This is a genomic window from Neptunomonas sp. XY-337, assembly GCF_004959845.1.
In the GTDB taxonomy this organism is placed as follows: domain Bacteria; phylum Pseudomonadota; class Gammaproteobacteria; order Pseudomonadales; family Balneatricaceae; genus Neptunomonas; species Neptunomonas marina.
On record NZ_SPLL01000001.1, the window covers coordinates 280,701 to 511,386 of the forward strand.

At 50.3% G+C, this 230,686-nt stretch carries 211 protein-coding genes, 2 tRNA genes and 1 pseudogene (1 of these 214 running past the window's edge); 89 read left to right on the top strand and 125 right to left on the bottom strand.

What is annotated here, in order from left to right; all coding sequences use genetic code 11:
- Positions 1-157: 157 nt before the first annotated feature.
- Both E4L36_RS01560 and E4L36_RS01565 read left to right on the top strand, forming a co-directional pair.
- On the top strand, positions 158-781 hold the full coding sequence (locus tag E4L36_RS01560; RefSeq protein ID WP_136678700.1) for an SMI1/KNR4 family protein: 624 nt from the start codon (positions 158-160) through the stop codon (positions 779-781).
- A 73-nt stretch (positions 782-854) separates the two neighbouring features.
- Complete coding sequence (locus E4L36_RS01565) at positions 855-1,205, top strand: RidA family protein (RefSeq protein ID WP_136678701.1); 351 nt, start codon at positions 855-857, stop codon at positions 1,203-1,205.
- Positions 1,206-1,292: 87 nt separating this feature from the next.
- On the opposite strand, the gene phnX is transcribed toward E4L36_RS01565, so the two are convergent.
- The 6 genes from phnX to E4L36_RS01595 form a co-directional block, all read right to left on the bottom strand.
- Positions 1,293-2,123, bottom strand: coding sequence for a phosphonoacetaldehyde hydrolase (phnX, locus tag E4L36_RS01570; RefSeq protein WP_136678702.1), 831 nt, complete (start codon positions 2,121-2,123; stop codon positions 1,293-1,295).
- Positions 2,124-2,141: 18 nt separating this feature from the next.
- On the bottom strand, positions 2,142-3,260 hold the full coding sequence (locus E4L36_RS01575; protein ID WP_136678703.1) for a 2-aminoethylphosphonate--pyruvate transaminase: 1,119 nt from the start codon (positions 3,258-3,260) through the stop codon (positions 2,142-2,144).
- Between the two features lie 143 nt (positions 3,261-3,403).
- Positions 3,404-5,110: a putative 2-aminoethylphosphonate ABC transporter permease subunit gene (locus E4L36_RS01580; RefSeq protein ID WP_136678704.1), complete on the bottom strand. Its 1,707-nt coding sequence runs from the start codon at positions 5,108-5,110 to the stop codon at positions 3,404-3,406.
- Positions 5,107-6,186: a putative 2-aminoethylphosphonate ABC transporter ATP-binding protein gene (locus E4L36_RS01585; protein WP_136678705.1), complete on the bottom strand. Its 1,080-nt coding sequence runs from the start codon at positions 6,184-6,186 to the stop codon at positions 5,107-5,109. The genes E4L36_RS01580 and E4L36_RS01585 overlap by 4 nt, the downstream gene beginning before the upstream one ends.
- Positions 6,187-6,265: 79 nt before the next feature.
- On the bottom strand, positions 6,266-7,291 hold the full coding sequence (locus E4L36_RS01590; protein WP_136678706.1) for a putative 2-aminoethylphosphonate ABC transporter substrate-binding protein: 1,026 nt from the start codon (positions 7,289-7,291) through the stop codon (positions 6,266-6,268).
- A gap of 131 nt (positions 7,292-7,422) precedes the next feature.
- Positions 7,423-8,142, bottom strand: a complete 720-nt coding sequence (locus tag E4L36_RS01595) for a UTRA domain-containing protein (RefSeq protein ID WP_136678707.1) — start codon at positions 8,140-8,142, stop codon at positions 7,423-7,425.
- Positions 8,143-8,313: 171 nt separating this feature from the next.
- Here E4L36_RS01595 and E4L36_RS01600 point away from each other — a divergent pair, with 171 nt between their 5' ends.
- The gene (locus E4L36_RS01600; RefSeq protein WP_136678708.1) at positions 8,314-9,228 is read left to right on the top strand and encodes a patatin-like phospholipase family protein; all 915 of its coding nucleotides are present in this window, start codon (positions 8,314-8,316) and stop codon (positions 9,226-9,228) included.
- Here the strand turns inward: E4L36_RS01600 and E4L36_RS01605 are convergent.
- The gene (locus E4L36_RS01605) at positions 9,197-10,639 is read right to left on the bottom strand and encodes a PLP-dependent aminotransferase family protein (RefSeq protein ID WP_169051440.1); all 1,443 of its coding nucleotides are present in this window, start codon (positions 10,637-10,639) and stop codon (positions 9,197-9,199) included. The two genes, E4L36_RS01600 and E4L36_RS01605, sit on opposite strands and share 32 nt — an antisense overlap.
- Positions 10,640-10,752: 113 nt before the next feature.
- Between E4L36_RS01605 and E4L36_RS01610 the strand changes: the two genes are divergently transcribed.
- The 4 genes and pseudogenes from E4L36_RS01610 (at position 10,753) to rimK (ending at position 13,488) form a co-directional block, all read left to right on the top strand.
- On the top strand, positions 10,753-11,346 hold the full coding sequence (locus E4L36_RS01610) for a pyridoxamine 5'-phosphate oxidase family protein (RefSeq protein ID WP_136678710.1): 594 nt from the start codon (positions 10,753-10,755) through the stop codon (positions 11,344-11,346).
- A 102-nt stretch (positions 11,347-11,448) separates the two neighbouring features.
- Positions 11,449-11,919: an Lrp/AsnC family transcriptional regulator gene (locus tag E4L36_RS01615; protein ID WP_240770654.1), complete on the top strand. Its 471-nt coding sequence runs from the start codon at positions 11,449-11,451 to the stop codon at positions 11,917-11,919.
- 252 nt (positions 11,920-12,171) lie between these two features.
- A pseudogene (locus E4L36_RS17870) lies at positions 12,172-12,507 on the top strand (RimK/LysX family protein); the annotation flags it as partial.
- An 81-nt stretch (positions 12,508-12,588) separates the two neighbouring features.
- A complete protein-coding gene (gene rimK, locus E4L36_RS17875) occupies positions 12,589-13,488 on the top strand; it encodes a 30S ribosomal protein S6--L-glutamate ligase (RefSeq protein WP_206064497.1) in 900 nt (299 codons plus the stop codon).
- Between the two features lie 56 nt (positions 13,489-13,544).
- Here rimK and E4L36_RS01625 read toward each other — a convergent pair whose 3' ends face one another.
- From E4L36_RS01625 to E4L36_RS01635, 3 genes are all read right to left on the bottom strand, one after another.
- Entirely contained in the window at positions 13,545-14,432 is an 888-nt protein-coding gene (locus E4L36_RS01625) for a DMT family transporter (RefSeq protein ID WP_136678711.1), read from the bottom strand.
- Positions 14,433-14,577: 145 nt separating this feature from the next.
- Positions 14,578-14,823, bottom strand: a complete 246-nt coding sequence (locus E4L36_RS01630) for a hypothetical protein (protein WP_136678712.1) — start codon at positions 14,821-14,823, stop codon at positions 14,578-14,580.
- On the bottom strand, positions 14,820-15,563 hold the full coding sequence (locus tag E4L36_RS01635; RefSeq protein ID WP_136678713.1) for a LysR family transcriptional regulator: 744 nt from the start codon (positions 15,561-15,563) through the stop codon (positions 14,820-14,822). Before E4L36_RS01635 ends, E4L36_RS01630 begins: the two co-directional genes overlap by 4 nt.
- Before the next feature lie 104 nt (positions 15,564-15,667).
- Here E4L36_RS01635 and E4L36_RS18050 point away from each other — a divergent pair, with 104 nt between their 5' ends.
- Positions 15,668-15,796: a hypothetical protein gene (locus E4L36_RS18050; RefSeq protein ID WP_136678714.1), complete on the top strand. Its 129-nt coding sequence runs from the start codon at positions 15,668-15,670 to the stop codon at positions 15,794-15,796.
- Positions 15,771-16,331: an SDR family oxidoreductase gene (locus E4L36_RS01645; RefSeq protein ID WP_136678715.1), complete on the top strand. Its 561-nt coding sequence runs from the start codon at positions 15,771-15,773 to the stop codon at positions 16,329-16,331. The genes E4L36_RS18050 and E4L36_RS01645 overlap by 26 nt, the downstream gene beginning before the upstream one ends.
- 97 nt (positions 16,332-16,428) lie before the next feature.
- Here the strand turns inward: E4L36_RS01645 and E4L36_RS01650 are convergent, their stop codons facing one another.
- Entirely contained in the window at positions 16,429-18,537 is a 2,109-nt protein-coding gene (locus tag E4L36_RS01650; protein ID WP_136678716.1) for a methyl-accepting chemotaxis protein, read from the bottom strand.
- A gap of 225 nt (positions 18,538-18,762) precedes the next feature.
- Here E4L36_RS01650 and E4L36_RS01655 point away from each other — a divergent pair, with 225 nt between their 5' ends.
- From E4L36_RS01655 to E4L36_RS01665, 3 genes are all read left to right on the top strand, one after another.
- The gene (locus tag E4L36_RS01655) at positions 18,763-19,188 is read left to right on the top strand and encodes a DUF2185 domain-containing protein (protein ID WP_136678717.1); all 426 of its coding nucleotides are present in this window, start codon (positions 18,763-18,765) and stop codon (positions 19,186-19,188) included.
- A gap of 120 nt (positions 19,189-19,308) precedes the next feature.
- Positions 19,309-19,728, top strand: coding sequence for an Hsp20 family protein (locus E4L36_RS01660; RefSeq protein ID WP_136678718.1), 420 nt, complete (start codon positions 19,309-19,311; stop codon positions 19,726-19,728).
- A 143-nt stretch (positions 19,729-19,871) separates the two neighbouring features.
- Entirely contained in the window at positions 19,872-22,553 is a 2,682-nt protein-coding gene (locus E4L36_RS01665; RefSeq protein ID WP_136678719.1) for a glycosyltransferase, read from the top strand.
- Here the strand turns inward: E4L36_RS01665 and E4L36_RS01670 are convergent.
- Positions 22,498-22,956 (bottom strand): macro domain-containing protein, encoded by a 459-nt coding sequence (locus tag E4L36_RS01670; RefSeq protein WP_136678720.1) that lies wholly within the window; start codon positions 22,954-22,956, stop codon positions 22,498-22,500. The two genes, E4L36_RS01665 and E4L36_RS01670, sit on opposite strands and share 56 nt — an antisense overlap.
- On the bottom strand, positions 22,953-23,894 hold the full coding sequence (locus tag E4L36_RS01675) for a LysR family transcriptional regulator (RefSeq protein ID WP_136678721.1): 942 nt from the start codon (positions 23,892-23,894) through the stop codon (positions 22,953-22,955). Before E4L36_RS01675 ends, E4L36_RS01670 begins: the two co-directional genes overlap by 4 nt.
- Positions 23,895-24,012: 118 nt before the next feature.
- Here E4L36_RS01675 and E4L36_RS01680 point away from each other — a divergent pair, with 118 nt between their 5' ends.
- Positions 24,013-25,035, top strand: coding sequence for a zinc-binding alcohol dehydrogenase family protein (locus E4L36_RS01680; protein ID WP_136678724.1), 1,023 nt, complete (start codon positions 24,013-24,015; stop codon positions 25,033-25,035).
- 38 nt (positions 25,036-25,073) lie between these two features.
- On the opposite strand, the gene E4L36_RS01685 is transcribed toward E4L36_RS01680, so the two are convergent.
- The gene (locus E4L36_RS01685) at positions 25,074-25,493 is read right to left on the bottom strand and encodes a BLUF domain-containing protein (RefSeq protein ID WP_136678725.1); all 420 of its coding nucleotides are present in this window, start codon (positions 25,491-25,493) and stop codon (positions 25,074-25,076) included.
- A gap of 89 nt (positions 25,494-25,582) precedes the next feature.
- On the opposite strand from E4L36_RS01685, the gene E4L36_RS01690 reads away from it, so the two are divergent.
- The 3 genes from E4L36_RS01690 (at position 25,583) to E4L36_RS01700 (ending at position 29,039) form a co-directional block, all read left to right on the top strand.
- Positions 25,583-27,430, top strand: coding sequence for an ATP-binding protein (locus tag E4L36_RS01690; protein ID WP_136678727.1), 1,848 nt, complete (start codon positions 25,583-25,585; stop codon positions 27,428-27,430).
- Between the two features lie 103 nt (positions 27,431-27,533).
- A complete protein-coding gene (locus tag E4L36_RS01695; RefSeq protein WP_127693032.1) occupies positions 27,534-28,202 on the top strand; it encodes a carbonic anhydrase in 669 nt (222 codons plus the stop codon).
- Between the two features lie 108 nt (positions 28,203-28,310).
- The gene (locus tag E4L36_RS01700) at positions 28,311-29,039 is read left to right on the top strand and encodes a glycerophosphodiester phosphodiesterase family protein (RefSeq protein ID WP_136678729.1); all 729 of its coding nucleotides are present in this window, start codon (positions 28,311-28,313) and stop codon (positions 29,037-29,039) included.
- A 45-nt stretch (positions 29,040-29,084) separates the two neighbouring features.
- Here E4L36_RS01700 and E4L36_RS01705 read toward each other — a convergent pair whose 3' ends face one another.
- From E4L36_RS01705 to E4L36_RS01760, 12 genes are all read right to left on the bottom strand, one after another.
- The gene (locus E4L36_RS01705; protein WP_136678731.1) at positions 29,085-29,657 is read right to left on the bottom strand and encodes a hypothetical protein; all 573 of its coding nucleotides are present in this window, start codon (positions 29,655-29,657) and stop codon (positions 29,085-29,087) included.
- A 52-nt stretch (positions 29,658-29,709) separates the two neighbouring features.
- Positions 29,710-30,117 (bottom strand): DUF1003 domain-containing protein, encoded by a 408-nt coding sequence (locus tag E4L36_RS17950; RefSeq protein WP_136678733.1) that lies wholly within the window; start codon positions 30,115-30,117, stop codon positions 29,710-29,712.
- A 147-nt stretch (positions 30,118-30,264) separates the two neighbouring features.
- Positions 30,265-30,744, bottom strand: a complete 480-nt coding sequence (locus E4L36_RS01715; protein ID WP_136678735.1) for a GNAT family N-acetyltransferase — start codon at positions 30,742-30,744, stop codon at positions 30,265-30,267.
- A 98-nt stretch (positions 30,745-30,842) separates the two neighbouring features.
- Positions 30,843-31,412, bottom strand: coding sequence for a biliverdin-producing heme oxygenase (locus E4L36_RS01720; RefSeq protein ID WP_136678738.1), 570 nt, complete (start codon positions 31,410-31,412; stop codon positions 30,843-30,845).
- Positions 31,409-32,854, bottom strand: a complete 1,446-nt coding sequence (locus tag E4L36_RS01725) for a GAF domain-containing protein (RefSeq protein WP_136678740.1) — start codon at positions 32,852-32,854, stop codon at positions 31,409-31,411. Before E4L36_RS01725 ends, E4L36_RS01720 begins: the two co-directional genes overlap by 4 nt.
- Before the next feature lie 18 nt (positions 32,855-32,872).
- Complete coding sequence (locus E4L36_RS01730; protein ID WP_169051441.1) at positions 32,873-37,333, bottom strand: EAL domain-containing protein; 4,461 nt, start codon at positions 37,331-37,333, stop codon at positions 32,873-32,875.
- A 196-nt stretch (positions 37,334-37,529) separates the two neighbouring features.
- Positions 37,530-38,012, bottom strand: a complete 483-nt coding sequence (locus E4L36_RS01735) for a GNAT family N-acetyltransferase (RefSeq protein ID WP_136678744.1) — start codon at positions 38,010-38,012, stop codon at positions 37,530-37,532.
- An 8-nt stretch (positions 38,013-38,020) separates the two neighbouring features.
- Complete coding sequence (locus E4L36_RS01740; RefSeq protein WP_136678746.1) at positions 38,021-39,565, bottom strand: cryptochrome/photolyase family protein; 1,545 nt, start codon at positions 39,563-39,565, stop codon at positions 38,021-38,023.
- The gene (locus E4L36_RS01745) at positions 39,562-39,831 is read right to left on the bottom strand and encodes a DUF2256 domain-containing protein (RefSeq protein WP_346763621.1); all 270 of its coding nucleotides are present in this window, start codon (positions 39,829-39,831) and stop codon (positions 39,562-39,564) included. The genes E4L36_RS01740 and E4L36_RS01745 overlap by 4 nt, the downstream gene beginning before the upstream one ends.
- Positions 39,716-41,203: a deoxyribodipyrimidine photo-lyase gene (locus E4L36_RS01750; RefSeq protein ID WP_136678748.1), complete on the bottom strand. Its 1,488-nt coding sequence runs from the start codon at positions 41,201-41,203 to the stop codon at positions 39,716-39,718. The genes E4L36_RS01745 and E4L36_RS01750 overlap by 116 nt, the downstream gene beginning before the upstream one ends.
- Positions 41,204-41,209: 6 nt before the next feature.
- Positions 41,210-42,577, bottom strand: a complete 1,368-nt coding sequence (locus E4L36_RS01755; RefSeq protein ID WP_169051442.1) for a DASH family cryptochrome — start codon at positions 42,575-42,577, stop codon at positions 41,210-41,212.
- A 46-nt stretch (positions 42,578-42,623) separates the two neighbouring features.
- Positions 42,624-43,112, bottom strand: coding sequence for a MarR family transcriptional regulator (locus E4L36_RS01760; RefSeq protein WP_136678752.1), 489 nt, complete (start codon positions 43,110-43,112; stop codon positions 42,624-42,626).
- A 251-nt stretch (positions 43,113-43,363) separates the two neighbouring features.
- Here E4L36_RS01760 and ectA point away from each other — a divergent pair, with 251 nt between their 5' ends.
- From ectA to E4L36_RS01780, 4 genes are all read left to right on the top strand, one after another.
- Positions 43,364-43,894 carry a diaminobutyrate acetyltransferase gene (gene ectA, locus E4L36_RS01765; protein ID WP_136678754.1) on the top strand — a complete coding sequence of 177 codons (531 nt, stop codon included), beginning with the start codon at positions 43,364-43,366 and terminating at the stop codon, positions 43,892-43,894.
- Positions 43,895-43,950: 56 nt separating this feature from the next.
- The gene (gene ectB, locus E4L36_RS01770; RefSeq protein ID WP_136678756.1) at positions 43,951-45,264 is read left to right on the top strand and encodes a diaminobutyrate--2-oxoglutarate transaminase; all 1,314 of its coding nucleotides are present in this window, start codon (positions 43,951-43,953) and stop codon (positions 45,262-45,264) included.
- Positions 45,265-45,279: 15 nt separating this feature from the next.
- A complete protein-coding gene (locus E4L36_RS01775; protein ID WP_127693015.1) occupies positions 45,280-45,675 on the top strand; it encodes an ectoine synthase in 396 nt (131 codons plus the stop codon).
- Between the two features lie 120 nt (positions 45,676-45,795).
- Positions 45,796-47,226 (top strand): aspartate kinase, encoded by a 1,431-nt coding sequence (locus E4L36_RS01780; RefSeq protein WP_136678757.1) that lies wholly within the window; start codon positions 45,796-45,798, stop codon positions 47,224-47,226.
- A gap of 79 nt (positions 47,227-47,305) precedes the next feature.
- On the opposite strand, the gene E4L36_RS01785 is transcribed toward E4L36_RS01780, so the two are convergent.
- The 6 genes from E4L36_RS01785 to E4L36_RS01810 all read right to left on the bottom strand — a co-directional run bounded on the left by E4L36_RS01785 (position 47,306) and on the right by E4L36_RS01810 (position 50,592).
- The gene (locus E4L36_RS01785) at positions 47,306-47,638 is read right to left on the bottom strand and encodes a hypothetical protein (protein ID WP_136678760.1); all 333 of its coding nucleotides are present in this window, start codon (positions 47,636-47,638) and stop codon (positions 47,306-47,308) included.
- 16 nt (positions 47,639-47,654) lie between these two features.
- Positions 47,655-48,251: a hypothetical protein gene (locus E4L36_RS01790; protein WP_240770656.1), complete on the bottom strand. Its 597-nt coding sequence runs from the start codon at positions 48,249-48,251 to the stop codon at positions 47,655-47,657.
- A gap of 132 nt (positions 48,252-48,383) precedes the next feature.
- Positions 48,384-48,785, bottom strand: a complete 402-nt coding sequence (locus E4L36_RS01795) for an MAPEG family protein (RefSeq protein WP_136678764.1) — start codon at positions 48,783-48,785, stop codon at positions 48,384-48,386.
- A 193-nt stretch (positions 48,786-48,978) separates the two neighbouring features.
- Positions 48,979-49,317, bottom strand: a complete 339-nt coding sequence (locus tag E4L36_RS01800) for a zinc ribbon domain-containing protein YjdM (RefSeq protein ID WP_127693007.1) — start codon at positions 49,315-49,317, stop codon at positions 48,979-48,981.
- 133 nt (positions 49,318-49,450) lie between these two features.
- Positions 49,451-50,227, bottom strand: a complete 777-nt coding sequence (locus E4L36_RS01805; protein ID WP_206064480.1) for a DUF952 domain-containing protein — start codon at positions 50,225-50,227, stop codon at positions 49,451-49,453.
- Between the two features lie 167 nt (positions 50,228-50,394).
- A complete protein-coding gene (locus E4L36_RS01810; RefSeq protein ID WP_136678766.1) occupies positions 50,395-50,592 on the bottom strand; it encodes a hypothetical protein in 198 nt (65 codons plus the stop codon).
- A 324-nt stretch (positions 50,593-50,916) separates the two neighbouring features.
- On the opposite strand from E4L36_RS01810, the gene E4L36_RS01815 reads away from it, so the two are divergent.
- Positions 50,917-52,539, top strand: a complete 1,623-nt coding sequence (locus tag E4L36_RS01815) for a methyl-accepting chemotaxis protein (protein WP_136678768.1) — start codon at positions 50,917-50,919, stop codon at positions 52,537-52,539.
- Here the strand turns inward: E4L36_RS01815 and E4L36_RS01820 are convergent.
- A complete protein-coding gene (locus E4L36_RS01820; protein ID WP_136678770.1) occupies positions 52,529-52,933 on the bottom strand; it encodes a nuclear transport factor 2 family protein in 405 nt (134 codons plus the stop codon). The two genes, E4L36_RS01815 and E4L36_RS01820, sit on opposite strands and share 11 nt — an antisense overlap.
- An 11-nt stretch (positions 52,934-52,944) precedes the next feature.
- Complete coding sequence (locus tag E4L36_RS01825; RefSeq protein ID WP_136678771.1) at positions 52,945-54,252, bottom strand: MFS transporter; 1,308 nt, start codon at positions 54,250-54,252, stop codon at positions 52,945-52,947.
- A gap of 414 nt (positions 54,253-54,666) precedes the next feature.
- Between E4L36_RS01825 and E4L36_RS01830 the strand changes: the two genes are divergently transcribed.
- On the top strand, positions 54,667-55,134 hold the full coding sequence (locus E4L36_RS01830; RefSeq protein ID WP_169051443.1) for an SRPBCC family protein: 468 nt from the start codon (positions 54,667-54,669) through the stop codon (positions 55,132-55,134).
- Between the two features lie 129 nt (positions 55,135-55,263).
- Here the strand turns inward: E4L36_RS01830 and E4L36_RS01835 are convergent, their stop codons facing one another.
- From E4L36_RS01835 to E4L36_RS01845, 3 genes are all read right to left on the bottom strand, one after another.
- Complete coding sequence (locus E4L36_RS01835; RefSeq protein WP_136678775.1) at positions 55,264-55,623, bottom strand: cupin domain-containing protein; 360 nt, start codon at positions 55,621-55,623, stop codon at positions 55,264-55,266.
- A gap of 10 nt (positions 55,624-55,633) precedes the next feature.
- Positions 55,634-57,016: an FAD-binding oxidoreductase gene (locus tag E4L36_RS01840; RefSeq protein ID WP_136678777.1), complete on the bottom strand. Its 1,383-nt coding sequence runs from the start codon at positions 57,014-57,016 to the stop codon at positions 55,634-55,636.
- Between the two features lie 237 nt (positions 57,017-57,253).
- On the bottom strand, positions 57,254-58,015 hold the full coding sequence (locus E4L36_RS01845; RefSeq protein ID WP_136678779.1) for an SDR family oxidoreductase: 762 nt from the start codon (positions 58,013-58,015) through the stop codon (positions 57,254-57,256).
- Positions 58,016-58,207: 192 nt separating this feature from the next.
- On the opposite strand from E4L36_RS01845, the gene E4L36_RS01850 reads away from it, so the two are divergent.
- On the top strand, positions 58,208-59,059 hold the full coding sequence (locus E4L36_RS01850; RefSeq protein WP_206064481.1) for a DMT family transporter: 852 nt from the start codon (positions 58,208-58,210) through the stop codon (positions 59,057-59,059).
- Here E4L36_RS01850 and E4L36_RS01855 read toward each other — a convergent pair.
- From E4L36_RS01855 to E4L36_RS01890, 8 genes are all read right to left on the bottom strand, one after another.
- Positions 59,039-59,446, bottom strand: a complete 408-nt coding sequence (locus E4L36_RS01855; RefSeq protein ID WP_346763622.1) for an MmcQ/YjbR family DNA-binding protein — start codon at positions 59,444-59,446, stop codon at positions 59,039-59,041. The genes E4L36_RS01850 and E4L36_RS01855 overlap by 21 nt on opposite strands.
- Positions 59,447-60,016 carry a uracil-DNA glycosylase family protein gene (locus E4L36_RS01860; protein WP_136678781.1) on the bottom strand — a complete coding sequence of 190 codons (570 nt, stop codon included), beginning with the start codon at positions 60,014-60,016 and terminating at the stop codon, positions 59,447-59,449.
- A gap of 2 nt (positions 60,017-60,018) precedes the next feature.
- The gene (locus E4L36_RS01865) at positions 60,019-60,939 is read right to left on the bottom strand and encodes a hypothetical protein (protein WP_136678783.1); all 921 of its coding nucleotides are present in this window, start codon (positions 60,937-60,939) and stop codon (positions 60,019-60,021) included.
- 125 nt (positions 60,940-61,064) lie between these two features.
- Positions 61,065-61,844, bottom strand: coding sequence for a tRNA cyclic N6-threonylcarbamoyladenosine(37) synthase TcdA (gene tcdA, locus E4L36_RS01870; protein WP_136678785.1), 780 nt, complete (start codon positions 61,842-61,844; stop codon positions 61,065-61,067).
- Positions 61,845-61,857: 13 nt separating this feature from the next.
- Positions 61,858-62,076 (bottom strand): hypothetical protein, encoded by a 219-nt coding sequence (locus tag E4L36_RS01875; protein WP_136678787.1) that lies wholly within the window; start codon positions 62,074-62,076, stop codon positions 61,858-61,860.
- Between the two features lie 5 nt (positions 62,077-62,081).
- The gene (locus E4L36_RS01880; RefSeq protein WP_136678789.1) at positions 62,082-62,777 is read right to left on the bottom strand and encodes a TIGR01621 family pseudouridine synthase; all 696 of its coding nucleotides are present in this window, start codon (positions 62,775-62,777) and stop codon (positions 62,082-62,084) included.
- 7 nt (positions 62,778-62,784) lie between these two features.
- Positions 62,785-63,492, bottom strand: coding sequence for a DnaA regulatory inactivator Hda (gene hda, locus E4L36_RS01885; protein ID WP_136678791.1), 708 nt, complete (start codon positions 63,490-63,492; stop codon positions 62,785-62,787).
- Positions 63,479-64,606, bottom strand: coding sequence for an AI-2E family transporter (locus E4L36_RS01890; protein WP_136678793.1), 1,128 nt, complete (start codon positions 64,604-64,606; stop codon positions 63,479-63,481). The genes hda and E4L36_RS01890 overlap by 14 nt, the downstream gene beginning before the upstream one ends.
- Before the next feature lie 248 nt (positions 64,607-64,854).
- On the opposite strand from E4L36_RS01890, the gene purM reads away from it, so the two are divergent.
- The 5 genes from purM to E4L36_RS01915 all read left to right on the top strand — a co-directional run bounded on the left by purM (position 64,855) and on the right by E4L36_RS01915 (position 67,892).
- Positions 64,855-65,910 (top strand): phosphoribosylformylglycinamidine cyclo-ligase, encoded by a 1,056-nt coding sequence (gene purM, locus E4L36_RS01895; protein ID WP_136678795.1) that lies wholly within the window; start codon positions 64,855-64,857, stop codon positions 65,908-65,910.
- Positions 65,911-65,914: 4 nt separating this feature from the next.
- Positions 65,915-66,568, top strand: coding sequence for a phosphoribosylglycinamide formyltransferase (gene purN / locus E4L36_RS01900; protein ID WP_136678797.1), 654 nt, complete (start codon positions 65,915-65,917; stop codon positions 66,566-66,568).
- Between the two features lie 27 nt (positions 66,569-66,595).
- Positions 66,596-67,300 (top strand): DUF3108 domain-containing protein, encoded by a 705-nt coding sequence (locus E4L36_RS01905; protein ID WP_127692988.1) that lies wholly within the window; start codon positions 66,596-66,598, stop codon positions 67,298-67,300.
- A 2-nt stretch (positions 67,301-67,302) separates the two neighbouring features.
- On the top strand, positions 67,303-67,566 hold the full coding sequence (locus tag E4L36_RS01910) for a YfcL family protein (protein ID WP_136678799.1): 264 nt from the start codon (positions 67,303-67,305) through the stop codon (positions 67,564-67,566).
- Between the two features lie 83 nt (positions 67,567-67,649).
- Complete coding sequence (locus tag E4L36_RS01915) at positions 67,650-67,892, top strand: hypothetical protein (protein ID WP_127692986.1); 243 nt, start codon at positions 67,650-67,652, stop codon at positions 67,890-67,892.
- A 41-nt stretch (positions 67,893-67,933) separates the two neighbouring features.
- On the opposite strand, the gene E4L36_RS01920 is transcribed toward E4L36_RS01915, so the two are convergent.
- Both E4L36_RS01920 and E4L36_RS01925 read right to left on the bottom strand, forming a co-directional pair.
- Positions 67,934-68,479, bottom strand: a complete 546-nt coding sequence (locus tag E4L36_RS01920; RefSeq protein ID WP_127692985.1) for a hypothetical protein — start codon at positions 68,477-68,479, stop codon at positions 67,934-67,936.
- An 84-nt stretch (positions 68,480-68,563) separates the two neighbouring features.
- The gene (locus E4L36_RS01925; protein WP_136678801.1) at positions 68,564-69,625 is read right to left on the bottom strand and encodes a hypothetical protein; all 1,062 of its coding nucleotides are present in this window, start codon (positions 69,623-69,625) and stop codon (positions 68,564-68,566) included.
- Positions 69,626-69,923: 298 nt separating this feature from the next.
- Between E4L36_RS01925 and E4L36_RS01930 the strand changes: the two genes are divergently transcribed.
- Genes E4L36_RS01930 through E4L36_RS01940 form a run of 3 tightly spaced genes read left to right on the top strand, consistent with a single transcriptional unit; the run spans position 69,924 to position 73,679 of the window.
- Positions 69,924-71,081, top strand: coding sequence for an MltA domain-containing protein (locus E4L36_RS01930; RefSeq protein ID WP_169051444.1), 1,158 nt, complete (start codon positions 69,924-69,926; stop codon positions 71,079-71,081).
- Positions 71,082-71,094: 13 nt separating this feature from the next.
- On the top strand, positions 71,095-71,940 hold the full coding sequence (locus tag E4L36_RS01935; protein WP_136678805.1) for an endo alpha-1,4 polygalactosaminidase: 846 nt from the start codon (positions 71,095-71,097) through the stop codon (positions 71,938-71,940).
- Positions 71,940-73,679 (top strand): DEAD/DEAH box helicase, encoded by a 1,740-nt coding sequence (locus tag E4L36_RS01940; RefSeq protein WP_136678807.1) that lies wholly within the window; start codon positions 71,940-71,942, stop codon positions 73,677-73,679. Before E4L36_RS01935 ends, E4L36_RS01940 begins: the two co-directional genes overlap by 1 nt.
- 20 nt (positions 73,680-73,699) lie before the next feature.
- Here the strand turns inward: E4L36_RS01940 and thrH are convergent, their stop codons facing one another.
- From thrH to rluC, 4 genes are all read right to left on the bottom strand, one after another.
- The gene (thrH, locus tag E4L36_RS01945) at positions 73,700-74,317 is read right to left on the bottom strand and encodes a bifunctional phosphoserine phosphatase/homoserine phosphotransferase ThrH (protein WP_136678809.1); all 618 of its coding nucleotides are present in this window, start codon (positions 74,315-74,317) and stop codon (positions 73,700-73,702) included.
- A gap of 81 nt (positions 74,318-74,398) precedes the next feature.
- Positions 74,399-75,373: an HTH-type transcriptional regulator CysB gene (gene cysB, locus E4L36_RS01950; RefSeq protein WP_136678811.1), complete on the bottom strand. Its 975-nt coding sequence runs from the start codon at positions 75,371-75,373 to the stop codon at positions 74,399-74,401.
- A 99-nt stretch (positions 75,374-75,472) separates the two neighbouring features.
- Complete coding sequence (locus E4L36_RS01955; RefSeq protein ID WP_136678813.1) at positions 75,473-76,564, bottom strand: DNA-binding protein; 1,092 nt, start codon at positions 76,562-76,564, stop codon at positions 75,473-75,475.
- Positions 76,561-77,562, bottom strand: a complete 1,002-nt coding sequence (gene rluC / locus E4L36_RS01960; protein ID WP_136678815.1) for a 23S rRNA pseudouridine(955/2504/2580) synthase RluC — start codon at positions 77,560-77,562, stop codon at positions 76,561-76,563. Before rluC ends, E4L36_RS01955 begins: the two co-directional genes overlap by 4 nt.
- Before the next feature lie 460 nt (positions 77,563-78,022).
- Between rluC and rne the strand changes: the two genes are divergently transcribed.
- The 7 genes from rne (at position 78,023) to E4L36_RS01995 (ending at position 87,602) form a co-directional block, all read left to right on the top strand.
- Positions 78,023-80,791 (top strand): ribonuclease E, encoded by a 2,769-nt coding sequence (gene rne, locus E4L36_RS01965; protein WP_206064482.1) that lies wholly within the window; start codon positions 78,023-78,025, stop codon positions 80,789-80,791.
- Positions 80,792-80,890: 99 nt separating this feature from the next.
- A complete protein-coding gene (locus tag E4L36_RS01970; RefSeq protein ID WP_136678817.1) occupies positions 80,891-81,709 on the top strand; it encodes a pyruvate, water dikinase regulatory protein in 819 nt (272 codons plus the stop codon).
- A gap of 69 nt (positions 81,710-81,778) precedes the next feature.
- Positions 81,779-82,531: a TetR/AcrR family transcriptional regulator gene (locus E4L36_RS01975; protein WP_136678819.1), complete on the top strand. Its 753-nt coding sequence runs from the start codon at positions 81,779-81,781 to the stop codon at positions 82,529-82,531.
- Between the two features lie 54 nt (positions 82,532-82,585).
- The gene (locus E4L36_RS01980) at positions 82,586-84,898 is read left to right on the top strand and encodes an MMPL family transporter (protein WP_136678821.1); all 2,313 of its coding nucleotides are present in this window, start codon (positions 82,586-82,588) and stop codon (positions 84,896-84,898) included.
- Positions 84,895-85,692, top strand: coding sequence for an outer membrane lipoprotein-sorting protein (locus E4L36_RS01985; RefSeq protein WP_127692973.1), 798 nt, complete (start codon positions 84,895-84,897; stop codon positions 85,690-85,692). Before E4L36_RS01980 ends, E4L36_RS01985 begins: the two co-directional genes overlap by 4 nt.
- Positions 85,693-86,898, top strand: a complete 1,206-nt coding sequence (locus E4L36_RS01990; RefSeq protein WP_136678823.1) for a hypothetical protein — start codon at positions 85,693-85,695, stop codon at positions 86,896-86,898.
- Positions 86,899-87,047: 149 nt separating this feature from the next.
- Positions 87,048-87,602: a GbsR/MarR family transcriptional regulator gene (locus E4L36_RS01995; RefSeq protein WP_136678824.1), complete on the top strand. Its 555-nt coding sequence runs from the start codon at positions 87,048-87,050 to the stop codon at positions 87,600-87,602.
- 197 nt (positions 87,603-87,799) lie between these two features.
- Here E4L36_RS01995 and E4L36_RS02000 read toward each other — a convergent pair whose 3' ends face one another.
- Positions 87,800-89,392: a tetratricopeptide repeat protein gene (locus tag E4L36_RS02000; RefSeq protein ID WP_136678826.1), complete on the bottom strand. Its 1,593-nt coding sequence runs from the start codon at positions 89,390-89,392 to the stop codon at positions 87,800-87,802.
- A gap of 271 nt (positions 89,393-89,663) precedes the next feature.
- Here E4L36_RS02000 and E4L36_RS02005 point away from each other — a divergent pair, with 271 nt between their 5' ends.
- Both E4L36_RS02005 and E4L36_RS02010 read left to right on the top strand, forming a co-directional pair.
- Entirely contained in the window at positions 89,664-90,206 is a 543-nt protein-coding gene (locus E4L36_RS02005; RefSeq protein ID WP_136678828.1) for an isochorismatase family protein, read from the top strand.
- Positions 90,196-91,176 carry a helix-turn-helix domain-containing protein gene (locus E4L36_RS02010; protein ID WP_136678830.1) on the top strand — a complete coding sequence of 327 codons (981 nt, stop codon included), beginning with the start codon at positions 90,196-90,198 and terminating at the stop codon, positions 91,174-91,176. The genes E4L36_RS02005 and E4L36_RS02010 overlap by 11 nt, the downstream gene beginning before the upstream one ends.
- A gap of 15 nt (positions 91,177-91,191) precedes the next feature.
- Here E4L36_RS02010 and E4L36_RS02015 read toward each other — a convergent pair whose 3' ends face one another.
- Both E4L36_RS02015 and E4L36_RS17955 read right to left on the bottom strand, forming a co-directional pair.
- Entirely contained in the window at positions 91,192-92,661 is a 1,470-nt protein-coding gene (locus E4L36_RS02015) for a S41 family peptidase (protein ID WP_136678832.1), read from the bottom strand.
- 96 nt (positions 92,662-92,757) lie between these two features.
- Positions 92,758-93,984, bottom strand: a complete 1,227-nt coding sequence (locus tag E4L36_RS17955) for an AraC family transcriptional regulator (protein WP_240770667.1) — start codon at positions 93,982-93,984, stop codon at positions 92,758-92,760.
- A gap of 311 nt (positions 93,985-94,295) precedes the next feature.
- Here E4L36_RS17955 and E4L36_RS02025 point away from each other — a divergent pair, with 311 nt between their 5' ends.
- A complete protein-coding gene (locus E4L36_RS02025; RefSeq protein WP_136678837.1) occupies positions 94,296-94,925 on the top strand; it encodes a cold shock and DUF1294 domain-containing protein in 630 nt (209 codons plus the stop codon).
- An 80-nt stretch (positions 94,926-95,005) separates the two neighbouring features.
- Here the strand turns inward: E4L36_RS02025 and E4L36_RS02030 are convergent, their stop codons facing one another.
- Positions 95,006-96,067: a PLP-dependent cysteine synthase family protein gene (locus tag E4L36_RS02030; protein ID WP_136678839.1), complete on the bottom strand. Its 1,062-nt coding sequence runs from the start codon at positions 96,065-96,067 to the stop codon at positions 95,006-95,008.
- 140 nt (positions 96,068-96,207) lie between these two features.
- Between E4L36_RS02030 and E4L36_RS02035 the strand changes: the two genes are divergently transcribed.
- The gene (locus E4L36_RS02035) at positions 96,208-96,666 is read left to right on the top strand and encodes an Lrp/AsnC family transcriptional regulator (RefSeq protein WP_136678841.1); all 459 of its coding nucleotides are present in this window, start codon (positions 96,208-96,210) and stop codon (positions 96,664-96,666) included.
- A gap of 120 nt (positions 96,667-96,786) precedes the next feature.
- Here E4L36_RS02035 and E4L36_RS02040 read toward each other — a convergent pair whose 3' ends face one another.
- Both E4L36_RS02040 and sbcD read right to left on the bottom strand, forming a co-directional pair.
- Positions 96,787-100,485 carry an AAA family ATPase gene (locus E4L36_RS02040; RefSeq protein ID WP_136678843.1) on the bottom strand — a complete coding sequence of 1,233 codons (3,699 nt, stop codon included), beginning with the start codon at positions 100,483-100,485 and terminating at the stop codon, positions 96,787-96,789.
- On the bottom strand, positions 100,482-101,909 hold the full coding sequence (gene sbcD, locus E4L36_RS02045; protein ID WP_240770657.1) for an exonuclease subunit SbcD: 1,428 nt from the start codon (positions 101,907-101,909) through the stop codon (positions 100,482-100,484). Before sbcD ends, E4L36_RS02040 begins: the two co-directional genes overlap by 4 nt.
- 292 nt (positions 101,910-102,201) lie before the next feature.
- Here sbcD and E4L36_RS02050 point away from each other — a divergent pair, with 292 nt between their 5' ends.
- The 3 genes from E4L36_RS02050 to E4L36_RS02060 all read left to right on the top strand — a co-directional run bounded on the left by E4L36_RS02050 (position 102,202) and on the right by E4L36_RS02060 (position 107,508).
- A complete protein-coding gene (locus tag E4L36_RS02050; RefSeq protein WP_206064483.1) occupies positions 102,202-104,082 on the top strand; it encodes an alkaline phosphatase PhoX in 1,881 nt (626 codons plus the stop codon).
- A 93-nt stretch (positions 104,083-104,175) separates the two neighbouring features.
- A complete protein-coding gene (locus E4L36_RS02055; protein WP_136678845.1) occupies positions 104,176-105,813 on the top strand; it encodes a hypothetical protein in 1,638 nt (545 codons plus the stop codon).
- A 114-nt stretch (positions 105,814-105,927) separates the two neighbouring features.
- Positions 105,928-107,508, top strand: a complete 1,581-nt coding sequence (locus E4L36_RS02060) for a polysaccharide deacetylase family protein (protein WP_136678847.1) — start codon at positions 105,928-105,930, stop codon at positions 107,506-107,508.
- On the opposite strand, the gene hflK is transcribed toward E4L36_RS02060, so the two are convergent.
- The 4 genes from hflK to E4L36_RS02080 form a co-directional block, all read right to left on the bottom strand.
- Entirely contained in the window at positions 107,505-108,404 is a 900-nt protein-coding gene (gene hflK / locus E4L36_RS02065; RefSeq protein WP_136678849.1) for an FtsH protease activity modulator HflK, read from the bottom strand. The genes E4L36_RS02060 and hflK overlap by 4 nt on opposite strands.
- Positions 108,394-109,299, bottom strand: coding sequence for a protease modulator HflC (hflC, locus tag E4L36_RS02070; protein WP_127692958.1), 906 nt, complete (start codon positions 109,297-109,299; stop codon positions 108,394-108,396). Before hflC ends, hflK begins: the two co-directional genes overlap by 11 nt.
- Positions 109,296-110,933 (bottom strand): cation diffusion facilitator family transporter, encoded by a 1,638-nt coding sequence (locus tag E4L36_RS02075; RefSeq protein ID WP_136678851.1) that lies wholly within the window; start codon positions 110,931-110,933, stop codon positions 109,296-109,298. Before E4L36_RS02075 ends, hflC begins: the two co-directional genes overlap by 4 nt.
- Before the next feature lie 134 nt (positions 110,934-111,067).
- The gene (locus tag E4L36_RS02080) at positions 111,068-111,964 is read right to left on the bottom strand and encodes a DMT family transporter (protein WP_240770658.1); all 897 of its coding nucleotides are present in this window, start codon (positions 111,962-111,964) and stop codon (positions 111,068-111,070) included.
- Between the two features lie 113 nt (positions 111,965-112,077).
- On the opposite strand from E4L36_RS02080, the gene E4L36_RS02085 reads away from it, so the two are divergent.
- Positions 112,078-112,986 carry a LysR family transcriptional regulator gene (locus E4L36_RS02085; protein ID WP_136678853.1) on the top strand — a complete coding sequence of 303 codons (909 nt, stop codon included), beginning with the start codon at positions 112,078-112,080 and terminating at the stop codon, positions 112,984-112,986.
- A gap of 120 nt (positions 112,987-113,106) precedes the next feature.
- Complete coding sequence (locus E4L36_RS02090; protein WP_136678855.1) at positions 113,107-113,709, top strand: nitroreductase family protein; 603 nt, start codon at positions 113,107-113,109, stop codon at positions 113,707-113,709.
- Between the two features lie 37 nt (positions 113,710-113,746).
- Here E4L36_RS02090 and E4L36_RS02095 read toward each other — a convergent pair whose 3' ends face one another.
- A complete protein-coding gene (locus E4L36_RS02095) occupies positions 113,747-116,821 on the bottom strand; it encodes an FAD-binding and (Fe-S)-binding domain-containing protein (protein WP_136678857.1) in 3,075 nt (1,024 codons plus the stop codon).
- A 92-nt stretch (positions 116,822-116,913) separates the two neighbouring features.
- Between E4L36_RS02095 and E4L36_RS02100 the strand changes: the two genes are divergently transcribed.
- Entirely contained in the window at positions 116,914-117,843 is a 930-nt protein-coding gene (locus E4L36_RS02100; RefSeq protein ID WP_136678859.1) for a LysR family transcriptional regulator, read from the top strand.
- On the opposite strand, the gene E4L36_RS02105 is transcribed toward E4L36_RS02100, so the two are convergent.
- From E4L36_RS02105 to E4L36_RS02125, 5 genes are all read right to left on the bottom strand, one after another.
- Positions 117,840-118,673, bottom strand: coding sequence for a S1-like domain-containing RNA-binding protein (locus E4L36_RS02105; RefSeq protein ID WP_136678861.1), 834 nt, complete (start codon positions 118,671-118,673; stop codon positions 117,840-117,842). The genes E4L36_RS02100 and E4L36_RS02105 overlap by 4 nt on opposite strands.
- 93 nt (positions 118,674-118,766) lie before the next feature.
- Complete coding sequence (locus E4L36_RS02110) at positions 118,767-118,949, bottom strand: hypothetical protein (RefSeq protein WP_127693149.1); 183 nt, start codon at positions 118,947-118,949, stop codon at positions 118,767-118,769.
- A gap of 123 nt (positions 118,950-119,072) precedes the next feature.
- A complete protein-coding gene (locus tag E4L36_RS02115) occupies positions 119,073-119,582 on the bottom strand; it encodes a DUF4124 domain-containing protein (RefSeq protein ID WP_169051445.1) in 510 nt (169 codons plus the stop codon).
- A 61-nt stretch (positions 119,583-119,643) separates the two neighbouring features.
- Positions 119,644-119,922 carry an acylphosphatase gene (locus tag E4L36_RS02120; RefSeq protein ID WP_136678865.1) on the bottom strand — a complete coding sequence of 93 codons (279 nt, stop codon included), beginning with the start codon at positions 119,920-119,922 and terminating at the stop codon, positions 119,644-119,646.
- 4 nt (positions 119,923-119,926) lie between these two features.
- Entirely contained in the window at positions 119,927-121,186 is a 1,260-nt protein-coding gene (locus E4L36_RS02125; protein WP_136678867.1) for a YihY family inner membrane protein, read from the bottom strand.
- Positions 121,187-121,296: 110 nt separating this feature from the next.
- On the opposite strand from E4L36_RS02125, the gene arsC reads away from it, so the two are divergent.
- Genes arsC through E4L36_RS02145 form a run of 4 tightly spaced genes read left to right on the top strand, consistent with a single transcriptional unit; the run spans position 121,297 to position 124,343 of the window.
- A complete protein-coding gene (gene arsC / locus E4L36_RS02130) occupies positions 121,297-121,647 on the top strand; it encodes an arsenate reductase (glutaredoxin) (RefSeq protein ID WP_127692948.1) in 351 nt (116 codons plus the stop codon).
- Complete coding sequence (wrbA, locus tag E4L36_RS02135) at positions 121,648-122,244, top strand: NAD(P)H:quinone oxidoreductase (protein ID WP_136678869.1); 597 nt, start codon at positions 121,648-121,650, stop codon at positions 122,242-122,244.
- 2 nt (positions 122,245-122,246) lie between these two features.
- Positions 122,247-122,648, top strand: coding sequence for a DUF2069 domain-containing protein (locus E4L36_RS02140; protein WP_136678871.1), 402 nt, complete (start codon positions 122,247-122,249; stop codon positions 122,646-122,648).
- Positions 122,649-122,654: 6 nt separating this feature from the next.
- A complete protein-coding gene (locus tag E4L36_RS02145) occupies positions 122,655-124,343 on the top strand; it encodes a SufS family cysteine desulfurase (RefSeq protein ID WP_169051446.1) in 1,689 nt (562 codons plus the stop codon).
- Here E4L36_RS02145 and E4L36_RS02150 read toward each other — a convergent pair.
- Complete coding sequence (locus E4L36_RS02150) at positions 124,324-124,854, bottom strand: DinB family protein (protein WP_136678873.1); 531 nt, start codon at positions 124,852-124,854, stop codon at positions 124,324-124,326. The genes E4L36_RS02145 and E4L36_RS02150 overlap by 20 nt on opposite strands.
- Before the next feature lie 122 nt (positions 124,855-124,976).
- Between E4L36_RS02150 and E4L36_RS02155 the strand changes: the two genes are divergently transcribed.
- Positions 124,977-125,921 carry a LysR family transcriptional regulator gene (locus E4L36_RS02155; RefSeq protein WP_136678875.1) on the top strand — a complete coding sequence of 315 codons (945 nt, stop codon included), beginning with the start codon at positions 124,977-124,979 and terminating at the stop codon, positions 125,919-125,921.
- Here the strand turns inward: E4L36_RS02155 and E4L36_RS02160 are convergent.
- Positions 125,907-126,767 (bottom strand): LysR substrate-binding domain-containing protein, encoded by an 861-nt coding sequence (locus E4L36_RS02160; RefSeq protein ID WP_136678877.1) that lies wholly within the window; start codon positions 126,765-126,767, stop codon positions 125,907-125,909. The genes E4L36_RS02155 and E4L36_RS02160 overlap by 15 nt on opposite strands.
- A 123-nt stretch (positions 126,768-126,890) precedes the next feature.
- Here E4L36_RS02160 and E4L36_RS02165 point away from each other — a divergent pair, with 123 nt between their 5' ends.
- From E4L36_RS02165 to E4L36_RS02190, 6 genes are all read left to right on the top strand, one after another.
- Positions 126,891-127,781, top strand: coding sequence for a DMT family transporter (locus tag E4L36_RS02165; protein WP_136678879.1), 891 nt, complete (start codon positions 126,891-126,893; stop codon positions 127,779-127,781).
- Entirely contained in the window at positions 127,782-128,657 is an 876-nt protein-coding gene (locus tag E4L36_RS02170; RefSeq protein ID WP_127692940.1) for a LysR family transcriptional regulator, read from the top strand. It begins immediately after the preceding gene.
- A gap of 63 nt (positions 128,658-128,720) precedes the next feature.
- Positions 128,721-129,674, top strand: coding sequence for a poly(R)-hydroxyalkanoic acid synthase subunit PhaE (locus E4L36_RS02175; protein WP_136678881.1), 954 nt, complete (start codon positions 128,721-128,723; stop codon positions 129,672-129,674).
- Positions 129,661-130,731, top strand: a complete 1,071-nt coding sequence (gene phaC / locus E4L36_RS02180; protein ID WP_136678883.1) for a class III poly(R)-hydroxyalkanoic acid synthase subunit PhaC — start codon at positions 129,661-129,663, stop codon at positions 130,729-130,731. Before E4L36_RS02175 ends, phaC begins: the two co-directional genes overlap by 14 nt.
- Before the next feature lie 460 nt (positions 130,732-131,191).
- On the top strand, positions 131,192-132,790 hold the full coding sequence (locus tag E4L36_RS02185; protein WP_136678885.1) for an isocitrate lyase: 1,599 nt from the start codon (positions 131,192-131,194) through the stop codon (positions 132,788-132,790).
- A 180-nt stretch (positions 132,791-132,970) separates the two neighbouring features.
- Entirely contained in the window at positions 132,971-133,804 is an 834-nt protein-coding gene (locus tag E4L36_RS02190) for an enoyl-CoA hydratase-related protein (RefSeq protein WP_136678887.1), read from the top strand.
- 4 nt (positions 133,805-133,808) lie between these two features.
- On the opposite strand, the gene E4L36_RS02195 is transcribed toward E4L36_RS02190, so the two are convergent.
- Positions 133,809-134,078 (bottom strand): hypothetical protein, encoded by a 270-nt coding sequence (locus E4L36_RS02195; protein ID WP_127692935.1) that lies wholly within the window; start codon positions 134,076-134,078, stop codon positions 133,809-133,811.
- Between the two features lie 202 nt (positions 134,079-134,280).
- On the opposite strand from E4L36_RS02195, the gene E4L36_RS02200 reads away from it, so the two are divergent.
- Positions 134,281-134,619, top strand: a complete 339-nt coding sequence (locus tag E4L36_RS02200) for a DUF3461 family protein (RefSeq protein WP_136678890.1) — start codon at positions 134,281-134,283, stop codon at positions 134,617-134,619.
- A gap of 90 nt (positions 134,620-134,709) precedes the next feature.
- Here the strand turns inward: E4L36_RS02200 and E4L36_RS02205 are convergent, their stop codons facing one another.
- A complete protein-coding gene (locus tag E4L36_RS02205) occupies positions 134,710-136,074 on the bottom strand; it encodes an NAD-dependent succinate-semialdehyde dehydrogenase (protein ID WP_136678892.1) in 1,365 nt (454 codons plus the stop codon).
- Positions 136,075-136,355: 281 nt separating this feature from the next.
- Here E4L36_RS02205 and E4L36_RS02210 point away from each other — a divergent pair, with 281 nt between their 5' ends.
- The 6 genes from E4L36_RS02210 (at position 136,356) to E4L36_RS02235 (ending at position 143,912) form a co-directional block, all read left to right on the top strand.
- Entirely contained in the window at positions 136,356-137,108 is a 753-nt protein-coding gene (locus E4L36_RS02210) for a sulfite exporter TauE/SafE family protein (RefSeq protein ID WP_206064484.1), read from the top strand.
- 89 nt (positions 137,109-137,197) lie between these two features.
- Complete coding sequence (locus tag E4L36_RS02215) at positions 137,198-138,190, top strand: AAA family ATPase (RefSeq protein ID WP_127692932.1); 993 nt, start codon at positions 137,198-137,200, stop codon at positions 138,188-138,190.
- Between the two features lies 1 nt (position 138,191).
- Complete coding sequence (locus E4L36_RS02220) at positions 138,192-139,916, top strand: cobalamin biosynthesis protein CobT (RefSeq protein ID WP_169051447.1); 1,725 nt, start codon at positions 138,192-138,194, stop codon at positions 139,914-139,916.
- A gap of 254 nt (positions 139,917-140,170) precedes the next feature.
- Positions 140,171-140,566: a DUF3461 family protein gene (locus E4L36_RS02225; RefSeq protein WP_136678896.1), complete on the top strand. Its 396-nt coding sequence runs from the start codon at positions 140,171-140,173 to the stop codon at positions 140,564-140,566.
- A 157-nt stretch (positions 140,567-140,723) separates the two neighbouring features.
- Positions 140,724-142,274 (top strand): HD domain-containing phosphohydrolase, encoded by a 1,551-nt coding sequence (locus E4L36_RS02230; RefSeq protein ID WP_136678897.1) that lies wholly within the window; start codon positions 140,724-140,726, stop codon positions 142,272-142,274.
- A gap of 30 nt (positions 142,275-142,304) precedes the next feature.
- Positions 142,305-143,912: an ATP-binding protein gene (locus E4L36_RS02235; protein ID WP_136678899.1), complete on the top strand. Its 1,608-nt coding sequence runs from the start codon at positions 142,305-142,307 to the stop codon at positions 143,910-143,912.
- A 32-nt stretch (positions 143,913-143,944) separates the two neighbouring features.
- Here the strand turns inward: E4L36_RS02235 and arfB are convergent, their stop codons facing one another.
- Positions 143,945-144,361: an alternative ribosome rescue aminoacyl-tRNA hydrolase ArfB gene (gene arfB / locus E4L36_RS02240; RefSeq protein WP_136678901.1), complete on the bottom strand. Its 417-nt coding sequence runs from the start codon at positions 144,359-144,361 to the stop codon at positions 143,945-143,947.
- Positions 144,362-144,502: 141 nt separating this feature from the next.
- On the opposite strand from arfB, the gene E4L36_RS02245 reads away from it, so the two are divergent.
- The gene (locus E4L36_RS02245) at positions 144,503-144,787 is read left to right on the top strand and encodes an HlyU family transcriptional regulator (RefSeq protein WP_136678903.1); all 285 of its coding nucleotides are present in this window, start codon (positions 144,503-144,505) and stop codon (positions 144,785-144,787) included.
- A gap of 21 nt (positions 144,788-144,808) precedes the next feature.
- Here E4L36_RS02245 and E4L36_RS02250 read toward each other — a convergent pair whose 3' ends face one another.
- The gene (locus E4L36_RS02250; protein WP_127692925.1) at positions 144,809-144,997 is read right to left on the bottom strand and encodes a hypothetical protein; all 189 of its coding nucleotides are present in this window, start codon (positions 144,995-144,997) and stop codon (positions 144,809-144,811) included.
- Positions 144,998-145,211: 214 nt separating this feature from the next.
- On the opposite strand from E4L36_RS02250, the gene E4L36_RS02255 reads away from it, so the two are divergent.
- On the top strand, positions 145,212-146,447 hold the full coding sequence (locus E4L36_RS02255) for a TMEM143 family protein (protein WP_136678905.1): 1,236 nt from the start codon (positions 145,212-145,214) through the stop codon (positions 146,445-146,447).
- Between the two features lie 222 nt (positions 146,448-146,669).
- On the opposite strand, the gene E4L36_RS17775 is transcribed toward E4L36_RS02255, so the two are convergent.
- The 5 genes from E4L36_RS17775 to E4L36_RS02275 form a co-directional block, all read right to left on the bottom strand.
- Positions 146,670-146,816 carry a hypothetical protein gene (locus tag E4L36_RS17775; protein WP_169051448.1) on the bottom strand — a complete coding sequence of 49 codons (147 nt, stop codon included), beginning with the start codon at positions 146,814-146,816 and terminating at the stop codon, positions 146,670-146,672.
- 319 nt (positions 146,817-147,135) lie between these two features.
- Positions 147,136-147,930: an exosortase-dependent surface protein XDP1 gene (gene xdp1, locus E4L36_RS02260; RefSeq protein ID WP_169051449.1), complete on the bottom strand. Its 795-nt coding sequence runs from the start codon at positions 147,928-147,930 to the stop codon at positions 147,136-147,138.
- Between the two features lie 334 nt (positions 147,931-148,264).
- Entirely contained in the window at positions 148,265-151,054 is a 2,790-nt protein-coding gene (gene prsT, locus E4L36_RS02265; RefSeq protein WP_169051450.1) for an XrtA/PEP-CTERM system TPR-repeat protein PrsT, read from the bottom strand.
- A 50-nt stretch (positions 151,055-151,104) separates the two neighbouring features.
- A complete protein-coding gene (locus tag E4L36_RS02270) occupies positions 151,105-151,869 on the bottom strand; it encodes a sulfite exporter TauE/SafE family protein (protein WP_136678912.1) in 765 nt (254 codons plus the stop codon).
- A 63-nt stretch (positions 151,870-151,932) separates the two neighbouring features.
- Positions 151,933-152,850 (bottom strand): DMT family transporter, encoded by a 918-nt coding sequence (locus tag E4L36_RS02275; protein WP_136678914.1) that lies wholly within the window; start codon positions 152,848-152,850, stop codon positions 151,933-151,935.
- A 143-nt stretch (positions 152,851-152,993) separates the two neighbouring features.
- Here E4L36_RS02275 and E4L36_RS02280 point away from each other — a divergent pair, with 143 nt between their 5' ends.
- The gene (locus tag E4L36_RS02280) at positions 152,994-153,455 is read left to right on the top strand and encodes an Lrp/AsnC family transcriptional regulator (RefSeq protein ID WP_136678916.1); all 462 of its coding nucleotides are present in this window, start codon (positions 152,994-152,996) and stop codon (positions 153,453-153,455) included.
- Between the two features lie 53 nt (positions 153,456-153,508).
- Here E4L36_RS02280 and ppsA read toward each other — a convergent pair whose 3' ends face one another.
- From ppsA to E4L36_RS02300, 4 genes are all read right to left on the bottom strand, one after another.
- Positions 153,509-155,878, bottom strand: coding sequence for a phosphoenolpyruvate synthase (ppsA, locus tag E4L36_RS02285; RefSeq protein WP_136678918.1), 2,370 nt, complete (start codon positions 155,876-155,878; stop codon positions 153,509-153,511).
- 126 nt (positions 155,879-156,004) lie between these two features.
- A complete protein-coding gene (locus tag E4L36_RS02290; protein ID WP_136678920.1) occupies positions 156,005-156,499 on the bottom strand; it encodes a tRNA-uridine aminocarboxypropyltransferase in 495 nt (164 codons plus the stop codon).
- 881 nt (positions 156,500-157,380) lie between these two features.
- Positions 157,381-159,561, bottom strand: a complete 2,181-nt coding sequence (locus E4L36_RS02295; RefSeq protein ID WP_136678922.1) for an OsmC domain/YcaO domain-containing protein — start codon at positions 159,559-159,561, stop codon at positions 157,381-157,383.
- 136 nt (positions 159,562-159,697) lie between these two features.
- Positions 159,698-160,597, bottom strand: a complete 900-nt coding sequence (locus tag E4L36_RS02300) for an AraC family transcriptional regulator (RefSeq protein ID WP_169051451.1) — start codon at positions 160,595-160,597, stop codon at positions 159,698-159,700.
- 110 nt (positions 160,598-160,707) lie between these two features.
- Between E4L36_RS02300 and E4L36_RS02305 the strand changes: the two genes are divergently transcribed.
- Positions 160,708-161,088, top strand: a complete 381-nt coding sequence (locus tag E4L36_RS02305; RefSeq protein ID WP_127692913.1) for a hypothetical protein — start codon at positions 160,708-160,710, stop codon at positions 161,086-161,088.
- 159 nt (positions 161,089-161,247) lie between these two features.
- A complete protein-coding gene (locus tag E4L36_RS02310; RefSeq protein WP_136678926.1) occupies positions 161,248-161,424 on the top strand; it encodes a DUF6435 family protein in 177 nt (58 codons plus the stop codon).
- Positions 161,425-161,473: 49 nt separating this feature from the next.
- Here E4L36_RS02310 and E4L36_RS02315 read toward each other — a convergent pair whose 3' ends face one another.
- The 4 genes from E4L36_RS02315 to E4L36_RS17960 form a co-directional block, all read right to left on the bottom strand.
- Positions 161,474-162,091, bottom strand: a complete 618-nt coding sequence (locus E4L36_RS02315; protein WP_136678928.1) for a LysE family transporter — start codon at positions 162,089-162,091, stop codon at positions 161,474-161,476.
- Between the two features lie 471 nt (positions 162,092-162,562).
- Complete coding sequence (locus tag E4L36_RS17885) at positions 162,563-162,730, bottom strand: hypothetical protein (RefSeq protein WP_206064485.1); 168 nt, start codon at positions 162,728-162,730, stop codon at positions 162,563-162,565.
- 38 nt (positions 162,731-162,768) lie between these two features.
- Complete coding sequence (locus tag E4L36_RS02325) at positions 162,769-162,984, bottom strand: TIGR02450 family Trp-rich protein (RefSeq protein WP_136678930.1); 216 nt, start codon at positions 162,982-162,984, stop codon at positions 162,769-162,771.
- A gap of 170 nt (positions 162,985-163,154) precedes the next feature.
- Positions 163,155-163,529, bottom strand: a complete 375-nt coding sequence (locus tag E4L36_RS17960; protein WP_240770659.1) for a hypothetical protein — start codon at positions 163,527-163,529, stop codon at positions 163,155-163,157.
- A gap of 266 nt (positions 163,530-163,795) precedes the next feature.
- Between E4L36_RS17960 and E4L36_RS02335 the strand changes: the two genes are divergently transcribed.
- Entirely contained in the window at positions 163,796-164,245 is a 450-nt protein-coding gene (locus tag E4L36_RS02335) for a hypothetical protein (RefSeq protein ID WP_136678931.1), read from the top strand.
- Between the two features lie 371 nt (positions 164,246-164,616).
- Here E4L36_RS02335 and E4L36_RS02340 read toward each other — a convergent pair.
- From E4L36_RS02340 to E4L36_RS02400, 13 genes are all read right to left on the bottom strand, one after another.
- Positions 164,617-164,692: transfer RNA gene (locus tag E4L36_RS02340), tRNA-Ala, on the bottom strand.
- 97 nt (positions 164,693-164,789) lie between these two features.
- Complete coding sequence (locus E4L36_RS02345) at positions 164,790-166,058, bottom strand: diguanylate cyclase (RefSeq protein ID WP_169051452.1); 1,269 nt, start codon at positions 166,056-166,058, stop codon at positions 164,790-164,792.
- Between the two features lie 254 nt (positions 166,059-166,312).
- Positions 166,313-167,794: a glutamate--tRNA ligase gene (gene gltX / locus E4L36_RS02350; protein ID WP_136678935.1), complete on the bottom strand. Its 1,482-nt coding sequence runs from the start codon at positions 167,792-167,794 to the stop codon at positions 166,313-166,315.
- 90 nt (positions 167,795-167,884) lie between these two features.
- Positions 167,885-168,247 (bottom strand): hypothetical protein, encoded by a 363-nt coding sequence (locus E4L36_RS02355; protein ID WP_136678937.1) that lies wholly within the window; start codon positions 168,245-168,247, stop codon positions 167,885-167,887.
- Between the two features lie 157 nt (positions 168,248-168,404).
- On the bottom strand, positions 168,405-169,811 hold the full coding sequence (locus E4L36_RS02360) for a HAMP domain-containing protein (RefSeq protein WP_136678938.1): 1,407 nt from the start codon (positions 169,809-169,811) through the stop codon (positions 168,405-168,407).
- Positions 169,808-170,704, bottom strand: coding sequence for an ABC transporter substrate binding protein (locus tag E4L36_RS02365; RefSeq protein WP_136678941.1), 897 nt, complete (start codon positions 170,702-170,704; stop codon positions 169,808-169,810). Before E4L36_RS02365 ends, E4L36_RS02360 begins: the two co-directional genes overlap by 4 nt.
- A complete protein-coding gene (locus tag E4L36_RS02370) occupies positions 170,705-172,735 on the bottom strand; it encodes a TonB-dependent receptor (protein WP_136678943.1) in 2,031 nt (676 codons plus the stop codon).
- Positions 172,736-172,748: 13 nt separating this feature from the next.
- Entirely contained in the window at positions 172,749-173,390 is a 642-nt protein-coding gene (locus E4L36_RS02375) for a response regulator transcription factor (protein WP_136678945.1), read from the bottom strand.
- Positions 173,391-173,584: 194 nt separating this feature from the next.
- Entirely contained in the window at positions 173,585-175,801 is a 2,217-nt protein-coding gene (locus tag E4L36_RS02380) for a YgiQ family radical SAM protein (protein WP_136678947.1), read from the bottom strand.
- A gap of 98 nt (positions 175,802-175,899) precedes the next feature.
- Complete coding sequence (locus tag E4L36_RS02385; protein WP_136678949.1) at positions 175,900-177,543, bottom strand: fatty acid--CoA ligase; 1,644 nt, start codon at positions 177,541-177,543, stop codon at positions 175,900-175,902.
- A 132-nt stretch (positions 177,544-177,675) separates the two neighbouring features.
- Positions 177,676-179,454 carry an LTA synthase family protein gene (locus E4L36_RS02390; protein ID WP_136678951.1) on the bottom strand — a complete coding sequence of 593 codons (1,779 nt, stop codon included), beginning with the start codon at positions 179,452-179,454 and terminating at the stop codon, positions 177,676-177,678.
- A 68-nt stretch (positions 179,455-179,522) separates the two neighbouring features.
- A complete protein-coding gene (locus tag E4L36_RS02395) occupies positions 179,523-180,407 on the bottom strand; it encodes a DMT family transporter (protein ID WP_136678953.1) in 885 nt (294 codons plus the stop codon).
- Positions 180,408-180,468: 61 nt separating this feature from the next.
- Entirely contained in the window at positions 180,469-183,381 is a 2,913-nt protein-coding gene (locus E4L36_RS02400; protein ID WP_136678955.1) for an insulinase family protein, read from the bottom strand.
- Positions 183,382-183,726: 345 nt separating this feature from the next.
- Here E4L36_RS02400 and E4L36_RS02405 point away from each other — a divergent pair, with 345 nt between their 5' ends.
- Positions 183,727-184,188, top strand: coding sequence for a phasin family protein (locus E4L36_RS02405; protein ID WP_136678957.1), 462 nt, complete (start codon positions 183,727-183,729; stop codon positions 184,186-184,188).
- 72 nt (positions 184,189-184,260) lie between these two features.
- Here the strand turns inward: E4L36_RS02405 and E4L36_RS02410 are convergent, their stop codons facing one another.
- Positions 184,261-185,484: an FAD-dependent oxidoreductase gene (locus E4L36_RS02410; protein ID WP_136678959.1), complete on the bottom strand. Its 1,224-nt coding sequence runs from the start codon at positions 185,482-185,484 to the stop codon at positions 184,261-184,263.
- Positions 185,485-185,661: 177 nt separating this feature from the next.
- Between E4L36_RS02410 and E4L36_RS02415 the strand changes: the two genes are divergently transcribed.
- Both E4L36_RS02415 and E4L36_RS02420 read left to right on the top strand, forming a co-directional pair.
- Entirely contained in the window at positions 185,662-187,263 is a 1,602-nt protein-coding gene (locus tag E4L36_RS02415) for a methyl-accepting chemotaxis protein (RefSeq protein WP_136678961.1), read from the top strand.
- 33 nt (positions 187,264-187,296) lie between these two features.
- A complete protein-coding gene (locus E4L36_RS02420) occupies positions 187,297-188,415 on the top strand; it encodes a beta-ketoacyl-ACP synthase III (protein WP_136678964.1) in 1,119 nt (372 codons plus the stop codon).
- 92 nt (positions 188,416-188,507) lie between these two features.
- Here the strand turns inward: E4L36_RS02420 and E4L36_RS02425 are convergent, their stop codons facing one another.
- The 5 genes from E4L36_RS02425 to nfuA form a co-directional block, all read right to left on the bottom strand.
- Positions 188,508-190,391, bottom strand: coding sequence for a SurA N-terminal domain-containing protein (locus E4L36_RS02425; protein ID WP_136678966.1), 1,884 nt, complete (start codon positions 190,389-190,391; stop codon positions 188,508-188,510).
- Positions 190,392-190,456: 65 nt separating this feature from the next.
- A tRNA-Asp gene (locus tag E4L36_RS02430) sits at positions 190,457-190,533 on the bottom strand.
- Between the two features lie 42 nt (positions 190,534-190,575).
- Positions 190,576-190,851: an HU family DNA-binding protein gene (locus tag E4L36_RS02435; RefSeq protein WP_127692821.1), complete on the bottom strand. Its 276-nt coding sequence runs from the start codon at positions 190,849-190,851 to the stop codon at positions 190,576-190,578.
- A 133-nt stretch (positions 190,852-190,984) separates the two neighbouring features.
- Positions 190,985-193,411, bottom strand: a complete 2,427-nt coding sequence (gene lon / locus E4L36_RS02440; RefSeq protein ID WP_136679270.1) for an endopeptidase La — start codon at positions 193,409-193,411, stop codon at positions 190,985-190,987.
- A gap of 231 nt (positions 193,412-193,642) precedes the next feature.
- Entirely contained in the window at positions 193,643-194,242 is a 600-nt protein-coding gene (nfuA, locus tag E4L36_RS02445) for a Fe-S biogenesis protein NfuA (RefSeq protein ID WP_127692820.1), read from the bottom strand.
- A 186-nt stretch (positions 194,243-194,428) separates the two neighbouring features.
- Between nfuA and E4L36_RS02450 the strand changes: the two genes are divergently transcribed.
- On the top strand, positions 194,429-195,598 hold the full coding sequence (locus E4L36_RS02450) for a cation:proton antiporter (RefSeq protein WP_127692819.1): 1,170 nt from the start codon (positions 194,429-194,431) through the stop codon (positions 195,596-195,598).
- Between the two features lie 9 nt (positions 195,599-195,607).
- Here E4L36_RS02450 and E4L36_RS02455 read toward each other — a convergent pair whose 3' ends face one another.
- On the bottom strand, positions 195,608-196,594 hold the full coding sequence (locus tag E4L36_RS02455) for a glycosyl transferase family protein (RefSeq protein ID WP_136678968.1): 987 nt from the start codon (positions 196,592-196,594) through the stop codon (positions 195,608-195,610).
- A 92-nt stretch (positions 196,595-196,686) separates the two neighbouring features.
- Between E4L36_RS02455 and rlmD the strand changes: the two genes are divergently transcribed.
- Together rlmD and E4L36_RS02465 are read left to right on the top strand one after the other, a co-directional pair.
- On the top strand, positions 196,687-198,036 hold the full coding sequence (gene rlmD / locus E4L36_RS02460) for a 23S rRNA (uracil(1939)-C(5))-methyltransferase RlmD (protein ID WP_136678970.1): 1,350 nt from the start codon (positions 196,687-196,689) through the stop codon (positions 198,034-198,036).
- On the top strand, positions 198,033-198,656 hold the full coding sequence (locus E4L36_RS02465) for an RluA family pseudouridine synthase (RefSeq protein ID WP_136678971.1): 624 nt from the start codon (positions 198,033-198,035) through the stop codon (positions 198,654-198,656). The genes rlmD and E4L36_RS02465 overlap by 4 nt, the downstream gene beginning before the upstream one ends.
- A gap of 15 nt (positions 198,657-198,671) precedes the next feature.
- Here the strand turns inward: E4L36_RS02465 and E4L36_RS02470 are convergent, their stop codons facing one another.
- The 11 genes from E4L36_RS02470 to dctP form a co-directional block, all read right to left on the bottom strand.
- Complete coding sequence (locus E4L36_RS02470) at positions 198,672-199,619, bottom strand: 2-hydroxyacid dehydrogenase (RefSeq protein ID WP_136678973.1); 948 nt, start codon at positions 199,617-199,619, stop codon at positions 198,672-198,674.
- An 80-nt stretch (positions 199,620-199,699) separates the two neighbouring features.
- A complete protein-coding gene (locus E4L36_RS02475) occupies positions 199,700-200,185 on the bottom strand; it encodes a Crp/Fnr family transcriptional regulator (RefSeq protein ID WP_127692814.1) in 486 nt (161 codons plus the stop codon).
- 91 nt (positions 200,186-200,276) lie between these two features.
- Positions 200,277-200,915 (bottom strand): maleylacetoacetate isomerase, encoded by a 639-nt coding sequence (maiA, locus tag E4L36_RS02480; RefSeq protein ID WP_136678975.1) that lies wholly within the window; start codon positions 200,913-200,915, stop codon positions 200,277-200,279.
- Between the two features lie 74 nt (positions 200,916-200,989).
- Positions 200,990-201,187: a DUF2783 domain-containing protein gene (locus tag E4L36_RS02485; RefSeq protein ID WP_136678977.1), complete on the bottom strand. Its 198-nt coding sequence runs from the start codon at positions 201,185-201,187 to the stop codon at positions 200,990-200,992.
- A 10-nt stretch (positions 201,188-201,197) separates the two neighbouring features.
- On the bottom strand, positions 201,198-202,874 hold the full coding sequence (locus tag E4L36_RS02490; protein ID WP_136678979.1) for an FAD-dependent oxidoreductase: 1,677 nt from the start codon (positions 202,872-202,874) through the stop codon (positions 201,198-201,200).
- A 160-nt stretch (positions 202,875-203,034) separates the two neighbouring features.
- Positions 203,035-203,955: a LysR family transcriptional regulator gene (locus tag E4L36_RS02495; RefSeq protein ID WP_127692810.1), complete on the bottom strand. Its 921-nt coding sequence runs from the start codon at positions 203,953-203,955 to the stop codon at positions 203,035-203,037.
- Between the two features lie 111 nt (positions 203,956-204,066).
- On the bottom strand, positions 204,067-205,029 hold the full coding sequence (locus E4L36_RS02500; RefSeq protein WP_136678981.1) for an MBL fold metallo-hydrolase: 963 nt from the start codon (positions 205,027-205,029) through the stop codon (positions 204,067-204,069).
- 157 nt (positions 205,030-205,186) lie between these two features.
- The gene (locus E4L36_RS02505; RefSeq protein WP_136678983.1) at positions 205,187-205,672 is read right to left on the bottom strand and encodes a universal stress protein; all 486 of its coding nucleotides are present in this window, start codon (positions 205,670-205,672) and stop codon (positions 205,187-205,189) included.
- An 83-nt stretch (positions 205,673-205,755) separates the two neighbouring features.
- Positions 205,756-207,084 carry a TRAP transporter large permease gene (locus E4L36_RS02510; RefSeq protein WP_127692807.1) on the bottom strand — a complete coding sequence of 443 codons (1,329 nt, stop codon included), beginning with the start codon at positions 207,082-207,084 and terminating at the stop codon, positions 205,756-205,758.
- A gap of 39 nt (positions 207,085-207,123) precedes the next feature.
- Positions 207,124-207,639, bottom strand: coding sequence for a TRAP transporter small permease (locus E4L36_RS02515; RefSeq protein WP_136678985.1), 516 nt, complete (start codon positions 207,637-207,639; stop codon positions 207,124-207,126).
- 11 nt (positions 207,640-207,650) lie between these two features.
- Entirely contained in the window at positions 207,651-208,676 is a 1,026-nt protein-coding gene (gene dctP, locus E4L36_RS02520) for a TRAP transporter substrate-binding protein DctP (RefSeq protein ID WP_127692805.1), read from the bottom strand.
- Positions 208,677-209,265: 589 nt separating this feature from the next.
- Here dctP and paaX point away from each other — a divergent pair.
- Complete coding sequence (gene paaX, locus E4L36_RS02525; RefSeq protein WP_127692804.1) at positions 209,266-210,186, top strand: phenylacetic acid degradation operon negative regulatory protein PaaX; 921 nt, start codon at positions 209,266-209,268, stop codon at positions 210,184-210,186.
- A gap of 326 nt (positions 210,187-210,512) precedes the next feature.
- Complete coding sequence (locus E4L36_RS02530; RefSeq protein ID WP_136678987.1) at positions 210,513-211,073, top strand: DUF2889 domain-containing protein; 561 nt, start codon at positions 210,513-210,515, stop codon at positions 211,071-211,073.
- A 32-nt stretch (positions 211,074-211,105) separates the two neighbouring features.
- On the opposite strand, the gene paaY is transcribed toward E4L36_RS02530, so the two are convergent.
- Entirely contained in the window at positions 211,106-211,714 is a 609-nt protein-coding gene (paaY, locus tag E4L36_RS02535) for a phenylacetic acid degradation protein PaaY (protein ID WP_206064486.1), read from the bottom strand.
- 426 nt (positions 211,715-212,140) lie between these two features.
- On the opposite strand from paaY, the gene paaF reads away from it, so the two are divergent.
- From paaF to paaK, 6 genes are all read left to right on the top strand, one after another.
- A complete protein-coding gene (paaF, locus tag E4L36_RS02540; RefSeq protein ID WP_136678991.1) occupies positions 212,141-212,920 on the top strand; it encodes a 2,3-dehydroadipyl-CoA hydratase PaaF in 780 nt (259 codons plus the stop codon).
- A gap of 4 nt (positions 212,921-212,924) precedes the next feature.
- Positions 212,925-213,716 carry a 2-(1,2-epoxy-1,2-dihydrophenyl)acetyl-CoA isomerase PaaG gene (paaG, locus tag E4L36_RS02545; protein ID WP_127692799.1) on the top strand — a complete coding sequence of 264 codons (792 nt, stop codon included), beginning with the start codon at positions 212,925-212,927 and terminating at the stop codon, positions 213,714-213,716.
- Positions 213,717-213,720: 4 nt separating this feature from the next.
- Positions 213,721-215,229, top strand: coding sequence for a 3-hydroxyacyl-CoA dehydrogenase PaaH (gene paaH / locus E4L36_RS02550; RefSeq protein ID WP_136678993.1), 1,509 nt, complete (start codon positions 213,721-213,723; stop codon positions 215,227-215,229).
- Positions 215,229-215,672: a hydroxyphenylacetyl-CoA thioesterase PaaI gene (gene paaI / locus E4L36_RS02555; protein WP_136678995.1), complete on the top strand. Its 444-nt coding sequence runs from the start codon at positions 215,229-215,231 to the stop codon at positions 215,670-215,672. Before paaH ends, paaI begins: the two co-directional genes overlap by 1 nt.
- A gap of 10 nt (positions 215,673-215,682) precedes the next feature.
- Positions 215,683-216,891: a 3-oxoadipyl-CoA thiolase gene (gene pcaF / locus E4L36_RS02560; RefSeq protein ID WP_127692796.1), complete on the top strand. Its 1,209-nt coding sequence runs from the start codon at positions 215,683-215,685 to the stop codon at positions 216,889-216,891.
- A gap of 68 nt (positions 216,892-216,959) precedes the next feature.
- A complete protein-coding gene (gene paaK, locus E4L36_RS02565) occupies positions 216,960-218,258 on the top strand; it encodes a phenylacetate--CoA ligase PaaK (RefSeq protein ID WP_136678997.1) in 1,299 nt (432 codons plus the stop codon).
- A gap of 44 nt (positions 218,259-218,302) precedes the next feature.
- On the opposite strand, the gene E4L36_RS02570 is transcribed toward paaK, so the two are convergent.
- Positions 218,303-219,046: a transporter substrate-binding domain-containing protein gene (locus tag E4L36_RS02570; RefSeq protein ID WP_169051453.1), complete on the bottom strand. Its 744-nt coding sequence runs from the start codon at positions 219,044-219,046 to the stop codon at positions 218,303-218,305.
- Positions 219,047-219,178: 132 nt separating this feature from the next.
- Positions 219,179-219,664, bottom strand: coding sequence for a ribonuclease E activity regulator RraA (rraA, locus tag E4L36_RS02575; protein ID WP_136679002.1), 486 nt, complete (start codon positions 219,662-219,664; stop codon positions 219,179-219,181).
- A 199-nt stretch (positions 219,665-219,863) separates the two neighbouring features.
- Here rraA and E4L36_RS02580 point away from each other — a divergent pair, with 199 nt between their 5' ends.
- Complete coding sequence (locus E4L36_RS02580) at positions 219,864-221,012, top strand: DUF5610 domain-containing protein (RefSeq protein ID WP_136679004.1); 1,149 nt, start codon at positions 219,864-219,866, stop codon at positions 221,010-221,012.
- Positions 221,013-221,105: 93 nt separating this feature from the next.
- On the opposite strand, the gene E4L36_RS02585 is transcribed toward E4L36_RS02580, so the two are convergent.
- Entirely contained in the window at positions 221,106-221,708 is a 603-nt protein-coding gene (locus tag E4L36_RS02585) for a DJ-1/PfpI family protein (protein WP_136679006.1), read from the bottom strand.
- Positions 221,709-221,801: 93 nt separating this feature from the next.
- On the opposite strand from E4L36_RS02585, the gene E4L36_RS02590 reads away from it, so the two are divergent.
- Positions 221,802-223,136, top strand: coding sequence for a PLP-dependent aminotransferase family protein (locus E4L36_RS02590; protein ID WP_136679008.1), 1,335 nt, complete (start codon positions 221,802-221,804; stop codon positions 223,134-223,136).
- A 77-nt stretch (positions 223,137-223,213) separates the two neighbouring features.
- On the opposite strand, the gene fabV is transcribed toward E4L36_RS02590, so the two are convergent.
- Both fabV and E4L36_RS02600 read right to left on the bottom strand, forming a co-directional pair.
- Entirely contained in the window at positions 223,214-224,407 is a 1,194-nt protein-coding gene (gene fabV / locus E4L36_RS02595) for an enoyl-ACP reductase FabV (protein WP_136679010.1), read from the bottom strand.
- Between the two features lie 227 nt (positions 224,408-224,634).
- Positions 224,635-226,425, bottom strand: coding sequence for an acyl-CoA dehydrogenase (locus E4L36_RS02600; RefSeq protein ID WP_136679012.1), 1,791 nt, complete (start codon positions 226,423-226,425; stop codon positions 224,635-224,637).
- Positions 226,426-226,651: 226 nt separating this feature from the next.
- Between E4L36_RS02600 and E4L36_RS02605 the strand changes: the two genes are divergently transcribed.
- Positions 226,652-227,086: a MaoC family dehydratase gene (locus E4L36_RS02605; protein ID WP_136679014.1), complete on the top strand. Its 435-nt coding sequence runs from the start codon at positions 226,652-226,654 to the stop codon at positions 227,084-227,086.
- Positions 227,087-227,137: 51 nt separating this feature from the next.
- Here E4L36_RS02605 and E4L36_RS02610 read toward each other — a convergent pair whose 3' ends face one another.
- Both E4L36_RS02610 and E4L36_RS02615 read right to left on the bottom strand, forming a co-directional pair.
- The gene (locus E4L36_RS02610) at positions 227,138-229,060 is read right to left on the bottom strand and encodes a diguanylate cyclase (protein WP_136679016.1); all 1,923 of its coding nucleotides are present in this window, start codon (positions 229,058-229,060) and stop codon (positions 227,138-227,140) included.
- Between the two features lie 236 nt (positions 229,061-229,296).
- Positions 229,297-230,686 carry the 3' portion of an acyl-CoA synthetase gene (locus E4L36_RS02615; RefSeq protein ID WP_136679018.1) on the bottom strand. 245 nt of this gene lie beyond the right edge of the window, so the window shows 1,390 of its 1,635 coding nt (coding positions 246-1,635); the start codon falls outside the window, past its right edge; its stop codon occupies positions 229,297-229,299.

Here is a 230,686-nt window from a genome sequence, read left to right on the forward strand (position 1 = left end):
GCTATAACACTGCCTTTCTTCTATAGAGCCAATTGGATGATATAAATGAAACCCACGCTGCTTTATCCAGCGCATCAACATCTGGCTCGCGCCGCTTAGGGGCATTGCAGCAATCGGTTTTAGCGAGCAGCAAAAAACTCATGCAGAGATAATAGAGATGGACCTTAATACACTGACCGAGCTTAAAAACACTCACGAGGCCGCAGTAGAGCAGCTACTGCTAGCGCACAAAGATAACGAGGCGTTCTTCGCAGAGTATTCGTATATGCGCGATGAATATTGCTTTGATATCGGCGGCAAAGCCGAGCCGGCAGAGCTAAAAGCAGCTCAAGAACGGCTGTCGATGGCGCTTCCGCCAAGCTATGTTGAGTTTGTAACCACAGTGGGGCTGACTAGGTTTCGCAGCAATGCTTACAAGATGCTGCCACCGGATCAGATAGCCACGCTTTCAGATGTGTTAGAAACCCAGTGGAAGGTAAACTGGAGCCGCGAGCATCCGCAGCTTAAGGCTAACACCGATAAGATCGTGGTGTTCGCGTTAGGCAATGCCGACCAACAAGATTTCTATTACGTGTGCTTCGACTATCGCGATAATACCCAATCGGCTGAAAGGCCCCTTTTCTATTTTTGCCAAGACGAGATTTGGGACGCGAGCCACTTTGCACAGCAGCCCAGTGAGGTTGGTAAAAGCACGATAGATACCTTTATCATGCAAGGGTTTGAGCATGCCTTAGAAGAGGCCGACGAGCTGATAACCTGCTTTTTAGAAGAGTACGAATGATGAGCCCATTCGCGGCTAAACGGTTTTATCGCAGCGCTCTTTTTGGCTTCACCCACCCGTAGTAGGATTTTTTATGATTGAGCGTAAGCGCGGCATTTACCAAGGTAGAAATAAGTCGTCCGCATACAAGGATCTGGTTTGGACGGTGGCTACCGCATCCGATACCTCGTTAGATCTTGCCGGCCAAACGCAGCTTGCGCTGGATACCATCCAAGCCAATCTGGTTGAGCTAGGCAGTGATAAAACCCGTATCGTATCAGCACAGGTTTATATCGCAGATATGAAGCAGAAACCGGCCATGGATAAGGTCTGGTGTGCGTGGTTTGGCGACGATCCAGCCCATTGGCCACAACGCGCCTGCCTTGGCGTCGCCCTAGAGGGCGATGTATTAGTGGAGATTGCCGTTACGGCGGTGCGCTGCTAAACCATGCTTTAACGAGAAGCGATAGGTAACACAGAAGTAACACTGAGCTTGGCCCACGCTTTAAGCCAAGCTCAGTGCCGCTGAAGCTTAAGGCTGTTCACCTACCGCTAGGCGCGCTTCGATGTCTTCAACAACCTCTGGTAGGTCCGCTACCGTGTTGATGACATAGTGTGCTCCGCTGGCATGGAATTTCTGCTGCGCAGCAGCACGCTTAGCGTCTTTTTGCGCTTCTGGCAGTGCTTCCCAGCTCGCCAGATCCATACCCACTTCGTTGCCGCTATCGATAACGCCAACCGTCCAGCAGCCTGCGTTTAGGCCCTCTTCGATACCCGTGAGCGTATCGTCAACCTTGATCACAGACTGTACCGCGCCCACTTCCAACTCCATGATGTTCTTCAACGTCATGTGTGGGAATGGGCGAGCTTTTTGAACGTCTGTTGCACACACCACCGAGCTTGGCTTGTAACCTTGCTCTGCAGCAATACTGCGCAGATCAACAATCATCTCTTGGCTGTAGCCCGTGTTAGCACCGACCTTGATACCTTTACCTGTTAGGTAGTCGAACGTCTCTTTCACGCCCGGGATTAACTGCGCGCACTCAGCAATACAGGCAACCTGTACGTTAACAAACGCATCGTAAAGCTCATCTACTTTGGCATCATCCGCTTCGCTACCGTGGTGTGCAATCCATGCCTCACGTACACGCCGCATATCCAACAGTGCTTGGATATGTTCGCGCTTTTCAGCGCCCATTGGCGCACGGGCTTCTTCTGCGGTAATCGGTACACCAAACTGCTCAAACAGCTGGCAGAAACCTTTGATTGGCGCCAATGAGCCAAAATCGACGGTTGTACCCGCCCAGTCAAAAACAACGGCTTGAACGGGGCCTGCATATACACGTTTGTAGAGGTAAGTCATTGTCGGGTCCTACTTTTCTTAAGCTACTGCTTTTAGGGTGATATTCATCTGCGCTAGCGTTTGTGCTACCGCTTCCAGTAACGCATTGATCTGCGGCTCATAGAGTTGGCCGATACATCCAACCCGGAAGCTTTCTGCTTCAGTTAGCTTGCCCGGGTAGATAATGAAACCTTTCTCTTTGAGAAGGTTGTAAAACGTCTTGAACTCAAACGCTGGGTCCGTTGGGCTCATAAAAGTGGTGATAATGGGTGATCGCCATTGATCTTCGAGCAAGGTGGCAAAACCCATTGCACGCATACCGTTTACCATTTGGTCACGGTTGCGGGTGTAACGCGCCAAGCGCCCTTCGCAACCACCCTCTTGTGCGTGCTCGTTCAGCGCTTGCTGAAATGCAACGATCACATGCGTTGGCGGCGTAAAGCGCCACTGGCCGGTCGCTTCCATATACTTCCACTGTTCGTAAAGATCGAGACACAGGGAGTGGGCACGGCCTTTACACTGTTCAAGAGAGTCACTGCGTACGATCGCGTAGCCAAAACCCGGTACGCCTTCGATACACTTGTTCGCTGCCGAAATGACCGCTTCAAACGGTAGGGTTTTCGCATCAACCGGCAGTGCACCAAAGGCACTCATAGCGTCGATCAGCAAGCGTTTGCCCGCCTCTGCCACCACCACTGCAATCTCGTCGATGGGATTTAAGATGCCAGAGCTTGTTTCGCAATAGACCACCGCAACGTGGGTGATGGCGGGATCTTCAGCAAGGGCCAAGCGGACTTCTTCGCCACGTGGTGGCTCGTAATCGCCTTTGTCGATAACCGCGTAGTCGCGCCCCATATACTCAAGACTCTGCGCGATACGCTTACCGTAAGCACCGTTGATCAGTACTAGCACTTTGCCATCTTTTGGCACCAGCGTGCCCAGCGTCGCTTCAACCGAGAAAGAACCGCTGCCCTGCATCGGTACGCAAACATGCGTGTCGCTGGCGTTGGCCATCGCTAACAGACGCTCACATACATCACGCGTGATCGCATTAAAGTCCTGATCCCACGAGCCCCAGTCCGCCAACATCGCTTCTTTGGTGGCATCGGACGTTGTTAACGGTCCTGGTGTTAACAAATAAGGTTGTGATTGCTTCATAACTCTCTCTGCTTTTGTCATTTTTGTGCGGTAACGCTCTGCTACGCACATTGTTTAATTAGCATCTCAAAATCTGGTATATACCAGACGAATTGCGTATTAAAAATCCGCTCAGCCTCAGACTGACCGGATCCTCTTTTAAATTACGCTTTACGCCACGCTTGCGTGTTGTTGATCAATTGACGTGATAGTAACCAGTGTAATAATTTCACGCCCATGCACGTTAGCATCAGCAATACGCCCATCGCTGCGGCGGGGGCAATATCACCGGCGTCGTCCATATTTAGGATCGAAACCGATGCCAGCGTTGTGTTAGCTGAGTACAGAAACACGACCGCTGATACTGTGTTTACCGCATTAACAAATAGATAGATCCCAACCTCTAACAGCGCCGGTAAACAAAGTGGTAGTGTTACCCGCAAGAATGTTTGGTAGAACGGCACTTTCAACGATGCCGATACCGCCTCAAACTCTTTATCGATCTGCTTTAGTGCAGTAATCGACGTTAAATGACAGACCGTATAGTAGTGTGCGATCGTGCAGATCACCAAGATCCCCATCGTGCCATATAGACTATTGAGTGGGTTATTGGGCGCATTAAAGAAGAAGATGTAAGCCAAACCCAGCACAAGCCCAGGTACCGCCAGCGGTATCATCGCAAATAGATGCACCAAGCCACGCAGTGCACGCATCCCTTGCACTTTCTCAACCAGATACGCGTTGGTAAAGATCAAGAACGAACCAAACAGTGCGGTGTAAAACGCCATCTCTATTGAGTTGAAGTAGGCATCCCAGCCACCGCCGTCCATCAAGTCGAACTGGTAGTTATTCAACGATAACGACAGGTTATAGGGCCAAAATGTTACGAATGATGCATAAACCGCTGTGCCAAGGACGCCGATAACAATCGCGATAATCGGCAAGCAAAGCGCTAGCATCGACACATCTTTACGCCGATTCGGCTCAGCACGATAAGGCTGCGCACGTGATGTAACAAGCGCGACCTGCTTTTTTTGCACCCAACGATCCGCGGCAAATGCCAGCATCGCAGGTAGCAACAAGATGACTGATACCACCGCACCCATCTGGAAGTTCTGCTGGCCAATAACCTGTTTATAGATATCAGTTGCCAACACATCGTACTGGCCGCCAATCACTTTGGGAGCACCAAAATCGGTGATAACCAGGGTAAATACCACGAATGAGGCGCTAATCAGACCATACTTGATTGATGGTAACGTCACAGTAAAAAAGGTTCGCCAGCCCGAGGTGCGCAACGCTTTTGCTGACTCATAGAGGCGTGCATCCGTATTGCTCAACGCGGTGATCAAGATCATCAACGCATGGGGGAAGCACCAAAATGAGAGGCTAATCACGATACCGATCGGGCCATAGATACTTTCACCGAAGAGCCAGCTCTTTAGAAAGCCTTGGTTGCCGAACAGATACACCAGCGAGATCGCCGGAAGTAACGATGGTGCAAAGATCGGCCCCATCATCAGTAAGCGAATCACACCTTTAAATGGCATACAGCTGCGGGTGAGCGCATAAGCGGCAAGCAGCGCGAGCGTGATAACGATGACTGTAGTCAGTGAGGCGATAAACAGTGAATTAAGCACTGAATCAAACAAAGACGGCGAACTGGCGTAGGCGATGAAGTTTTCAAGCCCCACGAAATCACCCGCTTTGTTCTGCACACTCTTCGATAGAATCGCGTAGAGCGGCAGCACCATTGCCACCAGCAAAAAAGCCGCTGCTATCAATAACCCAACCGCTTGCACCCACTGATCCTTATGCAAGCAACGGCGCGATGCTCCCACAGCATTCATCGCGATAAAACGGCTACTCATGATGCTTCTCGGAATACATGCAAACGATGTTTAGGGATGTCTAAGTGCATTTGAGCACCACAGCAAATATTGTGATCGCGTACATCGTTCATCGAGAAATCAGCAACGATCGGCTGATGAATCCCATCCACATCAAGCTCTGCGCGAGCAAACGCACCTAAGTACTCAAAGCCTCTGACTGATGCGCGTAGCGTGTTGGTTGCATCACCATTAAAACGCACACGGATATCTTCAGGGCGGATCGCCACGCTAACTTGAGTGTCCTGCTCCATATCACCGCAGGCATCACAGCTTAGGTAGGTTTCGTCCACTTGCACGCGGTTGGTGTCGGAAACAAAGCTGTTGAGAAAGTTCATAGTGCCCACAAACGAGGCCACAAACGCCGACGCAGGCGCGGCATAGATCTCTTCTGGGGTGCCCACTTGCTCAATGACACCGTTGTTCATAACCACGATCTTATCGGCCATGGTGAGCGCTTCTTCTTGGTCATGCGTCACCATGATGGTGGTGATACCAAGGGTACGCTGTAGCTCTTTAATCTCGCGGCGCAGATGGACACGCACGCGGGCATCCAACGCTGATAGGGGTTCATCCAACAACAGTAAACCCGGCTTCGTCGCGATAGCACGCGCTAAAGCAACACGCTGCTGCTGTCCACCAGACAGCTGAGATGGGTATTTATGGTTAGCACCCGCTAAGCCGATCAGCTCAAGGAGCTCATCCACACGCTGGGTGATCGCATCACGCTGGCGTACTTTTGCATCGCTGCTGTTTTTTAGGCCATACGCGATGTTGTCAGCAACGGTTAGGTTGGGGAACAAGGCGTAAGACTGGAAGACGATGCCAAAGTCACGCTGATCAGGCGGCAGTTGAGAGATATCCCGTCCTGCTTGGTGGATGCTGCCTTCACTTTGCTGATCAAGACCGGCAATGGCGCGTAGTAGTGTGGTTTTACCGCAGCCTGAAGGGCCTAGAAAGCAGACAAACTCACCCTCTTTTATATCAAGAGAGATATCCTGCAGCGCCGTAAATTCACCAAAGTGCTTTTTTAAGTTTTGAATCGATAGATAGTGCATCGTGACCTTCCCGTTACCTGAATCTGTTAGATACTAGAAAGCCCTCATGACGAGGGCTTTACATCAAAAAGCCCAGTATCTATTTCGGGTCAGACTTGCTGTCGTAACGCGTTTGCCACTGCTTCAAGATCTCGGAGCGGCTGCTCGCAGCCCACTCGAAGTTGTTGTCGATCATCAGCTCAGCAGCATTCTCTGGGAAGTACTGTACTGGCTTAGCGATACCCGGCATCGCAACAACTGCGTAACCTTTGTTATATAGGCGGTTAGCTTCTTCAGAGATAGAGAAATCCATCAGCTTCTTAGCCGCATCCAGATTATCTGTACCTTTAACAATTGCGCTGGCTTCCATATCCCAGCCTAGGCCCTCTTTAGGGAAGACAAGATCTAACGGCGCGCCTTTTTTCTTCAGCTTCGCACCACGGAATGCAAAAGAGATACCGATGGGCGCTTCACCAGCCGCCGCCAATTTACAAGGCTTGGAACCGGAGTGCGTGTAACGTGCGATGTTATTGTGCAGACGGTCCATATATTGCCAGCCGTTCTCTTCACCGAACATTTGCAACCATGAGGATACGTCTAAGAAACCCGTACCTGATGAGTTAGGGTTAGGCATTACGATATGGCCTTGGTAAACCGGCTTCGTTAGATCTTCCCAAGACGTAGGCTTAGGCAGGTTGTGCTTTTTCGCTTCAACGGTGTTAAAACAAACCGCAGCCATCCATGCGTCCATACCGACCCAAGACGGTGTTGCATCTTGGTCGTAGAATTTCTTAGACAGTTTTTCGACACCTGCTGGCTTGTATGGCTGAAGCATTTGCTCGCCTTTCAGCACCAGCAAAGAGGTCGCTGCCAAACCCCAAACAGCGTCAGCTTGTGGGTTTTCTTTTTCAGCCAACAGTTTTGCGGTCACGATACCTGTGGAGTCGCGAACCCAGTTGATTTTGATATCAGGGTGCTTCTTGTTAAACGCTGCGGCGTAACGCTTTAGATCTTCCGCTTCCAACGCTGTGTAAACGGTTAACTCAGAACCTGCATGTGCAGACAAAGCAGTTGCCGACATCAAAGTCGCCAGTGCCAGTTTGGTAAACGTCGCTTTGTTAGTCATCTCTCATATCCTCAATGATTAACTGGTATAGACCAGATGAGGAAAAAGATTAGCGCCAGTTTTTTACAAAGATGTGACAGATTTACGAAAGATTGTTTGCAGCGATAAAACGAATCGATCGCTGCCGCGCGTTAAGGTGTGTCAATCACGGATAAACTAAGCTCAACGGTATCGTGCCGCCACGCTTCAAAATCCACCTCAAAGACACGCCCTTGTGCATTACGCACGATGCGTCGGATATTCAAGCAGGTGAAGTTAGCCGGTGCACTTAACGTGGCCGCCTGATGGGAAGATAGCGTCGCGGCGCGAATGTCTAAATCGTTCGCAGCATACTCTTGGCCATACTCCCCTTTCACAACTTTACTCACCGATAGGGTTAAGTCGTGTTGCTCAATCTCGGGAAGGAGGTCGCGGTTTAAGAAGATACGCTCAACATAGACGGCACGGTTGTCGGCTCCACGCACCCGCTCAATGCAGGCCACGTCGCTGCCTTCGGGTATCTCGAATAGCTCACTGAGGTAGCTATCTGCAGGGACAAGTTCGCTCGATAGCATGCGGCTAAAAGGTATAAAGCCCTGCTCCGCCACATAGTCCATAAAGAAGCCCGGACAACTTGGGTCGTACTTAACACGTGGCGAGGTGACAAACCAGCCACGTCGGTTAGAGCGATACACCACGCCCTCAGACTCTAGCTTTTTCAGAGCCTCACGAATAGTCACCCGAGATGTCGAAAAGCGCTCGCTAAGAATACGCTCAGAGCCTAGTTTGTCTTCGGGTTGTAAATGCCCGTTACGGATTTCATCTCGTAAGCAGCGCATGATATGGGTGGCAGAGGCAGTCGCAGAGGTCATGAAGCGGTCAGAGTCGTTGCTGGTAAGTATTTGATTAATAGTAAACGAGGCACCATAAACTAGCCACTTTGTGTGACGTTCATATGACACTCTTTGGTATAAGCTGAGCTTGCGAACAACTTTGGCTATAATTTAAACATCTGTAGCCAGCCCCATTGCTGGAGGCCGCTTGTGTCAGATTCCGTCTTTCGTGGTGATACGCCCGCCAATCGCCCTCATAACCACCTTAGTCTCGTGCCCGTGCTTGCCGGTGGCGGCAGCCGTTTGTCAGCCCATATTGGTATTTTGAACGCACTCGAAGAGCTCGATTACCGTTTCCCAGCGCTGGTGGGGGTATCTGGTGGCTCCGTGGTGGGCGCCCTCTTTTGTGCGGGTTACTCACTAGAGCAGTTGCGCGTTATTGCCGAAGAGACCGACTTTCGCCAATTCTTAGGCCAAGGCTTTTTCCGCTTGTTACGCACGGGCGGGCTATCTTCTGGGGATCTTTTTGAACAGTGGCTCGATGAAAAGCTGGATGGCAAAACCTTTTCCCAGCTATCCGGTGATTTTCATGTGGTGGCAACTGATCTACGCGCCAGTAAGCCAGTGGTCTTTAACCGGGCGAACTCGCCTGATATGAAAGTATCGTTAGCGGTGCGCTTCTCGATGTCGATTCCGCTGCTGTTTAGCTTTAAGGAGTACAAACAGCAGCTCTTGGTGGATGGCAGTATCTTATCTGAGGAAGCACTGCAACGAGACTGGGCAGGTAATGGCACGCCGATATTAGTGTTTCGTCTCAGCTGTGTTCAGCACGCGCCACGAGACGCAAAGCCGCCACTCATTCCGTTGGTGTCGCACCTTAGCCTACTCATACGCACCTTTATGACAACCATGTCTCAGGAGTACATTAGCGAAACCTTTTGGCAGCAAACCATCGTGGTTCACACCGGCAGTATCTCACCTGTTGAGTTCAATATCACACCCGAGCAAAAAAATGCACTGTTCAAAGCAGGCTATGATACCGCCAAGCGCATCGTGCCGTTAAAGGTTGCCCGCCAGCAAACAGCTAGCTCACCTAACCCCTCTTTTGCGCCAAGCACCCGTTAAGCGCATGCTGCAACCGCACCAGATGCTCATCTTCAAGTGCTGCATAACCAAGAATGATACCTTTATCTGCCAACGGCGCGCGCTCGTAGCTTGATAGCGCCCGTGCACCAATTCCCGCACGGTTCAGCGCCGCAGCGATTGCAATATCATCGCCTTCGAAACGAAACACCAGATGCATCCCCCCCGTGGTTTCAAGGGGCTTTAAGTTGGGGAAGTGCTGTGCCATAAAGCTCAACAGTTGGGCCTTTTTCGTTTGATAACGTTTACGCATTCGGCGCAGATGGCGTGCATAATGGCCCTGCTGCATAAATAACCCCATCGCGTGTTGCTGTAGTGTTGGCATGCCGCCTTCGGTGTAGCGCCGATAGGTATTGAACACCTCAACCAACGCTTCGGGTAGCACCAGATAGCCCGTTCGAATGCTTGGAAACAGTGTTCGGCTAAAGGTACCGGTATAGATCACGCGCCCAGAACGATCCATGCTCTGAAGCGCGGCAATGCTGTGGCCTGAAAAGATAAACTCGCTATCGTAGTCATCTTCAATTAGCCAGCGATCAGCCTGATATAGCCAGTCTAGCAATGCAATACGCCGCTCCAGCGATAGCGTGCCACCCATAGGAAAACAACGGCTTGGTGTTATCACCATAACGCGGGCTGTGTAAGCTGCCAGATGATCGGTTAGCACGCCATGGTCATCGCAAGGCATTATCTGCGGCGATGCGCCGATGCCGGTTAGGGCACCATCGATGCCCGGATAGCCCCGATCTTCGAGTAAAACGCGCTCCCGCGGATTCACCAAAACCTGCAACGCCATTGCGATACCATGCAACGAACCTGAGGTCAGCATGACCTGCTCCGCGCTGCAGCGAATGCCCCGAGTCAATGATAGGTAGTCTGCAAGCTCCTGACGCAACAACTGATCACCCATTAAATCGGCACGATCATAGTCGTGTTGACGTGCTGCCTGTTGCGTACAGCGCTGCCACGCTTTGTGGGGAAAAAGCGCTGTGGGTGGGTTGGCTGGCAACATAATAGTGCCGCTACGGTGATCACTTTGTGCGGCCGCAAAAGCATCAATACGCCCCATCGCATCGGAAAGGCTATTAGTTTTCACCACTGTCGTGCTGGTTTCGCCCCGGCGCAACACCGGAATTAACCCTTCAAGGTGAGCCACGAACGTACCCGCTCCGTGGCGTGTTTCTAAAAAGCCCTCCGCCACCAGCATCTCAAATGCGGTAATCACTGCGTTACGTCCAATACCCAACTGCTGGCTCAGATCCCGAGTCGCGGGTAGTTTATCGCCTGCTGAGATGCGGCCATCTAATATGGCCTCGCGCAGCAACTCGTAGAGCTGCTCATATTTTGGGGTACGTGAATCAAAGGTTTTCGACAGCAAGGGTTGGAAGAGCACAGCGTTGATCTCACAAAGTGGTTCTTATTTTTATCTTAGAATTGGATCTTCTTAGATACCACTGACCACTATACGCTGTTCCAACCGATAACGACAAAGCTGAGAGTGGAACTATGCAGCCCCAGACACAGGTGAAGCGCGGTTTAAAACGCGCTGTTTATGATCGAGAGCAGATCAATCAAATCCTTGATGATACATACCTTTGCCACATCGGCGGTGTGGTGGATGGCTACCCTGCGGTGCAGCCCAACCTGCATTGGCGTATCGGCGATACGCTCTATATCCATGGCTCCAGCAAAAACGGCCTGATTAACGCCATTCTAACGGAGGGTAAAACTTGCATCACGGTGTCTGCACTTGATGGCATTGTGTTTGCGAAATCAGCCTTTCACCACTCGGTTAACTACCGCTCGGTCATGCTGTTTGGCACGCCTATATTGGTTGAAGACGAGCAAGAGAAACGCGAAGCGTTAGATGCCCTACTAGAGAAGTTTAAAAAAGGCCGCTCAAAAGAGACGCGCCCACCCAATGCCACCGAGATGAAAGCCACCAGCGTCATCGCCATCTCACTGGAGCACGTCTCTGCAAAAGTGCGCGCAACAGGCCCTGAAGACGATCCGGCAGATCTCGATTTGCCATTCACATCCGGTGTTTTGCCCATTCATCAGGTTTATGGCGAGTTTGAACCCTTTGACCCCAACGCCTGAGCAGAGCGTTGTTCGCGAAGCAGCTCTGGCATGGAGCGCTTCGCCTTTTTTTGACACCTAATCGCTTGTCGGAGGTGCTACGAATTGCGATAGTAGCGCGCAGTGATAACGACATTTCCAAAGGCAGCCATGGTCGATAGTATCAATCGCAAAATTATTTCCGAATTACAGAAAAATGCGCGTATTAGCTACGCAGAGCTTGGCAAGAAAGTTCACCTTTCCGCGCCCGCCGTTGCCGAGCGTATCCGCAAACTGGAACAGGCTGGTGTGATTACCGGCTACGCACTCAAAGTGGATCTCGATAAGCTTGGTTATCCTATTGTTGCGCTCGTTCAGTGCAAGGTTTACCAAACTAAAGAGCGCGCCTTCAAAGCACTACTGCTTAACTGTGATGAAGTTATCGAATGCTTAAACGTCACCGGCGAGCAAGCATTTCTTGTGAAACTCGCGGTTGAATCCATGGCGCAACTGGATGCGATTCTCGAGTCTTTTATCGACATGAGCGATACCAACACCATGATGATCTTATCAACGCCGGTAGAGCGCGTGGTGCCAGCGACCTTCTCCTCTTAGCGCCATATACACCGGATAATCTACAGCGTAATTTAGGTACCATTACATACAATGGGCCTTGGATTATTGCGCAACCTCAAGTCTCGTTGCGCTGCTATCAGCTACGTTAAAATAAAGATTGTTTCTTTTTAAAAACAAGGTTCAAATGGCGCCATTCATCACCGACTAACGAGGATTGCGCGCGTGACTAATGAAAAGAACCTATGTGGCGCCGAAGAATGATGCAAGTTCCCGCAACTTGCCATTCCAGCAATTAAAGCCAAAGTCGACTCTGGTGCCAAAACATCGGCCATCCATGCATTGAATATTCAGCCGTTCCAGCGCGATGGCGTTAGCTGGGTACGTTTTGACGTCTGCCCTTTACAAGACAACAGAAATACGTTGGTTAACTGCGAAGCCCCTATTTTTGATCGTCGCAGCGTGAAAAGCTCCAGCGGTAGTTCTGAAAAGCGCTATGTGATTAAAACCAGTATCGCCATTGGTGACCAAAGTTGCGATGTAGAGCTGACGCTCACCAACCGAGACACCATGGGCTACCGTATGTTGCTTGGGCGCGAAGCGATGTCTGGGAAGCTGATTGTCGATCCAGATGAATCTTTTGCCCTAGGTAACTATTCGCAAGCGCAACTAGATGAAGTATACGTATCCAAGAAAGCGCCCAAGAAAGATATGAAGATTGGTGTCCTTGCTAGCAACCCAAATCTTTATAGTAACCGCCGTATTATTGAGGCGGGTGAGGAGCGCGGCCACGAGATGGTCTTCCCGAATATCAAACACTGCTATATGAAAATGGATGCGGGCAACCCGGAAGTTCACTATCGCGGCGGAAAAGTACTCAACGATCTAAACGCGGTTATTCCGCGCATTCGCCCCAGTATGACGTTTTACGGTTGTGCGCTGACGCGCCAGTTTGAGTCGATGGGGGTATTTTGCTTAAACACCGCTGAGGCGATTACCCAATCGCGCGACAAGCTGCACTCGTTACAGCTGTTGTTTGAGAGCAAGATCGACATCCCGATCACGGGCTTTGCAAACTCACCCCTAGAAACCGATGACCTTATCGATATGGTAGGTGGCGCACCGTTGATCATTAAACTGCTTGAGGGAACTCAGGGGCGCGGCGTTGTGCTAGCCGAGACGAAAAAAGCCGCCGAGAGTGTGATCAACGCGTTCAAGAGCCTGAAAGCTGACATTCTTGTGCAGGAGTTCATCAAGGAAGCCAACGGCAAAGATATCCGCTGCTTCGTTGTGGATGGCAAGGTTGTCGCATCGATCCAACGTGAAGCAGAGCCCGGTGAGTTTAGAGCGAACATCCACCAAGGCGGCACCGCTAGTTTGATCTCTCCCACTGCGGATGAGAAAAAGATCGCTATTAAAGCCGCTAAATCGATGGGATTACAGGTGGCGGGGGTCGATATTATACGCTCGGCAAAAGGCCCGCTGTTGTTAGAGGTTAACTCCTCACCAGGCCTTGAAGGAATCGAAGGCGCGACGGGGAAAGATGTTGCAGGCTTGATGATTCAAGCGATTGAGAAGAAATTAAAGTGGAAAACTGACGCATCAGAGTAGGCGAATGTAAACCTGCGTCATATCAGGGTAGGCCCAATAAGGCCTACCCTTTTTATTTAGCTAAGGGGCTCAGCGACAACGTCGTTACTGCGTTTAACCGGCCACTGAGTGACCACCATACCGATCATCATTAAGCCACAGCCTAGCGCCTCTTTCGCGCCAAACGGCTCATCGAGTAACAAGCAGCCCCCAAGCACTGCAAATACAGCCTCGGTAGAGAGAATCAAAGCTGTCACACTCGGCTCTACTTTACGTTGCGCAATCGCTTGCAGGGTAAACGCGATACCACTTGAAGCTACACCGGCATAAACCAGCGGCAACCATGCGGAGGTGAAGCCACCCATTTCAGGCGTTTCCAGCGCTACCGCGAAGCCGGTAGCCAGCGCAGTTGCAACGACAAATTGAACGATGGAGAGGCTGATGGCATCTACTTTGCGGGAGATCCAGCCAATAATCAGGACGTGCCCGGTCCAGAAAAAGGCACCAACTAAGACCAGTAGATCACCCTGCCCCATCGAAAAGTTAGGCCCAATCGTCAGGCTGTAAAGTCCAAGCACCGCCAAGATCAAACCTGCCCACGTTTGCATGTTCGTGGAGTGGCCAAGCAACACACCCGCAATGGGCACCAACACAATATACATACCGGTAATAAAACCGGCGTTACCGGCAGTTGTATCAAGTAAACCTACCTGCTGCATGGTAAAGCCACCAAACATGACAATACCCGCGGCGATACCGCCCCAAATAAGCGCTTTGCCCTGCTTTTCACGCTTGTGGCGCATCATAAACCACAACGGCAACAGCGAGAGTGTGGCTAGCAAGAACCGCGCAGCGTTGAAGCTATGCGGACCTAGGTGGTCCATCCCTGCGCTTTGCGCAACAAATGCAAATCCCCAAATGGCCGCAACAGCGATCAGGAGTAGATGTGAGACTGAAAAAAACACGCGTCATCCCTCGGTAAAAAATATGGCGTTATTTTATGAGGCTCACATCAATTAACACAGCATTTTTCTAACGATTAGTAAGTCATATACCTAAATTTCAAAGGTGAATTAGACACAAAACTTACGAATCGAAAGTATAAGCTATTTAACTGCTCATATCCCCGCTGAGGCCTACTTCTCCGATAAGATCGGCGATAAATTTCCCGAGTGGATCGCTATAAAAGCGCTGGCTGCACACCATCTCAGATTGCCATGCAGCCATCGCGAACGGTAGCAGGTAGCATCTGCAGCCCGCCCGCATGGCATGCCCCGAAAGCGATTTAGGCACCGTAGCAATGAGGTCGCTCTTAGCAACGATATCGACAATAGGCGCAAACTGGGCACACGTCATCGCGATATATCGACGTCGCCCATACTTTTCGAGTGCTGTATCAATACGCCGGTTTGATCCGCATTGAGCGTCATTAAGACATGCTTTAAGCGGCAGTAGTTTTCCAGTGTTAGCTCGTCGCTTAATTGCACGTGGCCCGCGCGAGCGATGCATATAAAGTGATCTTCACTCAAGGCTTTACGGCGCATATGTGCCGGTACCTTAGCAAACGTCCCCAACGCAAAATCGAGTGCTCCTCCATCGATTTTTTCGAACACCTCAGTTTCGTCGAGCGGCAAAAAATTTATCTGAATATGAGGCGCCATCACTGCTAGGCGAGCAACTAAAGCAGAGCCAAGCGTCGTGACCGCCAGATCAGAGGCTGCAATCGTAATGCGACCCTGCACGAGAGCCGGGTCGAAGGCAGTGGGTTCTAATAAATTTTCCAGTTCGCTCAAAATCCGTCGCACATGGGGCGCCAATTGCTCAGCGCGCGCAGTGGGTATCATTCCCTTGGGCGTACGTTGAAAAAGCGGATCGTTAAATTGGTCTCTAAGCCGCTTTAACGCGTTGCTCATAGAAGACTGTGCAATCCCCATACGCTCTCCCGCGTGGCTGACATCGCGCGTTTTATAAAGTGCATCAAAAACCTTGAGCAGATTCAGATCCAGTGTATTTACATTCATAAAATCAATACAACGAATAGCAACTATCCATTTCTGGGATAACAAAAACCTTCTTATAGTTTTATCCCACAACACAGTTCAATCAGCTCACCACATTGCATAGCGAGGTACTTATGAGCCATCCCCTAACACTTTCATGAGCCGGTCAACATGTTGTAATCGTCGGTGGCAGCAGCGGAATGGGTAAAGCAACTGCACAGTTCGCCGCACACCTTGGTGCGAAAGTAACGATCGCCAGCCGCAGTGGTGATAAGCTCGAACGCGCTGCCGAGCAGATGACCGGTGAGGTCAGTTGTCGATACCACTGACGAGCCAGCCGTAAAAGCGTGGGCCGCAACACTTGGTAGCGTGGACCATCTTATTATCTCTGCCTCTAGCGCCGCACACGGTAGTTACACCGAACTAACTACCAATAGTGTACGACAGATGTTTGAAGCCAAGTTTACAGGGCCATACGTTACTGCGCGCGAAGTCCTTCCGTATCTCAATAAAAACGGCTCTATCACGTTTTTCTCAGGAGTTTTAAGCCGCCCATCTGCCAATGCCGCGGGGCTTGCTGCAGTGAACTCCGCAGTCGAAGGCCTCACCCGCGCACTGGCGCTAGAGCTATCTGGCAAAGCACGTGTTAATTGCATTAGCCCCGGGATGGTGGCAACTGACGCTTACAGCGGTATGCCAGCACAGGCTCGCGAAGCGATGTACCAGCAAGTGGGTGAGTCACTACCCGTCGGAAAAGTGGGTGATGCTGCTGATATCGCTAAAGCGACGCTTGCGGTAGCAACAAACCCGTTTATCACCGGTGTGGTGTTAGATATTGATGGCGGCCGTTTGATTCGCGCGTAAAACTAAACGTGCTTAGTTAAGTGTAAAAGAGAGGAATAAGGCGAATTATTGTGAGGAAAAAGAAGGCGGCAACCACACCGGCTGCCGCCGTGACCCTTTAGAACTTAAAGCGTTTTAACTGGCTCTCAAGAGATTTAACCAGCGTCAGCAAACGGTGGCTCTCTTCGTTTGTGGAGTTGGCATCTTCAGCAACAGCGTTAACCGCCGCTGAGATACGCTCAACGTTTGCAGTCACGTCTTCGGTTACAGAACGCTGTTGCTCAGAGGCACTAGCGATCTGCGTGCTCATCTGATCGATCTGGTTGATCGCCGTCACCACTGCATCTAGCTGCTGCGCCGCCTCGTCCGCCTGAGAAATACAGCTTTGCGTGTACTCTGTGCTCTTCTCGATCTCTGCCACTGCTTGAGCAGAGCGCTCCTGCAGCTTATCGATCAGTTGCTGAATCTGAGCGGTTGATTGCTGTGTTTTCGTTGCCAGATTACGTACTTCATCAGCAACAACCGAGAAACCACGCCCTTGATCACCCGCACGCGCCGCTTCAATAGCCGCGTTCAGCGCCAGTAAGTTCGTCTGCTCAGAGATATCGCTGATCACTTCAACAATGTGGCTGATACCTTCGCTATCTTTGGCAAGCTGATCCATCACATCGCTCACCTGATCCATACGAGCGCCCATAGAGCGAATAGTCGATGCATTCTGCTGCACGTTACTAGCGCCCTGTTGCACCGCCTCCGTTGCATCATTCGCAGCGGTTGCTGTTGCTGCGGAGCTTTGAGCCACTTCACCTGCTGCAGAAGACATCTCATTGATCGCAACGGCAATCGACTCAATCTCTTGGCGCTGGGATTGTACGCGCGCATTAGTATCTTGGGAGATATCCGATGCACGGTTTGCCGAGCCCTCAACGCTGTTCATCTCACCGGCGATATCCTTCACGATATGGTGGGTCTTCTCAATAAAGCTGTTGATACCCGTTGCTAGGTAACCGATCTCGTCCTTACGATCTGCCATATCAATACGCTGGGTTAGATCACCATCTTGGTTGGCCAGAGTGTTCACCAATTCCGCCGCAGACAAGATAGGACGGGCAATAGAGCGCGCCACAATCGCCATCAAAATTGCGCCAACCACTGCCACTGCAAGCCCTGAGATCAGCATCGACGTTAGGTTGCTCGCAAAACCGGCATCCAGCACCGAGCGTGTTTCTTCAACACCTGCCAACGCAAGTTGTTTCGGCACATTGATAATAACGCCCCACTGGGAGTCCAGCGCAGACACAGAGATTGGGGCAACTACCACCAGATCATCAGGGTGATCAACGACAGCTACTGTATTAGAAGCCAATAACTGCTGAATATTGCTGATGTAGTCATCGTTCAGCGGTTGACCGTTGTTTTCAGGAGAAAAAGAATCTGCGCCAATCAAACCTTTTGCACTGACAACTCGAACGCGGCTTTTGCCATCGTACAAGTTATCTGACGTCTTCTGAGCAAGACCGGTGAGATAGTCAAGTACGATATCTACGCCTGCCATACCAACCACTTCCCCGTTAACAGTCACCGGGGCCGTGATCGAAGTTCCCACAACCGTTTTACCCTGTAGCTCCCAAGTATAAGGCTCTGTTAAACAAGTTTTTTTCGTCTGGATAGGACATAAGTACCATGCATCACTACTGTAAGACCCCGACTCTCCAGAAGCCGGAATGCCGAGTGGACGCAGCGCCATACTGCCATCAGCGGCACGTGACCAATAAGGAGCAAACTGGCCAGATTCATGGGTATGATCCGCTTGGCCGGCGAACAAGCTGTCAGAGCCGTCCACTTTATTTGGCAGCCACGCGATGTAGGTGCCAGCCACACTCTGGTTCTTCGCCAGAATATCGCCCGTTAAGTCTGAGATATCAGCGCGGCTGACGCTTTGCGTTAATCCACGCTCAATAAAGCTCTCCATCACTTGCTTTAGACTCAGCGCAACATCCGTGCTGTTCACCATCTCCTGAGCGATGCTATTTGCCTCTGCCCGCGCGACTGCAGACAGCTCCGCAGTCACATTAGATGTTAGCCGTTCCATGGCCTGCGTTATTACTTCTTCATTAAGCTGGTCATTACCCCACTTAACCATCAGCAACATCACTGCGACGGCAACAATGAGAAAGAATGCCGAAAGTATTGCGATTCTGTTTTGGATCTTATGAAAAAACGTCATAAAACGGTCTCGTCGGTAACATTGTTATTGGAACAACTGGACGCCTTCTTAAATGAGGCTACGCTTTTACTCACAAAGTCTTATGGGATAACAGCGCTAGTTTGAGCCTAGTCAACTCTGTGTTGTTGTCAAAGTAGAACAGTAAAATCAATGAGCTAATGCGTTTTCAATGGCCAGATGAGGGTCTAAAATAGGCGTTTTTCGCAGATCCAATACGGAGTAGCCATGAAATCTCCCGACGTAGATAAGCCCAAGACGCAAGAAAGTGAAACGAACCAGACTAAGAACGGCTTCCTAGCGCTTGTTTCCAAAATGGTATTCGATGAAACCGTACCCGTGCGTTTTATGTTCAAAACCGTTCCTGAACACTTAAACGACACAGGCTGGCGCATGTACTGCGGATATGAAACCGAAGAGTATCTTGAGAATGAACTGGCTAATATGGTTCCGGTACCCGTTAAGAAGATGTGTCAGCTAGACCCTAGCCTAACAGAGCTGGTGACATACAATGCAGGCACCGTGTGGGAGCGCACCCCAGGTAGTGATAAGTGGGAGCGTGTAAATGACTTCCGTATCCCAACCCCCAGTGTTGATGTCGACATCACTAATGACGTTGATCGCTTTAATATCGATCCAGAAAATACGCACTAACCCTTGAAATGTTGCGGCATACCCCAAGATAGAAGTTAACCGGCGCTCAAAGGAGGCCGGTTAACTAGCCCGATCATTACGATGGGCAACCAACATATTGCTATCTATGAGGATATGATTATGCGTAACTTTGACCTTTCTCCCCTGTACCGCTCTGCGATTGGATTTGACCGTTTGGCCAACATGATCGATAGCGCCAGCCGTAACGAACAACAACCCTCTTACCCACCTTACAACATCGAACTCCTGGGTGAGAACGAATACCGCATCACGATGGCTGTTGCCGGTTTCTCCCGCGAGGAGCTAACCATCCATTCGGAGCAAAACAGCCTCACAATCAAAGGGGCCAAACAGCCCGAGGGCGATGAGAAAACATATCTCTATCAAGGGATCGCAGCACGTGGTTTTGAGCGTCGTTTCCAATTGGCCGACCATGTGAATGTCGTCAAGGCAAACCTTGAAAATGGCCTACTGCACGTTGATTTAGTGCGAGAAATCCCTGAAGCGATGAAAGCGCGTTTAATCGAAATCGATCATTAAACACACTCACATCCGAGTCAGAAGGCCAGCCTACCCGCTGGCCTTTTTTGTTACCGCACACTCCAGCCGCTGTCACATTTCCTACAAGAAACGCTCCTATACTCCGGCCATCACTTTGAGTAATCGCTAGGCGGAGATATTTTTTGACGGGCAACAGCACCTTCCATACAGCCATTCGTGAGGCGTATGAACAGTTTTTAGAGCACGCGAGCCACCGTTTCCCGCAACAAGACACGCTGCGCGTTGATCTCCATTGTCATGACCATAACAGCGATATCCCAGATGAGCTTTGGGGCCGACTACTGCGTTTACCAGAAACGTGGTTAAAAACCGACCAACTAGTCGCGGCGTTACAGCGCAACCACATTGACCTGATTACAGTGACCAATCACAACAATGCTCGGTCCTGCTGGGAGTTGTTGGACAAGGGGCACGATATTCTCGTAGGGGCTGAGTTCACCTGTCACTTTCCCGACTCTGCGCTCAGTATTCATGTGCTTGTTTACGGCTTCAGCCCCGAGCAGGAGGTACGGCTCAATCAGCTACGCCACAACCTGTATCAGTTTTGTGGCTATCTGCACGAGCATCAACTCCCTGCGGTATTGCCACACCCCCTGTTCTTCTATACCCATAAAAGCCGTCCATCGCTTGAGATACTTGAGAAGTTTGCGGTGCTATTCAAACGCTTTGAAGTACTGAATGGGCAGCGAGGTTATTGGCAGAACCATCTCACCGAACGCTGGGTGGCAAGCCTGACGCCTGAAAAGATCAGCGACTACAGCAAAAAGCACGGATTAAACCCCGAAGACTTCAACGTTAACCCCTATGAAAAGTCGTTAACCGGCGGCTCCGACGACCACAACGGCATCTTTGCTGGCCGCACAGGGTCTCTGCTGTATGTGCCAGACTTAGCAGCGCGACGCCAAGATACCCCATTATCCGCTCTTGCATTGGATGCACTCAGAGCAGGACACACCATGCCCTATGGTGAAGTGGGCGAAGAGGAAAAGCTCACCGTTACCTTCTTGGATTACTTCGCTCAAGTAGCCACCCATATGGATGATCCGGGGCTACTGCGGATGCTGCTGCACAAAGGCAGTTTGCAAGATAAAGTGGCTTGTTTTGCCATCAGCAACGCAATGCAGGAGCTAAAGCGCCATAAATATACGCTAACCTTTCTACTCACCTTCCACGACGCACTTCACGGCAAAAAGCCCGCGCTGCTCGCCAACCTAGGCGTGACGAAGGAGTTCAAACCGGCGCTCAAGATCATTAAGCGTATCGCCAAGACCCAGCGAAAAGAGCCGGATGAATTTTTAAATGTTATACGCAACGGTATCCCTGAGTTACACAATGTTGTGTCCGGTGTGTTGTGGCGCCGCCTGCATCAACAACTCGATCAACTGCCAGCACAGCAAATTGGTGATATGAGCACAAATGAGTTGATCCAGCGGTTTGAGCTACCCACCCATATGCGCACACTATTTGGTGGTGAGCCCGCCAAAACCAAAACCCAAATGACCCAGTTGGATCTTGGCAAGCTGTTTGATAGTTTGACTTTTCCGGCACTGGCCTCAGCGGTGATTGCTGGGGCGTCATTCGCGGCAAGCCAAGTGATCTATAGCAACCGCGAGTTTCTGAATGAGCTGGCAGGTGAGCTATGTGAGGGACAACACTCACAGCGCATTCTCTGGCTGACAGATACCTTTGTTGACAAAAACGGTGTGGCAAGTGCTTTAAATACCACATTAAAAGCAATTCAAAAGCACAACTATCCGATTGATATTCTGACCTGCCACCCGACGCTCGAGCCCCAAGCACACCTCAAAGTGATGCGCCCAGTTAGCCATTTTCAGATGCGCAGCTTAGGTGAGCAGACCTTCTATCTGCCCGATCTACTTGAGTTACAACGGGTGTTTGAGCACAACGGATATGACCGTATCATCTGCTCCACCGAGTTTCTAATGGGTGGTTTAGCGCTCTTTCTTAAACACGCATTCTCGGTACCCGCCCACTTCTACATGCACACAGATTGGCTCGAGTTTCTGAGCCAAACAACGCAGCTCGCACCAGCGGAGATCGACCGAATCCGCCGCATGTTACGCACGTTTTACCAGCAGTTTGATGGCATCTTCGCACTGAATTCCGACCACGGCGCTTGGCTATCAGGCCCAGATATGGGCATTAACTCCGATAAAATTCACCTCACCGCGCACTGGATACCCGAAGCGTTTGGCGAGACAACCCCGTTCGTTCGCGAAGGTCGCCGGCCACGGTTACTTTTTGTTGGGCGCATCAGCGAAGAGAAAGGCGTGATGGATCTGCCTTTGGTATATCATCGCGTGAAAGAGCAGACCCCCAATATCGAGCTATGGATCACCGGGAATGGGCCCGCGCTTGAGAACCTGCAAGCGATCCTCCCTGAAGCGCACTATATCTCTTGGGTCGAATACGAACGCTTACCGGAGCTTTACAAGCAGGCTGATCTTCTTTTGTTACCCTCACGCTTTGACACTTTCGGTTGTGTCGTACTAGAAGCTCTGAGCTGCGAGCTGCCGGTTATCGCTTATAACTGCAAAGGCCCGAAAGATATCATCGAGCACGAGCGTTGCGGCTATCTTGTTGAAACGCCCGAAGAGATGGCGATGCGCGCTTGCGCTTACCTAAAAGATACGCAGCTTCAAGAAGCGATGCGTACAGCGGCCAGAGCGCGCAGCGAGGCTTATCACGTCGAACGCATTATGCAGAATTTGATTGCAGCCACCGGCATTAACGATCAGGCAGCGTCACCAGCGTATGATCTTCCTGATCTAAGGCATGCGTGATAAGACGGCGGATTCGCTGCCAGTCACCGCCAGCGAGGCCTGCGCCAATTAGCGGGTAGCCGATACGTGCACCCGCAAAATCTCGCTTGATTGCTGTAAACACCTGTTCAATTGCGGTGTAGTCTGCCAGCACGCCACGCCCGCGCCAGTGGTACTGGGTGTAGGCGTTCACAACTACAACCTGATGAGTGCCACACTGGACCTGCGCACTACTGTAAGTGCCAAGCTTTGCCCGTTGACCCTCTGCTGTTGCAAGGTCTGCTTGGTGCGCCTCAGGAAACGCCTGCTTTATCGCCGCAGCAATCCCCGCTCCCATTGCACAAAAACAGTTACAGCCGTGTACGATAACGTCAAATTCACCCTGCTTAGCGAGTTCGATTAAATCTCCGGTGATCTCTTTCACAAACACTCCAAGTCGCGATGGGCTGCCACGTTGTGACCCTCAATATACTGGGAGAATCGCTCCCGGAGCAGGTCCCTGATAATAATCACCGCTGGAGTCACTTGTGCGCGCGTTGGACAGATCAAATAGAGCTCAACAGGGGCCGAGCGGTAAGCCGGTAACAGCGGTACTAGCCGCCCAGCAACTAGATCATCGTGAATATCGATACGCGACTTATACGCGACCCCTTCCCCGTTTAGAGCCCACAGCCGCACGGCGTCTGCATCATTAGTTTTGCGATTACCAGAAACGCGCATGGTGGTATGTTTACCCGAGTTATCGCGTCGATAAAACTCCCAAAGGTCATTGAACCGATTGCTTAGCTGGTAACGCAGGCAGTTGTGCGAGCTCAGTGCTTCAGGTGTATCAGGTTCACCAAAGCGCGCTAAATAGCTTGGCGATGCGCACAAAACCCGCTCGGTGGTTGCTAGATGGAACGCTATTTTACTTGAGTCTTCTGGGGTGCCATAACGAATGGCCAGATCAACACGGTCAAGGTAAAAGTCCGCCAATGAATCACCTAGCAGCAATGTGATCGTTAAGTCTGGGTGCGCAGCCATGATCTCATCAATCCACGGCAACAGCAGGTTACGTCCCAAATCGGACGGCGCTGAGATGCGTAGCTCTCCAGCCGCTTTGCCCTTGAGTGCATGCATCGCGGCATACCCCGCATCCAGCGAATGCAGCGCCTCACGGCAATGCGCTAGAAACTGCTCTCCCTCTTGGGTCAGTCGTATCTGGCGTGTTGAGCGGATAAACAGTGCTACGTTGAGCTGCTCTTCAAGCCGTTTGATCGCTGCACTGGCGGCAGCAGGCGTTAGCCCAAGACGGTCACCGGCTCGTGAGATACTCCCACTGTCCGCCGTTTGGATAAACAGTTGCAGATCTTCTGTTTTCATTATCAAATATTTTTTGAATATGTTTATCTTATTACCCTGTTTATAGCACAGCTAAGACGCTTAATAATAGCCGCTATCGCAGGCGTATCGCCCTGCCGCATAACTCAACGAGGTTATTATGAAAGCAATTGGTTACACCACAGCCCTTGAAATATCCGACCCAAACGCCCTGCTTGATATCGAACTAGACACTCCGGAGGCCACCGGAAAAGACCTACTCGTGCGAGTTGCCGCTATTTCAGTCAACCCCGTGGATACTAAGATTCGCGGTAACGTGGCACCGGAAGGCGACACACCTAAAGTGATTGGTTGGGACGCTGTTGGTGAAGTGGTTGCAGTGGGTGAGCAGGTTGAGAACTTCCAAGCCGGTGATCGTGTTTGGTACGCGGGTGATCTCACTCGCCAAGGCTCCAATGCTGAATACCAATTGGTTGATGAGCGTATCGCTGCCCTTGCACCGGCAACTTTAAGCGATGCAGAAGCCGCAGCGATTCCGCTAACCGCTATTACCGCCTGGGAGCTGCTGTTCGATCGTTTAGGCTTTACCCCAAACCAAGATGCGTCATCACGCACTGCCAATGTGCTGGTGATTGGAGCCGCCGGCGGTGTTGGATCTATCTTGGTGCAGTTAGCCAAACAGCTCACCCATGCAACGGTTATAGGCACGGCATCACGTGATGAGTCGGCTGCATGGGTTAAAGCGCGTGGCGCTGATCATGTCATAAACCACCGCCAGCCACTTGCACCGCAACTGGCGACACTTGGCATTGATGCTGTTAGCCACGTGATTAGTCTGACGCACACATCCGACTACTTCGATCAAATCGTCGAGGTACTAAAACCTCAGGGTCAGCTTGCGCTTATTGATGAAGTGGGCAGCGAGGTCGACATTATGAAGCTCAAGATGAAGTCGATCTCATTGCATTGGGAGTTTATGTTTACCCGCGCGATGTTCACCACAGACGATATGAACGAGCAACACCATTTGTTGCATCAGGTCGCGCAGTTAGTCGATAAAGGGGCGTTAAAGACCACACTTGGAACACACTTTGGCAAGATCAACGCTGAGAACCTGAAAAAAGCTCACAGCGCGATTGAGAGCGGCCAGACCATGGGTAAAATAGTGCTGGAAGGCTTTTAAAGCGGCGGCCGGTAGAGCAAAACGCTTTACCGGTCACTTTACACTTCTGTTTGAAAGGCAGCCATCGCTGTTAAAAACTCGACGGCTTGCTCTGCGCTCATGGCAGCTGGTTCAAATTCACGCTGGCCATTTTCCTTGAGTAACCTGTAAAACGCATCGGACCCGGCAGAATAGCCCATTTTCCACTGCTCAAAGGTCGGCTTTTCAACCTCTGCATAACTAATGATGATGATCTCATCATGGCGCGCATCGTCGGCAATATCCAAGTAAAGCTCATTCACAACAGCGCGCTCACCCTCTAACGCCTGTAGAAAGTAACGATTGTCATAGCACAGCATCCCACACACATCGACATCACCGTTGTTGTCGCGCGCGGTTTGCAGGATGTCACGCAGATCCGAAAGGCTCATATCGCGTGTTGCCTTGCTGTAATAAACCAACCGAACGGCCCTCGCCATAAACACCTCCTCCAATCACATGCCATCAATAACTGCTAATAAAGAAAAGTTAGCTATAGTTTAGTGAAAGCACAAGGAGAGGTAAGCGAATGTCTGACATGCCCGCGTCTACATCACCACTGCTGATAGTGTCTTTAGATCAAGCACCGCTTGCTTCACTGTTGTCCAGCCTCAATCATGCCACGGTATCTGCAGGTGCACCGCGGGCGATCAAAAAAGCTCTACGTAACGAGTCCACCGGCGTGATCGTGTTTCTGGTTACAGACCCCCAGAGTGCAGAGCTGGCCGAGCAAGGGTTTGATTACATCCGCCATGGTCTAGCCGACAAGGACAGGCTATTGGTGGCGGCACACAGCTCAGACTACGAGCCGAATGCCTTGCACTGGATCGAAGCGTTCGATATAAACCACTTTCTTTGCTTGGAGCCAGCGCGCGAAGAGGTCAATTGCCATATCATTCAACGGTGTGTAAAAACGTGGTCACGGACGGTCCAGCTGCGCGCTCAATATCGTGCTGAGAGCGACCTACTGATGAGCGTAACTCGTCTGTCGCGCTCAGAGGAGCGGCTGCCAGATTTACTCGCATCGTTTTGTGATTCGCTGGCGCAGATCAGCTGTGCAGCGGCCCACTGCCGCATCAGTATCGACCGAGACGGCTCAGCAACGCTTAAGCACCACTGGCCGCAACAGGAGCAACATAACGCGAGTTTTACCAAAGCCCTGCAACTACCTAGCTTACCCAGCTATTTGCAGCGCGCACTAACCGAATGTAAGCCACAGATAGACCTACTACCTGAGCAGTCGATGTTCAGCGCGCTTGCCGATCAACTAGAACGCCCCTTGAGCAGTTACCTCGTCTTTCCCTTGGTGGTCTATGATCGGGTTATTGAGCTTATGGTGTTCTTAATCCCCGAAGATGCGATGGATTCGGTCTCTATCCGGCAGATTGATGTGATCACAAAAGCCTCTGAGCAACTCACCATGTTACTGGAGCGACGCGAAGCTGAGCGCAGGCTAAAGCAGCAGTATATCCGCCTCAAAAACACACTGGTTGAGCTGAAGCAAACACAAACACAACTCGCTCATTCAGAAAAGATGGCCACCGTTGGTCAGCTCGCGGCCGGCATTGCGCACGAGATCAATAACCCCCTCGCGTTTGTTCTCTCAAATTTTGGTTCAATGAACGAGTACCTTGATAGCATCTTTACGATGCAGTCACTGCATGAGCAGTTTCTGGCAGCCATCGACCATGGAAACCAGTCACTCAGCGCTGAGCTGAAGACGCAGATTAGTGCCTCGCGCGGCGAAATGGATATGGAGTTCGTTTGTGATGATATCCGCGATATTGTGGCGGAATCACGCGATGGGCTAAACCGTGTCAAAGAGATCATTGCCGACCTGCAATCCTTCGCACGCGGTAACGACGCAACGCCCGTTCCATTAGATCTAGCTACTTCGATTAATCAAACGCTCAAGCTGCTGAAGCCGTTTATCGACGAGCAAGTGACCATTCAAGTCGACCTCGCCGAGGCACCTGATCTCAAGTGCCATGCAGGTTTCGTACAGCAGATCCTTACCAACTTAATCAAAAATGCGTTACAAGCGTTGCAAGGGATCTCACATCCAGACCCCAACATCACCATTAGTTCCCGCATCAACGGCGAAACACTCTTCATTTCGGTGCGCGATAACGGACCGGGTATCGCGCCCGATGCACAAAAGAAGGTGTTTGATCCTTTTTACACGACCAAGCAAGTTGGCAAAGGCACAGGGCTTGGACTATCAGTGACGTACAACTTAGCGCGTAAATTAGGCGGCGATATAGCACTGCGCTCAAACCCTAATGAGTTTTGTGAGTTTACGCTGTCACTGCCCTACCCTGAGCAACAACCGCAAGGAGCACCTGCTAGCAAAGAGACGACACCGCTCACTGACTAAATAGGTAGATATACCTAACTTAACAAGGCAAGTTGTTGCGACCTACTATATACTTGGCCCCCAACTTAAACTTGCTTTACTGATGTTGTGTTGGATGTCCTGAATGAAGAAGATTGTCAAAGGTGTACTTGAGTTTCGCCAAAACGTTTACCCAAAGAATAAAGACCTTTTCGGTACGCTTGCCGATGGGCAAAGCCCAGATACACTGTTCATCACCTGCTCGGACTCACGTATCGATCCAAACCTAGTCACCGGTACAGAGCCGGGCGATCTTTTCATCTGCCGTAATGCCGGTAATATCATCCCGCCTCATTCTAACGAAACAGGTGGCATGACCGCTTCTATTGAGTACGCGGTTGCTGTTCTGGGCATTAAACATATTATTATCTGCGGACATACTGACTGCGGCGCAATTAAAGGCGCACTTGATATGTCTGCGGTCGAGGGGCTTCCCCACGTCAAAGAGTGGCTAAGCCATACTCGCTCTGCAATGGAGATCGTCCGTGAGCGCCATGATATTGCCTCTGGCCAATCTATCGGCCACGAGCACCTGAATGAAGCGATCGAAGAAAATGTTCTGCAGCAGGTGCAGCATATCCGCACTCACCCAATTGTTGCGGCAAAACTAGCGACTAATAAAGTTGAGATACACGGCTGGATCTACAACATTAAGAACGGTCAGGTTCGCTGTTGCCGCCAGGATGGCACAGAGTTCCAAGATTTCGAGACGCTTTATTCGTCACTTATTGAAGAGATCAATAACGAAGCCTAGTCCACCGATTAGTACACTACCTTGAATGCTGGATTGTCGTTTACACCACAAGCTAGCATTCAAGCACAACGGGGTTTATCTCTAGTAACAGGTCAGGAGCAAAGGGCTGTGATCACTCCAGCGAGCATAATGGGCCACCGCGGCGTACCCAGTTTAGCGCCTGAAAATACCCTTTCAGGCTTTCGTAAGTTACACGAGCTAGGCGTAACGTGGGTTGAACTCGACGTCACGTTGCTGGGCGATCATACGCCTATCGTCCATCACGATGATAGCTTTGATCGTTGCTGCAATATATCTGGGGCCCTGCACGATTTTGGCCGAGATGACTTAAAACAGATTAACGCCGCTGCGCGCTTTCCAGAGCTGCCACCTGAGTCACCACCCACACTTGCAGAGGTTGCCTTGTTACTGAAACAACAAGGTACTGGCTTGAACTTAGAGATGAAGCGCCACGGCTTTTCAGCTCGCGACATGGCGGTTACTGCTATTGATGAGCTACAAAAAGCAGCCTTTCCATCTGAGCAATTAATTCTATCGAGCTTCGATTTCGAAACACTGGCTGAGTGCAAGCAATATGCACCACAGTTATCACGAGGGCTGATATTTGATACCTTGCCAAGCGACTGGCAGATTCTGGCAAAAGAGATCGGCGCTTTCAGTATCCACTGCGACTGGCAAAGCCTGAATTACCGCCAAGTGCAGGCCGTTAAAGACGCAGGTTATCAATTGTATTGTTGGACCGCTAACAACCCTGCCGCCGTTACTAGTTTATGGCAATGGGGTATTGATGGCGTCATGTCCGATCGGCCACAAGACTTTTTACCACCAACGCGATAGCGGCTCTTTACCCGGAGCTTCCAACGCCCTGCTATCTTCGTATATTTAAAGCGCGCGCGCTGACTCCCAGAACCTGCTAGGTTCTACAGTTTTATACCAACGCTCGAACTGAATTTGGTAGTTTTTCGAGGCCGCCATACTAACGTCACCGCCACCGGTCTGCGTTAGCCGATATGCCAAGCCCTCAGTAAACCAAAGCGGTACCGCGCTATCGTGCCACTCACCCAGCCGAGAGTTCACGCTGTAGTGAACCATCATATGAACCAACTCTTTAGCCTGCCACCCTTTGGGGCCCACTAGAATTGCGATCGAACCCACCGTTCGGGCGTTATCATCGTCGTTGAAGCCAAAGCGCTTTACACAGGCGGAGGTCTCACAAAAAATCACTTTGGGTGGCGTATCGAACTTGGCAATGCTCTCTTGCAGTATATCGGCGGCCTTTGCATAAAGCCGCGCCGCAACTTTGATCGACGCCGGATTTTCGGCACAAATGTAGTGGTTGAAACAAACGACATCGTTAAACGATGGCGCCAATAGCCTAATCGGCTTATAAAAATACCACGCGCCTGCGGCCATCGCAGTCAGCAGTGATAAACTCCAAATATAAGCTCTAAACACGGTCTAGCCTATGCATCGACAATAAAATGTTTAGAGCATACCTAAGCTTTCTTTAACCGTTGCTGATCTCTTTTAGCAAAACATCAACTTTTTCATGCAGGCGCATCAACTCAAGCTCTAGCTTTAAGTTGATTTCGTAAGTCGCCTTTTGCTCCAAACGATCCTTCGCTGTTTGGCGGTTCTGCGACATCATAATGATCGGCGCTTGAAACGCAGCAAGGCTCGATAAACCGAGGTTTAGCAGTATAAAGGGGTAAGGATCGAACGCCGTGTCACCAATCAGCCAAACGGTATTAACGACCATCCACCCAATAATGAAACTAAAGAACAGAGCGATAAATGACCACGATCCTCCGAAAGCTGCGATCTTATCGGCAAGTACTTGCCCAAAGGTTAAGCTCTCGGAGAACGTTTGATTTACGTTTTCAGAAACCGCACGGCTCTCAGCGATACTTTCGATGACCTTTTGTTCGCCCTATGAAAGCTCACCATAGGGCTGATTTAAGAGCGCACATGCTAGGTTTTCAAAGTACTTTTTCTTAACCTAACGTGATCTATCCCTGCAACTCATAAGTGATTACATGGATTGAATCAGCATAAATCTGCGTTATTGGGCGAGCTGTTGCAGCGCCTCCCCTTCGAGGCGATAACCTATCCACTCATTTTGAGCGACCGCTCCTAAGTGCTCATAGAATTTGATGGCAGGTTCATTCCAATCTAAAACGCTCCACTCGAAGCGCCCGCAACCTTTGCTCACAGCGATGCGTGCTAGGTGTTTTAACAACGCTTGGCCTGCACCGACGCCACGAGAACTAGGTGAAACATAGAGATCTTCAAGGTAGATTCCATGTTTACCTAGCCATGTCGAGTAATTAAAAAAATAGACGGCAAACCCAATCGCAACACCATCCTGCTCACAGATTAACGCATGAGTCGAGCTCTCATCGCTAAATAGCGACGCTTCGATATCTGCCACGCTCGCAATAACCTCGTGCTCCGCCTTCTCGTAAATGGCTAAGTCCCGAATAAAACCATAAATCGTGGCTGCATCAGCTTTCGTTGCCGTACGAATTTCAAGTTCTGACACGCATTTGCTCCTTAACGCAAATAGCCATCCACGTGTTTGCACCTATACGCTCGTCTTGACGAGCTAAGAATCCAATCAAGTGAACGGCGATAACAGTATTAGATGCGGCTATAGTGTTTCGCCGAATCAATAAAAAGATCGAATGTTTGGCAGGCTGCCAAACAGACGTGGTGACTAAAGTCACCATCCGTTGCATGGCGCTCTAGAAGGCCCCAAAAAGGGTCGAGTGAATCCAGTTGATGGCCTGCTGAAAAGAACGAGGTCGGTAACTGCGGGGCTTGCGCAAGCAGTTGACGCTCGATATGAACACTTCCCCGCTTTCCCCCCTCTAACACATACAAGACACCCAACAGTGCAGGCAAACTATCCGACACTGCAGCAGTTTGAGTACACTCTGGCGCATAGCCCAATGCGGTTAGGTCAGATAGTAACGCATCTGCGCGGGGGGCAAAGTCGTAGTCAACATCATAGGCCTGTATGCTTTTAAGGATCTCAGTTTCCAAGGCTACATGAGGGCTATACAGCGCCAGTAACGCCGATGCATAACGATCACGTGTTATGTCGCCTTGCCCCCGAAGAATATGAAAACAGCGCTGAGAATCCAGCTCACGATGACGTGGCGCTACCATTTTGCGCAGCGTCTGGCGCACATCAAGGTCGCAGGTCACGACAGGCTCCTTAAAAAGTGGCTCGCCTCGAATAGTCTCCGATAATGATGTAACCGCAATGCTACCAGTGAAGACCAAGGGCGGCAGTGACCCACACGCTTTTCTACCCAGCGCGCGAAAGAAGATCGGGGCGATGTAGGACTCTCTGCTGATGTCGACTCCCTTGGCTTATTTGGGTTGCCGCCCCAACTCACATCGTGAATAAACTCCTGACGACAGAAATAAACGCGCAATTGACGCACCTGGCCGATAGTCAACTTGAAGGCGCAAAACCCAGCCACTTCCGATAGTAAAGGCTCATCTGATAGGCGGTTGAACGAGTCCGTTACAAAAACACTCTCCTCTTGTTCAACAAACCACCCATCGACTAGGTGCAACACGTCGCTGTCAAACACAATACCATTGCTGTAAACCATATCATCGATACAGATAAGTACGCCGTCTGCATCAAATTGCTGTATCAGGATGCTAATAATCTCTGCCCACAGACCCTCGTTCGAAGATGGCTGGCCCAGTAAGCTCTTCAGAGAAGCAGAGCTCAGATTCAACGTATCAAGAAAGGCAAACCGCTCTTGCGACTCCCACCCGCGCTCACGCAATGAGAACATGCCTACCACATCTGATATGTGATTCAGCAGTTCCAACGGTAACGCGCGTGGCGTCATCGAGTGACAAGACAGCAGAGCCGTTAAACTATTTTGGTTCAAGATCGAAAATGATACCGACGACTCAACACCCATATTGCTCATATACTGAAGATGATATGGTGAAACACTCCGCAAACAGCTCAGAGTAAGGTCAAGCTGACCATCGCCATTAATCGGCACGGCGTCTGACGTTGCATCAGCAATCTGGCGCCATGGTGTTTGTTCGTAGATGCGTCTGGCCACTTTAGGAATATCGCTGGCCGGAAAGTGCAAATCCAAATATGAGCCTTCAGCATCAGAGCTGACATACTCGTCAACGACCCGCCCGTCACCACCATCAAGAAACTGGTAGTACATCACACGTTGATGCCCACTCACCTGTGCTATCCACTCCAGTAATTGGCGCCGATAAAAAAAGCGCTCATCCTCATCACGAATCACCGGAAACTCGGGTGCCGCAGTCGTCACCTTGTGGCTAGCCGCTTTTACAAACTCAAGCAGTACGCCCGTCGGTTGCGGTGTGACCCAAACCGAAAACTCATCGTTGATGCCAGAAAAGCCAAAAACATGGGATTGACGAGCACTACGGTAGTTACGCAGCAATGCGTCAATGGGGACACATATTTGCTCGCCAACCTTAGGTACCTGAGCAGTAATCGCTAAAGCGGCAAAGTTGTCGCTGACATGGCGTACATAATTGTCGTCATCAACCATCAGCAGTGCACCAAACGTCTGTATGTGACCGCTTAAGTGCAACTGCTCTTGTTCACATGATTCGATAAAACGGTCAGTCATCCGTGACTCCTTAGTTTGTTAATTTCGTAACACGAGGAGCTTTTCAAAGTCATGATTTTCCAGCGGTTTCGCTAATAAGTAGCCCTGTAAGTAATCACAGCCCTTCTCCTTGAGCCATGCCTGCTGTACTGCATTTTCAACACCTTCAGCAACCACACTAAGCCCTAAGGCTTGCGCAATCGACAAAATAGCTTGGCAGATCGCTTCATCATCTTCATCACTACCTAGTCCGTCGACAAAGCTTTTATCTATCTTAATCTCACTTAGCGGCAGCTGTTTCAAATAACTGAGCGAAGAGTAACCGGTACCGAAATCATCAATCGAAATTTCGAATCCGCACTCTGTTAGACGATTTAAATTATCGAACGTTGTGCTGGAGCTATCCATCAACGAGCTCTCCGTTAGCTCGAGCTTAAATAGCTCATAGGGCACCATATACTGATCGATCATACTGGTCAGCTCATTCGCATACCCCTCCATCTTCAAACACTGAGCAGAGACGTTGAATGAAACTTTGGGCACGTGTACGCCGGTATTTAGCCAACGCGCTATCTGTTCAGCCAGCATCTCCAAGGCGACATTGCTAAGTTCAATGATGGCAGAGCCCCGCTCTGCAATAGGCACAAATTCAGCGGGTGAAATATCACCCACGCTAGGATCATGCCAGCGGAGCAATGCTTCGGCGCCGACGATCTTGCCCTCATCGAGTGCTGAAAACTTAGGTTGGTATACCAGACGAAACTGGCGATAACGGATCGCCTCTTTTAAAGAGCTTTCTAGCGTGGATTGGCGCAGCAGCACATCACGCATCTCTGAGTGGAAGAAGCAGTAACGGTTACGCCCTGTCTCTTTCGCTTTGTACATTGCGGTGTCAGCGGATTTGAGTAATCCATTAGAGTCCGTTGCATCACTTGGAAACAGCGAGATACCGATACTCGTGGACGTAAACACCCGCCGGTTCCCTAGCTGTATTGGGTTATCAAGTGCAGCGATAATGCGTTCGGCAACATCTTGTGCATCCGCTGGCTCACAGTCGCCTAAAATCACAGTAAACTCGTCACCACCAAGGCGCGAAACGGTATCCACATCACGCACCGTAGAGAGCAGCAGCTTGGAGACTTCCACCAATAACTCATCGCCGGTGTCATGACCTAGCGTGTCATTGATACTCTTGAAATTATCCAGATCCAGATAAAGCACGGCCAAAATACTGTCAGCACGCTTACTACGTGCTATCGCGTTTTCCAACCGATCAGAGAAGAGGTTTCGGTTCGGCAACCCTGTGAGTGCATCGTGTGTTGCCAAAAACTCAACTTTGCGCTGTGAATCTTTTAAGTTGGAGATATCGGAGAAAACAGCAATAAAGTAATCGGTATCATCAACTTCATTAAGAATGCGGTTAATCGTCAGCCACTCTGGATAAATATCGCCATTTTTACGCTTATTCCAGATCTCTCCCTGCCAGTGGCCCTTTTCATTAATCGCCTGCCAGAGTGTTAAGAAAAAGTCCTTACTATGACGGCCAGAGTTGAGCAGACCGCCGATCTTCTTGCCGCTGGCCTCCTCTTCGGTATAACCGGTAATATCGGTGAACGCTTCGTTGACGGATAAGATATGGGCATTCTTATCCGTTACAACGATCGCTTCGCCCGCTTGCTGATAGACCTTAGCCGCGATTTTGAGCTTCTCTTCGGCTTTTTTGCGTGCCGTCACATCCTCTGATTCAACGATGATAATACTTGGCTGTCCCGCATGGTCACGCAGCATAATGTGTCGGGTGCTGTAATGACGCATCTCCTCACCCACCAACAAGCTAAGCTCCGACTCCACCCGGCCTAATGTGCGAATTGCACGCAAATCTGAGGCCCAAAGCTGCGCTGCGAACTCATCAGGGAAAAGATCAAAGTCACTTTTCATATGGTAATCGCTATCGGCAAGACCATAGCCAGCAACAAAGGCGTCATTAACATAGACATAGCGCCCGCGCAGATCTTTCATCGCGATCAATACGGTTGTGTTATCCATCACCGTTTGCAAGCGCGCTTCGGTCTCATCCAACTCGTTACGCGTGGTATGAATATCCGTAACATCGATAAGATTCAGCACGACAAACTTAGTGCTACCTTGATCGTCTAAACCCGGATTGACGACGATCTGGTAAAAGCGCTCGTTATTCTCAACCAACTGCTCCTGTTTCTCACACTGGTTTAGTGCCAGCGCCAGCAAACCCGCCACATCGCTTAAGTAGGTAGGGAAGTGGATACGCTCCAAGCTCGTATTGAGCGCATTCGGGCGCAGATTAAACGCAAAGGTTGCCGATGAGTTAAAGCGGATGAGGTGTAGCGATTCATCAAACACCAAGACTGGGAAGTCGAGGGAGTCATAAAGATGGATATACTCAGAATTGAGCGTAGATAACTGCTGAGTTTTCGTACTGAGCTCTTCGTTGACGCTCACCAACTCCTCGTTGGTAGCTTGTAGCTCTTCGTTTGCCGCTTCCAACTCTTCATTAGTGGCTTGCAGCTCTTCATTTGAGGCTTGTGCTTCTTCGTTCAGCGACTGCATCTCTTCATTGGCGGTGGCAAGTTCCTCAATCAACGATTGCAACTGCTCTTGAGTGACCTGAAGCTCGTCGGTGTAATACTGCGATACATATGCGTCCGACTTAGCTACAGTGACCTGCTCTTGCGGCATAATAAGCAATAGAACCCGATTCTCACCGCTCACTTTGGTATAACTCAGCAGTACTTGCCAAGTTTTGTCAGCAAGGATCATTGGCCGACTCTTTTGTGGCTCACCGCCCTTCTTGAGGAGATGAAACATCGACATGACTTCGCTTTTGAAAACCGGCGTAATCACATCGATCAAAACTGTATCAGATGATCCGACAGGGAACTTGAAGAAGAGCTCAACCTTACCGGATGTCTGTAGTACTTTACCCTCAACAGTGCAGAGGGCTGCCGTTGCTGCCAGCGCATCGGTAACCGCATTGACCAGCAGCTGTGGGGACTCCCGGCGCTGTACATTGACATTGCCAAACCGAGATTTCAGCGACGCGTTAAGCGCCGGCCGACCCGCGCCCATTTTTTGAAAAATACGTTCGCGTCGGTCAACGTAACTAAAGAGGGACTCGGCTTGAGCGATACTCTCTGAGCGTCCAAGAAACAGCACACCTTCATCGTTCAGAGCGAAATTAAACCGCTGCAGCACACGGGATTGGGTTTTATTGTCTAGGTATATCAATACGTTGCGGCATGTTGCCAGATTTAATCTCAGGAATGGCGGATCAGAGATTAAGTTATGCCGCGCAAAAACAATAACATCTCGTAGCGCTTTGCTGGCCTCGTACTGGCCATCAGAACGACGCACAAAGTAGCGCCCAATAAACTCTTGCGATACAGATTTAAGGCCAGTTTCGCTGTATACGCCCTGCCGCGCGGTGAGTAGCGCATGATCATCAATGTCCGTTGCAAAAACCTGCACCTGACAGGTTTTTTCGTGATGGCGCAACTCCTCAAGTATCAAAATCGCGATACTGTAGGCTTCTTCACCTGTCGCACAGCCCGCAACCCAAACACGGTACTCATCATCAGCAGTGAGCGCTGCAATTTGATCACTGATCAGTTTCCTGAGTGATAAAAAGGCCTCTTGATCGCGAAAAAATGCAGTGACGGAAATGAGAATGTCCTTGGCCAAGAGTTCAACCTCTTGGGTGGAACTTTTCAAAAGCGCCAAATAGGCGTCCATCTCTTCGCAGTTGGTCGACGACATCCGCCGGCATACGCGACGCGATAGCGTACCTAGCTTGTATCCGGAGAAGTCAACTTGGCCCTTATCCTGCAAAAGTAAAACGATCTCTTCTAAAATCGAAACAGGCAGATCAGGATCTTGATCCTGCTCTGACGACAAGGCCGTTAGCTTGTGTGCGATCTCTTTGGGCGACAGGCTGTAGTCAGATACGCCTGCATCAAGTGCCGACCGCGGCATTCCATCATACTTGGCCGACTCTAGTGTTTGCGTAATGGTAATACCGCCGCGCGTTTGTATCGCTTGCAGCCCGTCGGTGCCGTCAGTTCCTGTACCTGATAAGATAACGCCAATGGCATCTTGACCGTAAAACTGTGCCAATGAAGAAAAGAAGGCATTAATGGAAGGTTTAGGGGCTATCTCAGGCGGCGCGTCTGATAGCACCATGTAGTCATGTTCTACATGCGCATTTTTGCCAGCTGGAACAACATAAACACAACCCGCTTCTGGGCGGGTCTGACTTTTCAGAGGCAGTACATCAAGATCAGTGGCTCGATCTAGCAGCTCTGGCATCATACTGCGATGATCAGGAGACAGATGCTGCAACACAACAATCGCATAACTGGTGTCGGGTGCGATGTATGAGAGCAGCTCAGAAACCGCTTCTAGGCCACCAGCAGAGGCCCCAATAGCGATAATGGGCACGCGGGATACCGATAACTGACCTTCCATGTTCATCTACCCAAAGAAAAAAAATAAGATCTTAACCATTTAGCACTGACTTCACTATAGCCTAATCTCGTAAAGCTGATAGGCATCAATGCTTTATGCATCTCTTGTTGCTAAATAACACCTTATCGGCATCAAAGCGCCGACATTATTTAACGTTAGTCGAACCATAACGATATCGATAGTTTTTTCTGTAAATTCAATCAGTTCCTAGTGAATAAAGATCATTTGTGACATTCGCTACAGTAATCGGTCGCAGCACCTTAAAGCCCAACCGTATCAACACAGCAGCCGATTTAGTATTGGAAGGCCGACAGATTGCCAAAATTTCGCTTTCGTTAGCGCTATCAATGACGCACTTTGCCGCCTCAAAGGCATACCCACACCCCCAAGCATCAGGCAGAAGCGCATAGCCTAAATCAGGCCTTGGCAGCTCATCTCTTTGAATGAGGCCACACACCCCTATCGCTCTCGAATCCGCTTTAGTCTCTACGACAAAAAGACCAAGACCCGCAACCTTTGCAAACGGGCCATCGCATAGGTATTGCTTAGCTGCATCGAGGGAGCGAATATTTTTATCAGCGATATGCTCTTTAAAACTCGGCTCGTTATAGAGCTGGTAAATAAATGGCGCGTCCTCGGCTGTTGCTGTTCTGAGTATTAAGCGGGAGGATGCCAACATAGATGCCTCTAAAGTTCGTTAAGGGAATGAAGATAAGCCTGCGCGCGTGCCAGCGTCTCGGTTTTAGCCGTATCTGCCATCTTATCCCACGTACGATAAGGAAATGCCATACGCGGGTTTGCACTTAGCGTTGCTTTGTTCTGCGCCAAGAAATGCCAATACAAACTCATGAACGGGCATGCATTGGGCGCACTGCGCTCTTTGACGTTGTAATGGCAAGATTGACAGTGGTCACTCATCTTATTGATATAATTACCGCTGGCAGCATAAGGTTTAGTCGCCACCCAACCGCCATCCGCAAACAACGCCATACTGCGCGTGTTGGGCTGCTCGACCCACTCAATCGCATCGATATAGATACCGAGATACCAGGCTTCAACCTCATCCGGCGAAAGACCTGCGATGAGCGCAAAATTACCCACCACCATAAGCCGCTGAATGTGATGCGCATAGGCGTAATCAAGTGATTGGGTTATCGCCTGAGATAAGCAACGCATCTTGGTATTGCCATCCCAAAACCAATCAGGCAAAGGCCGCTCAGCCAAGAGGAAGTTCTGCGTATCGTACTGTTCGCTGTTGACCCAGTACACAGCCCTTACATACTCACGCCAGCCGATAATTTGGCGCACAAACCCCTCGATCTGGGCAATATCAATCGCATCATCAGCCTCGTATGCTGCTAATGCCGCAGCTAATACCTGCCGCGGATGCAACATCTTGCTGTTGAGCGCAAAACTCAGCCGTGAATGATATAAGCTCCACCCCAAGGGCGATTGATCAGTCATCGCATCTTGAAAGCGGCCAAAGTTAGGTAGGCAGACGGTGCAAAAGTGCGCCAACAGCGTCTTGGCTTGCCGCCTGTTGATGGGCCACAACAGCTGCGCCTGCGCTTTACCAAACGTACCCACCCCGTGACGCTCTAGGCGCGCCAGAATATCGGCGACGTCATTAGCAAAGCACAAGGGCTCCGGCACATTAGCAATATCGTCCTTGCGCAAGGATTCGCGGTTATCAGCATCGAAGCTCCATTGCTCACCCTTGGGCTTGCCCTCCTCCATCAGGATATCCAAACGCTTGCGCATTTTACGATAGAAGCTATCCATGCGGTTGTGCTGCCCCGCTTTTATAAAGCGCGGAAACTCAGCTTCAGGGAGCAAAAAATGCTCTGTTTCAGCGGCTGAAATAGCCACACCTTCAAGCGATAAACGACTGAGCTGATCACGCAACCGGCGCTCATCTGGCAATTGATACTGAAAGGTTGCCACCTTGTGCTGACTGCAAAGATCAGCGATTAACTCCGCCAGACTTGCGTGGCGCTGGGTTTCATCTAGCGTCAAATAGATAACATCATGACCTGCCGCTTGCAGCGCAGCCGCGAACTCACGCATAGCAGCGAAGAATGCACAAATTTTCTGGACATGATGCTTCACGTAGCCCACCTCTTGGGGAAGCTCAGCGATGAGGTAGCTAACCTTGTCGTCCTGCTCCTGATACCAAGAGTGGCTCGCGTTAAGCTGGTCGCCCAGAATTAAGCGCAGTGTTCTTTTACTCATACCCAACTGTCCTCAGCCATACAGGTGCGTTTTTCGCGCCGACAGCGCTCAGAACAATATTTTACCTCCCCCCAAACACGCTGCCATTTTTTACGCCAGCTAAATGGCCGCCCGCAGCGCACGCAGACTTTCGAGGGTAAGTTCACTTTCTTATGAGCCACGTCTGTTCTCCTTGTTTCGGCTGCCGCTGGGCCGCACATGGCGCTGAAGAATACGCCTTGCTTCAGCCTGCACATCGGGGCGCTTCTTAAACTGCCACAACACATCGCGCATATAGGGCCCTGTTTTTTCAATATCAATAATGGGAGCGGGATAATCATCGGGCAGCGTAATACCCCACATGGCTTGCTCCATAGGGGTTAGCGTCCATGGGGTGTGTACAAGCTCACCGGGAAGCACAGCAAGTTCAGGAACCCAACGGCGGATAAATTCGCCATCGCTATCATGTTCTTGGGATTGTTTAACCGGGTTGTAGATCCGCAGGGTATTAGTACCGGTGACGCCCGCCTGCATCTGAATCTGCGGGTAGTGGATACCCGGCTCGAAATCCAGAAACTGGCGTGCAAGGTAGCGCGCAGCACCACGCCAATCGAGCATCAAATGGTGGCAATAGAAACTCACCAGCATGGCGCGCATCCGAAAGTTGATATAGCCCGTTGCGTTTAAACAACGCATGCACGCATCAACCAGCGGATAACCCGTCAAACCTTGCTCCCAACACGCGTGGTAGCGTGCCGCTTTATCGCCACTCCGATAGTGGAGCTGTTGATAGGCACGATTCACTGGCTCAAACTCCATTGAACACTCACTTTCAAATTTCTGAATAAAGTGGCAATGCCAATGCAATCGCGACGAGAGCGCAGCCAGCGCGCGGCGCCAACCTCGCTCGTTCCAGTGGGCAAGTAAGCGCTGATAGCACTCACGCAAGCTAAGATTTCCCCACGCCAAATAGGGCGACAAACGGGAGCAAGTTTCGCGGCTAAGCTGTGGTTTTGAAATACCTTTTTGGTAGTTTCGCCCCCTCTCAGCATAGAAACTTTCGAGCGTCATACGCGCTTGGGTAGGGCCACCAAGTTGAAATTCGGGCACACAGGCCAGCCATTCCGGTGGCGGGGTAAACACGGGCAAGTTGTGCAATTCGATAGCATTGAGCTGGTTTAGGTCAGGATCAGCACAGGGTTTGCGCATCACGACCTTCCAGTGCTTATCCCAATCCTGTCGGGTACTCGCTCCGCGCACCACCGCACCATAGGGCGTTTCGCACCATGTTACGCTGTGTTTTTTACACCACTTCGCCACCAAGCGATCACGCTCAAATGTGTTCGCAAGACCAATCTCTTGATAGCTGTATATCGCCTCAATCTGAACTTGCTCATAAATGGCGGTAAAGACTTTGCAAGCTTCGCCACAAATAACGGCTATTTGAGTACCGAAATTCGATAGCTGCTTGTTCAGATCTTCTAAAGATTGCCACACAAATCGCCAATGGCGATGCTCGTAATGCGGATCATCCAACAGTATTGGCTCAAAGATATAAAGCAGTAAAGTAGGGCGCTGCGCCGCGATGGCCGCAACCAAAGGCTCATGGTCGGTCAAGCGCAGATCACGCTTGAACCACACCACGCTGATTGGCTCCATGACAGGTTACCGTGCTAGCGGCCAGTCAGCAGCATCGACCACATCGAGTGCTACGCTCTTCGTTAGCTCGCTGCCGAGCCAACGCTTAATGTAGTCACCCTCTGGATCAAACTGTGCCACCTGCTTTTCGATATCAAATCGGCGTCCGCCACGCGGATCGACACCCACCCCAGCAATGTACTGCCAGTTGCCCCAGTTACTGGCCACATCGTAATCAACCAACTCTTGTTCAAACCATGCTGCGCCATAGCGCCAGTCGAGTTGCAACTCGTTAACGCAATAACTTGCAGCGATCTGCCGCGAACGATTGGAGATATAACCTGTTTGCGCGAGCTCATGCATAATCGCATCCACCAGCGGCTCGCCCGTTGTTCCACTGCACCAAGCGCGAAACCTGTGAGCATAAAAACTGGTTAACGGTTGGCGCTTAGCGATGCCTTGGAAACGATACAGCTGGGTACCCAGCTTTCTTGCCAACCATTGGAAATACTCCCGCCATAGCAGCTCAACGTACAACCACTGTGTCGATTCATTTGCCCCGTGGGTGCGCTCATATTCAGCAATGGACTGCCACACATAGCGCACCGACAAGCTTCCCGACGCTAACCATAACGAGAGCTTAGACGAGTTACTCCAACCAGAAAGCGCATTGCGCGTCTCTTTGTAACGGCTAGCCGCACCGCAGTGCAAATATTGTTTGAGATGCTCAAGGCCCGCTTGTTCGGTGCCGATAAAATCTAGGCTGAAAAGATCCTGTGCAGCAAAGCTCCACTCATCTTCACTCTGCAATGCGCAGGGCGGTAAAGACTCAACCGCAGCGATAGGTGCAGCGGTACCAGCCTGCTCCGCTAAACGGCGGAACGGCGTGTACTGGCGAGGCAACTTCTCTGCAAGCCACGCGTGAGCTCCTTCCGAGAAAAGCGTATATGTATCAAACATCTCCATCTGTAGGGCTGGGTTTGCCGCTTGGATCGCAATTAGTTGTTCGCACTCATACCAGCCGACTGGGCGAGACATAATCAGCGTTTGCGCGCCGCTCTCTTGCACCAACCGATTGACTACTGCGACGAACTCCCCCATCCGAAGCACAGGCTTATTGCCGAGGCCCTCACATGCGGTGTAGAAGCCTTCCATCGCTTGTATCGTAAAGGTCCAGCGTTTCAGCCCAATGCTTTTCGTTTGATAGCGAGTTGGCTTGAACCAGCGGGGGTCATAGATCAGTCCGATACATGCTGTATCGAACTGAGCCACTCGGGTTAAACAAGGGTTGTCATGAATCCGCAAGTCGTGCGTGGGAATGTAGAGCGCAGTAGCCAACTCGGTATCCTTCTGTCCGTTTACCGCTAATACGGCCGACAGAGCAAAATAGTTCACCGATATTCGCGTACTGCGCGGGTGCAGAGAATACTGCTAATTAGGATTACTTATTGCCGACTTCAGCTCTATCGATCTGGCCCACATCGAGCATAGGGGCAGCATCAAGGTGCTGAGCATCTAGCATGAATGCAACACGCTCTAGCGCGGCGATGACCATTGATTGCTCCCAGCTTTGCAGATCATCAAAGCGACGGGTAAACATATCCTGCTGCGTTGTAGGTGCTCCCTTCATCAGCTCCCACCCCTCGGTGCTGAGGTTGATCCAAACTTTGCGCTTGTCCTCAAGACCCCTTTCACGCGTTACTAAGCCTTTCTTCTCTAACCGATCCAAAATACTGGTAACGGTCGCCTGAGTTATCGAAACCTCTTTGGCGAGCTCTCCGGTTGTAATGGGCGCATTGTGGCGCAGCGCCTGCATCGTCATCAACTGCGGCAATGTTAATCCGGTACTGCGGCTGATCTCTTTCTCTTGCATATCGGCAGAGCGAAAAATTTGCCGCAGCAATACCAGCGCTTCCTGACTCTTTTCCATCGTAAACATGCTCTTTTCATCGTTCTTGCGAGGATTCTACCTAATCTCCTCACACGACGCTATTACTTAGAAACACAAACAATATCTACTTAGAAATACAAAACAAATTAAGCTTATAAATAATAAAACCTAACCATAAATAACGAAAAACCCTAATAAAAAGCCGATATTCGGGTTGAAAGAACGAAGCATTCATGTTTTAGAATACATACGAATGCTAAATATTCGATAAACAAAACATTTGAGACACTATGCACAACATTCACTATCGCAAACCATCGTCGCTCGATGGTCCTGATATTCATAACCTGATCCGCCGCTGTCCGCCGCTCGATCAAAACTCGCTGTACTGCAACCTTTTACAATGCACCGATTTCGCCGAAACGTGCATCGTGGCAGAAAGCGATAACGGAGAGGTAGCAGGCTTTATTTCTGGTTACATCAAGCCTCACGCTCCCAACACCCTGTTTATTTGGCAGGTTGCTTTAGACGAAAAGTACCGCGGCCTCGGTATCGCCAGCACAATGCTGAGTGAGCTGTTTAACCGCAACTCCAGCGTGACTCACATGGAGACGACGATTTCGCCCAGCAACCACGCATCTCAAAAGCTCTTCGAGACCTTTTTCAAGAATCACCACATGCCTGTTGAAACACGTGTGCTTTTCGAAAGCGGTCGCCACCTTGATTCCGAGCATGAAGATGAGGTGCTTTACAGTGCCGGGCCTGCCAAGCAGCTGCGTCCAATCAAGGCGCACAGCCAGCCGGGCGCCCACCTCAGATAGCCCGATGCAGTCACAAACACTTCCGCATTAAAGCAATAGATTATTTAGGAAAGATCATGGAAATCTTTGAGCAGATCGAATCAGAAGTACAATCTTATGCACGTTCATTTCCGTGCGTATTCAACCGCGCAAAAAACGAATTTCTTTACGATGCTGCAGGTAACGAGTACCTGGATTTCTTAGCAGGCGCCGGCACCCTTAACTACGGGCACAACAACGACGCGTTCAAGCCCGCCCTGTTGCACTATATCGAATCAGATGGCATCTCCCATGGCTTAGACATGCATACCAAAGCCAAGGAGGAGTTTCTACATGCGTTAAACGACAAGATCCTGAAACCGCGTGACCTGAATTATGTGGTGCAGTTTACTGGCCCCACCGGTACTAATGCGGTGGAAGCTGCCCTCAAGCTGGCACGTAACGTGACCGGACGTGAGAATATTGTTTCATTCACCAACGGTTTCCACGGCGTCAGCTTAGGCTCGCTCGCCACCACGGGTAACTCGCATCATCGCGGCGCAGCAGGTACATCACTTGGCGGTGTCAGCCGTTTGCCATTTGATGGTTACCTCGGTGACGAAGTCGATACGACAGAATATCTCGACAAGGTTCTGTGCGACACGAGCAGCGGTATCGATCTGCCTGCTGCCGTGTTAGTCGAAACAGTCCAAGGCGAAGGCGGTATCAATACTGCAAGCTTCGAATGGCTAAAGAATCTCGAAAAGGTCTGCCGCAAACATGACGTACTGCTCATTGTTGATGACATCCAAGCCGGGTGCGGTCGAACGGGCTCGTTCTTCAGCTTTGAGGGAGCAGACATCAAGCCGGATATGATCACAATGTCGAAATCGCTCAGCGGTTATGGTTTACCTTTTGCTGTTGTGATGATCCGCCCAGATCTCGATCAATGGAAGCCGGGTGAACACAACGGTACCTTCCGTGGCAATAACCTTGCTTTTATCACCGCGAAGGCTGCCATCGACACGTTTTGGTCGGATAACCAGTTTGCCCAAGAGATTCAAGCCAAAGGTGAATACATCTCCAAACGCCTTGAGGCGATCGTGGAGCAATATGGTGAGGGCAACTTTACCACCCGTGGCCGCGGTATGTTCCAAGGCATTAACTGTGTAAGTGGCGAACTGGCCGCCCAGATTAGCCAAAAGTGTTTTAAGAACGGGCTCATTATCGAAACCAGTGGCGCAGACGGCCAAGTGGTTAAGTTCCTCTGCCCGCTTACCATCAAGCAAGAAAATCTAGAAAAAGGGATCGATATTGTTGAGAGCGCCATTAAAGAGGTGTGCGCAAAAGAGGATGAGATCCCAGAGGACAACTGCTATTTCGATACTGTCTACCTACAAGAAGCGTCTTAAGAGAGGGACTGAGCAATGATTTTACGAACACTTAAAGATGCAGAGCAATCCGAGCGCCGTGTTGTTTCACCTGATGGAAACTGGGAGAGCACACGCCTGCTACTCAAAGATGACAACATGGGATTTTCATTCCATATAACCACTATCTATGCAGGAAAAGAGTCGCATATTTGGTACCAAAACCATCTTGAGTCGGTGTATTGCATCAGCGGTGAAGGAGAAGTGGAGACGCTAGCCGATGGCAAAATCCACCCCATCAAGCCTGGTTCTATCTATATCCTGGATAAGCATGACGAGCACCTACTGCGCGCCCACTCCGAATTAAAGTTAGCTTGTGTATTTAATCCACCCCTAAACGGTAAAGAGGTACACGACGAAAACGGCGTTTACCCACTCGAGGAAGCCTCTTAAAAGCTTAGGGGTTCAAACTATCAGGGAACCTGGTGAGCATATTTAGCATCATTCGGTTCTCTGAGAACACCTTCAACCCTGCCAGTCACAAGCCAACGAATAGGTACATCACGAATTATTATGCCTCATACCGTAGAGAAAATTGGCGGCACGTCAATGAGCCGCTACCAAGATGTTTTGCAGAACATCTGGTTAAAAGAGAGCAACAACACCCTGTTTAACCGAATATTTGTCGTCTCCGCTTATGGCGGCGTTACCGACCGACTCCTTGAACACAAGAAGACCGGGGAAGCCGGTGTATATAGCTGCTTCGCCGAGGCTGAAGAGCCCTACGCATGGCAAGAGATGCTCTCAGAGGTTGAAGAGCAACTGGTAGACATCAATACAGAGATGTTTTCTGGTGCCACGCTCGCCCAAGCGAATAGCTTCATCCGCACCCGTGTCAGCGAAGTCAAAAACTGCATGACCAACCTGCACGCACTATGTTCATACGGACACTTCCAACTGCAACAACACTTGGCCAATGTGCGCGAAATGCTCGCGTCCATCGGCGAAGCGCACAGTGCTTACAACTCCACCCTGCTACTGCAAACCCACGGCGTCAACGCACGCTTTGTGGACTTAACTGGATGGAAGCAAGCAACCGAACTACCCATTGATCAACTGATCACCCAGACATTCAGTGGTATCGATTGCAGCAAAGAGATAGTGATCGCGACCGGCTACGCAAACTGCCAAGAGAAGCTGATGAAAACATTTGATCGCGGCTACAGCGAAATGACGTTTTCTAAGATCGCCTCTATTACCGGCGCGCGCGAAGCGATTATTCATAAAGAGTTTCACCTTAGCAGTGCCGACCCTCGCATCGTAGGGCCGAACAACGCCATCCCGATTGGTACAACCAACTTTGATGTTGCAGACCAGCTATCAAACTTAGGGATGGAAGCCATCCACCCGAAAGCTGCCCAAGGCATACGTAAGTCAGGCATCAAGATTCGTGTGATGAACACCTTTGAGCCGGATCATTTGGGTACAATCATCGATAACGACTACTGCAACCCATGCGTCGAGATCATCGCCGGAAGAAATGATGTGTTTGCCATTCAGGTGTTTGATCAAGAGATGCTTGGCTCCCCCGAACATGACATTGCCATCAGCCGCCTTATCAAAGAGCTGAAATTGCACATGGTCAACAAAGAAGCCGACGCTAACAGCATCACCTTTTACCTTACAGGAAACCGGAAAATGGTTAATCGCCTTGTGCGCCTGATAGAAGAGACGTACCAGTATGCAGAGGTTGAGGTTCAGAAAGTAGCCATGGTGTCAGCCATCGGCTCAGATTTGAAGATTGAAGGGATCCTTTCACGCACTATTTCTGCGCTTTCAAGCGCCGGTATTAACGTGCTCGCTTTGCACCAAACCATTCGCCAAGTCGAGATGCAGTGCATTGTTGCACAGAGCGATTACGAGCGAGCGATTAAAGCGCTGCATCATGCCCTAGTTGAGCAAGAGAATCATGGCAATGTGATCAGCGAGGCCATTGCTGCCTAATACCTGATCACCAAAAATAGCTTCTTATTTAGCGGGAGTTACTCCCGCTTTTTTTAAACCTGCGGTTATACTTATCACCTTAAAGGTGGGCTGCCTGCATTTTAAGCCAAAACGCTTGTTGGCAACGGTTTGTAAAGTGCTTTGCCGCAGGCTCAATGGGCGTTTCAGGATGCTCTATCACTTGATAAGTTAACCAGCACTCCGCACAAAGCGCCTCATTTTCTACCTGATCTAGCTCCTCAGTACAGCGAATCAGCGCACCGTCACTAAAACGAACCAAAGACTCAACACGCACCACATGAACCCCTTGATCTTGATAGCTTTTATCGTATTGTTCGCGGGCAACCACCGTCACAGAGCCATTATGGACAGGGGTTTTCATCGCCGTTAAATAATGTGCCAAACTGGTCATCTGCATCTCCTTTGCGCTAACGCCGTGTAATACTCACCTGCTCCACCCAGATCACCTCACAAGCGCCTGCTCCGGTATCATTACGCGTCATGGAACTGCGCCATACCCAACCGTCTTTTGAGGTTGCCTGCACTAAGCTGCCAGATAAATGAACAACATCCCCCTCTCGGATCTCATCCATATCACGCGCTACATGAGCATTAGCTGGAATGAGGTGCATATTGGCGCTATGGGTCTCAATCTCTTGGCGAGGGATAGGAAACGCATCAACCCGCCAAAAATAGAAGCGACCTGATTGGCGAATGTTAATATCAGCCAGTACGCTCTCATCAGACATCCTGCCCCAGCCAAGCGCCAAATCCATGGGCGAAAGTTCTGCGCCTCTGTCGCGGCTGTAGTCTTCACGCCCCAACACGCGCGCCTCGATATCAAAACTCGCCAACTCAGTAATCGAGTATCGATCAAACGTGAACGAAGGGGGGTCAGCAAAGTCTCTTTGCACTGGCGAGCTTGGCGCAACGATACCGGGGCCATAAGTAGCAGGCCCTTCTTTGTTGTACCACATAAAGCCGCAGGCAAGCGCAATCAAAATAATGATATTTCTTAGTGTCAACACGCGCTCCTTAGATTCTCTCTGCGTACCGAAGTGTTGTATCAGCGCTTTAGCTTAGCCGGGTCACTTTCACTGTGAAAGCCCCTCTTTTGAACAATAGCCAAGAAGTCAGCTTCGTAGAAAAAAGTCAGCTTAAGCCACGTGAACAACAAGCAGCACCCACATAATCGCCACGTTAATCAAAGAGGAAAAATAGGATAGCGCTCGCGCTCTGACATTGTTGTCAGTGAGATGGACAAACGCTTGTACGGCGCGCGAAACGACAAATAGCCAAGCAAACAGCAACATCGCAGAGCCCGTAGCACCTGTCACTAACGCAGCCACGCCCGCGGCAAAGAAGAGCGTTGGCACTTCAAAAAGGTTGTTAAAGCAGCGCGTTGATTTAACCACATCATCTGGGGCCGCTTCTCCTCCCATCAGCTTGAAGTATTTAATGCTGAGCGCTTTACTACGCACCGCGCGAATACGCGCACCGAGGGCATAAAACCCAACAAGAAAGATTAGCAGCACCATCACGGCCATCGGATAGATCATAGTCACTCCTTGTAACCTAAGTTTTGATATCGCTTCTGCGATAGTACAGCATAAAACCCTGCGCGTACGTGATTACCAACGAGGCTAGAAACTGAAGAGCGGCCATACAGAAGAGAGATGGAAACAACAAGGAGAGGCGGAGCTGGCAAGAGAACCAAGAGAGCCGCACAAATCGCTCTCTTGGCGCAGATCATTAGGCTTTTTTAACAAACGCTGCCGTCACCATCATTTCGCCAGCGCCATCCACCTTACAATCGAGCTGGTGATCTTTACCTTCAACAATGCGACGGATGAGCGCTTTAGTGCCGATTTTAAGGACTTGAGAGCTACCTTTGACCTTAAGGTCCTTCACTAAAGTGACTTTATCGCCATCGGCAAGTAATGTGCCGTTTGCATCTTTTGCCGTGATTACATCATCCTCTTCTGGTACCTCATTTGGGTTCCACTCATGGGCACACTCAGGACAGATCAACATCTCTTGATCTTGATAGACGTATTCAGAACTGCAGTTTGGGCAAGGAGGCAAAGACATAAAAACAACTTCTTTTCTGTGGGTTAATGTTGCGAGCATGGTAGCCCCAAGCGCACTAAATTCAATCTATTTTTCAATTTTGTCTGAAAATTGCGGAAAAAATCGCACGATTACGCGTTAGCACTCTCTACCTTCAGGAGTCTCTCCCATCCGGGAACGCAGGTAGGTCAGGGTCCAGCACACACCAATTTGCTTTGTAAGCGGTGTAGATTTGAGCATCAATCGTTACGGGGATCTCGGAATCGAATGTCGCGATCGCTAGCTCCATCTCGTCCAGTTCAGCACCCTTAACACGAAAGCCCACGCTAGAACCACAGCACGAGCAAAAAGAGCGTACCGTGCCGTTTGGAGCCGTAAATTCCTTTAATAGCTCACGCCCCGCCAGCCAACGTAATCCCTCAACGGCAACCAAGGTACCGAAGGCCGCTCCGTGAAACTTTCGACACATGCTGCAGTGGCAGTTGGCAGCTTGAGAGCTAAACCCCGCAACGGAAAAGCGCACGCCTTCACACAAACAAGAGCCGGTGTAATGCCCATCACTCTGCTGCGAAGGCTCGGCTGGCCCCAGCTTGTAGGTGCGCTGCCCATCAACTTCTTGATGAATCAGCGCATAGACATTAACGACTGATTCAATGGGCAACTGAGGGATGTTCGCAAGAGGCTGACGCCACGGCTTATGCTCATCGGGTTCCAGCCACTCTAGTTGTGCTGCAAAGCTCAGCGGGCTTATCTCCAAAACCATCGGCTTCTCTTCAGGCGCGAAATAGAGCGCCGCAACATGCTCGACCGCCTCGCGTACATTGAGGTGAATCCGATCGACGTTATTATCATTGCCGCAGCGCGGGATGAACTGCCCCTTGCGCACTTCGTGCCATGCCTCTTGCCGAATAATTCGATATAAATTTTCCATACTCTGCCCCTCCCGCACGAGCCTGTTATCTCTCAAAAGGCCCAAAATTCTAAGCTAGGCAGTCAGATAAATCGAAGATCCCCGTTCGACCAAGCACCCTTCTACCCTAAACTGAGCTCCCGTTAACCTCACACAGCTATCGTTTTCAACGCCGCCGTATAGGTCACTTAATCCTTTTGATCCTGCTGAAAACTTAGCTCACCAAGCAATTGATACAGGGCGCCGAGTTTACCAGAGGCTTGTTCATAAAGCGCTTTTGCCTCTGGATGATGATTAATGACGGGATGCTCACCCAAAGCAGCTTCTAATTTGCTGGCTTGGATGAAAACACGATCAAGTGCCTCATAGTAAGAATATCGGTCCATATAAAAAGCTCCTTGGCCTCACAAGTAAAAACCCACACTTAGGATAGTGACATCATCGCTAGTCCTCTAGCCTATCAGCGGGAGCGCCACGTTACCCTGCCTACTGATCACCAAGCTACGCACCACGACATTTTGATGAAATTTTGGTAACCTGCAAACGACACTCATAATTCTGACTTGAGTCAAAAGTGATGCTAGTTCATACCATGTGTCAGTTGGCATTCTGTGATTCGGAAGCTACTTTTGTTTCTTGAACGCTCATACAGGTAAGTTGCTTCTCTGCTAAGCGTCGCTGTAGTCATCAAACCATGTGAAGGAACCACGATGAAAAATCTCTCCGTTCGAAATCGGCTCAATATTTTAGTCATTGTTGCAGTACTGGCGATTTTAGTGACCGAGTTGTTCGGGCTATTTTCGAGCCACAAAGATCTGGTGGAGGCACGCAAAACCGAGATTAAATCTCTTGTGGAAACCGCCCTAGGTGTTGCACAGCAGCAATATCAACTCGTGCAGCGCGGTACTATTTCGGCAACCGAAGCCCAAGAGAACACGCTCGCTACCATAGAAACAATGAAGTACCGGGGTCAAGAATACTTCTTCGTGCTAGATAAAAACGCCACGATGCGTGGCCATGGGAGCGATAGTCGCGTTCGCGGTAAAAATTTCAGCGACACTGTCACCTCGTCTGGAGAGGCGATTTTTGTGCAAATGGCAAAACTCGCCGCACGCCAGGGGGCAGCCGAGTATTTCTCTTACGATTGGCCAAAGTCAGGATTCGACACCCCGCAACCTAAAATCACCTACGCACAATCATTTGCACCCTGGGCGTGGGTGATTGGCACCGGCATCTACATAGATGATCTTGATGAGGCATTTCGTACCGAACTACTTAAGTTTGCCGCATCAGCCTTCGTGGTTGCAGCTATTTTGCTGGGCATCGCGATTCCTATTGTGAAGAGCATCACCGGCCCATTAGCACGTATCGAGACCGTAATGAAAGCAGTGGCACAAGCAGACCTCACACAACGGGTTAAGATCGACACCCACGATGAGCTAGGCCGTGTTAGCCGCAGCGTAGACGACATGCTAGATCGGTTCCAAAGCCTGATTATAAGCCTTGGCCAATCCATCCATCAGCTGCAAACCAACTCTGCCCAACTGGCGGCCAGTGCTGAGCAAACCAGTTCTGGGGCAACACAACAGTCTTCTGAAACCGAACTGTTGGCCGTTGCGATGGACGAGATGACAGCAACGGTGCAAGAGATATCCAAAAGTGCATCCGAATCTGCCAGAGCAACCGACCGCGCCGACCATGAAGCAGAAACCGGCAACAAAAACGTTGATGAGACAATTGTAAAAATTCAGTCACTCTCCCAAGAGGTATGCCACTCGGAACAGGTAATACGGACATTGGAACAGGATACCGAAGAGATCAGCAAGGTTTTAAGCGAGATTCAAGGGATATCAGAGCAAACCAATTTACTGGCTTTGAATGCTGCCATTGAGGCCGCTCGTGCTGGCGAATCTGGCCGGGGTTTTGCGGTCGTCGCCGATGAAGTACGCCAGCTGGCCATGCGCACCCAAAACTCCACCAGCGAGATCCGTGATATGAACGAGCGCCTACGTTCAGGAACTAAACGCGCCGTTCAATCGATGCAGCTATCCACTGAAAAAGCGGAAGATAGCGTTAATACGGCGAAATATACCGGTAGCGAGCTAAGCAGCATCGTTGAGCATATGTGCCAAGTCCGCGATATGGCCGTACAGGTTGCAGCCGCCACCGAGCAGCAAACTCAGGTAGCTGAGGAGATGAATAAAAACTTGGTTAACATCGCGCTGGTTTCTAAAGAGACCGCAGCTTCATCTGAGGTGGTTGCTCAAAGTAGTGAAGAGCTATCCCGCCTTTCAACCCAACTAGAGCACGAAATAAAGAAATTCAGAGTTTAACTAGCTCCGCCTCTGAGAGGGCGTCTGGTGTGGACGCCTCACAGAGGTGCAAACTCAGCACTTGCCAGCGCCCACCCCTGTTGCCCCACAACTCATTGATATAGAGATCACGTATCACGCTTCCCTTCGCAATCACTTGGCTCCTGCCAACCACTTGATAAAGATCTCCTCGTACCACAACACGCACATCGATATCTTGGACCTCAGCACTTTGCTTAAGCCACCGCCCTGCTTCACATCTTGCAACGATAGCGGCGTAACGTGTATCACGCGTTTCGATACCCGTCTCGGATACGGCGATAAAGTCGTCCGCTTCGATCTGTTTTAGCAGCGGAACGTCCGCTGCCAAGAATGCGTTTAACCACTGCTCGCGGGCAGCCAGAAGGCCTTCCATACGAGTATCCTCTATTCAGAAACAGATTTGAGCTGGGTACTTAGCACCGCAGCCACTAAGCTAAGTAAGGTGAAAAACGCTAATACCGCCGCCAACGAGTGCTGGGCAATAACACCACTGATAACACCCACCACTAGCAATAGCACGCCAATCAACGTATTGCTGACCGAAACGTAATCGGTGCGTTTATTGCCGCCAGCCATATCAACCAAGTAGGTTTTTCGGCCTTGACGAACGCCTTCGTGAACCACCGACAAAACGAAGAACAAACCAAGATAGAGGTAGAAATTGGTACTAATTACCGCCGCCAATGCTGCACCAACACCACAGACGATCACCGTCAGCACAGCCGTTAAGGTGATTAGCTGCTTGCTATTGTGATCGGCGAAGCGCCCCCAGATATTGCCACTGATAAAGCTCGCAACGCCGCTAACAACAATCAGCAGACCTAAGGCGTGCAAACCACTGCCCTCTTGCGCTTGCGCCATCAAAACAAAATAAGGAGCCGCTAAGCCCGAGCTAATCATAAACCCGCGTACCAACACGAATCGGATGAACTCGGTGTCTTTGCGTAATAGACCAATGTTATCCAACGCATGTTTTACTGCATTAACTCCACCTTCCGTGGCTCCGGCGACTTCCTTGATCAACCCATAACTCCACGCACTGGCAGCAAAACAGGCTCCAGCTAACGCCAATAAATAGATTTCGCCCCCATTATCCAGCCAGCCATACATCAACACTGCACCAAAAACGATACTTACCAAACCCGCAAGACTGGCAGCACTCCCACTGATTCGCCCACGCTGCTTTTTAGGGATCGTTTTGCCAATAACATCTTTATTCGCGATAGATGATATCGCCCGCGCAAGACTAAACAACACCGTAAGAAGCACAATGGCGATACCCGCAGCCATCGCATCTAAGAAGATAGCAACCCCAACAAACCCTGCAATAATCAGTGCCTGTAAAACGCCGCCTAGTACCAAAAAGCCCTTGCGAACTGGCTTTTGGCGAACATACGCACCTAACAGCAATTGCGGCAACATAGAACCCGATTCACGAATAGGCACCAATAACGAAGTGAGAAAGAGAGGAGCGCCGGTTGCGGCCATGAGCCAAGGCAATACAATTTTTGCGCTGGCAAAGGTGTCCGCTATCTTGCTAAACACCAGTGCCAATAACATAAGACGTGCATTGCCGGGCACCACTTGGCAGGCATCTTCAGCGATATCTTTACAGGCTCGCGCTTCGTGCTCGTCCTCTATGAGATAGCGGAAGCGGGAAAAGTAACTCGGCTTTACTTTTGTCGTCGACATGGAGGTATTTGGTTAGCTTGTTTGGAGGGCATATTATAGCTAGCTACGTGAAAATAACGTGCCTTAGATGAGTTAAAAGCAAAAGTGCCACGGCAAGATCGCGCGTCACCATGGCGATTTAAAACACGAATACACGTGAAAAGTACGATCCAGTCGCAGCCTGAGTATTAGCCGATAGACCTATGCTCGCTATCAAGTGCTACACCAAAACAAACTTCTCTCTCAGACGTTGGAGTGATGTTTTTACCTACTCCCCGCTTGCCTTTTTGCGTTTAAACCCGAATGGATAAGCCAAACAGCGCTTTGGTGCTACCGCTATCCGACACTTTAGGTGTGCTGCACAAGAAGAATAGGTTTAGCCCCCGCACTAGGGCAGTCTTATCGCAACATCATCACAATAAGAAAAGGCAAAACATGAACAAGCTACTCACCCCTCTTATCTTAGGTACATCACTACTAGCTGCATCTACATTGCATGCTGAAACCATCAGCGTTAAAGAGAGTATCTCCCTAAACAGTCAGCCAGCCGCTGTTTGGGCCTTAGTGGGCGACTACAACGGCCTTCATCGCTGGCATCCAGCCGTTAAATCCAGCACTCAGGATGGCAATATTCGTATCCTAACGTTGCAAAACGGTGCCCAGTTTGTGGAGACGCTCACCGAGCAAAGCGACAAGCAGTACAGCTATATGATCGATAAATCCCCTTTGCCGGTCTCTAGATATAACTCCACGATCAGCGTCACCCGTGGCCCTAATGGCATGGCGCAAGTCACATGGGGTTCAAACTTCGAAGCGAATGGAGTTTCCGCCGACGAAGCGGCAGAGATTGTCCGTGGGATCTACCAAGCAGGTCTGAACAACCTTCAGGCGCTGTACCAATAACGTAAGCAAACGCGTGCTAGTGACCAGCTAATAAAAGCAGTTGACTGGCGATAGACATTGTAACGGAGGCAGCCTCTCAAACGCTCAAGATAGAGTCAGCAGCCGCCATCACCTGCGGCTGCGGTTCGATTAATCTTGCAAAATAACAAAGTACTTACGGCAAAATTCGGTGACTTCCCAGTAACCTTTAAAGCCATATGGCAACATAAACGAATCGCCTGCGGTGTAGACCTTTTCCCCACCCGCCTCATCCGAAATGATCACCCGGCCTTCAAGGATGACGCAAAACTCACGTCTTTGCGCCACCGCTTCCCATTTGCCCGGCTCACTCTCCCATAAGCCAGCAATCAGCTTACCCTCTAGCTCATTGGTATATAGCGCGATGGTTTGCGCGGGGTCGCCCGTAATCAGGCGCTCTGGCGGTGTCACAAAAGGCTGCAGCGGTACTGGATGATCGTTAAAACTCACAACTTGGTCGATAAGTGCCATGCTTAGCTCCTTACTTGTATTCGTCACGTAGGTGGAAGTATTGGTACAGCATCCGTTGGCCCATACGCCTAAAGGGTGCAAAGGGGAACTTCTTAAGCGGTTGGTTATAAAATGGTAGTGGGGGTACCTCTTTATCACCCGCGATCTGCTGAGCTAGACGCCAACCCGCCTGCAATGAGAAAGAAACGCCGCTGCCGCCATATCCCATGGCATAGAACACCGAGTTATCATCCGGTAGTTGGCCCACATGGGGCAGATCATCGTAGGTGACGCATACCCAGCCTCCCCACTTATAGTCGATGCCGATCTGCTCAAGCGCAGGAAACTTACGCTGCAAGCTCTCTATCAACATCTCATCATGGCGGGGGTTGAGGGCGTCTTTACCCGTAATCGCGCTGCGCCCGCCAATCAGAATTCGGTTATCTGGCAACTTACGATAGTAGTAACGTAGCGTGCGAGTGTCGGTGATAATTTGATTGGTCTTGAAGCCTGTTTCTGCCAGTTGCGCATCACTAAGCGGCGCGGTGACGAGCACGTTAGAGAGCACTGGGAAGGTGCGGTTCGTTAGTCCTTTATGCAGTTTAGGCGAGGTATAACCGTTGGTAGCGCACACCACTTTCGCAGCAGTGACAGAACCTTGAGGCGTATGCAGAACATGGCGGCCCTCAACACTTTCCCAGTGGATAACGGGGCTCGCTCGGTAAAGCTTTATGCCTTGGCGCATCGCCATCTGCACATAACCTTGCATCAGCTTCATTGGGTGCAAACCAAACCCATCAGGGAAACGCAATGCGCCTGCCGCCTCTGGGCTTTTGAAGTAACGTTGCGCTAGCGCCTCGCGCGATAGCAACTCGGTCTCGTAACCGAAAGCTCGTTTCAACAGTTCCGCCTCAGACTTCGCGGTCTCCATCATCGCAGGTTTATGCGCCACCCAAAGATGGCCATCTGCTTGCGGTTCGCAGTCGATGCGCTCATCGTCAATAAGCTCACGCAGGCGTCTAAGACCCGCAAAGGTCTCGTTGAACATCGCTTGTGCGCCCGCAAGGCCAAAACGGTTGATCATCGCTTGGTAGCCCATACGGCCACCCGCTTTAAGGGCAAATCCTCCGTTGCGCCCACTGCATCCCCAGCCCGCTTGATTTGCTTCTAGCACCACACAGGAGAGATTAAATGTCTTAGCAAGGTAGTAGGCTGTCGCAAGGCCTGTGTAACCACCACCGATGATCGCAACATCGGCGGCTTCCTGCTGGCTGAGCACCCCACTATCTACGGCGATATCGGTTGTTGCACTCCAATAAGAGTCAGGAAGCTGCCATCCGGCCCCGGGGTAATTCTCCAGTAAGGGATCGTAACTTGCCGGCGTTGCGATAGCGTCTGTTTGTTTCGCTGCCATCTTTTACCTCAGTTATTCTTGTTGTGTAAGCAGACCTCCAGCGTATGAGAAACAAAAATGAAATAATATTGTAATTTTTCATTTATAAGACTTTTTAGCGAAAAGTATTCACCCCTTACGTACACTCAAGCACACAGTAAGCAGGTACTCATGTGTTAAATTTAAGAGCATTAGAAAAGAGGAGTGAATAGAGAAGAGAGGCCGGCCAAGAGAACTCTTAGCCGGTAGAGGAGGTGGTTAGATACGTAAGCCGCCATCCATCTCCACAACACGGCCAGTGAAGAAGTCGTTCTCGATAATGTATTGCAGAGTATGCGCCATTTCGGCTACTTCGCCTAAGCGCTTTAGCGGTACCGCTTGCACCATGCGATCAATCGCTTCAGGCTTCATCTGCGCTGTCATTTCAGTCGCAATAACACCCGGTGCAATGCCACCTGTGCGGATACCGAAGCGCGCCAGCTCACCAGCCCACGACACAACCATCGTGGCTACAGCAGCTTTCGTTGCTGAATAGTTGGTTTGGCCCATATTGCCTGCGCGCGACACAGACGAGATATTGATGATGACACCGCCATCGCCTTGTAACGCCATAATACCTGCCGCTTCGCGACCACATAGGAATGTGCCGGTCATATTGACATCCACGACAGATTTCCACTGATCAAGCGCCATACGCCCCACCAGCTCACTATTTTTCACTTTGATCAACATACCATCGCGCATTAAGCCCGCGTTATTAATCAAGCCGTCTAGACGGCCAAAATCAGTTTTAATACCCGCAAATGTATCTTCGACTGCTTTTTCATCGGTGATATTGCAAAGGTAACCACGTGCTTCTGCACCCGTTTCAGCTAGCTTCGCTACTCCAGCATCCAGTTCATCTTGGTTAATATCGATCAGCGCTAGTTTTGCGCCAAGACCAGCAAGATGCTCAGCCATTGCGAAGCCTAAACCGCGCGCGCCACCCGTGATAACAAATACGCTACCTTTAATTTGCATGTGGTTTGTCCTTTTAAATTACTTTTATTATGACCTTAACGTAAACGTCAATTTATACTGCAATCTGCCTAGAAATTCCATCAATAATAAGTGGATACCCTTATTCGCTATTCGTCGTACTAGTTTGCTCATCACAAAGCGATAGGTTATAAACAACAGCCCCTTCTTACCTTACGATGGAACGCCTAACGAATGCAGGAACTCAGATGGACTTCAGTAGCTTTCATCATTTTCGGCATGAGCTTAATACCTCTCGGGGATTCGGCAGGTAAGATCTTAGCCATCGGGGGGATGTCGCCTCTGTTTATCGCGTGGAGCCGCCTGTCTGTGGGCTTTGTATGCTTATTGCCCTTCAGCCGACTGACCAAAACGGAGTGGCGTGATCTCTTTAATTGGCGCTTAGTGTTCCGCGCTTGCTTATTTTCTGGTGCTATCAGTTGCATCCTTTCAGCGTTAAAAACTGAGCCTATTGGTGATGTCTTCGGCGTATTTTTTATCGGCCCGATTGTGGCGTATTTTTTGGCCGCTATCGTCCTTAAGGAGCCGATCACTCTGGCCCGTTCGCTACTACTGTTTGCAGGCTTCGGCGGTGTTCTGCTGGTGGTAAAGCCGGGGTTTGGGATGAGTTCTGGGCTATTGCTCGCCCTTGCTGCAGGAACGCTCTACGGTTGTATGCTAGTAACCAATCGCTGGCTCGCTAGCACCTACCGGCCGCGCGTTATTCTGCTATCAACACTACTCTTCGGCAGTTTGCTGCTCGCGCCTAAAGGCTTGTCGATGCTCCCTACCCAGATCGACGGCTTTACCATCGGCTTAGTGTTGGTAAGCTCACTCGCATCCGCACTCGGCAACTTAATTATCATCGATGCGAACCGGAGGCTAAATGCAAATGTCGTCGCACCTTTCGTGTATTCGCAGCTGGTCGCAGCAGTGGTGTTGGGTGTACTCCTCTTTAGCGAACTACCAGATACGTGGAGTATGATAGGACTGGCGATTATCTTCGCTTCAGGGATTTGGTCTTTTCTACTGGTTAAGCGCACGTAAGCGCCCGCGCATAATGCGCTCTTCACCGTGAGCTAAAAACAAGCGCTGACGTGCCGCTTTTGGTAGGCCCTGCACAACACAGGTATAGGAGTGGTCCACTAGACGAAGAAGCTCACCATCGGGGAGATCCCCTGCTAGGTCCACGCTATTCCAGTGCTTCTTATTCATATGATAACCCGCTGTGACCGCTGAAAATATGTCGCGCAGCTCCACCGCATGGAGAGGATCGCATTTTAGGTTGATGAACCTGCGCCCCTCGCGTTTAGCCACCAACGCAAACATCTTACCCTCGACTTTAAACACGGGTACATCTGCACCAAAAGGAAAGGTTTCTTCGCTACCAGGGATCGCTTTAAGATAAGTTAACAGTTCATCGTGCTTCATCATCTAATACTCAAGTAAACTGCGTACCCGATTCTGCAACAACGGAACGCAGCGCTCTTCAAACCATGGGTTGCGGCGCAGCCAGATATTATTGCGCGGACTTGGGTGGGGCAGCGGAAAATAGCGGTTGCCCTCATAGTCCCAATCAGCAACAACCGAAGTGACAGCAGTGTTAACGATACCAAGGTGATAGCGCATTGCATACTTGCCCACCACAAGAATCAGCTCACAGGCTTTTAATTCGCTTAGGAGCGCTGCATGCCAGTGCTTCGCACATTCGGAGGATGGTGCTAAATCACCGCTTTTGCCCCTCCCCGGATAGCAGAACGCCATGGGTAATATGGCAACCTGCGTTGCATCGTAGAAGGTGTTTTCCGTGACCCCCATCCAACTGCGTAAACGCTCGCCACTGGCATCTTGAAACGGTACACCCGCATCATGCGCTATCTGTCCGGGCGCCTGTCCTGCAATCAGTATTTTAGCCTTTGGATTAAACTGGAGTATCGGTTTAGGTGGGTTGGGCAGTTGAGCGGCGCACAACGTGCACCGCTTAACGTTCTCAAACGTAGTCAACGTTAGGAAGCGCTCGCAGAGGCATTAGCAGGATCAAGCAAACAGTTCAGTGTGGCTTCCAACCATTCACTATCATTGCCCTGTAACCAAATCTGCGAGAGTTCTTTCTCTAGGATCACCCGCCATTCACACATCTGCATCCGCTCAGCAATGGACAAGCTATTGGGCAAACCCGCCAAAATCGAGTAGCACTCAAATGGAATATGCAGGGTGAAAAACTGGGTTTTCGCCCAGCGCTGCAACTGCTGGCCGGTGCAACGCGTTGGATCAATAGCAGGGCTCGCTACAATCTGCATCCAAGGATCAATACCGTTAATGCCCAACTCCTCAACCGGCAGCGGGTTGATACCAAATAAATTAAAGGCACGCAGGTAGATTTGGCGCAAATAGGAAGCGTAGCAGCCCGTTTCAACAGCTTCTTCACGAGTTACACCGCTCATCGTTTGCACATCTAACGAGGCGCTAGCGAGCGCGTACGGGCGACCAAGCTTGGCTATCGCCTCGATCTCTTGAGCATGTTTTCGTACCCAGCACGCGATAGGCCGCTCGTAGCGCCAACGGTTATTAAGGGCTGCCCGATCAAGATCAAAAGGGATCCCAATATCCCAAGACGCGCCACCTGCACCAAAGCGTACTGTTGCAGCGTTATCTTTCATCAGTGGCACGATGGTTTCGAACATCCGCCCCGCTTGCTCATGAAACGCGAGGTAGTCATCTGCGGTCGTATCTAACGCAGCATCCGGCAGATTAAGAATGTCTGTGAGGTTCTCTACTGGCCACTCCTTCAGCAGTTTCAGCTCTTCAGAGGTGACCAGTGGGGTTTGTGCCTCGTTGGCAGGTTCCTGTGAGGTTAGGCCATTCTGCAGGCGTGCACCAAAGCCGCTCTGCGAGGGTGCCATAAGAGATTGAAGTGGTCTTAGCATATCCGCTTGCCTTCTGCTCGTAACATGAGGCGCTAAACATAAAGCGGCTTGTCAGGCATTGCTTAGCTCACAACTAACTACAACTAAAGAATAGCTCGAAATCTGGTGCTTTGTAAAAGGCTAATTCAGGCCTTAGCGCGCGCAGCTATGCGATTTAATGCCCGTGACGCGGCGATCATGCCGAAGGTCGCTGTGACGACAGTGGCGGCGCCAAAACCGCCGCTGCAATCAAGGCGTGTTTGACCGTCGGTTACCGTTTTTTGATTGCATACCGAGCCGTCAGGCTGGGGGTACTTCAGTTGTTCTGTTGAGAAAACACACTCAACTGAGAACTTCTTACCGGTCTTGTTAAAACCATAATGCCGGCGTAAAAAAGAGCGTGTTTTTGCAGCCAACGGATCATTATACGTTTTGGAAAGATCAACCACAGTCACGGCTGTTGGATCGACCTGTCCACCCGCTCCGCCCACGGTCACGACAGGAACCTTATTCCGACGACAATGAGCGATGACAGCTGCTTTATGTTTAACGCTATCGATAGCATCAATGACATAATCGAAACGATCATCAATAAGCTCTGCAACATTCTCTTTGGAGATAAAGCACGCTTCTTCATGCACCAAGCACTCAGGATTAATGCCGTATATACGCTCTGCCATGACAGTATTTTTATCGCGGCCCACGGTATCAGTGACTGCGTGGATCTGACGGTTGATGTTCGTCTCGCACACATCATCTTGGTCGATGAGGGTAATCTCACCGATGCCAGAGCGCGCTAGCGCCTCAGCAACCCATGATCCAACGCCTCCAATACCGATGACACACACATGTGCATTCTGAAACGCAGCAAACGCGTCTTCGCCATATAATCGGACAATGCCACCAAAACGCAGATCTACACTCATGGGACTCTCTTAACTAAATGTCATCATCGGTTAGTTCAGTGTACACAGGCTCACCACAGCGGCTGCAGCGTCCCTCGACGAAGATGGTGCCTTCGATCTCATATTCGATGGGCGTGTGCATACCAAGGTCAGCAGCTTGGCAGTTATCACACCACGTTTGCTGCAAAAACGCTTGCTGCTCTTCATTATCACGCGCGGTGAAATCGCGTTCAATACGTTCTGATTGTGTCATTCTGTTTAGTCCTTCATTTTTCCGGGCCAGCTCAGCGCATTTGGCTGCGCCCAGCTATCTAATAGCGTATCAAGCGCGCCACCAGAAAAGAGTTCGCCAACCGTTGGGTCAGCACGAAAAGTATAGGGTTCGCCCAAATAGTTAAAGTGCAACTGCCATGCGTGAAGGTAAGCGCGGTCTGCCGGCGTACCACCATATGCAAGATCGCCACAGATCGGCGCGCCGATACTCTTTAACGCAACCCGAATTTGATGTGTTTTGCCAGTTGCGGGGCGGACACAGTACAAGCGTTTTCCTGCGTTCAAGGCACCGCTAACAATGCGTGAAACGGCGGGGTTGTCGCGCGTTTTTGTGAGCTTCCAGCAACCGCGTCGCGCTTTAACCATATCTCCGATGATGATCGCCTGTTTCTTTTTGGGTTTTCTGTCGCTAATAGCAAGATAGAATTTATCAACCCGTCGCTCTGCGAAGGCAGCAGAAAGTAACGAAGCCGCCGCCGAGCTTTTCGCTAACAGCAGCAAACCAGATGTCACTTTATCAAGGCGATGAACGGGGAATAGCTCACATCCGAGCTGCTCGGACACTTGCATCACTAGCCCAGTATCATTGTCATCTTTGTGGAAGGAGATGCCCGGCGGCTTATCGATAACAACGAAATCGGGATGGTCGCCTACAACAGAAAAAGCGCTTGATGCTCGCAACGCGGTTTTACCACCCCATCTCTTGTTTAATAAACGGGATCGTCACTTTACGCTGCGCCGTGAGGGACGCTTTATCAAGGTGATCCAGCATTTGGCATAGGTCATTCATGCTGCGGCTGGCATGGTGTACGAGGTATTTGGCAACATCGTCAGGCAATTTAAAGCCACGCAGATTAGCACGTAGTTTGATCGCTTCAATTTTGTTTTCATCATCCAGTGGTAATAACTGGAATACAACACCCCAGCTCAGCCTGGAAACCAAATCAGGTAGCGCGATCGGCAACTGCCGCGGCGCCGCATTACCACCTACGATCAGTGTGTTGTTTTCTTGGCGAATACGGTTGAATAGATGAAATACCGCCTCTTCCCAAACCGCATGCCCCGCTATCAACTGAATATCGTCGATACACACTAAGCCCAGATGCTCCATTCCCTCTAGAATGACTGGGCTCAAGTGGATAATTTCACTCATGGGCAGGTAAACGGCGGGACGGCGAAGTGGCTCTGCAACATGACAAGCGGCTTGCAGCAGGTGCGAGCAACCAACGCCCTCGCTGCCCCAAACATAAAGAAACTGCTCTCCCTCGCCAACAGCGGCTTGGCGAATCATACCGCAAGCAAGGCCGTTATCCCCTACTTGGTAATTCTCAAAGCGCGCCTCATCTCTGAGCGACACACCCAACGGTAACTGTTGCGGTGCATTAGTGCTGTTCATTAACGATATTTTCCTGTTCGTACTCTGGCTCATCTTCAGGTGGTTCCACCTTTTCCGAACCATAAAGATGGCTTCTTTTATAACCATCGTGCAGATGACGCAAAAATACCATAATTACGGCAGCAACGGGTAGTGCAATCAAAATCCCAACAAAACCAAATAGTTGACCACCCGCCATAATCGCGAAAATCACCGCAACAGGATGCAAGCCAATCCGGTCGCCAACCAACAACGGCGTTAATACCATCCCTTCCAGCGCTTGGCCGATACCAAATACTACGCCCACCCAAAGCAAAATAATTGGGTCTTGGAACTGCATATAGGCGGCCACGCCGGAGGCCACAATGCCCACGATAAAGCCCATATAAGGCACGATACTCGCAAGGCCCGCCAACATACCGAGTAGTAGTGCAAGGTTCACACCCACCAGCCACAAGCCAACCGCATAAACTGTACCCAGCGCCAACATAACTAACAGCTGACCTTTGATGAAGGCACCCAGCACCTCGTCACTCTCTATTGCAAGCATTGTCACTTTAGGCTCGATGTTGCGCGGCAGTAGTCGGCCAATTTTGGCCATCATCACATCCCAGTCACGCAATAGATAAAAGGTCACAACAGGAATGAGAAGCAGATTCGCGATCCAGCCCATGACCGCCAAACTGGACTTAGTCACAGATTTGGCAAGCTGCGTCATTATATTGCCGGTCTCTTCCCAGTTGCCTGCAATCAGCGTTTTAATCATGCTGAAGTCACCGATTTGGGCATCTGTTCCTAGGTAGGTTTGTAACGCAGGGAAGACCTTATTCTCAAAAAGATCAATCACTTGCGGGATCTGTTGCATCATCAGCTGAATCTGCTGGCCTAACTTCGGCAACACCATCAAGACAGCTAATGAGAAGAAAGCACCCAGCACAATAAAGACGATGATCACCGCAGATGTGCGCGACGCGCCGATCTCTTCAAGGCGATCGGCCATGGGGTCTGTAAGATAGGCGAGCAAGGCTCCCACTAAAAATGGCGACAGTATCGGCCCAAGCAGATAAAACAAAAACGATACTGCGGCCACAACAATCAGCAAAAACCATTTTTGCGATGTAAAAACACTATCCATACCCACGTTTACAAACTCCACTGTTCAGTTGTCGCGAAGGGTAACACGTTTAAACGATATATCACCTACTTATAGCCGCATCACCGATCTTGCCCAACGTATCGGAGCCGGCCATTTTATGTATTCACTTGCATAGCGGGCATACCCGCAACCTGTTAAAATAGCGCCTAATTTTTTAAACGCTGCCATCGCAAGCCAAAAGCGCGCCGATGCGTGGTGCATTTTCCGTTTGATAAGGTTGAGAGTCCATGTCTACAGGTTCTGACAAAACGTCCCTAAGCTACAAAGATGCCGGTGTTGATATTGATGCAGGCAACGCGCTTGTTGATCGCATTAAAGGCGTTGCAAAACGCACTGCTCGCCCTGAGGTGATGGGTGGTCTTGGTGGCTTCGGTGCACTGTGTGAAATCCCAGCAGGTTACAAGCAACCCGTTTTGGTATCAGGTACTGATGGTGTGGGCACAAAATTACGCCTAGCAATGGACCTTGGCAAACATGACACGATCGGTATCGACTTGGTTGCCATGTGCGTGAATGACCTTGTTGTTGCCGGCGCAGAGCCGCTGTTCTTCCTAGACTACTACGCAACAGGCAAGCTGAACGTGGATACTGCCGCAGACGTGGTCACAGGTATTGGTAAAGGCTGTGAGCTTGCAGGCGCAGCGCTAGTGGGTGGTGAAACGGCTGAGATGCCTGGCATGTACGATGGCGACGACTATGACCTCGCTGGCTTCTGCACAGGTGTGGTTGAGAAGTCAGAGATCATCGACGGTTCTAAAGTTGCTGCAGGCGATACGCTAATCGGCCTTAAATCCTCCGGTCCCCACTCAAACGGCTACTCATTGATCCGTAAGATTCTTGAAGTTGCTGATGCTGATCTTGAGCAATCAATCGATGGCACAACACTCGGCAACGCTCTGATGGAGCCGACGCGCATCTATGTGAAATCGATCCTGAAACTGATGAAACAAGTACAGGTTAACGCCCTATCTCACATCACTGGTGGCGGCCTGTTAGAGAATATTCCACGCGTTTTACCAGCAGATACAAAAGCGGTGATCAACACTAACTCATGGGTTATCCCGGGCGTGTTCCAGTGGCTTCAGTCTGCTGGTAATGTTGACTCCAAAGAGATGTATCGCACGTTTAACTGCGGTGTTGGTATGGTGATCTGCGTGCCATCAGCGCGAGCCCAAGACGCGCTGAACTGCTTAGCTGAAGCTGGCGAAGAGGCATGGGTGATTGGCGAAATCGCTAATGCCGCAAGCGATGAAGAGCAAGTAGAACTGGTTGATGGGGAGTAACCCAATGCCAGCAAAGCGCATTGTTGTTTTGATCTCCGGTAGCGGATCAAATTTGCAAGCGATCATGGATGCCATTGATGCGAACCGCATCAATGGCAACATTGTACGCGTTATCAGCAACAAAGCTGACGCCTACGGGCTGACCCGCGCAAGCAACGCAAACATCCCTACTTCATTTATCGATCATCGTGAGTTTGATAGCCGTGAGGCGTTCGATGGTGAAGTACAAAAAGTTATCGATGCCGAGCAACCAGACCTTATCGTACTCGCTGGTTTTATGCGTATCTTGTCGGCAGGCTTTGTTAGCCATTTCGCAGGTCGTATGCTCAACATTCATCCCTCGCTTTTACCCAAATACAAAGGGCTGCATACCCATCAAAGAGCGCTAGAAAATGGCGACTCGGTACATGGCTGCACCGTTCATGTGGTAACTGAAGAGCTCGATGGTGGGCCTCTCCTCATTCAAGCTCAAGTACCTATCCTAGCGGATGACACCCCAGATACATTGCAAGCAAGAGTTCATACGCGGGAGCATGTCGCCTACCCGCTCGCCGTTGAATGGCTATGCAACGGGCGACTAGAGGTCACCGATAGCGCTATCTTGCTTGATGGGGAACCTTTGCCTGCCAACGGTTTCACAGTTCCTTACGAAGACTAGATTGCCTAACGACTCGGAGGCTTGCCCATGCTTATAAGAACTGCCGGTTTATTTACAACGCTACTTGTTAGCAGTGTATCGCTTGCCCAAGAGCTACCAATATCACCCTTTAAAGCCACGTATGCTTCTAAATGGGACGTTGGTGTGGCGCTAGATGGTGACGTGACGCGCTCGCTAACCAAAACTGAAGACGGACAATGGCACTTCGAAACCCAAGCGGCTGCGTTAGTGGCATCGATTAAAGAGTCGAGCAAAGTAGCGGTAACTGAGCAACAAATCACACCCCTTGCGTATCGATACAAACGCAAGGTCTTGGGTAAGAAGCGCCTTGCTGAGCTGGACTTTGACTGGAGCGCCCTAGAGGTCAGCAACAACGTTGAGGGCAAGCCTTGGAAGATGGCCATCCCGGCGCTAACACAAGATAAACTGAGTTATCAGCTCCAGATGCGGCTTGATCTGATCAATAAAAAGCAAGGGCCCTTCACCTACCAAGTCGCCGATGGTGGCAAGCTGAAAACTTATCACTTCAGTATTCTTGATGCAGAGCGTGTCACAACCCCTGCCGGTGAGTATGAAACCGTTAAGGTCAAAATGGAAAGAGGCAAGAACTCAGACCGCATTACTTATATCTGGTTTGCCCCGACGCTGGAGTATGCCATCGTCAAACTGGAGCAAACCGAGCCGGACGGTAAAAAGTATGCCCTGCAACTCAAATCTTTGGAAAAACTATAACGATGCAAGACTTTAACTGCCCTGCTCTTTACCAGTGGCTGCTAAACCAAGAACAACAAGATGACGATAACCGCCGCTTCTACTCTAGCTACCTTTTAGGCCATGTTAGCTTGGCCGAAGCCGAGTTCGAAGACAACCCAGCTGAGTGCTTTGAGCTGCTCAACAGCAACGTGGATGCAGCGCTTGCCGAAGATCGCCTCAGCGACGAAGACCGCGCAGGCATTCGCGCACTCTTAAACGAAGGTTTAGTTGCACAAGCTCACTAGAAATGTTTGTGCAATGCAACAAACCGCGTTATACTTTGGTCAAATTTTCGACAACCAAGTAATAAACACGCTGGAGTGTTGTTATGAACCTAAATGGCATGAACTTTACAGGTAATGCTGCTGACGACCGCCGTATTGCAGCTGAGCTACAGGCAATGGGCGCTTTTGATGAGATGCAAGAGAAGCAATCACGCTTTGGTGAAGCTCTCGAAGCCGTAGGCCAGTTCATCACATGGATGCGCTGGAAAGGCGAAGTCGGTGTTTACGGCTGCCGTGTGGGCGCAGAATATGCCCGCCGCCAAGAAGCTCGCCAAATTGTGAGTTAAGCAGATAAAAAGGTGCCTCAAGGCACCTTTTTTGTTATTGCTCAAACACCATCCACTTCAATACCTAACGCCCTAGCGCGCTGCTTTATTGCCTTATTCAACATCCCCTCACGTAGCGTGCCACGCTCCACTGAAATGCGGATAATTTGCTCACACTGATCTCGCATTCGCTCGAGGATAGCGTTCCCAGTGATAGAGTGTTTCCAGTCCATCGTACTCTTGCGGCTTTCAACGTATTGCTGACTAAAGTTTTGCAGCGTCATGGGTGGATCAACATCAAACGACTGGTTTATCTTAGCGATGAAAATATCGGTCATTAGCATAGACGCCGTAGACTGGCGAAAGACACTGCTTTGATCGATCCCTGGCCAGACCATTTTTAGTTGCTCCAGCCCCGCCGAATCCGCATCTTTCTGCATACGATGCAGCAGCGCGTAAACCCCATCATAAAAACCAGTACAACTTGCACCAATTTCAGATGCTTGTTTCATCTGCTGCAAACCCACAGCGGACTTCGCATCTGCGGCAGCACTCACACTTCCAAACATGGCCAAAATAGCAATACAACTACGTAATCGGTTGTTCATACCAAACCCTTTGAGCAAGACTACCGCTAGTTTAATGCGATAGGCACAAAGCCTACAATAGCCGTCTTGCTCAAAGGGGAATCACTACACCGCCATATCAACTTGATGCATGGCCTTAGCTTCACCCGATTCAGTCAGATACATACCCGATCGTGCAACACGAGCCTGCGTTTCGTTTGCATCATCTTTGATAGTGAAAGGCGTCTGCTGAGATCCTAGATAGATCGCCCCGACATCTCGATCTTTAAGCGAGGTAAGCTGGTCAACATCAGCTGTTTTTTGCCAGATACCCAGACTGGAAAAAATATCATCTGCCTCGTCAATGAATCCATTTTGGTCATCATCATAAGCTGCCAAATCCTGGAAGCCGTTGCCACTCAATCCGCCAAAAAGCTCACTGCCATCATTGATCGTTCCATCACCATTGCGGTCATAGGCCAACCAACCATCATTGCCCGTTAGATAGTGGAGCCAATCGCTCTCACCATCGGCATCGATATCAAACTCAAAGCGCTTATCATCAAGCTCGACACCATCTCCGTCAAACGCCAACATCAACGGGTCCTTAAACTCGATTTCACGCGTTTCACGATAGGTGCTGCTGGATTCGTACGAACGAGACATAGATACCGATAATCCGACTGCAAGCTCGCGCCCATCTGCCGTTTGGATGACACCTCCGGCCTGGAATTGAGACGACTCATGCTCCTGATAAACTTGAGTCACACCCACCTCCATCGACACCTTAAACGAGACACCCAGCCCGCGCGTCGCTTCAGAAAACTGCACCCGACCATTTTCATCATTGACGACACCACCAGTATCTCCAGCATCCGCATCTGGTAATTCCGTGCTAGGGATCTCCTTTCCCGTTAACGCTTTATACAGTGCCGCGAACAGCTTCGATGCTGTATTCTGCTCAGCCAAGGTTGTGTTCTGCTCATCCGCTGTGGTTTCACGAAACTTATAGCCCTCATCCGTCAACACCAGCAAAGATGGAACGGTTCGTGGTTCAGCGTTTTCTGCTGAGCCTGCCTGAGCAAACACCAGATCAAACAGGCTTGCCTGCCCTTCGACAACCTCATGCGTTGCTGCGCTGAAATGATGTTCCGAGGACATCTGAATATTAGATTGTTTAATAATCATATATTTCTCCAAGAAGCGGCAAGACAAGATAGATAGCAGGCAAATGCCTGCCGCTCTATCGTGTGTATACCTTCATTCTCCCTTGAACTAACTGCGCCCACACTTCTCCAAAGCGACTGACTCAATGCCCAACATTTGGCACTTTGAGCCTCAGCCACACAGAGCTTTGCGAAATCACAGCTCGCTAGTGATTGCAAAAAGCCGGATAAATTTGGCCGACTATTGCAACCCAACAACGAAAGAAGCAAGATGCACGCCTACACTGGCACTTCTCTTCAATGAGATAAAAAGGAGAATCATGGGACCACTATTTGTTCGCCTAGCGCTACTGACTGGCATGGCACTATTGGCCGGATGCAGTGGCAAAGTTGCACCACCTCCCTCTCCCGGATTAGGCCCTGCAGTGTGCTGGGACAACCTGCGTGGGTGGAATACAGATAACCTCATCGAAGCGAAACAAGCCCTAGAGCGTCAGTGCCCACGATTAGCCAAGAAATCAGAACACTGGAAAACCGCTTGTGACGCACTAACCAGTGGCCAAATTGACACCAACAACGCCTTAAGCGCGCTTTTAAAACAACACTTTCAACCCCACACGCTGATTGGCTTACAAGGCAAGAATGAAGGCCTTATCACAGGCTATTATGAACCCACTCTGAGAGGGAGTTTTAATCGTGATACAACATACCACTACCCTCTCTATAAACGCCCAGAACAGATGCTCACGATCGATTTTGGCGACCGACTGCCAGAGTTGAAGAAGCAGCGCTTAAGGGGCCGTATTGAGAACAACCGAGTGGTTCCTTTTTATAGCCGCCAAGAGATCGACTCCTCCAAGCAGCCACTAAAAGGGGAAGAGCTACTCTGGATCGATGACCCTAACGCAGCATTTTTCTTGCATATTCAAGGCTCAGGCCGAGTTGAACTGCCGGATGGCTCGTTGGTGGGCGTCGGCTATGCCGATCAAAATGGACAACCTTACTACGCTATTGGCAAAGCGCTGGTAAAACGCGGCTACATTGATGCTGCAGATATATCATTGCAAAGTATTCGCGCGTGGTTAGAGAGCAACCCAGCAAAAGCCGATGAGATTAAAAACCTTAACCCTAGCTATATTTTCTTTACATTAAGACACGACATGGAAAATGGGCCGCGTGGCTCGCTTAATGTCCCGCTTACGCCAGAACGGAGTATTGCGGTCGATCGCAGTATCATCCCGCTAGGGACGCCCGTTTGGGTCGACACCGAGCTACCAAAGAGCAAACAGCCGTATCAACGACTTATGATTGCTCAAGACACCGGCGGCGCCATCAAAGGTCCGGTGCGAGCCGATGTCTTCTTTGGCAGAGGTGAACGCGCCGAGCAACTGGCAGGACATATGAAGCAACGCGGGCAACTGTACGCCTTAATTCCGAAACAGATAATAAACAATACAGCAGACCTCAGCTGTAACTAAGGAAACCCAATCTATGCTGCGCCTTCCAAAATCGCTGACGCCTCTCTTACTGACTGTCTGCACCACAAGCCTGATCTTAACCGGCTGCGGGGGTGGCGGTGGCGGAAGTGAAAGCACTGCAGTCGTCAAAACCTGGTATCAGCCAAGCGTCAATACCTCTTGGCATTGGCAATTGCTGGGCGACATCAATACAGAGTACCCCGTCGAGCTTTACGATGTTGACCTCTTCAATACCTCAAGTGAGCAGATTGCAGCGCTGCAAGTTGCTGGTAAAAAAGTGATCTGTTACTTCTCGGCAGGCAGCCATGAAGCGTGGCGTGAGGATGCAGCCCTCTTCCCTGAAGCAGCCATCGGCAGTGCGCTACCTGAATGGGACCGCGAACGCTGGTTGGATATTCGCTCAAGCGAGGTGCATCAGCTTATGCTAGCACGCCTTGATCTTGCGAAGAGCAAAGGCTGTGACGGGGTTGAGCCCGATAACACTGATGCCTATTTAAATGATCCTGGCTTTCCGATCAGCCGCGCCGACCAGATCGAGTACCATCGCTTTCTGGCTGAGCAAGCCCATGCACGCGACCTAGCGATTGGACTCAAGAACAACAGCGAGAACGCAGCCCAACTGGTTGACCTCTTTGACTTCACGGTAAACGAGCAGTGTTTTGAATACAATGAATGCGAAGCACTGAGCGTGTTTATTGCTCAAGGCAAACCCGTTTTCAACGCAGAGTACAGCGCCAAGTACAAACAAAATCCCACCGAACGCAACCTGCTTTGCGCATCCGCAAATGCACTGCAGTTTCAAACGCTGATTCTTCCACTTGAATTGAACGATAGCTACCGAGATAGCTGCACGCTCTAATGGCTGGATACACCCTGCGCAGCTACCAAAAGGATGCGGTTGCTGCGACTTTAGCTCACTTTAGGAAACGCCCAGACCCCGCGGTTATCGTACTTCCGACCGGAGCAGGCAAAAGCCTTGTGATCGCAGAGCTCGCCCGTTTAGCAAAGGGCCGAGTGCTGGTACTCACGCACGTTAAAGAGCTCGTTGAGCAAAACCATGAGAAGTTCAACGCTCTGGGCGAGCAAGCAGGGATCTTTTCAGCGGGTTTAAAGCGCAAAGACACGCAAGAGAAGGTTATCTTTGCGAGCATCCAGTCAGTCGCACGCAATCTCGATCGCTTCACGCAACCCTTTAGTATCGTTATCGTTGATGAGTGCCATCGGATTAGCAACGATGATGACAGCCAGTACCTCAAGACCGTGGCTCACTTAAAGGCGAGCAATCCCAACCTGCGCTTACTCGGCCTAACCGCAACCCCTTACCGCTTAGGTAGCGGCTGGATATACCAGTATCACCATCGCGGTTACGCACGCACTGTTGAGAGCCCCCCATTTCGGTACTGCATTTACGAACTACCGCTGCGCTACCTAATCAAGAAAGGCTACCTTACTCCGCCACGCTTGGTTGATGCGACCACAGCTCACTATGACTTTTCATCACTGACCCCAAATAGCGATGGCCACTATGCCGAGAAGCCGCTGAATGAGCTGCTGGGACGCCACAAACGGGTCACGAAAGCGATTATTGAACAGCTTGTAACCTTAGCTGATGATCGAGCCGGAGTGATGATATTTGCTGCCACGGTTGAACATGCGCACGAGATCTTAGGCTACCTTCCGCAGGAGATAGCCGCTGTTGTCACCGGCGATACACCGACAGATATTCGCCAAGCAAACATCACGCGTTTTAAAGCGCGGGAGTTAAAGTACCTAGTCAATGTATCCGTTCTAACAACCGGCTTTGATGCGCCTCATGTGGACCTTATCGCAATCCTAAGACCCACTGAGTCGGTCAGTCTCTATCAGCAAATTATAGGCCGCGGCCTACGTCTAAGCCCCAATAAAAACGACTGCCTCATCGTCGATTACACCGGCAACCAGATTGACCTCTTCCGCCCGGAAGTGGGCGAACCAAAACCCCACAAAGATGCCCAGCCGGTTCAGGTGTTTTGCCCGCTATGCGAACACCCGAACCTCTTTTGGGGGAAGCTCGACGCCGACGGTGACCTTGTTGAGCATTATGGCCGCCGCTGTCAACGCATTACCGAAACCGACGCTGGAGCAGAGCGCTGCGAGTTTCGCTTTAGATTTAAATCCTGCCCGCAGTGTAATGCCGAAAACGATATCGCTGGCCGCCAGTGCCACCAATGTGGGCACCTACTGGTGGATCCTGATGATCAACTAAAGCGCGCTTTGAGCTTAAAAGACGCCCAAGTTTTGCGCTGCGCCGGGTTATCGTTACAACAGCAGGATCAAAAGCTCGTCGTCACCTACCACGGTGAGCAAGGCGAAAGCCTGAAAGAAACCTTCTGGTTCGACAATCCCGGCAGCTTAGAGCGGTTCAATAGCCTTTACGGACAACGGGTCGCACAAGGCACTCAGCCATTGCAGTTTAAATCGTGTGAAGAGGCGTTACGTTTTGAGCACGTACTGGTGAGCCCTGATTTTGTTATCGCACGAAAACAGGGAAAGTACATGAAGGTAACCGAACATATATTCGATTATGAAGGGCGCTACCGCAAAGCTAACCAGCAGTAGCGCTTTTGCTAAGCGCTAAATTACAGCGACAGCGAACGGTTGCTTGCCTTTAAGAACTCTTTCTTCAGATCTTCAAAGGTGTGAACAGCAGGAAACTGAGGAAACTCATCGATCACATTTTGCGGCGAGTGGAACAAAATACCCGACTCAGCCTGCGTCAGCATGGTGGTATCGTTGTAGGAATCACCCGCAGCAATAACGCGATAGTTCAACAACTGGAACGCGCGCACAGATTGGCGCTTCGGATCACGCTGGCGCAGCGTGTAGTCCGTGATACGGCCATTCTCATCGACTTCAAGCTTATGGCAAAGCAGTGTTGGGTAGCCCAATTGCTTCATCAGCGGCGCAGCAAATTCGTAAAAGGTATCCGATAGAATAACAACCTGGAAACGCTCACGCAGCCAATCGATAAACTCGCGTGCACCTTCTAGCGGAGACAAACGACTGATCGTATCTTGAATCTGCGGCAATGTGAGGCCGTGCTCATCTAGAATACGCAAGCGCTGCTTCATCAGAACGTCATAATCGGGAATATCACGGGTTGTTGCTTTTAGCTCTTCAATCCCTGTTTCTTCCGCAAAAGCGATCCAGATTTCGGGAATAAGTACACCTTCAAGGTCAAGACACGCCAGCTCCACAAGCTACTCCTATTAGCTGATCAAAAAGAGCTGGCAATTTAGCGCGATAAACGGAACGATGCAATGCAGCATTCGTCGGGTTTAGTGGAACGGCAATTCCTGATTGGCGAATAGCGCATCGATCTCGTGACGATTACTACACGCCTGCACCTGCTTAACCACCTCTGGCGTCAAATGGGGCGCAAACTTTTGAATAAAATCGTACATGTAACCACGCAGGAAGGTGCCCTTCCTGAACCCAATACGCGTAGTGCTTTCTTCAAATAGGTGGCTAGCATCCAAACACACGAGATCTTTATCCAACTCTTGGTCATATGCCATTGTCGCAACAATACCAACACCAAGCCCTAACCGAACATAAGACTTAATCACATCCGAATCCACAGCCGTGAAGACCACCTTAGGCTCTAGCCCCTCACGGTTAAATGCATCGTCAAGCTTAGAACGGCCTGTGAAACCAAAAACGTACGTCACAATTGGATGCTCTGCGATATCTTGGAGTGTGAGCTTAGATATTTGCGCAAGCGGATGGTCTTTTGGCACAACAACTGATCGATTCCAGCGGTAACATGGCATCATGATCAAATCACTAAAGTGCGAGATCGCCTCGGTTGCAATCGCAAAGTCCGCGGTACCATTTGCAGCCATCTCCGATATCTGAGTTGGCGTACCTTGGTGCATATGCAAAGAAACATCGGGATAGGCTTTCATAAAAGACGTTATCGTAGGCGGCAAAGCATAGCGAGCTTGCGTATGCGTAGTGGCAACATCTAAGCTACCGATTTTCTCATCGCTAAACTCTTGCGCCACCTGCTTGATACTCTCGACCTTTTGCAGAATTTCACCCGCGATCTCAAGTATAGATTCCCCAGCGGGTGTGACCCGCGTCAGGTGCTTGCCACTGCGCGCAAACACCTCAACGCCGAGCTCATCTTCTAGCAGCCGGATTTGCTTACTGATACCAGGCTGTGAGGTATATAAACTTTGCGCGGTGGCTGACACGTTCAAATCATGGCGCGCAACTTCCCAAATGTAGCGCAGCTGCTGGAGCTTCATAGCAATACCTTACCTGTTTAACCGATATCAATAACATTGCATAATACAGGGTATTATATAACTGTAAAGAATAAAAAAACCGACCAAATACAAATGCTGTTATATCTTGGCATTGAGGCGCCGAATCTCTTCATCCTGACCAATAATTCGCTTTTCAAGACTACTGGCACGCGCCTGAGCACGAATAAGCTCGTCGTCCTTATCCTTCAAGCTGTTGCGAATCACGTTCTCGCGGCGGCTCCAATCGCTGGTCGCATGCAAATACTTCTGATTAAGGCGCTTGATCTCGGTTTCAAGCTCCTGAATACGATCTTGAAGCCGCTTAGTTTTGTTTGTTTCGCTCAACAACGAGGCATTTACTTTAGCAAGCTCTCGACTCTGATTGCCGGCGTCATGCTTGAACTGCTTCAGCTCATCCTCTTGGCTACGCAGCTGGGTGACCTGCGTTTCTAACTTAACGTCACGTTTAGCGATTTCGCCCTTCAAATCATGAATGTCTTTGGTTAAGGCGGACTCTTTTTTGCCCACCTCGTCGCGCAGCTTCTCTAGCGCATTTTTATAGTAGCGGACATCCACCTCTGCTTTACTCACCGCCTCAAGCGTATGTCTTTGCTCATCTTTAATACGTTGATCAAAGGTGCGCTTGGTATCTTCGTGTGTTTTGCGTAGGTGATTTAATTCATGTTCTAAGTTGGAGCGAATCTGCTCCTCCTGCTTCAGCATCGTAGTTTCGCTAGCGATACCTGCTTTTAATACCGAAACCTCAGCCTCAAGCGCTTTGTTTTGCGTGGTTAACTCATCTAAGCGAGCACCCTGCTCACGTAAACGATTCTCTAGCTCTTGGCGGCGCTGCTGCACCTCATTGAGGGTGTCGTCCGATATTCGGCGGCTCTCCTCTTCATGGACGCCGACCTCCCGCTCACTGCGTTCAAAATGATGGCGCGCCTCGTCTACGGCTTGCTGCCAAATATGACTAACAGCAACTGTAATCGCCTCTGGGACACCGGGTGACATACCATCATCTTGATCACTCATCCGCACTCGCGTGGGCAGCGCACTCTGCCATGCAGCAAAATCGATCACAACTTCATCTGTTTCCATTCCACAACGCTTTGCTACGCTCTCAACGCTAGGTAACTCACCCGAGCGGAGAATAGAGTCAGCACAATCAAAAATCTGTTGTTTTTTCATTTATCTACCTCTGAGGATCCCATCTCAGTACTACTCGCTAAACCACTCAACGCAGCGCTTAACTCATCACTTAATGGCGCCGTCACACGCAAACGCTCGCCATCAGGCAGCGTCAAATTCAGCTCAGCTGCGTGCAAAAACAAACGACGTACGCCTTTGGCCTTCATCGCCTTATTAACCGCTTCAACCCCATACTTGTCATCACCGATGATTGGGTTGCCAGCAAACTGGCTGTGCACACGAATCTGATGCGTACGGCCCGTGACAGGACGAGCCTCCACAAGCGTTGCTTCTGCGGCAAAGCGGCGTAGCACTTTAAAGCGCGTTACCGAAGGCTTGCCTTCAGCATGCACCTTTACGATACGCTCACCCGATTTGAGTTCATTTTTTAGTAGCGGCGCATCCATGTGGTTATGACGCGACTCCCAGCGCCCAACGACCAGTGCATGGTAAATTTTGTTGATCGTCTTGTTACGCAGACCCTCGTGCAAAAAGCGCAGCATGGAGCGCTTTTTAGCAATCATTATGCAACCCGACGTATCGCGGTCGAGACGGTGAACAAGCTCCAAGAAACGCTCATCCGGACGCATTTGACGAATCGCTTCAATCAAACCCAGCCCAATGCCACTACCGCCATGTACTGCCAAACCCGATGGCTTATTAATGATCATTAGCGCCTTGGATTCATACAGAACACTGCTCTCTAGCTCATTAAGCAAGCCTTGGCTCGCGACAGGTTTTTCGGTGACTTGAGCGGTACGTATCGGCGGGATACGCACCATATCGCCTCCTTGTACACGCCCATCGGGTTTAATGCGTTTTTTGTTTACGCGCACTTCACCCTTTCGCAAGATGCGATAGATCATGCTTTTTGGCACACCCTTTAACTGGGTACGAAGAAAGTTATCGATACGTTGACCGGACTGATCTTCATCCACTTCAACAAATCGAACCTTTTGATTTTCAACAGATTGAGTATTTTCGTGTTTATCTGACATTTAACGAGCTATGTTCCCAGTTGATGCTATAATACGTAGCTGCTACATTGTAGCGCCGCTGTTGACCGTTGGCTCTAGCTATTTGCAGAAAAAACGGGTGTTGAGCCGTCGTGAGAAACTCCGAATTGTCGCTCCACCGATCATGCCACACAGCGGTTCGATGAAAATGAATAAATTTTGAAAGTGCCTACCCCACCATACTCTGCCGGGTCATGTTGGAGGTGGAGATGTGCTACAGCCTAGAACCTGCGCTCAAGAATAATCGCGTGCAGTTACAATCACTTAGAAGAAGAACATTGGCTGTTAGATTCCTCCACTGTGTATGCATTCATGCGCAGTCGCTATCATCTATAGCGTCTGGCACTTGTTAATTCGCATCAAAAAACTGACCGTGTAACAAAATCACCGGGGCTTTTGATTGGGTAGCAAGCACTTTCTGTAGACTGAGACCCAATTCAAAATGAAAAGAATGCTGATCAACGCTACTCAACCTGAAGAGTTGCGTGTTGCACTTGTAGATGGCCAACGCCTCTATGATCTTGATATCGAATCCCAAAGCCGCGAACAGAAAAAAGCTAACATCTACAAAGGTAAAATTACCCGCGTAGAGCCTAGCCTTGAAGCGGCATTCGTTGATTACGGCGCAGAGCGTCACGGTTTCCTGCCACTTAAAGAGATCTCACGCGAGTACTTCCACAAACAGCCTGATCGCGGCAGCCGCCCTAGCATCAAAGATGTGATCAAAGAAGGCACGGAAGTGATCGTACAGGTCGATAAAGAGGAGCGCGGCAACAAAGGCGCTGCACTAACCACCTTTGTCAGCCTGGCAGGCCGCTACCTCGTGTTGATGCCTAACAACCCACGTGCCGGTGGTATCTCCCGCCGTATCGAAGGTGAAGAGCGTAATCAGCTTAAGGCGGCACTGGATAGCGTAGAAGTACCTGACCGTATGGGCATCATTGTGCGTACAGCTGGTGTTGGCCGCTCTGGCCAAGAGCTCCAGTGGGATTTGGACTACCTAAAAACGCTTTGGGACGCGATCAAAGAATCTAGCGATAAACCAGCACCTTTCCTGATCTATCAAGAAAGCAACGTTGTGATCCGCGCGATTCGCGACTATCTACGTGCTGATATTGGCGAAGTACTGATCGACCACGAAGAGGTCTATAACCAAGCGCTTGGTTTCGTCCAGCAGGTTATGCCGACATACGAGAGCAAGCTGAAGCTCTACAAAGAACAAACTCCGCTATTCAACCGTTTCCAGATCGAAAGCCAGATCGAAACGGCCTTCGAGCGTGAAGTTAAGCTGCCATCCGGTGGCTCGATTGTTATCGACCCTACTGAAGCACTGGTATCCATTGATATCAACTCCGCTCGTGCTACCCGTGGCGGCGATATCGAAGAGACCGCGTTGCAGACCAACCTTGAAGCTGCAGAAGAGATCGCGCGCCAATTGCGTTTGCGCGATATCGGTGGTCTGGTGGTTATCGACTTCATCGATATGAGCCCAATCAAGAATCAGCGCGCGGTCGAAGACCGCCTGATGAGCTCGCTGAAGCTAGACCGTGCCCGCGTACAGATGGGCCGCATCTCACGCTTTGGCCTGCTCGAAATGTCACGCCAACGCTTACGTCCATCGCTAACAGAATCTCGCGGTTCTGTATGTCCGCGCTGTAATGGCCAAGGCAGCATTCGTGATACTGAATCCCTCGCGCTCTCAATCATGCGTTTGATCGAAGAGGAATCAGCGAAAGATCGCACCGCGCAAATTCGTGCCATATTGCCCGTTACCGTTGCAACGTTCTTGCTTAACGAGAAACGTAGCGGCGTGCATGAGATTGAGCTACGCCACAATGTCCGTGTTGTGATTGTGCCAAATCCAAACATGGAAACACCTCACTACGAGGTTGTACGCCTGCGTGATGACCACACGATCACCACAACTAATGACGCAAGCTACACGCTGCAGCCTGAGCCAGAATCAGAGCCTGAAGAGATCCAAGCAAGTAAGCCAAAGCCACGCGAAGTTGCCGCAGTTAAAGGCGTATCACCGAAAGCGCCTGCGCCTGTCCAAGCCGAAACGCCAGCAGAGCCCGCTCCGGTCGCTGCCACCGATGCAGGTAAGCCAGAAGGCCTACTCAGCCGTATTTTCTCGGCACTAAGCATCTTCTTTAGCGGTGGTGCTGCCGCTGAGAAAGAAGAACCTGCACAAGAGGAGCAAAAGCCTCAGCGTAACGAGCGCAATGGCCGTAACGACAACCGCCGTGGTCGAAATAAGAACCGCCGCAATAACGGTTCGCGTGACAACAACGACCGCCGCCGCTCATCTCGCTCGCAAGATGAGGTGATCACCGTTACTTCTGAGGAAGCGCCTCAGGCCGTTGGTACTGGAGATAACCAAAGCGAAGAGAAGCCAAACAAACGCCGCCGTCGCCGCACTCGTAATAAGTCTAACGACGATGCACAGACGCAAAAGGCAAGCGAAGAGCAGACGCAAGAGTCCTCGAACCGCGATGAAGAAAAGCAGGCCGAGAAGCCGCGCAGCCGCCAACGTGGTCGTCGCCGCAGAAACGGCGAGCGTAGCGCAAAACGTACATTGGTAGCTGATTCTGATGCGCTAATCGAGAGCAAAGCTGACGACACGACGCCAGAGCCAAAGCCTGAGCAGAAGCAAGAGCAGAAAGACGTTACGAAAGCTGAGTCTAAGCCGGCGGACTCCGCCTCTGAAGCACCAGCTCAAGAAACAACTGCTCAAGCAGAACCAGCGCCAGTCGCTGCAGAGGCGGTACCGACTAATGAGGTCGTAACTGAAGATGCAGCTGAGTCTAAAGCTGCGGATGCTGCGCCGCAGGCAGCGGAGCAAACGACAGCCGAAGCTGCTGAAAACGAAGCTGATACTGCCGAGCAAACAGAAACGCAGACAGCAACGGACGCTGCACCAGAACCTGCTGCAGAAGAGACGCCGGCCTCAACTGATGCAGTTGAGGCAGTTGCGGAGGCACAACCTGAGCCTGCAACGGAAGCCACCGCACCTGCTGAAGCTGCCGAGGAGCAGTCCGCTACTGAGGCAACTGAGACAGAAGCGCCAGCGGCACCAGTAGAGCAAGCCGCAGCAGACAGTGCTCAAGCTGAAGCGACTGAAGAAGCACCTCGCCGTCGCCGTCGCAGCCGCCGTGCAGCAAACGACCCGCGCGAGAAGCGCCGCCAAGAGCAAGACTCGGCGCAGTAAGCTCGTTCACACCCAGCCAAGCACTCGCTGCTTGGCTGGGTTTCTCCGTTTTTAGACTCTCCCAACCCATATGGGTTATCTGGATGGAGTGACCACTCTATGACGCGTAAAGCATTCTTTATCTCCGATGGCACCGGCATCACTGCCGAAGCGTTAGGCAACAGCCTTCTCGCCCAGTTTGAAAATATCGAACTTGAAAAAGTCACGCTGCCCTACATCGACACCGTAGAGAAAGCGGAAAAAGTGGCTGCAGATATTTCAGCCGCCCACCATGAAGACGGCGAGCGCCCTATTCTGATCGACACCATCGTCAACGAAGAGATTAGACAGGTTTTAAGTAACACTGATGCACTTAAAATCGATATCTTCTCTACATTTATTAAACCGATGGAGCGCGAGTTCGGCGTTGACTCCTCCTATTCCGTGGGCAAATCCCATGGCATTGTCGAGGCAACACGCTATAAAGAGCGGATCGACTCCGTTAACTTCGCTATCGACAACGACGACGGGGCTCGCACGAAACAGTACGATCAGGCGGATATCATTTTAGTGGGCGTATCGCGCTGCGGTAAAACCCCAACGTGCCTGTACATGGCGCTCCAGTTCGGTATCAAGGCAGCAAACTACCCCCTTACCGAAGAGGATCTTGAGAAGGAATCGCTTCCCGATTGCCTTAAGCCCTATGAAGATAAACTCTACGGCCTGACAATTGATCCTTTCCAACTCGCAGCAATTCGCCATGAGCGCCGCCCTAACAGCCGCTATGCATCGCTAGATCAATGCGACGCCGAGGTCCGCTTTGTTGAGCGCATGCTGAAAAAACAAGGTATCGACTTTATCAATACCACAACCTTTTCAATCGAAGAGATCTCAACGCGCATCATGGCTGATCGAGGCCTAAAACGCCGTATTAGTTAATTAAGGGCTTTACCCAGCCCTTTTTTTGATCTATTTTTGACGAATCGTCATTTATAGCATCAAGAACCTATGTCACCAAGAACACTCGACGCAGACGCTTTCGATCAACGCGAGAACGATATTCTCGAATGCGCACTCAATTTTATTAGCCAAGAGGGCATCGCGGCGCTCACCATGGATAAGTTGGTCAAAGCGCTACCCTACTCTAAAGGCACGGTTTACAACCACTTCTCCGGCAAAGAGGACCTCCTGCTAGCACTTTGTAACCGCGGCATGAAGATATTGGCGGAGATGTTTGACCGGGCCGCCACCTATGATGGCATTCCACGCGAACGCGCCCTTTGCATGTTTTTCGCCTACATGCTCTACGCCAAGTTAAGCCCAACGCAGTTCATGCTGGTCCTCACAGCAAAAACGGACAGTGTCACAGAAAAAGCATCTGTCGCGCGGCAAAATGAACATTTAGAGTTAGAGGGCAGATTGATCAAGCCTGCGGTAGAGATCTTTGCAAGCGCCCAAGAGCGCGGCGAACTCAACCCGCCAATTCCATTGACCCTGCAACAGATTACGTTCATTTGCTGGAGCCAGTCTTTTGGGACCAATGCACTGCTCAATGCAGATACTGACCGCTGCAGTGCACGACAAGGTATGTTAATCGAAGAGGAAACCATGAACGGCATGCATATTCTGCTTGATGGTCTCAACTTCTCCCCCCGCTCCAACCAGTATGACTGGTCAGCACTGATCGAACGCATTAAGAACGATATTTTTCAAACCGAGATCCAACAACTGGCCCAAATGGGCGTGGTTTTGGCAATTTAACCGATAGCTCATCCTTGCCGAGCACCCAAGCAGGATGAATCAATGGAGATTTTTATGAGGGAGCGCATCTATCACTTTGCACTCAACCACCCCATTATCGTTTCTCTTTTCAGCTTGTTGCTGATCGTTGCAGCCGCAGCGGGAGGGAAAAATTTGGTGTTCAAGAGTGACTACCGCGTGTTCTTTAGTGAGGAGAACCCGCAACTAACGGCTTTCGAGTCGATGCAAAAGGTTTACAGCAAAAGCGATAACGTCGCATTTGTTGTGTCTGCCAAATCAGGCGACCTTTTCACTCCAGAGCACCTTGCCGCAATCCATAGCTTAACCGAAAGCGCTTGGCAGATTCCCTACTCTAACCGAGTTGACTCAATCACCAATTATCAACATACCGTCGCCGAGGAGGATGACCTAATTGTTGAGGATTTGGTGCTAGAAACCGAAGACCTGCCCAATGCCGATATGGCAAAGCTTAAAGCGATCGCTACCAATGAGCCATTGCTGGTTAATAAGATCGTATCTCCTGACGGCTCTGTAGCAATCGTCAATGTCACTGTGCAACTACCTGGCATCAACCCTGTTGAGGAAGTGCCAGAGATTATGAGCAAAGTGTATGAGATACGCGATGCGTTTGTACCGAATAATCCCGACTTAGAACTGCGCCTTTCGGGCATGGTGGTGATGAACAACACTTTCGCTCAGTCCTCCCAAGACGACGCCATGACGCTCATCCCGCTGATGTTCGCCATGGTAGTACTGAGCATGATTTTTTTGCTGAAAACCATCAGCGGCACGTTAGCGACCGTTGTAATCATTATCACAACAATTGCCGCAACGATGGGGCTTGCCGGTTGGAGCGGCATCTTCTTAACCGGACCAACCGCCAGTGTTCCCACCATGGTCCTTACGCTTGCAGTGGCAGATTGTGTTCATATTCTCACAACTTGCTTTTATGAGATGCGCCACGGAGCCACGAAAAAGAACGCGCTTGAGACTAGCCTGCGTATCAACTTTGGCCCAATTTTCCTCACCAGTATCACAACCGCTATCGGCTTCTTGAGCATGAACTTCTCAGACTCACCGCCATTCCGCGACCTCGGTAACATGGTAGCAGCAGGTGTTATGATCGCCTTTGTGCTCTCCATCACGCTCTTCCCAGCCCTACTGATGTTGCTACCGATTAAGGTTAAGCAGCGAGAAGAGGGACACTCGGACAAGCTCGACTACCTCGCAGATTTTGTTATCAGCAAGCGCAAAGTTTTGCTCCCGGGTATGGCTGCTGTCATCATCGGCTTGTTACTGTTTGTGCCTCAAAATGAGCTAAATGACGACTTCGTAAAATACTTCGATACGTCTGTGCCATTCCGCCAAGCGACTGATTACATGCAAGATAATCTGTCGGGGATGACCACCATGGAGATCTCCATTGACGCGGGCGCATCCAGTGCCATTAATGAACCCGAATTTTTGCATGCCACAGAAGCATTTAGCGAGTGGCTACGTCAACAACCGGAAACTGATCACGTCAACACGCTGACCGACACCATCAAACGCCTAAATAAAAACATGCATGGCGATGATGAGTCTTACTACCGCCTGCCGGAATCTCGGGAATTATCTGCCCAATACCTGCTGCTGTACGAGATGTCGCTGCCCTACGGCCTCGATCTCAACAACCAGTTGAACGTTGATAAATCATCTCTGCGTATCGTGGGTACCTTTGAGAACATCACCAGTAACGATCAGATCTTGCTAGAAGAGCGTATCTACGCCTGGTTTGCCGAGAACGCTCCCCAGTACCAAGTCCATGTGGCCAGCCCAAGTTTAATGTTCGCTCACATCGGTAAACGCAACATCGAAAGTATGTTGTGGGGTATTACCTTAGCGCTCATCCTGATCTCAGCGCTGCTGGGTGTCGCACTCAAATCGGTGCGCTATGGCTTCATCAGCCTGCTGCCAAACCTTGCACCTGCGGCGATGGGTTTTGGTCTTTGGTACTTTATCGATGGCCAAGTGGGCCTAGCGCTCTCGGTTGTGGCAGGCATGACGCTGGGTATTGTGGTTGATGATACCGTGCACTTCCTGAGCAAGTATCGCTATGCCCAAACTCACCGTGGCAAAGACCCTGTCGAGGCGGTGCGCTACGCTTTTGCGAGCGTTGGTCGCGCGCTTTGGATTACCACACTGGTGCTCGTCTTTGGCTTTATGGTACTGGCACAATCCAGCTTTAAAGTGAACGCGGATATGGGCTTACTCACCGCCATCACTATCTTTATCGCGCTGGTCGTTGACTTCCTATTCCTCCCACCGCTGCTAATGCTGCTGGATAAAGGCAGCCGCAACAAACAAAACTCTGGAGCAAACGCATGAACTTGGCTATGACATCTCTATCAACGTTGATGGCTACCCTTCTCGTTGCAACGCCATTGATGGCACAAACAGACGCACAAGCTGAAAAAGGTCTAACGATCTCGAAAGAATCAAAAGCGCGTGATGAGGGCTGGGGGGATATGCAGGCCGACATGCTCATGGTACTGCGCAACAGCCAAGGCGAAGAGAGTATCCGCGAAATTCGCCTCAAATCCCTCGAAGTCGATAACGACGGCGACAAAAGCCTCAGTATTTTCGATAAGCCGCTGGATGTAAAAGGTACCGCATTTCTGAGCTTCTCCCACCCAGTCGGCGCCGATGACCAATGGCTCTACTTGCCCGCGCTCAAGCGAGTGAAGCGTATTGCATCGCGCAATAAGTCGGGCCCATTTATGGGTTCCGAGTTCTCTTATGAAGACCTTGCATCCTTCGAGATCGAGAAATACACCTACAAGTACATCAAAGATGAAGCGTGCGGCGATGATACCTGCTTCGTGGTAGAGCAGTATCCCGTTGATAAATACTCAGGCTACACCCGCCGTGTGGTCTGGATTGATCAATCAGAGTACCGCCTGCAGAAAGCGGTCTTCTACGATCGTAAAGATGCGCTACTCAAAACTTTGACCTACCATGATTATCAGCAGTACCTTGATAAATACTGGCGCGCTGACCTGATGAAGATGGTGAACCACCAAACAAACAAAAGCACCGACCTAAAGTGGAACAACTACCAGTTTAAAACAGGCCTAAGCGATAGTGATTTCAATAAGAACACGCTAAAAAGAGCACGATAAATGGAACGATCTACGCCTAAACGTCTCGCTGCGCTGTGCTTTTGCACCGCGCTAGCGGGTTCTGCCTACGCGCTTGAAATGGATGCCACCGGCAAGGTGACACTTGAGGGGCGCGCCTTCTTTGATGATGGCGCCTACCCCGAGCAGAGCCAAAACAGCAACCTCTCGGTAACGATCGAGCCCGATCTCTACTGGGAAACTGACGACCGCAACCACACCTTCTACTTCAAGCCTTTTTTGCGCCTTGATCAGCACGATGACGAGCGCACCCACGCTGATATTCGCGAGCTCAGTTGGACCTACTACCAAGGCGATTGGGAGCTGCGTGCCGGTTTAAGAAAGGTGTTTTGGGGCGTCACGGAGTTCCAGCACCTGGTAGATGTGATCAACCAAACCGATGGTGTTGAGGATATCGACAACGAGGAGAAGCTCGGCCAACCGATGATCAACCTTTCGTTGGTGCGCGATTGGGGTATCTTTGATCTTTACCTACTACCGGGCTTCAGAGAGCGCACCTTCGCAGGCGCAGATGGCCGCCTAAGAGGTCCATTGGTGGTCGCAACGAATGAAGCGGAATATGAGTCAGCTGCCGGTGATCATCATACAGATGTTGCTGTGCGCTGGAGCCATACCATTGATGCTTATGATATCGGCGCGCATATTTTCCACGGAACCAACCGCGACCCGATTCTCTCGCCGCGAGTCATCAACGGCCAAACCGTGCTCGTGCCCTACTACGAGCAGATGACACAATTTGGCGTTGATCTGCAAGCAACGCTGGATAGCTGGCTTTGGAAAGCTGAAGTTCTATGGCGCGACACCGACCGCGAAGACTACTGGGCCACACAAGCGGGATTTGAGTACACCTTTTATGGCATCAACGAGTCTGACGCCGACCTCGGCGTACTGCTCGAATACGGTTGGGATGAGCGCGGCACCGATGCCACCAGCCCATTCCAAAACGATCTCTCTTTAGGTGCTCGCCTCACCCTGAACGATGCACAAAGCAGCGAGCTGCTTGCCGGTATCATCTATGATCTGGACTACGACAGCACCACCTTCCAAATCGAAGCGAGCCGACGGCTGGGCGCACAGTGGAAAGTCAGTCTGGACTTACGGTACTTTGACGCTAACGACACTCGCGACCCATTAACCGCCTTCAATGATGATAGCCACATACAGCTGACTATTGAGCGCTACTTCTAATGCCGCTGGTTTCACATCTAAAAACACACTAACAAAAGGCCCGTACGACATCTAACGGGCCTTTTCTTTGCTCCCTATCAACATGATTCCCCATTAGTTGTGTTAGAATCTTCAGAAACTTACATTTAATCATAAGTAAGATCTTGACGATGGAATTGACGCCTCAACTTGAAGCTTTTGTTTTTCATTTCGGTGAAATGGGTAGCCGCTGGGGCTTCAACCGCACCGTTGGCCAGATGTACGCCCTAATGGTCATCAGCCCTGAGCCACTAAACGCCAACCAGATCTCTGAAGCACTCAGTGTTTCACGCGGCAACGTCAGTATGGGCATTAAAGAGCTCCAATCTTGGCAGCTCATCCAACAACACCACATCCCCGGCGACCGCAAAGAGTACTTCTCGCCAAAAGGCTCCATCTGGGAGATGGCCAGCACAGTATTTGAAGAGCGCCGCAAACGCGAGGTAGACCCAACTCTGCAACTGTTGCGCGGTGCACTCGACACCCCACCTAAAGACGCCGCAGAATCTTATGCTCAAGAGCGTATGCAAGAGATCCATGATCTACTCGAAAGCGTGACTGAGTGGGCGGGTGAGCTACAACAGATGGACCCTGAAAAACTGCGCACCCTGATGAGACTGGGCGCAGGCGTTACCAAAGTGCTCTCGCTTAAAGAACAGCTGCTCGGTAAAGGCGATAAGAGCTAGTAGTTAGGCCGCACCGATCCACTTGGCTATGCCTTATAAGCAGGTATAGCCAAGTACATATCTCCCCATTTTTCGACAGACAAAGCTCTCTTCCTACCCAACGAAGCTTAACTCACAGACCTTGTACATCAGGGTAGCCCACACCATCTGATGACACACCTGCCAACAACCATCCGGCAAATACTGACAGACAAAACCTAGCCAAAAAAAGTGAGCGTATTATGTTTCGACCTCGCTGGTAGGCGCTCGCCAATTGCCTCCAACTCCTGTTCGAGCTTGTCGACATCTTGATGATTTTCGAAGAAGTCAACAAACGCATTAATTTGTTGTTTTTTCTCACCTTCAAAACGTGAAAGATAGTATCTAATCTCATCAAATGACCAAAATAGACCTCCGTAGAAATCGACATTTTTGATTGCAGATATCACTGCAGTAATTGGTGCTTTATTGATAATAAACAGGAGAAGCTGCATGACTGGATACTGCGGTTTGCCTTTTTGTAACGCGTCTAACGCTTCATTGATAAAGCTATGAGTCTGTTCGAGATCTCCAATGAGTAGGCTTATTTCTGCTTTGCTACATAAAGCGCTCACAACTATATTCTGAATTTCCTCATTGCTGCTGGATTTGAACTGGTCGATCAGTCGCTTGTATGTGGCAATGGCTTCACCGGCTTGAGCGGGCGACTTCTGGCTGTAAGCAACACCGAGATTGACTAACGCTGCGGCAACTACAGCCTGAATATCCTCATAGGTGCTTGTTTCGAACCGTTCGATCAGCTGCTTGCACGCAGCAATCGCTTTATCGGTTTGAGGGGGTGACGATGAGCTGTACGAAAACCCTAGATTGAGCAAAGCTCGAGCCACTGTAGTTTGAACGTCTTCTTCAGTATTTTCTTTGAATTGTTTGATAAGATTTTGGAGTGTTTCGACCTCTAGAGACTCTTCTGGTGGGGATAATTTCCCATAACAGAAAGCTTTGTTGAACAACGTAGTGGCTATAAAAGAGTCTGAATTTTCAGGATAACCTAAAGCTCTATCCAAAGACTGTATAGTTTGTTTGAAATCTTGGTTAGTATAGTCTGAAATTGCTTTGTTAAACCAGTCTTCTGCGGTGTAATCGGCTTCAGGCTTATCTATGGTCCGCTCTTTTTGTTTTTGTATTTCGTGCTCTTCTTCCGGTGTATAGTGATCTTTTAATTGAATTAGCTCACCAACGGCAGCCTCTCCATCTTGCTGAATGTTGTTAAGAATCTGTGAGGCTTCACGCTTAATTTGTTTAAGAATGATTGCTTTTTCTTTTTCAAGCTCCTCTATCGTTTGTTCACGAAGCGCTTCAGCTTGTTCCTGAATATGCTCCAGGGCGGTATTTCTCGCTTCTGCCAATGCAGAGCTGCGCACTGAGATCGCAAATGCTACTGCAAGGAATGTAAATAAGACTGCAAACCCGCCACCAATCCAGGCCGTGATTACACCAAAGCGATCAACTTGAGCGCTGATATCACCAATACGTTCATTCTGCTGACTAACCTGTTTGGATAAATTTTCATCTATCTTAGTCAAGCTGATTTCAGCATGGATAAGTGATTGGGAAAGCTGATCAATCTTGTCTGGGTTTTGCTGATTCGCCTCGAGCAGAACCAGCCGTTTTTCAAGCTCAATACGATCTTGTTGTATCCAGCTTGAGTTTACCTTAGGCTGCTGTAGCTCAGTTTCAGCTGAAGTAAGCGCGGAATTTAAAGAAGTGAGTGTGAGTAGCAGCAATGCTACCAAAGGCGCAAAGTGTTTCATCGTCTATCCATGGCGATAAGTCATTGATCTCAGAGTAACGGTTCAGGCTATGAATGTGAATAATGGAGTTATCTCGACTTCAGGTACGGCCAGTACGCGAAGCAAGCACCGGCGCTGCTATACACCCCGTGTTCAACATTCAGCCATTTACATTGGTGTACTTACCACCTATGTCCGCTTCTGTCCTATTTTAGACCGAGAGCTATCTCATCTTCCGTATTGATCTTTGGAACACTATCACTAACTTAATCAGTGATAGAGGGAACAGGCGATGACGGCTACCGCATTACTCGTAATTGATGTGCAAGAGTCCTTTAAGCATCGAGATTACTGGAACGAAGCATACTTCGCGCAATATCAAGCAAAGCAGAACCAGCTTATCAGCCATGCTCGCCAGAAAGGATGGCAGGTGATTTTTGTACTACATAACGAGGAGAGTGGTGTTTTTTCTCCGGCGTCCGGTTACGTCCGTTTAATGGACTTTCTTGATAAACAGGCAGATGATCTGGTGTTTAATAAACATGTGCATAATGCACTGCTAGAAAGCGGCTTACACGAACACTTACAGGCACAGCAGATCACTAAACTAATCATCAGCGGGATTCGCACCGAGCAGTGTTGTGAGACCACCGCACGGGTTGGTAGTGACTTAGGATACGAGATTGAATTTGTTGTGGATGCCACCCTCACCTTTCCAATGCATGACCCTTTCACTCAGCAAGAGGTCGGCGTTGAAGAGATTAAGCAGCGCACGTGTCTGGTGTTGAATAAGCGCTTTGCAACCATTCGTAGGACGGAGGAGTATGCAGACTAAGCGGCGTCGGATCTATCTGTTGGTGTTGCCCAGAGTTCATCTGCTTGATCTGGCAGCACCAGCACAAATTTTTGCCCACCCAGCTCTAGAAGACACCCTAGAGCTGCATTACATCTCGCCCACGCCGGATGTGTGCTCGAAGCAAGGGCTACATCTGGCGCGGTTGGAGCCATTGCCTGCGGCCGTCCATCCAGACGATTGGTTGCTGCTGATTGGTACTAGCCGCCTTGATCGGCACCTTCATGAGGCGGCTTATCAGCAAGCGATTAGTTGGTTAGCAGATGCTGGAATGCAATGCGGTCTGTTGGCTGGGATCTGCTCCGGTACGATGCTTGCTGGTAAGGCGGGGCTTTTAGATGGCAAACGCTGCACAACACACCATGATTTAACTCGTACGCTGGGTCAGGTTGCACCTAAGGCGCTCGTACAGGAGGACTGTATCTTTGTCGCCGATGGGCATATCTGGACCAGTGCAGGTATTACCACCGGTTTGGACTTGTGCTTACAACTGGTCGCCGAGCATTGGGGCCAGAACAGCGCGCTCACCATTGCCAGAGAGATGGTGCTTTACCAACGCCGTTCAGGAAACGAACCGCAGCTCAGCTTTTGGCTACAGCACCGCAACCATACCCAGTCACGCATCCACACCGTGCAAGACTTGATTATGCAAGCTCCCGGGCAAGATTGGAAAATCGCTCAGCTCGCCGAGATCGTTTACCTCAGTGAGCGGCACCTGCGGCGCCTATTCACCGAAGCTACCGGCTTTAGCGTACAGCAATACCTTCAACAGGCCCGGGTGGAGCTCGCCCGCCAGTTGCTAGAGCAAACTAGCTTTTCGCTGGATATTGTTGCTGAGCGCTGCGGTTTTGCAGCAGAACGAAGCCTGCGCCGCGCGTGGGAGCAATGGATGGACGGCACGCCCAGCAGTTATCGCAAAGCCTTTACCCAAGCAGATTACAACCCACACTGAGCCGCTGCGCGACTGTCACAGCTGACCCGTAAGCAGTGCGTAGGCGGTTTCGATTCCGAGATCCTCTTCAGCTTGGCGTTGTGCGCGATCAAGATAAGGCACCTCAATATCCACCGCTACACCTTGGTGCTCTAACCACTCACCTGCTGGGGTGTAGTAAAATTCATTGGATAACGTAAACACGATGCCACTGGGCAAACGCTTTTCTAAGGCGTCAGAGAACTCCCCTTGTGTGCTTTCCCCTATCAGGGTGACGTTCGGTAAAGCGCGCATCCCTACTGTAAACACCTCGGCAGCACTGGCGGTGGTGTTGCTGGTAAGCAGCACAATAGGTTGATGATAGGTGATGTTGGCGGGTAAAACGCGCACCTCTTTCAAGGCCGTTTTGCTCGCACCTAAACGCGCCTGCTTAGAGAACATCAGTTGCTCGTTTTGAATAAAGTACGAGAACAGCTTCATGCTAGCATAGTCGTTACCGCCAACGTTGCTGCGGATATCGACTATCAAGCCGGCGGTGTCGCTCATGTCAGATAGCACCGTTTGCATCGCTTGCTCTATCGCGGCCAGTTCAGAAGCAGGAAACTCATCTCCTGCGGCGAAATCCTGCATACCACTGATCTCTAGATAACCAATATTGCCTTGCTTGAACCAATTAATGTTGCCATTGGCCGCGGAATTCACCTCGCTCTCGGCATAGCTGGTAATGATTTCAGCACTCAGTTCAAGTTGTTCGCCCACATACGTATTTATAGTCTCGATGTCCGCATCCGAAAGCGGTTCGGCGATGTTGTACTGTGTAATCGCCTCTTGCACCAAGGTGCTGATAAAGCTCGGCTTGTTCTCAAAGCTCACCTCTTGCCCATCAGAAGAGGTAATGGCGATATGCCCGTCCTTGAGTGGCTGCACTGATTGATAAAGCACATCTAAAAACGCAGCTTGCGTCATTGCGTCCTGCAAGTTCGCCAGTGCTTGTTGGCGGACACTGTACCAGTCCACACCTTTTAGCTCGAAAGAGAGGTAATAGTCGCTGAAAGTTTGCCAGAATATCTCATAATCTGAGAACCAATCTTGCTGATAACCCGCCTCACCTGTTTGGACAGACGGCGTTTTGCAGAGCTCAGGTAAGCCTGCGATGGGTTGAAAGCGCAAACTCGGTGCATGAAACGTAGGAGTTCCGTCTTCGATAAGCGCCAAAATACCATCGGTACCGAGATCGAAGAAGCGTTCAAAGTCCTCCTCGTCAACGTCATCTAGACGCTCGTTCACTAAGCAGCTTGCCTGTGTGTAATCGTAAAAAGTGATATGGGTATTGTCGATCCAAGCGATTTTTCCATACCCTGCTGCTTGCCAAAATCCGTTAAGTGGATTGCCCGAGCCCGTGGCAGAATCCGTCGAATGACTTGATCCGCCTCCGCATCCAGATAGCAAACTAACAACCGCTCCCGCGATAAGAACAGATCGGCCAATATGAGTAAGTAGGTTCATTCCATGCCTCAAACACGCTATTTGTTTAAAGGTGAAATTATCTTTACTTACAGTGAGTTAGTCGTCTTGTCCGGCAGGATAGGACACCCAAAAAGGCTATTTTAGGTGTTCTTTTTTATACTGGCTTGGCGTCACACCGGCATGTTTCTTAAACGCCGTATAGAAGGCAGATTTGGAGTTGAACCCTGCGGCCATCGCAACTTCAATCACCGTTAGCGCAGCCTCTTTGTCTAACAACAAAGCTTGAGCCGCTTGGGTTCGGTAGCTGTTAATGAAGTCAAAAAAATTATTACCGGTTTGCTCGTTAATCGCCTGCGAAACATAGTGAGGAGGCAAGCAAAGTAGATCAGCCAGCTCCGTGAGTGTGAGCTGAGGCTCAAGGTAGAGCTGCCGCTGTTCAACCTGTTGTCTTATCTCCCTGATCAGTTGCCCGCTCATCTCAGCATCAACAGCCGACTTTGCATACTTAGATTCAACAACCATGGCTGGGGTTGCTTCTTCCGTCGGCTCTGGCTGAAGATCGCTGCTCGCTGATACTGGCTCTGATGGATTCCGCGCTTTAAAAATCTCAGGCTGCTGCAAGCCTCGATACCCCATCAGGTAGATCAGCAACAGCATAGAGAAGCCAAGCACGTGCTCCATCCAGCCTCTTAACAAGGTTTCAGTCACCACATACAGTAGATAGATCGTCAACAAAGAGATCAGCAAACGCTTTAACCAACTCAAGTTGATCTGCTCTATCTCAGAATAGTTATTCAAGATTGATATCGAGTACCGCTTTAAATGCCATATCGACAGGCCAAGATAGATGGCAATACTTGCGAATGCGAGTACGGTTTCAAAGTCATCCAATAACCACGCAATTACTAACTGGCTGTAGCTCAGGCCGTGCGAGTTGGCACTGCCATCAAGCACGATAGGATCAAGCCCGATAATCAGCTGTTGTGTGTCCTGCGGTAGCATCAACAAAGACCATGCCACCACGATATGTAGCAAACCGGGCAAAAAATGCAGCTGCTGCCGCCGTGAAAGTTGGCTTGGCGAGGGCCGCGTTAGCTCAATGCAGTAAAGGAAGATCAGCGGGCCATAGAAAAACTCTTTCGGCCACAACAAGGTTGTGATGACCGGCCACTGCGCTGAAATACCCGCGGTGTCTGTAGCATAGTCTACTAATGCAAGGCTAAAAAGCAGCGTTAGCAGGCAAAGATATCGGTTGGCTTGATGATCACCCAGCTTAGAACGATACAGCAGTAGCGTAAGGAAAAAACCTTGGCTGGCAGCAATAATGTAAAGCACAGCAAGCGCTGATTGCAGAAGATCCATCACGTTATAAAAGTTCTAGTTAGCGGCCAAGGTTTAGGTGACATCCATTATCGGCAGCCATGATAAAACGCTTCAACCAGCTCTGCTAGCCCCATTTACGAACGTAGGCACCTCCCTTTTTAAGTAGGATGGTTCACTCACAGCCCCCGCTTTCGCTGAATCACGCCAAAGGGCGCGTGGGCGTAGTGGCGAATATGCTAGACTATCGCACTTTGTGAGCAGCCACTGTTGGAAATGCAGCTGATACAGGCTGCCCCACTTTATCTCGTCATAACACGCGCCCGACTGGGCGAAACACCAAGGATGATAGCTTGAAATATCAGGGAAAACTGACCCACTGGAACGATGACAAAGGCTTTGGTTTCGTCGAGCCTAACGGCGGCGGAGAACGCTCTTTTGTCCATATCAAATCCTTCAAAAAGCGCTCGCGAAGGCCTATAGAGGGCGATCTAATCGTCTATCAGCAAGTGAAGGACGCAAAAGGTAAATTCAAAGCGGTGAACACCATGCTCATCGCAGATAGAAAAGCCGGTTTAGACACACCTAAAAAGCGCAGCAAAACCGGCGCTCCAAGTAAGTTTGTGGCATCCATTGCACCTGTTTTCTATTGTGTCTTACTCGGTGCCGTGTTGTTTAGGCTAATACCGATTGAGGTTTTATACCTTTATCTTGCAACGGGCTTGGTGACCTTTTTACTCTATGCGAAGGATAAATCAGCAGCGCAAGCAGGAGGCTGGCGCACGCCAGAGAGCCAGTTGCACCTACTGAGTTTGATTGGTGGCTGGCCAGGCGCTTATTACGCGCAGCAAACCCTTCGGCATAAGTCCGCAAAAAGGGAATTTCGACAAGTGTATTGGGCCACGGTGGTCATCAATATCGCCGCGTTTGCATGGTTATTCACCCAACAGGGTCGCCAGTTACTGGCGGGCCTACTCGCTTAGATGCTCGCCAACGTCTCGGCAGCTATTGATGTGCAGTGCTCTCTCGCGCTGCACAAAATGCCTGACCTTTTAGCAAGTTATCATTTCAATAGCATGCTGTTTAAGCGTGCTTGATAATCACCTAGCTGCGGGAACTGTTCGGCCACCCATGCAGGGTTATGATAAGTATCCATATAACGCTGCCCGCCATCACAGATTAATGTCACTAGCGAACCTTGCTGTCTTGCCGCTCTCATCTTGATCGCCAGCGTTAACATGCCCCACAGATTGGTTCCGGTTGATGCACCGGCACGAATCCCCGTTTGCTGCTCTAACCAACGCAGTGCTGCGATGGATGCAGCGTCTGGGACTTTGTGCATTTGATCGATCACCTCCGGCATAAACGACGCTTCCACCTGAGGACGTCCAATTCCCTCGATTTTACTACCGCACGCCAGCGTCAGCGATCGATCTTTGCTACGCCATGCATCAAAAAAGACTGAGTTATCAGGGTCCACAACATGCAACTGCGTAGCAAAACCTTTGTAGCGGATATAGCGACCTAGTGTTGCTGAAGTGCCGCCCGTGCCTGCGCTCATCACAATAGCAGAGGGAATGGCGTGCGGCTCGTTCTGCATCTGTCGAAAGATACTTTCAGCAATGTTGTTATTACCTCGCCAGTCGGTAGCGCGTTCTGCAAAGCGGAACTGATCCATAAAGTAACCGTGGGTATGCTTAGCCAGCGCGACCGACTCAGCATGCATCTGCGTTGGACAGTCGACAAAATGGCAGCGTCCGCCATAGAACTCCACCTGTGCAATCTTAGACTGAGCAGTTTTGCGCGGCATCACCGCGATAAAAGGCAGGCCCAGCATTCGGGCAAAGTACGCCTCTGATACAGCTGTACTGCCAGAAGACGCCTCTATCACGGTCGTGCCCTCTTTGATGTGCCCGTTACACAGGGCATATAAAAAGAGTGAGCGGGCCAGCCGGTGTTTTAAGCTACCCGTTGGGTGGGTGCTCTCATCTTTCAGGTACAGATCGATTCCAGCCAGCTCTGGCACATTGAGCTTAATCAGATGCGTATCAGCTGAGCGTTGCGTATCGGCCTGAATCTGCTGCACGGCCCATGCTACCCAGCTACGCGCGCTGCTGTCTGTCATCGTCTCTCTCCTGTTTCAATACCCGTGATCTAATAGACACAGTGTCGCGGTTTTACCGGAGAATTAGTTTTCTTTCTGATAGCAAAAACGGCATATTTATAGAATAATTTTCCAACTCAAACACCAATAAGAGAATAAATATGCTCGATAGCATCGATAAGCGCATTCTTGATCTCTTGCAGCGGGATTGTACCCTCTCGGTGAGCGATATTGCAGAACAGGTAAACCTCTCCACCACTCCATGCTGGAAACGCATCCGTAAGTTAGAGACCGAAGGCTATATTAAGGCTCGGGTGGCCTTGCTCAATAGCCGCAAATTAGGTGCGGGTGTCTCGGTATTTGTGCATATCAAAACGAAGCACCATGATGCTCAATGGTTGACACAATTTGCCGAAACGCTGCAGCAGTTTGATGAGATTATGGAGTGCTACCGCATGGCTGGCGAGTGGGATTACCTGCTGCGCGTTGCCACCAGAGATATCGAATCCTTTGATCACTTCTACAAGCAGTTGATCAGCGCCGTGGATGGCCTGGCCGATGTAACCTCTAGCTTCGCGATGGAGGAGATAAAATACACCACCCGCTTACCGCTAAAGTAAGTGTTGGGCGCTACCTCCATGTAGCTAACTCTATAGACAACATCAGCCGATGTTTATTTAGATGTTTCCCATATGCCTATAAAACCAATGGTTATAGCAACCAAGAGTTATAGCAGCCGGCTAAGCCGCTGCGATAGCAAACTGATCCGCCAAGCGGCTCACGCCTAGTCCACTCATTTTAGTGACCTCTATTTGCGTGGGGATGCGCTCTTTCATCGCATCAACATGGCTGATTACACCCACCATCTTGCCCGATGCATTGAGGTTATCGAGTGCATCAAGCGCGGTATCGAGCGTTTCCGCATCGAGCGTGCCGAAGCCCTCATCTAAAAAGAGCGAGTCAATCCGCGTTTTCTGGGAAACCAGATCCGACAGAGCCAACGCCAATGCAAGGCTCACCAAGAAGCTCTCACCGCCTGACAGCGTGCGCGTGTCTCGCACAGCATCCGCCTGCCACGTATCCACCACCCGAAGCTCCAACGAATCTCCCTCACGACGCTCTAACTGGTAGCGTGCATGGAGGCGCTGTAAACGCTTGTTGGCGAGATAAACCAGATGATCGAGTGTTAACCCCTGTGCAAAGCGGCGGAACTTATCTCCTTTACTCGAGCCAATCATGCCATTGAGGTGGCTCAGCAGGTCTTCCTCTTTTGCAAGCGCATCACGCGATGCGAGTAACGTATGCTGCTTTTCTCGGCGGCTTCGGTCATCGCTTAGCTGGCGATCAAGCTGGCCTATCTGTAGCAGCAGCTCGCGCATCTGTACCTCATGCTCAGCCAGTGCTTGCGCCACCGCAGCCTGCTCGGTCTCGGCATACTGGTTCGCGTGGCCAGTTGCCTCATGCTGCTGAGTATCAGCGGTGACTTGCGCTAACCGATCTTGCGCTATTTGCAGGCTATCGCTGAGCTGCTTAAGTTTACTCTCGAGCTGATCACGCTCGGTATGATCAAGCAAGGCTGCTTGAAAGGCTTGATCATCAGCGAACGGGCTCTGTGCCAGCAAACGCTGCCACACCTCGGCAGCCTCGGTGGCTGACTCGCTAAGTAGCGCTATCTGCTCTGCCTTTGCACTCACTTTACCTTGAATGCTGGCACGTTGCGCATTCAGCTCATTAGCCTGCTCTTGTATCTGTTTCTTTTGTATTTCAACAGTTTGTAGCGCCGCCTGCAAGCGCTCTCTCACCTGTTCTACCGAGTCATCGCTGAAAAGCTGTTGGCGCTGCTCGCGGTTTTTTGTGATCTCGCTGTGAGTGCTCTGTAGTAGTGATTGCGCCTTATCGAGTGACGCATTCAGCTCTTTCTCGCGCACTTTCGCATGCTGCTCATCGCGCACTAATAGGTCGATCTCACCCTGCAAGGTCGTGATTTTTTGTCCGTTTTGCTGCCAGCGCTCACAGGCCTCTACTTGCGCTGCAAGCCATGTTTCGATCGGCTCTAAGCTGGGTGCTATCTCACCAAGCAGCTCGTGCAGTGCTGTGTCTAGCTCGGTGAGTTCACGAGTCACTTGAGCCTGTTGTGCTTGCTCATCCGTTAACTGCTGCTGGCTTTGGGCAAGCTTACCAGATAGCAGTTTATAGTCGGCGTGTAACTGGTTTAGTACCGCTGTAGCGCTCGTAAGCTCGGTATTTGCAGCGTGTAGCTGCATGTTGAGTGATCGGATCTGCTCAATTTGCTGCCGCTGTGTTTGGCGGGCCGTGCTAGCCGCCTCCAACGCTTGTGCAAGCGCTGCGGTATCCGTGATAGCCAGCACCTCATCGAGCTGCACCATCGACGCCTGCCATGTTTGCTCCAGCGTAGCGATCTCTTGGCTGATGCGGTTTTGCTGCTCAGCCAAGTGTTTAGATCGCTCTTGAAGCGCTTCTCTCTTGGCCGTCAGCGGCTGCGATTGTGCGTGAATCGCATCACATTGCTGCTGCATGGCATCGCGGCGTTGCTGCGTGCTGTCGGTATCCAGCGCTTGATATTGCTCCACCAGCGGGTGCTCAGTTGAGCCGCAGAGCGGGCAAGCGGTATCTGGTTGCAGGTTACGCCGTTCAGCTTCGAGGCTGGCGATATGGCGCTCCTGCTGCAGCAGTTTGTCTAAATCTCTAAGATGATCTCTGCTCTCTTTAAACTGCTTACGCAACGCTTCTAGCTCGGCTTCGTTATGCTCGCGCTCGTTCTGCAGCGCAACGTGGCTCACTTGGTTGTTATGCTGCTCTGTTACCTGTTGCAGGTAACGCTGCTGAGTATCCGGTAAAGCTCCGAGCAGGGCATGGCGCTCCACCAGCACTTGGTAATCAGCCTCCCACTGTGCCAGTGTTTTATTGGCAAGTAATGTGGTGAGCTGAGTGTTTAGATCATTATGACTTTGCCGCAATGACTGTTGGTTTTCTTCAGCGGTTTTGACGCCAGCAGTTACTTGTTTAAGCTCTTCGTTATGATGCTCAACTGCTTTAGACAAACCATTTAAGTTATTGTTTATATTACTCAATAATTGTTTACGGTCTTGAGATCGCTCCACAAGCGTTTGAGCTTTGGGTAGCTTTGCCTGTAGCGCTTCGCAGTAGGCTAATGCCTCTTGAGCTGTTTCTAGCTGTTGTAGTTCACCACGTTTTTTCACCACCTGCTGGGTAATTTCTGCTGCCTTTAACGCACTTTGATTGGCGCTATCTTGCAACTCGGCAACGCTGGCGCCCTGCTCCTCTTGCAGATTCGCCAAGTGGTTAAACTGATGATCCAGCGGCAGCACCTTTTCTTGAATCAGTTGCTCAGTTTTTTGCTGCTCTGCCTGCTGCTGATTCACAGCATCACTCACCTGCTGAAGTTGTGTTTGCATGTTTTGATGCTGCTGGTCGCACGCAGCAAGTTGAGTATTGAGCATCTGAGCTTGTTGCTGTGCTTGGTGCAGCTCGCTATCCGCTTTTTGATGGGTGTTAAAAGCATCACGCAGCGGCTCAGCCTGCTTGGCAAGCGCTAGGCGCTGGCGCGTTGTGTTGGCCTGTTGGCTCTGCTCTTGTGCTTTTATTAGATTAGCCTGCGCCTCTTGTGCACGCGCGGCCAGCTTTTGTTGCTCGGTCCACCAGTGCTGGTGAGCCTCTAATTGAGTAACCGTTTGCTTGAGCGATTCTTCCCTTTCATGCAGCGCAGTGAGAGAGGCTTCTAGCTCGGCGCGCTGTTCAACACTGAGCAGCTCCACCGCATCAAGCTGCGCATTTAATTGCGCTAGCTGGTTTTTCGTTTCGCTGTGGGTTTGGTGCACCTTTTCCGAGATTAAGCTGTAGATCTCGGTACCCGTGAGCTCTTCTAGCAGCTCAGCCCGCTCGTTCGCGGAGGCATTAAGAAACGCAGCAAACTGCCCCTGGGAGAGCAACATCGATTTGGTAAAGCGCGCAAAATCTAACCCACTGATCGACTCAATCAGCTCGTTTTTACGCTTCACTTGGCTGGCAAGAATTTCTCCCTCTTCTGCCTGCTCACCCGCTAACTTTGCTAGCTCGACCTTTGCCTCTTGTAAATTACCGTCTGCTCGATCACGCGAGCGGCGCTGACTCCAGAATGCACGGTAGCGCTGTTGTTTAATCTCGAATACAACTTCTGCCAACGACTCTGCGGTGCCCCGTGTCATCAGTTGGTTACTCGTTTTCGAGATGGTATCGATCCTTGGCGTGCGGTGATAAAGTGCTAAACAGATCGCGTCTAGGATGGTGGTTTTGCCGGCACCGGTCGGGCCTGTGATCGCAAACAGGCCGCTATCAACAAAAGGGGCGGCCGCAAAGTTGATCTTCCACTCACCCTTTAAGCTGTTGAGGTTTTTAAAACGTAACGACAAAATCTTCATACGTTATCTCCCCCGGCAAACAAGTCCACTTGGTTCTGGCTCTCATCTGCCGCAGGTTTTGCGCTATTGCTGCGCCGTTTGGGCTTGGTGGGTGGCTCGCTGGGCAGCTCTGCCAAGGGAAACAGGTCACCCTCAAGTTCAGCAACCAAAGACTCAGCAGGTGCTGCTGGCTTTTTGGTGGGACGCGTGACGACAATCCCTGTCTCCTCCAGCACCGCCTCAACAACCTGTTCGAAGCGCGCGGTTAGCTCCGTTTCAAGAGGCGTGCCTACAAGCTCAGGTTCTAACGCCAAACGCCGTGCAAAGACATCAAAGGGGCTAAGTTCTGCGAGGGTTTCGTTCTCTTCCTGCTGTATCCCTGCACGAGTCGTGTTGCTGAGGCGCTTTACTTGCAGAATCTCAAGCGGGAGGCCTTCGATCATCGTTTCGATACGTTGCTGTAAATCGCTAACATATTGATCACTGCTCACTTCAATACAGAGCCAAACTGGCAACGCTTCAGAGCCTTGACGGCTGGCCTCTTTGAGTTGAGCGGGCAAACTTTCAAGGTTACCCCGCACTATTGCCATCGGCTGAAAACGCGGGACGTTAATCGGCTCAATCGCGATGGACTCGCTTTCTGAGAACGTCACTTGTACCACTTGCTTGGTGCTTTTTAGCTCATCAAACGCCAGAGGTATTGGCGAGCCGCAGTAGCGGATATGCTCGGTGCCTCCCACCTTTTGCGGCCGATGGATATGGCCTAGTGCAATGTAATCCGCCGGTGGAAATTCAGAAGAGGGAAACGCTTCAAGTGTGCCGATATAGACATCGCGCACGGCATCACTAGTTTTAACGCCCAGCGCCGTCAGATGGCCGGTGGCGATAATGGGTACAGCCTTACCTAATTGATCCCGCTGCCGACACGCCGCCGCGTAGATCGCTTGGTAATGCGCAGTAATCGCCTGCCCTAGTGCTTGGCTTTTTTCTGTAGCGGAAAGATCAGCTAGGCTGCTCATCACATCGCGGGGCCGTAAAAAAGGTATCGCACAGAGCAGCGCCCCCACGGTTTGATCTTTGTTATATAAAGGAATGATTTGTTGATCTGGCGTTTCATCAGGCGCGGCCACCACATGGGTATTGAGGTATCCCAGCACGCCTTTTGACTCATTCAGCATCGCCACCGAATCGTGATTACCTGCTAAAACCACCAACTGACAGCCGCAGTTATTTAGCTTAGCCACGCAGTCATAATAAATTTCACGCGCATAGCTAGGCGGTGTGCCAGTATCAAATAGATCACCTGCAATCACAACCGCATTGATCTGGTTTTGCTCGACTAAGTTGACCAACCAATCGATAAACCGGCGGTGCTCTTGGGCACGATTTTTAGTGAAGAAGTGTTGTCCTAAGTGCCAATCGGAGGTGTGTAGGATTCGCATCATAAAATTTGCAGAGGCCTATCAGTTGCCGCATATAGAGGCTGTCTACCATACCAGATTTCCACGTTCGATAGATGGATCTTCAGTGTGCGTTTAGGAACACGCCAAAATCAGCTATCTCTCACGTCTATGCAGAGTATCTTCCCTCGCTTAGCGAAAAAGCTCTTCGAGTTTCGTTCGCAAGTCATTCTTTTCCAAAGTGAAACATTCACGTCATCTAACTTTCATCTTAACTTTCCATAATGCGCCGCGTGGGAACCTTATAACCAATTTTAACCTCCTGCATGGAAGAACCATGATGAAAAAGAAGCTACTAACTGTTGCGATCGGTTCTGCGGTTGCATTGACAATTGCGGGCTGCAACAGCTCTTCAAAATCAACAGATACAGACACAAACAAGCTATTGCCAAAGGATGCGAAAATCGCGTTTGCAGGTGTTAAAGCGCCGGTAACTGACGCCGAGAAGCGTGCTATTCTGGCGTCGGATGCGACGATCACCACTGGCTCAGATTCAATGCCACTAGACCTTGAGTACAACGTCTTTGCTCGTTCTGGTGACACATTTGACCATGCAGTATTTGGCCAGTTGGTTGATAAGCAGGGTAACCCACTTTCTAAGGAAGATGGTTCTCCAAGCATTGCGAACTCCAACGAATTCACATCCTTGCTGCCACGTGGTGAGCGCCTCTTCTCGGTTTCTCAGTTTGAGAGCCGCCCAGGTGCTATGTTCTTGATGGAACTGAACCAAAACACAGAAAACGGTGAGCTGAGCGTAAAAGATGCGTGGCAGATCGACCAATCTGGCGTCAACGGTGGTTGGGTTCACTGTGCAGGTTCTGTTACGCCTTGGAGCACACACCTAGCATCTGAAGAGTACGAGCCGAATGCTCGTAACCTAGTCACCGGTGCTGATGCTGCAGCTAATCGCTATGCGGCAGGCTTCCTCGATTACTTCAACGGTGATGAGTCTCAATGGAACCCATACCAAGTGGGTTGGAACATTGAAGTTGATGTACAAGCAGATAGCGGTGCTGCGCCAACTGCAACGTCTAAAAAGCACTATGCGATGGGCCGATTGGCATTTGAGCTATCCTACGTGATGCCAGATGAAAAAACCGTTTACATGACTGACGATGGCACCAACGTAGGTCTGTATATGTTTGTTGCAGATAAAGCAGGTGACCTATCCGCTGGTACGCTGTACGCCATGAAGTGGAACCAAACAGCATCGACAGGCGTAGGCGCTGCAGACCTTGACTGGATCGACCTTGGCCACGCTACAAGCGCTGAGCTGTCTGACTACATTGAAGGCGCTAACCAACTCGCGTTTACTGACATTTTCGCGACAGCTGATGCTAACGAAGATAACAGCTGCCCAGAGGGTTTCACCTCGATCAACGCAGGTGGCAACGGCCAAGAGTGTCTGCAAGTAAAGCCGGGCATGGAAAAAGCCGCTTCACGCATGGAAACACGCCGCTACGCTGCCATGATGGGTGCAACAACTGAGCTACGTAAAGAAGAAGGTATTACCTTCGACCCAACACGCAGCAAGCTGTACCTCGCGATGTCTGAAGTCGCACGTGGCTTTGAGAGCTTCAAAAAGAACGGTGCAGATAGCAGCAGCTACGACCTAGGCGGCCCTAACCACATTCAACTGGAAGGCTTTAACCGCTGTGGCGCTGTTTACCAGCTAGACGTCGCGTCTGACGCAACGATCGGCTCATCTTATGTTGCGAAAAACATGTCTGCTCTGGTTGCCGGTGTACCGGCAACAGATAGCTACGGTGACGGCGTACAAAACCCTATCGTTGCAAACAGTGCAGACTATGCTGACAACAACAAGTGTCACATCGACGGCATCTCTAACCCAGATAACGTCACTTACATGTCTGGCTGGGATATCCTAATCATCGGCGAAGATACAGGTTCTGGTCACCAGAACGACGTGATCTGGGCATATGATTTCGGCACCCAAGCGCTAACACGCATTCAAACAACACCTTACGGTTCTGAAACGACATCTCCTTACTGGTACCCGAATATCAACGGTTGGGGTTACCTAACGAGTGTTGTTCAACACCCATATGGTGAGTCTGATTCAGACAAAGACACTGGCAACGGTGAGAACCGTGCTTACACAGGTTACGTAGGTCCTTTCCCAGCGAAAGCTGAATAAGCCCGACCTGACGTTACCGAAGGGGAGCACAATGTGCTCCCCTTTTCTGCGTTATCCGTTCTGCTCGATCTGTTGTGTACTAAGAGTCCAAGCATGAAATACCTATCCTCTCTGATACTAAGTGGCGTTGTTGCCTACACACCCTTAACGCTGGCACTCGATCAGGAAAACCCGGTCGCCTATATCCCCGCCCAGTGTTACACCAACCCGGTGAATGAGATCACAGGCCAAGTAGCAAACCCCTGCTACACCTGCCACACCGATAGCCGACGCCCCAACTATATTGATGACGGCGAAATCCAAACGTTGTTTTCATTCACCGAAGCTGCGCTCGTTAATAACTGGAAAAACTATTTTAAAGGCTTCTCAACTCGGGCCAGCGATATCTCTAATCAGGCGATTTTAGACTACGTCAGAGAGAACAATTACTTTAACCAAGCGGGCCAGAACCTGATTGCCAAACGCATACTGACACACCTAGCCGAATACGATAGCAACAATAATGGCCAGTGGGATGGCTACATTCCCGACATCTACTACCAGTTCGATAACGAAGGCTTCGACCGCACACCGACGCACGGTTACACCGGCTGGCGCGCATTTGCTTACTACCCTTTCCCAGGTGGCTTTATGCCCACCAATGGTTCAACAGATGACGTGATCATTCGCCTACCTGTTGCCTTCCAACAAGATACCAACGGCAAGTTTGACCTAGAGATCTACAAAACTAACCTAGCTATTGTTGAGGCGCTGATCAAAGAGAAAGATATCCCGATCACTGCCACTGATGAGAAGCGCCTTGAGGTAGATCTCGACAAAGATGGCACGCTGGGCACAGCGCAGATCATTCGCTACGACTGGGCACCGCGCGAGGGCGGCATGATGAGCTATGTCGGCAAAGCGAAAGTACTGCTTACCAGCGGCAAACAGCATCTTGCCGCTGGCCTTTATCCGGTGGGAACGGAGTTTATCCATTCGGTGCGCTATCTGGATATCGATAGCCAACAACGCGTGCAAATGGCGCCACGGATGAAAGAGCTGCGCTATGCGCGCAAAACATTTTGGGTGAACTACTTCCAACACGATCGTATCGCAGCCAAAGAGCTGAAGGAGCGCCACGACTTTCCTGATCGTATCAAACAGGTGATTGGCTCAGCAGAGGCCGGTGTTCGCGTCCCGCAAGGTTGGGTATATCAGGGGTTTATTGAAGACCAAACCGGTGCGCTGCGTCCGCAAAGTTATGAAGAGCATGTATTCTGCACCGGCTGTCACTCCGGCATTGGGGTCATTACCGATACCACGTTTGCCTTTAAGCGTAAGCTCGATAGCGACCAATTCCAACAAGGCTGGTATCACTGGACACAAAAGTCGTTTACCGGTGTTCCTGAACCACGCCGTGAAAGCGATGGCGAGTACGAGTACAGCTTCTACCTGAAACATAACCCAACCGGTGATGAGTATCGCTCCAATATGGAGGTAAAAGACAAGTTCTTCGACTTCTATGGCGAGCCAAAACCAGAGGCTTTTGCGGCACTTCATGAGGACATCTCTGAATTGCTACTGCCCTCGCCCGCTCGCGCATTAGAGCTAAACAAAGCCTACAAGGCCCTTGTCGAAGAGCAGTCTTATGTGAAAGGCCGCGAATCGATGCTAGTGGGCGAAGGCGTTATTCATCGTCAGGTGGAGTTAGACCAGAAAACGGGTATCGAAACACCCTTACAGTTCCACTAAACCTCCTTTTTAGTTTCTTTATGGCGGAGCCCTTTGTGGCTCTGCCGGTGTTCCTTCCGAAACCATTTAAAATGCGATAGCATGATGATTCATCGACTAAGTGACTGAATTTTCATGCTTAACAATCTCTCTCGAAACCAAGCACACCCCAAACAGTTCCGTGTTCCTATCCTCTGCTATCACGCAATGAATGTGTACGGCACTGAGTATGATAAGAATGACCACGTGGCCCTCGATAGAGATATTACACTGATTAAGTCACTTGGCTTTACCGTCAAGAGCCTCAGTTGGATTGTTGCAGCCTACAAGCGCGAGGATTGGGCCGCACTGAATCAACCGATCATTGGCATCTCGTTCGATGACGGGCCAGATATCGAAGCTTACACCTACCACGACCTATGCCTTAACGAAACGGTAGAGAGCTTCCACAGTATTATTGCTCGTCACAACGTGCCCGCAACCAGCTTCTTGATCGCTAGCGAAACAGCACGCTCGCAACTTGGTCAGCACGAAGCTGCAAGCACTCTCGACTCCTATGACAGTGAATGGTGGAACAATACCGGAGACGCCTTGCTGGAGCTCGGCAACCATAGTTGGGATCACAACCATGAATGTGTCAGCCCAGTTGCGCAACGAGAGCAGATTAAAGGAAATTTCTTCGTCATCGATAACGAAGCTGATGCCATCGCACAAATTACTACGGCATACACTCATTTAAAGGAAGCCACAAAAGGCCAAGTGAAGCCGCTTTTTTGCTACCCCTATGGCCATGTTAATGAGTACTTGCGCGATAATTTTTTCGCCATGCGCCCCGACCTTCATGAGATGCATGCAGCCTTCAGCACCGCTGGCGAACACTTTACCGAAAACCACTCGATATGGGCCGTTCCGCGGTATGTATGCGGACAACACTGGCGTTCAACAGAAGAGTTAAAAAGTATTTTAACGCAAGCCAGCCAAGGGCCAGTCGATACGGACAGTTCAGCGCGACCTGTGCGAACAGCATTAGCATTTGCGAAGGCCAAAGCTAAAAGAGTCAAAGGAGGACTCAACGCGATGTTTCCTAAATTATTGAATCGTGCCCGCACACTCTACTATCGACAGCGCTTCGGCCCAGCGCCTGCCGCAGCACCAAACGACTACACCGAAGTATCCCATGACTTCGATCCGGCACCACTAACATACCCGAACGACTATACCGAGCTATCTCAGTACGTCAATGTGATCGAGGTGAGTAACGCGCGCCCCTTTATAGGCGAGCTATTCAAGCGCCACTTTGGTGATGAATGCCCGTTAGAGGAGCGCCACTTTATCGCCTTTTACACACCAGCCGAAGGACAACCCATACCGCTAGGCTACTTTCACCATACGCCTTATGGCCGGAGTTTCTTAGCAGGCGGATTGGTCATTGATGAGCGCATTTATCGCCGGCTGCCAAAAGAGCTGCGGCTAATCATTAAGCGCAGTGGCGGCATTGCTGAGTACTTGTCGGTGCGCAGTTTTGAGATGCTAGGCCCCCATGTTGATGCTATTTGGGGCCATGTTGGTGATCATAAAGCAAGACAAGTGGATTATCGGGTTGGGTTTGTCGACACGAAAGATCCGCACCTCATGGTTATTTGGCGCAATCAAAAACTCTCGCAACAGCAACGCGAGCAGATGATTAACGAGGTGCTCGCGCTAGGCCCATTCTAATGCTGCTTGTTAGGTGTGCTGGCTGCACTCCACTGAATGTTTGGCAGTATCCTACCCAACGCATCAGTGTAGAGTTTATGCCCCATCGCTTGGGGCGCTTGCTGATACTCCTTTAATAACGCGGCATAGCGTGCTGCCTCGCCTTGAGCGGCGGAGACAATCTCTTCGGCGCTCGCTTGCGCTGTCAAACGGACCTTTCTGGCATCAGCTCTTGCTTTAGCGCGGGCAGAGTTTTGAGCACTACGCGCATCCGAGATCAACTTACGCTTTTCAGTGCGCGCCCGGTCCACACGATCAAACGCGCTTTTGACGCTAGCAGGCGGAGTTAGGGCTTTCAGTTGCACCGCTGAAAGGCGTATCCCAGATTCGAGTCTATCCAGATGCTGCTGGGTGTTGCGCAATAACGCTTGCTGAAACTGGTGCCGACCGGTGGTAAGCAAGTTGTCAGTATTGGCACGCGCCATCAATCGCGTTGCATTTGCCTGAATGAGATTCTCTAGCACCTCAACCGGGCGCTGTATGTGATGCAAGAACTGTCCTAAATCCTGGGTGCTGTATTGCACCACCAGCACCACGGCGAGTAGGTTATTGTCGCCAGTGGCAAGCTCTTTGGGTTGCATCTCCACACCCAGCTCAGTGAAGCTCACCTCGAGCGACTGTACTGTCGCTGCAGGGCGCAGCTCAACGCGCTCGATCGGAAACGGCAAATGATAGTGCATTCCCGGCGGTACAGATTCATCCACCAGCGCACCAAAGCGATAGCGCACCCCTCGCTGTTCATTCGAAACGCTGTAAAGCCCACTGAGGCCATATAGCAGCGGTAGTAGTAGCAATAACCCTAACAGAATGGGGCGTGAGCGCAGCCAAACATACTGCCAATCTGAACTAACTGGCATCGTCACCCACCTCTACCGCTGGCGGAGCCCACAGGTAATCAAACAATGGCTGATCCGTTGATAAAATCAGGCGTGTTTTATCTGTAAAGATCTGTTCATAGGCCTGCATCGAGCGCAGGAAACGATAAAATTCGGGGTGCTCACGGTAAACCTCTGCGTAGGCTTGGCTCGCTTTCGCTTCCGCTTCACCGACTAAAATACGGCTCTCTCGGCGTGCTTGTGCCAGCTTTTGGCGCACTTCGAACTCCGTTTCAGCACGTACTTTAGCTGCTTGCTCTTGCCCTTCAGCGCGCAGCTGCTGAGCAATACGTCCACGCTCAGCCGCCATCCGTTTGTAGATATCGACGACCACAGGCTGCGGAAAGCTGATGCGGTTGATGCCCACGTCGGTCACGTCGATCCCTAGCGATGCGGCAGCGCGCTCTCTGACCTGTTCCACGATGTTACTCAGCACTCGCTCTAACTGATGCTGGTTTGGATCCGTATTGAGAATCGCGCTCAATGGATGTTGGCCAATCTGATTGCTAATCTCCGCCGTGACGAGATCATTTAAACGCACAGCGGCAGTCTCGTAATTTCGTACGCTCGATAAAAACCGCTGCGCATCCTTTACCCGCCAGATTAAATAACTATCTAGCACAACATTACGCCGATCACGCGTCACATACTCGGCCGTTGCTAGGGTCTCAATACGCTGCTTTTGGTCAAGGCGGCTAATTGTTTGAATGGGATCGGGCAGCTTAAATAGTAAACCGGCTTCGTTTTCCACCTTAACCACACGCCCAAACTGGCTCACAACAATAAGTTCTGACTCATACACGGGAACCAACGATGTTGAGAGCAAAAAGCCACCCAGAACAGTGCCACCTAGGGCGGCTAACCATCTTTTTTTCATGGTTGATAGTCTCCAAACAAACGTGTGTCGCGCGATCTGAGCGCATCTTCGGTAATCACTTTTTCAATCTGAGGAAGCACTTTTTCGCTTAACTCTAAGCGTTTGTTAAAGGCCACCAGCTCGGGTTGTTGCGCGTACTCGCCAGCGAGAGTGGCAAAGTACGCAGCATCACCTGCGGCGCTCGCCTCCAGCTCCGCGATCTTTGCAGAAGTTTCAGCTGCTTCTTGGCTCAACCGCGCGCGGTTTGCCGCGAGCTCCTCAACGCGCTCCCCTTGCACTTGATGCTGCAGTGCTTGCTGCTGCTCGGCGGCACGTTCAAGATCATGGTAAGCACTGACCACCGCGCTAGGCGGCTGAAGTTTTTGCACCGTGATTGATCCAATGTGTGTCGAAAGTCCATAGGCCTCAAGGCGCTGCTCCACCTGCGTAATGGCAGTTGTCTCAAAGCTGTCGGCCAAAGTGAGAGAGAACGGGGCTTGGCTAAGTAGGTGGCTAACGGTTTGCTCCACCGCCGCAGCCACCAGTTGATGCGGCTGCGCAATTTGGCGGGATTCAAACCCCAGTTTGGGTAGTTGATATTGAACCGTCAGCGTTAAGTTGACGAGATTCTCGTCAGCAAACAGATAGTGATGTTCCCGGTCGAGATTCACATTACCAAGGGTTTGCCACTGCGAGCGGCTAAACACATTGGAGTGGTCCCAAAGCGCCAGTGGTGTACCCACTTCTAAGCGATACACCTGTTGCGGACGGTAACGCTCGATGGCACCTATCGGCCACGGCGCTAACAGATGCAAGCCTGGCGTTAACACTTCGGGCTGGGGCTGACCAAAAATGCGGTAGACCGCGTTCTCATCACTGCGCACAACATGAAGGCCAGAACCTGCATAAAACACCAACGTACCCACCAAAAAGCTAACCAAAACCCCGGACCGGTGCCGCTTTATACGCTGGCCAGCGCGTTGCCAAAATGGATGCTCGAGTAAGCGCTCAATTAAGCCATCAGGAGCCACTTCTGACCCGTTGATGAAGCTGCGTACCCCGCTAATGAAGAGCTCAATACCCGCAAAGGCCACCATCAATGCAATAACAAGTGCAACAATTTGATCGATATTGATCCCCACCAGCAACCCCACAAAGGAGCCGAGTACTGCAAACGAGGTAAACATATCGATATAGCTGTGGTAACCGTCCGCCTCAAGTGCTGGGGAATCCGTATCTTGGCCAACGCGTGTTTTAAGCGTTGCCATCACATGCGCCAACACAATGGCGACCATCACACCAATGATGCCCAGCCAAATATACTGGATACCACCCGACTTGCTTTGATCAACACTAGTGACGATTTCGTAGGGCACCCAAAGGATCGTTAACGACACTAAAATAGCTAACAGCGCTTCCAACCGATAAGCCCGCGCCACACCCAACGCGCTCGCCCGCTTCTCTTGACGGTAACGGATACCAATACCCACCAGCAGGACAAGCGAGATCAGCAGATCTGTTGCCGAGTGCAGCGCATCGGCATACAGGGCCGTGCTGCCCGTTACCAGCGCGATGCCTAATTTCAGAGCAAAGAGCAGACTATCGCTGGTGATAGCCAGTAAAGATGTCCGAATTCTGCGATCTTTAAACCACACTCGCCTGTTACCTCAAGACAACCAGCGTCAGGGAAACGCCAGCAGATGAAAGAAATGTGACAAGTGTGGAGCGATTAGATGACAAAAATATGAAAGGATTTAAAAATCAATTAGCTAGTGGCAGCGACTGATCATCAGTTGGCAGTTTGGCTATCGCGTTGCACGAGTAGCATCGCTGCCACCACACATCCGGCCCCAACCATCAGTAGCGGCGTTAAGCTCTCTTTGCCAAGCAGATACTCTAACAACAAAACAAACACAGGGGTTAAAAAGCTATAGGCCGCCACCCGTGTTGCACCCAGCTTTACTGTGCCAAATTGTAGTAAAAAGAAGGTGATTAGCGTTGTGAACACCGCAAGATACAACGCACCCACAAAGACAGATGGATCCACTTGCGGCCAATTGATCGCGGGTAACTGAGGTAAAGATAGCAGGAATAGCCACACGCTACCGGCGCTAATGACCCAAAATGTCATCACTTCCATCGGCTCGCCCGCATAAAGGCGCTTAACAAGCGGGCCATAGGCCGCCATAAATAGACAGCCAATAAAGAACACCAGATCGCCATGGTTCAGCTGCAAAGCCAATAGACGCTCTGTTTCACCGCGAAATACGATCCACAGCGCACCTAACGTCCCTAGGAGTAGCCCACTTGCACGTATCGGACTGAGCGTTTCACGATTAATCACAAATGCGTAGATCGCCGTAATGGCGGGTACCAAGGTGTAGATCGCTCCGGTGTTCAACGCACTGGTGTAACGTAAGGCTTCAAACATACACCAAAAAAAAGCCACTAGAGGTAAGCTGAGCACGATATAGCCTAGCAACTGCGCAGGTTTTGGTAGTGCAAAACCATGGCGTTTAAACACCAGCGGCGCAAACAACAGCGCCGCCATAAGAAAACGGATACACATCGTCACTGCTGGCGGCAGCTTGTCGGCAATGACTGCACCCACGGGAAAAGAACTGGCGACAAGTATCACCATTAGCAGCATCAAGCCGTGGACAAACCCAGATCGGACACCCAGCACCACACACCTCTTTAGTCTTGAAAATAGATAAGAGCAGCGTACCTAGTTTCCTGATTGACGATAATCCCTTTTACCATCACCATACTGTTAAACAAAAGTTAACAGTGGGCACTATGGATACAATAGGCGCAATACCGGTATTTGTCTCAGTGGTGGAATATGGCGGCTTTTCACCGGCGGCAAAGCATCTCAACATCACGAAGTCGGCGGTGAGCAAACGTATCACGCAACTTGAGGAGCAGTTAGGTGTGAAGCTCTTGCATCGCACCACCCGAAAGCTGAGCCTTACCGAAGCGGGTGAGCACTTTTTCGAGCACGCTAAACGCGCTGCGGTGGCCGCCCAAGATGCCGAAGATGCCGTTGCTCAGTTACAAGGCGAGCCACAGGGACGGCTAAAAATCGGCTCCCCGATGTCGTTTGGACGCCTCCACATGGCGCCTATGATTCCGCGCTTTTTGAAAGAGCACCCCAAGATTAGTATCGACTTAGTAATGGATGATAAGCCGATCGACCTGGTGGGTGGCGGATTCGATATCGCCGTACGTGGTGGCAACCTACCCGACTCCTCCTACATCGCCCGACGTTTGGCACCACTGCGCAGCGTTTTATGTGCCTCGCCCAGTTATCTGAAGCGATATGGAGCCCCAGAGCGCCTTGAAGACCTGCTCGAACACAACTGCCTGCCCTTTAGCTACTCGAACGATATAAAAGAGTGGACCTTCTCTAAAGCGGGTAAAACACAGTCGATTGTTGTCAGCGGAAATTATCAGGTCAATAACAGCGAGGCGCTGCGCGATGCGGTGCTGCAGGATCTTGGCATCGCACGCCTACCTACATTCGTTGCCGGTGAAGATATTCGTACCGGTCGCCTTGTTCAGTTATTTCCTGACTACGAAATGCCAGTGGCCGCCATCAGCGCAGTCATGATTGAGCGCCAGTATATGCCCGCAAAGGTGCGCGCTTTTCTCGATTTTGCGATCACCTATTTCGGCAGCGACACCCCCTATTGGGATCAATACTAGTGAATTTATCTCAACAATAGGTTTCTAAATAGCTAGATTATCAACCAAATAAAAACAGCCTAAAGTACCTCCTAAGACAACAAACGCCCTATTTTCAGCGTTAACCAAAAGGAGAAAACGATGGACCTGTTTACCGCAATAGAGACCCGACGTGCCGTAAAACACTACGATCCCAGCGCACCGGTAGCACCCGAAGCGTTCGAGAAAATCATGCAAGCAACATTGCGCTCGCCCACCTCGTACAATATTCAGCACTGGCGATTTGTTCGTGTACAGGATACCGCTCTGCGCGAGCAGATACAGGACGCGGCGTGGGGGCAAACTCAGATCACCGAGGCCGGAGAACTCATCGTTCTGTGTGCAGATACTCAAGCATGGTGCAACCAACCGCAGCGTTACTATCGCAGCACCGATGCAGATACACGCCGTGTTCTACTCGAGATGCTACATAACTTTTATGTTGATCAACCCCAGCGCCAACACGATGAAGCACTTCGCTCATGCGGGATTGCGGCGCAAACGTTTATGCTGGCAGCCAGCGGGCTGGGCTACGCTACCTGCCCGATGATTGGATTTGATAATGACAAGGTGGCACAGCTTATCAACCTACCCAAGGATCATATCATTGCGATGCTCATTACCCTTGGTAAAGCGGCCAAGCCGGCACACCAACGTGCCGGCCAGCTATCACTTAGCGATGTATTGGTCGTAGATCGATTTTAGCAACAAGCGAGCGGCAACGGATGCCGCTCAATGATGCTTACTGTGTCACCTGATAGCGGCTTGACCGCATCACGTCCAGCAGCGCTTGCGCCGGGTGCGGTAGCGACGTTTGATCGATCCGTTTTACTTGGCTGCGGCAGGAGTAGCCTGTTGCCACAAGCTTGCCTTGATTTTGTGGATCATTAACCACTTCAGCCCAGCTCAGCTCGTAGATCTTTTTCGAAGTTGCGAGATTTGGCGTCTCGTGGCCATAAGTGCCCGACATCCCGCAACAGCCGACCGCTTCAACGCTCAGCGTTTGACCAAGCGCAGCATAGATGGTTTGCCACTGCTTAATCGACGGCGCCGCCGATGTTTTCTCGGTACAGTGCGCCAGCAGCTTAAAGTTGTGAGCTGCCAAGCGGCCAGATAGGTGCTCGAACGCTTCGGTTTGGGTCACTAACCACTCTTGAATCAGTTGCACCTTCGGAGGGTTATCTACCACCTTGGCGTACTCTTGACGGTAGGTTAGCGTCATGGACGGATCAACCCCGATCAGCGGCAACCCAGCAGACTCAAGCGCTTTAAGCATCTGGGTATTATGTTGCGCCGCGTTTTCAAAGGCCCCCATAAACCCATGCACATGCAGCGGTTTACCATTGGGTAGGAACGGCGCTACCAGCACATTAAAGCCAAGTTCGGATAAGAGATCGATCAAGTCCAGCACCACTTGCGTTTCAAAGTAGCTCGTGAATGCATCCTGCACCAACACAACGCTCTTTTCGCGCTGGTTACCGGTAAGCGCATTTAGGGTCTCAACACTCGCCCAAGGGATTGCACGCGCCTTTAAACCCTGCGCCAACGAGTGGCGACAGATCACAGGGCTATCAACCATGCCACCGGTATTGCGGAATAACCGCTGCGCGGTTTTGTTGCGCATCAACCAGTTATACGGCCCAGGCACTTTTGCCAATGTTGGTATCACGAACTCCAAGCTACCGATCATGTAGTCCTTGAGTGGACGCATGTAGCGGCTGTAGTAAACCTCTAAAAACTGCGCTCGAAACTCCGGCACATTCACCTTGATCGGGCACTGACCGACGCAAGATTTACACGCCAAACAGCCGAGCATTGCCTCATGCACTTCGTTCGAAAAGTCATACTCGCCTTTCTGTTTACGCCAGCTGTTACGGATGCGGGCAGGGAGTGAGCCAATAAAACCGGACTCGCGTGTTTGCTGTGCAGCAGCCGACAACGACACACCTTGCTTGGCCATTAAGCGCAGCCACTCGCGCACCAGTGAGGCGCGCCCTTTAGGTGAGTGAATACGCTGGCGCGTTCCCTTCCAAGATGGACACATGGCATCTTTAGGGTCGTAGTTGTAGCACGCACCATTGCCGTTACAGAACATCGCCGCATCGTAAGTGTCACGATCCACCGCGGGAATCTCTCGGTCTAACTGGCCACGGGTTGTCACCGCGTCGATCTTAAGCAGCTCCGCACCATCGATCTGGGGGGTCGCGATCTTGCCCGGGTTCAATTGGTTATAAGGGTCGAAGACGCCCTTGATGCGTTGCAGCTCTACGTAAAGCTCACCAAAGAACTCAGGCGCATACTCTGAACGCACACCTTTGCCGTGCTCGCCCCACAAAAGGCCGTGATATTTCTGCGTCAACGCCACAACACGGTCTGTCACCGTACGGATCATCTGCTCTTGTTCTGGGTCTTTCATATCGATGGCTGGGCGAACGTGCAGCACACCCGCATCCACGTGCCCAAACATACCGTAGGCGAGATTATGACTATCGAGCACTTCACGGAACTCCATAATGAAGTCCGCTAAGTTCTCCGGCGGTACAGCGGTATCCTCTACAAACGGGATCGGACGCTCTTGGCCCTGTGCATTACCTAGCAAGCCAACCGCGCGCTTACGCATCGCCCAGACTTTTTTGATCTCGTCGCCACCATATACAACACTGTATCCGAAGCACTGCCCCGCTCCGCCCGAGACTGCATCAAGGTGTTCTGTTAGCTGCGCAACACGCGCTTTCAAAGCATCGGGGTCATCATCGGTATATTCAACCAAGTTGATACCACGAATGGCCGGATCACCCTCATACTGCGGGAAGTAGTCTGCAACGGTGTCCCAAACAATATCTTCCATCGCCAAATTTAAGACTTTGGAGTCGATTGTCTCAATCGAGGTAGGTCCCTTTGCCATGATCGCTTTTGCATCGCGCATAGATGCCTCGAAGCTGTCGTACTTCACATTCACAAGCGCTGCATACTTTGGAATCGGCAGAACATTGAGCTTCGCTTCAGCGATAAAGGCCAACGACCCTTCGCCACCGCACAGCACTGAGTTCAAATTGAAAAGACCACTTTCATCACGGATGTGCGCCAGATCGTAGCCTGTTAAGCAGCGGTTGAGCGGTGGAAACTTAGCTTTGATCAACGCGTGCTTTTCACGGAATATCTCATCCACCAGCCGGTGAGCCTGACCCACGCGATCTTGGCGCGCTTTGATCTTCAGCAGCTCATCATCATCAACGGGCCCAGATTCCCACACGGTGCCATCAAGAAAAACGCTTTTTAGCGCTAATACATGGTCACGCGTTTTACCGTACAGGCAGCTACCTTGGCCACTCGCATCGGTGTTAATCATTCCCCCTACCGTCGCGCGGTTACTGGTGGATAGCTCCGGCGCAAAAAATAATCCATAGGGTTTTAGTGCTGCATTCAGCTGATCTTTGACCACGCCCGCTTGCACACGAACCCAGCGCTCCTCCGGATTGATCTCGAGGATCTGGTTCATATGCTTGGAGACATCCACCACCAGCCCATCAGTCAAGGACTGACCGTTGGTGCCCGTACCGCCGCCGCGGGGGGTTAAAACAACCTCATTAAACTCTTGTTGCGAAGAGAGATTGGCGATCAACTGTAGATCATCCAAATGCTTGGGATAGAGGACGCCTTGGGGCAGCACTTGGTAGATGCTGTTATCGGTTGATAGCACGATACGGTTGGCATAATCCTGATTCAGGTCGCCGGCAAAGCCTGCATCCTTTAACGCTTCGATAAAACGCAGGTAGACCGTTTGGGTAGTTTCAACAGTAGAGATACGTGGGATCATGGTTCTTGCATTCGATTGTTATTAATGGCGGTATGATGCAAAATCCTTATTAATCAATCAAACGATAAAATATGATTAATTAATCGAAATAAATGAATAATCTTGCCTACCGACACTTGCTGGCCTTTATACAAGTGGCCGAACACGGCAGCTTTACGCACGCCGCAGAGTTCATGCACGTCACGCAATCAACGCTCACCGCCACCATCAAGCAGCTTGAGAGCCAAGTGGGCATCCAACTTTTTGATCGCACCACCCGCCGCGTTAGCCTTACAGAGGCCGGTGAGCGCTTTCTGCCGGTCGCGTTACAGCTCGTTTCGGATTTCGACACCGCTATCGAAGACTTGCAAGCGTCCGCTCAGCAGCAACGTGGGCATGTTGCGGTCGCAGGGTCATCCTCCATGCTAACTCAGCTGCTACCGGCCATTATCTGCCGCTACCGCGAGGACTACCCAAAGATCAACGTCACTCTAATAGAAACAGGCGCAAGCGGCATTGAAGAGGCGGTGTTAAGCAATCGTGCCAGTTTTGGTATTGGTGGCAACCACTCAAACAGCCCAGACTTAACCTATCAGCCCATTCTGCGCGATCGATATGGTGTGGTGATGCGCGACGATGATCCACTGTGTGCGCAAAAAGAGGTTGATTGGACTCAGTTACAAGCGCGCCGCTTGGCGATGTTATCCCAGGATAATGGCATTCGATTACAGCTGGAATGGCTACTTGCCTCAAATGATATTCCACTGTTGCTCGATAGCGCAGTGATTGAGGCGAACACACCCACAACCCTCGCATCCTTAGTGCGCCACGGCGCGGGGCTGACTCTGCTACCCGCACTGGCTGCAACCACACCGGCTTTTGTGGGCTTGGTATTTCGCCCCTTAAGTGCACACCTTGAGAGGGAATTAAACGTGATTCTGCGGCGGGGGCGTTCACTAAGCCCTGCGGGCGAGGAGCTGTTGGCACGGTGCCAAACACACTGCCGTACCACTATGCTCCCTAACCATGTTGCGAGAGTCTAGTCATCAAGTAGCTTGATGCCTTCTGGTGAGATATCAATTCGGCCTAGCTTTTTAAGATGGCCAATCGCCATCTTGTAGGCTTTTTTGCTCACCCCAAAGGCTTGATAGATCGCCTCAGGTTGGCTTTTATCGCCTAGTGGGCTAACACCACCTTGCGCTGCTAAGTCATCCAAAATACGTTGTGACAGTTCGTCCACTTTGCCAAAGCCGGGCTTATCCAGCACAACGTCTACTTTACCGCCGTCAACAACACGTTTGATGTAGCCCTGAACCTTGTGGCCTATGCGCACTGTCCGGAATACGTCTTTTTGGTGCAGCAGCGCCCAGTAGCTGTTGTCGACGATCACACTGTAGCCAAGATCGCCGCGCCGACATACCAGTAGCTCTACCGGCTGCCCCACTTTCAGATCTTGCGGTGGTGACGACAGCAGTTTGTCGAGTTTCGTCGTCGCGGCGATACGATCACTGTTATCAACATAAACACCCACGACAACGCGCTTACCCGCCTCTAGCGTGCCACGCTGCTCCGCATAGGGTAGCAACAAATCTTTAGGCATACCCCAGTTAAGGAAAGCACCAATTTTATTGACTTCAACCACCTGTAACGATGCAAACTCACCGACCTGCACCATGGGCGCTCGTGTTGTGGCCACTACAAAGTCATCGGTATCAAGCAAGATAAAAACCGACAGCTCATCACCCACAGCCGCACCTTCTGGCACCTCTTTGCGTGGCAGCAGAATACCGCCAAACTCACCGCCATCTAGGTAAAGGCCGAAATCGGCTTCGCGCATAACTTTTAATGTGTTGACTTGACCGATCTTGACCAAAATGATGTCCTACTTGGGTGGTTGTTGAGCTGCTATTTTAACAAGTAAAAAGCCCCACATAGAAGCGGGGCTTATTTAGGGATGCTTACGTTATTAATGGAGATTGTCGTACTTCTTGCGAATCTCGATTAATTGGGGCTGGATATCGAGAGGCGCATAGTTCATGGCTTGCTCGAAAAGGTCCTTATTCTCTTCAGATAAACGTTCTTCCTCCGACATTGAGCGTAATTTTTTCATCGCCTCAACAAATTTTGGATGTAGTGAATCGTTGTTCATCATACCTGCGCCCTCCCCATTGGATTTGGCTTAAAGATTCGGCCGCTAACGATTGTACGCAACCGAAAGTGTAAGGACCGTGACAAAAGCGCGCCATATTAGCAGATCTACGCTTTAATCGCGTCACTTTTTCCGTTTGTCCCGATACTCTTTTAACACCTTTTGGTTTTTCTCTTTGATACCACTGATACGCTCATTACGGTTAATACGTTGAATCTGCTTATCAACCAGTTTTGTTGCGTTTTCACCTTCAGCAACATGGCGCTTGTTGTTACGTACACCGGACTCTTCTTCGTCACTCGTATCAGCTGATTTTTCATCGATCTCGTTATCAGCTTTTTTGTCTTTCTCGACTTTCGCTTCACGCTCATCAGGGGTGGGGTCTTCACCATCCTCAAGCGTCTCCGCTTCACCACGATATAGCTCTTCAGGCGGGCGCCGAAACGGTGTCGCTACCTCTTGGTAGACTTTACGCTCTACCTTGACGTTCGCATCCTCAGGCTTACGATCACTGTAGTGAGCCTTGCCATTCTCATCGACCCAGCGATAGATCTCGGCGTGAGCACTGAGGGGCAGTGTGGCAGCCATCGCAATGGCCAACACCTGTGTCTTGATATCTAAGCGACCTTTCATTGTCATCATCCGTTGAGGTAGGTTCTTATTCGTTAGAACGGCACAGAGCCAAAAAGGTTCTCTAGCCGGTAATCAAGAAGCCATCGTGATTATCTTCATATTCCAGTTGTTCTGAAACCACTTCTGCAACATTGGCAAGTGCAGGGCCTTTGCTCAACCAAGCCTCAACCTGACGCACCGCCTTCTCATCGCCATACAGCATCACTTCTACACGGCCATCAGCCAAATTGCGCACCCAACCGGTGACGCCATGAGTTTGCGCTTGTTCTAGTGTAGATTGCCGAAACCAGACACGCTGCACACGGCCACTCACAAAACTGTGTATACAGATATTCGCCACGGTGTTACTCCTTAGAATTGCTCCCGCTCCCATGCGCCGCAACCTCACGTTCATTCGCGCGGGTAAACAGCTCATTTAGCGTCAGTGCAAGATGCTGCGCCTGCTCGGTTTGCACAATTTTCAGTTGTTCATTCAGTGCAGGCTCCCACGCATAAACTTCAGTTTCGCTCGGCTCAGGTATTGGCCAAGGGAGCCCTTGACTCAATTTGTGCACCGTTAAATCGTGTAGGTCACGTGCCAGCAGAATCGCACCACCTTCGGTACGATGAATCAACTCATCATCTTGCAACAACTGAACATACTCATCCCAGCTACTCTGATCAAGTCCTGCCACCTCTTGCAGTAGTTGTTCATCGGTCAGAGCCTTACCCTCTTTTTGCGCCAACCACAGACGATGCAGCACTCCTAAAACCGTACGCAGATGTAAGCTCTCGCGGGTTTCGCCAAACGCGCGGTATACGGTTAAGGCTCGGGTTAGCTCACACCCCATCAAAATAATAAACCAAGAGATAAAGATCCAAACCAGAAACAGCGGTACAGCAGCAAAGGCACCGTAAATCAGCTCGTAAGACGGGGCTTGTGTGGCAAAGAGTGCGAAACCACGCTTCGCCGCTTCAAACAGCACCGCCACCACCAGACCACCAATAAACGCATTCTTGATGGGAACTTTACAGTTGGGCACGGCTGCATACAGCAGCGTAAATGCCGCACAGGACAATACCATCGGCAGTAGCAGCAATAAGCGGGTCTTCCCTACGATGTCGGTTGCATCGCTTATAAAGGGTAGCGAGGCGATGTAAGAGGTCACAAAAAGACCAACACCAATAAGAAACGGGCCAAGGCTTAAAACGGCCCAATACAATAGAAAGCTGGACATGCCTTTGCGCTGCTCTGATACACGCCAAATACGGTTAAACGCCACTTCGATATTGCGCATCATCATAACGGAGGTCACGATAAGAAAACCGATACCAACACCCGTGAGCTTCTGGGCTTGGGAGGTAAAGTCACGCAGGTACTCCTGCACCACTTCGCCCGTTGTCGGCACAAAGTTGGCAAATACCCAACCTTGAACCTGCTCCCCTACTCCCTGAAATGAAGGGATTGCCGCAATCATCGCATACGAAACCGTCATCAACGGCACCACCGCGAAGAGTGTTGTGTAGGTCAGCGCCGAGGCGTTAATGATCCCACCGTTCTGCAAAAACTGCCGTGCAAGATAGCGGATAAACGCAATCGCTGGCAGCTCTAGAAAAGTTTGCATAACCCCATCCTTGCAATAATTCCGCCATGGGCACATTGTCGCGCCGCAATATATCTATACAATATCAACTTATTAATAGCTGTTTATCAATAGTTTGTAAGGAATACCTGATGAGCCAAGTGACAATTTATCACAACCCACGCTGCTCGAAGTCGCGCCAAACGCTCGAGCTACTAAAAGAGCAAGGCGTTGAGCCAAGCATCAAGGAGTATCTGAAAGATGTTCCGTCTGCAGACGAGCTGAAGCAGGTATTGGCTGCACTAGATATGGCACCACGAGATCTGCTACGTAAAAAAGAAGCTGAGTACAAAGAGCTCGGTTTAGATGATGCGAACGTTAGCGATGAGCAAGTTATCGAGGCGATGACCCAGGCGCCAAAACTGATCGAGCGCCCGATTGTCATTAAAGATGGGCAAGCACGCATTGGCCGCCCGCCTGAGTCTGTGCTGGAGATTCTGTAAATGAGCGCGCCCTATGTTCTAGTGCTCTATTACAGCCGCCATGGGGCAACACGTTCGATGGCGCAGCAAATTGCCCGTGGCATCGAGCAAGCGGGTATCGAGGCCCGAGTACGAACCGTGCCTCCCGTTTCTACCCAATGTGAAGCCACGCTGCCAGCCGTACCTAATGAAGGTGATATCTACTGCACCGAGGCAGATCTTAAAGACTGCGCAGGCCTCGCATTAGGCAGCCCAACTCGGTTTGGCAATATGGCGAGTGCATTGAAGCACTTTGTTGATTCAACCAGCGGGCTCTGGATGTCAGGCGCATTGATTGGTAAACCCGCTAGCGTCTTTAGCTCAACATCTAGTCTACACGGCGGACAGGAAACCACTCTGCTATCGATGATGCTCCCGCTGATGCATCACGGCATGGTGATAGCCGGTATTCCATATAGCGAAACCGCCCTGCTGAAGACCCAGACTGGCGGCACGCCTTATGGTGCGACTCACGTTGCCGGTAGCGACAGCAATCGGCCACTTGATGAACATGAAACCACACTGTGCCAAGCACAAGGCCGAAACCTTGGTCAATTAGCGTTAAAACTGCAGGACTAACCATGCAAGCTCTAGCTCGAAAAACTCACCTCAGCCGCCTAATTACAGTCGGCAGCTACATCGCTCTGTTGGCTCTATTGACCCTCTGGTATCTGGTGGTCCACCCACTTGAAAAGGGCAACAGCTGGATCATTTGGCTCCTGCATGTACTGCCGCTGGCTGCGTTTATTCCAACGGTGCGTTCCGGTAACCCACGCGGCCATGCATGGCTCTGCTTTTTGCTACTACTCTACTTCAACGAGGCGGTGCTAGCTGCCACAACACATACTGAAACACGCATCATGGGTGTGATTTACGGTCTGTTAGTTGCGGTCTTGTTTACCTCCGCCATGATGTATGCACGCTGGGCCAGCCAGTATGCGCGCTTAAAGCACACCACTGAGAACACCGAAGAGCCTTCCTAACTTTTTATGCTAGATATCAAACGTTTACGCCGTGACTTCCCGATTCTATCATCGCGAGTACACGGCCGCTCTCTAGTTTATTTCGACAATGCGGCAACCACTCAAAAGCCCAAAGCCGTTATCGATGCGCTAACACGCTACTACAAAACCACGAATGCAAACGTACATCGCGGCTCCCATAGTTTATCGAACCGTGCCACCGCGCAGTTCGAAGCTGCCCGCGAGACAGTGGCTGCTTTTATCAATGCCACTGCAAGCCATGAAGTTATTTGGACACGAGGCACTACCGAAGGCATGAACCTAGTGGCCCAGACTCTGGGTCCATACGCCTTAAATAAAGACGACACTGTGCTCGTCACAACCATGGAACACCACGCGAATATCGTCCCTTGGCAACAACTTTGCCAGCGCGTGGGTGCCAAGCTTATACCGGTTCCGCTGCGCGGCGATCAAACACTCGACCTTAAAGCCTATGAAGCGCTACTAGATGAGCACACGCCCAAGATCGTATCGCTGTGCCATGTGTCGAACGCACTTGGCGTGATCAACCCCATCGAGACGTGTATCGCTTTAGCAAAGCAACGTGGTGCATATACGGTGATCGACGGCGCTCAAGCAGTTGCCCATCTACGCGTCGACGTACAAAAGCTAGATTGCGACTTTTATCTATTCTCGGGTCACAAGTGCTTTGGCCCAACCGGAATTGGCGTGGTTTGGGGAAGATCCGCTCTGCTTGAGAGCCTTGAGCCATGGCAGTTTGGCGGTGAGATGATTAAAACAGTGAGTTTCTCTGGGAGCACATTTAACGACCTTCCCTTCAAGTTTGAGGCAGGCACTCCCCCGATTAGCGAAGCCATCGCACTAGCAACCGCCCTCGACTACCTAACGAACCAAGATCGAGAAGCGCTGCACCAGCATGAGCAAGACCTGCGCGCACAAGCGGTAGCGTTGCTGCAAGACATGGATGGCATCACGATCTACGCACCAAACAGTGAAAACGCTGGGGTTCTGTCGTTTAACGTAGCAGGCCTGCACCACCAAGATCTTGCCTTGATGCTCGATGAAGCGGGCATTGCAGTGCGTTCAGGCCACCACTGCACTATGCCACTGATGGAAAGCTTAGGTATTGATGGCACCGTGCGCGCTTCGTTTAGTATCTACAATACTGTCGATGAAGTGCGCTACTTCGCGAATACGTTGATTGAAATTGTAACGCAACTGCGCGAACTACCCAGTGAAGCGGGCACAGAAAAAGCGGCTTTTACATGGCCGCAAATGCAACACAGTGCGGCGCAGGCGCAGCATATTTTTAGCACCTTGCCTAACTGGCAACAGCGCCTCAACACCCTGATTGAATGGGCAAACTTATTGCCCGTCCTACCCGATGATTTTATTGTTTACAAAAACAGAGTCAGCGGTTGCGAGTCTGCTGTTTGGCTAGTTGCTGATACACACGACCAACACGCCTGCCAGTTTGCACTATATTCGGATGCGCGCATTATGCGGGGGCTATGCTACCTGCTGCTGACGCAGGTACAAGCACAACCAAGCGAGCAGATACGCAAATTCGATGTGCCTGCCCTGCTAGCGGCCTGCCAACTTGATCTATTCTTGAGCCCATCACGCACCAATGGTGTGATAGCGATCGCCCATGCCATCAAGCAGCATGTCGCCGCTAAGCGTGGCTTGGAATAAGCACGAGCAGATCAGTTACCCCAACATCTAAGCCAAACTGGCTGTAAAGTGTGGTCAACTGACCACGATGATGCGTTTGATGGTTAAACAGGTGCAGTAATAGCGCTCCGGTCTCGCGGCAGGCCAACATTCCTTGCGTATTTTGATAGGTCAAGCGGTAGCTTAAGTCGGTATCTGACAACTCCTCCACTAGCCCTTCCAGCGCACTATCCACGATCTGCCGTTCCTGCCAGAGCTGATGTAACTCTGAAAATAGCGTTTGATCCAGCCGTGTGGGGAGTTCGGTACTACGTAAGAACCCCAACGCCGCCGGCTGGATGGGGTGCTCGGCCAAGCGGCTAAGCCAGATAAGGTCGCCCACCAAAATATGATTAAGCGTTCCCATCACTGAGCCAAAGAACGCACCTCGGTCCTCCGCTCGCTGTTCAGGTGTTAGTTGTTCTGCTAAAGCAAACAACTGCTTGTTCATGTGTTTATTGTACTGGGCCAACAATTGTAGATGAGCTTGCATCGCATCCTCCAATCCTTGATCTTTGCTAAACAATAAAACAGTATTAGAGTGATATGGTTCATTTACAATAAAAAATATAGCAAATCAGTTGCTTACCCTTTGGCGCGCGTTTCGGAAAACCCATGAATTTAAACGATATCAGTCTATTTATTCGTATTGTAGAGACCGGTAGTTTTACCGCCGCTGCCGAAAGCTTGGGTATCCAAAAATCGACCATCAGCCGCCGTATTGCGCAGCTCGAAGACGATCTAGGCGCACGCCTACTGCAGCGCACGACCCGCAAGTTAAAACTTACGGATGACGGTGAAGAGTTGTTTGCGCGATGCCAGCCTCTGATCAACGAGCTAGAAACCGCGAAAGATTACCTAGCCACCAATCAAGACCATCCCCGTGGCCGTCTGCGTATCACAATGCCCTCTGAACTGGGCGTGTTTATGATGAATGATGTAGTAAGCACATTCCTGCGGCGCTATCCCGACATCCACCTCGAAGTTGAGCTGAGCACCCGCGTGATCGACCTGATAGAGGAAGGGATCGACCTGGCCATTCGAGTGGGAGCGTTGGCAGATTCTACGCTCATCGCACGTCGCGTTGCCGAGGTTAACCGCGGCCTCTACGCCACACCGGAGTACCTCGCCAAGCATGGCACGCCGAAAACACCCGATGACCTGGTCGACCACAACTGCTTTGGGGTGCTCAAGGCCGATGAGCACTGGACGTTCGAGAACTGGGACAGCAGCGTCAAAGTGAATGGGCAGCTCAAGGCGAACAGCATCAGTTTTATTCGTGAAATGGTCTTTCAACACATGGGTATCGCTCGGATGCCACGTGTATTTTGCCGCGAATGCGTGCAAGAGGGCGTATTAGTTGAAGTACTGAGTGACTACCACTGCCCTCCGTTTGAAATCAACGCAATCTACCCAAGCAAGCGCCATTTAAACCCTAAGGTTCGCCTGTTTATCGACCATATGATGGAGATGATTGGCGACCACCCGTGGGTGAGCGAAAAGCTTGTTACGCCCGGTGAGGTTGCAGCAGACGGCCAAGCGACATCATTGGCTCCTTAAACCCTCTCTCTTGAGTATACCTAAAGGCCTGCTGAGCTGCGCCAAGCCGGTAAGATCAGCCATCTGCTCGTGATAGATCAGATAGGTTGGCGAATGGGCTAGATCATCTGCCACGTCAACCACCTCGACGTCGGCTGCAAACATACATTGGTCAATCACGCTGCTTGGCATCAGAGTCACACCCAGACCTACCGAAACACAGCCTAGAATGCCTTCAAGCGTCCCCATCTCCATCATGTTATAAGTGTCTGGCTGGCGCTTACTCCACTCAATGGCCTTATCGCGATAGGCGCACCCTTCACGAAATAGGATCGTCTGCTTGGGATGAGCAGCACCGCGTTTACGCACCAGTACCAACTTCTCATTCAGTATTTCGACATGCTTGATATTAGGCTGCTCAACATCGCCGCTCACGAAGGCGCAGTCGAGTTCATGTCGCTGCACAGCATCAAGGAGCGCTCGACTGGTGCCACTTTGCACCTGTAGTTGCAGATTAGGGTACACCTCGCGCAGGCGTAACATCACCTCGGGTAAGCGAAGTGCGGCAAAACTCTCCATCGTGCCTATACGCAGTTCCCCTGCACACTCCGACATATTCTGCACCGCCGCCCGTGCTTGTCGCTCCAACTGCAACATCTTGTTCGCATAATCGAGCAGTACGCGCCCCTGCGGCGTGAGATTTAGCTTGCGGCCTTGCTTAAAAAATAGATCCACACCCAGGCTCGCCTCTAATTTACGAATGCGGCTAGTGATGTTTGACTGAACCGTGTGTTGTGACTTTGCCGCAGCCAGTACTCCTCCTTCCTCTACCACTGCACAGAATGTTGAAAGCGTTAATAGATCCATTACTTCACCCAAAGAGAATTTTTATAGAGTATGTATTCTTATTTTTAGATATGTATATACCACTTTCGCTAGTCCTATCCGGACAAGTGCCCTATCATGCCCACTCATTGTCAGGGAGTTTGAATGGACGGATTACTTTCTCACCGCTACCTAAACTGGGCGCTGTTGCTAACCCTCGTGTTGATGTGGGGCACCTCGTTTATGGTCACTGCGCTTGCGCTTGAGGGCTTCACACCCACGGCTGTTACGCATATCCGTTTAGGTGTTGGTGCAGCCGTACTGCTAGGTATCTGCTACATAAAAGGCTACCGACTGCCCTTAACACTGCGCGCTTGGGGGGTGTTTTTTATCCTCGGTATGATGGGTAATGCTATCCCTTTCATGCTGATATCCTGGGGGCAGCAAGAGGTCGCTTCGGGCACCGCTGGAACACTCATGGCCATTATGCCCATGATGACGATTCTTATTGCTCACTACCTACTACCTGATGAGCCGCTCAATCGCTTCAAGATTGCCGGCGTTATCGTCGGCTTTTCTGGCGTTGCGCTACTTTTGCGGGCAGATATCGCGCTCTCTGCATCGCTGTGGCACGAGCTTGCTATTCTGATTGCTGCATGCTGCTACGCTCTCAACGCTGTGCTAGCAAGAAAGCTATCAAGCTTTCACCCATTGGTTGGCAGCGCCGGAATGCTAACGGCTGCCTTTATCCTGACAACGCCCCTATTTTTGAGTGAATCGTTGGCTTACAGCCAGATCCTTCAGCAGACCGGTATTATCGCGGCGCTGTGGTTAGGTTTCATACCCACAGCGATCGCCTCACTTATCTTTTTTGTCGTTGTTGAGCGAGCAGGCCCCGGCTTCTTGGCTAATATCAACTTTATGATTCCGGTGGTCGCATTCTTTACCGGAGCCGTTGTGCTCAATGAGCCGATCAGCCTAAATAGCTTTGCCGCGCTTGTTATTATTCTTGCAGGCATCGTATTGACTCGCCGCACCGTTCAAGAGAAACCGTAGATGGATACCAACACGCTGGCCGCTTTTATTGCTGTTGCAGAAACCCGCTCATTTTCACAAGCAGCGCAGCAGCTCTTTATTACGCAATCAGCGATCAGCAAACGTATTGCTCTACTTGAAGGGCAACTTGATCAAAAACTGTTTGATCGAATTGGGCGGCGCATCTCATTGACCGAAGCGGGTCTGGCGTTGCTGCCGCGCGCTAAACATATTCTGGCCACCATCAAAGATGCGGAAACCGCCATGGGCAACCTAACTGGCGAGGTACGCGGCACCCTCTCAGTGGCTGCCAGCCACCACATCAGTTTGCACCGCCTGCCAAACATTTTGCGCGACTATTCACAGCGCTATCCAGATGTGCAGTTAAATTTACAGTTTGATGAGTCAGAGATCGCGTATGACGGCGTTTTACATGGTGATCTTGAGTTAGCCTTAATTACACTATCGCCTAATCCCGACCCGGCAATATTGTCACAGCCGGTCTGGGTTGACTCATTGCAGTATGTGGTCAACCAGAATCATCCGCTCGCGCACAAACCATGGGTTGATCTAAAAGAGCTAGCAAACTACCCCGCGATTTTGCCCAGCAGTGCCACCTTTACCCACCAGATCGTGGCCGAGCAGTTCCGCACCGAGGGGCTGGGTATCAACGTGGATATCTCCACAAACTACCTCGATACGATCCGCATGATGGTCAGTATCGGCTTAGGCTGGAGCCTACTTCCAGAAACCATGATTGATGCATCACTCAAAACCCTGAACACCGGGTCAAAGCCGATACAAAGACAGCTTGGTTACATCTACCATCGCGAGAGAACGCTATCTAATGCAGCGAAGTGCCTTATCGACATGCTTCCGCCTCCTGAAAGCATTTGATAAGTCGCGCCGCTTCAGTACACTGAGGCCCTTAGCCGTAACAATTAAGACGAGGTTGCTGGGTTGTCAGAACAACAAAACGCTTGGCTACAGGCCCTTTTGGATCAGCAGAAAGCCTTACTTGAGCATTGGAGCTCTCTCTCTGCGTCAAGCGGGCTTAACCCAGAAACCGGCATGTTCGACCCGCAGTACTTCTCCGCAAACATCCAGCAGCAGTTAGATCAGCTAGCCTCTTTGGGGGAGCAGTTCACTCAACAGCAGACCACGTCGCCGCATCAGATGGAGTGGTTCAAAAGCGCACTGGCACTGTTTTCTCAGCAAACCTTGGCCGATCAACTCGCAGCGTGGAAGATTCCTGATGAACTGCTGCAGGCTTTGCAAAATCAGCTCCATAGCCAGCCACTGGATGCTCATTTCCAAAAGCTTGCCAGCACACCCTTCTTTGCATCGACTGAACAGCTAGACTGGCAACAGCGCAGCCAAAGAGGGTTAAACCACCTTGAAGCGTATCAACAAGCTTTGGCGGACTATCTTGAGATCTACCAGCAGATCAGCGAACAGGCCTCCGCGCAGTTGTTGCAGCAACTAAACAACGGTGAGCTGCAAATCGAGTCGCTAAGCGAGCTGCACCGCCATTGGTCGAACACATATGATGCCGTTTATACTGATGTTATCAGCACCCCAAACTACAGCCAAAAACATGGTGCTATTAGCAACCAAATCAACCAACTGATCGCCTTTACCAACGAAACCCGCGATCAGCATATTCAGGCGCTAGGCTTCGTCTCGCAAACTGAGCTAGACCAAGTGATGCAGCGCCAGCATAAGCTCCGCAAGGAGGTCCGCACGGTTAAGCGTAATCAGGCGAGCAGTGATCAAGCCGCGCTGAGTGGGCTGATTGGCGATATGCAAGCCACCCTGAGCAATATGGCGGCTGAGATCGACACACTAAAGCACGAAGTCAAAACACTGAAGGCGACACTAGAGAGCAAGGAGCAGGACAGTGAGCGGCCTTAAGTTTGATGCCGAACTGCTCGAAACGGAGTTTAAAGAGCTCTATCGCCAGCTCAGCACATGCGCAGACACACTCGCTAAAATCAGTGCGGTAGAGGTCGCGCCTACCCAATCTGAGTCGATTTTTCACTACGACAAGCTCACGTTGAATTTCTATCCGGGCGATAGATCCGTTTCTGAGCGCCCCTCCACACCACTACTGATCTGCTATGCGCTGGTCAACCGGTGGTACATGCTCGACCTGGATGCTGGCCGCTCACTTATTCAGCGGCTTAACGCACTGGGCGTTGATATCTATGTGATTGACTGGGGCTACCCTGATCGCACCGATCGCTTTACCGATCTCGACGATTATCTTAATGATTACCTGCTCAGTTGCGTTGAGCAGACATGCCAGCATGCTGGTGTAGAGCAGATCAACCTACTGGGTGTGTGTCAGGGCGGGACTCTCAGCTTGTGCTTTACAGCACTCTATCCCGCACGCATCAAGAACCTGATTACGATGGTAACGCCGGTCGATTTCCACACGCCAGAGAATATCCTCAGCCGACTGGTACGCAATATTGATGTCGATCTTGCCGTCAACACCTTCGGTAATATTCCGGGCAGTATGTTGAATCAAGTGTTTCGTTCGCTTTCCCCCATGAAGCTAGGGCCACAAAAAACACTCGACCTGCCCAAGCAGTTACAAACACCCGAGCAAGCCGAAGCGTTTCTTCGGATGGAGCGTTGGATAAACGACAGCCCGGATCTTGCCGGCAGCGCCTATCGGGAGTTTGTGCAATGGTTTTTCCAACAAAACCAGCTCGTGGCCAACCAACTACAAATTGGTGGCGAAGCGGTACGCCTTGCTGATATACGCTGCCCCATCTTCAACATCTACGGTACCCAAGACCACCTTGTTCCCCCTTGCGCATCTAAGGCCCTCGGTTCGCTGGCAGGCACCACTGACTATACCGAACAAGCCATCGAGGCTGGACATATCGGTGTCTTTGTCGGTAATCGTGCTCGTAAAACTCTGCCGCTTGCAATAAGCCAGTGGCTTTACACCCGCGACTAACCCACGCTCATACTGGGTAACTGCCTGTTTTACGCGCCATTGGGCGTTCTGGTCCTTAACAGGCAATATTCTTTGAATCTGTAGCCACTCTTTTATATATCTTTTAAGAATAACAAATGCACTTTAAATAACCATATCGATTTGTAAAAACGCTCCTCGCTGACCACGACAAAAGTCGCTAATACTTTTGAATTACCCTTTGAAAGCCCCACCAACTCTAGGATTTTGCAGTGCACCTAAAAACTGGCTTTGTAGTTTAACTACAAACACCTAAGTTATTGATTTGTAGTATGACTACATCTTTGCTGCTATGCACAAAAGTCGCTTTGACAGAGCCCCTAGCTTGTCAGCAAAATGGCCTCACTTTGCGGCATACGTGATGTACCTCCACAGGCATCCGCCGCGACAGAAACCGTTGTTTTTTGTCCCTTTAGTAATAACTTTTGATAGGAAGGACACCATGTCTACACTGAATAAAGATATCGACGCAATCGCAACACTTAAAGGCGCTCAAGGCGCTGCGTGGGATGCGATCAACCCAGAATACGCGGCTCGTATGCGTGCTCAGAACAAATTCAAAACGGGTTTGGACATCGCTAAATACACAGCAGCGATCATGCGTAAAGATATGGAGCGTTACGACAACGATCCTTCCCAATACACGCAGTCTTTGGGTTGCTGGCACGGTTTCATCGGCCAACAGAAGCTGATCTCTATTAAGAAACACTTCAACAGCACAGATCGTCGTTACTTGTACCTGTCTGGCTGGATGGTTGCTGCACTGCGCTCTGAGTTTGGCCCACTGCCTGACCAGTCTATGCACGAGAAAACGTCGGTTGCCTCCTTGATTGAAGAGCTTTACACCTTCTTGCGCCAAGCAGATGCGCGTGAGTTGGGCGGTCTGTTCCGTGAGCTAGACGCAGCACGTAAAGCCGGTGATGCCGCAAAAGAAGCGGACGTTCAGAGCAAGATCGATAACCACCAAACGCACATCGTGCCGATCATCGCGGATATCGATGCTGGTTTCGGTAACGAAGAAGCCACCTACTTGCTGGCGAAGAAGATGATCGAAGCGGGTGCATGCTGTATCCAGATCGAGAACCAAGTATCTGACGAAAAGCAGTGTGGCCACCAAGACGGTAAAGTGACGGTGCCGCACGAAGACTTCCTATCGAAGATCCGTGCCGTACGTTACGCATTCCTTGAACTGGGCGTTGATGACGGTGTGATCGTAGCTCGTACCGACTCTTTGGGTGCTGGCCTGACGAAGCAGATCGCGGTAACAAACGAGCCAGGCGACCTGGGCGATCAGTACAACAGCTTCCTAGACGGTGACGTGGTTAACGGCCCTGACGATATCGCAAACGGTGACGTGGTGATCAAGGCAAACGGCCAACTACTGAAGCCTAAGCGTCTGCCATCTAACCTGTTCCAGTTCCGTGCAGGCACAGGCGAAGACCGTGTTGTCCTAGACTGCATCACATCATTGCAGAACGGTGCTGACCTGCTGTGGATCGAGACTGAGAAGCCACACGTCGGCCAAATCGCAGGCATGGTTAACCGTATCCGTGAAGTGGTACCGAATGCGAAGCTGGTGTACAACAACTCGCCATCATTCAACTGGACGCTGAACTTCCGTCAGCAAGTGTTTGATGCGATGGCTGAAGCGGGCCAAGACGTGTCTGCATACGACCGCGCTAACCTAATGAGCGCTGAGTACGACGCAACTGAACTGGCGACACAAGCGGATGAGAAGATCCGTACGTTCCAAGCAGACGCTGCGCGTGAAGCGGGTATCTTCCACCACTTGATCACGCTACCAACGTACCACACTGCAGCGCTGTCTACTGACAACCTTGCAAAAGAGTACTTCGGTGATCAAGGTATGCTGGGCTACGTGGCTGGCGTACAGCGTAAAGAGATCCGCCAAGGCATTGCGTGTGTTAAACACCAAAACATGGCCGGCTCTGACATGGGTGATGATCACAAAGAATACTTCTCTGGCGACGCTGCACTGAAAGCGGCTGGTGAAGACAACACGATGAACCAGTTCGGTTAATCGATACTGTTATTAAAAAGGGCGCTTAAGCGCCCTTTTCTGTTTCTCCCGCCTAGCTTTTTGTTTCCCCTCTACCCTCTTTCGATCTAAAGACTGAGCCTCACTGACTCATGCAGCCTTTCGCCCGTAAAGGAAAACCCTTAATATGAGTCAAAAATAACAGCATAAATGGATATCTTTATGAGCCTGCCTGTACCACAACTCAAAGATGCACACTTGGTTCTCAGCAACCGTGTCGCTACCTTAACGTTTAATCGCGATGACGTCCGCAACGCTCTCACCGGCACGGACCTCATTGACGATATCCTAACCACCATCGACTGGGTAAACCGCAACGACGATGTTTCCTGCTTAATCATGACCGGCGCAGGGTCTGCATTCTCAGCAGGCGGCAATATCAAAGAGATGCAGGAGCGTGATGGCGAGTACCGTAACGGTGCCTTTGGTGGCGATGTCTATGAAGTACAGAACAAGTATCGTCGCGGTATTCAGCGTATTCCGCTTGCAGTGTATCAGTGCGAAGTCCCCGTGATTGCCGCTGTTAACGGCCCCGCAATTGGCGCAGGCTTTGACCTAACCTGCATGTGTGATCTACGGATTGGCTCAACAAAAGCGTTACTTGGCGAAACCTTTGTGAATTTGGGTATTATTCCGGGCGACGGTGGTGCTTGGTTCCTGCAACGTTTAGTGGGTTATCAAAAGGCCGCTGAGCTGACCTTTACCGGCCGCATCGTTAAAGCTGAAGAAGCCCAACAGATCGGCTTATTATTGGATGTTGTTGAACCAGACCAACTATTGGATCGTGCTCAAGCTTTAGCTGAGCAGATTGCAGCCAAGCCTCCTCAAGCTTTGCGCTTGACGAAGCGATTGATGAAAAGCGCACAAAAGACAGAACTACCGGAGTTTTTGGAGATGTGTGCGGCATTTCAGGGTATGTGCCACAACACAGAGGATCACCTTGAAGCGGTTAACGCATTCGTTGAAAAACGTCCCGCTTCATTCAAAGGCCAATAACGCGTTAGCTTTGCAGTGTTTCTTGCTCGCTCTGCTTTTGAGCGAGCGCTGCTAGCGCCATCTTTTCACTAAAAATCGCCATCACATCGCTATTTTCAGGATTTTCACTGGCTTCATCCATCGCCTCGACCATCGCTTGGAGCGTTGGTTTTGTTTTATCAACTAGTTCTTCGATATAAGCTTCAGGGGATGTTGCCGTGTAGCGGTGATAGCGATCGAACAGCTCGACCATCTCAGCACTCAGTTCGATCTTCACGAATGATTTTGTAGCCATGCTAACCCTCTCTTACTCTATTTTTATCATTTTTTAGACTATAGAGCTCCGCAGACAACCGCTTTAGATCCAGCCGCAATCACTGCATTAGGCCAGCTGGCCACACACAATAAAAGGAATTGGCCCTATTCACTAAAGTGGTCGTTTTTTACTCTGTGGAGCAGGGCTAAACCAACCTACAACGAAAATAAGTGGAGCCGACATGCCAGATTTTCAAAATCTAGCCGCCATGGGTCTTACCGACTCAACGCGCATCAGCCATTACCGACTGGCTGAGAAAGAGTCTGAAACAACGTTGAAAATTTACCTCAACGACGAAGAAAACCTTCCCCATCAAGAAAGCCACTCCTACACATTTCAGCACAATACCGACGCTCACAGCGTACAGTTACCAAAAATCCTTAGTGAGCTGGACACCCTAACACTTGCAGGCTCTTCAGAAGACAAACAGCAGCTATTGATTGATGAACTCGAGAAACTCGAGCAAGTGATGAGTGCCAAGATTTCGGAACTCAAAGACGATCTCAAACGCATCGCATAACCTGCATAGGACATTGCACACCCTGTGCACTAGTGACTCCCATCCCTTAGCGTTGCAGCTACCGCCCTCATTGCGAGGGCGGTCTTTTTGTTAGGCTACCCAGATAGATTTTCCGTTACAGAACTCACGAATACCATTGGTTCCAAGCTCTCGCCCAAGGCCTGAAGCTTTAACACCACCAAAAGGCATACGCACATCACTGGCCACCTGCGCATTCACAAACCCGGCCCCCACATCTAACTGGCGCAACATCGCCTCACCCTTCTCAACATCTTGCGTCCAGATGCTGGCACCCAGACCAAAACGCGTTGCATTAGCCTGAGCGATGGCATCCGCCTCATCTCGGGCCGTAACAATCGCCGCCACCGGACCAAAGATCTCTTCATTAAACGCAGTCATGCCAAGCTTTACATTGGTAAGAACGGACGGTGCATAGAAGAAACCGCCTCCTTCAACAATGTCACATCCCGTTAGGTTCACAGCCCCGTCTGCCAGAGATTGCTGAACTTGGCGATGCACACCGTCGCGCAGGTCAGCACGCGCCATCGGTGCTAGCGTCGTTGTCGCTGCAAGCGGATCGCCTGTTCTGAGTTCAGCAACACGCTCGAGCAAGCGCGACGTGAAGTCATCCGCACAGTTTTGCAACACAATAAAACGCTTCGCAGCGATACAGATCTGGCCAGCATTACTGAAGCGGGCACGCAGCGCCACATCAACAGCCGTTTCCATATCAGCATCATCCAAGACGATAAACGGATCGGAACCACCCAGCTCTAACACACACTTTTTAAGATTCTGGCCAGCTAGCGCGCCGATTTTACGCCCAGCCCCCTCGCTACCAGTAAAGGCAACGCCATGTACACGGTGATCAGCAATCACTGCGGACGCCTGCTCAACCGAAATGGTCAGCTCAGCAAACAGCCCTTCTGGTGCCCCAGCTTCAGTGACCAAACGCTCAATCGCTTTTGCACATTGCGGCACATTTGGCGCATGTTTCAACAACAGCGCGTTGCCAGACATCAGCACGGATACCAAGCAGCGGAATACTTGCCAGAAAGGGAAGTTCCACGGCATGACGGCAAAAATCACACCCAATGGCTGATACGTGACTAAACTGCGCTGCGCCGGTGTTGCGATTAAATCGTCTTGCAACATAGATTCCGCATGCTCAGCGTAGTGACGACACGCCAAAGCACACTTATCCACTTCGCCTAGCGCTTCTGGTAGCAGTTTGCCCATCTCTAGTGAGATCAGCTTAGCGAGCGCTTCACGCTCTGCATCCAGCCTATCTGCCAATGCGTTAAGCAGCGCCGAGCGCTCACTAAAAGGTGCGGTACGCCAATGCTCTGCGGCTAAGTCAGCCTGCTGAAGCTTCTGCTCCAGCTGATCATTAGACAGCATTGGAAACTCGGCCAAAAGTTCGCCGGTGTATGGGTTACGTGTTTCAAACTGCATGTGAGGCTCCTGATTCGGAAGTCGGTACCTGAGGCCGCGTAGCGAGCATTGCCCTGCGGCGGCAAGCATGTCCGATCAATTGTTATTAGAGATAGTAATCATGCCATGTTAGAGAGACTCCATTCACCTGACATAGTCCAAATGAACGCCGCTGATGGTGCCACAATTCTGGACTCACTCTAACGTAGCAACTGGACCTGTAGGCTTTATCATGGATCCTTTAGTATGCGCGCCCGAGCTGATCCGGCAGAGACGCTCTCTACATTGAGATAGATAACACCATGATGGACTACACAACCCTGCTCATTTTTTCCGGCATCATTGCTGCAGCAACCTATGTACAAACGGTGACCGGCTTTGCGTTAGGAATGATTGTAATGGGTGCAGTCACCATGCTGAACCTCGTGCCCATCGCATTCACTTCCGTGGTGATCAGTTTAGTGACGCTCGTGAACGGGCTTACCGCGATCAAGGGTGAGCGCCAAGCCCTGGATCGTCGCCGTGTAGGTGCCGTGATGATCGGGATTGTGCCGGGCCTTGCGCTGGGTTTATATCTGCTTACCTTCTTAAGCGGCACCCACCAAACACTGCTTCACTTTGCCCTAGGGTTAGCGATTTTTGTGGGGGGTATGTTGATCATGCTGCGCCCTGAACCGTTAGAGCAGCCCTCATCACAGCCGGTTTTTATGGGTGCGGGGCTGGCATCAGGCTTCTTAGCAGGCCTTTTCAGCTTAGCTGGCCCGCCGTTGGTGTATCTTTTCTATCGCCAACCCTTTGAGCTAAAAACCATCCGCATCTGTTTGCTTGGTATTTTTCTCGCTTGCTCCTCAGTACGCACCATCATGGTTGGTTTTCAGGGGCAACTGACCGCCGATGTGCTGATCTTCTCCGCCTGCTGCATTCCGATGGTGATGCTGTTCACTTGGGTCGGAAAGCGCTTTCCGCCGCCGCTTAGCAGTACCAATATGCGCAGACTGGCTTTCGCACTTCTCATCGGAATCGGCGCAAGCCTAATGTTAAGAGCGGCATTCTAAGCTGGCGTTATTCGCACCCTAGATCTGGCCCAACTCGCTTCTCTAAGACTGCCGTACACTCAGTTAAAAAGTATGGGAGTCACAGATCTATGTCTGATATACGCATTAACGAGCCTGATATTAGTGTTTCTGTTCGAGAGCTGTTCGGTATCGATACCGACCTGCGTGTGCCAGCATTTAGTGAACGTGACGACCACGTGCCAGAGATTGACCCGGGCTACCATTTCAACCCAGAAGTAACACTCGCCATTCTTGCTGGGTTTAGCCAAGACCGCCGTGTTATGGTGCAAGGTCTACATGGCACGGGCAAGTCGACACATATCGAACAGGTCGCCGCCCGCTTAAACTGGCCATGTGTACGCATCAACTTAGACGGACATATCAGCCGCCTTGATCTAGTGGGCAAAGACACCATCGTACTGCGCGATGGCAAGCAGGTGACCGAGTTCCAAGAGGGTATCGTTCCTTGGGCGCTACGCCGCCCAACTGCCTTGATCTTCGATGAGTTCGATGCGGGCCGCCCCGACGTCATGTTTGTTATCCAGCGTATTCTGGAGCGCGATGGCAAGTTTACGCTACTCGATCAAAACCAAGTGATTACACCACACCCGCAGTTTCGTCTTTTCGCGACGGCCAACACGGTCGGCTTGGGCAACAGTAACGGCTTGTACCATGGCACGCAGATGGTCAACCAAGCACAGATGGACCGTTGGAATATCGTCGCCACACTAAACTATCTGCCGGCCGAAGATGAAGCCAAGATCATCAAAGCTCGCGTACCAAGCCTCGATAACCCGCAAGGTGAGAAGCTTATCCGCTCAATGATCGCCGTGGCCGAGCTAACCCGCAACAGCTTCGCCGCGCATGATATTTCAACGCTGATGTCCCCTCGAACTCTGATCTCATGGGCCGAGAACTGCGCGATTTTCCATGACACATCGGTGGCGTTTCGACTCTCATTTTTAAATAAATGCGATGAAGCGGAGCGAACACTGATCGCCGAGTACTATCAACGTTGCTTTGATGAAGAACTCACCGAGTCATGGGCGCACCAAGCACCTAAGCTGGCCTTGGCGGAGTAGTATGAAAACGGCAGCGCAGCAAAGCCAACTGCAACAGTTTGTCGAAGAGCTCTGTGGGGCCTCCATTCGTGCCGCCACAAGCGCAGCAGGTTTTCGTTTTCGCGGACGCGAGGCGGTAATCGACGAGCGCTCGGCGGGCATTCGCGCCCCGCATCTCTACCCGCAACTCGATAGCGATACCTTCAGCTCGTTTCGTGGTGCCGCCGATGGTATTACGCAGCGTATTAAACATAGCGATAGCGCGCTACACCGCTCATTGATGCCCAGTACTGAGACCGGCAAGCTACTGTTCGAGTTGCTGGAGCAACTGCGCGTGGAATCTCTTGTTGATCGAGACAAATATCCGGGTTGCGCCGCTAACCTAGACTACCGCTACAAGGCATGGTGTGCGCAGTTTTGCAACTCTGGCTTAACAGAGTCACATGTTGGCCTGCTCGTTTATACCATCGCGCAAGTTGCGTGGTCGCGCCTAAGTGGGCAGCCAGTCAATGAGGCCACCGAGGGCCTTATCGAGCCTCAACGTATGATGCTTGCGCCTCACATTGGGGGCTACCTTGCAGGTATGCGTCGCGCCCGTGAAGACCAACACGCATACGCTCAGAATGCGCTGGGGATTGTTGCGGTCATTGACGAGTTAACCGAAGCGCTGTCGAAAGCAGATAAAACACCGCAAGACGACGGAGATGACACGTTAACGAGCGGCAGCATGACCCTGTTTCCAGAAACCGATGACCAAGGCCTGCTGCCGGGCCTGCGCAGCCATGCTCATAGCGCTTCCTTTGAAAGGCTACAGGCGCAGCTCAGTGATTACAAAGTCTATTCGAATGCCCGAGACCGCGTGATCGAGGCCACTAAATTGGTCTTGCCCCACCAGCGGGAAAGCCTTCGCGAGCAACTTGATGAGACCATTCGCGGCCAACGCGTCAACATCCCACGTCTGGCTCGCCAACTTCGCGCACTACTCAGCGCCAGTGAGCATAACCACTGGGCAGATGCGCAGGAGGAGGGATACCTCGATTCGGCGCAGATCAACCGCATCGTAACCGCACCCAGTTATCGCGCTGTGTTTAAGCAAGAACATGCAAAACCGCACAGTGATTGTGTGGTGAGCTTTCTGATCGATAACTCTGGTTCAATGAAAGAGCACATTCAGCCGATTGCCGCCTTTATTGAGGTGTTATGCCGCGCGCTAGCATTGGCTGATATTAAATCTGAGGTACTCGGCTTCACAACACGTTCTTGGCAAGGCGGCGCGAGTTTCAAAGCATGGCGGCGCGCGGGGGGCACACCAAACCCGGGCAGACTCGCTGAGCTCGAGCACATTATCTACAAAGATGCAGACACCGATATTCGCCGCGCACGCTCAGCACTCGCAGCGATGTTGAAGCCCAGCATCTTTAAAGAGAGCGTGAATGGTGAAGCCTTGCTCTGGGCCACCGAGCGTTTGATGGCTAGGCCGGAAAAACGCCGCATTCTGATCGTTCTATCTGATGGCTGCCCGATGGAGACAGCAACCGTACAAAATAATCCGGATGATTTCCTTGATGCTCACCTTGCTATGGTCGCAGCGCTCTTGGAAAAGCATCCAAACATTGCGCTGTTTGGTCTCGGTTTTGGTCTCGACTTGAGCCGCTACTACCGCCACAGCCTCGCGTTGGACCTGCCGCATCCACTGGAGAACAGTGTATTCAACGAGTTCCTTAGGCTTCTTGCTACACAGCGTTAGACAGCCGTAACTGGCTCCATCCGAAAAAGAGTTCTGGCGCTAGCTAGAGATACCGCTCGCGCCCTATCATTGCCACCAGCGGCGTCGTTACGGGTTGTTACCTATCTAACCGTCCAACACCGCTACTTTTGAGCCGTAATGACCGCTCAGCTCAAACACTTTACAGCGCCATCAGGTATGGTTTCGCTGGTTTTTTACTATCTGTCTTTTGAGCCTTGCGCGATGCGTCGCGCGCAATATGAGAACCTTCTAGCATGTCAAACTTTCCAACGCTGACCAAAATGGGTGTTAAATCACTCGATCAGATCGAACGCTTCGCCCTGCGCCACCAAGGCAACACCGACGTGTTAAAAATCTACTATAAACGTCCCAAAGGCTCGCTGCTCTCACGTAGTAAGAAGTTTACATTCGTCCGTGGTCGTCGTGGCGTCCCGCTTGAGGTCCAAAACTCAAAAGCGTTTGAAAACATGCAGCGTATTAGTCCTCAACTGCTGGCTGCACTGGAAGAGCTAAAACAGCTTGAGGCAACACGCCATGAGGCCGACCCAATCGATCCAAAAGAGAAGATCCGCTCCGACATTGATCATTTAGAAAAAGTTATGACATCTAAAATCAATGAGTTACGAAGAATTCTTGATTCTATTGATTAATACCTATTCACTGTCTGCTTGCATCTTAGCTGCATCGCTAGGATGCAAACACCTACCCTGCCAACTACCATATCAGCCACTACCTGCAGCTCGCTTGCGTTTATCCGTTTTGTTTCGACTACACTGAAGGGTACGAGCAAAACAACGGAGCGCACCTATGTCGACGCAAGCCTTTCCCTTTGCACCGGAAAGCACGGATGCTGACACACTGCCACCGACGCCTCCTTGGACCGTCCTCATCGTTGACGATGAAGAGAGTGTTCACCAGATTACCCGTCTGGCCCTGCGTCATCTGGAATGCGCAGGCCGCCCTATCGAGTTGGTGCATGCATACTCAAGTGAAGAGGCAAAAGCCGTTTTCCACGCCAAAGGCAACAGCATAGCCCTTGCCTTGGTCGATATTGTGATGGAGACCGAAGACGCGGGATTCAAGCTGATCGAATATATACGAGAGCACTTAAACAACTCCATCACCCGCCTAGTGGTGCGTACAGGACAACCAGGCCAGGCACCCGAGGAGCACGTCATAGCGCACTATGACATCAACGATTACAGAGCCAAAACAGAGCTAACTCATATTAAGCTCAAAACCCTTATGCACTCAGCACTGAGGGCTTATCAAGATATTTTAGCGCTACATAAACAACGGCTAAGACTAGAAGCGACTATCTCAGCATTACGAGAGGTCAGCAGAACACCGAGCCTCCCCCTACTACCTGACATGACAGAGTCAGCGCTAAAAACAGCACTGGGCATTGACTGTTCAGAGGTTCAGTTCATTACGCAAATCCCATTTGGGGATAGTGAAGCGTACCTTCAATTAACAAGGGCCAATGACCAAAAAACCTCGGATACCTATACCGGTCTCACTGCAGTATCTGCTGCCGACCTTCCCAAACATCTAGCAAACGCCATCACGACGACCCTCGTTAAACAACAGTCAGGCCGAACCGGTCTTGGCTACACAGCGCTTAGCAAAGATCACAGTGGAAATAATTGTTTCCTTTATCTAGCTAGCACACAGGCTCTCGATCAAGATGAGTTACATGCACTGGACCTGTTTTGCAGCGGCGCTCTGGCGACCTATCAAACACTGATGGCCAAAGATGAGCTCAACGCTGTTCAGTCTGAGTTGATCTGCATTTTGGGCGAAGCGATCGAAAAACGCTCTGAAGAGACGGGTGCTCATGTGCGCCGTGTTGCAGAGATATCGGCATTCATTGCCGCAAAATACGGTGAACCTGATCAGTTCGTAGAGTCGTTGCGTTTAGCCGCGCCACTGCATGATATTGGTAAGATTGCCATTCCCGATGCGATATTAGAAAAACCCGCGCGTCTCGATTCACACGAGTGGGAAGTGATGCAACAACACACCACCATTGGGGAGGAGATGCTATCGCACAGCGACAAACCTCTATTCCGATGTGCAGCGACCATTGCTGGGTGCCATCACGAACGCTGGGACGGCCAGGGATATCCGCGCCAACTGCGTGGTATAGAGATCCCTCTCGAGGGTCGGATCACTGCAGTTGCAGATGTGTTTGATGCACTTCTCCATACACGCTGCTACAAAGCACCTTGGTCGCTAGAGGAGACCTTAGACTACTTTGTCTCTGAGCGCGGAAAGCACTTTGACCCAGAACTCGTTGACCTTTTGCTGGCGAACGTCGATGCTGTCATGGATATCTGTGACCGGTTTCACGAATAGCTAGCCATTCATAGGGGAAACCAGATCGTGATGAGTTTACCTAGTGTGTTCGCAAGTACTTTGGGGCGGCGATTCGTCTTATTGATCGTGCTGTTTAGCTCATTTTTTACGCTGATCGCCAGCTCCATCCAGCTATTTATGGACTACAACGAAGATGTAACTCGCGTTAACAGCCAAGTCTCAGATATCGAGAGGTCTTATCTCAACACCATTACATTGAGCCTGTGGTCTCTTGATGAGGACCAGCTCGCGGTGCAGTTACAGGGGCTCAGCACTCTACCCGATATCGAGTGGGTCGCGATCACAGCAGATGGGCGCGTAGAATATGAGGCTGGCTCTCGTCCTGCTAGCGAAGACCACCTACACACGTTGCCTTTGATATACGAATCCGGCAGGACGGAACCCATTGCCTTAGGCCAGCTTAATATTGCTGTTAACATCAACAATATCTACAACCGGTTGCTCTACAAGGCCGGGGTTATCTTGTTTAGCAACGCTTTGAAAACCTTCGCCGTCTCTGGGTTTATTCTTATTTTGATCTACGTTCTCGTCACTCGCCCATTAACGAGCATTGCCGATTATCTGAGCCAATTATCGGTGCGCAGTATCGACCAACCACTTCGCCTGAGCCACCCTCGACATACACGCAAGAAAGATGAAATTGACTCTGTCGTCGAGAACTTAAACATCATGCGCAACAATCTAAACGTTGCGATTGAGCACTTGCAAGCGACTCAGCAAGAGCTAAGGCAGTTGCTAAAGGAGCGCGACCGACTGCTAGAGATGGACAAAATCTATAACGAGCAATTAGAGCTGCTCGTAACACAGCGTACACGCCAAGTTGAACAATCACTTGCTGATGTCAAAGCCGCCCAAGAGTCGCTCGTCGAAAAAGAAAAAATGGCGGCACTTGGTGATATGGTCGCGGGCATCGCGCACGAAATAAACACACCAATCGGTGTGTGCCGTACCGCTGCGAGTGTGCAAAGCGATGGTGTCGCCTCAGTCCGCGAAAAAATGGAACAAGGCACACTAACGCAGTCAGATCTAAAACGCTTTTTAGACGATGTTGAGGAAGCAAGCAGCCTATTCGATACGAACATTATTAAAGCAAGCGACCTGATCTCTAACTTCAAGCTCATATCCACCGATCAAAGCCACGATACGATTCATACTTTTAATCTCAACGAGTACATACACTCCTCCATCCAGACGATTTTTCCGCAGATTAAAAAGCAGAATATTACCTTCAGCATTGACGTTCCTGACGTGATCGAACTCACCAGTTACCCCGGAGCGATTCACCAAGTGCTCACCAATCTTATTTTGAACTCAGCCAACCACGGCTTTAACCAGCAAAGTGGCGAAATAGGCATGTCGGCAACGCTTGATGAAGGCTGCGTTTTATTGAGATATCAAGATAGCGGACGGGGACTATCAGATGAGGAGAGGTTGCGTATTTTCGAGCCTTTCTACACAACCAAACGGGGTAAAGGAGGCAGTGGTCTAGGAATGTCTATTGTCTATAACATCGTCACCAAACAACTGCAGGGGCGATTAAAACTAGACGATGACGATGGCTTTAACTTATTAATACGCATCCCTCAAACCCTTGACGCTAAGCTAGATAGGGGCTGAGAAGGCCGCCATAAACACCGCTCTGCCCTTGCCTAGTAATCGCTCACCCGACCACGCAGTTGTTTTGTTTTACCCCGTAAACTTTTGCTATCCATGCGTCTGCGCTGCGAGCCTTTTGTCGGCCGTGTTGCCACTCGTCTTTTCTGTTCCACCAGCGCTGCCGCTATCAATGCACGCAGCCGCTCAACCGCCTCAAGCCGATTTTTCTCTTGCGTTCTGAACTGCTGAGCTTTAATGACAACCACGCCCTCACGACTGATACGTCGATCAGATAACGCTAGTAGTTTCTGCTTGACGCTTTCACTGAGAGAGGATGCTTTAATATCAAAACGCAGCTGAATCGCCGTTGCGACTTTGTTGACGTTTTGCCCTCCTGCACCTTGAGAGCGAATCGCGGAGAAGCTTACCTCATCTTCCCCAATACTGACGCGCGGCGTAATCTCTATCATCCGTTTAAGCCTAAATTTAATCTCATAACTCTTGAACCTAGTCTGTGCGTAATACCGATCATTTTACACCGCTCAATAAGATGGCAAGCATAAGACCAATAACGCTATACTCGAAACTCAATCAAATATAGAGATGATTTAATGGGACTGTTTGACTCACTTAAAGCTATGTTTAGCGGTGCTAGCACACCACCAGAGCCAACACGCTACACTGAGCAATATGAAGACTACGAAATTATTGCAGAACCTGCCGCAGAGGGCGGACAGTATCGAATCAACGGTCTTATTCGTTTTCAGGAGAAAGAGCATACCTTTATCAGAGCAGATCTCCTGCCATCCGAAGAGCTATGTGCTCAAGAAACTTTCCGCAAAGCGAAGCTAATGATTGATCAACAGGGCGAACGCCTGTTTCAAGAAAGGGGCTAAAACGCCCCTCAGATATACTGATTAGGCCGCACTTTGAAACAGCTGGCGGCTTTGGTCGGCATAAGTCGTCATCACTGCATCCATATACCAATGCGCTGCACTAAACCAATCATCAATATTTTTTGCCTCAAACACCTTTTCAACATAGGTGTCGAGTAGCGCTTCCTGCACGTCGACCCAATCCTCAAAATCACGGATCTTCGAAGCCATGTGTACCTCACTAGAGCACGAGTTAGTCAAAACTATTCAAAGCGGATACTGCTACTTTGGAATCAGGTAGAATTATACTAAGGTATATTGTGCAGCGCAACAAACAGAGCCGCTTTAACCACGAAAATAGATACTTTTGTACTCGGTTTTTTCTCTACCCTGTTTTATACTGCGCAGCCTCATGAGTTACGAAAAACACTGAACGTCTGCCAATATGAATAGAAAAACACTCAAACCTCTTCGCTTTATTCCGTTCCGAAAAAGAGACATTATCGAGATGTGCTTAGTATCTAACGGATTAAACCAGCAGGAACGAGAGCAGTTTCGTCATGTTGCCACACAGATTCAGCAACTCTTTCATGTGCTTTTTCTAACGCAAAAAGAAGCGATGAAGGATAGCTTTAGCAGCATCAACCCCGACCGAGACACATTCGCCGTCGAACTGCCTGCAACGATGGCAGAAGAGATCACCCCATTTCCAACATTGTTAAGCCAGCTATTGGAAAAGGCGAACTATGAAGCTCTCAACCAAAGCGTGATCGAGGATGCTCTTTCTCAAGATTCATTGTTCAAAGTACGCTTAGAAGTTGATTTCTCTGACTATGCTGAGGTTGTACTGTATGTACGTGGCGAGCACGAAAAGACGGAGTCGGTACCCAAATTCTGGGGGCTTAAATCTGCCCCGCTGACCTTCACTAATTATGAGCGGGTCGCCCTGTATTTGCGCATCCGTGAAGACTTGCCCACCGAACGCGCAGAGACATTTAACCTGCCACCAGGGGGGATCATTTTGAAGTTGTTTAAAAATGTTCCCAAAGCAGATTTGGAGATGCTGTTCCCAAATACACAGGTTCGAATGCGCTTGATCGACAAGCTAATGATTGGCGTTCCCGCCGCGGTAAGCGGTGGCTTAGTGGTAACGACTAAGCTGGGCGCCAGCCTAGTGCTGATCGGATCGCTGCTGGGGTTCTGGCTAGGTTTGCATAGCCGACCTGTTGAGCTCAACCAAGCCGCGTTAGTCGCACTGCTCGCTGGGCTAGGAGCGTTAGGGAGTTATCTCTGGAAGCAGTTTAACAACTTCAAGAACCGCAAGCTGAAGTTTGTTCAGAAGCTGACACAGAACCTGTATTTTAAGAACTTAGATAACAACGCTGGCGTATTTCACCGCCTCTTGGACGAAGCAGAAGAGGAAGAGTGCAAAGAAGCGATTTTAGCTTATTACTTTTTGCTTACCGCGCAGGCGCCGATGTCGCGCCCGATGCTCGACCACACCATTGAGCAGTGGCTGAGCGATAAATGGCAAGCTGTAGTCGATTTTGAGATTGATGACGCCTTAGAAAAGCTGACCACACTGGGGCTCATTAGCACAAATACAGAGGGTGTCATCACCCCCGTGAGCCTCGAAAACGCAACGGCAAAACTCGCACAGCGCTGGGCAAACTTTCAGTAGAAACGTGCAATAAAAAAGGCGCTAATCTAGCGCCTCAAACGTCGGGATGTAACAGCGATGCCCTTCAATTATAGTCTAAATTTGCAAATGTAAAGCTTATTTAAAACTCTTGTTTGAAAAGCTTGACGTATGCGTCATGTCAGTCTAATTTAAAAGAGCATTCTAGGTCAGGGACGACTTCCCTTTTAGATTTTTTAATGGATCTGCCACAAAGCAGCATAGCTACATCGCATAAGGCATCGCCCGCTGCTCTTCTTTTTCTTCTGACGCTTTTACTTTCTCTTTAACCCGCTCATCGAGCGTCTTATTTTCAAACATGCACTTCTTTTGCACCGACACTTTACGTAACGCTTCGTACTCGCCCTTCATCTGACTATATTGCGCAGATTCAGGACCTCAAGAAAGAATAGCGGTACCAAGCCACCGCATTTGTGAGCGTCACGAAGTTTTCTTTGGAGCGGGTTCCAGATTCATTGTGTGGCTTAATTTGATCACAGCACCTTCCATCCGGTGAAAGTAGCAAGTGCCGCGGATTCGGTAAGAAAGTCAGCAGATATATTCAGGCAGGCACTGTCGAAACAGCGGTCTACTGAGCAAAACTCATAACCACCTACTGAAGTGGAGGGCTTTAGGCTGAAAACAAAAAAGCGGGAGTAAACTCCCGCTTTTTTATGCATACTTACTAAGTCTAAGCTTTGCGGCGGCGCTGGCGAGCAGCGAAAACGAGCCCTAGTGACATCAGAGCAAGCGTTCCTGGTAATGGAACACCTGTGTGAGGGCTGCCGATTGGGCCTGGTGTACGTACTTCACCGGTGATGCCCGCAAACTTGATACTATCAAAGGCAGTGTCACCTACATAATCACCACCCGCACCCACGGCAGACATGTAGGTACCAACAATCCAGTAACTCGAGAAGACATTGTTAAGATTACTGTTGGCGCTTTCATAGCCAGAACCAGTGTTGGAGTGATGGCTGATAACACCCCAACCATTGGAGCTCAATTCGCTAACATTCAGCGAAGAGATGTTCTGAGTAGGATCACCGTTACCTGTGTAAGCGAGCACAGTAACGTCAGAGTCTTTGCCCACTGAACCGTTATAGAACGACTCTAGGGAGAACTCTTGATCGCCAAAGTCAAACAGTACAAATTCTTGTACTTTTCCGTTATCGATATAATGCGAGTCACCGCCTGAACAACCACCATTGCTACCACATGGGTAACCATCTTGGTCGATGACTAAACCCCAAGGGTTACGGCCGAATACATGGTTCGCACTTTGTATATCGTTGTGACCAACCGCGTTCCAAGCCGATAACGTCACAACAGAACCATCGCTGCCTGACCATTCATAAGAACCACCGGTAACGGTCGAAATACGCTCGGCGCTGCCTGTAAAGTCCCAACTGACAGCCGCATGAGCGCCGACACTAATCAACGATGCGAACGCACATACACCCACTTTTTTGAACAGTGACAACATATCCATTTCCTACACTATTAAACGGTTATCAATTAAACGAGCTGACTATTCCTAAGCTAGCGAATGTGCACGCACGAAAGTCAGGTATCTCAACAAGCTAAAATACTAACTATGTGTGTGATAGCTTAAGCTAGCGAGATGAACAAAGTATTAATAAAAGTTCATATAGCTAGATCATGAATCTAAACCAGCTGGTTGACTCAAGACAGCTAATCAAGCCGCTATCTTTCAGCTCACTTAAAACTTGCGCAAATTCTAGCCAAAATACAGCATTCAAACAATAACTTTTTTATTAAAAGAAATTAAATCTAATAAAAACAACCGGTTATTAACATCATTCAAACAACTGTTCTTTTAATCTCTCTGCTTTATGCCGCTCACTAAAAGGTAAATCACTGGCTAGCGCTTTCACTATATAACGCTTCGCCTCCGCATCACGGCCAAGTTCAGCGAGCACAGAGCTTAGATGGTAAAGAATTTCAGGTCGGTTCGCCGCACGTGAAACCGCTTCACGCAGATACCTTAAGCCTTCTTCTCTATCGCCATTTTTAACTAATAACCAACCATAGGTATCGGTAACCAACGGATTCTCTGGCGCCAAACCATAAGCATGCTTTGCGAACTTTAGCGCTTCCCCCACATTAAGATGAGAAAGTGCGTAAGCCATATTGTTAAGCAACGACACGTTATCGGGTTGCGCTTTTAAAAGCTCAGCCAACAATACAACAGCGCCACGGTAGTTGTGCTTGTGAAGCAGCAGTTCACTTTCGGTAGCTTTTAAGATTAAGCTTTCAGGCATGGCATCGCGCCACTTCGCGGCTTCGGACAGTGCGTCATCGATACGTCCTTGCTGCTGCAATGTGCGCACCAAGCTCACCGCCAGAGAGTCCACAGGCTGAAGAGCTAGGCCTTCACGATACGCTGTTTCCGCCTCAGGCAGACGCCCTTGTGCAAGGAAAAGGTCCCCTTGCAGTTTGGCACTAACGGGGTTTTGAGGATATGCCGCGCGTAACTGATCTAAACTGGTTTGGGCATCATTAAATAGCCCCTGCTTGCTCTGTAGCTCAGTGATCAAAACTAACGCTTGATAATTTTGGCTATCGACCTGCAGGATTTTAGCCAATGAGTACTGCGCATCTTTGATCGACCCCGCCCGTAGCTGTAGACGAGCAATTTTATAGAGGGCGTCAATATCAAACCCAGCATCTTTCACCATCGTCTTCAACGTGGTTAAGCCAGCCTTATTCTTTTGCTGAATAAACTGAATCTGAGCCAGCGCCGACTTAGCTTCCAGAGAGTTTCCGTTTGCATGTACAGCTGCGCGGATCGCGCTCTCAGCCTCTTCATAGGCTTGCAGTGCAACAAGAATATCAGCCAGATAGAGCGACGCCTCTAGGTGGCCGCTCTGCATACTTGTTGCTCTCTCCGCCCACTTACGCGCCTCGGCAATATTACCGTCAGCCTCCTCCACACGAGCTAACTCCAAGACGACCTTAACATTTTCTGGCTCCGCCTGATTTAGCGCCAACAGCGACTCCCGTGCTTGAAGAAGTTGGCCCTCTAGCGTGTCTATTTTGGCGATATTTATCTTTGCTGGTAGAAACGCTGGAGTGATGGACAAGACATGCTCAAACTGTTGGCGCGCTGCACCCAACTGCCCAGCCGCTAGTAACGACACACCATAGAGATTCTGATAGGTTGCATTATCGGGTGAATTAGCGACAAGCGTTTTACCGATAGCTTGGGCTTGATCAATAAGCCCCTCGTTCAAGTAATGAACCAGCAGCACAACACCTGACTGATGAGATGGATTCTTCTCATATAAGCTCTGTAGTCGTTCGATATCCTCAGCGACACTCTTACCTGCTTTAATACGGCTCTGCGCAAGCTGGGTTTGCAAGTTTAAGTTACGTGACAGCCCAACAGCCTCTTCCAATATGCTCGCAGCCTGCGTGTCACGGCCAGTGGCCGAATAGGCTGCCGCTAATAAGCTCAAGTAGGCTGGATCTCGCGAAGCATACGCCCTTGCCGCCTGAAGCACACGTATCGCCTCTTCAGGGACATCTTGCTTGAGCAAAACATCACCTAATAGCTTACGTGCACCCACATCGGTCGTGTTTCTTCTCAGATAAAGCTCGAGATAGCTTCTTGCCTCTTCTAGCTGAGCCAAGGCGTAATGAGATAAAGCCCCCAACATGAGCAACCTAGCGTCCAATTTAAGGCGCTGCTCTGGAACCGCGTCGATAATTTGCGCCGCTAGCTGATAACTCTCTTTAGATTCAGTTTCATTTTCATCTTCGAGTAAAAGCCCTCGAAAGTAAGCGCCACGAGGCTCATGCTCAGCGACCTCTTTTAGTACATCAAGCTCAGCTCTGGCGTCACCTTTACGGTCCAAGTCGACCAAAATACCTATCTTCGCCACTCGCGCATCCACATGAGCGCGGTCTAGCTCAAGCGCTTTGCTATAAGCTTTTAACGCCTCACTCAACCTCCCCGAGGCATGTAACGTGGAGGCTAGGCTATTCCACGCCCGCGGATCATCGGGGTATTGCATTAACAGCTGCTTGGCTTTCTCTTGTGCGTCGGTACGCTTACCTTCTTTTAGTAATAACGCTACCTCAGCCAAGCTAGGTAACAAAGCGTTATTCTCTAAGCTAAGGGCATATTCAATTTTGAGGTGCGCATCGGTAAATTTTCCCAAAACCGTTAACGCTTCTGCCTGATAGCCCAACAGCGGCACTCGTTCGGTGGGGCTGATATCGTCGGCATTGATATCTTCAACCAACGCGCGGTATTTGCCCTGCTGCAGATAGGATTCTGCAAGATTGATCACCAACAAAGAGGGGTCCGCCCCAAACTCTTGTGCTTGGCGTAATGCATACTCCGCCGCTGCTGCATCACCCTCTTTTAGAAGAATATCACCCGAGAGGATCAGCGAAGGCAGGTGTTTTGGATTAAGTTGCAAGGCATTCTTGAGCTGAATCATCGCTCCTGGCAAGTCATCAGAGTAGAACAAGCGGTTTGCATCTTCATAATAGTTGGCAACATCCGCTTGATTCGCACCACTTACACTGCTGCTTAGTAATGCAGCCAATGCCACTGCTAACGCCTTTTTTCTATACACAACCACTTCCTTCTAAATAACAGATCGCCGCATCCAAGAATCACACGGCACTACCACCACGCTTTCACCAATCCAAACAAACTAACGACCAAAAGCACACTACCTAAGACACGAAAGAAAACCGGCGTCTCAGCGGTGACAAGTTTACGATGAAAACGCGAACCCAGTACATGACCGAGTGTGGCACAAGGGAGTAACCAAAGATGATGAATCAGTTGAAAATCGACACCTGCCCACACGAACGCAGCACACTTAATCAGTACCAAGATAAACCATAGTACAAAGAGCGTGTCACGTAGCGATTCTTTTGCCACTCGGCCCGCATAAACCGCCACGATAAGGGGCGCTCCGATCAAAGATGCACCACTAATGTAGCCACCTAGCGCCAAAAACGTATTGTCCACCGCACGACTGCGACTTTGGAAAGGTCGGTTACGAATATACCCCACCGCATAGAAAGCCACGATGGCAAAGATGAGGCTCGTCATCCAGGCGGTAGGCAATGTCAGCAAGCCAAACACACCAATGAGCTTAGGGATGATCATGACTCGCAGAGAAGCACCCAAGTACTGCCAGTCAATCGTCCCCTCCTGCCCGTGCGGCCGACTTTTTTGGTTACGCCATGCGATCCAGCTGGAAAAAATCAACAAGTGGACCGCGATGATAGGTAGAAAGACTAATGCATCGTTATGAACCAGAAGCAGAAATGGCAAACTCAGGACAGCGCCACCAAACCCTAAGCCAGAGCGAACAAAACCACTCCATACGAAAAGAATACCAATAGCGATATACTGCCAAGCCAGCAAGTTATCCATACTATGCTCCGGGTGAGAAAGAGACGCATTCTAACAGCCCTGACGAGCAACGCGCTAAATATATCAAGCGGGTGAGGAGATCAGCCTCACGTGCAGCGCACGCAGCACACCGCTGGCAACAAACACGCCAAGCGAAATCAAGACCAAACCGACAAGCATGGTTGGCGTCAGCGACTCACCCAATAGCCAGTAACCACCGATGGCCACCAATACAGGGGTTAACGCGCCAATGGCTGAGGTTGCCTCTGCACCAAGTGAACGTACGGCATAGGCATAGCTGAACCCTGTGACGATACCAACACAAAGAAACTGCACAAACATTTGATGCGAGAGATCCGCAAAATTAGCGCTGGCAAACAGTACAGCATCTGTAAACGGAAATAACATCAACAACACAACGGTGGACACACAACACAACAGCGCTGCCCCTGCCCAAGGCGATAGCCCAGACACTCGCAACGAGATGGTAAATAGTGCCCAACACACACTTGCGCCGAGGAAAAACCCATAGCCAATTAAACTCTCTTGGTGACCCGCCCAAAGAGAGCGTACAACTAATACAACAACCCCAGCAGCAATCGCAGCCAAGCCCACCACTTTGCTATGGTTAAGCGGCTCACGATAAAAAACCGCAGCGATAATCCCCACAAAAATTGGAAAGGTGCCGGTAATCAACAAACCGGCATCCGCCGCAAGGCCGTAAGCCATGCCTTGAGAAGATAGAAAGAAAAACGGCAACCCCGCACCACAACAAATACCAAGCAAATAACGCTTCTTAACACAAAGATAGTTCGGCAGATGACGTATCAGAACTGGCCAAAGCACTAGCGCAGCGCAGCCGTAACGTAATATGGCCAACTCATAGGTACTCAAGCTTGATTGCTGGCCATAGCGCATAGAGAGTAGCCAAGACGCCCATATACAGATCGTCAGCATCCCCGCTGCAATACCAAGACTCGCTTGCCCCTTTAGCTCATTCATACCTTTCCCTTTAACGGCTCATAAAAAGAGCACATTATCGAGCGAGTTAGGAGAGCATGTCCTTGCGAATTCGATTACGAAACCCTACCGTATTAGCATAAGCTTCCAATAAATCATTAAATTGTAATTAGATATGCCAACACATGGACAAAACAGATAAAAAGATAGCCGCGTTACTACAAGAGAACGCCCGATTAACCAATGTCGAACTAGCCGAAGCGATAAACTTATCTGCCTCACCCTGCTTGCGTCGCTGGAAGCGCCTTGAGGAGTTGGGAGTCGTTACTGGATATTATGCTGCACTTGATCGACAGCAGGTTGGGCTCAGTATGACCGTATTTGTTGATGTCCGATTAGATAACCACCGCGACCATGCCAGCGATCTATTCGAAAACACCGTGCGAGCAATGGAAAACGTGATCAGTGCATTTGTGGTATCAGGCGCATCAGATTACCGCTTGGAGGTTGTCGTAAAGGATCTAGCCGATTATGAACAGTGGTTAAAAGCGCTACAAACACTCCCAGTGGTTAAGGACATACACAGCAACTTCGCGATTCGTGCGGTAAAAACTAACACGCCACTGCCGCTCTCCACTCTCGAATAGCAGACAACAAAAAAGGGAGCCAAAGCTCCCTTTTCTAAACTTCCAGCGCAATATTACTGAACGTCATTCGCTAGGAAGAACCATGTGTCCAGTACAGAGTCTGGGTTCAACGAGACACTGCTAATCCCCTGCTCCATAAGCCATTTAGCAAGATCTGGATGGTCAGATGGGCCTTGGCCACAGATACCAATGTACTTGCCTTGGTCACGACACGCTTTAATCGCCATAGCCAGCAACTTCTTCACCGCCTCATTACGCTCATCAAAGAGATGCGCGATAATTCCGGAGTCACGGTCTAGGCCCAGCGTTAACTGCGTGAGGTCATTAGAACCGATTGAGAAGCCATCGAAGTATTGCAAGAACTCGTCAGCCAGCAGTGCGTTGGATGGGATTTCGCACATCATAATGATGCGCAAGCCATTCTCGCCACGCTTCAAGCCGTTGTCAGATAGCATCTCAACCACTTGTTTCGCTTCGCCTACCGTACGCACGAACGGCACCATAACCTCAACATTGGTCAAGCGCATTTCATCACGAACTTTCTTGAGCGCACGGCACTCAAGTTCAAAGCAATCACGGAAGTCATCAGAGATGTAACGCGCCGCGCCACGGAAGCCCAGCATCGGGTTCTCTTCACCCGGCTCGTACTGATCACCACCAATCAAGTGACCGTACTCGTTTGACTTAAAGTCAGACATACGCACGATCACTTTCTTCGGATAGAACGCAGCTGCCAGCGTCGAGATACCTTCAACAAGTTTCTCAACATAAAAATCGACTGGGCTATCGTAGCCACCAATGCGACGCTCGATCACTTGGCGCACATCAGCCGGTTGATCGTTTAAGTTCAGCAGCGCCTTCGGGTGAATCCCGATCATACGGTTGATGATAAACTCAAGACGCGCCAAGCCCACACCCGCATTCGGTAGCGCTTGGAAATCAAATGCACGGTCTGGATTACCCACATTCATCATCACATCGAACGGCAAGTTTGGCATCGACTCAACGCTATTGGTCTGATGTTCAAACTCTAGCTGGCCATCGTACGCTCGGCCGGTATCGCCTTCAGCACACGAAACCGTGACCAATTGGCCATCTTGTAGACGCTCAGTGGCGTCACCACAACCCACAATAGCTGGAATACCAAGCTCACGCGCAATAATCGCAGCGTGGCACGTACGACCACCGCGGTTCGTTACGATTGCCGCAGCACGCTTCATGACCGGTTCCCAGTCTGGGTCTGTCATATCGGTTACCAAAACATCGCCAGGCTTAACTTGATCCATCTGCGACAAGTCAGATACCAAGCGGACAGGGCCTGAGCCGATTCGATGACCGATCGAACGGCCTTCAACCAACACATTACCTGTCTCTTTAAGCAAGTAGCGCTCAATCACATTGCCAGATTCGCGGCTACGAACCGTTTCAGGACGCGCTTGTACAATGTAAAGCTGGCCATCGTCACCATCTTTAGCCCACTCAATGTCCATTGGACGGCCATAGTGCTGCTCAATGATTAATGCGATATTCGCAAGCTCTTGCACGTCTTCATCATTGATACAGAAGCGCTGACGATCTTTCGCATCGACATTAACGGTTTCCACTGCGCTTGCGGTTGAGCCTTCGCCAGCGTAAACCATCTTGATCGCTTTAGAGCCGAGTGTACGGCGCAAAATAGCCGGCACGCCCTGCTTCAGCGTTGGCTTATAAACGTAGAATTCGTCCGGGTTGACCGCACCTTGCACAACGGTTTCGCCCAAACCATAAGCAGCGGTGATAAATACCACATGATTGAAGCCAGACTCGGTATCCATCGTGAACATAACACCGGATGAGCCTGTTTCACTGCGCACCATACGCTGCACGCCAGCAGACAATGCAACTTCGCTGTGTTCAAAGTTGTGGTGCACACGGTATGAGATTGCGCGGTCGTTATAAAGAGATGCAAATACCTCTTTAATCGCCTGCTTAACATTGCTCAAGCCGCGAATATTCAAGAAGGTTTCCTGCTGGCCCGCGAATGATGCATCGGGTAGGTCTTCCGCTGTTGCAGAGGAGCGCACAGCAACCGCCAGCTGCTCGTTTCCGCCAGTCATCTCTGCAAAGGCCGTTTCGATCGACTGATCAAGTGCAGGCTGAAACTCTGCATCCATAATCCACTGACGAACCATTTTTCCGGTCTCGGCCAGTGCATTCACGTCGTCAACGTCGAGTTGGGATAGCGTGGTATCGATCTTCTCTTTAAGACCACCATGCTCTAGAAATTCGCGGAAAGCCTCGGCAGTCGTCGCAAAGCCACCGGGTACTTTTACACCGGCTTCGCTCAGTTGGCTGATCATCTCACCCAACGACGCGTTCTTACCACCTACCTTTTCAACATCATCCATACCCGCCTGATCAAGACGCAATACGTAATTTTGCAAAGCTATAACTCCCATACTCGGCGAAACGTTAGTTTCTGGTTCTGACTTTGTCGAATTTGCCACAGGATACTTGATCTTCAGGAAAAAATGAAAAGTTGATGAAAAAAAACGGCAGCTTTTTCCTGCTCAGGCGCCAAATTCCGACAGAAATTTGCTAAAACGCTGCTCAACCACCTGCGCAGCCGATCGAAACCCTGCCTCACTCATAAGCATTGCTGCGCACTCGGCGGTACATAGCCCACCTTCGCGCTGATTTCTGCGCAAGTTAAATTGGGATTGAAGACCGAGGGGTAATGAAATGCGCGGCAGCTCATGCAGGTATGCACTGCGGTTATAGATCTTACGCGCTTCTTGCCAAGTGCTATCGATCAGAATAAGCGTATCAATGCCATGCGTTGCTAGTGCAGATGGCAACACGCTTGTGTGTGCAGCGACTTCTGCAGAAGGGTACAGCAAACCAACGCGGCCCTGATCGATAAAGGTTAAAAGATCGGCATTTGGGTTCTTCCGTGCCCACTCGATGCGTGACACAACAACACCAGGCAGTGGGTCACACAACAGCGCACCGGTATTGGTTTTTTTCGCAAGTTCTCTTTCGTGAGTGAGCAGAATTAGATGCATGAGCTAGCCGTTAAAAAGGGCTAGCATACCTTGCAAGGACGTTGGCGAAAACCACTGAAAAAAGAGGGGCCGGAGCTGCGCATCCTGCTTAGCTCCGGGGTGAAATCTCCTGTTTGAAAAAGCCGATTTTTCAGATTCACCAATAAATAAATGTGCTCGTTAGCGATTTAGAGAAGTAAACAATACAGCTTCGATACTTTTGAAACGCGTCACAAGCGGAGCAACTGGACAATGAGAACGGCGTAAACGCTACCTATCGCTTATCCGCTCGTCTGTTGTTGAGATCATTATATTAGAGATGATTAAAAAAGCCACTTTTGTTTGAATTATTATCTAATAAGCATATTACAGATCATAAATATCATTTTACTTCAACAGCTTAACTAAATTACAAAAAACGATATTTATAAAAATTTGTTTTAATTAATTCAACGTTTACATTGATTTTTAAAGCGAGGATCATCTCGAATCCCGGTGCGATGGCAATAGGGGACGCAGATACTAAGCGCAGTAAGAGGCACGAGTACCCTATCGATATCAGTCACGTTAAACGTAGCTGCGCAGCGCCTTGCTCAATCGGCTTCTTTCTTTTACAGCCGTCTTACCCACCCTTTCGATCATTAAGTATGCAGCACGCCATAAGAAACACGTGGTGCGAAAGTCGCCATCGCGTTTGATAAAAAGCACGGGTAGCGCAACAACCGAGAATAAAGTGCCATGCATTCGGCACGATTTTGGATGTCAGCTCTCCGTATTTAGATACAGCTCCGCTTGTATAACACCCAAAACTCGCCCCCTCACGGTTGCTAGACCAACCTCACCCATGCTGCGCTGATAACCCGTTAGCGCGCAGCTTTACCCATACAGATAACGGTATAATGTTATTTTAAATTGGCAGCACGCGCCGCTTGCAGCTTTTTATAGCTATCGAGCAGACGCAAATGACGGTCCAACCCTTCAAGCTGTGTATTGGTTGGCGTCAGACCATAGAAACGCTCGCTGCCTTCAATAGAGCCGATCACCGCATCCATCACCTGATTACCAAACATACGGCGCAGGTTAAATTCAAAGTCTTCCAGTTCAAGCTCTGCATCCAGGGTGATCTCTAACACCGCGTTCATTGCTTGATAAAAGAGGTTACGCTCAACGGTGTTGTCATTGTACTGCTGGAATGTCTCCACCAGCTCCAGCGCCGTTTCTAGCTCGCCAAGCGCAAGGTAGATCAGGATTTTAAGCTCAAGCACAGTGAGCTGGCCCCACACTGTGTTTTCATCAAACTCAACACCAATCAGCGTACGAATATCGGTGTAGTTGTCCTCTTCGCTCTCCTCTAAACGCTCAACCAGCTCCGCTAACGCATCTTCGTCTAAGCGATGCAGATTAAGGATATCTTCGCGGAAGTAGAGTGCTTTGTTTGTGTTATCCCAGATCAGATCTTCCACGGGATAAACTTCAGAAAAGTCCGGCACGATAATACGACACGCCGCTGCGCCTAAATCATCAAACGTGGCGACGTATACCTCTTTCTCTAGCGTTGCCAAGATACCCATCAAGCTTTCACACTCCTGCTCATTGGAGCCGGAGAAATCCCATGCCACGAAAGGATAATCAGCATTGGTGCTGAAGAAACGCCATGAAATAACCCCTGTCGAGTCGATAAAGTGCTCCACAAAATTATTCGGTTCAGTGACTGCATGGCTGTTGAATGTGGGTTTCGGGACATCATTTAAGCCCTCGAAACTGCGGCCTTGGAGCAGCTCCGTCAAGCTGCGTTCCAGCGCCACTTCAAAGCTTGGGTGCGCGCCAAAAGAAGCAAATACTCCACCGGTTCTTGGGTTCATCAAGGTGACGCTCATGACAGGAAACTGCCCACCCAACGACGCATCTCGAACGACAACTGGGAAGCCATTTTCCTCAAGGCCTTTGATTCCCTCAACGATTGCAGGGTATTGCGCTAGCACCTCTGCTGGTACCTCAGGTAAAACAATCTCCTCTTCAATAATCTTGCGCTTGATCGCGCGCTCGAAAATTTCAGATAAGCACTGCACCTTTGCCTCAGCCAAGTTGTTACCCGCACTCATACCGTTACTCAGGTAGAGGTTTTCTAGCAAGTTTGAGGGGAAGTAAACCACCTGCTGATCCGACTGGCGTACAAAAGGTAGTGAGCAAATGCCGCGCTCGATGTTGCCAGAGTTCGTGTCAATCAAATGCGAACCACACAGCTCGCCCTCGGGATCGTAGATAGCACGTGTATACTCATCGAGAATCCCATCAGGTAACTGGTCATCTTCGGTGAGCGGGAACCATTGCTCATTGGGGTAATGTACGAATTCAGCGTTGGCGATCTCTTCGCCAAAATACTGGTCGTTATAAAAGAAGTTGCAGTTCAAACGCTCAATAAACTCGCCAAGCGCCGAACACAACGCGCTCTCTTTAGTCGCGCCTTTGCCGTTTGTGAAGCACATCGGTGATGCCGCATCACGGATGTGCAGTGACCAAACATTCGGCACGATATTGCGCCATGAAGATATCTCTATCTTCATTCCCAAGGACTCGAGCAGCTCAGACATATTCCGAATGGTCTCTTCCAGCGGCAAGTCCTTACCAAGGATCATCGTCTGGCCTTCATCTTCAATGCCTACTGCCATAATGCCGGAGTCGCTATCAATATTTTCCACCGTCTCGATGGCAAACGTTGGCGACTGCTGAACCACCTTTTTCACCGTGCAACGATCAATCGAGCGCAAAATACCCACGCGATCTTTTTCAGAAATCGTATCGGGTAGTTCAACATTGATCTGGAAGGTTTGGTCGTAGCGATTTTCGGGATCAACGATATTGTTCTGCGATAAACGAATATCATCCGTTGGAATATCCCGCGCGTTACAATAAACCTTCACAAAATACGCTGCACACAGAGCAGAGGACGCTAAAAAGTAATCAAATGGGCTAGGCGCGGAACCATCACCTTTATAACGAATCGGTTGATCCGCAATCACGGTGAAGTCGTCAAACTTCGCTTCTAGGCGCAGGTTATCTAAAAAATTTACTTTGATTTCCATTTGAAAACTCGTCTTAGTTAGTCAGCAGGCCAACCGGAAGATTGTCAGGCGGCATTCGGCAAGGGCGCTATCTTACAGGATTCAGTGAGATAAAACGAAAGTCGCACCCATATAACGTGTTAGCCAATGTAGCCTTCTAGTCCGCCGCTCTTCTGACCTCGCCCGGCGTCTTGCCGGTCACATGCTTAAACGCTTTACGGAACGCCGCTTCAGACTGATAACCGCAACGCTCTGAAATATCAAACAGGGTTAAATCGGTTGTTTGCAGCAGCTCAGCAGCGGTCAACATGCGCCACTCAGATAGGTAGGCAATGGCTGTTTTTCCCGTTAAGCTTTTGAATTCGGCGGCGAAGACGGCACGGCTCATACCTACGGCACTCGCCAATGAAGCCAGAGTCCAGGGCTTGGCAATATCGGCATGGATCAGCGTTAGCGCCTTACCTACCTGCGGTGAAAACAGTGCTTTCAGAAGTCCAGAGGGTAATCCCTTTTCTAGCTGGCTGCGCAGGATATGAATGAAGAGCACATGCGCTATATAGTCGACAGCTAACGAGGTACCTGCGCCCTGCTCTTCGAGCTCAGCGATAAGCAACTGCAACAGAGCGCGCGTATTGCCGAGGCGGCTGGTATCGCTCAGCTCTAACACAATCACTGCTGGCAAACTATCCAACAAAGGCCAGTCGGCTTTGTTCTCAAACATAAAGTGGCCGCAGGTTAGCCCGGTCACCTCCCCCTGCGCGGGAGCCCCTAACTGCGCCATCGTTTGCTCAACCAGTTCAGCATTCGGGCAATGGCTCTCACTGCTTAAATAGTGCTGCGCATCATGCGGAAATATCACTAAATCCCCCGCCGACAACAACCTTGGGGCCTCATCCTGTAAATGCAGCCAACTGCGGCCGCTGTGCACTAAGTGAAATGGTACAGAGCGGCTACCAGACGTATCGACCGCCCAACAGCCCTGAAAATCGGTATGCAGGTAAACCTCCGCTTTAAGGCGCAGCCACTTCAAGATATCGCTGAGAGCATCGGTATACATAAAAATACTCCTGAACATAAATACGAGACATTAAGACATATATCGTCTTAATAACCGCGTTTAAAGTAAACCCCACAAACATAAAGCAAAGCGAAACCAAGGAGAAACACATGCAGTTCTTTAAACGAATCACAGCACTGTTTGTATTGTTAGCTGCTGTTGCTGCGGCACCATTTGCTACAGCGGGCACGCCAGAAACACGCGCTGATGGCGTAACAGTTATCAACCTAGATCAATATGGTGGTCACTTCACCGCTGACGAAACGCTAGCCGACCTAAAAGCGGGCGAGTATGAGTTTGTTGTAACAAACAAGACAGACAAGATTGTTGGCTTCCAGATTCAGAACTTTAAGACTCACGCAGGTCTGGACATGTTCCCACTTGAGCCGGGTCAAACGCGTATCTCTCGTGTATCAGTTACGCAAGATGGTGTTCGTTTCCGTTGCCCGATCAACCCAACACCTTGGTACGATCTAGACAACATCAACTAAGTCTCCAACAACGTTAGTTAACAAGGCGGCCAAACAGGTCGCCTTTTTTATTGCTCAGTTATAGAGGAGCAGATCAGCACATGAATACAAGTCAGCAACGCTCATCGCTTTTATCAAACGCCCCGTATAGAAATGAAAGCAAATTCAAGGAGCACCCTCATGTTTTCATTTTTCAAAAGTGACCCAACCAAAAAGCTGAAAAAGCAGCACTCGATGCTATTAGAGGAAGCGATGCATGCCCAACGCAATGGCGACATCATGACCTACTCCAAGCTCACAGCCGAGGCCGAAGCACTGTTTAAACAGATTCAGGATATGGATGCGGAGAAACGCTGATCCCGGGTTAAACGGGCCCGCCGCGATTATTCGGCTAGGTTAGCGGTGCTTACTTAATATCCCGACTGCCGAGCATGACCGCTGCTCCGATTAGAAGAGAGCCGCAGATCTTGTTTATGACGCCGTGCGAGCCAAAAGAGAGATGGCCTCTTACCCAGCCAGCGAATCGACCATAGCCGAATAGAAAGACACCATCCAACGTAAGATACGTTACGCTCAGCACAATAAACTGCGGTAACAGGGCGTTTTGCGGGTTAATAAATTGAGGAAACAGCGCTGCAAAAAAGATAACCGCTTTTGGGTTTGCGGCAGAGGTGATAAAGCCCTGCCAATAAAGTGAAGATGCCGACCGCTGCGCAGCCTCTTGGCCACAGTGTAAAGGCTGCGATGATAGAACTTGTCGCGCGCCTAAATACACAAGATATGCCACACCTGCCCACTTCACCACCATGAAGAACGTTTCGGAGCTGGCTACCAAACTCGCTAAACCAACGGACGCTACAATCATCTGTAAGAAGTTAGCCGTTAGATCACCTGCTGCGGTATACATTGAGCGCCCCAAACCATAGCTGATGCTATTTGAGAGGATCAACAGCTGGCTCGGGCCCGGCGTACTCATCAACACCAGCACAGTAGCCACGTAAGTGAACCAAACGATAGCGTCCATATAATCACCTTAATCACTGCCGTTAAATACTCAGTGAGCCCAAGATATCCCTTTCAATGGATCAATGATCTGCTTAAAAACAACTTAAAAACGCAGCAACCCGCCTTATCATGAGCCGTGTTGCTGCTGCCGAACCCTTCGCAGCGCATCGGCTGCCGATGTCGCGATGATGACGGTTTTCTCGTGGTCAAGGGCGGCCAGTTTCTCCATCAAAAGTGGTTTCGACTTGCGAGGATAATACCAAAGAAATTTGAGAAACCCGAAGTCGACCCGCTCGTTACAGCCTTCAGCTAAATCGTGCCGGTTACGACTGATCAGAGAGCGCTTGAGTGCTCGATAGATACAACTCAGCCGGTTAACATCTAGGAAAATAACGGTATCGCAGGCAGCGAGCCTGATATTTAGTGTGCTTTGATAGTTGCCATCAATAATCCACGCCGTTTCTTCACAAAGCGAATACTGTAGCGCAATCTAAGCCTGCTTCTCGGTTTTGACCCAATTAGGCTTCCAGTAAAGCCGATCAAGATGATAAACCGGCAAGCGCAGCTCATCAGCCAACCAAACCGAGAGCGTAGATTTACCCGAGCCACCAGACCCAACCACCATCACTTTTTTCATCGTGCTGTTTTCGAAAATCACTCTCTAGCTCCGAAACCTGCGAGGCAACACGTTAAACGCTACTTCCAACCTTGCAGCCAATGAGTTTGATCTTTAAGGCAGCGCCAGTCGATCGATATTTCACGCTTAGACGAAACCGCCTCGATCAAACAATGCACCACCTGCCCCTCTTCATCAAACTCGACCTCAGTGACTAAAAAGTGCTTCTCTTTATTGACCGGTTTCACAGCGGTCCACTTACTGTGCAGGAGTTTTTTCGGGTTAATTCTATGCATGGGTTTCGCCGAGCTGTTAATCAATACTTGCTATACGTAACCACCACAGTACCTAGTTCACCGGAAATCTATTTTGAAAAGAGGTAGTTACAAACGTTCAAGCCAACTCAGCGCCGTGCGCACTGAATAGGTAAAAGGTATACAGCCACAGTGACTCGATAAACTTGGTGCTAGTCATCATCCTGCATCGGTATCGTAAAAGCACCCGCGTTAAGGCCTGCAATACGCACAGCAATCAGCGCCTCATCTTCTGGCGACAAAGCAGTTAAACCATCTGCGATCTTAAAAAGATGCTCATCCTTAACCGCATCGAACACGATCTTGCCAAGGATTTCGCCACTTTGATTGATACAGTCCAACTCTTGCTGGATGGGAAAGAACAACACCATGATTAGCGCCCATATACAGAAAATCGAGACCGGATAATAAGCTTTGCGCCGGTACGACTCAATGAGTACTGCAGCTATATAGCCAGCATAGAGCCATAGAAAACCAGTAAAAACCACCAGCACGATGAAGGGGCCCGCCAAAGTAAATTGCGGCAAACTAATGCGCTTGCGCTCAACGAGCTTTCCGCTGAAGACCGAACCTTGACACTTTAGATGAGCAAGTAGTGCTTTAGACGAATCGTGGCGAGTACGTAAAGGTTATGGCATGCTGGGTATGCCAAATATGGCGACTCATTTTCAGTGAAGTACATGCTTTTTCCAGTCTTTTTTAACTAATGGCTTGAGTTTAGAACCTTTTAAAAAGATCAAATAATTTAAAAATTGAATATAAAATTTTACTGACATTAGTAGTTGGAATAATAATGAGAAGAGCGTTCGCGATATTTTTTGGAGTCCTAGCGCTTCTAATAGCCTTTTCCCAAGAGGAATCAATACCATCGAGATATGACTTAATAGACCATACTGGAGAGCTTGAAAGAGTTATAGGCACGGTAGGAAAAAGCAGAACAGGCATAATATTCACCCTTAAGGGAAATAGCGAGAAATTTTTGTATTCTCCGCATGCGGGCGACAACAAGCATGTTGTTAACTTAATAAAGAAGAGCAATGGAACCATATCTATTTTGACTGGAGAAAAGAAATATCGCCCAAGTAAGTATCATGAAGGATCAAAAGAAGTTTATGAAATAACCATAGATGGAAAAACAATTAGAACTTATGATGAAATCCAAAGAGGATATAATTTTCAACGATATTTTGTTATGGGGATAGGTGTGTTCTCTATATTAATCTCTTTATTCATCAGAAAATAGTATAGAAAATGTGATAAATATCATATCATTAAAAATTCAAAAAAAGCTAGCGCTCCATCTTCCTTCAACAATGCAGTTTCGCCACTTTGATTGATACAGTCCAACTCTTGCTGGATCGGGAAGAACAACACCATGATTAGCGCCCATATACAAAAAATTGAGACCGGATAATAAGCTTTGCGTCGGTACGACTCAATGAGTACTGCAGCTATATAGCCAGCACAGAACTGGACAAAGCCAGCAAAGATCGCTAGCAGTATAAAATCATGAATGCCTTGAGCCATGTAACTGCTAGCGCAGCCATCGGAAGAAACGCATTGGAAGCAATGTGCTTGTTACTTGCGAACCGAGAGCAAGTTACAGAAAAGTAATGGTGGAGCCTAGCGGGATCGAACCGCTGACCTGTTCGCTGCCAGCGAACCGCTCTCCCAGCTGAGCTAAGGCCCCATTTGACGTGCTCGAAGAGTGTTGCTGAGCACGCCGCTATGATCCCATATCTATTTTTGTAGTCAAGCTTTTTTCTTGGTTTTCAAGGTGTTGCTTGCTACTTTCTATCTTGTTCCACTTCATTTTCGCCCGCTCTACTCAATGCACGCTCGGCGCGTGCAAACAGCTCTTCAGCATGACTTTCATCACAGAACTCGGCAACGCCGATACTAAATGTAATCGGGATCATACTCTCTGGTGCCAACGCGCTTGCTGCGTATTTGCGGATCGCTTCAGCCCGCTCTAATGCTTTCTCTGCAGGCATTTCAGGCAACAGGATAGCTAAAGAACCCGCATAGTATCGGGCAACAATATCGACTTTACGGCCACCTTCAACAACGGCCTTTGCAACATCGCTCATCAAGCGATCACCAAAGCTATTTCCGTGTCCATCAGCCAGCTCTTTATAGCGGTCCACGGCAATGACCATCAGCGTCATTTTATGGCCAAAGTAACGGCAGCGCGCAAGTTCGCGCTCAGTTTGGTCCTCGAAGAAACGGCGATTATACAGCCCTGTTGAGCTGTCAAAGGAGGCTGCTTCTCGTAGCTCTTCCATCAAACGTGAGCGCTCTGAGATATCCCGCAGCACAGCGGTCATTTCGGTTTGTGTACCTACCTGTATCTTGGAGATCGTCACTTCCAGTGGGAACTCAGTGCCATCACTACGCAGCCCTGTTACCGATTCACGCGTGTGCATCGGGCGGGACATTACCGGCGAGTGCTTAAATCCTTCCATATAACCGTGGTGACCATGGCGATAACGCGCTGGCATGAGGTCCGTTAGCGGGCGGCCGACGGCAGAATCAGGTTTGATACCAAACATATCTCCCGCAGCCTGATTAAACATCTTTACTTGCTGAGATTCGTCAACGGAGATAATACCGTCATAGGCTGTGTTGATGACCGCTTCAAAGCGACGCAAGCTGGTATCGAGCGAACGTTCTAGCTCTTTCTTTTCGGTTATCTCAATGCAGGTATTCATCAGACGGCGAACCTCCCCTTCCCGCGTGAGCAGGGGGGAGTATTGAAAACGCCACCAGCGGGTTCTGCCATGGCGTTCAATAACCACCTCTGTCTCAACAGAGCGCTGGCTATCTAAGCACTCGTCAATGGCAGGCTCTATTTGTGACGCGACATAGCGTGGCAATACCGAAGCTAGATCATGCTCAACGAGCCCAGAAAGGCGTTGATCGACAATCTCTTGAAAACGCGAATTGCCGCTGACGAATAGCAGCTTCCCTGAATAGCTGCGCTCCCAGATAGAAATAGGAGCACCTACCGCTTCCAATGATGCGGCCAAATCGACATGTTTACCTGTTAAAAACACCGTACTGCTTAACCTCATGTATGTAATTGGTAACAGATGCTACCGATAGCGTGAAATAAAGTACACGCCGCCACGTAAAATAGTTTCCGCTATGAGGTGCTGTAAACACTCAAGCTTGCTCAGTAATCGCTGGATAGAGGTATCTCGGGCTTAATACGCAGGGGCTGTCAGCAAAACAGCGCAGCTGTCACTTAAATTACAGATACAAAAAAGGCCTGCGTTTACAGGCCTTGAAGATGAGCTCTTCGCTTACATTACAGCGCTTTGAACTCTTTTTCCCAGCGCTTCGCTTCCTTCTTAGAAGGACCGCCCAGCAGATTAACGGCATGGCGCAGGCGAGCACGGCTCATATCTGGGCCAAGAATAGACATGGAGTCCATCACCGAGACAGTCTGGTTCGTACCCGCAATAGCGATAAACAGCGGGAAGAGGAAGTCACGTAACTTATAACCCATCTTTTCAGACAGGCTCTTCAGCTCAGCAAACAGGTGATCTTTTTCCCAGTTGTTTTCGGTATCCAACAACCAAACGCTAAACTGCAGGATTTTCTTCGCATCGTCCAAAGTAACGGACTTGTGTTCAAAGTCAGACTCGCTTAAGTCCAACATGCCAGACAAGAAGAAGCTAGCCAGTGGCGCTACATCAGAGAACTTCTCTACACGCTGCTGGATCAACGGCACGATCTGCATCAAATATTCTGGGTTGAGCGCCCAAGCTTGATACTTCTCGGCAAAGGCCGCCGCATCAAGATCTTCACGCATCCATAGTCCGTTTAGCCAGCTGAGCTTTTCTTGGTCAAACACTGGGCCACCGAGTGATACGCGCTGAATATCAAAGTTGGCGAACATCTCGTCACGGCTAAACTTTTCGCGCTCATCAGGCATCGACCAACCCATACGGCCTAGGTAGTTCAGCAACGCCTCGGGTAAGTAACCCATGCGCTCGTAGTAGAGGATGCTGGTTGGGTTTTTACGCTTAGAGAGCTTTGATTTGTCTGGGTTGCGTAGCAGTGGCATATGGCAAAGCTGCGGCATATCCCAGCCAAAGTATTGATAGAGCAGCTTATGCTTCGGTGCGGAGTTGATCCACTCCTCGCCACGGATCACGTGGGTGATCTTCATCAGATGATCATCCACCACATTGGCGAGGTGGTATGTTGGCATACCGTCGGACTTCAGCAGGATTTGGGCATCAACCATCCCCCAGTCCAGCTCGATATCGCCACGCAGCATGTCGTTAACAACACACACGCCCTCCTCTTCAGGAACGACCATACGGATAACAAATGGCGCGCCCTCGGCTTCGCGCTTCGCGACTTCCGCCTCTGGCAATGCTAGATCGCTTTGCTTGAGCGCCGTATGCTGGCCCTGCTCACGACGTGCTTCTCGCAGTTCATTTAGCTCCTCGGCTGTTCGGTAGCAGCGAAATGCTAAGCCTTTCTCCACCAGCTCAAGGGCATAATCCGCATAGATATCTTTACGTTCACTTTGGCGATAAGGACCGTGCGGGCCGCTAACATCAGGGCCTTCATCCCACTCAAGCCCTAACCAACGCAGCGAATCTAAAATCTTTTGTTCAGACGCTTCGGTACTGCGGGTTTGGTCAGTATCTTCGATACGTAAGATAAATTCACCGCCATGCTGGCGTGCGAAGGCGAGGTTGAAAAGTGCGATATAGGCCGTGCCCACATGAGGATCGCCCGTAGGAGACGGAGCGACGCGTGTACGTACTGTCATTAATAAACCTGCTGAGTTAGCGAACTATCGAGAAAAAACGACATTATAGCGATGCAGCTCAGCGGTTGCTATGGACAACCTAACGATGTGCTATTTATCCAGATCGATCACAATATCGATTTGCGCGGCATCCGTTAACTCAAGCTTTTCAAGATGGGGCTCTCCCGCAAAGCCTGTTACACGCAGCCAAACAACAGGGCTAGCATGGTCGTCATGAGGGATGTGAAAGCGCTCTAGCTGACCATGCTGATGTGTCCGTTTACGCGCAATAACGGTTTGATCTCGTAACATTTCAACCCACAAACCTGCACCGCGCGTGCCGCCCGTTTGTTTAACGCGCACCTTTACGACATGCTGCTGACCTATATTATCCCGCGCCGCGCTAAACGGCGCGCTGAAGGTAGCAAATGTCATCAGGAGGGTGGCTATGAGCGCGATGTTTATCCCATTCATTCGCTGATATCCCTATTGGTAAGATGTTCAGCATGCAAACTGCAGATGCGTTAACGATAATGAATAGGCTAACAGGTACATGTTTAACTCGGGTATAGCCAAACAGGGTTATAGTGGCCAGCTGAGAACCACCAATAATAGTGACAGAGATCACAATCTAGCGCGCCAGTGGCGCCTTCAGCAGCGCTTGGCATCCACCTACCTCTGAGCGACTAAAGACCATCTCTCCGCCCAGTTCGTTGGCTCGCCATTGCATGTTCTTAATACCGTGCCCTACGCCGTCGCCACAACCCGAGAAACGGCCGTTATCGGCCACTTTAATCACGATATTATCTCCGTCTTGATAGACGGAAAAGTCTATTTCTGATGCGCCAGCATGTTTATAGATATTGGTGAAAAGCTCTTGCAAGATTCGCAACACATGCAAACTCTGCTGGGGTTGTAGGTTGATGTCATCAGCACAACTATCCACGCGCCAGTTTAAGGCTATGCCCGCCAAAGCCAGCTTGCGTTGGTTACGATATTTAAAGTCTGCCAGCAGCGCCGAAAGGTCATTCGCACTGACATTTAACGAGTTGATAATTAGGCGGAAATCATCAAGGCACTCTTTCAAAATCGTCGCTATGTTGCGCCCGACTTCCGTCTCCTTTTCCCGCTCAATCATGGCGATTGAGGCAACCAACTGTCCACCAATACCATCGTGCATATCTTTCATAATACGGGTGCGCTCATCCGATATCGCTTTGGAGCGTTCCAGCTCAATCGTCTCCTGACGTTGCGCAGCCAGCTCTTGGTTGCGCTTGGATAATTCAGACACCGTAATATTCAGCGATTGCGTCGCGCGGCTAATGCGTTGCTGCAGGTCTTTTTCGTTCTGCTCCAGTGCCGAGGCCATCTCGTTAAAGCTGCGCTGGAACTCTAGCAATTCACCATGCCCATTTTCCGCACTTCGGGCGGCAAACTGCTTCGCTTTAATACCCCGCGCGGCCTGCATCATGGTTGAAAGGGAGCGCGTGATATGACGACTGGAGATAAAAGCCAGAATCGTTCCAAAGATCGTCCCCAAAATAGCGATGATCAGCACCCGCAGATATATTTTGACGCGCTGCTCATCTGCCGCACTATTGGACAAGCCTATCTTCACATAACCGAGGAGTTCAGCCTTTGTGCTGTCATCGGTAATCGTTGCGAAATCATCCAGCTCCGTTGGCTTCGAAAAGATCGGCACTTCGTATCGGTTAACGCTACCTTGCGCAACATTCGTGCGCTCCAGCAGTAAGCGGCGCTCGCTATCATAGAAGGTGATCGACACCATCCCATCGGTCTTGATCATCAGCTCAGCGACATCTTCGAGCTTATCCGTATCACCTGCGAAGAAGAAAAACTCCGACATGGCGGACACTTGCTGAACCAGATCATTCCCGCGTGTCGCTGTGCGCTCTTCGAGGCCATCTAACGAGTCCATCAACATGAAAGAGGTCACCAAAACGATAACGAACACCACTGGCGCAATGGCATTGATGACCAATTGGTTCTGAATCGAGGCGAATAAGCGCTTTATCATGGCTCGCCCTCCAACCGATCAACATCAACGCGCAGGGCACGAGCAATGCTTTTATTCACCTCAACTTGATAATCCGCATAATGGATACCTGGGTCGGCAAAGCCACCCGCACTCTCCCACTGCGTGATCATTTTGGCAGAACGATCAACAAGCTGGTCTAGCGTGGAGTACGCCGAGATCAGCGCTCCCGCTTTGAGAAATGCTTTAGAGTAGCCAATCACCGGTACTTGAAATGCATAGGCTTGGCGCAGCATCCAGCGCGCATTATTACCCGACCAAACTTGTTTGTCTTTTACGGCTATCACAGCAGCGGCATTGAACAGTGCAGGTTCAATGACTTTCGCAGCCACCTCTCCCGCCTCGATCAAGATAACCTCTAAATTCTGGCGCTGACTTTGGGTTAAACGCTCAACCTGCTCAAGCATGACATCGTTATCATCACTGACAACCAAGAGCATCTTCTTACGATAACTTTCACTTTCACGCAGTAACTGGGCGACTGAAACTAACCGTTCTAATGGTTGATCAACCACCACCGCTGCCCAAGAGGGCGCGTTTTCATGCGGTAAAATATCAGCCAACAACGGCGATTCCACGAACACAAACAGAATCGGATTGGGAAGTTTTTGATGTATTAGCGCTTTTGCCGCCTTTGCACCCACGGCCACCAGCAGATCGTTCGGCGCAATACCTTGCTGCCAAGGCTGATCTAAAAGATGCGCGTCGATATGGAGCTGCGCATTAAGCTGTGCAACGCGTTGGCTAATCTTTTCGTGAACGGTACTAAAGATGCCATTTTGCGAGGATAAAATAAGATGCACTTGGCCCTGCGCGAGGCTTAATCGCGGCACGCAAAACAATATCAAGAGCAACAGCAGATAGATAGCGCGCATCTAGAACTCGGTTAGCGTGAAGCCAATGTAATAGCGCGGCTCTATTTCTTGATCTACGCGAAACTCGTGGTATGCGCCATTCAGTGCTTGTCCTGCGACGAACAGCTTGAGTTCGTGTTTAGCCGAGATCGGAATACGCCTAAAAATAGCGGCATCAACACGCGTATGGCTGGCAACTTTATCGCCACGGCTTAACCAACGCGTTGCCGCCAAATGATATACGCCTAAACTCACTTGCCAATCACCAAACTCCTTTGAGCCCAGCACACCAAAGCTATTGCGCGGTGCTAACTGATCATAAGAGTCTACGCGTTCAGGATTAAAGCGCGCCGTATAGTTTGATTTATCATCAATAAGGTTGAAGTGACCGCGGATAAACGTGCGCTGACTGGGACGATACATCACCTCACCTTCAAGGCCTGAGGCAGTATATTTAGCTGCATTACTAATGACCTTTACGCCGTCCCCGATAAAATCCTCCACCGAGTCGTCGCGCACATACCAAATCGAATCAGAACGCTTCTCGTGGTAGGCCTTCAGCTCCCAACTGAGCGGATACTTTATCGAACGGCCAAGGTAGCCAACTTCGATATTATCGATCTTCTCAGCACGTAGATCCGGGTTATTTCGATACAGCTTATCGATGACCACGCCATTGTCTAACGCAACATCCCAGTCGCCGTTGCGCTCTAGCAGAGATGGCAAGCGATAAGCGCGCGCCGCAGATAAGCGGATCGACTGCTGCTTGGTCAACTCCCAATTAAGACTGGCGCGTGGCGAAAAATAATCGTGCCGACCTTCATCTTTCTCCCAAAGCGCACCGAGATTGAGCGTAAGGCGATCGCCAAGGGGGGACTGCATATTACCGAACGCGCGGTAGCTAATACCCGAATGCTCCTCCTCAATACCTGCATAGTAGGACCCTTTTAACCGATCATAGCGAACCGCTCCTCCTGCGATAAACTGTAAGCCCTGCTCGTTAATCCAGCTGTACTGCAGTTCAGCATCCGACTTGACACTTTTGTTCGCTTCGATACCGTAGTGAATAATCTGATTATCCGTACCAAACAGACTCTGGAACACCTCGTTTGATAAACCTGCTGCTGTCCCAACCGGGTTGCTATCAGCAGCATCGTCTTCAAGGTGCACGTTGTGATACAGGTTAAACGTTAGCGCACCTTGTTTAGACAATGGTCGCTGCCATTGCAATTGCCCAAACCAGCTCGTCAAACGGTTCTTGCGCGTTTCTAGCAGGTTGTCGGGCATAGGATCCGAGCGGCCACGATTGACTGCAAAGCTCAGATCCAAGGTATCTTGTTCAAATAGATAACTACGGGAATGAAAGCTCAGGGTTCGATAGTCGATATCATCATCAAGCCCATCATACCCGCTGCTTTTATTGACCGATGCAGAGATCCGGTAATTCGAAACACCCACATTATCCGATGCACGCACCAGCATATAGCCGCCATCGTCAGAGCCATAACGCCCAGCAACCGCATAACGAGCATCCAGCTCCGGCGCAATAGTGATGATATTAATTGCCGCTAAAAATGAGTTTGAACCGTAGGCTGATGGCGAGGGGCCTCGCACCACCTCAATCCGCTCGATGTCCTGAAGCTGGACACCTAAGCTGTTCCAATCGACGACTGACAGGCTCGGCAGATACGTTGAGCGGCCATTGACTAAAACTTGCAACCCGTTAGGGTACTCCCACCCGCCACCGTGGTAGTTAACCGCCTTTACTCGGCCATTAATATTCGCCACGTTAAATCCAGGCACGAGCCGCATCAGGTCAGAGATATCGGTAAACCCGGATGCCTCGATCATGTGCTTATCGATAACGGTGACCGCTGACGGTGTGTTTAAGATCGATTGGTTTAAGCGGCTCGCACTGACCACAACGGGTAACTGGCCAAATAACTCGTCGCCAATCAGCTCCTCATCCGCCCAAACCGATGATGAATAGGTAAAAGTACCAACAACAGCTTGAGCCAATACAGCGCAAGAGCAGAAGCGAGAGACCGACATATTAACAACCCGACTAAATAATACCTTTGCGTGTAGCTTCGTAGATCGCTTCGGCACGATTACTAACCGAAAGCTTTTTGTAGATGCTCTTCACGTGCGCATTGACCGTATGAAACGACACATGAAGCATTCCGCCAATCTCTTTCGAGGTATAGCCCTTGCTCACTAACATCAGTATCTCGTGTTCACGCTTACTAAGGCGCTCCTCAAGATCGTCCGCCGCCGATGTGGCGAGTGATAGCTCTTTTAGCAAATAACGTGCAATGCTCGGGCTGATGGGTGAACCACCTTCGAGCATTTGCGTAATCGCAGAGTTAATTTCGATAAAATCATCGTCTTTGAGCAGATAGCCTGATGCGCCAGCCCGTAGCGCTTTAATGACATGCCCCTCATCACCGAAGATGGTGATAACAATTGCAAGCTTGGTGCGGACATTAGGAAGCTTAAGCATCTCGATAAGTTCGACGCCGTTCCCATCTGGAAGATCAAGATCGGTAAGGAGTACCTCAGGGGAGCGATCTTGGAGGATCGTCGCCGCTGACTTGCAGGAGCCGACCGAGCCGATCAAACGAAACTGATTTCCCTGAACAATCGCGGTTTCCAGACGTTCGCGCGTTGCTTCGCAGTCTTCAACAATAAGCAGTGTTGGTTTCATGCAATCCATTCTTATCATAGTTAGCGGGGCGCAACGGCCACCTTGGGCCTGAACTAACGATCAGGTGATGGGCAAAACTTAATGCCAGCTGATTGCTTAGTCAATTAACAAATGTGGCTATATTAATCTATGATAAGGGCGTATTCGCTGCCCAACACGCCCTTACAAAGCGCGCACCGGGCAGCCTGATTAAGCTATCGCGCCATTTTCTTTGGACTGCGCTGCTGGCCTTTCTTAGTCGACTTCTTAGCCGCTTTCTTACGCGCCAACGCGGTTGGCCGTTTAGATAGATCAATACGCGCTGTCGTGGCAGCGACTTTACCTTTCTGAGTTGCAGGCTTAGCGCGTTGTTGTGCTTTCTTTGGCTTCTCTTGTGCTGGCACTAGCTGCCAATCGGCACTACCAATCAGATCTGCCCGTCCCATCTCTTGCAGCTGCTCGCGTAAGGCTGGCCAGTTCTTCTCGTCGTGGTAGCGCAAAAACGCTTTCTGAACACGGCGTTGCTCACTGTCGCGTGGGATATAGAGCTTTTCGCTCTTGTAATTCACTTGTTTCAACGGGTTACGCTGGGAGTGATACATCGCGGTTGCTAGCGCCATTGGTGATGGATAGAACGTTTGCACCTGATCCACACGGAACTTATGCTCTTTCAGCCAGCGCGCTAGATTCAGCATATCCTCATCTTCGCAACCCGGATGCGCAGCGATAAAGTAAGGGATCAGATACTGCTTCTTACCCGCTTCTTTCGAGTACTTGTCGAACATCTTTTTAAAGCGGTCATAAGTACCCATGCCCGGTTTCATCATTTTCGAGAGCGTACCCTCTTCGCTATGCTCCGGCGCTATTTTCAGGTAACCACCCACATGATGAGTCACAAGCTCCTTCACATACTCTGGGTCTTCTACTGCTAAGTCGTAACGCAGGCCTGATGCTATTGCCACGGTATGGACGCCGTCAATCTTACGAGCTTTGCGGTAAAGTTCCGTTGTTTGGCTGTGATCGGTTACCAAATTCTTACAAATCGTCGGGTAGACGCAAGACAGTTTCCGACAAGACGCCTGAATATCGGGGTCATTACAGTTGAGGTGGTACATGTTGGACGTTGGACCACCAAGGTCAGAGATCATGCCAGTAAAGCCCGGCACTTTGTCACGAATCTCTTCGATCTCATTCAGTACCGACTCTTGTGAGCGGCTCTGAATAATACGCCCCTCATGCTCGGTGATAGAGCAGAAGGTACAACCACCAAAACAGCCACGCATGATGTTTACCGAGAACTTGATCATGTCATAGGCGGGAATCTTACGTGTACCATAGCTTGGGTGCGGAATACGCTGATAGGGCAAACCAAATACACTGTCCATCTCTGCTGTCGTCAGCGGTAGCGGAGGAGGATTAGCCCAAATCTCTTTGCCACCATCACGTTGTACTAGCGCTTTGGCGTTGTGCGGATTTGACTCAAGGTGCAGTACTCGGGAAGCGTGCGCGTACAGGACCGGATCTTTCGATACTTTCTCAAAGGAGGGTAAACGGATATACGTCGCATCTTTATCAAGGTGTTGCCGCCCCTTCAACGGTGCTGGAATAATCCGCAACGGCTGCACATCAGCGCCCTCTTCAGAGCGGTTCGTGCTGCACTTCTTCTCTTCCCCTTCATAGTCATAGGGGCTTTTTAACGCATCAATTTGGCCGGGCCAGTCAACACGCGAAGAATCCACCTCAACAAAGCCTTCGGGCACATGCTCACGCAGCACCACTGTGCCTCGTAGGTCATCAATCGCGTGCACAGGCTCACCCTGCGCCAAACGATGCGATAGCTCAACGATGGCACGCTCTGCATTACCGTAAAGCAAGATATCGGCGCCGGAGTCGATCAACACGGAGCGCCGCACTTTATTGCTCCAATAATCGTATTGAGCAATACGACGCAGACTCGCCTCAATACCACCGATAACCAGCGGTACATCTTTATAGCACTCGCGAATGCGCTGTGAGTAAACGATAACCGCTCGGTCAGGACGCTTTCCCTCTTGGCCGTCCGGTGTATAAGCGTCGTCGTGGCGAACTTTAAGATCAGCAGTGTAGCGGTTGATCATCGAGTCCATGTTGCCCGCTGTCACACCAAAGTAAAGATTCGGGCAACCCAGCTCGGTAAACGCATCGGTAGAGCGCCAATCAGGTTGAGAGATAATACCAACGCGAAAGCCCTGCGCTTCGAGCACGCGGCCCATCACCGCCATGCCAAAACTCGGGTGATCGACATAGGCGTCACCCGTGACGAGAATGATATCGCAACTATCCCAACCGAGCTGGTCCATCTCTTGGCGGGTGGTAGGCAGAAACGGGGCTGGGCCAAAGCATTCTGCCCAGTATCGAGGATAAGAAAAAAGATCTTGTGCGGTACGATTCATGAGTCTCGGGTACGTTGTGTGCTAAGCCCGCCATTGTCCCAGAATCAGATACCCCCCACCAGCGCAAAACCACCGGTGGGGATGAAAAATATGCAAGCTTACGCGATTACCTGCTCCCGAATGAGCTTTTTATTGATTTTACCCACACTAGTCTTAGGGATTTCGGCGACAATCGACACCTTTTCAGGTATCGCCCACTTCGCGATTTGCCCAGATTCAACATACTGCATGAGGTGTTGCTTCAACATGTCGTGGGTAAGTTCTGCACCTTCAATGGGCACTACCATCGCATAAGGGCGCTCGCCCCACTGATCATCAGGCACACCCACAACAGCCACTTGGCTAACATTCTCATGTTGGCTGATCAAGCTCTCTAGCTCTAACGAAGAGATCCATTCACCACCCGTTTTAATAACGTCTTTAATACGATCCTTGATCTCTAGCGAGCCGTTCGGATGAATTGACGCCACATCGCCGGTGTGCAACCAGCCGCCTTCCCAAAGCTCAGTGCTCTTTTCTGCTTCGCGGTAATACCCTTGTGTCAGCCATGGTGTGCGCACAACCACCTCACCCATCGCCTCGCCATCATGAGGTTGCGGGTTGCCCGCCGGATCGATGATCTGTAGGTCCACCATTCCAGTCGGTACACCGGTCAGAATACGGCGCGCCATTTGATCATGCATGGGTTGGGAAAACTCATCTTTACGCTGATACGTCATGGTAAGAATTGGGCACGTCTCTGACATTCCGTATGCAGTGATGAAGTGCACCCCTAAATCAGCCATGGTATTGGCTAAACCGAGCGTTGGCGCACTACCTCCGGTCAGCATTTTCCAGCCATTAAAGTCAGCTGTTTTTGCAGCTTCACAATCAATAACCATCTGCAGAACAGTCGGCACGCCATGCGAGAACGTCACCTGCTCATCCTGATACAGCTGCACCAACTTATTCGGCTCGTAACGGCCAGGGTAGACCTGCTTAACACCTAACATGGTTGCCACATAGGGAACTCCCCACGCATGCACATGAAACATCGGTGTCATGGGCATATATACATCTTCAGAGCGCAGCAGCGGCTGCCCTTCATAGTTACCCAGCGTTGATGCCATGGTCAGCGTGTGCAAAACTAATTGGCGATGCGTAAAGTAAACGCCTTTCGGGTTTCCAGTCGTGCCGGTGGTATAGAATGTCGTTGCCACCGAATTTTCGTCAAAATCAGGGAAATCATATTGATCAGAGGCGGCGCCAAGCAGTGCTTCGTACTCTCCCACAGTTGGCAGTGACGTGCTAGCGGCGCTATCTTGATCCGTCAGCTGTATCCAGCTTTTAACGGATGGCATTTGGTCAGCTAAAGGCTCTGCCAGCGCTAGAAAATCATCGTGAACCAAAACATAGTCATCTTCTGCGTGGTTCATCGTGTAAAGAATTTGATCAGGGCTAAGGCGAATATTAACGTGGTGAAGCACTGCTCCAATCATGGGAACAGCAAAGTAGGCTTCTAGGTAGCGATGGCTATCCCAATCCATTACCGCAACGGTATCACCCGCTTGCACGCCCGCTTCCGATAGTACATTGGCCAGCTTAGCGATACGCTTGTTGAGTGTGCGATAGTTGTAGCGCATCACATCGCTATAAACGATTTCACGATCAGGTTCGTAGCGCGCCCCAGATAGCAATAGACTTTTTATAAGCAGTTGATACTGATAAGCATTATCCGTTGGCGGAAGTATTTTAGTCTGCATTGTCTCTACCCTAGTTGTTTTTATAGTGGCGTGCGGGCTGCCATCCCGACAACCCACATCTTATGAGACTATTGTTTTTCGCCTATGTTTTGCAATCAATAACCGATTCGGCCATTGACTTAACATTTTAAATCAACGGCTTTCGAGATATTTAGCATGCTGATAATCACCTACGATGCGCTTGTAAGCAACCTCATCCAGCAGCGCTTGTTTCATGTCTTCTGATAACCCTTCACTATCGCGAAAACGACTGTTCTCCCCCGCTAACACAATCGACCCATGCCCTGCCGGACAGAAGACATCGATGACATCACGGCTATCGCCTCTTGCATGAAAAAGGCAGGCATCCTGATCGCCCTTTTCATGAAACCAACTCCTCGGCGAGTCGCTATTACAAGCTGCGAACGAGCTAACCAAATCAGACTGATGCACCGGTCTATCGATACGTGTTGGCGCTCGCCCTTTCTCCACTATAATTGCCGGAATCCGTGATGCAGCGGCGCGCCCGAAGATATCAACCTCCTGCTTGGTCATAGGGATCATCGCTCGGTGATCACTCACGATCATTAACACGCCGTTATCAAAGAAGTTAATTCCCTCTAGCGCTTCATAGAAGTTTGCAACCGTATTATCCATATAACGGAATACCAGCTCTTGGCTGCGTTCTAGGGTCTCTGGTTGGATATACGGATGATGAGTCGAAACGTTTTCAAGCACCATAAAGTATGGTTGATCGGCGCTGCGCGTATGTTGGAATGCTGCTTCATAGAGTAATGCATCGGGCACTGCATCAAAGTGCAGGCGGCGTTGACCAGAGTTTGTAAATAGGGGCAGATCATGTCCATCTACCCGATCAAAGCCGATATGGTTAAGCCACTTACCTTTGTGACTAAATTTAAGATTCCCGTTCGTGATAAAACGAGTGTGGTACCCCGCTTCGCTTAAATACAGCGGCAGTGTCCGCTCCCGCTTCCACGCCGTTTCAAAAGGTCTCACCGCATGAAAGCTCTTGATCGGCGATAGAAAAGCATTGCCTGCCAACAGTGACATCAGCCCCTCGTTGGTGGAGAACCCACTCGCGTACATCTGCGTAAAGTAGGTGTTATCTTTCGCCAACTGATCAAGGCGTGGCGTCCAATCTCTGATCCCGCTTAGCAGCTCGCTTTGATAAGGGGACCAAGACTCCAAAATCAGCAAGATAATATTCTTGCCAGCCATGGGGCTCTCTCCTCGACACGCCAGCTGCGTCCTTGATTTGTTGTACTCAGCAAGACTGATCACCTCCCGCTCTGTTGAATACGGCTCGGAAACGCCTGCGGCCATGTTGGATTGCACATAATTCACCAACCCCCAGTCGTGCACATACGAGGTTGGTTTAACAAAGAAGCTCGCACCGATCATCACCAAGGCGAGTACGGACGCCAGTTTATAGAGACTCGAAAACCCACGCGCCGGCATCAATAACACAAACGCCGCCCCTGCAATCATCAGGGCGGTATAAGGCCCGTAAATTTCTAAGAGGCCCGTATTCTCAATATGCCTCAACACAAGGCTAGGGTCGGTCCCATAGCGCTTCACATCCCCCAAATTCAGGCGTGTGAAAAACTCACGCATGATAAAGACATCGGCCCAATAACCGATCAATAAAACGCTAGACAGTATTCGCAACGCGATTGAAACGAACCAGGCCCGAATCACAAAAGACAAAGCGATCAATAGCAGAACAACGCCAAAGAACAGCAAATCATGCAGTGCGATACTTCGCTTAAAGCATCCATCGCAGCCAATCGCAGCGCTAAAGGTTTCGTTGAGCTCTAGAATGCGATAATCGATAGAAAAATAAAGTAATGCCAGAAAGATAGCGAAGGCGATTAAAGAGAAAATAGAGGAGATTTTAAGCCGCTCAAACATGAAGGTATTCCGTCACAAATTCGTAACGGAACAGTAACACAAAAGCGGCAGCGCCGCGCTGAATCGCACTAGCTTTTCGCCGCTGCAGCCTTGGATTCAGGCGTTGTTGATCCTCGTACGGTGATAATGCCAGCGGCGATAATCAGCACCACCCCCAAAAAGGTGTTCCAATCTAACAACTCATCCCAAAAGAGCCAGCCAAATAGCGCAGCAAATGCCACCGATCCATAGGTAAAGGGGCCGAGCTGGCCTGCCGGTGCATAGCTATAGCCTTTGCTCAACAGCAACTGAGCTGAGGTAGAGGTAACAGCCAACGCAACCAGCCAACCGAACTGTGCTAACGAGGGCGTCACCCAGACTAAAGCTGCAGGGACTGCCGCAAAAATGGCGCTAAAGAAGCCGAAGTAGAAAACGATGCGTTGCGGACTCTCCGTAGCCGACATGCGGCGGATCGTCACCTTAGCGAGCCCACCCAACATGGCTCCAAAAACGGCGATGAGCACAGCGATATTTAGCGTCCCGTCTTGAGGATTAAGTACCGCATAGACGCCAGCAAAGCCCACGACAATGGCCAGCTTAGCCGCGCGAGTCACGCGCTCACCCAGCCACAGCATAGCAATAAAGGGTATAAAGAAGGGCGCGGTTTGCTTTAACAGCGCCGCTTGCGCTAACGGCAGATGCCCCCACGAGTAAAACAAGCACGTCATCGCTGTCACACCCACTGCAGCACGCATAAGATGAAAGCGCAGCAACGATGTTTTTAGCGCATCAGCTCCGTTTTTTGCTAACCAGGGCAGCAATAAAATCACACCGAACAAGTTGCGGATAAACACCGTCATTTCCGTGGGTAGCTCAGCACTCACCTGTTTGATAGACATGCCAGAGAGCACCAAAAATAGCTCAGACACCAAGATCAGCGCCGCGCCTTTATAAAACGGGTTATCCTTAAACATTGCGTCCTATCCGAAACGAAAAAGAGCACCTTAAGGTGCTCTTTCCAAAGCTGGCGCTAGCTTACAGGTTGATAACCTCAAAGTCATCGCCAACCGTGGCTGCTTTTTCAGTATTAGTTACTGCAGCAAAGCTTGCCTCACTACTCGTTAGGTAGGTCTGAGCCACGCGTTTTAGGTCCGCCAGTGTCACTGCCAAAATACGTGCTCTAAACTCGCGGCGCTGCTCCGCGGTGCGCCCAAATAGCGCACTGTGATAGGCGCTCTTTGCCTCACCGGCTGGCGAGGCGGGTTTATCCATCGAGCTTACAACGCCCAGAATGGCCTCTTCGAGCTTAACAGCATCATGATCGCTATCGAGCAACCATTGCACCGAGCTATCGAAGTCATCCCATGTTTCTGTGAGTCGTGGATCACGATAAGAGAAGAAACGGAACACCGCATCACCGCTGTCTTGTCCCGCACCCGAACCATAAGCTCCACCTTGTTCACGTATCGCACGGTGCAGGAAACCATTGCGCAAGAAATCACCTAACACTGTTAATGGCGCCGCATCCGCATGATCAACGGGAACTGTTGGATACGCTTTAGCACAGAAGCTCACCTGAGTACTGGTAACCCAAAGTTGCTTCACTGGCGTGCGCGTTGCGGGCAGCGCCAGAGGTGATGCGCCCTCGGCGGGGGTTTGCCACTGCTCTGAGAGCTCATTCACGAGTAACGCTTGCTGCTCCGGCTCTCCCACCAACAGGAAGCGCTTATTCGCTTGGCGTACTTTGCTATGAATCGTCTTCAACTGCTCAGCAAGCGCCGCTAGGGCTTTCTCATCTTGTAAGGACTGATCCAACGTTTTGATAAACTGAAGACTCGCCAGGCCACGAGACTTCTGCGCCAACGCCGCAGCAGGGCTAAAGCCCGCAGCCGCCGCCATAATCGCAAGCGAATGGCCTTGCCCCGTGATGCTCTGCTCTTTGCGACTGCGCTGCTGCGATACGATCTCACGGATACGGCTTAATTCATCAAAACGAGCACTATGCAATGTTTCGTGTATCAACCCGTTAAGCGCTGCCGCATTTTTGACCAACGCTTTACCCGAGATAACAAAGAAGCCTTTCACATTTTGCTCATCATCGGTCGCACCGCGCAGCGTAGAGAACGCACTCAGGCCACCCGTCACTTGTGCTTGATATTGTTGGTTCTCTTGGTAGGTACGGTCCGCACAACCAAGTTCCGTCAGGCAATAACTAAAGAGCGGCAATAGTTGCAGCTCATCATCAGTCAGTGCGGGCATGTCGATAATGACTTGCTGATAAACTAAGCCGTTGGTGCCTTGGCCAAACCAATCTAGATCGCCCTCTTTTGTGGCTAAGGTCTGGCTCTCAGGCACATGCATACCTGCCGGTACGTCAGCCAACGTCACTTTAGGCAAGATTGATTCATCATCGTCTTGGTTTTGGCGCTCTTCTAGTCGCTGCGCTTGTTCGACTACGAAAGCAGCCTCATCATCTGAAAGGCCCTCTTTAATCTTCGCAAGGCGCGCTTGTTCGGCTGCGTCCTTACGCGCACTCATCTGATTGTCTGGGCGCAGCGTTAAACGCACAAAGTGCGGATTTTCCAGCAACTGCTCACGAATCATATTCGGGATAAAGTCACCAGAACGTACCTCTTCGCGCAGCTCTTCAATAACAGGGTCAAGATTCAGCAAAGCGATAGGATCACCCCGATGAATCGCCGACGAAACCGACGCCATAATGAGATTCAAACCGTATGGGTAGCCATCACCACTGATTTCACGTTGCCCCAACTCCAACTGATGCAACTGCGCCTCAACCATCTCTTGCGGCACGCCCTCTTCAGCAACACGCTGGAGGGTATCAAAAACCAGTTGTTCGAATGCTGCTGCATGTTCAGGCTCGCTACCTTCTAGGCCACACATAAAAGACATCTCGCGGTTGGAGTCTTCAAGGCCACACAACGGCGATGGCGCGCTAGCTAACTCAGACGATTCCAGCGCAGCGCGCAGTGGGCTTGCACTATTGTCAAGCAAAACACGCGACAACAGGTGCGCCTTTAACTGCGCTTTCAGGTCGATCGACTGGCCTAACAGCCACGCCAGTACATGGTGAGTTTTAGCGCTGATATCCTCTTCATCCAGTGCGTAACCTTCCTCAACACGTACAGGCGAGAAGAAACGTTTCTCATCAGATACTTCGATACACTGCTCTAACGCCTCAAAACGACCTAACGCTTGCTCTTCGAAACGCTGCTGCAGCTCCTCAACCGCGATATTGCCAAAGGTCATAAATACGGCATTGGTCGGGTGGTAGTGCGAGCCATAGAAATCGAGCAACTCTTGATAGCTAAGATCTGTTATCGACTCAGGATCACCGCCGCTGTTGTGGTGGTACGTGGTGGTCGGGAATAGGTGTTTAGTCACCGTTTGCCATAGCGTCGAGACGGGCGAGCTCATGGCGCCTTTCATCTCATTTAGGACCACACCTTTATAGACGAGGTCGCTATCACGGTTGCTCGGCTCCGCAAACTCAACGCGGTGTCCTTCTTGTGCAAAATCCAGCGGATCCAAGCGCGAGAAAAAGGCAGCGTCCAGATAGACGTCTAGCAGGTTGAAGTAATCCTTGCGATTTTGGCTAGCAAAGGGGTATGCCGTCCAGTCTGAACTTGTGAAGGCGTTCATGAAGGTATTCAGTGAACGCCGTGTCATCATGAAGAAGGGGTCGCGTACCGGATACTTTTCACTCCCGCACAACGCAGTATGCTCAAGAATGTGCGCCACACCCGTTGAGTCTTGAGGTACTGTGCGAAACGCAACCAAGAAAACGTTCTCGTCTTGGTCAGCTGCGATGTGATAGTGCATAGCCCCAGTCACTCGATGGCGATATTCGGCAACGTCCACATTCAATGAGTCGATATGCTCAGAACGAATAAACTCAAAGCTGGCGTGGCTGTTTGGTTGGGTCATAAGTTAACTATCCTTTTCATACAGATGTCATAAGCTGCAGGCACTATGTTAATTCGCGCAGCGCGTACAGGCAGTGTAGCGGTTATTCTAACCATTCGAGACCACGAATTCATCGCCTCGAAAGCTTCTCATGAACTGTTTAATACGCATACGCAGCATTAGCCAAACGCGGAGTTATGCTGCGCCCTTTCAGCCCCAGTATTATAAGAAGTTGGGGTTCGACTAAAGATAAACAGATCCATTGTGCAGCGCACAAAATAGCTATTGACAGTTTTTTACCAACCTCCTAATATTTAATTCAAGTGTTGCACTGCAACATAAACGCTGCTGACCGAGGAAAACACCATGTACCAAGATATGATGAAAGACGTTCAAGATAAGATGAAACCATTCAACGACGCTGTTGAGATCAATAAAGCGACAGCAGAAAAGCTCGTTGCTCTGCACACTGAATACGTTTCTGACCTGTTCAACTCAGGCGTCAATCAGATGAAAGCACTAACAGAAGTCAAAGCACCTAAAGACGCGCTAGAACTTCAAATGAGCTACTTCAAAGAGCTAGACGCTAAGCTAACCAACGTTGCCGAGCAAGAGATTGCGGCAATGGTTGAAGCAAAAGAGAAACTTACTGTACTCGCGGAGCAGAGCATGAGCGATCTATCTGAAGCACCAGCACTGCAAGAAGTGACACAGATGTTTCAAGCAGCACAAGCTAAAGTTCAAGAGACAACTGAAGCGATGACTGCCGCAGCAAAACCTGCTGCAAAGCCTGCTGCGAAAACTGCACGCAAAGCGTCTGCTGCCTAATTTTTACTTTGCGTTCGGTTTTTTTGTTGTCCGAACGCAAAACTGCCTTAAGCCGCACACTGTGCGGCTTTTTTATAGCTGCTTTTTATCAGCGCCACCGACACCCCAGCCATCTAGGCCAAGGGCGAAACGCATGACTTGGCGTTTCGCAGGCCCAAGCCGTCCAGCAACACCCAACCCGATATTTCGTATCAATTTGATAGGTGCTAGATCATTACTAAATGTCCGATAAAACATGTCCATAACCGTCATCATCATGAGGTTATGACGGCGGCGGCGTTTTTCGTAACGAGTAACCAGCGCTTCAGACTCCAACAACACACCTTGTCGGTGACAGGTCAAAATAACGTCAGCCAGCTCGGCAGCATCAAGCAATCCGATATTGACTCCCTGCCCTGCCAGTGGGTGTATCATATGTGCAGCATCGCCAACTAGCACCACGCCTGGCTTACCGTAGTCTTGTGCATGCTGGCGGCGCAGTGGAAAGAACCCTTTCCCATTCACTTTGGTGATCTTGGGCAACACCACTGGAAACTCACGCTCAACCGCCGCGATAAAAGCCTTATCGTCAAGCGCAGCCAATGCTTTGACTTTCTCAGGCGAGTCATACCAGACCAGCGACGCGCAAGCGCCGGATAACGGTAGAAAAGCCAATGGCCCAGCCGACCTGAACTGCTGCCAAGTGATATCCTGTTGCTCACCGGCAACCTCAACCGAAGCGACCAAAGCCTGCTGCTCGTAATCCCACTTATGTGTGCCAATTCCAACCAACTGACGAACCTTGGATTCCCCACCGTCTGCGGCAACAACGAGACTGCCCACCAGTGTTTTTCCATTTGTGAGGCGGATAACACTGCTGCCGGGCGCGAAATCTAACTCGTAGTCAGAACTGATATACAGGTCAACGCTCGAGAGCTCTCTTAGCTGATCCAGCAAAGCAAGCTGCAGCACCCGGTTCTCGACGATGTGCCCTAAATGATCGTGCCCATCGATATCCGCAGCATCAAATTCAGTTGCTGCCAGCTGCTCACTTTGCTCCCAAGTTTTTAAGCGTCGATAGGGGCAAGCACGGCGAGCAAGAACACCATTCCAAACACCTAGGTCACGCAAAATTAGCTCCGACGCAACACTCAATGCAGATACGCGCAGATCATGAGATTGGCTATGATCGAACGGTTCTGGCAACTGGCGTTCAATCACCGCCACGCGCAAGCCTGCTTTGCCGAGAGAGACTGCTAATGTCCCGCCAACCATCCCGCCGCCAACGATCACAACGTCATATAGTGCTTCTTGCATAAACTCCTCGGTGGCCGTTAGTTTGAACTGCGGCTCAGTATATATCAGAACAGGAAAGCCCCGCAGTATGTTATTCACCCTCGCTCGTTAAACGAAAATCGTTATATTTTAGAGAGATAGCAAAGAAGTGTATTTTTTGAGCTATCCTGATACTAACTTTTTCCAAGAGAATTCGACATGAAACTCAAGCTAGCCTCTAAAGCCATCGCCGGGTATATCGTCATACTGTTACTGGCTGTATTAGCATCACTGCTGCTTTATCGCTCGAGTAGTGCCATTAAAGTCGATGTAGACGCGCTAACAGATCAAAACCTCCCAGCGCTCAATACAACCAACGACATCAACTTGGCGATCCGTGATAGCCAGATTAGCGCCTATCAACTTTACGGAACGACGTTAACAATCGATCAGTACCGCAGCGCGATCTCCGCCAACTCTCAACAACTCGAAGCACTCCTATCCGACCTCGTTGTGGGCGATGCATCACAAGTGCGCCCCTTACGCAGCGCCATCGACCAAAACCAACGCTCACTGGCTCAATTAGGTGATGTTATGTCAGCGTCGTCGATTGATTGGGATCGCGCGCGCCAAGTTCTGCAAGAGATGTCACAGAACGAGCGCCAGATCACTCAGCAGGTCAGCAAACTTTCTGAGATGATTAAAACAGAAGCATCTTCGCGCGGACACGCCATATCCGGGCGCCTCGACCAGCAACTCAATATGGCTATTTTATTGGTTCTACTTGTATTAGCTACGCTGTTCGTTGCTGCGCTGTTGACGAAAAAGTTTGTATCTCGCCCTATTCTGGCTTTATCTGGCGACTTAGCGAATGTAGCCACACATTATGATCTAACGCATCAAGCCAAAGTGCTGACAAACGATGAGATTGGCGATACCAGCAAACAGCTAAATACGTTACTCAGCTCGCTCAGTTCAGCCCTGCGCGATGTGCAGCAAGCGGCTGGTAATACACAGCAGTCGGTATCGACACTGAGCACAACAGCCGAAACATCAGACCAGCAGATCGATATGATGACCACAAAGATCGAAGAGCTCGTCAACACCATGACGCATCTAGAACACCACATCGCTGCTCAAGTGGGGCGCTCCGAAGATGCAGCACGCGCAGCGCAAGAGAGTGCAGAGAGCGTTGAGGTCAGCTCGCAAGCGATGCATCGCACATCCGAAAGTATTGGCCGCCTAGCTCAAGATGTCGAAAGCTCCGCTGAAGAGCTGATGCGTTTGCATGAAACGAGCTCCAACGTGGGCAACGTGGTCAGCACAATTGCAGAGATCGCGGAGCAAACGAATCTACTGGCACTCAATGCAGCCATTGAAGCGGCACGCGCAGGTGAGTCGGGCCGGGGCTTTGCTGTTGTGGCAGATGAGGTCCGCACCTTGGCAACGCGCACACGCCAATCGACTATTGAGATCAATCAGATGCTGGAAGCACTGGTTGCTTCCGTGAATGGTGCAGTTGGCTCTATGCAAACCGGCCGAGACCAAGCATCACAATCGGTAGAACTCGGGCAACAGATGGTGGCGAGTTTGAACGATATTCGCCAAAATATTCTGGCACTAAGTGAAGAGAGCCACCTGGTCGCAGTCGAAACAGAGCAAGCGGGTACGCAGGTATCACAGCTCTCTGAAGAAGTGCAGCGCTTTAGCGCCATTGGCCGTGCTGTTTCCGAAGACTCGCAACGCATTAAAGCTGAGGCGAGCAGCCTGCACCAGCAAGGTAGTAAGTTACAAGCGACCGTTTCCAAGTTCAAAATTTAAATGTCAGGCAATGCGCCTGACTGGGATACAGATATGTCAGTTGTCATTAGTGGTGTAGGGGTATGGACGCCGCCATTTAGTATCAGCAACACGGAGCTGGTCGATGCATATAATGCATGGGCCACTCAATTTAATGAGCACAACGCCGAGCAAATTGCACAGGGCCTTTGCGAGCCCAAAGCCCTATCGAGTGCTGAATTTATCGAGAAAGCATCAGGTATTAAAAGCCGCTATACCTATTGCAAAGAGGGCACGCTAGACGTAAATCGTATGCGCCCAAAGATTGCGGCTAGAAGCGATGACCAGCTATCCCATCAGGCCGAAATTGCACTTGATGCCGCCAAAAAAGCGCTTAGCGCGGCTAACAAGTCAGCACAAGAGATCGATGCAGTCATCGTCTCCTGCTCCTATACTCAGCGCGCCTATCCCGCTATCGCTATCGAGGTGCAGCACGCACTGGGCATTAAAGGCTTTGCATTCGATATGCTCGTGGCGTGTTCAGCTGCGACATTTGGTTTACATCGTGCCTACGAAATGATTAAAGCTGAAACCGCACGCGCAGTGTTGGTGGTCAACCCTGAGCTGACCTCACCCCAAGTGAATTATACTGACCGAGAAAGCCATTTTATTTTCGGCGATGTAGCCACTGCAACCGTTGTTGAAAGCAAAGCCACAGCGCACGCAGAACACTGCTATGAGATCTTAAGCACCCGGGCAGAAACGCAGTTTTCAAACAACATCCGCTCCAACTTCGGATATACCGCTCGTGTTAGCGATACAAACCCATTTGAGGAAGCTGCGCTCTTTCACCAAAACGGCAAAAAAGTCTTCAAAGAAGTGTGCCCCATGGCTGCTCAGCATTTGGAAGCGCATATCGAGCAACACAACTTGTCAGCACATGAGGTAGACCGTTGGTGGCTACATCAAGCCAATATCAACATGAATAATCTCATTGTGAAGCGGCTTTTAGGCCGCGACGCTGATGCATCTAAAGCGCCCATCGTGCTAGACCGCTATGCGAATACCGCATCTGCAGGTTCACTCGTAGCGTTTGCACTAAACCATGAGGACCTTTCAAGCGGAGCAACGGGCGTTATCTGTTCATTCGGTGCCGGCTACTCTATCGGAAGCCTTGTTCTGAGGAAGTACTAGCTTAGCGCGACTTTTCACTTCCGCCCCGATAATCGCCAAAAACATCAACAAAAAAGCCCCGCTTAGCGGGGCTTTTTTATACGAAATATCAACTACAGTTTTTCAACTACAGCTGCATCTTTCAAAACTTCAACGGCACCTTGGTACTCCTGCTGTCCAACCCGGGACTGCAAGAAGCCTTCAATAAAGCGTTGCTCATCGGCAGATATCTCAGCTGTCGGCGCTGTAACGCCGATGAGCGCCACAACCGCCAGACTACCATCTGATAGCTCAGCGGTACCCGTTGTTGCCTTACCAGCAACAGGTTTTGCCATTGCAAATACCTGCTGTAATAACGCAGGATCGATTTCGCTCGCGGTACGGGAGACGTTTTCTTCATTGGAAACAGCACGGCCAGCAGCAACAGTATTGATATCGCTACCCTCCTGCAATGCCGCTACTGCAGCGTCAGCCTGCTCCTTCAAAACCGCTGCAGCTTTCTCTGTCTGTAGCGTTTCTTTCAGCAGCTGAGCCACTTCTTCCAACGCCTGTGGGCGCGGTGGCTGGTGCTCTCTGACACGGATAACAACCGTGCGGTCACTATCTAGTTCGATCGGCGCACTGTTAACGCCGTCTTGGATCAGTTCGGCACTAAACGCTGCATCGATAACACGCTTATTCTCAGTCACCGCATTATCACCGCCATTACGCGAAAACGGCGCGGCTGTTTCGATGGCAATATCCAATACTTCTGAAGGCTCAATAAGGTCACCTGAAGAGAAGGACACATCTGCTAGCTGCTCCAGCTTCTCCACGTACAGGGCTTCGACTTTGTTGTCTGTTACTTCGTCAGTTAAGTCAAACTTAGCTTCTGCGAAGGTTGGAGGTGTCTTTTCAGACAACTCACCTACTTTGATAACGTGATAGCCAAATTCAGTTTTAACAGGCTCAGAGGTCGCTCCAGCGTCCAAGGCAAACATTGCATCTTCGAACTCAGAAACAAATACTCCTTTACCATTCACACCAAGGTCACCACCAGACGCAGCAGAGCCAATATCGTCTGATTCAGCCTTAGCAAGCTCAGTAAAGTCAGCGCCAGCGTCTAGCTGTGCCTTAAGGTCGTTGGCTTTAGCTAGAGCTGCTGCCTCATCAACATCCCCGTTAATTTCAACCAAGATGTGGGCAACAGGGCGCTGCTCTTCAGCTTTAAATGATGCGAGCAGTTGATCATATTGCGCACGCAAGTCATCTTCGGACACCGAAATTGTGTCACGCAATGCGAGCTTGTCCAACAAGATGTATTCAATAATAACCTGCTCATCGGTCAACAGGCTATCCTTCTGCTCTTCGTATCGTGCCGCTATTTCAGCGTCCGTCACATTAACGCTTTGCTTTGCTTGCTCGAGAGAGAGAGGAAAGTAACTAAAGCTACGTGTTTGACGATCAAGCGCTACTAGCTGCTCTACTGCACCTGATGTGCTAAAAGCAGAGAATTCAATCGCATTTTTAGTCTGCTGAATTAAGCGCTCTTTGCGCATTAAATCGCGGTACATCAGCGGTGTGAGGCCAACGTTGCGCAGCACAGCCTCAAACTGTTCAGCAGAAAACTTACCGTCAAGTTGGAAGTCTGGCGTGCTGACGATCATCTGATCAATCATACGATCAGAGATCAGTAAGCCCTGATCTTGAGCCGCTAAAAGAAGCGTTTTTTGCTCAATAAGCGAGTCCAACACCATGTTTTGAATGAGATTCTCATCCAGCAAGGTTGGATCTGCATTTTCTCCCATCTGGGATAGCAGTTGACGACGCTGCAGCTCAGTTGCCTGATAAAACTCCTGTTGAGTAATCTCTTCGCCGTTAACTGTTGCCGGCGCATCAGAACCCGCCGTCAAACTTACTAGAGACTCAACACCAAATAGTGCAAAGGTAACGATTATTAAACCAACAATGATCTTGGCAACAATACTTTGAGAGTTATCTCGGATTGATTGCAGCATGGCTCACCTTAAAAATCCAAAACTTCAAAAAAAAGGCGCATTCCCCTGAATGCGCCTTTTCTGTCTGGCGGAACGGACGGGACTCGAACCCGCGACCCCCTGCGTGACAGGCAGGTATTCTAACCAACTGAACTACCGCTCCCTGACCTTAGGCTTGGCCGTCAAGCGGCCAGGCAAAAAGAGTTTACTTGTTTACTGCGTCTTTCAGTGCTTTGCCTGGTTTGAATGTAGGCAGAGTAGCTGCTGAAATTTCGATTGGCTTACCAGTCTGTGGATTACGGCCTGTACGTGCAGCACGCTCTTTAACAGAAAAAGTACCAAAACCAACTAAAGCTACAGATTCACCTTTCTGTAGTGTAGAAGTCACAGCGTCCAGGGCGCCGTCCAATGCGCGACCGGCAGCTGCTTTTGAAATGTCTGCAGAAGCTGCGATAGCGTCGATCAGTTCAGACTTGTTCACGATGTTCCCCTTTATCGAGTCGATTATTTTTTATGTTCTGTAGTCCATGCTCAGCACAAATATCTCGCACTTTATACCAACTGGCAGAAATGGGTGTCAAGCTCTACACCCCTGATTCTGCCTATGTTTGCGATTAATGCGTCTTTATTTGCGCCGCACTGGATTTCTTAGATTTTTTTTTGGATGAAGTGTGATCAACCGGTTCTTCCGTCAGTGGCTCTGGCTGATATTTCAGTGCGATATCCAGCACCTCATCAATCCACTTCACCGGACAAATAGTCAGATCAGCTTTAATGTTATCAGGTATTTCCTTCAGGTCACGTTGATTTTCATCAGGAATGATAACTGTCTTGATGCCACCGCGGTGTGCTGCGAGTAATTTCTCCTTCAAACCGCCAATCGGAAGCACCTGTCCACGCAAGGTAATCTCCCCGGTCATGGCAACATCTGACTTCACTGGGATATCAGTTAAGGCCGAAACCAACGCCGTACACATACCGATACCAGCGCTTGGGCCATCTTTCGGTGTTGCACCCTCTGGTACGTGAATATGCACGTCTTGCTTTTCATGGAAGTCACTTTTGATACCTAAACCGATCGCTCGGCTGCGTACAACCGTCAATGCAGCTTGGATCGACTCTTTCATGACATCACCCAGGCTACCCGTTGTCACCTGACGGCCTTTACCCGGTACTACCGTTGCTTCAATACTCAGAATATCGCCGCCTACCTGCGTCCAAGCCAAGCCTGTCACATGACCAACCTGATCTTTCTCTTCCGCTAGACCAAACTTGTGCTTCTGAACACCGCTGTACTCTTCCAACGCGTCCGGCTGAATCGTAATCGGTGCTTTCGCTTTGCCCAGTGAGATCTCTTTAACGACCTTACGGCAGATCTTAGCGATCTCGCGCTCCAACCCACGTACGCCTGCTTCACGCGTGTAGTAGCGTACTAAGGCCAAGATCGCATCATCGGTTAGTTCGAGCTCGGTTGGCTTCAACCCGTTTTGCTTAATCTGCTTTGGAACCAAATACTTACGCGCAATATTTAACTTCTCATCTTCCGTATAACCTGGAATACGAATCAGCTCCATACGGTCAAGCAATGGACCCGGAATGTTCATGGAGTTCGATGTACATACGAACATTACATCGGAAAGGTCGTAATCGACTTCCAAGTAGTGGTCGTTAAAAGTGCCATTTTGTTCTGGGTCAAGTACCTCAAGCAGGGCAGACGCTGGATCACCACGCTGATCCATGCCCATTTTGTCGATCTCATCAAGTAAGAACAGAGGGTTGCGAACGCCAACCTTAGCCATTTTTTGGATTAGCTTACCCGGCATTGAACCGATGTAGGTACGGCGATGTCCGCGGATCTCCGCCTCATCACGCACCCCACCTAACGCCATGCGAACATACTTACGGTTAGTCGCGCGCGCAATCGAGCGACCAAGAGACGTTTTACCCACACCCGGAGGCCCTACCAAGCAAAGAATCGGACCTTTGAGCTTTTTAACGCGCTTCTGCACCGCCAAGTACTCGAGGATACGCTCTTTCACTTCCTCAAGACCGAAATGATCTTCATCAAGAATCTGCTCAGCGCGCTTCATATCGTGGCGCACTTTGGAGCGTTTATTCCACGGTAGCTGCAACATCCAATCGATGTAGCCGCGTACAACCGTAGCTTCAGCAGACATTGGCGACATCATTTTCAGCTTGTTGTATTCGGCAATCGTTTTATCGTAAGCCTCTTTTGGCATACCGGCTGAATCAATACGATTTTTCAGCTCTTCGATATCACTGGTGCCGTTTTCGTCAAGATCGCCAAGCTCTTTCTGAATGGCTTTCATCTGTTCATTCAGATAGTACTCGCGCTGGCTCTTCTCCATCTGCTTTTTAACACGGCCACGGATGCGTTTCTCGACTTCAACCAGATCAATTTCAGCTTCCATCAGAGACATCAAGTGTTCAAGACGCTGACGGCTGTCTAGCATCTCTAGGATGACCTGCTTCTCATCAAGCTTGAGTGTCATGTGCGCGGCAATCGTGTCGGACAAACGGCCGATATCATCGATACCTTGCAAAGAGGTTAGTACCTCAGATGGGATCTTCTTATTGATCTGGATAAAGCGCTCAAACTGCTCAAGTGCCGTGCGCTTGTAAACTTCGCCTTCGGCCTCTTTGAGTGATTCAACAGGCAAGCTTTGCACTTCGGCCATGAAGTAACCTTCGTAGCTTTCTAAGCTCTGAATCTTGGCTCGATAGTCACCCTCTACCAAAACTTTCACAGTGCCATCAGGCAGCTTGAGCATCTGCAGGACGCTCGCTACAGTGCCAACTTCGAAAAGGTCGTCGGCAGTTGGCTCATCCTCAGATGCGTTCTTCTGAGCGATAAGCAGAATCTCTTTATTTGATTCCATCGCAGCTTCTAGCGCTTCGATGGACTTCTCTCGGCCAACAAAAAGTGGGATGACCATATGAGGATAAACAACAACATCACGTAGCGGCAGCACGGGAAGCTCTACACTGATTACCTCGTCGGCAACTTCGAACTGATCCATAATTGGCATGGCCTCTCTGCAGGGCGCCCTCTAAAAAGTGTTAAGGCGCGAAAAAACGAAAACTACAACTTTTATACGTCTGAATATTAAATATGGGACTACTAACACAGAAAACAAGCGTATTTATGAATTAAATTGTCAGGTTTTCTGTACTAAAAGTGATAACAGGCAGTGAGATAGGGGGTCAAGCGGTATAAAGCGCCCCATCAAACCGGGGCGCTGTGAGATAACTTATTTGTAATAAGCGTTGTCAGTTACGGTGTGATCCGTAACATCGCGCACACCAAGCAAGCCAGGTAAGCGCTCCATTAGCGTTTTTTCAACACCATCTTTAAGCGTCAAATCAACCGCGCTACAGCCTTGGCAACCACCGCCAAACTGCAACACTGCGATATAGCCGTCAGTCTCTTCAACCAATTCAACCAACTTTACCTCGCCACCGTGTGATGCCAGACCAGGGTTGATATCAGAATAGAGGATATAGTTAATCTGCTCGCTCATTGGGCTATCAGCAGATACTCGCGGCATCTTCGCATTGGGGGCTTTAATAGTTAGCTGCCCGCCCATACGGTCTTGCGCGTAATCAACAATTGCTTCTTCAAGATATGGCAAGCTGTTGTTTTCAAAATAAAAACGGATTTTCGTTAACTCAAGAACTTCGTCATCTTCAATAACTTCGTCCGGGCGACAATACGCTAAGCACGTTTCCGCGTATGGTGTGCCAGGTTGAGTCACAAACATACGCACCGCGATGCCTTCAACATCTTGTTTTTCGAGTAGCTCAGCGAGATAGTCTTCCGCGCCTTCCGTTACGGTAATTGAGAGTGCCATGCAGTAGTACCTAAAATTCTGTTAGCGATTTTCGATATAGGATACACCTTTCACATACCTGAGTAAATTGATCAGTTATTAAACACACGATGCTATTATTGAAACAATCACCTTGCAGTAAAACCACTTCGAAACACTAAATAGCATCTGATAAACTATACGCATCACAACTCAGGGACGCCCTAAATGGCTGAGCACTCAATAGTTTTCTCTTTTTTTCTGATCTTCACCGGCGCAGCCGTGCTGGCATCTGCCGCACTCTACACACGCCAGCCTCTGCTCGTTGCATACATTGTGATTGGTGCAATTTTAGGACCTTACGGTGTCGGCAGCATCTCTGATACGGCACTCATGACCGACATCTCCCATATCGGGATTATTTTTCTGCTCTTCCTACTCGGTCTAGATATGCAGCCTTCTCACCTTGTGCAGATGCTAAAAAAAGCCACATGGGTCGCGTTGGGTAGCTCACTGATATTCATGGCGATCGGCTATGGTGCTGGCGTGCTGTTTGGCTTCACCCAACTTGAAGCGGTGATTATTGGTGCTGCATTGATGTTTTCTAGCACCATTATTGGGATTAAGTTGCTACCCACAACCGTGCTACACCACCGACATACCGGCGAGTTAGTTGTTGGCTTGCTGCTATTGCAAGACGTTATAGCAATCATCGTGCTACTGGTGCTTTACAGCGGGCAATCAGAAGATACCAGTTGGTTTGGCATGGTTAAGCCGCTCCTCGCGCTGCCCGTTCTGATCATTATGGGCCTTCTGCTGGTTAAGCACGTTGTGCTGAAACTCATCCAACGCTTCGACCGCTTCCATGAGTATATCTTTTTGCTCGCCATCGGCTGGTGTTTGGGTATGGCAGAAGCCGCACAAGCGATGGGCTTATCCGCCGAGATGGGTGCATTCTTCGCTGGTGTTGCATTAGCCACCAGCCCGATCTCCCAATATATCGCAACCAGCTTAAAACCGCTGCGTGACTTCTTCTTGATCTTGTTTTTCTTCTCTGTCGGCGCGAGCTTCAATCTCGGCTTAGTTGGCGAGATTATCGTTCCATCAATACTGCTCGCGATTGCAGTGATTGCTTTAAAGCCACTGGTGTTCCGTTTTCTGCTCCGCACGATCAAAGAGAACGACAAGATGGCCTGGGAAGTTGGCTTTCGCTTAGGGCAAATTAGCGAGTTTTCACTACTGATCGCCTATATTGCAGCAGGCTCAGCGATGATTGGTCAGGTTGCATCGCACGTTATACAGGCAACCGCAATCCTGACCTTTTTGATATCGACCTATGTGGTCATCTTTAACTATCCATCACCTATCGCTATCTCAGATAAACTGCGCCGCGACTAAATCGTTGGGTTACTGAAACCGCTCGCGGGAGCGGTTTTCCCACATGGAAGTCGCTTGAACGACCGCCTCAGCGTGGTCAACTGCACGCCCACGCAACAAAAGAACGGCTGCAAGTGTCGTGATCACAGCCCCCTCTCCATACTGATGGCTTTTCTCACCACGCCAAACGGCAGATAACAAGGTTACGTCTAGGCTTGGGTCCTTAACTAATCGGCGCTCGTAGATACGTGGCCACGTGGCATCCGACAGTTCCCCTTGGCGAATCCAGCGTACTTCGCAATCACTATCAGGTTTTAACTCTGCTTCGCCACCATCACCACGGATCGTTAAGCTGTTCTGCATCGCCAACAGGTAGCTTGCCTGTTGGTGCATAGGTGCGTAGGCCGGATGGAATACACCATCGACGGTATATTCAGCCCGCAGCGGGTTAATCAGACGGCATAGCGTGTGCACGGGCGAGCGTAAACCAAAGGTGTTCCGTAGTTCGATAATATCGCCGAGCTTAGGCACTAGCGTATCGATGCTCATAAACGCAAAAGCATGTGAGTCCAGCGACTGGCTAACCGCTTGCCAATCATGACAAGGCTGCAAACCAAACAGCTGCAACATATCCTCGGTATAGATACGCCCCGCCGTGTGGCCTTTTACGCCGTGCATAAAAATACGCTCGCCATTTTCAGCAAGCACAAACGCCGCTAACAAGAACCACGGAAGCTGGCGTTTTTTGCCGGCATAACTCGACCAATCTAGATCAACATGCAGCGACTCAGGTGCACAAGCCACCGCACGTGCCGCATCAACGAAGCCTGCGAGTTCCTCTGGTGCCTCCTCTTTTACTCGCAACAGCATCAGAAACGCACCTAACTGCTCAGGACGCACTTCATCTTGAAGGATCATGGTCATCGCTTCTCGGGCCTCCTCTCGCGTTAGCGAGCGGGAGCCCGTTTTTCCTTTTCCCAAAATGCGTACAAACGGCGCGAACGGATGCTCACTCACGGCTAAAACCTCATACTTCAAGACTCAACAGAGGCCACACTATAACAGATAAGCTTGTGCTAGAATGCGCGCATCAAACATAGAGAGCCTCCATGAAATCCCGACCGATTCGATTTGGCCGCCCTGCGGAAAAAAAACCTACCCTCGATACCACACCAATCACCTTGCGGATTGAGTCACTCAGCCATGACGGCCGGGGTGTCGCTCGGCACGAGGGAAAAACCATTTTTGTCAGCGGAGCCCTTCCTCATGAAACGGTGACCGCAACCCTGACGCAGCGGCATAAGCGCTTTGATGAAGCGGAAGTCACTGCAGTAGAGGTTGCTTCTGAGCACCGCACCGTGCCGGTCTGTCACCATTACGCTGAGTGCGGCGGCTGTCAGATCCAGCATCAAGCCGCGCCACAACAGATTGTTGATAAAGAAGCGAGTGTGCTAGCGCAGCTACAGCGCATTGGCGACACAACACCGCAAACTGTCGTGCAGCCGATAACGTCAACGCCTACAGGCTATCGCCGGGCGGCACGCTTAGGGGTCAATCAGTTGCAGCGCAACGGTGAGATCATCGTCGGTTTTCGCCGCCGTAAAAGCAGCAAGCTACTCAACATAGATACCTGCCCGGTCCTGGTCGACCCACTCAACGCTTTAATCGCCCCATTGCGCGATCTACTGGAAACACTTGATCATCCAAAGCGGATAACACATGCCGAGCTTCAAGCGAGTGATGCCACGGTGGCCGTAACACTGCGCTGCAAACCTGCTCTCTCGAACGATGATCGCGAGCGTGTCGCCGCCTTTGCCGATGTACAGGACTGCCATATTTTCCTGCAAACGGATCAAGGCATGGAGCCTTTACGTGCACCACAGCCGCTAAGCTACGCTGTCATGGATCACAAACTGTCACTCACCTTTACCCCAGGCGACTTTTTGCAGGTCAATCGCACCGTGAATGAGGCGATGATTGAGCAGGCGCTAGAATGGCTCGAACTTTGTAAAGACGATACCGTTTTAGACCTGTTCTGTGGCTTGGGTAACTTCACGCTACCCATGGCACTGCGTGCCGGTGAAGTGCTCGGTGTTGAAGGTGTTAAAGAGATGGTTGAGCGCGCCACGCAAAATGCAGCAAAGAACCAGTTAACAAACTGCTCCTTCTACTGTGCCGACCTCGCAGAACCGAGCAAGCACACGCCTTGGTTTAAAGCGAAATACAACAAAATCCTGCTCGACCCACCGCGCTCCGGCGCATACGAACTGATTCAGCAGCTCCCTGCCCGTGCGCAGAGCATCCTTTACATATCCTGCGAGCCATCAGCGTTAGCACGAGATACCAAGTTGTTAGCCGAAAAGGGCTACGTGCTTAAAAAAGTTGGCTTGATGGATATGTTCCCGCAAACCTCTCATGTCGAAACAATGGCGCTGTTTGAGAAGCAAAAGAAAAGATGATTCCGGTACTTTATGAAGATGAACACCTGATCGTAGTCGTCAAGCCCGATCAAGTCCTCTCAGTGCCCGGCAAAGGGCCTGATAAGCAGAACTGTTTAGGCCGCAGAGTGCGCAACCAAAGCCACCCCACCGCCCGTATTGTGCACCGCTTAGACTATGCAACATCCGGCGTGATGGTCATGGCACTCACTGCGCAAGCACATGCTGCCATGAGCCAACTGTTCCAGCAGCGGCAGGTCAGTAAGCGCTATCAAGCTATTATCAGCGGCCATCCAACCGAGGACACTGGCGTCATAGAACAGCCCCTGCGCTGTGATTGGGAGCGGCGGCCACTACAGATTGTCGATCCGGTGGATGGCAAATCCGCTTGCACCCATTGGCAAGTGATGGAGCGACTAGCGCAAGCCACGCGCGTTGCTCTGACCCCAGTAACAGGCCGCTCTCACCAACTGCGTGTCCATATGCAATGGCTAGGGCATCCTATCGCTGGTGATGCGTTCTACGCCGATGAAGCAGCGCTGTCGTTGGCCGACCGCCTGCTACTGCATGCCGAACAGATCGCCTTTACGCATCCGATTACAGGTGAGCCTATCGCGATTAGCTCACCCGCACCGTTCTAGGCCAAGGTTTAGCCTCTACGCAACGCGATAGCCGCCTTTATCGACTTTAAATGCCAGTATATTGTCCGCTGTTTGGCCGATGATGCGCTGGCGCGCTTCCTTACTGCCCCACGCGCTATGCGGTGTTACGATCAGGTTCGGAACATCTCCTGCAAGGAGCGGATTGTCATCGGTGGGTGGCTCTTGCGTCAGAACATCTGTCGCAGCACCCGCTAAACGCCCCTCACGTAGCGCGTCCGCCAAAGCTAACTCATTCACAACACCACCACGCGCCACATTGATTAGCACGGCATCAGACTTCATCTGTGCCAAAGCAGCCTCGTCGATCAAATCTTGGGTTGATGCCGTTAACGGGCAGTGGATCGTTAATACATCCACCTGCGGAAGCAGGTCAGCTAATTGCAAGCGGCCCGGGCGCTTATCATGTTCATCACGTGCTGCTACGAGCACCTGCATACCAAACGCACGCGCAATTTCCGCAACACCACGCCCAAGCGCACCGTAACCGATCACGCCTAACGTACGTCCGGCCAGCTCTCGAATAGGGTAGTCTAATAAACAAAACTGGGGCGATTTTTGCCATTCACCCTCCCTCACCGCGCGGTCATAGCTCAACAAATTGGTATGCAGTGCCAGCATGAGGCTGACCGTATGTTGAACCACCGAGGGAACGCCATAAGCTTGGCAATTGTAAACAGCGATATTGCGGCGTTTGGCGGCATCGAGATCGATATTGTTCACGCCAGTCGCAACCACCGCGATCATTTTCAGTTGGCTAGCTGCAGCTATCTGCTCAGCATTCAGGACAACTTTATTGGTAATCACAACATCCGCATCCTGAATTCGCTCCGCCACTTCAGCAGCGGTTGTCCCCATATAGGTGACCAACTCATCGACGGATGCTTCCAACGCACTCAAGTCCAAATCATCTAAGCTTTGCAAATCAAGGAAGACCGCCTTCATAAAACTCTCCATTATTCAGTGGGTTGGCACGCCACTGTAGCAGGTCATTATGCGAAGCGGTAGGTTAGAAATCGCGCCCGTTACTCGGGTAGCTCAAGTTTGACGATACGATTTTCAAGCTCCCGTACAACACGAGCCATCTCTCGCGATAGGTTTAAAAGCAGCACGCCGAAATCAGCTGGCATCGTATCGTGAAGATCGTGAAAAAGGCCGCAGCTAACCTCAAGAACGATAGTATCCTCGGCGGCCTCTGCGCTCCCAACACGATGATGCAACGCAACCATCGCCATAAAGCCCAACTCTTCACCAAAACAAAAGTCGCGGATATAAAGCATTTTGCCTTCATGGTGCTTATAGAAAGCAAGTGCGCCATCTAAGACAACATAAAAGCAGCCGCCGGGGTCGCCATATTGATAGAGGGCCTCGCCCTTTGATAGCTTCAGGAGCGAACCTTTATGCAATAAGTATTCGATTGCCGAACCCGACAGTGCACCAAAGGTTGAAGCTTCTTTCAGCCGATCAAGGGGGATCAGTTCAAGTAGCGCTTGTGCCGTTAAAGGCGTCATGACTTGTTCACTCCAAGGAACCCTATATTGGCATTATAGGCAAACATCGTCATCAAGGAAGAGAGGGCTGAAGAACTTCAGCCCCATTTAACTAAGCGCCGGGTTGCTTCGCAGGGTGAGCATCAGAAAAAGCCGGCAAGCTCTGGCAATGCGCATCAACAGCAGCGAGCGTTGGATATGCTGACATATCCACCTCAAAGCGGTTAGCGTTGAAGACCTGTGGAACCAAGCAGACATCCGCCAGTGATGGTACATCACCATAGCAGAACGCGGTTTGCTCTGGCCGAGCGACCAGTTTCGCTTCAAGCGCAGCAAATGTTTTCTCGACCCAGTGACGATACCAAGCCAACTTCTGCTCCTCAGTTGCACCTACCTCGCCAACCAAATACTGCAGGACGCGAAGGTTATTGATCGGGTGGATATCGCATGCAATCGCTTGCGCAAATGCTCGCTGCTGTGCACGCGCAACGGCAGAACCAGAGACTAAAGCAGCGGTTTCAGGATAAGCATCATCGAGGTACTCACAGATCGCCAAAGACTGCGTCAGTTCAACACCTTGGTCTACTAACACCGGCACCAAACCTTGATCGTTACGCGCCAAATGCGCTTCTGCTCGCTGCTCTCCGGTAACCAGATTGACGGGGATTTGCTCGTACGCAAGTCCCTTTAGGTTAAGGGCAATACGTACACGGTAAGCCGCAGAGGAACGGCAATAATCATATAGAATCATCTGTAACAACTCCGAATTCTCGAGTGCATAACGTATAAAGCCCAGCAAATGCTGGGCTGTTACAAACGGCAGGTTTAAACTAGGTGCTCTTTTGCAATTTTCATCGCCTCTTCCAGCACATCGTGATCGCCGATGTGGTTGGAGAGTAGCAAAATGAGGCGCGCATTAACATCTGCGCTCTGCTCATCAGCGAGGTCACGATGCAGATCCGTCAACACCTGATAGAAGTCATCTGGACGTGCAAGATTTGGCTCAGTGATTAATTTACTCATAGTGTATTCCTTACTTACCCAGTGCTTTGTGTTGCGCAGCCACAACCGACTCGCGATTGAACTGACGCATACGTGCGGTGACCAGTTGATCAGGACGCGTCAAATAGAAAGTCCCAGCCGCGGCATCCAAACGTTCTTTCACAACACCATACTGATCGACCACAAGCTCCACGCCACTTGGCAACTCAACGGCAAGTTCATGCGCCGCTACCACGATCGTTTTAATCGGCACAGGCTGCTCAGCAAGACTTGAAAGCTCCGTTAGCAATTCAGGTGTTAGATCACTGGCGCTCTCTGCATATAGCAAACCATTAAAGACATTGCCCAAGCAGCTCAGCAAGAAGTCCTCTTTACCTGCTCGCAGAATTGAGCCATCGGTGCATGGCGCACCGGGAACGACTTTGCAGTTAAACTTATCTTGATCCGGCGTATTGAGCGGCGATTCTGTTAAAAATGGCGGAACCGACAAACGGCCACTATTCACCAATGGACGAGCGAAACTATAGTTTTTCGCCAGTTTCAGAACGGCATCTCGGAACACGCGGCTGATCTGATTTTTCGGCGTGATGAAATCGGTGCTTCGCGTAGAGTTAAGGATGTTCTCATCAGCAGCAAAAACACGCTCATCCGAGTAGCTATCCAATAACGCTGGCGCTGCATCGCCTTGCATAACCATCTTGAGTTTCCACGCTAAGTTCTCCGCATCTTCGATACCGGAGTTAGCACCACGTGCACCGAATGGCGAAACTTGGTGCGCCGCATCACCGGCAAAGAAGATGTTACCGTGGCGGAACTTATCCATGCGTCGGCATGTGAAGGTGTAAACGGAAGCCCACTCCAGTTCAAACTCAACATCATCACCCAAGAAGGCTTTAACGCGAGGAATGATCTTCTCTGGCTTCTTCTCCTCTTCAGGATCGGCATCCCAGCCTAAGTCAAAATCGATACGCCATACGTTATCAGCTTGACGGTGTAGCAGCGTCGATTGGCCTTCATGGAAAGGCGGGTTGAACCAGAACCAGCGCTCTGGCGGGAATTTCTTAGGATCCATTACCACATCAGCGATTAAGAAGCGGTCTTGGAAAATTTGGCCTTTCGACTCAAGACCGCACATCGCGCGAACACGAGAGTTAGCTCCGTCACACGCGATAACGTACTCAGCCTCAATCTGGTAAGCACCTTCAGGCGTTTCAACAGATAACGTAACGTAGCCGTCATTTTGTGCCACGTTAACCACCTTGTTCTTCCAGCGCAGGTCCGCTTTTTCGAGCTGGTTGATACGATCAACATAGTACTCTTCTAAATAGTACTGCTGCAGGTTGATAAACCCAGGACGACGATGATGGTCTTCAGGCAGCATGTTGAAGCTGTAAATTTGCTCCTCATCGAGAAAAACACGCCCTACGTTCCATGTCACCCCTTTATCTACCAGACGCTGGCCGACACCTAGGCGGTCGGAGATATCAAGAAAGCGCTTTGCGTAACAAACCGCGCGGGAGCCGACACTCACCGTGTTGTTGTCATCTAGTACGACAACCGGCACATCGTGCTGAGCCAAGTCAACCGCAGCCGCCATGCCCACAGGGCCTGCTCCGATAATGACAACAGGATGTTTTACCGGGCGGTCAGCATCCTGATCAGCCGACCGGATATAATCGAATTCCGGGAAATTGTACGTGTTAAGCATCGAATTACTCTCGCTTTAGTTCCTTTACATATGGCAAGCACGCTATTCGCATACGTGCCACTGTCATTTGATAAACCAAAGATACCGTAATCAATGCGCTGGATAATCCAGTTCACCCGAAGAAGATTGTTTCTAATTAGGAAAGAAAAGCCTCAGAAACTTAGCCGTCAGCCCACAAATTTTGTAGCTGATGGTCAGCTAACCACTGCTGGAAAAAAGAGATGAACGAGCTGACCTTCGGTGAGATATACTTGCGGTCAGGGTAAACTGCGAAGATGGACAACCTTTCAGGCTGATAGCTTGGAAACACTCGAACTAAATCGCCACTCGTTGCAAAGCGCTCAATTACGAAATCAGCCAAGTTTGCGATACCACGATGTTGTAACGCAGATTCACGCACGACAAGGCTATTATTGGCCCGCATATCACCGCTCACCTGCACCGTAGACTGCTCCCCCGCCTTAAACAGGGACCACTGATTGGCGTTAGCCGCATGCACGAAAATAAGACAGTTGTGATCCACCAACGCCGCTGGGGACTCCGGTGTGCCATGCTCTTCAAGATATTGCGGCGTCGCGCAGATATACATCGGTATTTTGGATATTTCACGCGCCACCAAGCTAGAGTCAGGGAGATGCGGGTCAGCGATACGGATCGCCATATCAAAGCCATCGCGGATAAGATCCGGCGCGCGGTCATCTAGCGTCACATCGACTTTCACATCAGGATGCAGCCGCATGTACTCGGGTATTGCCTTGGAGAGCTGCATCTGACCGAACGTCATGTTGCAAGTGATTTTGAGGATGCCGCGCGGTTCACCCTGCAACTGGGAGACAAGGCTCTCCGCCTCCTCGACTTCAGCGAGGATGTTTTGGCACTTCTCGTAATAGGCCTCACCCACCTCGGTAACGAACAAACGACGTGTCGTACGCTGCAACAAACGGGCACCGACGTGCTGCTCCAACTGGGATATTTGCTTACTAACCGATGAGCTAGACACGCCAAGTTCCGCTGCCGCAAGCGAGAAGCTTTTTAGGTCAACAACCTTGACGAAAACACCCATTGCCGCCAATACATCCATCAGCCTTACCCCTTGTTTGAACCAAGTTAGACTATAAGAAAGTCTTGGCGATTTTCCTAGATTCGGAAATAAAAAAGCCCTCAAACGAGGGCTTTTGAAAAGCAAATAAGCTTAGTCTTGTAACTGATCCCAAACTTCTTGGTCACGCTCATCAGTCCAAATACGCGGCCAGTCAGTGCCTTCGAACTCGTCCCACAGGCGCTGTACGTCAAACGGCAGGCAGTGCTCAAAGATCGGCCACATGCCGAATTTTGGCTCTAGGTGTTCATGTGTCGCTTCAAATGCTTCCTTCAGCGTGCCGCCACGTTTGTGGACTTCGCCCACTTTCTCGATCATGCCGTTCAAGAAACCACGCGTCTGCTCGATAGCCGCATCAACCGCCTCGCGACCGTGCGCAACAGCGCCACGACCACCCACCAGTACTTCTGCTTCAAACGCTTTAACGTTGTCGAGTGTTTCAGATGCCCAGTCAAAGTGGAACGCATCACCGGTGTAAAGTGCCGCAGCAGCTTCAACCAAGTCACCTGCAAACAAGATCTTTTGCTTTGGTAACCAAGCAACGATATCGCCAGCAGTGTGGCCACGGCCGCAGTATTGCAACACCAAGTTACCACGATCGCCACCCAGAGGAATCTCAAGACGGTCATTGAACACGATATCTGGATGCGTCAGGCCAGGAATGCCATCTGGTTCACGGAACAAGCGAGGCATACGGCCAAATTCACTTGCCCAATCCTGCATGCCGCGTTCTTCGATCAAGAACTTAGTTTTTTCATGAGCGATGATAGATTCGGCGTTGTAAGCAGATGCGCCCAGCACACGTACCGCGTGGTAGTGAGAAAGAACAAGGTACTTAACTGGCTTGTCTGTGTGCTCACGTAGCTGCTCTAACCAATCGTTTGCAGCCTTTGGTGTAGCACGCGCTTCAAATGCAACGATAAAGTCTTCACCTTCAACCGCGCAGACGTTCGGATCGCCTTCCGCTGTCAGAGCGTAAACACCCTCTGCTAGTACTTCCAACGTTTCAACTTTCTCACCCAAATCCGCTGAGGATGCAAACGGCTTCTTCGCCATGGTTATCACCTACCTGAAATTCTGATTGTCTCTGTTATACAGCATAGAAAAGGCCTACATGAGCAGGCCTTTCTGATTGGTATTCAAGATACCGAATCCTATCTTGGAGAATAAGCACTTATGTTGAAGAAGATTATTTCCAAATCGTAGATAAACGTTACTTAAGAGGAATAATCAAAACGGGACGTTTGGTGTGAGTCATCACCCGATTCGCTGTTGATCCAAGGAAGAACTGCCCTACCGACGAGTGAGTACGAGTGCCCATAACAATCAGATCGGCGTTGATCTCATCCGCCACTTCAAGAATCACCTGGTCGGCACTGCCCTCTTCCACTCGCGGCACGACCTGCCCTTCTTTCATCTTTTCAGATTCATCAAGCTCTTGGTCGCAGAACTGCTCGATACGCTCCACCAGCTTTTGCTTTAGGTGATTCACACTCTCATCGTGCATCTCGCTGAGCATTTCATCGCTCATCATCGTTTTAACAAGATTTCGTGCAGTAGAGTTCAATGGTTCAATCACGTTCAAGAAAGTCACTTGCGCATCGTAATGCCCTGCCATGCTGATCGCCGCACGGAATGCAGGGCGCGACCCTGACTCAATATCAGAAGCATAAAGAATACGTTTTACATCAGGTAGCATAATGTCACCTCAGGTAGATATGGCAGCACATTGGCTACCAATAAGGGATAAAAAAGGGTGCCGCAGCACCCTATGAGTAAAAGCTATCGATACAGTAATTCTGGTAAAAATAGCGATATCTGTGCAATGAGCGTGATCAATATCAGGCGCAAAATATCGGCACACCAGAACGGCGTAACACCTTTAAAAATAGTGCTTGCTTTGATATCCCGAAGGACAGCACTAAGCACAAAGACGTTCATACCAACAGGCGGAGTAATCAAGCTGATTTCGGTAACAACAACGACAACAATACCGAACCAAACAAGATCGAAGCCCAAGCTCTGCACCAATGGGAAGAAGATTGGTACCGTTAGCAGCAGCATTGATAAGCTTTCAAATACCATGCCCAGCACGATGTAGACCAATAAGATGACAAAGATAACCATCATCGGAGAGACATCGAGGCCAGTAACGAAGGTCAGCAACTCATCCGGTAGGCCTGCACGGTTGATAAAGTTCGAGAAGATCAACGCACCGATCAGTACCGAAAACAACATCGCTGAGGTACGTGCGGTGTCTGTTAGGATGTCGAACAAGCTACCAAAGGACAGTGACTTGCGCGCCAGCGCAATCACAAACGCACCACCGGCACCAATACCGGCAGCCTCTGTTGGAGTGAAGATGCCTAAGTAAATACCGCCCATAACGATAGTGAAGAGTATTAATACGCCCCACACGCCATTCAACGCTTGCAGACGTTCGCTCCATGTGAACTTCTCGCCACAAGGACCCGCTTCCGGGTTACGCCAAACAACGTACTTCACGGCCATCAGGTAAAGGAAGATGCCCAAGAATCCAGGAATGAAACCTGCAGCAAACAGCTCACGGATACTCGTTTCAGTCAACAAGCCATAGATAACAAGAATAACTGAAGGCGGAATCAAAATACCCAGCGTACCACCAGCTGCAATAGATGCCGTTGCTAGCGAATCCGCATAGCCGTACTTACGCATTGGCGGCATCGCTACCTTCGCCATCGTTGCCGAAGTTGCCAAACTTGAGCCACAAATCGCCGAGAAACCACCACAGGCCACGACCGTTGCCATCGACAAACCACCTTTCTTATGCCCTAAAAAGGCATAGGAAGCGCGATAAAGCTCCTGCGATAACCCTGACTTGGTCACAAGGTTACCCATGAGAATAAAGAGTGGAATAACTGACAGGCTGTATTCCTGTGCTGTATCCACGATACGTTTGGACGCCATACTCAAGGCTGGCTTCCAATTAAAATCCGCGAAGTTTTCGAACGTTAATCCCTGGACGGCCGCAAAACCGAAAAAACCAACAATACCCATAGAGAAGGCAATAGGGATACGGATAACCACGATCAAGAACAACAGTATCGCGAAACCGATAAGAGCGGTTGTCATACTAAGTTACCTATAAAACACAAACTTTGGAGGTCAGGCTCAGCTGCGCTCTTCCGTGAACAGGCGATAGACGCCGTAGCTGATCATCAGTGCAGCCGTTAGCCAGCTCATCACAGCGATATACTGAACGATGAAGCCGACTGGCAACTCGAGCAGCTCTGTTACCTCTTCACGACGAAGAGAGCGCTCGGCTAGCTGATAGATGCGCACACCTAGATAGTACAAAGACCCAGACATCAACAGCGCAGATAGCAGACCCAATGCTTTAAGAGCAACACTGCCCCACATCCGGTCCAGAATATCGACCACGACGTGGCCACCGCGCCAAGTCACAACTGGCATCTCAGCAAATACCAGAATCGCAATACCGATCTCGGTCAGCTCGGTTGCACCGTCAACTGAATTACCAAAGAAATAGCGACCTACGACATCCGCGCAAGTCAGAATCATCAAAAAGAACAGCGTTAAAGCGGCGACTAATTCCAGAGCAAAGGCCAACCATTTGATTGGCCCTTTCTCTTCATAGTGCGCTGATAACCAGGCACTAAATGCCATACAATGACTCCTTACTTGCCGTAATTACGTGCAATTTCACGCATCTCTGCAAGTGCGGCCTTCGCGTCAACCTTACGGCTCTTAACGCTCTCGATCCACTCTTCGTCCATACCCTCAACAAGCTCGCGGAACTCCTTCGCGAAGCTATCATCAGCGCCCACTTCGATGATGTTTACGCCATCAGCCTTAGCAGCTTCAACACCCTCGCGGTCACCTTGATCCCACGCCTTACCGGCCATTGCCGATAACTTCTCGCCGGATACAGCCATCACCGCATCACGATCTTTCTGGCTAAGGCCATCTAGGAAATCAGGGTTGATGAACATCGCAAAACTACCGAGGTACATACCGCCTGGTAGATGAACAACGTTCTTCGCAACCTCTTTCAAGCGCAGAGACTTTTGTTCACTCATTGGGATGAATACGCCATCGATAACGCCCTGTTGCATCATCTCATAGACTTTAGGAGCCGGTGCGCCCACAGCGGTTACGCCCATGCGCTTACCAAGTTCACCTTGAACACCGCCACCTAGACGAATTTTCTTAGACTTAAGGTCAGCCAGGCTCTTGATCGGTTCAGCCATGTGGATTTGGCCCGGGCCGTGCGTAAACAACGCCAGCAGCTCAACGCCATCGTGCTCTTCAGCTTTCGCGAAGTATTTGTTGTGCACACGCCAGTGAGCTACAGATGCGGCCTCTGCATTGACACCCAGCAATGGCTGCTCGATACCTTGAGTCAACTTAAAGCGTCCTGGCACGTAACCGTGATAACTGAAGCTGGCATCAATTGCGCCATCTTCCACAAGGTCAAACATCGTCTTCGGGTGGCCTAGGCCATACTCAACCTTAACCTTTACGCGACCTTCAGTAGCTTCTTCAACCCACTTAGACCATGTTGGCCATACAACGGCGTTTTGTGGGTGAGTTGGTGGCAACCAGCTGCCTACACGCAGAACGGTTTCTGCTGAAGCTTGACCGGACAGTGCCATACCTAGTGTCAGTGCACCTGCTACTTTCAGGAAGTTTCTTCTTATCATTGATCTGCTCTCCTGGCTAAATTACCACCACATTGATGGCTAGTTTGTTATTAGAATCATCCTTTGGGCTACGGCCATGCTGAGTAACGCTGTGCGTTCTATCTGAGCACAGTAAACACGTAAACCCTCGGTTTTTTGTATCACATAATCAGGGCCCCAACATTAAAAATGTTGATGCCTATCAAAAGATACCCGAATTACTTAAACGGATAACCTTTAGCTCATGCAGAAGATATTTTCCAAACTGGAAAGACTTCAATTACGTATTAGCGAAGCAACTTTAGCAAACACTAAGATAATATGAGTCGGCCATATAGCCATATGCTGACGACTACATGGTTCTGCGTGAAACCGTATCTTGATGCTTTTTATCATATGATACAAAACAGAATACATCAGCATCTATTGAGTATCACTTTATACTTTAGGCGTATACTCAATTTTTACGCGACCAGACCGAAGAGAACAGATTAAATGGTGCCTCATATGGTGCTTGTTACGTTTTTTCGCTATAACAACGTTTCGAGTGCAATAGTTTTGTTATTAAAACGCCCACTGAGTCGCTCTAGTGAAGTGATACAGGAATCAGATGAAGAAACTAAAATACGCAGAAGAGCTGATTGAAGAGTTTAAAAATCAACGACCTATTCGAGGTGGCTCTATCATTATCACTATCTACGGTGATGCAATAGCGCCCCGTGGTGGGTCAGTTTGGCTCGGCAGCTTAATTCAGCTACTTGAACCGCTTGGGCTCAATCAGCGTTTAGTTCGTACATCAATTTTCCGGCTAACCAAGGATGGCTGGTTAACCTCCAATCAGGTGGGTAGACGCAGTTATTACAGCTTAACCGAGACAGGCCGACGCCGCTTTGAGAGTGCATTTAAGCGTGTTTACGCCGAACTCTATCCCGAGTGGCAAGGTAAGTGGGATCTACTCATCAACACCCAGCTCGATAACGAACTGCGCAAAGTGCTGAAGAAAGAGCTGGAGTGGCAAGGTTTTGGCAACATCGCACCCGGAGTTATGGCTCATCCGATGGCCGATATGGCTGAGATCAACGAAACGTTGCAGGAACTGTGCGTTAGCAACGATATCATTCATATGAAAGCTTCGCTCATCGAAAATCTCACCTCAGCTCCGCTGAAACAGCTTGTGCACGAGTGCTGGAACCTTGAAGAGCTTTCTCAGGGCTATCAAGCCTTTCTTGATCGTTTCAGACCACTGCTAAGGGCACTAGAGGGCGAAACCGAACTAGACCCTGAGCAGTGCTTCCAACTGCGTATTTTAATGATCCATCACTACCGCCGCTTGCTGCTTAAAGACCCCCGCCTTCCTGAAAAGCTATTGCCTGCTGACTGGGTTGGGACATCAGCTCGTGTACTGTGCCGTAATATCTACCGAAAGATCCATGAGCCTGCGGAAGCGTTTCTATCAGCAACACAAGAGACGGCGGATGGCCCGCTCCCAGAACCCGCGCCCCACTTCTACAAGCGCTTTGGTGGTATCTAAAGTTTACCCTGCTCAGGCGGGAAACCTCTGTTTCCCGCAACACCTCTTAATGCAGGCTTATCTGCGCAACTGCTTATCAGCCAACATCACTCTCGCTTGAATCGTCGGCAGCATCGATTTCCGCCTCTAGCATTGTTCACTGCTTCTAAAACATATCTATGCTTTAAAACCACCCTCCTTTTTAGCCCCTTTCATCGATAGAGCAGTAACTACGGCTCGCTTGGCTCCGTGACTTGTTTTATCAACATCTTGACCTTGCACATATCGGCTAAGCTGTTTAGCCTTCAGCTCCTATTTTGAACCATGCAAAACCAACGAGAATAACTATGCCACTCTCACCACCTGTCGAACGTGTCCAACAACACACCCGTACCGTCACCTGCAAAGGCTATTTGCGCCAAGACGGCCTCTGGGATATCGAAGGCCACCTCGTCGATGTAAAAGACCACGACATCAAATCACACGGTCGAGCGTCAGGTGAGATACCCGCCGGTGAAGCGATTCATGACATGATGATCCGTATCACCATTGATCTAGAGCTCAATATTTTGGCGGCAGAGGCAAGTATGGATAGCACGCCCTATCATCACTGTAAGGAGATTAGCGAAGCGTACAAAAAGCTTGTTGGGCTGCAAATAAAACCGGGCTTTACCAAAATCACAAAAGATCTCTTTGGGGCCACCAATGGCTGTACGCACCTACTAGAGATGCTCGGCCCACTCGCCACAGCGGCCTATCAAGCCACGTATCATGTGCGCATCGATGAAAAGGAGTGGGAACCGGGCAACCCAAGACCTGCGATCATAAATACCTGCCACGGCTGGCGTGAGGATAGCCCGGTTATTCGTAAGAATTGGCCCCATTTCTCGGATATTGGGGCAGACTAGCCCCAAGGTGGGAACTCGCTCATGTATTGAGCCTACGCTTCCTCTTTGAGTTGATACAATGGCTTAACGTCTTCGGGAATTTCCATGCGCTTACGATCAGGCTCAATCTCAGTCAAGGCATCAACTTCGCGCATCGTGCTAAGGCTACGCACGGCCAGATCTTGATATTGAGCCGTGCCTTTCGATTTCCATTCAATCTCTTGATCGGATAGTTCACGGATAATCCGCGCCGGCGACCCAGCAACCAAAGACTTCGACGGCACCTCGAATTTAGCCTTTACAAACGCACTCGCAGCAACAATAGAGGACTCTCCAACGACCGCGCCATCCATCACTACAGCGTTCATGCCAACCAATGCATTGCGCTTGACCGTGCAGCCATGTAATACAGCACCGTGCCCAATGTGGCCATCTTCCTCAACCACTGTATCGCTATTCGGGAAACCATGCATCACGCAGGTATCTTGAATATTGGCCCCCTCTTTCAGCTCTAGGCGTCCAAAATCACCACGCAAACAAGCAGCTGGACCGACATAACAACGCGGCCCAATAATAACGTCTCCGATGAGCACAGCGGTTGGATGCACATACGCCGTTGGATGGATAACTGGCGTGACGCCATCAATCTGGTAAACCTTCATTATTATTCTCCTTGCTCGCTAACTAAATAGTGGCCACATAGCCGTGGCATAGAGCTTTATAACGCATAACGCTAAGGGTATTCCACTATCCTTTGCATTAAGCGTCTCAGTGATAGGATAAACATGTCTTCTCGGCATATTTACTAGCAAAGACTCGGTACACCTCCCAAGCCTCTTGTGCGTATCATTTTAATAAACTGAGCCGACTTAAAGTTGCCACCAACGATGAGAAGAGCCGAGAAAAATCGCCCAGAACCCCAGCATTAATAGACTTTGATGGAGAACCATGCGGCTTACTTGTAACAAAATGAAACCGTCAATTAATGATACATAATAAATGACTTAAATCATAAATATTGTATCCCTTTGCATTTTTAGGGTAATCTACAGTGAATAACGATAAGTAACACAACAAGGCGCACATTCATGCAAACCTACGAAGATATTTTGGTCGACAGTGTTCAAGACGGTGTCCTAACAATTCGTCTGAATCGCCCAGAGGCGTATAACGCCTTGCGTACCCAACTGCTAAGCGAAATCGCGGATGTTCTCGCGCAGGCGAAAGACGATGAAACCGTAAAAACTGTGCTTATCACCGGCAATGACAAAGTATTCGCTGCAGGAGCCGATATCAAAGAGATGGCATCGCTGGATGCTGTAGGAGTCATGAACGATCCACGCCCAGCTCACTGGCGCGCTATCGCTCAATTTCCTAAGCCAATTGTTGCTGCTGTGAATGGCTTTGCCCTTGGTGGCGGCTGCGAGCTGGTGATGCACTGTGACATCGTTATCGCAGGCGACAACGCCCAGTTTGGCCAACCAGAGATCAACCTAGGCATCATTCCAGGCGCTGGCGGTACTCAGCGTTTAATTCGCACCATTGGTAAGTCGATGGCGATGCAATTAGTACTATCCGGCGAGTTTATCAGTGCCGAACAAGCACGTGACTTTGGCTTGATTAGTGAAGTGACCATCCCAGAACGTAGTTTTGAGCGCGCGATGGAGCTTGCTAAGAAGATTGCAACCAAGCCACCGATTGCCGTCCGCCTTGCTAAAGAATCCCTATTGAAAGCCTATGAAACCACGTTGGATAGTGGTTTAAATATCGAACGCAAAGCGTTCACAATGCTCGCTGCGACCCAAGATCGCAATGAAGGCATTGCTGCTTTTATGGAAAAACGTAAGCCAGAATTCAAAGGAAAATAAGAAGATGTCATACGAAACGATCCAGTTTGAAATTACCGAAGGCGTTGCCGTACTGACGCTTAACCGCCCTGATAGCCTGAACAGCTTCAACACTCAGATGCACGCTGAAGTGCGCAGCGCCCTGAAAGAAGTGAAAAAAGATGCGTCCGTACGCTGCCTGCTATTAACAGGTAATGGCCGCGGCTTCTGCGCCGGCCAAGATTTGAGTGACCGCAACGTCGCCCCAGGTGCAGAGCGCCCGAACCTAGGTGAATCGATCGAGAAGAACTACAGCCCTCTGCTGCGCAGCTTACGCGCACTAGAGATGCCGGTTATCTGCGCAGTAAACGGCGTAGCAGCAGGTGCTGGCGCCAATATCGCCTTTGCCTGTGACATCGTCCTTGCCGCCAAATCGGCTTCCTTTATCCAAGCTTTTTGCAAGATCGGCCTTGTGCCTGATTGCGGCGGCACTTGGACGCTACCACGCTTGGTTGGCCCAGCACGCGCAATGGCGCTTTCGATGCTGGGCGACAAGATCTCGGCAGAGCAAGCTGAGCAGTGGGGCATGATCTGGAAGACATGCGAAGACGACGCCCTACAAGATGAAGCGCGTGCCATGGCACAGCATTTTGCGACACAACCAACGAAAGGCTTGGCGCTTATCAAGCGTGCTATTCAAGCATCTGCAACCAACTCTTTTGATGAGCAGCTTGATCTCGAGCGTGACTTACAAACATTAGCAGGCCGCACTGAAGACTACCGTGAAGGCGTTGCTGCCTTCATGGAGAAACGTAAGCCAGAATTCAAAGGACAATAAACCGATGATCACAATTGACTCAACGGCGGTTATTGGTGTGATCGGTGCTGGCACGATGGGTGCCGGTATCGCACAAGTCGCAGCGAAAGCTGGCCATCCGGTAATCCTATTTGACGCAATGGAAGGCGCAGCGCAACGCGGCTTAGAAGGTATCGAAAAAGGGCTAGCGAAACTGGTAACGCGCGGCCGCATGACTCAAGAAGAGGTAGATACGCTACTCTCGCGCATCACTCTGGCTAACTCGCTACAGGACTTTGCGCCTTCCCGCGTTGTGATTGAAGTCATTGTCGAGCGCTTAGATATCAAGCAGCAAGTGTTCGCCGAGCTTGAAGAGATTTGTGCGGCCGATACGATCTTGGCCACCAATACCTCCTCTATCTCAGTCACAGCCATTGGTAGCCAGCTAACGCGTTCGCAAAACTTGGTGGGCATGCACTTCTTCAACCCAGCGCCGATCATGAAGCTGGTTGAGGTGATCTCCGGCCTAGATACCGATCCAGCCGTAGCGGATGCCATCTACAGCTTGTCAGAGGCGTGGGGCAAAAAACCAGTACGCGCAAAATCTACGCCGGGCTTTATCGTCAACCGTGTAGCGCGCCCGTTTTATGCTGAAGGCCTACGCGTACTGCAAGAAGGCGGCAGCAACGAAGCGACTATCGATGCGATTTTACGTGATGCGGGCCAGTTCCGCATGGGCCCCTTCGAGCTGATGGACCTGATTGGTCACGATGTTAATTTCGCGGTTACAAGCTCCGTGTTCGCCGCGTACTTTAACGATCAGCGCTTTTTACCATCACTGATTCAGCAAGAACTGGTTAATGCGGGCCACCTCGGTCGCAAATCAGGCCGTGGTTTCTATGACTATAGCGAGAACGCAGAGAAGCCATCTCCTGCCACCGCAGCGCCCCAAAAGGCACCTGCTCAGGTAACAATCGAAGGTGATCTAGGCGTAGCTGAGCCACTCGTACAGCTCATGATAGACGCTGGTCTTAAGGTGACTCGTGTCGACGAGGGCGAAGGCAGTATCACCGTCGCTAACGCAACATTGCGTCTGACAAACGGCCAGATGACAACTCAGCGTGCAGCTCAGCAGCGCAATAGCAACCTGATCCACTTTGATCTGGCGTTGGACTACAACGTTGCAAAACGCATCGCACTCGCCCCTGCTGACCAAGCTGATGAAGCAGCCCTCCAAGCCGCTGCTGGACTGTTCCAAGCGATCGGCAAGGATGTATCGGTCATCGATGATGTCCCGGGTATGGTTGTGATGCGTACCGTCGCAATGCTAGCGAATGAAGGCTTTGATGCCGTCAACCAGCAAGTGTGCTCAGAAGCTGATGTGGATATCGCTATGAAAGGCGGTGTGAACTATCCGTTTGGCCCGATCGAGTGGGCTTATGCTGTCGGCCTTGGCACTATCCAAGCTGTTCTTGATAACTTGGCAAGCACTTATGGCGAAGATCGTTATCGCACATCGCCATTGATTCGCCGCAAAGTGGCCGGAGGTCTCTAATGAGCCCAGATCAACTTGCACAGGCGTGCTCCCAAGCGATGCATGCTAACGACCGAGCGGCTCACGCCCTAGGTATGCAAATAGAGGAAACTCGTCCAGGCTTTGCCAAGCTCAGCATGGTGGTCACAGAGCCGATGCTAAATGGCCACGATATTTGCCATGGCGGCATGATCTTCAGTCTGGCTGACACTGCATTTGCACATGCGTGTAACAGTTACAACCAAGTCACTGTCGCAAGCGGCTGCAGCATCGATTTTGCTGCACCAGCGTTTAAAGGCGATACGCTGACTGCCATAGCAGAAGAGCGCCACCGTAAGGGCCGCACCGGTGTCTACGACATCACAGTTTACAACCAAAAGGAGGAAGCGATCGCTTTCTTCCGCGGTAAGTCGCACCAAATTAAGGGTGTGTTGGTTGAATCAGACGAGCATACCGCGTCATAGGAGATAGATAATGAAAGATGCTTATATTTGCGATGCGATTCGCACGCCATTCGGACGCTACGGCGGCGGCCTATCGACAGTGCGTGCCGACGACCTTGGCGCGGTACCACTCAAAGCCTTGATGGATCGCAACCCTGACGTTGACTGGGCGTCCGTAGACGATGTTATTTATGGCAACGCAAACCAAGCGGGTGAGGATAACCGCAACGTTGCCCGCATGTCAGCGCTACTGGCGGGCTTCCCGACCAGCGTACCGGGCACTACTGTTAACCGTCTGTGCGGTTCAGGTATGGATGCCATTGGTATGGCTGCACGCGCCATCAAAGCGGGTGAAACCGAGCTGATGGTTGCAGGCGGCTGTGAGTCTATGTCCCGTGCACCTTTCGTTATGGGCAAGGCGGAGTCAGCATTTAGCCGCAACCCAAACGGTCTCTATGACACGACTATCGGCTGGCGCTTCATCAACAAAAAGATGAAGGCGGAATATGGCGTTGATTCAATGCCAGAAACAGCGGAAAACGTCGCTGAAGATTTCAACATCTCCCGCGAAGATCAGGATCTATTTGCGTTTCGCAGCCAACAAAAAACAGCAGCAGCGATGGAAGCAGGCACTTTCTCTGAAGAGATCTGCCCAGTAACGATTCCACAGCGTAAAGGCGATGACCTTGTTGTTGATACCGATGAGCACCCTCGCGCTTCAACCACGCTAGAGGGCTTAGCGAAACTGAAAGCGCCTTTCCGTGAAGGCGGCTCGGTCACCGCTGGTAACGCATCAGGCGTCAACGATGGTGCTTGTGCTCTGTTGATCGCGTCAAAGGAAGCGGCTGAGAAAAACGGCCTTACACCAAAAGCACGTGTTGTTGCGATGGCGACGGCGGGTTTAGAACCACGCATCATGGGCTTTGGCCCTGCGCCAGCATCACGCAAAGTACTCGAAAAAGCTGGCCTAACGCTCGACCAGATGGATGTCATCGAGCTGAACGAAGCGTTTGCATCCCAAGGCCTTGCTGTTATGCGTGATCTCGGATTACCAGATGATGCCGCACACGTTAACCCTAACGGTGGTGCGATCTCACTTGGGCATCCTCTCGGTGCCAGTGGTGCTCGCCTAGTTACAACGGCCATGTACCAGTTGCACCGTACCGGTGGACGCTACGCACTTTGCACAATGTGCATCGGTGTTGGCCAAGGTATCGCGATGATCATCGAGCGCGTGTAACTCCAACCGAATCTGATGGCCGCTGCGCTGCAGCGGCTCACATCTGAACACAGAACAGGACGATAACAATGTATAACGAGAGAACCCTGAGCGGCGCATTAGACGATATCGAAATGGCGAGCATTGACGAGCTTCGCGAACTACAGCTCAAACGTCTACGCTGGAGCGTTGCACACTGCTACAACAACGTACCGGCCTATCGCAAAATGTGCCAAGAAAAAGGTGTTCATCCTTTCGACCTGAAGAAGCTGGAAGATCTTAAGCACTTCCCGTTCACTAAAAAAGATTACCTGCGTGAAAACTATCCGTTTGGCACCTTTGCAGTACCCAACCGTGACGTAGTGCGTATCCACGCATCTAGCGGCACAACGGGTAAACCAACCGTTGTTGGCTATACACAAAACGATATCGATACTTGGGCTAACGTGGTAGCACGCTCCATCCGTGCAGCAGGCGGCCACGAGGGCGATAAAGTTCACATCTCTTACGGCTATGGCCTGTTCACCGGCGGTATGGGTGCACACTACGGTGCAGAGCGCCTAGGTTGTACGGTTATTCCAATGTCAGGCGGACAGACCGAGAAGCAAGTACAGCTGCTTCAAGACTTTGATCCAGACATCATTATGGTGACACCGTCTTACATGCTGAACCTCATTGACGAGATGGAGCGCCAGAATGTAGACCCACACAAACTGTCACTGCGCTTGGGTATTTTCGGTGCCGAGCCATGGACAGAAGAGATGCGTAAAAACATCGAAAACCGTCTTGGCATTGATGCGCTAGATATCTACGGTCTTTCTGAGGTGATGGGCCCAGGTGTTGCTCAAGAGTGCTTGGAAACTAAAGATGGCCCAACTATCTGGGAAGACCACTTCTACCCAGAAATCATTGATCCTAACACAGGCGAAGTGCTACCTGATGGCGAATACGGCGAACTGGTATTCACATCACTCACTAAAGAAGCACTGCCAATCATTCGTTACCGCACCCGCGATTTAACGCGCCTATTGCCGGGTACAGCGCGCCCAATGCGCCGTATCGATAAGATCACAGGCCGTTCCGATGACATGTTGATCATCCGTGGCGTGAACGTATTCCCAACGCAAATTGAAGAGCAGATCCTGAAAGTCAGCACACTCGCACCTCACTATGAGATCGAAGTAACGAAGTCTGGCAATATGGATATGGTAGAGGTTCGCGTTGAGATGACACCAGAGGCTGTTGATGCAGACCAGAATGCTGCATCGAAAGAGCTAGCCCACCACATTAAAGCCGTTGTGGGTATCAGCACGAAGATCAACATCGTTGCTGGCGGCACTATCCCACGCTCCGAAGGCAAAGCTAAGCGCGTGTTCGATAAGCGCTAAGCCCCACCCAACGAAAACTAAAAGGCCACAAGATGTGGCCTTTTTTATTTAATATAGTGATGCCGCCTTAAAATGGCATGGTACTCATGTGTTCGTATCAGTTGTGCCAAACCATCGTTAAACGCACTACGCAACTGAGCCCCTTTTGCGGTTTTAGGAAATAGCAGATGTAGGTTGTGCTTGCCTTTGAAGAGGCTAAGCTGGCTCAGTAAGCGGCGCTCACGTTTTGTAAAGTCGGCCATTAAGTGATCGATACGCGCTTTCGTACCCAATACCAAGTCCAACCGACCTAACAACAGCATCCGTATCCCTTGTTCTAAGTAGGTTACCCGCTCCAAAATCGCGCCGCTATCCGCGAGCTGTTGTTCAAACACGGAGCCGGTCTCAACAGCAACGCGCAGGTCCGCAAGTCCATTAACGAGTTGGTGAGCTTCAATACCATCGCGACGCGACACAAATACACTCGTGACCTGCAATATCGGTTCTGAAAAGAGAAAGTCGTTGAGTCGCGATTGGCTATAAAATCCTGCTGCCAACGCGTCGGTGTTACCGCCCAGCGTCATGGCTAATGTCCGGCTCCAAGGCATAAAAATAAACTGCGCTGCCAGATTCTGCTCTTTAAACGCAGCACTGGCGATATCAAGTAACACACCATTATTGGTGAGCTCCTCTGATGCAAAAGGCAGATACTCCGCTGCTGCGATACTAACCGGCTTATCTAATGCCAAATCATCAGCCAGCAAACCTGTGCAACAGATGCCGAATAGGAGGGAGAAAAGTATTTTCAACGCGCGATCCTTAGCTTGCGAAATACTAGACTAAAACAGGTTGTGTAAAAGTGGTTTGATATTGCTCAAGTAAAACAGTTGTTTAATTTAACAGCCACCGACGAACAAGCGCCGATGGCGGCACGATTCGTATTAGCTCAGCTCGAGTGCCTTTGGAGACACCAGCACACCATTGTTATCAGCGTATACGAACTCCCCTGGATTAAAGGTAACACCACCAAACGTGACACTGACGTTAAGATCACCTAAGCCGCGCTTTTCAGTTTTCATCGGATGTGTGCCCAGTGCTTGCACGCCCAATGCTAAACCACCAATTGCGTTAACATCGCGAATACAGCCGTAGATAATGATCCCTTCCCAACCGTTTTTCTCCGCTTTCTCGGCCAACATATCACCGAGCATCGCGCGGCGCATCGAGCCACCACCATCAACGACGAGTACTTTACCCTCGCCCGCTTGAGCGACTTGCTCACGGACCAAGGAGTTATCTTCAAATGCTTTGATAGTGACAATCTCACCACCAAACGTCTCCTTACCACCAAAATTGCCAAACATCGGCTCAACAACTTGTACTAATTCAGGGAACTGATCACACAGTTCTGGGAGTAAATCTTCCACGCTATGCTCCTTATATCTCTTCGGTCTGAAGAGCGGCTCGATACAATAATAACGGCCAAGGCCGTACCTTAAATAAACTGAGAACTATTATCATATAAAACGGATCATGAAACTTGCTCACACAGCGAAAATCCAACTTAAGTTCTAAGGTTTGACGCCGCTAAATTCGGTAATACCAACTAACCCCAGGGAACTGGTCATGATTTCTACAATTTACTCCAACACCTCCTATTCCTCACAATCGTTGAGCAGTACGTTTGAAGAAGCGAGATCCGGTGGCAAAAGCCCTGAGGCAGCAAGCAATGACCTGCTTCTTAATCGCCTAGCGCAAAACATTCCCGGTATGAGCGCAGGTGATATGAAGGCAATGAATGCCAACGACTTCACTCCTGAAAAAGTTGCCAGCCGCATCAGTGATTTCGTGGCGCAAGGCCTAGAGACGGCTCGCAGAAATGGCCGCTCGGAAGATGATATCCAAAAGATGCACGCAGCTGCGGTTGAAGGCGTCAAGAAGGGGTTTGCTGAAGCACGAGAAATTCTCGATGGTCTTGGCGCGCTTTCTGAGGGGATCGCCGCAAATATCGACACCACCGAAGAGAAAACCATGGATGCTCTCGCTGGTTTGTTAACACCACCATCTGAGGCACCATCAACCAATAGCTATACGCGCGTCAGCGCTGCTGAGCGCTACTCCCAAGCAGAGACCCTGTCGTTGAAAGTCCGCACACAAGATGGCGATGAGGTTTCGATTAACTTTGCTCAAGCCAGCCAGTATCAAGCTGCGTTTGCAGCAGAAACCGATGGTAACGGCAACAGCGCAGCATTGTTCAATGTCAGCCGCAGCGAAGCCAGTCAATACCAGTTTAGCGTGCAGGGCGATCTTGATAACGACGAGATCGATGCCCTACAAAACTTGATCAAAGACGTGAACGAGATCGCCAATGAGTTCTTCGATGGCGATATGCAGAAAGCGTTTGAGATGGCGAGTGAGTTTGAGATGGATAAAACAGAGCTAGCCTCCATGAACCTCAAACTGACTCAGTCAGAGCAGTACTCATCTGTCGCGAAATACCGTGGTGTAGAGGGGCTAGGCAACGCGTCACCTCAACCTGATAAGTTACTAGGCAATATGGCGCAAAATATGCAAAACGCCATCACTAAACCCGAACTTGGGTTCTTAGATAACATCAAAAATGTGGCGGATGAAATTCTTTCCAACTTAGTTGAACAAGATTCACGTTATCGAGGCGCCGATAACGACCAGAAATCATTATTTGATGCTAACCTTGATTCTATGCGGAGCATTTTAGATGGGCTCCAAACAGCGTTTGTACAAGAGGAGTCGTAACTCTTCACTTTTTTGGGGGCTAATGAGCCCCCTTTTTATTATCCGCTCAACCGCTTTTAGCTTCTCAGCCTTCAACAAAACCCACAAGCGCACCTAGGTGGGCAGATAGTCTCTGACGTTCTCCATCCCGCGTGATACATATCGCTCTTTCTCTCCTACCGGTGCAACGTAGTGCAAAGCTTGGCACGCAGGCTCAACACCGACTAAACGCGCGATAACCCAAAATGCTAAGTATTGCGATGCGAGACATCCACCAGCCGTGGCGATGTTACCAGCAGCTACAAACGGCTGATCCAACACCGTGATATTCCGCTCCTGTACCCAAGGTTTGGTGGTGAGATCAGTGCAAGCAGGTACACCATCTAATAGATCAAGTGCAGAAAGCACCAATGCTCCTGAGCACTGCGCTCCAATCAACTGGCGTGATGGATCGAGCTTTAGCTGCGCCATAACGGTATCGTCCAGAACAATGTCGCGGGTTTTAATGCCACTACCGACTATTACAGCATCTGCTTTATTGGCCTCTGCAAGAGATATATGGCGCTCCATCACAACGCCATTCATCGACGTTATTCGCGCGTCAGGGCTTGCGATGAAAACACGCCAATTCGGCGCTTTCACTTGATTCAAAATACCCAACGCAATCAACGAGTCAAGCTCGTTAAATCCATCGAAAGTTACGATCGCTATGTGCATGGCTCTATCTCCTATATTAAGGCCCGTTGCGAGTCTGCATTGTATTGCCTAAAATCATGACAATAAAAAAATTGTCATGGATACAATACAAAGATGCCCCGCGCGCGCTATAAACATCTAGTCGATCAATTTGCCGCCGATATCCGCTCAGGCGATTTACCCGCAGGCTCGCAACTGCCTACCCATAGACAGCTCGCTGCCCAGAAAGGCATTGCACTGGTGACGGCTTCAAGAGTTTACAAAGAGCTTGAGGAGATGGGGCTGGTTAGCGGAGAAACAGGCCGCGGCACATTTGTAAGAGAGAGTGCATTATCTACCAGCCACGGTATCGACCAACCGACCCTGCACGAGGGCATGATTGACCTGAACTTCAATTCGCCTTCATTACCCAACCAAACGGAATTACTGCGCAGCGGTCTTCGACAGCTTGCACTATCGGGCGACTTGGAAGCTTTGCTGCACTATCAACCTCATGCTGGACGCAAGCATGAACGCGCCATTGTGGCAGATCATTTAACAAGCCGAGGCCTTAACACAGATGCGGATAATGTTTTGCTCGTTAGCGGCGCCCAACACGGTTTAGCCGTCGCAGTCATGGCTCTGCTAAACCCCGGAGATGTGGTGGCGGTTGATGCGCTGATCTATCCCGGCTTTAAAGTGCTCGCCGATCTACACAAATTAGAGCTGGTTCCGATTCCTATGCGTGAAGCAGGCCCCGACCTTGATGCGCTTGAACAGCTTTGCCAAAGCCGCCATGTGCGTGCTGTCTATGCAATGCCAACACTGCACAACCCCATGGGCTGGGTGATGAGCTTAGCGCAGCGCGAGAAACTGGTCGCTATTGCCCGTCGCCACTCCCTTACCATCATTGAAGATGCGGCTTACGCATTTCATGCCGACACACCACCTCCACCACTGGCTACACTTGCACCCGAGTGCACAATCTATGTTTCCAGCTTATCAAAGAGTATTGCAACCGGCTTACGGGTCGGGTTTGTTGTTGCCCCAATACCGCTGATCGCTAAATTAGAGCGGGTCATTCGCGCAACTACTTGGAATACTCCGGCAGTGATGACAGCGTTAGCTTGCCGATGGATCGATGACGGCACGGTAGCGAGGTTAGAAGTGGAGAAGCGCCAAGATGCAATGACAAGGCAGTCACTAGCGCGAACCATCCTGTCTGGGTTGCATTATACAGGCCACCCCGCCGCTTACTTTCTGTGGCTTAATCTGCCAGAGGAAACCCGCGCTGATCAGGTCGTTATGGCGTTAATGCAGGCGAACATATCCGTCTCTACGGCGGAGCCTTTCGCAACGACAGATCATCCACCACATGCGATACGCTTAGCCTTGGGGTCTGTCTCTTTAGAAACGCTGGAAAGATCGCTTAGGACCGTACGGCAAGTGATCGCAGATCATTCCTACTGACGACTCCCGGTGTAAAACTACCCTGCACAAAAAAGCCCAGCGAAAAGGCTGGGCTTACGGTGATATGACGCTAAAGCTTACAGCGCGATAACCTCAAAATCGACGAGCGGTGAAACATCCGCTTCGTAATCAACATTCGCAACGCCGAAGCCGAACAGTTTTAAGAACTCATCTTTGTAGTACGCGTATTCCGTTTCGGCAAACAGGTTATCCGTTGTGATGGTTGGCCACATCGCTTTGCAGCGCGTCTGGATGTCATCACGCAGCTCCCAATCATCCATACGATAACGGCGCTGATCATCAATTTGGCCTGCATCGCCATAAAGACCTGTGCGATACAGTCGGCTAATTTGCTCAGGACAACCTTCGTGAACCCCTTCCTCTTTCATCACTTTGAAGACCATAGAAAGATAAAGAGGCATAACAGGGATCGCTGAACTTGCTTGCGTTACAACGGACTTCAACACAGCAACGTTGGCCTGACCGCCCTTCTCGCCCAATAGTGCATTAAGGTCGTTAGCTGCATTATCAAGATCTTGCTTCGCTTTACCGAGTGCGCCATCCCAATAGATAGGCCAGGTGATCTCGGTGCCGATGTAACTGTACGCAACCGTTTTGCAGCCTTCTGCCAGTACACCCGCTTCGTTCAGTGCGTTGATCCATAAACGCCAATCATCACCGCCCATTACCGTCACGGTATTGTCGATCTCTTCCTGCGTCGCAGGCTCGATCTCTGCTTCGATGATGACATCTTTGTTGGTGTCGATTGCCGTTGAACGGTATGGCTCGCCGATCGGCTTAAGCGCAGAGCGGACCACTTCTCCTGTATCAGGCAGCTTTCTAACCGGCGATGCAAGTGAGTAAACCACTAGATCAATTTGGCCTAAGTCCTCTTTGATCAGCTCAATCACTTTATCTTTAGCTTCGTGAGAGAAAGCGTCGCCATTAATGCTTTTAGCGTAAAGGCCGTCTTGCTTCGCAAAATGCTCAAAGGCTGCAGCATTGTACCAACCAGCCGTGCCTGTCTTTTTCTCTGTCCCCGGCTTTTCAAAGAAGACACCGATCGTGGAAGCGCCTGAACCGTATGCAGCTTCAATGCGTGAGCACAAACCATAACCACTGGATGCGCCGACCACTAAAACACGCTTAGGGCCGTTTTCAATCACGCCTTGCTGCTTAACATGCTCGATCTGCTGACGAACATTCTCATAGCAGCCAGTAGGATGGGTTGTGGTACAGATGAAACCACGAATTTTCGGTTTAATGATCATGGTTGAGCGAGTCTCGTTCAGTTACTGATTTGATTTTTATGGGGGTATCTTACCTGAAATCAAGCCACATATCAGGCATCAACAAGACATAGCGCACACCAGCAGTCAGATGCATCCAAGCGCAGCATTACCCATTAATGGCCTTCCTACGCATAACACTTGCCGTACACGACGCCAAAACAAAAACACCCGCCGTAGCGGGTGTTTTAGATGGCTTGCAGTGCTCATCAGCTAAAAGCGCTCTCTAAGTGCTCATCGCTAGCCGCAAGGATCGCTTCGCTACCCGCATCCGCCATTGGCGCGTATGCTAAGTGACGTGGCAGGATCTGATCCACGTAGAACAGCGCAGTAAGCTGCTTAGATTCTAGGTAAGGATCGTTATCGCCACCGGCTTGTTGTTGCTCTGCTGCAAGCGCTGCACGCAGCAGTTCCCATGCGCCGCACACCGTGCCCATCAGCATCATGTAGTTGTATGCTGAAGACGCAGAGAACAAAGGGTCGTCGCCAGTTGCAAGAAGCTTGTCAGTGCTTGCCTGAGCGACATCAAGTGCTGCTGCAAGCGCTTGTGCTGCCGATGCGAAACGGGCAGAACCTGCTGCAGCTTCAACTGTCGCGCGCATTTCAGACATCAATGCAGTGCCTGCTTGGCCTTGATCCACTAGCGTTTTACGCCCCACCAGATCCAGTGCTTGGATACCGTTAGTACCTTCATAGATTGGCAAGATACGAGCATCACGGTAGTGCTGAGCGGCACCGGTTTCTTCGATGTAGCCCATGCCACCATGGATCTGAACGCCCAACGATGTGACCTCTTGAGCAAACTCAGTACACCAGCCTTTCACGATCGGCGTAAGGTAAGCTGCGCGGGCCTTCTCTAGTTTAGCTTGCGCTGCATCTTCAGAGCTATGAGCGAAGTCCAAGCTCGCACATGCGTCATACGTCAGCGCACGGCCGGCTTCAGTTAGTGCTTTCATCGTCATTAACATGCGGCGTACGTCTGGATGGCGCAGAATAGGCCCTGCTTCTTTATGACCAACCGCTTTACCTTGAGTACGATCACCCGCATACCACAACGCTTGCTGATAAGCGCGCTCAGAGATCGCAACGCCTTGCAGGCCAACCGCGAGGCGCGCATTGTTCATCATGGTGAACATGCACGCTAAGCCTTTACCCTCTTCACCCACTAGATAACCGATAGCGCCCTCTTTCTCGCCAAATGCCATCACACAGGTCGGGCTGGCATGAATACCTAGTTTGTGCTCGATAGACGCAACTTGAACATCGTTGCGCTCACCCAAAGAGCCATCGTCATTAACAAGAAACTTTGGAACCACGAACAAAGAGATACCACGAACACCCTCCGGTGCTCCCGGCAGGCGCGCCAGCACTAAATGAATAATGTTCTCTGCCATCTCATGGTCACCCCATGTGATGAAGATTTTCTGGCCCGTGATGCGATAGTGATCACCCTCAGGCTCCGCCTTCGAGCGCACGACAGAAAGATCAGAACCTGCATTGGGCTCTGTGAGGTTCATCGTTCCTGTCCACTCGCCACTGATAAGCTGCGGTAAGTACCGATTTTTCAGCTCATCGTTAGCGTTTAGGTAGAGCGCTTCTACAGCACCTTGGCTTAGCAATGGGCATAAGCCCCAAGCCATGTTTGCCGCTTGCCACATCTCCATCACTGGAATAGATAAAGAGTAGGGTAGCCCCTGTCCGCCATATTCGGGATCGAACTGTAGCGAGCCCCAACCGCCCTCAGCAAACTGCTGGTAGGCTTGGCCAAACTCTTGCGGGATGCCAACCCGGCCATCTTCAAGCGTTAAACCTTGCTGGTCACCAATCTCGTTAGTGGGTGCGATCACTTCTGCTGCAACTCGGCCAGCCTCCTCTAGGATGGCACTAACCATATCTGGGGTTGCATCAGCAAAACGCTCAGTCGTTGCGAGTTGCGGCATGCGTGAGATGTTATCCAGAACAAACTGCATATCCTTTACGGGAGCTTTGTAATCCGCCATGTCTTCTCTCTCTGATATCCATCAATCATCGGGCTCCCCCGCTTTGTCAAACATATGACTAAAACAAAGTAGGGGTATTCACTTATGTCCTTATCTTACTGAAATTTATTCGGGAATTCTTGTACTACTTTCGATAAAGTAGCGCTTTTTATTGCTTAGCCCTGTTTTCTAACGAAAAAGTGCTTTGTAATTCTATTTTTAGCGACAGATTCAAACGAGGTTTCTCATGCAAGAGTTACACGGTTATTACCTAGAGGACTTAGAGGTCGGAATGGCGGCGTCTTATGCAAAAACCATTTCAGAGGCCGATGTGGTGCTCTTTGCAGGGATATCTGGTGACGACAACCCGGTTCACATCAACGAAGAGTATGCAGCACAAACACCGTTCAAGCGCCGAATTGTGCATGGGATGTTCAGTGCAGCGTTGATCTCAACCGTTGCTGGAACGCGCCTGCCCGGGCCGGGCGCTATCTACGTTGACCAGCAGATAAAATTTAAAGCACCGGTGTACATTGGTGATACAGCCAAAGCAACGCTCACCATCACCGCCGTTGATCAACGCCGCCGCCGAGTCAAAGCAAAAACAGATGTTCATGTTGGCGAAAAGTTAGTGGCAACAGGCGAAGCAACCTTTATGGTTGATCGCAAGCCGAGCGAGTGATTATCAAACCTTCTAACGGTGGCTAAGCGCCTTTAGCCACCAAGGAGAGGCCTAAACCGTCATGCACTGTTTAATGTGCTTACCGTAGAACATTTGGCAGCCAAGCTTTTTGAGGGTCTGCTCTTGATCTGCATCTGACACGCCTTCGGCCATCGTCTTCAGATTCAACTGGCTCGCAATATTCAGAAGCGACAACGCGATAGGTAAACCACCTTTATCTAAGTCATCAACGATCTGCTTATCAAGCTTAATATGCGTGAGCGGCAGCTGGTATAGCAGAGTCAGCGGTGTTCCGCCTGAACAGAAGCCCCCCAAGGCAAACTGAACTCCTCGCTGACTGAAGCGCTGCATCACCTCAACCGCACAATCGATATCAACAAGATCATTGGCATCAACCAGCTCCAACAAGATGCGCGGAGCCAACTCTGGCGCTTCATCTAACTGCTGCAGTGCAGAGGAGACGAAACTATCGTTTTGCAGCTGCCGTAACGACACTTTCAGCATTAGCTGAGACTGCCTACCTTTCGCTCGCCAAGTTGCGAGCTGCTCACGAGCGAGTTCAAACTGATGCAGATACAGCTGAATCATCATGCCGTTTTCTTCGGCGATGGGATAAAACGTATCAGGAGAAAGGTCGCCTAATTTATCGCTGTGCCAGATCAATTCTCCCACATACGCAGAAGAAAGGTTTCCATCCAGCGCCGCCAAAGGGGTAAGCTGCAACGACAGCGCTCGACTCTCAAACGCCTTCGCAATGGTGCTGCGCATCACCTGACGCTGGTGGATCGCATCCGTCATCGAGCGGGAGAAATACTCAATCCGGCTTTTCCCATGACCTTTCGCCTGATACATCGCCGCATCTGCGTGACGTAAAATCGCATCAACCGCACCGCCATCTTGCGGGTAGCGCGCCGCGCCAATACTTGCGGTCACCGTAAACATGCCAAGCCCTGTGATATCAAATGGCTCACGCACCGCCTGCAGCACTTGGTCTCCTAAACGTTCCACATCTGCCAGCTGCACATCGGGGTGAATCAGCAGGAACTCATCGCCTCCTAGGCGTGCGATCGCCATCGCACCATCAAAGCGATACTGCAACCGATCTGCAAGTGCTTTGAGTAAGCGGTCGCCCTTCTCATGACCATAAAAATCATTGATTGTTTTAAAGTTATCAAGATCGAGAAAGAACAGACTGAACTCTTGCTGATCTTCTGCAAGACTCTCTAGGCGCTTCATCACACCGTATCGATTCAACAGGCCAGTTAGCGGATCCATGATCGCTAGATGACGGTGGTAGATCTCTGTCTGCTTACGCTCAGTAATATCGTTCTGGCGCACGGCAAACAAAGGCTTGCGGCTATTTCGGTTAATACGCAGCTGGACGTTATGCCAACGGCCACCATTGGGGGTTGGCAAGAATAGCTCGCGTTCGATATGGCCTTCCTCTCGAACGGCAGCTAATAACTCTTTTGCTTGTGCCGCAGATGAAAACAGTGCCTCGAAGCGATCCAGCTCTTTGCCATATAGGTCAGTGAACATCGGGTTGGCGCTCATCAGTCCGCCATCTAAGTTCCATAAGGAGGCAACGGTCGCGGCAGAGTGAACGGATAGCTCCGTTTCTAGGAGATCTTTTGTGACCAGACTCTGCACCATCATCGCGGCGCGCCCATCTGCTAGCTCAATACCGGAAAAACAGCAGTACGCTTCTTTACGTATTCCCCGTGGGAACATCGTCCACCACTGCTTGTAAACGGCACCATCACGAAAGTTGTCGAGGTCACCTTCTAGCAGTGCATAAACTGCGTCAGACATGTTTTCGCGGAAGTCCCGCTGGCAGAGTTCATCCAGTGACTCTGATTCCCAAAAGTCGAGAGCTTGTACATTGGCCCAGTGAATACGATATTTCTGCACATCGTAAACCCAAATCGCATTATGCAAGTCAGTGAGGGCATTTAGATCTCTCTCTTTGTACACCTGTATTAGTTCCTTTAAATCAGATTACCGCGAAATCAGCGCTACTATACCACTGAAGCCGAAACTGGCGGGACTTTTACATCAGCAGTTTTTAACAAGCGTTTGAATTTATTAAAGATGCGTAATTATAGAACATCTCACAAGAGATGAAGTCACCTGCACCAAAAAGCAAAAATTAAGTGCGCCAGAACGAAAAACGGCGCCACATAGCGCCGTTTTGTCACTCATAACGCCGCTTATGACTCGTTAGCTTGGTTACGCAATAGGAACTTTTGGATCTTCCCTGTCGATGTTTTCGGTAAATCACCGAATACAATCTTCTTCGGTGCTTTGAAGTGCGCCATGTTATCGCGGCAGAAATCGATAATCTCTTGCTCAGCCACATCAGCCCCTTCCTTAACCTTGATAAAGGCACAGGGTACTTCGCCCCACTTCTCATCAGCTTTAGCAACAACCGCCGCTTCCATAACGGCATTATGGCGATATAAAACATCTTCAACTTCAATGCTCGAGATATTCTCACCACCCGAGATAATAATATCTTTAGAGCGGTCCTTAATCTCGATGTAGCCATCTTGATGCCATACCGCAAGATCCCCCGAGTGAAACCAACCTCCCGCGAAAGACTCATCCGTCGTTGACGGGTTCTTCAAGTAACCTTTCATGACCAAGTTACCGCGCATAAAGATCTCACCGATGGTTTTACCATCTTGAGGAACCGGCTCCATTGTTTCTGGATCAGCAACCATCAACCCCTCTTGCATCGGAGCTTTGACGCCTTGGCGAGCTTTTAGCCGCGCTTTCTCTTCTAGTGGCTTATCTGACCACTCATCGTGCCACGCGCATACCACCGATGGGCCATACGTTTCGGTCAGGCCGTAGACATGCGTGACCTCAAAGCCCATCTCTTCCATGCCTTGGATAACCGCCGCCGGTGGCGCAGCACCCGCAGTCATCACCTTAACCTGATGGTTAATACCCTGCTTCATCTCATCTGGTGAGTTGTTCAGCATATTAAGCACGATTGGCGCGCCGCAGAAATGGTCAGCCCCGTTCTCTTTAATCGCAGCATAGATATCGTCTGCTTTAACATGACGTAATGAAACACTGACGCCAGCAGCGGCAGCAATCGACCAAGGAAAGCACCAACCGTTGCAGTGGAACATGGGCAGTGTCCACAGATAAACGGGGTGTGCTCCCATGTGCCAGGACACAATATTACTCACTGCATTGAGGTATGCACCGCGGTGGTGATACACCACCCCTTTCGGATTCCCCGTCGTACCTGAGGTATAGTTCAACGTGATGGCATCCCACTCATCCTTGGGCTGCTGCCAAGCATAATCAGCATCACCGGATGCAATAAACGCCTCATAATCCATCGCGCCGATCAGCTCGCCCCCTTCATAGTAGGGATCGTCGATATCGATCACCAACGGCGATGTGCCCGCCATTTTTACGGCTTTTGAAACCACTTCGGAGAACTCACGATCAACAATAACGACCTTTGATTCAGCATGCTGCAGAATAAATGCAATCGCTTCGGCATCTAGGCGAATGTTAATTGCATTTAGCACCGCACCCGCCATCGGTACACCAAAGTGTGCTTCAAACACCTCGGGTAAG

Coding starts and splice junctions, on each gene's coding strand:
- E4L36_RS01995 (WP_136678824.1), top strand. CDS start 87,048: ATGGAATTGACGCCTCAACTTGAAGCTTTTGTTTTTCATTTCGGTGAA.
- E4L36_RS02275 (WP_136678914.1), bottom strand. CDS start 152,850: ATGAATGAGCTAAAGGGGCAAGCGAGTCTTGGTATTGCAGCGGGGATG.
- E4L36_RS01580 (WP_136678704.1), bottom strand. CDS start 5,110: ATGAGTAGCCGTTTTATCGCGATGAATGCTGTGGGAGCATCGCGCCGT.
- E4L36_RS01905 (WP_127692988.1), top strand. CDS start 66,596: ATGCTTATAAGAACTGCCGGTTTATTTACAACGCTACTTGTTAGCAGT.
- E4L36_RS01970 (WP_136678817.1), top strand. CDS start 80,891: ATGACGCGTAAAGCATTCTTTATCTCCGATGGCACCGGCATCACTGCC.
- E4L36_RS01760 (WP_136678752.1), bottom strand. CDS start 43,112: ATGGAAAAGAGTCAGGAAGCGCTGGTATTGCTGCGGCAAATTTTTCGC.
- E4L36_RS02315 (WP_136678928.1), bottom strand. CDS start 162,091: ATGGACGCTATCGTTTGGTTCACTTACGTGGCTACTGTGCTGGTGTTG.
- E4L36_RS02280 (WP_136678916.1), top strand. CDS start 152,994: ATGGACAAAACAGATAAAAAGATAGCCGCGTTACTACAAGAGAACGCC.
- E4L36_RS01955 (WP_136678813.1), bottom strand. CDS start 76,564: ATGAAAAAACAACAGATTTTTGATTGTGCTGACTCTATTCTCCGCTCG.
- E4L36_RS01680 (WP_136678724.1), top strand. CDS start 24,013: ATGAAAGCAATTGGTTACACCACAGCCCTTGAAATATCCGACCCAAAC.
- E4L36_RS01820 (WP_136678770.1), bottom strand. CDS start 52,933: ATGGAAGGCCTTCTGGCTGCCCGCGAGCAGTGGTTAAACGCATTCTTG.
- E4L36_RS01610 (WP_136678710.1), top strand. CDS start 10,753: ATGCAGCCCCAGACACAGGTGAAGCGCGGTTTAAAACGCGCTGTTTAT.
- E4L36_RS02335 (WP_136678931.1), top strand. CDS start 163,796: ATGAGAAGAGCGTTCGCGATATTTTTTGGAGTCCTAGCGCTTCTAATA.
- E4L36_RS01735 (WP_136678744.1), bottom strand. CDS start 38,012: ATGTTGGCATCCTCCCGCTTAATACTCAGAACAGCAACAGCCGAGGAC.
- E4L36_RS02405 (WP_136678957.1), top strand. CDS start 183,727: ATGTACCAAGATATGATGAAAGACGTTCAAGATAAGATGAAACCATTC.
- E4L36_RS02375 (WP_136678945.1), bottom strand. CDS start 173,390: ATGAAACCAACACTGCTTATTGTTGAAGACTGCGAAGCAACGCGCGAA.
- rlmD (WP_136678970.1), top strand. CDS start 196,687: ATGAAATCCCGACCGATTCGATTTGGCCGCCCTGCGGAAAAAAAACCT.
- E4L36_RS02230 (WP_136678897.1), top strand. CDS start 140,724: ATGTCGACGCAAGCCTTTCCCTTTGCACCGGAAAGCACGGATGCTGAC.
- E4L36_RS02110 (WP_127693149.1), bottom strand. CDS start 118,949: ATGAACAACGATTCACTACATCCAAAATTTGTTGAGGCGATGAAAAAA.
- E4L36_RS02500 (WP_136678981.1), bottom strand. CDS start 205,029: ATGGCGAAGAAGCCGTTTGCATCCTCAGCGGATTTGGGTGAGAAAGTT.
- E4L36_RS01875 (WP_136678787.1), bottom strand. CDS start 62,076: ATGACACAATCAGAACGTATTGAACGCGATTTCACCGCGCGTGATAAT.
- E4L36_RS02325 (WP_136678930.1), bottom strand. CDS start 162,984: ATGCATAGAATTAACCCGAAAAAACTCCTGCACAGTAAGTGGACCGCT.
- paaK (WP_136678997.1), top strand. CDS start 216,960: ATGTATAACGAGAGAACCCTGAGCGGCGCATTAGACGATATCGAAATG.
- E4L36_RS02485 (WP_136678977.1), bottom strand. CDS start 201,187: ATGAGTAAATTAATCACTGAGCCAAATCTTGCACGTCCAGATGACTTC.
- E4L36_RS02510 (WP_127692807.1), bottom strand. CDS start 207,084: ATGACAACCGCTCTTATCGGTTTCGCGATACTGTTGTTCTTGATCGTG.
- E4L36_RS01750 (WP_136678748.1), bottom strand. CDS start 41,203: ATGGAGCCAATCAGCGTGGTGTGGTTCAAGCGTGATCTGCGCTTGACC.
- dctP (WP_127692805.1), bottom strand. CDS start 208,676: ATGATAAGAAGAAACTTCCTGAAAGTAGCAGGTGCACTGACACTAGGT.
- E4L36_RS02370 (WP_136678943.1), bottom strand. CDS start 172,735: ATGTCGGTCTCTCGCTTCTGCTCTTGCGCTGTATTGGCTCAAGCTGTT.
- hda (WP_136678791.1), bottom strand. CDS start 63,492: ATGAACAGCACTAATGCACCGCAACAGTTACCGTTGGGTGTGTCGCTC.
- tcdA (WP_136678785.1), bottom strand. CDS start 61,844: ATGAGTGTAGATCTGCGTTTTGGTGGCATTGTCCGATTATATGGCGAA.
- E4L36_RS02100 (WP_136678859.1), top strand. CDS start 116,914: ATGAATAATCTTGCCTACCGACACTTGCTGGCCTTTATACAAGTGGCC.
- E4L36_RS02035 (WP_136678841.1), top strand. CDS start 96,208: ATGCTCGATAGCATCGATAAGCGCATTCTTGATCTCTTGCAGCGGGAT.
- E4L36_RS02085 (WP_136678853.1), top strand. CDS start 112,078: ATGGATACAATAGGCGCAATACCGGTATTTGTCTCAGTGGTGGAATAT.
- E4L36_RS01835 (WP_136678775.1), bottom strand. CDS start 55,623: ATGGCACTTATCGACCAAGTTGTGAGTTTTAACGATCATCCAGTACCG.
- E4L36_RS02195 (WP_127692935.1), bottom strand. CDS start 134,078: ATGGCTACAAAATCATTCGTGAAGATCGAACTGAGTGCTGAGATGGTC.
- E4L36_RS02165 (WP_136678879.1), top strand. CDS start 126,891: ATGGACGGATTACTTTCTCACCGCTACCTAAACTGGGCGCTGTTGCTA.
- E4L36_RS02365 (WP_136678941.1), bottom strand. CDS start 170,704: ATGCGCGCTATCTATCTGCTGTTGCTCTTGATATTGTTTTGCGTGCCG.
- E4L36_RS02160 (WP_136678877.1), bottom strand. CDS start 126,767: ATGGATCTATTAACGCTTTCAACATTCTGTGCAGTGGTAGAGGAAGGA.
- E4L36_RS01915 (WP_127692986.1), top strand. CDS start 67,650: ATGAACCTAAATGGCATGAACTTTACAGGTAATGCTGCTGACGACCGC.
- E4L36_RS02215 (WP_127692932.1), top strand. CDS start 137,198: ATGTCTGATATACGCATTAACGAGCCTGATATTAGTGTTTCTGTTCGA.
- E4L36_RS02290 (WP_136678920.1), bottom strand. CDS start 156,499: ATGCATCTAATTCTGCTCACTCACGAAAGAGAACTTGCGAAAAAAACC.
- E4L36_RS02300 (WP_169051451.1), bottom strand. CDS start 160,597: ATGTATACCGATGCTCTCAGCGATATCTTGAAGTGGCTGCGCCTTAAA.
- paaH (WP_136678993.1), top strand. CDS start 213,721: ATGATCACAATTGACTCAACGGCGGTTATTGGTGTGATCGGTGCTGGC.
- E4L36_RS02095 (WP_136678857.1), bottom strand. CDS start 116,821: ATGATCCCACGTATCTCTACTGTTGAAACTACCCAAACGGTCTACCTG.
- E4L36_RS02060 (WP_136678847.1), top strand. CDS start 105,928: ATGCTTAACAATCTCTCTCGAAACCAAGCACACCCCAAACAGTTCCGT.
- E4L36_RS01785 (WP_136678760.1), bottom strand. CDS start 47,638: ATGACCAGTTTGGCACATTATTTAACGGCGATGAAAACCCCTGTCCAT.
- E4L36_RS02210 (WP_206064484.1), top strand. CDS start 136,356: ATGATGGACTACACAACCCTGCTCATTTTTTCCGGCATCATTGCTGCA.
- E4L36_RS01925 (WP_136678801.1), bottom strand. CDS start 69,625: ATGATTATTAAACAATCTAATATTCAGATGTCCTCGGAACATCATTTC.
- E4L36_RS02380 (WP_136678947.1), bottom strand. CDS start 175,801: ATGAATCGTACCGCACAAGATCTTTTTTCTTATCCTCGATACTGGGCA.
- E4L36_RS01595 (WP_136678707.1), bottom strand. CDS start 8,142: ATGACCTCTGCGACTGCCTCTGCCACCCATATCATGCGCTGCTTACGA.
- E4L36_RS01810 (WP_136678766.1), bottom strand. CDS start 50,592: ATGGACCGATATTCTTACTATGAGGCACTTGATCGTGTTTTCATCCAA.
- E4L36_RS02200 (WP_136678890.1), top strand. CDS start 134,281: ATGCCAGATTTTCAAAATCTAGCCGCCATGGGTCTTACCGACTCAACG.
- E4L36_RS02245 (WP_136678903.1), top strand. CDS start 144,503: ATGGGACTGTTTGACTCACTTAAAGCTATGTTTAGCGGTGCTAGCACA.
- hflK (WP_136678849.1), bottom strand. CDS start 108,404: ATGCCAGTTAGTTCAGATTGGCAGTATGTTTGGCTGCGCTCACGCCCC.
- E4L36_RS02150 (WP_136678873.1), bottom strand. CDS start 124,854: ATGCAAGCTCATCTACAATTGTTGGCCCAGTACAATAAACACATGAAC.
- E4L36_RS02225 (WP_136678896.1), top strand. CDS start 140,171: ATGTCAAACTTTCCAACGCTGACCAAAATGGGTGTTAAATCACTCGAT.
- paaX (WP_127692804.1), top strand. CDS start 209,266: ATGAAGAAACTAAAATACGCAGAAGAGCTGATTGAAGAGTTTAAAAAT.
- wrbA (WP_136678869.1), top strand. CDS start 121,648: ATGAGCGCGCCCTATGTTCTAGTGCTCTATTACAGCCGCCATGGGGCA.
- E4L36_RS02250 (WP_127692925.1), bottom strand. CDS start 144,997: ATGGCTTCGAAGATCCGTGATTTTGAGGATTGGGTCGACGTGCAGGAA.
- hflC (WP_127692958.1), bottom strand. CDS start 109,299: ATGAAAAAAAGATGGTTAGCCGCCCTAGGTGGCACTGTTCTGGGTGGC.
- E4L36_RS02125 (WP_136678867.1), bottom strand. CDS start 121,186: ATGCAAACTTTTCTAGAGCTGCCAGCGATTGCGTTTATCCGCTATCTT.
- E4L36_RS02605 (WP_136679014.1), top strand. CDS start 226,652: ATGCAAGAGTTACACGGTTATTACCTAGAGGACTTAGAGGTCGGAATG.
- arsC (WP_127692948.1), top strand. CDS start 121,297: ATGAGCCAAGTGACAATTTATCACAACCCACGCTGCTCGAAGTCGCGC.
- E4L36_RS02530 (WP_136678987.1), top strand. CDS start 210,513: ATGCCACTCTCACCACCTGTCGAACGTGTCCAACAACACACCCGTACC.
- E4L36_RS02295 (WP_136678922.1), bottom strand. CDS start 159,561: ATGGAAATCAAAGTAAATTTTTTAGATAACCTGCGCCTAGAAGCGAAG.
- E4L36_RS02490 (WP_136678979.1), bottom strand. CDS start 202,874: ATGCTTAACACGTACAATTTCCCGGAATTCGATTATATCCGGTCGGCT.
- E4L36_RS01585 (WP_136678705.1), bottom strand. CDS start 6,186: ATGCACTATCTATCGATTCAAAACTTAAAAAAGCACTTTGGTGAATTT.
- E4L36_RS02420 (WP_136678964.1), top strand. CDS start 187,297: ATGTCAGTTGTCATTAGTGGTGTAGGGGTATGGACGCCGCCATTTAGT.
- purM (WP_136678795.1), top strand. CDS start 64,855: ATGTCTACAGGTTCTGACAAAACGTCCCTAAGCTACAAAGATGCCGGT.
- ectB (WP_136678756.1), top strand. CDS start 43,951: ATGGAAATCTTTGAGCAGATCGAATCAGAAGTACAATCTTATGCACGT.
- E4L36_RS01575 (WP_136678703.1), bottom strand. CDS start 3,260: ATGAAGCAATCACAACCTTATTTGTTAACACCAGGACCGTTAACAACG.
- E4L36_RS01795 (WP_136678764.1), bottom strand. CDS start 48,785: ATGATCTATCCGATGGCCGTGATGGTGCTGCTAATCTTTCTTGTTGGG.
- E4L36_RS17955 (WP_240770667.1), bottom strand. CDS start 93,984: ATGGATCTTCTGCAATCAGCGCTTGCTGTGCTTTACATTATTGCTGCC.
- purN (WP_136678797.1), top strand. CDS start 65,915: ATGCCAGCAAAGCGCATTGTTGTTTTGATCTCCGGTAGCGGATCAAAT.
- E4L36_RS01975 (WP_136678819.1), top strand. CDS start 81,779: ATGTCACCAAGAACACTCGACGCAGACGCTTTCGATCAACGCGAGAAC.
- E4L36_RS02170 (WP_127692940.1), top strand. CDS start 127,782: ATGGATACCAACACGCTGGCCGCTTTTATTGCTGTTGCAGAAACCCGC.
- E4L36_RS01935 (WP_136678805.1), top strand. CDS start 71,095: ATGCTGCGCCTTCCAAAATCGCTGACGCCTCTCTTACTGACTGTCTGC.
- E4L36_RS01825 (WP_136678771.1), bottom strand. CDS start 54,252: ATGTCGACGACAAAAGTAAAGCCGAGTTACTTTTCCCGCTTCCGCTAT.
- E4L36_RS02600 (WP_136679012.1), bottom strand. CDS start 226,425: ATGGCGGATTACAAAGCTCCCGTAAAGGATATGCAGTTTGTTCTGGAT.
- E4L36_RS01815 (WP_136678768.1), top strand. CDS start 50,917: ATGAAAAATCTCTCCGTTCGAAATCGGCTCAATATTTTAGTCATTGTT.
- E4L36_RS02030 (WP_136678839.1), bottom strand. CDS start 96,067: ATGACAGACAGCAGCGCGCGTAGCTGGGTAGCATGGGCCGTGCAGCAG.
- E4L36_RS01830 (WP_169051443.1), top strand. CDS start 54,667: ATGAACAAGCTACTCACCCCTCTTATCTTAGGTACATCACTACTAGCT.
- E4L36_RS02385 (WP_136678949.1), bottom strand. CDS start 177,543: ATGCAGACTAAAATACTTCCGCCAACGGATAATGCTTATCAGTATCAA.
- E4L36_RS01990 (WP_136678823.1), top strand. CDS start 85,693: ATGGAACGATCTACGCCTAAACGTCTCGCTGCGCTGTGCTTTTGCACC.
- E4L36_RS01845 (WP_136678779.1), bottom strand. CDS start 58,015: ATGCAAATTAAAGGTAGCGTATTTGTTATCACGGGTGGCGCGCGCGGT.
- E4L36_RS02580 (WP_136679004.1), top strand. CDS start 219,864: ATGATTTCTACAATTTACTCCAACACCTCCTATTCCTCACAATCGTTG.
- E4L36_RS02255 (WP_136678905.1), top strand. CDS start 145,212: ATGAATAGAAAAACACTCAAACCTCTTCGCTTTATTCCGTTCCGAAAA.
- E4L36_RS01655 (WP_136678717.1), top strand. CDS start 18,763: ATGAAATCTCCCGACGTAGATAAGCCCAAGACGCAAGAAAGTGAAACG.
- lon (WP_136679270.1), bottom strand. CDS start 193,411: ATGGATCAGTTCGAAGTTGCCGACGAGGTAATCAGTGTAGAGCTTCCC.
- rne (WP_206064482.1), top strand. CDS start 78,023: ATGAAAAGAATGCTGATCAACGCTACTCAACCTGAAGAGTTGCGTGTT.
- E4L36_RS01805 (WP_206064480.1), bottom strand. CDS start 50,227: ATGGAAAATTTATATCGAATTATTCGGCAAGAGGCATGGCACGAAGTG.
- E4L36_RS02355 (WP_136678937.1), bottom strand. CDS start 168,247: ATGAATGGGATAAACATCGCGCTCATAGCCACCCTCCTGATGACATTT.
- E4L36_RS01930 (WP_169051444.1), top strand. CDS start 69,924: ATGGGACCACTATTTGTTCGCCTAGCGCTACTGACTGGCATGGCACTA.
- fabV (WP_136679010.1), bottom strand. CDS start 224,407: ATGATCATTAAACCGAAAATTCGTGGTTTCATCTGTACCACAACCCAT.
- E4L36_RS01660 (WP_136678718.1), top strand. CDS start 19,309: ATGCGTAACTTTGACCTTTCTCCCCTGTACCGCTCTGCGATTGGATTT.
- E4L36_RS02395 (WP_136678953.1), bottom strand. CDS start 180,407: ATGTTTAAGGATAACCCGTTTTATAAAGGCGCGGCGCTGATCTTGGTG.
- E4L36_RS01855 (WP_346763622.1), bottom strand. CDS start 59,446: ATGATGAAGCACGATGAACTGTTAACTTATCTTAAAGCGATCCCTGGT.
- rimK (WP_206064497.1), top strand. CDS start 12,589: ATGAAGATTGGTGTCCTTGCTAGCAACCCAAATCTTTATAGTAACCGC.
- paaY (WP_206064486.1), bottom strand. CDS start 211,714: ATGAAGGTTTACCAGATTGATGGCGTCACGCCAGTTATCCATCCAACG.
- E4L36_RS01890 (WP_136678793.1), bottom strand. CDS start 64,606: ATGGATAGTGTTTTTACATCGCAAAAATGGTTTTTGCTGATTGTTGTG.
- E4L36_RS01565 (WP_136678701.1), top strand. CDS start 855: ATGATTGAGCGTAAGCGCGGCATTTACCAAGGTAGAAATAAGTCGTCC.
- E4L36_RS02115 (WP_169051445.1), bottom strand. CDS start 119,582: ATGAAAGGTCGCTTAGATATCAAGACACAGGTGTTGGCCATTGCGATG.
- E4L36_RS02140 (WP_136678871.1), top strand. CDS start 122,247: ATGCAAGCTCTAGCTCGAAAAACTCACCTCAGCCGCCTAATTACAGTC.
- E4L36_RS01780 (WP_136678757.1), top strand. CDS start 45,796: ATGCCTCATACCGTAGAGAAAATTGGCGGCACGTCAATGAGCCGCTAC.
- E4L36_RS01985 (WP_127692973.1), top strand. CDS start 84,895: ATGAACTTGGCTATGACATCTCTATCAACGTTGATGGCTACCCTTCTC.
- E4L36_RS01740 (WP_136678746.1), bottom strand. CDS start 39,565: ATGAGTAAAAGAACACTGCGCTTAATTCTGGGCGACCAGCTTAACGCG.
- E4L36_RS02145 (WP_169051446.1), top strand. CDS start 122,655: ATGCTAGATATCAAACGTTTACGCCGTGACTTCCCGATTCTATCATCG.
- maiA (WP_136678975.1), bottom strand. CDS start 200,915: ATGATTCTATATGATTATTGCCGTTCCTCTGCGGCTTACCGTGTACGT.
- E4L36_RS02040 (WP_136678843.1), bottom strand. CDS start 100,485: ATGAAGATTTTGTCGTTACGTTTTAAAAACCTCAACAGCTTAAAGGGT.
- E4L36_RS01940 (WP_136678807.1), top strand. CDS start 71,940: ATGGCTGGATACACCCTGCGCAGCTACCAAAAGGATGCGGTTGCTGCG.
- E4L36_RS02235 (WP_136678899.1), top strand. CDS start 142,305: ATGAGTTTACCTAGTGTGTTCGCAAGTACTTTGGGGCGGCGATTCGTC.
- E4L36_RS02000 (WP_136678826.1), bottom strand. CDS start 89,392: ATGAAACACTTTGCGCCTTTGGTAGCATTGCTGCTACTCACACTCACT.
- E4L36_RS02590 (WP_136679008.1), top strand. CDS start 221,802: ATGCCCCGCGCGCGCTATAAACATCTAGTCGATCAATTTGCCGCCGAT.
- E4L36_RS01775 (WP_127693015.1), top strand. CDS start 45,280: ATGATTTTACGAACACTTAAAGATGCAGAGCAATCCGAGCGCCGTGTT.
- E4L36_RS01560 (WP_136678700.1), top strand. CDS start 158: ATGGACCTTAATACACTGACCGAGCTTAAAAACACTCACGAGGCCGCA.
- E4L36_RS02585 (WP_136679006.1), bottom strand. CDS start 221,708: ATGCACATAGCGATCGTAACTTTCGATGGATTTAACGAGCTTGACTCG.
- E4L36_RS02305 (WP_127692913.1), top strand. CDS start 160,708: ATGCAGTTCTTTAAACGAATCACAGCACTGTTTGTATTGTTAGCTGCT.
- E4L36_RS02015 (WP_136678832.1), bottom strand. CDS start 92,661: ATGAACCTACTTACTCATATTGGCCGATCTGTTCTTATCGCGGGAGCG.
- E4L36_RS02495 (WP_127692810.1), bottom strand. CDS start 203,955: ATGGATGTATTGGCGGCAATGGGTGTTTTCGTCAAGGTTGTTGACCTA.
- E4L36_RS02270 (WP_136678912.1), bottom strand. CDS start 151,869: ATGGATAACTTGCTGGCTTGGCAGTATATCGCTATTGGTATTCTTTTC.
- pcaF (WP_127692796.1), top strand. CDS start 215,683: ATGAAAGATGCTTATATTTGCGATGCGATTCGCACGCCATTCGGACGC.
- E4L36_RS01980 (WP_136678821.1), top strand. CDS start 82,586: ATGAGGGAGCGCATCTATCACTTTGCACTCAACCACCCCATTATCGTT.
- E4L36_RS02005 (WP_136678828.1), top strand. CDS start 89,664: ATGACGGCTACCGCATTACTCGTAATTGATGTGCAAGAGTCCTTTAAG.
- E4L36_RS02010 (WP_136678830.1), top strand. CDS start 90,196: ATGCAGACTAAGCGGCGTCGGATCTATCTGTTGGTGTTGCCCAGAGTT.
- phnX (WP_136678702.1), bottom strand. CDS start 2,123: ATGACTTACCTCTACAAACGTGTATATGCAGGCCCCGTTCAAGCCGTT.
- paaF (WP_136678991.1), top strand. CDS start 212,141: ATGCAAACCTACGAAGATATTTTGGTCGACAGTGTTCAAGACGGTGTC.
- E4L36_RS01630 (WP_136678712.1), bottom strand. CDS start 14,823: ATGACGTGTGCCCAGTTTGCGCCTATTGTCGATATCGTTGCTAAGAGC.
- E4L36_RS02220 (WP_169051447.1), top strand. CDS start 138,192: ATGAAAACGGCAGCGCAGCAAAGCCAACTGCAACAGTTTGTCGAAGAG.
- paaG (WP_127692799.1), top strand. CDS start 212,925: ATGTCATACGAAACGATCCAGTTTGAAATTACCGAAGGCGTTGCCGTA.
- E4L36_RS01675 (WP_136678721.1), bottom strand. CDS start 23,894: ATGAAAACAGAAGATCTGCAACTGTTTATCCAAACGGCGGACAGTGGG.
- E4L36_RS01590 (WP_136678706.1), bottom strand. CDS start 7,291: ATGACTAACAAAGCGACGTTTACCAAACTGGCACTGGCGACTTTGATG.
- paaI (WP_136678995.1), top strand. CDS start 215,229: ATGAGCCCAGATCAACTTGCACAGGCGTGCTCCCAAGCGATGCATGCT.
- E4L36_RS01745 (WP_346763621.1), bottom strand. CDS start 39,831: ATGTGTTGTGGCAGTTTAAGAAGCGCCCCGATGTGCAGGCTGAAGCAA.
- E4L36_RS02390 (WP_136678951.1), bottom strand. CDS start 179,454: ATGTTTGAGCGGCTTAAAATCTCCTCTATTTTCTCTTTAATCGCCTTC.
- E4L36_RS01650 (WP_136678716.1), bottom strand. CDS start 18,537: ATGACGTTTTTTCATAAGATCCAAAACAGAATCGCAATACTTTCGGCA.
- cysB (WP_136678811.1), bottom strand. CDS start 75,373: ATGAAGCTCCAGCAGCTGCGCTACATTTGGGAAGTTGCGCGCCATGAT.
- E4L36_RS02465 (WP_136678971.1), top strand. CDS start 198,033: ATGATTCCGGTACTTTATGAAGATGAACACCTGATCGTAGTCGTCAAG.
- E4L36_RS18050 (WP_136678714.1), top strand. CDS start 15,668: ATGGGTAAAGCAACTGCACAGTTCGCCGCACACCTTGGTGCGAAAGTA.
- E4L36_RS02505 (WP_136678983.1), bottom strand. CDS start 205,672: ATGCTACCTGATGTAAAACGTATTCTTTATGCTTCTGATATTGAGTCA.
- E4L36_RS02415 (WP_136678961.1), top strand. CDS start 185,662: ATGAAACTCAAGCTAGCCTCTAAAGCCATCGCCGGGTATATCGTCATA.
- gltX (WP_136678935.1), bottom strand. CDS start 167,794: ATGACAGTACGTACACGCGTCGCTCCGTCTCCTACGGGCGATCCTCAT.
- E4L36_RS01840 (WP_136678777.1), bottom strand. CDS start 57,016: ATGGCAGCGAAACAAACAGACGCTATCGCAACGCCGGCAAGTTACGAT.
- E4L36_RS01690 (WP_136678727.1), top strand. CDS start 25,583: ATGTCTGACATGCCCGCGTCTACATCACCACTGCTGATAGTGTCTTTA.
- E4L36_RS01730 (WP_169051441.1), bottom strand. CDS start 37,333: ATGGAAGGTCAGTTATCGGTATCCCGCGTGCCCATTATCGCTATTGGG.
- E4L36_RS17775 (WP_169051448.1), bottom strand. CDS start 146,816: ATGAAGGGCGAGTACGAAGCGTTACGTAAAGTGTCGGTGCAAAAGAAG.
- E4L36_RS01685 (WP_136678725.1), bottom strand. CDS start 25,493: ATGGCGAGGGCCGTTCGGTTGGTTTATTACAGCAAGGCAACACGCGAT.
- E4L36_RS02185 (WP_136678885.1), top strand. CDS start 131,192: ATGTCTACACTGAATAAAGATATCGACGCAATCGCAACACTTAAAGGC.
- E4L36_RS02055 (WP_136678845.1), top strand. CDS start 104,176: ATGAAATACCTATCCTCTCTGATACTAAGTGGCGTTGTTGCCTACACA.
- E4L36_RS01920 (WP_127692985.1), bottom strand. CDS start 68,479: ATGAACAACCGATTACGTAGTTGTATTGCTATTTTGGCCATGTTTGGA.
- E4L36_RS02310 (WP_136678926.1), top strand. CDS start 161,248: ATGTTTTCATTTTTCAAAAGTGACCCAACCAAAAAGCTGAAAAAGCAG.
- E4L36_RS02410 (WP_136678959.1), bottom strand. CDS start 185,484: ATGCAAGAAGCACTATATGACGTTGTGATCGTTGGCGGCGGGATGGTT.
- ectA (WP_136678754.1), top strand. CDS start 43,364: ATGCACAACATTCACTATCGCAAACCATCGTCGCTCGATGGTCCTGAT.
- E4L36_RS02205 (WP_136678892.1), bottom strand. CDS start 136,074: ATGCAGTTTGAAACACGTAACCCATACACCGGCGAACTTTTGGCCGAG.
- xdp1 (WP_169051449.1), bottom strand. CDS start 147,930: ATGTTGTCACTGTTCAAAAAAGTGGGTGTATGTGCGTTCGCATCGTTG.
- E4L36_RS02190 (WP_136678887.1), top strand. CDS start 132,971: ATGAGCCTGCCTGTACCACAACTCAAAGATGCACACTTGGTTCTCAGC.
- E4L36_RS02360 (WP_136678938.1), bottom strand. CDS start 169,811: ATGATAAAGCGCTTATTCGCCTCGATTCAGAACCAATTGGTCATCAAT.
- nfuA (WP_127692820.1), bottom strand. CDS start 194,242: ATGGCACTCTCAATTACCGTAACGGAAGGCGCGGAAGACTATCTCGCT.
- E4L36_RS02475 (WP_127692814.1), bottom strand. CDS start 200,185: ATGACGCCTTTAACGGCACAAGCGCTACTTGAACTGATCCCCCTTGAT.
- E4L36_RS02515 (WP_136678985.1), bottom strand. CDS start 207,639: ATGGCATTTAGTGCCTGGTTATCAGCGCACTATGAAGAGAAAGGGCCA.
- E4L36_RS01695 (WP_127693032.1), top strand. CDS start 27,534: ATGAAGAAGATTGTCAAAGGTGTACTTGAGTTTCGCCAAAACGTTTAC.
- arfB (WP_136678901.1), bottom strand. CDS start 144,361: ATGATAGAGATTACGCCGCGCGTCAGTATTGGGGAAGATGAGGTAAGC.
- E4L36_RS02090 (WP_136678855.1), top strand. CDS start 113,107: ATGGACCTGTTTACCGCAATAGAGACCCGACGTGCCGTAAAACACTAC.
- E4L36_RS02400 (WP_136678955.1), bottom strand. CDS start 183,381: ATGACCCAACCAAACAGCCACGCCAGCTTTGAGTTTATTCGTTCTGAG.
- rluC (WP_136678815.1), bottom strand. CDS start 77,562: ATGTCAGATAAACACGAAAATACTCAATCTGTTGAAAATCAAAAGGTT.
- E4L36_RS01850 (WP_206064481.1), top strand. CDS start 58,208: ATGCAGGAACTCAGATGGACTTCAGTAGCTTTCATCATTTTCGGCATG.
- E4L36_RS01865 (WP_136678783.1), bottom strand. CDS start 60,939: ATGCTAAGACCACTTCAATCTCTTATGGCACCCTCGCAGAGCGGCTTT.
- E4L36_RS01910 (WP_136678799.1), top strand. CDS start 67,303: ATGCAAGACTTTAACTGCCCTGCTCTTTACCAGTGGCTGCTAAACCAA.
- E4L36_RS02450 (WP_127692819.1), top strand. CDS start 194,429: ATGGCTGAGCACTCAATAGTTTTCTCTTTTTTTCTGATCTTCACCGGC.
- E4L36_RS01800 (WP_127693007.1), bottom strand. CDS start 49,317: ATGTCTTTGCCTCCTTGCCCAAACTGCAGTTCTGAATACGTCTATCAA.
- E4L36_RS02425 (WP_136678966.1), bottom strand. CDS start 190,391: ATGCTGCAATCAATCCGAGATAACTCTCAAAGTATTGTTGCCAAGATC.
- E4L36_RS02155 (WP_136678875.1), top strand. CDS start 124,977: ATGAATTTAAACGATATCAGTCTATTTATTCGTATTGTAGAGACCGGT.
- E4L36_RS02050 (WP_206064483.1), top strand. CDS start 102,202: ATGATGAAAAAGAAGCTACTAACTGTTGCGATCGGTTCTGCGGTTGCA.
- E4L36_RS02470 (WP_136678973.1), bottom strand. CDS start 199,619: ATGAAGGCGGTCTTCCTTGATTTGCAAAGCTTAGATGATTTGGACTTG.
- sbcD (WP_240770657.1), bottom strand. CDS start 101,909: ATGATGCGAATCCTACACACCTCCGATTGGCACTTAGGACAACACTTC.
- E4L36_RS01725 (WP_136678740.1), bottom strand. CDS start 32,854: ATGACTGACCGTTTTATCGAATCATGTGAACAAGAGCAGTTGCACTTA.